The sequence below is a fragment of the Bdellovibrio bacteriovorus str. Tiberius genome, from assembly GCF_000317895.1.
GTDB classification, from domain to species: domain Bacteria; phylum Bdellovibrionota; class Bdellovibrionia; order Bdellovibrionales; family Bdellovibrionaceae; genus Bdellovibrio; species Bdellovibrio bacteriovorus_F.
In genome coordinates, this window is the sequence record NC_019567.1 from 1,202,212 (window position 1) to 1,432,897 (window position 230,686).

The 230,686-nt window shown below is 49.6% G+C and carries 209 protein-coding genes and 2 tRNA genes (1 of these 211 cut by a window edge); 124 read left to right on the top strand and 87 right to left on the bottom strand.

Annotation, left to right across the window (positions count from 1 at the left end):
• The first annotated feature begins 39 nt into the window (after positions 1–39).
• Genes BDT_RS05790 through BDT_RS05800 form a run of 3 tightly spaced genes read left to right on the top strand, consistent with a single transcriptional unit; the run spans position 40 to position 3,992 of the window.
• Complete coding sequence (locus tag BDT_RS05790) at positions 40–1,587, top strand: hypothetical protein (RefSeq protein ID WP_015090309.1); 1,548 nt, start codon at positions 40–42, stop codon at positions 1,585–1,587.
• A 12-nt stretch (positions 1,588–1,599) separates the two neighbouring features.
• Positions 1,600–3,285: a twin-arginine translocation signal domain-containing protein gene (locus tag BDT_RS05795; protein ID WP_015090310.1), complete on the top strand. Its 1,686-nt coding sequence runs from the start codon at positions 1,600–1,602 to the stop codon at positions 3,283–3,285.
• A gap of 5 nt (positions 3,286–3,290) precedes the next feature.
• Positions 3,291–3,992 carry a hypothetical protein gene (locus BDT_RS05800; RefSeq protein ID WP_015090311.1) on the top strand — a complete coding sequence of 234 codons (702 nt, stop codon included), beginning with the start codon at positions 3,291–3,293 and terminating at the stop codon, positions 3,990–3,992.
• Positions 3,993–4,092: 100 nt separating this feature from the next.
• Here BDT_RS05800 and BDT_RS05805 read toward each other — a convergent pair whose 3' ends face one another.
• Positions 4,093–4,734, bottom strand: a complete 642-nt coding sequence (locus BDT_RS05805; protein WP_015090312.1) for an NAD(P)H-dependent oxidoreductase — start codon at positions 4,732–4,734, stop codon at positions 4,093–4,095.
• Positions 4,735–4,890: 156 nt separating this feature from the next.
• On the opposite strand from BDT_RS05805, the gene BDT_RS05810 reads away from it, so the two are divergent.
• From BDT_RS05810 to BDT_RS05840, 8 genes are all read left to right on the top strand, one after another.
• Positions 4,891–5,304 carry an RrF2 family transcriptional regulator gene (locus BDT_RS05810; protein WP_041577192.1) on the top strand — a complete coding sequence of 138 codons (414 nt, stop codon included), beginning with the start codon at positions 4,891–4,893 and terminating at the stop codon, positions 5,302–5,304.
• Positions 5,301–5,855: a GNAT family N-acetyltransferase gene (locus tag BDT_RS05815; RefSeq protein ID WP_015090314.1), complete on the top strand. Its 555-nt coding sequence runs from the start codon at positions 5,301–5,303 to the stop codon at positions 5,853–5,855. The genes BDT_RS05810 and BDT_RS05815 overlap by 4 nt, the downstream gene beginning before the upstream one ends.
• Positions 5,845–6,054 carry a DUF5522 domain-containing protein gene (locus tag BDT_RS19530; RefSeq protein ID WP_080602339.1) on the top strand — a complete coding sequence of 70 codons (210 nt, stop codon included), beginning with the start codon at positions 5,845–5,847 and terminating at the stop codon, positions 6,052–6,054. Before BDT_RS05815 ends, BDT_RS19530 begins: the two co-directional genes overlap by 11 nt.
• 182 nt (positions 6,055–6,236) lie before the next feature.
• Positions 6,237–7,820, top strand: a complete 1,584-nt coding sequence (locus BDT_RS05820; RefSeq protein ID WP_015090315.1) for a microtubule-binding protein — start codon at positions 6,237–6,239, stop codon at positions 7,818–7,820.
• A 12-nt stretch (positions 7,821–7,832) separates the two neighbouring features.
• Positions 7,833–8,738, top strand: a complete 906-nt coding sequence (locus tag BDT_RS05825; RefSeq protein ID WP_041577194.1) for a hypothetical protein — start codon at positions 7,833–7,835, stop codon at positions 8,736–8,738.
• Positions 8,739–11,123 carry an FHA domain-containing protein gene (locus tag BDT_RS05830; protein WP_015090317.1) on the top strand — a complete coding sequence of 795 codons (2,385 nt, stop codon included), beginning with the start codon at positions 8,739–8,741 and terminating at the stop codon, positions 11,121–11,123.
• Between the two features lie 133 nt (positions 11,124–11,256).
• On the top strand, positions 11,257–12,453 hold the full coding sequence (gene ftsY / locus BDT_RS05835; RefSeq protein WP_015090318.1) for a signal recognition particle-docking protein FtsY: 1,197 nt from the start codon (positions 11,257–11,259) through the stop codon (positions 12,451–12,453).
• Between the two features lie 100 nt (positions 12,454–12,553).
• The gene (locus BDT_RS05840; protein WP_015090319.1) at positions 12,554–12,994 is read left to right on the top strand and encodes a hypothetical protein; all 441 of its coding nucleotides are present in this window, start codon (positions 12,554–12,556) and stop codon (positions 12,992–12,994) included.
• An 8-nt stretch (positions 12,995–13,002) separates the two neighbouring features.
• On the opposite strand, the gene BDT_RS05845 is transcribed toward BDT_RS05840, so the two are convergent.
• A complete protein-coding gene (locus BDT_RS05845; RefSeq protein ID WP_041577196.1) occupies positions 13,003–13,674 on the bottom strand; it encodes a nucleoside-diphosphate sugar epimerase in 672 nt (223 codons plus the stop codon).
• 19 nt (positions 13,675–13,693) lie between these two features.
• Positions 13,694–15,253 carry a hypothetical protein gene (locus BDT_RS05850; protein ID WP_041577198.1) on the bottom strand — a complete coding sequence of 520 codons (1,560 nt, stop codon included), beginning with the start codon at positions 15,251–15,253 and terminating at the stop codon, positions 13,694–13,696.
• Between the two features lie 162 nt (positions 15,254–15,415).
• Between BDT_RS05850 and BDT_RS05855 the strand changes: the two genes are divergently transcribed.
• From BDT_RS05855 to BDT_RS05915, 13 genes are all read left to right on the top strand, one after another.
• Positions 15,416–17,050, top strand: a complete 1,635-nt coding sequence (locus tag BDT_RS05855; RefSeq protein WP_015090323.1) for a hypothetical protein — start codon at positions 15,416–15,418, stop codon at positions 17,048–17,050.
• A gap of 147 nt (positions 17,051–17,197) precedes the next feature.
• Positions 17,198–18,457, top strand: a complete 1,260-nt coding sequence (locus BDT_RS05860) for a hypothetical protein (RefSeq protein ID WP_015090324.1) — start codon at positions 17,198–17,200, stop codon at positions 18,455–18,457.
• Entirely contained in the window at positions 18,454–19,881 is a 1,428-nt protein-coding gene (locus BDT_RS05865; protein WP_015090325.1) for a hypothetical protein, read from the top strand. The genes BDT_RS05860 and BDT_RS05865 overlap by 4 nt, the downstream gene beginning before the upstream one ends.
• 121 nt (positions 19,882–20,002) lie before the next feature.
• Positions 20,003–21,754, top strand: coding sequence for a L,D-transpeptidase family protein (locus tag BDT_RS05870; protein WP_015090326.1), 1,752 nt, complete (start codon positions 20,003–20,005; stop codon positions 21,752–21,754).
• Positions 21,755–21,767: 13 nt separating this feature from the next.
• Complete coding sequence (locus tag BDT_RS05875) at positions 21,768–22,781, top strand: hypothetical protein (RefSeq protein WP_235046276.1); 1,014 nt, start codon at positions 21,768–21,770, stop codon at positions 22,779–22,781.
• Positions 22,782–22,961: 180 nt separating this feature from the next.
• Positions 22,962–23,384 (top strand): hypothetical protein, encoded by a 423-nt coding sequence (locus tag BDT_RS05880; RefSeq protein ID WP_235046277.1) that lies wholly within the window; start codon positions 22,962–22,964, stop codon positions 23,382–23,384.
• Between the two features lie 162 nt (positions 23,385–23,546).
• Positions 23,547–23,855 (top strand): cell division protein ZapA, encoded by a 309-nt coding sequence (locus BDT_RS05885; protein WP_015090329.1) that lies wholly within the window; start codon positions 23,547–23,549, stop codon positions 23,853–23,855.
• A 26-nt stretch (positions 23,856–23,881) separates the two neighbouring features.
• Positions 23,882–24,445, top strand: coding sequence for a 5-formyltetrahydrofolate cyclo-ligase (locus tag BDT_RS05890; RefSeq protein WP_235046278.1), 564 nt, complete (start codon positions 23,882–23,884; stop codon positions 24,443–24,445).
• A gap of 7 nt (positions 24,446–24,452) precedes the next feature.
• On the top strand, positions 24,453–26,018 hold the full coding sequence (gene rny, locus BDT_RS05895; protein ID WP_015090331.1) for a ribonuclease Y: 1,566 nt from the start codon (positions 24,453–24,455) through the stop codon (positions 26,016–26,018).
• Positions 26,015–27,232, top strand: coding sequence for a tyrosine--tRNA ligase (gene tyrS / locus BDT_RS05900; RefSeq protein WP_015090332.1), 1,218 nt, complete (start codon positions 26,015–26,017; stop codon positions 27,230–27,232). Before rny ends, tyrS begins: the two co-directional genes overlap by 4 nt.
• A 25-nt stretch (positions 27,233–27,257) precedes the next feature.
• Positions 27,258–28,070 (top strand): 2Fe-2S iron-sulfur cluster-binding protein, encoded by an 813-nt coding sequence (locus BDT_RS05905; RefSeq protein WP_015090333.1) that lies wholly within the window; start codon positions 27,258–27,260, stop codon positions 28,068–28,070.
• Positions 28,071–28,133: 63 nt separating this feature from the next.
• Positions 28,134–28,943 (top strand): alpha/beta fold hydrolase, encoded by an 810-nt coding sequence (locus tag BDT_RS05910; protein ID WP_015090334.1) that lies wholly within the window; start codon positions 28,134–28,136, stop codon positions 28,941–28,943.
• Between the two features lie 100 nt (positions 28,944–29,043).
• On the top strand, positions 29,044–30,537 hold the full coding sequence (locus BDT_RS05915; protein ID WP_015090335.1) for a methyl-accepting chemotaxis protein: 1,494 nt from the start codon (positions 29,044–29,046) through the stop codon (positions 30,535–30,537).
• Here the strand turns inward: BDT_RS05915 and BDT_RS05920 are convergent.
• From BDT_RS05920 to BDT_RS05930, 3 genes are all read right to left on the bottom strand, one after another.
• Positions 30,534–30,860, bottom strand: coding sequence for a HesB/IscA family protein (locus tag BDT_RS05920; RefSeq protein ID WP_015090336.1), 327 nt, complete (start codon positions 30,858–30,860; stop codon positions 30,534–30,536). The genes BDT_RS05915 and BDT_RS05920 overlap by 4 nt on opposite strands.
• 104 nt (positions 30,861–30,964) lie before the next feature.
• A complete protein-coding gene (locus tag BDT_RS05925) occupies positions 30,965–32,134 on the bottom strand; it encodes a cysteine desulfurase family protein (protein WP_041577203.1) in 1,170 nt (389 codons plus the stop codon).
• A gap of 86 nt (positions 32,135–32,220) precedes the next feature.
• On the bottom strand, positions 32,221–33,789 hold the full coding sequence (locus BDT_RS05930) for a hypothetical protein (protein WP_015090338.1): 1,569 nt from the start codon (positions 33,787–33,789) through the stop codon (positions 32,221–32,223).
• A gap of 197 nt (positions 33,790–33,986) precedes the next feature.
• Here BDT_RS05930 and BDT_RS05935 point away from each other — a divergent pair, with 197 nt between their 5' ends.
• The 3 genes from BDT_RS05935 to BDT_RS05945 all read left to right on the top strand — a co-directional run bounded on the left by BDT_RS05935 (position 33,987) and on the right by BDT_RS05945 (position 38,156).
• The gene (locus BDT_RS05935; protein ID WP_015090339.1) at positions 33,987–36,281 is read left to right on the top strand and encodes a vitamin B12-dependent ribonucleotide reductase; all 2,295 of its coding nucleotides are present in this window, start codon (positions 33,987–33,989) and stop codon (positions 36,279–36,281) included.
• A gap of 120 nt (positions 36,282–36,401) precedes the next feature.
• Complete coding sequence (locus BDT_RS05940; RefSeq protein WP_015090341.1) at positions 36,402–37,598, top strand: S1 RNA-binding domain-containing protein; 1,197 nt, start codon at positions 36,402–36,404, stop codon at positions 37,596–37,598.
• A 192-nt stretch (positions 37,599–37,790) separates the two neighbouring features.
• Complete coding sequence (locus BDT_RS05945) at positions 37,791–38,156, top strand: hypothetical protein (RefSeq protein ID WP_015090342.1); 366 nt, start codon at positions 37,791–37,793, stop codon at positions 38,154–38,156.
• Here the strand turns inward: BDT_RS05945 and BDT_RS05950 are convergent, their stop codons facing one another.
• Positions 38,157–39,257: a competence/damage-inducible protein A gene (locus BDT_RS05950; protein ID WP_015090343.1), complete on the bottom strand. Its 1,101-nt coding sequence runs from the start codon at positions 39,255–39,257 to the stop codon at positions 38,157–38,159. It abuts the gene before it with no gap.
• Between the two features lie 183 nt (positions 39,258–39,440).
• Here BDT_RS05950 and BDT_RS05955 point away from each other — a divergent pair, with 183 nt between their 5' ends.
• From BDT_RS05955 to BDT_RS05970, 4 genes are all read left to right on the top strand, one after another.
• A complete protein-coding gene (locus tag BDT_RS05955) occupies positions 39,441–40,649 on the top strand; it encodes an acyl-CoA dehydrogenase family protein (protein ID WP_015090344.1) in 1,209 nt (402 codons plus the stop codon).
• A gap of 20 nt (positions 40,650–40,669) precedes the next feature.
• The gene (locus BDT_RS05960; protein ID WP_015090345.1) at positions 40,670–41,380 is read left to right on the top strand and encodes a TrmH family RNA methyltransferase; all 711 of its coding nucleotides are present in this window, start codon (positions 40,670–40,672) and stop codon (positions 41,378–41,380) included.
• A 62-nt stretch (positions 41,381–41,442) separates the two neighbouring features.
• Complete coding sequence (locus tag BDT_RS05965; RefSeq protein ID WP_015090346.1) at positions 41,443–42,324, top strand: phosphatase domain-containing protein; 882 nt, start codon at positions 41,443–41,445, stop codon at positions 42,322–42,324.
• Entirely contained in the window at positions 42,321–42,755 is a 435-nt protein-coding gene (locus BDT_RS05970) for a hypothetical protein (RefSeq protein WP_041577205.1), read from the top strand. The genes BDT_RS05965 and BDT_RS05970 overlap by 4 nt, the downstream gene beginning before the upstream one ends.
• Here the strand turns inward: BDT_RS05970 and BDT_RS05975 are convergent.
• Positions 42,752–44,317, bottom strand: coding sequence for a pseudouridine synthase (locus BDT_RS05975; protein ID WP_015090348.1), 1,566 nt, complete (start codon positions 44,315–44,317; stop codon positions 42,752–42,754). The two genes, BDT_RS05970 and BDT_RS05975, sit on opposite strands and share 4 nt — an antisense overlap.
• 196 nt (positions 44,318–44,513) lie before the next feature.
• On the opposite strand from BDT_RS05975, the gene BDT_RS05980 reads away from it, so the two are divergent.
• The 11 genes from BDT_RS05980 to BDT_RS06035 all read left to right on the top strand — a co-directional run bounded on the left by BDT_RS05980 (position 44,514) and on the right by BDT_RS06035 (position 54,005).
• Positions 44,514–45,104: a LemA family protein gene (locus BDT_RS05980; protein WP_015090349.1), complete on the top strand. Its 591-nt coding sequence runs from the start codon at positions 44,514–44,516 to the stop codon at positions 45,102–45,104.
• A gap of 13 nt (positions 45,105–45,117) precedes the next feature.
• On the top strand, positions 45,118–45,870 hold the full coding sequence (locus tag BDT_RS05985; RefSeq protein WP_041577207.1) for a TPM domain-containing protein: 753 nt from the start codon (positions 45,118–45,120) through the stop codon (positions 45,868–45,870).
• Between the two features lie 263 nt (positions 45,871–46,133).
• Positions 46,134–46,778 carry a TPM domain-containing protein gene (locus BDT_RS05990; protein ID WP_015090351.1) on the top strand — a complete coding sequence of 215 codons (645 nt, stop codon included), beginning with the start codon at positions 46,134–46,136 and terminating at the stop codon, positions 46,776–46,778.
• A gap of 251 nt (positions 46,779–47,029) precedes the next feature.
• Positions 47,030–47,106 (top strand) — tRNA-Arg (locus BDT_RS05995).
• Between the two features lie 660 nt (positions 47,107–47,766).
• The gene (locus BDT_RS06005) at positions 47,767–48,048 is read left to right on the top strand and encodes a helix-turn-helix transcriptional regulator (RefSeq protein WP_041577211.1); all 282 of its coding nucleotides are present in this window, start codon (positions 47,767–47,769) and stop codon (positions 48,046–48,048) included.
• A complete protein-coding gene (locus tag BDT_RS06010; RefSeq protein WP_041577213.1) occupies positions 48,035–48,838 on the top strand; it encodes a hypothetical protein in 804 nt (267 codons plus the stop codon). Before BDT_RS06005 ends, BDT_RS06010 begins: the two co-directional genes overlap by 14 nt.
• Positions 48,835–49,806 carry a hypothetical protein gene (locus BDT_RS06015; RefSeq protein WP_015090353.1) on the top strand — a complete coding sequence of 324 codons (972 nt, stop codon included), beginning with the start codon at positions 48,835–48,837 and terminating at the stop codon, positions 49,804–49,806. The genes BDT_RS06010 and BDT_RS06015 overlap by 4 nt, the downstream gene beginning before the upstream one ends.
• A 150-nt stretch (positions 49,807–49,956) precedes the next feature.
• Positions 49,957–51,087, top strand: coding sequence for an HNH endonuclease (locus BDT_RS06020; RefSeq protein WP_015090354.1), 1,131 nt, complete (start codon positions 49,957–49,959; stop codon positions 51,085–51,087).
• Between the two features lie 233 nt (positions 51,088–51,320).
• Positions 51,321–51,689 carry a helix-turn-helix domain-containing protein gene (locus BDT_RS06025; protein WP_041577215.1) on the top strand — a complete coding sequence of 123 codons (369 nt, stop codon included), beginning with the start codon at positions 51,321–51,323 and terminating at the stop codon, positions 51,687–51,689.
• Positions 51,686–52,756 (top strand): hypothetical protein, encoded by a 1,071-nt coding sequence (locus BDT_RS06030; RefSeq protein ID WP_015090355.1) that lies wholly within the window; start codon positions 51,686–51,688, stop codon positions 52,754–52,756. Before BDT_RS06025 ends, BDT_RS06030 begins: the two co-directional genes overlap by 4 nt.
• 187 nt (positions 52,757–52,943) lie before the next feature.
• On the top strand, positions 52,944–54,005 hold the full coding sequence (locus BDT_RS06035) for a hypothetical protein (RefSeq protein WP_015090356.1): 1,062 nt from the start codon (positions 52,944–52,946) through the stop codon (positions 54,003–54,005).
• Positions 54,006–54,415: 410 nt separating this feature from the next.
• Here BDT_RS06035 and BDT_RS06045 read toward each other — a convergent pair whose 3' ends face one another.
• The 4 genes from BDT_RS06045 to BDT_RS06060 form a co-directional block, all read right to left on the bottom strand.
• Positions 54,416–55,177 carry a tyrosine-type recombinase/integrase gene (locus tag BDT_RS06045; RefSeq protein WP_015090357.1) on the bottom strand — a complete coding sequence of 254 codons (762 nt, stop codon included), beginning with the start codon at positions 55,175–55,177 and terminating at the stop codon, positions 54,416–54,418.
• Positions 55,178–55,232: 55 nt separating this feature from the next.
• Complete coding sequence (locus BDT_RS06050; protein WP_015090358.1) at positions 55,233–55,970, bottom strand: tyrosine-type recombinase/integrase; 738 nt, start codon at positions 55,968–55,970, stop codon at positions 55,233–55,235.
• Positions 55,971–56,142: 172 nt separating this feature from the next.
• Entirely contained in the window at positions 56,143–57,024 is an 882-nt protein-coding gene (locus BDT_RS06055; RefSeq protein ID WP_148278732.1) for an IS3 family transposase, read from the bottom strand.
• Entirely contained in the window at positions 56,970–57,347 is a 378-nt protein-coding gene (locus BDT_RS06060) for a transposase (protein WP_041577221.1), read from the bottom strand. Before BDT_RS06060 ends, BDT_RS06055 begins: the two co-directional genes overlap by 55 nt.
• A 262-nt stretch (positions 57,348–57,609) precedes the next feature.
• On the opposite strand from BDT_RS06060, the gene BDT_RS06065 reads away from it, so the two are divergent.
• On the top strand, positions 57,610–58,224 hold the full coding sequence (locus BDT_RS06065; RefSeq protein ID WP_041577223.1) for a hypothetical protein: 615 nt from the start codon (positions 57,610–57,612) through the stop codon (positions 58,222–58,224).
• 53 nt (positions 58,225–58,277) lie between these two features.
• Positions 58,278–58,631, top strand: a complete 354-nt coding sequence (locus tag BDT_RS19535) for a Mov34/MPN/PAD-1 family protein (RefSeq protein WP_041577226.1) — start codon at positions 58,278–58,280, stop codon at positions 58,629–58,631.
• A 40-nt stretch (positions 58,632–58,671) separates the two neighbouring features.
• Here BDT_RS19535 and BDT_RS06075 read toward each other — a convergent pair whose 3' ends face one another.
• The 3 genes from BDT_RS06075 to BDT_RS06090 all read right to left on the bottom strand — a co-directional run bounded on the left by BDT_RS06075 (position 58,672) and on the right by BDT_RS06090 (position 62,940).
• Entirely contained in the window at positions 58,672–60,111 is a 1,440-nt protein-coding gene (locus tag BDT_RS06075) for a hypothetical protein (protein WP_051026276.1), read from the bottom strand.
• A gap of 259 nt (positions 60,112–60,370) precedes the next feature.
• Positions 60,371–61,546, bottom strand: coding sequence for a tyrosine-type recombinase/integrase (locus BDT_RS06080; RefSeq protein WP_015090362.1), 1,176 nt, complete (start codon positions 61,544–61,546; stop codon positions 60,371–60,373).
• Between the two features lie 503 nt (positions 61,547–62,049).
• Entirely contained in the window at positions 62,050–62,940 is an 891-nt protein-coding gene (locus BDT_RS06090) for a LysR family transcriptional regulator (protein ID WP_015090363.1), read from the bottom strand.
• A gap of 91 nt (positions 62,941–63,031) precedes the next feature.
• Here BDT_RS06090 and BDT_RS06095 point away from each other — a divergent pair, with 91 nt between their 5' ends.
• Together BDT_RS06095 and BDT_RS06100 are read left to right on the top strand one after the other, a co-directional pair.
• Positions 63,032–64,210, top strand: coding sequence for an MFS transporter (locus tag BDT_RS06095; protein ID WP_041577230.1), 1,179 nt, complete (start codon positions 63,032–63,034; stop codon positions 64,208–64,210).
• Positions 64,211–64,388: 178 nt separating this feature from the next.
• Positions 64,389–65,705, top strand: a complete 1,317-nt coding sequence (locus BDT_RS06100; RefSeq protein ID WP_015090365.1) for a hypothetical protein — start codon at positions 64,389–64,391, stop codon at positions 65,703–65,705.
• 16 nt (positions 65,706–65,721) lie between these two features.
• Here BDT_RS06100 and BDT_RS06105 read toward each other — a convergent pair whose 3' ends face one another.
• Positions 65,722–68,364: a hypothetical protein gene (locus tag BDT_RS06105; protein ID WP_041577233.1), complete on the bottom strand. Its 2,643-nt coding sequence runs from the start codon at positions 68,362–68,364 to the stop codon at positions 65,722–65,724.
• Between the two features lie 255 nt (positions 68,365–68,619).
• Between BDT_RS06105 and BDT_RS06110 the strand changes: the two genes are divergently transcribed.
• On the top strand, positions 68,620–71,820 hold the full coding sequence (locus tag BDT_RS06110) for a delta-60 repeat domain-containing protein (RefSeq protein WP_041577235.1): 3,201 nt from the start codon (positions 68,620–68,622) through the stop codon (positions 71,818–71,820).
• A 5-nt stretch (positions 71,821–71,825) separates the two neighbouring features.
• Here BDT_RS06110 and BDT_RS06115 read toward each other — a convergent pair whose 3' ends face one another.
• Positions 71,826–72,371 carry a hypothetical protein gene (locus BDT_RS06115; protein ID WP_015090368.1) on the bottom strand — a complete coding sequence of 182 codons (546 nt, stop codon included), beginning with the start codon at positions 72,369–72,371 and terminating at the stop codon, positions 71,826–71,828.
• Positions 72,372–72,555: 184 nt separating this feature from the next.
• On the opposite strand from BDT_RS06115, the gene BDT_RS06120 reads away from it, so the two are divergent.
• Positions 72,556–73,146, top strand: coding sequence for a YdeI/OmpD-associated family protein (locus tag BDT_RS06120; RefSeq protein ID WP_015090369.1), 591 nt, complete (start codon positions 72,556–72,558; stop codon positions 73,144–73,146).
• On the opposite strand, the gene BDT_RS06125 is transcribed toward BDT_RS06120, so the two are convergent.
• Positions 73,143–73,499, bottom strand: coding sequence for a hypothetical protein (locus BDT_RS06125; RefSeq protein ID WP_041577237.1), 357 nt, complete (start codon positions 73,497–73,499; stop codon positions 73,143–73,145). The two genes, BDT_RS06120 and BDT_RS06125, sit on opposite strands and share 4 nt — an antisense overlap.
• A gap of 175 nt (positions 73,500–73,674) precedes the next feature.
• Between BDT_RS06125 and BDT_RS06130 the strand changes: the two genes are divergently transcribed.
• Positions 73,675–74,352, top strand: coding sequence for a hypothetical protein (locus BDT_RS06130; RefSeq protein WP_015090372.1), 678 nt, complete (start codon positions 73,675–73,677; stop codon positions 74,350–74,352).
• Positions 74,353–74,358: 6 nt separating this feature from the next.
• Here BDT_RS06130 and BDT_RS06135 read toward each other — a convergent pair whose 3' ends face one another.
• From BDT_RS06135 to BDT_RS06145, 3 genes are all read right to left on the bottom strand, one after another.
• Positions 74,359–74,964 carry a hypothetical protein gene (locus tag BDT_RS06135; protein ID WP_015090373.1) on the bottom strand — a complete coding sequence of 202 codons (606 nt, stop codon included), beginning with the start codon at positions 74,962–74,964 and terminating at the stop codon, positions 74,359–74,361.
• Positions 74,961–75,722: a TIGR02147 family protein gene (locus tag BDT_RS06140; RefSeq protein WP_015090374.1), complete on the bottom strand. Its 762-nt coding sequence runs from the start codon at positions 75,720–75,722 to the stop codon at positions 74,961–74,963. Before BDT_RS06140 ends, BDT_RS06135 begins: the two co-directional genes overlap by 4 nt.
• 171 nt (positions 75,723–75,893) lie before the next feature.
• Positions 75,894–76,697, bottom strand: a complete 804-nt coding sequence (locus BDT_RS06145) for a hypothetical protein (RefSeq protein WP_148278734.1) — start codon at positions 76,695–76,697, stop codon at positions 75,894–75,896.
• A gap of 342 nt (positions 76,698–77,039) precedes the next feature.
• On the opposite strand from BDT_RS06145, the gene BDT_RS06150 reads away from it, so the two are divergent.
• The gene (locus BDT_RS06150) at positions 77,040–78,749 is read left to right on the top strand and encodes an ABC transporter ATP-binding protein (protein ID WP_015090376.1); all 1,710 of its coding nucleotides are present in this window, start codon (positions 77,040–77,042) and stop codon (positions 78,747–78,749) included.
• A gap of 70 nt (positions 78,750–78,819) precedes the next feature.
• Here BDT_RS06150 and BDT_RS06155 read toward each other — a convergent pair whose 3' ends face one another.
• The 6 genes from BDT_RS06155 to BDT_RS06180 are packed head-to-tail and all read right to left on the bottom strand — an operon-like array spanning position 78,820 to position 87,963.
• Positions 78,820–79,782 (bottom strand): ROK family protein, encoded by a 963-nt coding sequence (locus tag BDT_RS06155; RefSeq protein WP_015090377.1) that lies wholly within the window; start codon positions 79,780–79,782, stop codon positions 78,820–78,822.
• A 1-nt stretch (position 79,783) separates the two neighbouring features.
• A complete protein-coding gene (locus BDT_RS06160; protein ID WP_015090378.1) occupies positions 79,784–81,226 on the bottom strand; it encodes an alpha-amylase in 1,443 nt (480 codons plus the stop codon).
• A gap of 9 nt (positions 81,227–81,235) precedes the next feature.
• Positions 81,236–82,279: an ABC transporter ATP-binding protein gene (locus BDT_RS06165; RefSeq protein WP_015090379.1), complete on the bottom strand. Its 1,044-nt coding sequence runs from the start codon at positions 82,277–82,279 to the stop codon at positions 81,236–81,238.
• A 1-nt stretch (position 82,280) separates the two neighbouring features.
• A complete protein-coding gene (locus tag BDT_RS06170; RefSeq protein ID WP_011163732.1) occupies positions 82,281–83,099 on the bottom strand; it encodes a sugar ABC transporter permease in 819 nt (272 codons plus the stop codon).
• Positions 83,099–85,300 (bottom strand): extracellular solute-binding protein, encoded by a 2,202-nt coding sequence (locus BDT_RS06175; RefSeq protein ID WP_015090380.1) that lies wholly within the window; start codon positions 85,298–85,300, stop codon positions 83,099–83,101. The genes BDT_RS06170 and BDT_RS06175 overlap by 1 nt, the downstream gene beginning before the upstream one ends.
• Positions 85,300–87,963, bottom strand: coding sequence for an alpha-1,6-glucosidase domain-containing protein (locus tag BDT_RS06180; RefSeq protein ID WP_080602341.1), 2,664 nt, complete (start codon positions 87,961–87,963; stop codon positions 85,300–85,302). Before BDT_RS06180 ends, BDT_RS06175 begins: the two co-directional genes overlap by 1 nt.
• 91 nt (positions 87,964–88,054) lie before the next feature.
• Between BDT_RS06180 and BDT_RS06185 the strand changes: the two genes are divergently transcribed.
• Complete coding sequence (locus BDT_RS06185; protein WP_235046279.1) at positions 88,055–89,335, top strand: carbohydrate porin; 1,281 nt, start codon at positions 88,055–88,057, stop codon at positions 89,333–89,335.
• Here the strand turns inward: BDT_RS06185 and BDT_RS06190 are convergent.
• Positions 89,332–89,763, bottom strand: a complete 432-nt coding sequence (locus tag BDT_RS06190; protein WP_015090383.1) for a hypothetical protein — start codon at positions 89,761–89,763, stop codon at positions 89,332–89,334. The genes BDT_RS06185 and BDT_RS06190 overlap by 4 nt on opposite strands.
• Before the next feature lie 9 nt (positions 89,764–89,772).
• Positions 89,773–90,669, bottom strand: coding sequence for a pirin family protein (locus tag BDT_RS06195; RefSeq protein ID WP_041577240.1), 897 nt, complete (start codon positions 90,667–90,669; stop codon positions 89,773–89,775).
• 79 nt (positions 90,670–90,748) lie between these two features.
• Here BDT_RS06195 and BDT_RS06200 point away from each other — a divergent pair, with 79 nt between their 5' ends.
• The 4 genes from BDT_RS06200 to BDT_RS06215 all read left to right on the top strand — a co-directional run bounded on the left by BDT_RS06200 (position 90,749) and on the right by BDT_RS06215 (position 93,570).
• Positions 90,749–91,522, top strand: coding sequence for an AMP nucleosidase (locus BDT_RS06200; protein WP_015090385.1), 774 nt, complete (start codon positions 90,749–90,751; stop codon positions 91,520–91,522).
• 75 nt (positions 91,523–91,597) lie between these two features.
• Positions 91,598–92,065 carry a hypothetical protein gene (locus tag BDT_RS06205; RefSeq protein ID WP_041577241.1) on the top strand — a complete coding sequence of 156 codons (468 nt, stop codon included), beginning with the start codon at positions 91,598–91,600 and terminating at the stop codon, positions 92,063–92,065.
• 190 nt (positions 92,066–92,255) lie between these two features.
• Entirely contained in the window at positions 92,256–92,795 is a 540-nt protein-coding gene (locus tag BDT_RS06210) for a hypothetical protein (RefSeq protein ID WP_148278735.1), read from the top strand.
• A 271-nt stretch (positions 92,796–93,066) separates the two neighbouring features.
• Positions 93,067–93,570 (top strand): Dps family protein, encoded by a 504-nt coding sequence (locus tag BDT_RS06215; RefSeq protein ID WP_015090388.1) that lies wholly within the window; start codon positions 93,067–93,069, stop codon positions 93,568–93,570.
• A gap of 51 nt (positions 93,571–93,621) precedes the next feature.
• On the opposite strand, the gene BDT_RS06220 is transcribed toward BDT_RS06215, so the two are convergent.
• A complete protein-coding gene (locus tag BDT_RS06220; protein ID WP_080602342.1) occupies positions 93,622–94,359 on the bottom strand; it encodes a substrate-binding periplasmic protein in 738 nt (245 codons plus the stop codon).
• Between the two features lie 289 nt (positions 94,360–94,648).
• Between BDT_RS06220 and BDT_RS06225 the strand changes: the two genes are divergently transcribed.
• The 6 genes from BDT_RS06225 to BDT_RS06250 all read left to right on the top strand — a co-directional run bounded on the left by BDT_RS06225 (position 94,649) and on the right by BDT_RS06250 (position 100,286).
• Complete coding sequence (locus tag BDT_RS06225) at positions 94,649–95,083, top strand: helix-turn-helix domain-containing protein (protein WP_011163743.1); 435 nt, start codon at positions 94,649–94,651, stop codon at positions 95,081–95,083.
• A gap of 70 nt (positions 95,084–95,153) precedes the next feature.
• Positions 95,154–96,359 carry a S41 family peptidase gene (locus tag BDT_RS06230; protein ID WP_080602343.1) on the top strand — a complete coding sequence of 402 codons (1,206 nt, stop codon included), beginning with the start codon at positions 95,154–95,156 and terminating at the stop codon, positions 96,357–96,359.
• A 173-nt stretch (positions 96,360–96,532) separates the two neighbouring features.
• The gene (locus tag BDT_RS06235) at positions 96,533–97,150 is read left to right on the top strand and encodes a hypothetical protein (protein ID WP_041577244.1); all 618 of its coding nucleotides are present in this window, start codon (positions 96,533–96,535) and stop codon (positions 97,148–97,150) included.
• A gap of 39 nt (positions 97,151–97,189) precedes the next feature.
• Positions 97,190–98,416, top strand: coding sequence for an RDD family protein (locus BDT_RS06240; protein ID WP_051026277.1), 1,227 nt, complete (start codon positions 97,190–97,192; stop codon positions 98,414–98,416).
• On the top strand, positions 98,413–99,396 hold the full coding sequence (locus BDT_RS06245) for a rhomboid family intramembrane serine protease (RefSeq protein ID WP_015090395.1): 984 nt from the start codon (positions 98,413–98,415) through the stop codon (positions 99,394–99,396). Before BDT_RS06240 ends, BDT_RS06245 begins: the two co-directional genes overlap by 4 nt.
• 14 nt (positions 99,397–99,410) lie before the next feature.
• On the top strand, positions 99,411–100,286 hold the full coding sequence (locus BDT_RS06250) for an endonuclease I family protein (protein WP_041577246.1): 876 nt from the start codon (positions 99,411–99,413) through the stop codon (positions 100,284–100,286).
• A 474-nt stretch (positions 100,287–100,760) separates the two neighbouring features.
• Here the strand turns inward: BDT_RS06250 and BDT_RS06260 are convergent, their stop codons facing one another.
• The 5 genes from BDT_RS06260 to BDT_RS06280 all read right to left on the bottom strand — a co-directional run bounded on the left by BDT_RS06260 (position 100,761) and on the right by BDT_RS06280 (position 110,500).
• Complete coding sequence (locus tag BDT_RS06260; protein WP_148278736.1) at positions 100,761–105,548, bottom strand: hypothetical protein; 4,788 nt, start codon at positions 105,546–105,548, stop codon at positions 100,761–100,763.
• Between the two features lie 133 nt (positions 105,549–105,681).
• Complete coding sequence (locus tag BDT_RS06265; RefSeq protein WP_148278737.1) at positions 105,682–106,137, bottom strand: hypothetical protein; 456 nt, start codon at positions 106,135–106,137, stop codon at positions 105,682–105,684.
• Between the two features lie 229 nt (positions 106,138–106,366).
• Positions 106,367–109,315 (bottom strand): L-glutamate gamma-semialdehyde dehydrogenase, encoded by a 2,949-nt coding sequence (gene pruA, locus BDT_RS06270; protein WP_015090399.1) that lies wholly within the window; start codon positions 109,313–109,315, stop codon positions 106,367–106,369.
• 106 nt (positions 109,316–109,421) lie between these two features.
• On the bottom strand, positions 109,422–110,009 hold the full coding sequence (locus tag BDT_RS06275; RefSeq protein WP_015090400.1) for a fumarylacetoacetate hydrolase family protein: 588 nt from the start codon (positions 110,007–110,009) through the stop codon (positions 109,422–109,424).
• Positions 110,006–110,500, bottom strand: a complete 495-nt coding sequence (locus BDT_RS06280; RefSeq protein WP_015090401.1) for a phosphoglycerate mutase family protein — start codon at positions 110,498–110,500, stop codon at positions 110,006–110,008. The genes BDT_RS06275 and BDT_RS06280 overlap by 4 nt, the downstream gene beginning before the upstream one ends.
• 77 nt (positions 110,501–110,577) lie before the next feature.
• Here BDT_RS06280 and BDT_RS06285 point away from each other — a divergent pair, with 77 nt between their 5' ends.
• Entirely contained in the window at positions 110,578–111,477 is a 900-nt protein-coding gene (locus BDT_RS06285) for an Hsp33 family molecular chaperone HslO (protein ID WP_015090402.1), read from the top strand.
• A gap of 622 nt (positions 111,478–112,099) precedes the next feature.
• Here the strand turns inward: BDT_RS06285 and BDT_RS06290 are convergent.
• On the bottom strand, positions 112,100–114,292 hold the full coding sequence (locus BDT_RS06290) for a phospholipase D-like domain-containing protein (protein ID WP_041577250.1): 2,193 nt from the start codon (positions 114,290–114,292) through the stop codon (positions 112,100–112,102).
• Positions 114,293–114,494: 202 nt separating this feature from the next.
• Between BDT_RS06290 and BDT_RS06295 the strand changes: the two genes are divergently transcribed.
• Positions 114,495–115,652 carry a sensor histidine kinase gene (locus BDT_RS06295; protein ID WP_235046280.1) on the top strand — a complete coding sequence of 386 codons (1,158 nt, stop codon included), beginning with the start codon at positions 114,495–114,497 and terminating at the stop codon, positions 115,650–115,652.
• Positions 115,653–115,700: 48 nt separating this feature from the next.
• On the top strand, positions 115,701–116,321 hold the full coding sequence (locus BDT_RS06300; protein WP_235046281.1) for a hypothetical protein: 621 nt from the start codon (positions 115,701–115,703) through the stop codon (positions 116,319–116,321).
• Here BDT_RS06300 and BDT_RS06305 read toward each other — a convergent pair.
• From BDT_RS06305 to BDT_RS06320, 4 genes are read right to left on the bottom strand one after another with little or no spacing between them, the layout of a single operon-like run.
• Positions 116,318–117,223 carry a hypothetical protein gene (locus BDT_RS06305; RefSeq protein ID WP_015090407.1) on the bottom strand — a complete coding sequence of 302 codons (906 nt, stop codon included), beginning with the start codon at positions 117,221–117,223 and terminating at the stop codon, positions 116,318–116,320. The genes BDT_RS06300 and BDT_RS06305 overlap by 4 nt on opposite strands.
• Positions 117,223–117,687 carry a hypothetical protein gene (locus BDT_RS06310; protein ID WP_015090408.1) on the bottom strand — a complete coding sequence of 155 codons (465 nt, stop codon included), beginning with the start codon at positions 117,685–117,687 and terminating at the stop codon, positions 117,223–117,225. The genes BDT_RS06305 and BDT_RS06310 overlap by 1 nt, the downstream gene beginning before the upstream one ends.
• 39 nt (positions 117,688–117,726) lie before the next feature.
• On the bottom strand, positions 117,727–118,449 hold the full coding sequence (locus BDT_RS06315; RefSeq protein ID WP_015090409.1) for a coenzyme F420-0:L-glutamate ligase: 723 nt from the start codon (positions 118,447–118,449) through the stop codon (positions 117,727–117,729).
• Between the two features lies 1 nt (position 118,450).
• On the bottom strand, positions 118,451–119,452 hold the full coding sequence (locus BDT_RS06320; protein WP_041577255.1) for an isocitrate/isopropylmalate dehydrogenase family protein: 1,002 nt from the start codon (positions 119,450–119,452) through the stop codon (positions 118,451–118,453).
• Between the two features lie 495 nt (positions 119,453–119,947).
• On the opposite strand from BDT_RS06320, the gene BDT_RS06325 reads away from it, so the two are divergent.
• From BDT_RS06325 to BDT_RS06335, 3 genes are all read left to right on the top strand, one after another.
• Entirely contained in the window at positions 119,948–120,589 is a 642-nt protein-coding gene (locus tag BDT_RS06325; RefSeq protein WP_041577257.1) for a matrixin family metalloprotease, read from the top strand.
• A gap of 108 nt (positions 120,590–120,697) precedes the next feature.
• Positions 120,698–120,928 (top strand): hypothetical protein, encoded by a 231-nt coding sequence (locus BDT_RS06330; protein WP_041577259.1) that lies wholly within the window; start codon positions 120,698–120,700, stop codon positions 120,926–120,928.
• A 115-nt stretch (positions 120,929–121,043) separates the two neighbouring features.
• On the top strand, positions 121,044–121,337 hold the full coding sequence (locus BDT_RS06335; protein ID WP_015090414.1) for a helix-turn-helix transcriptional regulator: 294 nt from the start codon (positions 121,044–121,046) through the stop codon (positions 121,335–121,337).
• Here BDT_RS06335 and BDT_RS06340 read toward each other — a convergent pair.
• The 3 genes from BDT_RS06340 to BDT_RS06350 all read right to left on the bottom strand — a co-directional run bounded on the left by BDT_RS06340 (position 121,300) and on the right by BDT_RS06350 (position 123,472).
• Positions 121,300–122,538, bottom strand: a complete 1,239-nt coding sequence (locus tag BDT_RS06340) for an Hsp20/alpha crystallin family protein (protein ID WP_235046282.1) — start codon at positions 122,536–122,538, stop codon at positions 121,300–121,302. The genes BDT_RS06335 and BDT_RS06340 overlap by 38 nt on opposite strands.
• Before the next feature lie 76 nt (positions 122,539–122,614).
• On the bottom strand, positions 122,615–122,932 hold the full coding sequence (locus BDT_RS06345; protein ID WP_015090416.1) for a hypothetical protein: 318 nt from the start codon (positions 122,930–122,932) through the stop codon (positions 122,615–122,617).
• A gap of 222 nt (positions 122,933–123,154) precedes the next feature.
• Positions 123,155–123,472: a hypothetical protein gene (locus tag BDT_RS06350; RefSeq protein WP_148278738.1), complete on the bottom strand. Its 318-nt coding sequence runs from the start codon at positions 123,470–123,472 to the stop codon at positions 123,155–123,157.
• A 161-nt stretch (positions 123,473–123,633) separates the two neighbouring features.
• Here BDT_RS06350 and BDT_RS06355 point away from each other — a divergent pair, with 161 nt between their 5' ends.
• Positions 123,634–124,497, top strand: coding sequence for a PBECR2 nuclease fold domain-containing protein (locus BDT_RS06355; protein WP_015090418.1), 864 nt, complete (start codon positions 123,634–123,636; stop codon positions 124,495–124,497).
• A gap of 202 nt (positions 124,498–124,699) precedes the next feature.
• Here the strand turns inward: BDT_RS06355 and BDT_RS06360 are convergent, their stop codons facing one another.
• Together BDT_RS06360 and BDT_RS06365 are read right to left on the bottom strand one after the other, a co-directional pair.
• On the bottom strand, positions 124,700–125,449 hold the full coding sequence (locus BDT_RS06360) for a hypothetical protein (protein ID WP_148278740.1): 750 nt from the start codon (positions 125,447–125,449) through the stop codon (positions 124,700–124,702).
• 211 nt (positions 125,450–125,660) lie between these two features.
• A complete protein-coding gene (locus BDT_RS06365; RefSeq protein WP_015090420.1) occupies positions 125,661–127,118 on the bottom strand; it encodes a lipase maturation factor family protein in 1,458 nt (485 codons plus the stop codon).
• 112 nt (positions 127,119–127,230) lie between these two features.
• On the opposite strand from BDT_RS06365, the gene BDT_RS06370 reads away from it, so the two are divergent.
• On the top strand, positions 127,231–127,506 hold the full coding sequence (locus BDT_RS06370) for a hypothetical protein (RefSeq protein WP_041577263.1): 276 nt from the start codon (positions 127,231–127,233) through the stop codon (positions 127,504–127,506).
• Between the two features lie 64 nt (positions 127,507–127,570).
• Here BDT_RS06370 and BDT_RS06375 read toward each other — a convergent pair whose 3' ends face one another.
• The 3 genes from BDT_RS06375 to lnt are packed head-to-tail and all read right to left on the bottom strand — an operon-like array spanning position 127,571 to position 131,792.
• Positions 127,571–127,864, bottom strand: coding sequence for a GlsB/YeaQ/YmgE family stress response membrane protein (locus tag BDT_RS06375; protein ID WP_051026278.1), 294 nt, complete (start codon positions 127,862–127,864; stop codon positions 127,571–127,573).
• 9 nt (positions 127,865–127,873) lie between these two features.
• On the bottom strand, positions 127,874–130,204 hold the full coding sequence (locus BDT_RS06380; RefSeq protein WP_015090423.1) for an endonuclease MutS2: 2,331 nt from the start codon (positions 130,202–130,204) through the stop codon (positions 127,874–127,876).
• Positions 130,182–131,792: an apolipoprotein N-acyltransferase gene (lnt, locus tag BDT_RS06385; protein WP_235046283.1), complete on the bottom strand. Its 1,611-nt coding sequence runs from the start codon at positions 131,790–131,792 to the stop codon at positions 130,182–130,184. Before lnt ends, BDT_RS06380 begins: the two co-directional genes overlap by 23 nt.
• Positions 131,793–131,825: 33 nt before the next feature.
• Here lnt and BDT_RS06390 point away from each other — a divergent pair, with 33 nt between their 5' ends.
• Positions 131,826–132,647, top strand: a complete 822-nt coding sequence (locus BDT_RS06390) for a hypothetical protein (RefSeq protein ID WP_041577267.1) — start codon at positions 131,826–131,828, stop codon at positions 132,645–132,647.
• Between the two features lie 51 nt (positions 132,648–132,698).
• On the opposite strand, the gene BDT_RS06395 is transcribed toward BDT_RS06390, so the two are convergent.
• The 3 genes from BDT_RS06395 to BDT_RS06405 form a co-directional block, all read right to left on the bottom strand.
• Positions 132,699–133,274, bottom strand: a complete 576-nt coding sequence (locus BDT_RS06395) for a hypothetical protein (protein WP_041577269.1) — start codon at positions 133,272–133,274, stop codon at positions 132,699–132,701.
• Between the two features lie 65 nt (positions 133,275–133,339).
• The gene (locus BDT_RS06400) at positions 133,340–133,912 is read right to left on the bottom strand and encodes a hypothetical protein (protein WP_015090427.1); all 573 of its coding nucleotides are present in this window, start codon (positions 133,910–133,912) and stop codon (positions 133,340–133,342) included.
• A 278-nt stretch (positions 133,913–134,190) separates the two neighbouring features.
• Positions 134,191–135,567 carry a S8 family peptidase gene (locus BDT_RS06405; protein WP_235046284.1) on the bottom strand — a complete coding sequence of 459 codons (1,377 nt, stop codon included), beginning with the start codon at positions 135,565–135,567 and terminating at the stop codon, positions 134,191–134,193.
• A gap of 175 nt (positions 135,568–135,742) precedes the next feature.
• Here BDT_RS06405 and BDT_RS06410 point away from each other — a divergent pair, with 175 nt between their 5' ends.
• Positions 135,743–136,252, top strand: a complete 510-nt coding sequence (locus BDT_RS06410) for a hypothetical protein (RefSeq protein WP_015090429.1) — start codon at positions 135,743–135,745, stop codon at positions 136,250–136,252.
• Between the two features lie 38 nt (positions 136,253–136,290).
• A complete protein-coding gene (locus tag BDT_RS18965; protein WP_051026279.1) occupies positions 136,291–136,836 on the top strand; it encodes a GNAT family N-acetyltransferase in 546 nt (181 codons plus the stop codon).
• Positions 136,837–136,878: 42 nt separating this feature from the next.
• On the opposite strand, the gene BDT_RS06420 is transcribed toward BDT_RS18965, so the two are convergent.
• From BDT_RS06420 to clpS, 4 genes are all read right to left on the bottom strand, one after another.
• On the bottom strand, positions 136,879–139,041 hold the full coding sequence (locus tag BDT_RS06420) for a lytic transglycosylase domain-containing protein (protein ID WP_148278742.1): 2,163 nt from the start codon (positions 139,039–139,041) through the stop codon (positions 136,879–136,881).
• A 98-nt stretch (positions 139,042–139,139) separates the two neighbouring features.
• Positions 139,140–140,036 (bottom strand): protease HtpX, encoded by an 897-nt coding sequence (htpX, locus tag BDT_RS06425; RefSeq protein WP_041577271.1) that lies wholly within the window; start codon positions 140,034–140,036, stop codon positions 139,140–139,142.
• Positions 140,037–140,097: 61 nt separating this feature from the next.
• On the bottom strand, positions 140,098–142,428 hold the full coding sequence (gene clpA / locus BDT_RS06430) for an ATP-dependent Clp protease ATP-binding subunit ClpA (RefSeq protein WP_015090432.1): 2,331 nt from the start codon (positions 142,426–142,428) through the stop codon (positions 140,098–140,100).
• Positions 142,425–142,769 (bottom strand): ATP-dependent Clp protease adapter ClpS, encoded by a 345-nt coding sequence (gene clpS / locus BDT_RS06435; protein WP_011163787.1) that lies wholly within the window; start codon positions 142,767–142,769, stop codon positions 142,425–142,427. The genes clpA and clpS overlap by 4 nt, the downstream gene beginning before the upstream one ends.
• A gap of 224 nt (positions 142,770–142,993) precedes the next feature.
• Here clpS and BDT_RS19505 point away from each other — a divergent pair, with 224 nt between their 5' ends.
• From BDT_RS19505 to BDT_RS06470, 7 genes are all read left to right on the top strand, one after another.
• The gene (locus BDT_RS19505; protein ID WP_015090433.1) at positions 142,994–143,587 is read left to right on the top strand and encodes a type IV pilin protein; all 594 of its coding nucleotides are present in this window, start codon (positions 142,994–142,996) and stop codon (positions 143,585–143,587) included.
• 158 nt (positions 143,588–143,745) lie between these two features.
• Positions 143,746–144,270 (top strand): hypothetical protein, encoded by a 525-nt coding sequence (locus BDT_RS06445; RefSeq protein WP_235046285.1) that lies wholly within the window; start codon positions 143,746–143,748, stop codon positions 144,268–144,270.
• Positions 144,271–144,361: 91 nt separating this feature from the next.
• Positions 144,362–146,071, top strand: a complete 1,710-nt coding sequence (locus tag BDT_RS06450; protein ID WP_015090435.1) for an RHS repeat domain-containing protein — start codon at positions 144,362–144,364, stop codon at positions 146,069–146,071.
• A gap of 38 nt (positions 146,072–146,109) precedes the next feature.
• Positions 146,110–146,487 carry a transposase gene (locus BDT_RS06455; protein ID WP_041577221.1) on the top strand — a complete coding sequence of 126 codons (378 nt, stop codon included), beginning with the start codon at positions 146,110–146,112 and terminating at the stop codon, positions 146,485–146,487.
• A gap of 23 nt (positions 146,488–146,510) precedes the next feature.
• Positions 146,511–147,314: an IS3 family transposase gene (locus tag BDT_RS06460; protein ID WP_235046334.1), complete on the top strand. Its 804-nt coding sequence runs from the start codon at positions 146,511–146,513 to the stop codon at positions 147,312–147,314.
• A gap of 181 nt (positions 147,315–147,495) precedes the next feature.
• Positions 147,496–149,571: an RHS repeat domain-containing protein gene (locus tag BDT_RS06465; RefSeq protein WP_158320229.1), complete on the top strand. Its 2,076-nt coding sequence runs from the start codon at positions 147,496–147,498 to the stop codon at positions 149,569–149,571.
• Positions 149,572–149,582: 11 nt separating this feature from the next.
• On the top strand, positions 149,583–150,017 hold the full coding sequence (locus tag BDT_RS06470) for a hypothetical protein (RefSeq protein ID WP_041577277.1): 435 nt from the start codon (positions 149,583–149,585) through the stop codon (positions 150,015–150,017).
• A 240-nt stretch (positions 150,018–150,257) separates the two neighbouring features.
• On the opposite strand, the gene BDT_RS19285 is transcribed toward BDT_RS06470, so the two are convergent.
• Positions 150,258–150,509, bottom strand: a complete 252-nt coding sequence (locus BDT_RS19285) for a BrnA antitoxin family protein (RefSeq protein WP_041577278.1) — start codon at positions 150,507–150,509, stop codon at positions 150,258–150,260.
• 590 nt (positions 150,510–151,099) lie between these two features.
• On the opposite strand from BDT_RS19285, the gene dnaJ reads away from it, so the two are divergent.
• Positions 151,100–152,209 (top strand): molecular chaperone DnaJ, encoded by a 1,110-nt coding sequence (gene dnaJ / locus BDT_RS06485; RefSeq protein WP_015090439.1) that lies wholly within the window; start codon positions 151,100–151,102, stop codon positions 152,207–152,209.
• 259 nt (positions 152,210–152,468) lie between these two features.
• The gene (gene dnaK / locus BDT_RS06490; protein WP_041577281.1) at positions 152,469–154,382 is read left to right on the top strand and encodes a molecular chaperone DnaK; all 1,914 of its coding nucleotides are present in this window, start codon (positions 152,469–152,471) and stop codon (positions 154,380–154,382) included.
• Between the two features lie 63 nt (positions 154,383–154,445).
• Here the strand turns inward: dnaK and BDT_RS06495 are convergent, their stop codons facing one another.
• Positions 154,446–155,297 (bottom strand): MBL fold metallo-hydrolase, encoded by an 852-nt coding sequence (locus BDT_RS06495; protein WP_041577282.1) that lies wholly within the window; start codon positions 155,295–155,297, stop codon positions 154,446–154,448.
• A gap of 99 nt (positions 155,298–155,396) precedes the next feature.
• Between BDT_RS06495 and BDT_RS06500 the strand changes: the two genes are divergently transcribed.
• The 5 genes from BDT_RS06500 to BDT_RS06520 all read left to right on the top strand — a co-directional run bounded on the left by BDT_RS06500 (position 155,397) and on the right by BDT_RS06520 (position 159,879).
• Positions 155,397–155,822 carry a YeeE/YedE family protein gene (locus tag BDT_RS06500; protein ID WP_015090442.1) on the top strand — a complete coding sequence of 142 codons (426 nt, stop codon included), beginning with the start codon at positions 155,397–155,399 and terminating at the stop codon, positions 155,820–155,822.
• The gene (locus BDT_RS06505; RefSeq protein WP_015090443.1) at positions 155,822–156,259 is read left to right on the top strand and encodes a DUF6691 family protein; all 438 of its coding nucleotides are present in this window, start codon (positions 155,822–155,824) and stop codon (positions 156,257–156,259) included. The genes BDT_RS06500 and BDT_RS06505 overlap by 1 nt, the downstream gene beginning before the upstream one ends.
• A gap of 83 nt (positions 156,260–156,342) precedes the next feature.
• Positions 156,343–158,280 (top strand): acetate--CoA ligase, encoded by a 1,938-nt coding sequence (gene acs / locus BDT_RS06510; RefSeq protein ID WP_015090444.1) that lies wholly within the window; start codon positions 156,343–156,345, stop codon positions 158,278–158,280.
• 13 nt (positions 158,281–158,293) lie between these two features.
• Positions 158,294–158,812 (top strand): DUF6580 family putative transport protein, encoded by a 519-nt coding sequence (locus tag BDT_RS06515; protein ID WP_015090445.1) that lies wholly within the window; start codon positions 158,294–158,296, stop codon positions 158,810–158,812.
• An 8-nt stretch (positions 158,813–158,820) separates the two neighbouring features.
• The gene (locus BDT_RS06520; protein ID WP_015090446.1) at positions 158,821–159,879 is read left to right on the top strand and encodes a tRNA-dihydrouridine synthase family protein; all 1,059 of its coding nucleotides are present in this window, start codon (positions 158,821–158,823) and stop codon (positions 159,877–159,879) included.
• 3 nt (positions 159,880–159,882) lie between these two features.
• Here the strand turns inward: BDT_RS06520 and BDT_RS06525 are convergent, their stop codons facing one another.
• Positions 159,883–160,308, bottom strand: coding sequence for a hypothetical protein (locus BDT_RS06525; RefSeq protein WP_015090447.1), 426 nt, complete (start codon positions 160,306–160,308; stop codon positions 159,883–159,885).
• Between the two features lie 38 nt (positions 160,309–160,346).
• Positions 160,347–160,601 carry a glutaredoxin gene (locus tag BDT_RS06530; protein WP_041577284.1) on the bottom strand — a complete coding sequence of 85 codons (255 nt, stop codon included), beginning with the start codon at positions 160,599–160,601 and terminating at the stop codon, positions 160,347–160,349.
• A 47-nt stretch (positions 160,602–160,648) separates the two neighbouring features.
• Between BDT_RS06530 and BDT_RS06535 the strand changes: the two genes are divergently transcribed.
• From BDT_RS06535 to BDT_RS06545, 3 genes are all read left to right on the top strand, one after another.
• A complete protein-coding gene (locus BDT_RS06535; protein WP_041577285.1) occupies positions 160,649–161,305 on the top strand; it encodes a class I SAM-dependent methyltransferase in 657 nt (218 codons plus the stop codon).
• A gap of 101 nt (positions 161,306–161,406) precedes the next feature.
• Positions 161,407–163,761: a hypothetical protein gene (locus tag BDT_RS06540; RefSeq protein WP_235046286.1), complete on the top strand. Its 2,355-nt coding sequence runs from the start codon at positions 161,407–161,409 to the stop codon at positions 163,759–163,761.
• Positions 163,762–163,862: 101 nt separating this feature from the next.
• Positions 163,863–164,720 (top strand): TIGR02285 family protein, encoded by an 858-nt coding sequence (locus BDT_RS06545; RefSeq protein ID WP_041577287.1) that lies wholly within the window; start codon positions 163,863–163,865, stop codon positions 164,718–164,720.
• Here the strand turns inward: BDT_RS06545 and BDT_RS06550 are convergent.
• From BDT_RS06550 to BDT_RS06560, 3 genes are read right to left on the bottom strand one after another with little or no spacing between them, the layout of a single operon-like run.
• On the bottom strand, positions 164,702–165,673 hold the full coding sequence (locus BDT_RS06550; RefSeq protein ID WP_015090452.1) for a tRNA dihydrouridine synthase: 972 nt from the start codon (positions 165,671–165,673) through the stop codon (positions 164,702–164,704). The two genes, BDT_RS06545 and BDT_RS06550, sit on opposite strands and share 19 nt — an antisense overlap.
• Positions 165,674–165,675: 2 nt before the next feature.
• Positions 165,676–166,134, bottom strand: a complete 459-nt coding sequence (locus tag BDT_RS06555; protein ID WP_015090453.1) for an EVE domain-containing protein — start codon at positions 166,132–166,134, stop codon at positions 165,676–165,678.
• Positions 166,131–166,526, bottom strand: coding sequence for a YchJ family protein (locus BDT_RS06560; RefSeq protein WP_015090454.1), 396 nt, complete (start codon positions 166,524–166,526; stop codon positions 166,131–166,133). Before BDT_RS06560 ends, BDT_RS06555 begins: the two co-directional genes overlap by 4 nt.
• A 125-nt stretch (positions 166,527–166,651) precedes the next feature.
• Between BDT_RS06560 and BDT_RS06565 the strand changes: the two genes are divergently transcribed.
• The 6 genes from BDT_RS06565 (at position 166,652) to BDT_RS06590 (ending at position 173,805) form a co-directional block, all read left to right on the top strand.
• Entirely contained in the window at positions 166,652–167,419 is a 768-nt protein-coding gene (locus BDT_RS06565) for an SDR family NAD(P)-dependent oxidoreductase (RefSeq protein ID WP_015090455.1), read from the top strand.
• A 2-nt stretch (positions 167,420–167,421) separates the two neighbouring features.
• Positions 167,422–168,834, top strand: coding sequence for a class II fumarate hydratase (gene fumC / locus BDT_RS06570; protein ID WP_015090456.1), 1,413 nt, complete (start codon positions 167,422–167,424; stop codon positions 168,832–168,834).
• A gap of 47 nt (positions 168,835–168,881) precedes the next feature.
• A complete protein-coding gene (locus BDT_RS06575; protein WP_015090457.1) occupies positions 168,882–169,814 on the top strand; it encodes a hypothetical protein in 933 nt (310 codons plus the stop codon).
• Between the two features lie 14 nt (positions 169,815–169,828).
• Entirely contained in the window at positions 169,829–170,269 is a 441-nt protein-coding gene (locus BDT_RS06580; RefSeq protein WP_015090458.1) for a hypothetical protein, read from the top strand.
• A gap of 22 nt (positions 170,270–170,291) precedes the next feature.
• Entirely contained in the window at positions 170,292–172,310 is a 2,019-nt protein-coding gene (locus tag BDT_RS06585) for an ATP-dependent helicase (RefSeq protein ID WP_015090459.1), read from the top strand.
• Positions 172,311–172,440: 130 nt separating this feature from the next.
• Entirely contained in the window at positions 172,441–173,805 is a 1,365-nt protein-coding gene (locus BDT_RS06590; RefSeq protein ID WP_015090460.1) for a PAS domain-containing protein, read from the top strand.
• On the opposite strand, the gene BDT_RS06595 is transcribed toward BDT_RS06590, so the two are convergent.
• Both BDT_RS06595 and BDT_RS06600 read right to left on the bottom strand, forming a co-directional pair.
• Positions 173,806–174,492, bottom strand: coding sequence for an RluA family pseudouridine synthase (locus BDT_RS06595; RefSeq protein WP_015090461.1), 687 nt, complete (start codon positions 174,490–174,492; stop codon positions 173,806–173,808).
• Positions 174,489–174,899: a hypothetical protein gene (locus BDT_RS06600; protein ID WP_015090462.1), complete on the bottom strand. Its 411-nt coding sequence runs from the start codon at positions 174,897–174,899 to the stop codon at positions 174,489–174,491. The genes BDT_RS06595 and BDT_RS06600 overlap by 4 nt, the downstream gene beginning before the upstream one ends.
• 117 nt (positions 174,900–175,016) lie before the next feature.
• Between BDT_RS06600 and BDT_RS06605 the strand changes: the two genes are divergently transcribed.
• The 4 genes from BDT_RS06605 (at position 175,017) to BDT_RS06620 (ending at position 177,203) form a co-directional block, all read left to right on the top strand.
• The gene (locus BDT_RS06605) at positions 175,017–175,271 is read left to right on the top strand and encodes a hypothetical protein (protein ID WP_015090463.1); all 255 of its coding nucleotides are present in this window, start codon (positions 175,017–175,019) and stop codon (positions 175,269–175,271) included.
• A 69-nt stretch (positions 175,272–175,340) separates the two neighbouring features.
• On the top strand, positions 175,341–176,270 hold the full coding sequence (locus BDT_RS06610; protein ID WP_015090464.1) for a ParA family protein: 930 nt from the start codon (positions 175,341–175,343) through the stop codon (positions 176,268–176,270).
• A 12-nt stretch (positions 176,271–176,282) separates the two neighbouring features.
• On the top strand, positions 176,283–176,870 hold the full coding sequence (locus BDT_RS06615) for a hypothetical protein (protein WP_015090465.1): 588 nt from the start codon (positions 176,283–176,285) through the stop codon (positions 176,868–176,870).
• A gap of 3 nt (positions 176,871–176,873) precedes the next feature.
• On the top strand, positions 176,874–177,203 hold the full coding sequence (locus BDT_RS06620) for a BolA family protein (RefSeq protein WP_015090466.1): 330 nt from the start codon (positions 176,874–176,876) through the stop codon (positions 177,201–177,203).
• 358 nt (positions 177,204–177,561) lie between these two features.
• On the opposite strand, the gene BDT_RS06625 is transcribed toward BDT_RS06620, so the two are convergent.
• Positions 177,562–177,822 (bottom strand): hypothetical protein, encoded by a 261-nt coding sequence (locus BDT_RS06625; protein WP_011163826.1) that lies wholly within the window; start codon positions 177,820–177,822, stop codon positions 177,562–177,564.
• Between the two features lie 203 nt (positions 177,823–178,025).
• Here BDT_RS06625 and ettA point away from each other — a divergent pair, with 203 nt between their 5' ends.
• Both ettA and BDT_RS06635 read left to right on the top strand, forming a co-directional pair.
• Positions 178,026–179,696: an energy-dependent translational throttle protein EttA gene (gene ettA, locus BDT_RS06630; RefSeq protein ID WP_041577291.1), complete on the top strand. Its 1,671-nt coding sequence runs from the start codon at positions 178,026–178,028 to the stop codon at positions 179,694–179,696.
• A 126-nt stretch (positions 179,697–179,822) separates the two neighbouring features.
• The gene (locus BDT_RS06635; RefSeq protein WP_235046287.1) at positions 179,823–180,545 is read left to right on the top strand and encodes a DUF4010 domain-containing protein; all 723 of its coding nucleotides are present in this window, start codon (positions 179,823–179,825) and stop codon (positions 180,543–180,545) included.
• Here BDT_RS06635 and BDT_RS06640 read toward each other — a convergent pair.
• From BDT_RS06640 to BDT_RS06650, 3 genes are all read right to left on the bottom strand, one after another.
• Positions 180,542–183,877, bottom strand: coding sequence for a beta strand repeat-containing protein (locus BDT_RS06640; protein ID WP_015090471.1), 3,336 nt, complete (start codon positions 183,875–183,877; stop codon positions 180,542–180,544). The two genes, BDT_RS06635 and BDT_RS06640, sit on opposite strands and share 4 nt — an antisense overlap.
• Positions 183,878–183,969: 92 nt before the next feature.
• Entirely contained in the window at positions 183,970–185,250 is a 1,281-nt protein-coding gene (locus BDT_RS06645; protein ID WP_148278745.1) for a sensor histidine kinase, read from the bottom strand.
• 107 nt (positions 185,251–185,357) lie between these two features.
• Positions 185,358–185,762 carry a J domain-containing protein gene (locus tag BDT_RS06650; RefSeq protein WP_015090473.1) on the bottom strand — a complete coding sequence of 135 codons (405 nt, stop codon included), beginning with the start codon at positions 185,760–185,762 and terminating at the stop codon, positions 185,358–185,360.
• 284 nt (positions 185,763–186,046) lie between these two features.
• Here BDT_RS06650 and BDT_RS06655 point away from each other — a divergent pair, with 284 nt between their 5' ends.
• The 5 genes from BDT_RS06655 (at position 186,047) to BDT_RS06675 (ending at position 192,813) form a co-directional block, all read left to right on the top strand.
• Complete coding sequence (locus BDT_RS06655) at positions 186,047–186,466, top strand: SWIB/MDM2 domain-containing protein (RefSeq protein WP_015090474.1); 420 nt, start codon at positions 186,047–186,049, stop codon at positions 186,464–186,466.
• 399 nt (positions 186,467–186,865) lie between these two features.
• On the top strand, positions 186,866–187,630 hold the full coding sequence (map, locus tag BDT_RS06660) for a type I methionyl aminopeptidase (RefSeq protein WP_015090475.1): 765 nt from the start codon (positions 186,866–186,868) through the stop codon (positions 187,628–187,630).
• A 126-nt stretch (positions 187,631–187,756) separates the two neighbouring features.
• The gene (gene ahcY, locus BDT_RS06665) at positions 187,757–189,139 is read left to right on the top strand and encodes an adenosylhomocysteinase (protein ID WP_268742070.1); all 1,383 of its coding nucleotides are present in this window, start codon (positions 187,757–187,759) and stop codon (positions 189,137–189,139) included.
• Positions 189,140–189,445: 306 nt separating this feature from the next.
• Positions 189,446–191,035 carry a methyl-accepting chemotaxis protein gene (locus BDT_RS06670; protein ID WP_041577293.1) on the top strand — a complete coding sequence of 530 codons (1,590 nt, stop codon included), beginning with the start codon at positions 189,446–189,448 and terminating at the stop codon, positions 191,033–191,035.
• Between the two features lie 104 nt (positions 191,036–191,139).
• Positions 191,140–192,813 carry a thioredoxin family protein gene (locus BDT_RS06675; RefSeq protein ID WP_015090478.1) on the top strand — a complete coding sequence of 558 codons (1,674 nt, stop codon included), beginning with the start codon at positions 191,140–191,142 and terminating at the stop codon, positions 192,811–192,813.
• Here the strand turns inward: BDT_RS06675 and BDT_RS06680 are convergent.
• From BDT_RS06680 to BDT_RS06700, 5 genes are all read right to left on the bottom strand, one after another.
• Positions 192,810–193,943 (bottom strand): DNA alkylation repair protein, encoded by a 1,134-nt coding sequence (locus BDT_RS06680; RefSeq protein WP_015090479.1) that lies wholly within the window; start codon positions 193,941–193,943, stop codon positions 192,810–192,812. The two genes, BDT_RS06675 and BDT_RS06680, sit on opposite strands and share 4 nt — an antisense overlap.
• Positions 193,944–193,970: 27 nt before the next feature.
• Positions 193,971–194,864, bottom strand: coding sequence for a hypothetical protein (locus BDT_RS06685; protein ID WP_015090480.1), 894 nt, complete (start codon positions 194,862–194,864; stop codon positions 193,971–193,973).
• Positions 194,865–194,963: 99 nt separating this feature from the next.
• A complete protein-coding gene (orn, locus tag BDT_RS06690) occupies positions 194,964–195,491 on the bottom strand; it encodes an oligoribonuclease (protein WP_015090481.1) in 528 nt (175 codons plus the stop codon).
• A 76-nt stretch (positions 195,492–195,567) separates the two neighbouring features.
• On the bottom strand, positions 195,568–195,975 hold the full coding sequence (locus tag BDT_RS06695) for a response regulator (RefSeq protein WP_235046288.1): 408 nt from the start codon (positions 195,973–195,975) through the stop codon (positions 195,568–195,570).
• 100 nt (positions 195,976–196,075) lie between these two features.
• Positions 196,076–196,351: a heavy-metal-associated domain-containing protein gene (locus BDT_RS06700; protein WP_015090483.1), complete on the bottom strand. Its 276-nt coding sequence runs from the start codon at positions 196,349–196,351 to the stop codon at positions 196,076–196,078.
• A gap of 168 nt (positions 196,352–196,519) precedes the next feature.
• Between BDT_RS06700 and BDT_RS06705 the strand changes: the two genes are divergently transcribed.
• The 3 genes from BDT_RS06705 to BDT_RS06715 all read left to right on the top strand — a co-directional run bounded on the left by BDT_RS06705 (position 196,520) and on the right by BDT_RS06715 (position 198,264).
• A tRNA-Asp gene (locus BDT_RS06705) sits at positions 196,520–196,596 on the top strand.
• A gap of 173 nt (positions 196,597–196,769) precedes the next feature.
• Entirely contained in the window at positions 196,770–197,564 is a 795-nt protein-coding gene (locus BDT_RS06710) for a substrate-binding periplasmic protein (RefSeq protein WP_148278930.1), read from the top strand.
• A 184-nt stretch (positions 197,565–197,748) separates the two neighbouring features.
• Positions 197,749–198,264 (top strand): hypothetical protein, encoded by a 516-nt coding sequence (locus tag BDT_RS06715; protein WP_148278746.1) that lies wholly within the window; start codon positions 197,749–197,751, stop codon positions 198,262–198,264.
• A gap of 5 nt (positions 198,265–198,269) precedes the next feature.
• Here the strand turns inward: BDT_RS06715 and BDT_RS06720 are convergent, their stop codons facing one another.
• A complete protein-coding gene (locus BDT_RS06720) occupies positions 198,270–198,809 on the bottom strand; it encodes a hypothetical protein (protein ID WP_015090487.1) in 540 nt (179 codons plus the stop codon).
• Positions 198,810–199,014: 205 nt separating this feature from the next.
• On the opposite strand from BDT_RS06720, the gene BDT_RS19360 reads away from it, so the two are divergent.
• Complete coding sequence (locus tag BDT_RS19360; protein WP_235046289.1) at positions 199,015–199,152, top strand: hypothetical protein; 138 nt, start codon at positions 199,015–199,017, stop codon at positions 199,150–199,152.
• 23 nt (positions 199,153–199,175) lie between these two features.
• Here BDT_RS19360 and BDT_RS06725 read toward each other — a convergent pair whose 3' ends face one another.
• Complete coding sequence (locus BDT_RS06725; RefSeq protein ID WP_015090489.1) at positions 199,176–200,666, bottom strand: acetyl-CoA hydrolase/transferase family protein; 1,491 nt, start codon at positions 200,664–200,666, stop codon at positions 199,176–199,178.
• Positions 200,667–200,824: 158 nt separating this feature from the next.
• On the opposite strand from BDT_RS06725, the gene BDT_RS06730 reads away from it, so the two are divergent.
• On the top strand, positions 200,825–201,589 hold the full coding sequence (locus BDT_RS06730) for a hypothetical protein (RefSeq protein WP_041577294.1): 765 nt from the start codon (positions 200,825–200,827) through the stop codon (positions 201,587–201,589).
• A 13-nt stretch (positions 201,590–201,602) separates the two neighbouring features.
• On the opposite strand, the gene BDT_RS06735 is transcribed toward BDT_RS06730, so the two are convergent.
• From BDT_RS06735 to BDT_RS06745, 3 genes are read right to left on the bottom strand one after another with little or no spacing between them, the layout of a single operon-like run.
• Entirely contained in the window at positions 201,603–202,127 is a 525-nt protein-coding gene (locus tag BDT_RS06735; protein ID WP_015090492.1) for a dihydrofolate reductase family protein, read from the bottom strand.
• A complete protein-coding gene (locus BDT_RS06740) occupies positions 202,124–202,432 on the bottom strand; it encodes a hypothetical protein (RefSeq protein WP_041577296.1) in 309 nt (102 codons plus the stop codon). The genes BDT_RS06735 and BDT_RS06740 overlap by 4 nt, the downstream gene beginning before the upstream one ends.
• A gap of 2 nt (positions 202,433–202,434) precedes the next feature.
• Positions 202,435–204,009: a L,D-transpeptidase family protein gene (locus tag BDT_RS06745; RefSeq protein ID WP_235046290.1), complete on the bottom strand. Its 1,575-nt coding sequence runs from the start codon at positions 204,007–204,009 to the stop codon at positions 202,435–202,437.
• A gap of 230 nt (positions 204,010–204,239) precedes the next feature.
• Between BDT_RS06745 and BDT_RS06750 the strand changes: the two genes are divergently transcribed.
• The gene (locus BDT_RS06750) at positions 204,240–205,097 is read left to right on the top strand and encodes a trypsin-like serine protease (protein WP_041577298.1); all 858 of its coding nucleotides are present in this window, start codon (positions 204,240–204,242) and stop codon (positions 205,095–205,097) included.
• A gap of 13 nt (positions 205,098–205,110) precedes the next feature.
• On the opposite strand, the gene BDT_RS06755 is transcribed toward BDT_RS06750, so the two are convergent.
• Positions 205,111–206,481, bottom strand: coding sequence for a BspA family leucine-rich repeat surface protein (locus BDT_RS06755; protein ID WP_080602348.1), 1,371 nt, complete (start codon positions 206,479–206,481; stop codon positions 205,111–205,113).
• A gap of 374 nt (positions 206,482–206,855) precedes the next feature.
• On the opposite strand from BDT_RS06755, the gene BDT_RS06760 reads away from it, so the two are divergent.
• On the top strand, positions 206,856–207,278 hold the full coding sequence (locus tag BDT_RS06760; RefSeq protein WP_015090498.1) for a DUF4288 domain-containing protein: 423 nt from the start codon (positions 206,856–206,858) through the stop codon (positions 207,276–207,278).
• 55 nt (positions 207,279–207,333) lie between these two features.
• Here BDT_RS06760 and BDT_RS06765 read toward each other — a convergent pair whose 3' ends face one another.
• The 3 genes from BDT_RS06765 to BDT_RS06775 all read right to left on the bottom strand — a co-directional run bounded on the left by BDT_RS06765 (position 207,334) and on the right by BDT_RS06775 (position 210,700).
• Positions 207,334–208,515 (bottom strand): sugar transporter, encoded by a 1,182-nt coding sequence (locus BDT_RS06765; protein ID WP_015090499.1) that lies wholly within the window; start codon positions 208,513–208,515, stop codon positions 207,334–207,336.
• Positions 208,516–208,629: 114 nt separating this feature from the next.
• Positions 208,630–210,246 carry a S8 family serine peptidase gene (locus BDT_RS06770; RefSeq protein WP_015090500.1) on the bottom strand — a complete coding sequence of 539 codons (1,617 nt, stop codon included), beginning with the start codon at positions 210,244–210,246 and terminating at the stop codon, positions 208,630–208,632.
• A 10-nt stretch (positions 210,247–210,256) separates the two neighbouring features.
• A complete protein-coding gene (locus BDT_RS06775) occupies positions 210,257–210,700 on the bottom strand; it encodes a hypothetical protein (RefSeq protein ID WP_015090501.1) in 444 nt (147 codons plus the stop codon).
• A 201-nt stretch (positions 210,701–210,901) separates the two neighbouring features.
• On the opposite strand from BDT_RS06775, the gene msrB reads away from it, so the two are divergent.
• From msrB to BDT_RS06800, 5 genes are all read left to right on the top strand, one after another.
• Positions 210,902–211,429, top strand: coding sequence for a peptide-methionine (R)-S-oxide reductase MsrB (gene msrB / locus BDT_RS06780; protein ID WP_015090502.1), 528 nt, complete (start codon positions 210,902–210,904; stop codon positions 211,427–211,429).
• Positions 211,426–211,812 carry a nuclear transport factor 2 family protein gene (locus BDT_RS06785; RefSeq protein WP_015090503.1) on the top strand — a complete coding sequence of 129 codons (387 nt, stop codon included), beginning with the start codon at positions 211,426–211,428 and terminating at the stop codon, positions 211,810–211,812. The genes msrB and BDT_RS06785 overlap by 4 nt, the downstream gene beginning before the upstream one ends.
• Positions 211,813–211,867: 55 nt before the next feature.
• A complete protein-coding gene (locus BDT_RS06790) occupies positions 211,868–213,571 on the top strand; it encodes a DEAD/DEAH box helicase (RefSeq protein ID WP_015090504.1) in 1,704 nt (567 codons plus the stop codon).
• A gap of 124 nt (positions 213,572–213,695) precedes the next feature.
• Positions 213,696–214,238 carry an SRPBCC family protein gene (locus BDT_RS06795; protein WP_080602349.1) on the top strand — a complete coding sequence of 181 codons (543 nt, stop codon included), beginning with the start codon at positions 213,696–213,698 and terminating at the stop codon, positions 214,236–214,238.
• Positions 214,239–214,410: 172 nt separating this feature from the next.
• Complete coding sequence (locus BDT_RS06800; RefSeq protein WP_015090506.1) at positions 214,411–215,697, top strand: beta-sandwich domain-containing protein; 1,287 nt, start codon at positions 214,411–214,413, stop codon at positions 215,695–215,697.
• Positions 215,698–215,740: 43 nt separating this feature from the next.
• Here the strand turns inward: BDT_RS06800 and BDT_RS06805 are convergent, their stop codons facing one another.
• Both BDT_RS06805 and BDT_RS06810 read right to left on the bottom strand, forming a co-directional pair.
• The gene (locus BDT_RS06805; protein WP_015090507.1) at positions 215,741–216,793 is read right to left on the bottom strand and encodes a P1 family peptidase; all 1,053 of its coding nucleotides are present in this window, start codon (positions 216,791–216,793) and stop codon (positions 215,741–215,743) included.
• Between the two features lie 76 nt (positions 216,794–216,869).
• Positions 216,870–217,898 carry a hypothetical protein gene (locus tag BDT_RS06810; protein ID WP_015090508.1) on the bottom strand — a complete coding sequence of 343 codons (1,029 nt, stop codon included), beginning with the start codon at positions 217,896–217,898 and terminating at the stop codon, positions 216,870–216,872.
• A 236-nt stretch (positions 217,899–218,134) separates the two neighbouring features.
• Between BDT_RS06810 and BDT_RS06815 the strand changes: the two genes are divergently transcribed.
• The 3 genes from BDT_RS06815 to BDT_RS06825 all read left to right on the top strand — a co-directional run bounded on the left by BDT_RS06815 (position 218,135) and on the right by BDT_RS06825 (position 222,478).
• Positions 218,135–219,361 (top strand): DEAD/DEAH box helicase, encoded by a 1,227-nt coding sequence (locus tag BDT_RS06815; RefSeq protein ID WP_015090509.1) that lies wholly within the window; start codon positions 218,135–218,137, stop codon positions 219,359–219,361.
• A gap of 99 nt (positions 219,362–219,460) precedes the next feature.
• Positions 219,461–221,140 carry a glutamine--tRNA ligase/YqeY domain fusion protein gene (locus BDT_RS06820; RefSeq protein ID WP_015090510.1) on the top strand — a complete coding sequence of 560 codons (1,680 nt, stop codon included), beginning with the start codon at positions 219,461–219,463 and terminating at the stop codon, positions 221,138–221,140.
• A gap of 63 nt (positions 221,141–221,203) precedes the next feature.
• On the top strand, positions 221,204–222,478 hold the full coding sequence (locus BDT_RS06825; RefSeq protein WP_015090511.1) for an aminopeptidase P family protein: 1,275 nt from the start codon (positions 221,204–221,206) through the stop codon (positions 222,476–222,478).
• Between the two features lie 2 nt (positions 222,479–222,480).
• On the opposite strand, the gene BDT_RS19450 is transcribed toward BDT_RS06825, so the two are convergent.
• From BDT_RS19450 to BDT_RS19455, 3 genes are all read right to left on the bottom strand, one after another.
• Positions 222,481–226,614, bottom strand: a complete 4,134-nt coding sequence (locus BDT_RS19450; RefSeq protein WP_080602350.1) for a tail fiber domain-containing protein — start codon at positions 226,612–226,614, stop codon at positions 222,481–222,483.
• A gap of 97 nt (positions 226,615–226,711) precedes the next feature.
• Positions 226,712–226,984: a hypothetical protein gene (locus BDT_RS06835; RefSeq protein ID WP_015090513.1), complete on the bottom strand. Its 273-nt coding sequence runs from the start codon at positions 226,982–226,984 to the stop codon at positions 226,712–226,714.
• A 171-nt stretch (positions 226,985–227,155) separates the two neighbouring features.
• Positions 227,156–227,278, bottom strand: coding sequence for a hypothetical protein (locus BDT_RS19455; RefSeq protein WP_015090514.1), 123 nt, complete (start codon positions 227,276–227,278; stop codon positions 227,156–227,158).
• A 222-nt stretch (positions 227,279–227,500) separates the two neighbouring features.
• Here BDT_RS19455 and BDT_RS06840 point away from each other — a divergent pair, with 222 nt between their 5' ends.
• The 3 genes from BDT_RS06840 to BDT_RS06850 all read left to right on the top strand — a co-directional run.
• The gene (locus tag BDT_RS06840) at positions 227,501–227,875 is read left to right on the top strand and encodes a nuclear transport factor 2 family protein (RefSeq protein ID WP_051026281.1); all 375 of its coding nucleotides are present in this window, start codon (positions 227,501–227,503) and stop codon (positions 227,873–227,875) included.
• A 126-nt stretch (positions 227,876–228,001) separates the two neighbouring features.
• Positions 228,002–229,747 (top strand): substrate-binding domain-containing protein, encoded by a 1,746-nt coding sequence (locus BDT_RS06845; RefSeq protein WP_015090516.1) that lies wholly within the window; start codon positions 228,002–228,004, stop codon positions 229,745–229,747.
• Between the two features lie 41 nt (positions 229,748–229,788).
• On the top strand, positions 229,789–230,686 hold the 5' portion of the coding sequence (locus BDT_RS06850; protein WP_148278747.1) for a DUF7453 family protein. It continues 302 nt past the right edge of the window; only the first 898 of its 1,200 coding nucleotides appear in the window; its start codon is at positions 229,789–229,791; its stop codon lies off the right edge, out of view.

The window sequence follows — 230,686 nt, forward strand, 5'->3', positions numbered from 1 at the left end:
TCCGATAAGATAAGGGAACAACGGAACTTCTTTGGGGGAATGACCGTGACCAAGTTAATCTTTGCATTCACGTTGCTGATGGCACCGTTTGCTTATGCTCAAGTTTTGAGTGAGGCAGGCTTGTTCAATCGTTGCTACTCCCACTTGACCGGGAAACCGGTGCCTTTGGGGCATGCGACGATGGCGCAGATTCGTGCCGGTAAAATCAAGGCGCTGGACGCCTGTAATTCTTTGTTGGACAAGGCCGAACTGGATGCTTCCGGTCCACTGGTCAATCGTTCTGACAAGGAAGCCCGTGCCGTTTTGAATACGTTCTATAATTTCCACCGCACCTGGTTCACCGCCAACACGGTTGAACAGATTCAGGAATACAATGAAGAGATGTCCCGCGGGACGATGGATATTTATGACTCCACTGAGCCGGGCCTGGCGCTGACACGTGCGATGTTTGCGCGCAATGCCCAGTACCGTGACGTGCTGACCCTGGGGCAGGGCGTGCGTGCGCAGCGTGAAGAGGACATGGCCGTGCGCAACCGCATTGGTTTCACAGTGAATTTCCCAGGACGTCGTCTTGCCGGAAACAATACGGGCCTTGATCAGAATCTTTTCAATTTCCGCGCGATGAATACGGGCTTTGACGGGAATTCGGACCGCACTCAGGCGACGTTCGTGACTTTGCCCAAGATCGAAGTCGGCGAACTGGTCGGGGTAAGAATTGCCACTGACAATGCGACGATACCAAATCTGTCATTGCAGCCCTTGGGTGCAGACAAGCGCGGCAGTGATCAGCCGGGTTTGAATTTCAGTTTCAACCTGTTTGCCACTCAAGGTGGCGGAGTGCTGGGTACACCTATTTATCTGATGCTGAATTATGGTCATGGCCGCGGTCTTGAAGCCAACGGGACGACCAAGGTTCCGCGTCGCTGGTCCCAGACCAACATGGAATCATTCCTGTGCGCGGAACTTCCGGCCTTGCGTGAAAACGACATTCGCCAGTACGTGGTGGGAAATTCCTCCGCGCCTTTCAGAAATTCCAGCAGCTGCGTGATGTGCCATGCAACTCTGGATCCGATGGCTTACACCGCACGCAATGTCGTTGTCGGAAACTCTGATTATGCGGCACTCAGTGAGGGCAGCAGAACTCATTCCAAAACTGCTTTGCATCTGGCGACCTATCGCGCGGAGCTGGCTTCCGTGGCGGGCTGGCCGTCAGAGCCGGTGGCGAACTTCCACCGTCAGGTTCCGTCAGGCCGTCTGTTCTTCCGTTCCATGACCGGGACTTTGGTTGATCGTCAGGTGACGGGGATTGCGCAGTTGGGTGCGGCGATGGCTGAAACCAAGGATTATTACTATTGCGCGGCTAAAAGATACTTCCAGTATTTCACCGGAATCACGGTTGCTCTTTATGACCGTTCCAATCCGATGAATGAAGAATTGAATAGAAAACTATCCACGGAAGCCGTGGAAGACCGCAAGTTCGTTGAATCTCTTGGGGAAGAGCTTCAGCGCAACCAGTCTGTGCGCCTTATGGTGAAGCAGATCATGTCTTCCAAGTACTATCGTGACGTGAATTATCGGGAAAAATAATCCGGGGGCATTATGGGGGACGGAAAAAATCTGACTCGCAGGGGCTTTATCGCAGGTGGTGCGGTGGCCGGGGCAGCGGCCCTGGTGTCAACGCCTTATGAAAGACTTCTGAATGCTCTTAGCACTGGCTTTATTCATCAAGCCCAGGCTGAAGCAACCGGAAATCTTGGCGCCCGCAACTATATCAACATTCTGATTGCCGGGGGTCCGATGCGCTACACGTTCGATGCGTGGATGCGTACGAACCCGTCCGATGCGCCTTTGGAGTTTAATCCGATGGTGGCAACAAAGTTTGTTCGTTCGGGCAATAATGTCGTTGGAACTGAATACGCGACGTTTAACTATAACGGTGTGATGGTTCCGCACATGTTCTCGCAGTCGGTGACGACTTCAGCAGGTGCCAAGGCTTTGACGGAACTATTGAACAACATGCTGGTGATCCGTGGATTCGGCACCGGTTTTGACGGTCACCCATTCAATGCCACGGTTCAACAAGCGCCGGTGGGCGGGGTGTCTTCGATCATGGGGCTGGCGGCGGACTATTCTCTGAAAACCTTCGAAGCGGTTGAATGGCCCCAGCGGGGTGCTTACGGAAACTATGCTTCCATGAACGGCAAGGCCCTGAATATTCTGACCGGCAATCCGTTGAATTCTTTGTTGGAAGGTTTCGGCGGTCCGGGGGCGAACCGTGCCAAGGGGCGCAGTCTGAAAGACCGCAACCGTGAAGCTTTTGATCTGGCTCAGGCGCGTTTGCGCGCTTATTCGCAATCTGAATTTGCGGGTTCCACTATTCTTTCCAAAAATTTATCCAATGCTTCTGACCTGATGAAAAAAGGCATTGGTAATATCGGTTCTTACTGGGATGGGGCTGTGGCCCGCTATCGTTCTGTGATTGAAGCCAGCATGCGCCAACAGGGCCTTGTCGGTATCAATGATGTGGCGATGATTTCCAGTCAGAATGAATTCTGGCGTGTTCACGTGGCTGATGGCAATCGCGGTCTGGTGGTCAGCAGTAACTCTGATCTTCGTGATTCTATCAAAACCATGGCAGCTCCGGGTTCTTTGGCAGAAGGCTTGGCCCTGGCTGAATACGTTCTGAAAGAAGGCCTGGTCAGCACGATGAATCTGCAAATGGGTGATCCGGCAGGTTTGATGATCAAAGATGCTGCCAACGGCGTCGTTGGAAATCATGTGGCCATCAAAGACATGCACGAAACCGGCGCAATCCCGGGCGTGCTTATCACCACGGCGTACTATCGCGGCCTGTGTGCCGGTATGCTGGAGCTGATTGAACAACTTAAAAAATCCAAAGTGAACGGTGTGGACCTGTGGTCTGAAACCGTGATTCAGGTGATCTCTGAATTCAACCGCACGGCAAGAACCAACGGTTCAGGCAGTGATCATGGTTTCAATCAGATGGTGACCAGTGTGTTCTCGGGCGCAATCCAGCGCGGTCCATTTGTTGTGGGTAACATCTATCGTGCTGGTCACGGTGGCGGTTACGTTGGCACTCAAGGTCGTGCGGCACCGATTGATGGCTACAATCAAAAAGGCATGCCGTCCCCAACGATGGCAGCCTCGACGGTGACGGCCCTGTTGCGTGTTCCTAAAAATCCATACGAGAATCTGGCCGAACCTTTGATTCGCCTCAATGGCGATCAGCTGCAGATTCTTAAAGCGGCGAAGCTGGTGGGGTAAGAACAATGATCACAGCCAAGAACAAAATATTTGTGCTGCTATTATTTGGAACCGTCCTGACCCAGATGTATCAAAACTGCGGTCAGATGGGCGAGTTCGCTGTTCTGGATCAGGCGTCGTTGAATCTTGAAATGGGTTCCAACGGTGATACGGATCAGACTCACCCCAGCCAAAAAGACGTGACACTTCCCACTCAGAAAGTTCAGGTGGTGAACCGCGAATACGTGGCCTCCCTGATGCGCGAGATTTTCACCCGCTCTTCCGGGCCGGTGCCGAATCTTGAAAGTCTGCTGGAACAGTGGATTATCAACCGTGGCGCGCAGTACGGCCTGGGGTGCAATCCTTACAGCACTTACAGCGGGCGTGATTGCGGGGGAGACATCTCGAACTCGAATCTGCCGATCAAGACTGATGACAATACCGTACGTGAATCCTTCCGGGTGCAGTTCTGTGAAAACGTGCTGGGGATGGATGAGGGTGTGAACGCGATTCTGGAAAAAATCTCGAATCGTCCCGCGGCTCCGACGGCCGATGCCGTTCGTCAGGTGTATGGTTTGTTCTATCGTGGCGATGGGGCTTCAGACATCATTGTCGCAAGTTTATTGGACTATGACAAAACTCTGGCGTTGAAAGGGGAATCGGTCATCGAAAGATGGCGGGCTCTTTCACTGCAGGTGTGTGAATCACCAGGCTGGCAGTTACAATAGAGCCCACCCAGGAGGAGGAACCTCCGCTGCCGATGGAGACCTGCAAGGGAAAATCTGGGGAGACTCTTTGCAGATCCACCAAGAGCAGCGGAAATCCGGGTTACTTGATGTATTGAATAAGGTCTGCTTCTTCGAAGCGGACCTTTTTTTGATTTTGAAGGGCATCTTCCTGGTGGCGATAACCTAAAGCCACAGTGGCCACGGTTTTCCAGCCCGAGCCTTCCAGGCCCAGGATCTTGTCGTAAGCTGCCGGATCAAAACCCTCCATCGGAGTGGCATCGATTTTCAGCAACGCCGCAGTTTGCAGCAGGAAGCCCATGGCAATGTAAGCCTGGCGCTGGGACCAAACGCGAATCTTTTCTTCCGGTGCTTTCACCAGATTTTCAATCAGCATATTTTTGTATCCGTCCAAAGCGTCCAGAGGGGCGCTGCGGACTTCAGCCACGCGGTTAATGAACTTTTGTACGAAATCAGCATCCATCTTTTCCTTATAAAGGAAGACCACATAGTGGCTGGCGTCTGTAACTTGTGTTTGATTCCATGAGACCGGTTTTAGTTGATTTCGAACTTCCGGATTTTCAATAACCAGGAATTTCCACGGTTGTACACCGTAAGAGGATGGCGCCAAAGTCAGGGAATTACGCAGGGTTGTCCAATCTGCGTCCGAGATCTTTTTTGAGGCATCGAACTTTTTAGTGGCGTAACGCCACTCCAGGGCATCTTGGATCGTCTTATGGGTCATGGGAAGGGCTCCTTTAAATGTGTCAGATACAGGCACAGTATGCGGCGGATGGAGTTTAATTGCAACTATAAAAGATACATTTAAGGATTTCTCGCGTCTTCAGGGGCTTAATTCCTTGATATTGTTTATTTTTGAGGCTTAGGGTAGTATCTAGACATGGTTGATCAAAGGTTTTCTGTATCAGTTCATATTATGACCGCCCTGGCTTATCACAAGGGTGATCTGATGACGTCTGAAGAATTGGGCGCGAGCATTCGCACCAATCCGACGGTGATCCGCCGTTTGATCTCCAAGCTTGTTGATGCCGGACTTCTTACGTCCTTCAAGGGCAAGGCGGGGGGCGTGAAGCTTGCCAAAACCCCGAAAGAAATTTCTCTGCGTGATGTCTATGTGGCGATCACTGACAAGAAGCTGATTGCGACTCCGGACAAAGAACCATTCAAAAACTGTGTTGTCAGCTGCTCAATGAAAAAGCTGATGTGCGAGCTGGTGGATGGAATTGAAAACAACTCTATGGATTATCTGGGCGGGATCCGTTTGTCTGATCTGACGTCCAAAATCGCCAAATGAAGTCCGTCTATCCTGCCGAAGAAATTCGCGCTGAACGGATCACCTTAAAAAAGCACATAATTGAAATGGCTGAAACCATGTTTCAGTATGTTGATCAGGATCGCGAACGCCTGGGTCGCTTTCTGCCATGGGTGCCAATGATCAAGGGCGTTCATGATGAACGCGAATACATCGAGATGACCCGCGAGCAGTGGCAGGATTTCAAGATGTTCGACTATGGCATGTATCTGAATGATGGCGACATCTATATGGGGAACGTCGGCGTGCACACGATCAGCTGGGACAACGACCGCTGTGAACTGGGATACTGGATCCTTGGGAAATTCGAAGGCCATGGGTATGTGCGCGAAGCGGTGCTGGCTTTGGAAAAGGTCCTGTTTGCCCTTGGATTTTATCGAATTGAGATTCATTGTTCAGGTCTTAACAGCCGCAGCAGCTCTGTAGCTGAAAATTGTCAGTATAAATTCGAGGCCCGTCTGCGGCAGCACGCCATTGAAAACGGCTTAAGACGAGACACTTTGGTGTTCGCCAAACTTCGTGATGAACGATAAAAAACTCGAAATCGAAGAACTTCATCGCACTGCTTGCGAGTCCGGCAAGGACTCGTATGTCGATCCAGCCACCGGATACACTGTATTTACTGAGTTTTTTCACATGAAGCGCGGTCACTGCTGCGGTTCAGGCTGCAGACATTGCCCATGGAAAAAGAATAGTCAGAAAAGTCCAAATGAACCTACCGACCCGACGTAAGTGTTGAAAGCTTCGGCATTTTCGCCGAAAGAAAAACACTCAATTCTGTTTTTGAGCCACCGAAAAGAAGATCGTCACTGTTATGATTTGTGCAGGTGGGGTGCGTTGGTATGTCGTTTAATTATCAAAAAAACAAAGAACATTCGAGCGACAGTTTTTGGACGTCGTATTCGGATTTATTCTTGGGTTTAAGCACGATCTTCCTTCTTTTGTATGTCACATCCAGTTTGCGTACGGGCACCGATGCCTTGCGCGGGCAGGTGGAAAACCAGAAGCTTTCCATGAAAGTGGAAGAACTGGAAAGCCAGTTGAAGATGTACGAGAACGTGAAGAATGAGTATCTGGCCGGACAGGCACCTAAAGATGAGGTGCAGGAGTATGAAGAGCTTATGGACAAGCTGACCTTGCTTCAGGAAGACGCCAAGACTGAAAAAGAGCGTCTGATCCAGGAAGCCCGTGAAAACGGGGACAAAGTCAAAGCTCTGAACAAGTACCAGCAAATGGTGCGCAACGTTCTTAATGCCAACAAGATGGCCAAGTCCAAATTGATCAATCGTGATGATCTGATCAAAGAGCAGGATGTGGAAATCGAAACCCAGGAAACCGAGATTGCTGATCTGAATAAAGACATTCAGAACAAAAAGCAGCTGATCGCTCAGGGTGAACAAAAGATCGCAGTCACACAGGCGCAGTTGCAAAAGCGTCTGACTGAACTGCGTGTGGCTTACAAAAACAACAAACTGTCAAAACAACTGTTTGAACAGAAGATGGCTCAGGCCCGAGCTGACGGCAACCAAAAGGTGGCTCAGCTGAATCAGGTCAATGCCCAGTATCAGATGCAACTGAACCAGGCCAATGTGCAATTGGGTCAGGTGCAGGGTGAACTTTCCAAAACTCAAGGCATGCTGGCGCAGAAGGAAGACGAAGCCACTCATCTGGCAGGCGCTCTGTCCCGCACCAAGGCTGAAACTGGCGCGCGTATCGCGGGTCTGGAATCAGGTCTGGCAGATGAAAAAGCCCGTGGTGCCAAACGTGTAGCATCTTTGCAGGAAGGTTTTGCGGAAGAAAAAGCAGCGATGGCTGCTGGCTTCGGTAAAGAGAAAGCGGCCATGGCGGCAGGCTATGGCAAAGAAAAAGCCGCCTTGCAGGGCGCTTTGAGCGACACGCAAGGACAGCTGGCGAAAGCAAGAGCAGAAATCGAAGCGCGTAAATCCGTGGCGGGTGAAATTCAGAAGGGTTTCGCCAAAGCCGGTATCAAAGCTGATATCGACCTGCAGACGGGCGATGTGGTTCTGGATTTCGGTCAGGCTTACTTTGACAGTGACTCGGACCGTCTGAAGCACGAGATGAAAGGTGTCCTGGAAAAAGCGATGCCGATTTATTCCCGGTCTTTGTTCGGCAATCCGAAAGTGTCTGACAAAATTTCCGCGGTGGAAATCATCGGTTTTGCCTCACCAACGTATCAGGGGCGCTTCGTCGACCCACACAGCTCCAAGCCGGCAGACAAAGCCGCTTTGAAGTACAACATGGATTTAAGTTACCGTCGTGCGAACTCCATCTTCAGTTACATGCTGGATGAAGGGAACATGAGATTTGAGCATCAGCGCGAGCTCTTGGCCCTTATGAAGGTTTCCGGACGAAGCTTCCTGGAAGTCATGAAGGTGCAAAATCGCAATATCGCCACAGCAGCCGAGTTCTGCAAGCAGAACGACTGTAAAAAGGCGCAGCGGGTAATCATCCGCTTTAACATGGATCAAAAGAAATAAAAGGGGTGGGTTGTGACAACGAAGGCATTTGCTGAGTATTTCATTATAAGTTTGCCGTATGTGATGGGCGCCGTCTTTCTGGTCGGTTTGTTCTTCCGTGCGGTTATCTACTACACGGTCCGCCGCCATGAATCTTTCGCGCGTGAATTTGAAAAGCGTGTGAATCGTTTCATCGAAGCTGAGGTTCCGGGCAAGGTCGACAATGTGTCGTTCTATGTTCTGACCAAAAAGCTTCTGGAAAGAACTTACTACGAAGTTTTCGAAATCCGTGACCGCATGAAGCGCAGAAAGCCCGACAACGTGATGTCGGCCAGTGACCGTGTGTTCCTGGTTCGTCAGGGCTGTGCTTGGCTGGTAAAGGATATTCTGAAACAGGTGAAGTTCCTGCGCTGGACGGATGACAATCCGAAGCTTCTGAATATCACCAAGGCGACTTTGCAACATAATCCTTGTTTCAACAAGGTCTTTGGCGTGATCCCGATGGTTGGTATGAACGACCTGATTTCGATTTTGCCGGGCCTGTTTGTCGTGGCGGGGATCCTGGGTACCTTCATCGGTATCGCGGGTGGGTTGCAGGAACTGGGCACGATGAATTTGCAGGATCTGGAAAATACCAAAAACATCATGGATCGCTTCCTGCACGAGATCTCTTTTGCGATGAAAACATCCATCGCCGGGATTATCTTCTCGTTGTTGGCGCACGTGACGAACGTGATTCTTTCCCCGGAAAGAGCTTACGTGTCCATGATCGACCGTTTCGAGAGTTCTTTGGATTTGTTGTGGTATCGCGCTGACAACAATAATTTCCCAGCTCATGAGCGCCCATTTGATGAACATCGTGATGCCGTTGAAGCTTTGGCCGAAGATGCCCTTAATAAGGAAATCGGAAAAACAGCGGCGGTGGTCAGAGGAGCTTAATTGAACAAGTTTATCGTCACAATCCACAGGAAGGATCAGGTGCTAAGCCGTGAGGTGAACAAAGACTCGTTCACCATGGGCCGCTCTTTGGATTGTGACTTGTCCTTGAACGATAACAACATCAGCCGGGTGCACCTGGTTGTGAGTCGTCGCTGGAACCAGATCTGGATTGAGGATAAAAATTCATCCAACGGGACCTATATCAATGGCACCCGCATCGTTCAGGGAACCCCGGTCAACGTGGTTCCCTCCGATCGTATCCAGCTGGGCCGATCTGAATACATTCTGAACCTGGATCTTTTCGTTGAAGAACCAGCGCCCGAACCAGAACTGGAGCCGTCGATTTCCCAATCTGCGGCAGCCATGCCGGAAGACGAAGATGCGCCATTGGAGGCCACGGTGGCCATGCCGGCACCGAACATGGCGCCATTCCAGGCGGAAAAAATCCTGCACGAAGCCAAGCGCAAAGCGGCGCAAATCATTATGGAAGGCGAAACCCAGGCTGAACGCCGGGTGCAGGTCATCTATCAAAAAGCCCGTGAAGCCCAGGCCCAGGCTGAGCTGTTCTATCAGACCCGCATGGCGGAAGCGCACAAGGAAGCTGATGCCATTCTGGCAGATTTCCAGAAGCAAGGGCAAAGCCTGCTGCACGATGCGCGCAATATGTCTCAGGAACTGCGTGAAGAAGTCGATTCTTACGTTCAGGGCCTGCGCCAGAAGGCCCGCAAAGACACTGAAGACATTATTTCTGAAGCCACTTTGGCTGCCGAGAAAATGAAAGACGAAGCCATTGCCCACGGTCGTGAGCTGGCCCGTCAGGAAAGCGAAGCGCTGCTGAAAACCAGCCGCGAGGAAGCGGACCGAATTTTGGATTTCTCGAAACTGCAGATTGAGGAAACTCAAGCCCGTATTCGTACAGACCTGGAAAATTCCCAGGAACTGAATCAGCGGACTTTGCAGGAAGCCGAGGCCGAAGCCGAAAGATTGTTGAATGAATCCCGCACGCAGATTCGCGATGCGGAAGCGCGCCTGCGGGAAGAATCTGAACTAGCACGCAATGATAACGCTTCCTTGATCGCCACAGCCAAGGCCACCGCCGACCAGCTATTGCAGCAGGCCAAGGTCGACGGTGAACAGCAGATTCAATTGGCGAATGATAAAGTTCAGGAAATCACCGCTGTCAGCACTGAAAAACAGACGGTCTTAAATGAGCTTCTGGAAAATGTTGCGGCCCGCACGGCGGAACTGCAAAAAGCCACTGAAGATTTGAGCAAAACCCGTACTGACAATTCCGATCTTCTTTCGCAGGTGGAAAAAGGCCAGGCTTTGCTGAAAGAGCTTCAAACGACCCATGCAGATCTGGAAAAACAGAAAGCTTCTTTGGAAGCTTCTTTAAAAGGTTTGCAGGAAAAACAGGCCCATCTGACCATGGATGTGCATGATATCGAATCCAAGAAAAATCATCTGTTCAAGGAATACGACGCGCAAAAGATTTTCCTGAATGAAAAACTGGAAAAAGAAAAATCCCAGATGGCGAAATCGGAAGAGGAACGCCTGGAAGAACAGCGTCTGGAGATGTCCAAGCGTCTGCAGAAAATGGAGCGCGATCTGCTGGATGACGTGATCCGCAAGAAAAATTCCATGGTGAAGGACATCCACTCGGCGATTGAAAAAGAGATCGTGATGCTGATGGAGCCTGAAAAATGGCGCAATATCAGCCAGTCCGTGGAAAATCACATCACCGAGGCCATCGATGGCAAAGTGGCGACCTTGTCCCAGTCTTCGATGAGCGAAAAGCCAGTGGATCTGATGAAGAAGCGCAAAAACGAAAAGCTTCGCTGGGTCACCATGGGTCTTGCCATGGGGGCCGTGGGCTATTTCGTCAGTCAGATTGTCGTGGATCGGGTTGTAAAGGATCAGACTCCGATGCAGACCATGGTCAGCAACGAGGCCAAGAAACGTCAGGATGAACTGGAAAAACGCAAATTCAATCCGCCTCAGGCGGAAGAGATCAAAGACTCTTACACTGATGCGGTTATCTATACCCGTAACTATCTGGACATCTATACCGATGCCCAGTTCCAGCAGAAGCTTTACAAGGCCGCTTCCCAGTACCTGCTGAAAACCTGGCGCGTGGATGAAGATAAGTCCATTCAGGTCATTTCATCGGCCAATGCATTGGTGAAAGAACTGGCAGACCGCAAAACCAAAATCCATCCGGACTTTATCAAAGAGGGCATAGAAAAAATGCGCGAGCTGGAAAATCAGTCGTTGGCGCGCATGAAAGACGTCCTGGGCACCGAAGTTCGTCTGGAATCCTATCGTCGCTTCGAACGCAATTTCTATAAAGAAGAAGTCCAAAGAAGAAGAATGGCCCAGCACTAGGCCTTTTTAAGGGTCCTTACGGGGCAAACGGGGCTTCGCCGCCGCGTTTTGTTGCTAGTCTCGGCTTCCAAAATACGATACATAGTGGGTGATTTTCTTATCTTAATGACGCACGTTGTTGCGGAGGTTTGTTATGATGTCACCTGGGCATGAGCAGCAGATTACAATTCTTGCTGGCGTGGTTGTTCTTCTCTTTGCGGTTATTTTCGGCGCTCTGATTTTGGGGATGATGAAGAATGCGAAGAAGCGTTCTCAGGAGCTGACCCATGAAGCCAAACGAGAAATGCCGACGACTTCCGAGCAACCGGAAGAACTTCCACTGGCGCACATTGATTCCACGGGCAACGTGGTTTCTGATTTGTCTGTGCCGGATCTGCATGATGCGGCAGTGGTGATTGAAGAAAAGGCCGTCGACCTTGCAGTGGCGCTTAAAAAAACCGAAGAAAATCTTTTCGGCCGAATTCGCAGCCTGTTTAAGTCTGAAACCAGCAACAAGCATCTGGAAGAGATCGAAGAAATTCTTTACACCAGCGACCTGGGCCCAGCGACTGTGCAGCGTCTGATGGGTGCGATTGAAGACAAGCTTTCCAAAAAAGAGCGCGCCGACTACGACACAGTTCGTGAAGCGTTGAAAGAAGAAATCAAAAATATCTTCCAGGGGTCTCATTCCACTTCGGTGGGCACGGGCATCCTTTCCAAGATACAGTTCGCAGCTGAAGGCCCAACAGTATTGATGATTGTGGGTGTGAATGGAGCGGGTAAAACCACTTCCATTGGTAAAATCTCGGCGCAATTGGCAGCAGAAGGCAAAAAGGTTCTAGTGGCGGCCGGTGATACATTCCGTGCAGCGGCAGGCGGGCAGTTGAAAGTCTGGACTGATCGCGCTCAGGTTGAAATCTTTTCTCCGGAAGGTGTGACCGATCCAAGTGCGGTGGCGTTTGATGCCGTCGCTAAGGGCAAAGGTCAGGGCTATGACGTTGTGATCGTGGATACTGCGGGTCGTTTGCACACTCAAGCCAATCTGATGGAAGAGATCAAAAAAATGAAACGTGTGATGTCCAAGGTGATCCCGGAAGCTCCGCACGAGACTTTGATCGTTCTGGATGCGAATTCGGGCCAGAATGCTTTGATGCAGGCTAAAGAATTCCACAACGCTCTGACTTTGACCGGAGCGGTCCTGACTAAAATGGACGGCACGGCGAAAGGTGGCGTGGCTGTAGGGCTGGCGCAGGAACTTCATATTCCGATTAAATTGATCGGAGTGGGGGAGCGTATTCAGGATCTGCGCACGTTCTCGTCCCAAGAATTTGTAAATTCCCTGTTTCAATAGTGTGGTTTTTGGGAATCGTGACAAGGAACTGACAGATTCCTGACGGAATTCCCGGAACAACTCGGTTATAAGAGAGCCTCAAAACCTAAAGGGGGCTCTTATGAAATCCATCGTTTTCGCTTTCGCTCTATTGGCTTTGCCAGCTCTTTCCCAGGCTCAGACTTGTTACCGTGCGACGGAGGCTTTGCCGGCAGGTGTTCCAGCCATTCTATGTATGGATTCATTGGCTTTGTCTGCTGATGAAACTAAACTTGAAATCACCACTGAAGACTATTCTGTTCCGGCTTTTCTGGATGTGGTTTCAACCAGCCGTCACAATGAAGACAAATTGAACTTTAAAGCACAGGGTTCTTTGGTGGATATCTGGCAAAGTGGCTGCGGTGAAGGTCTGTCTGCAAAACTGCAGATCAGCGGCCGCACCGAGTACGGCGAGATTTATCCTCACACTTTGAACGTTTCAGTGGAAGTGGCAGAAACTAATGACACCTGCCACTCCAAACCTTCGAAATACACAGTTCCGTTCGCTTTGATCACTGAATAGTTCAGAAACTATTTTTGATCAGCGATGCGCTGAATATGATCTGACTTATAAACATGAAAGCCCGGGTGAAAGTTCAAGGTGGCAATAGCCATAGCCCGGGCAATCGTGTTGGCTTTGATGGCGCGGTACTTTTTCAATGGTCCTACCATCAGCTTGTTCAGAATCGGACTGAGTTTCTGGGCGATGTCTTCGCCTGTGCGCGATTCTTTGCGTTCACCCAAAATCAAAGACGGTTGAAACACTTCAATCTGCGGGATTTTTAGTTTTCGCAGTTCGTGTTCCATTTCACCTTTGACCCGGTTGTAGAAGATACTGGAACCGGCGTCGGCACCCATGGCCGAAATCACCAGGAACTTTTGTGCGCCACAGGCTTCAGCGACTTTTGCAAAATTCACGACATAGTCATAGTCCACTTTACGGAAAGCGGCTTGTGATCCCGCCTTTTTGATTGTGGTCCCCAGACAACAAATAAAGACCCCGGCCTTCAGCAGATCTTTGCGCTGCTCAAGACTGTCAAAATCCATGATGATGTTTTCGACGTGGGGAGGAATGCGACCCATCGGGCCGCGAGAGATGGCCTTGATAGAGCGGACTTCATCAAGGTGGGCCAAAAGAAGAAGGAGCTCGTGTCCCACGAGCCCCGTCGCACCTGCTATGCAGATATCTGTCGGATAATTCAAAGCTTCTCCTGAGAGGAGCTTAGTTGCCGCCTCTTCTTGTAGAATCGTTTTCGTTTTCAGTTCTGTAGTTGATTTTCGGAGGATTGTGTTTGCCTGAAGTTGCCAGGAACTCAGGAACAGAATCTCTGAAATCAGCCAGACCACTCACGCGGATCACGCCCTTAGTGGCTGCTCTGTCCGGATGTTTGTAATCGATGAAGCGACCTTCGTCCACCAGGAAGTAACCAGTGAAGTTTGTTTTCGCAGCATCTTTTTCCCAACCAGAGTCAATTTTGTAACGGTCGCCGGATTTACCGGAAGCCGCAGATTTAACATAATTCAACTCGTTGGCATTTGGGTATTGGTCAACATCATATGTACCGCGTTCGATCACGTTTTGGCCATCAATAACTGGAATAGCCTTGTCGATGATGTTTTTCGCGTCAGCTGACAAACCACCGCTTCTTTGAGCGCCATCAGTCAGCAGGATGTAGTTCCAAACCATCGGTTTTTCAAAGTTGTGAGCATAACGTGGCATTGGTGTTGTTTTCTTTTTGAAGATACCTGTTGTCACTTCCGCTTCACGAGTGGATTCACGAGCGTAAACACGATAGATGTCAGTGCCCGGAGCCAGGATGGATCTTAGGTAAGCGATCGCACGGTTTTCCAGGCGGGTACAGCCCGCAGAACCTGGATTGGAGAACATGTTCATGAAGAAGCCGCGAGTCAGCTCAATCGCTGCAGCACCGTCTTTACCCCAGCCCATAGTTCCGTGCATCCACTGATAGTTCATACCGTTGATTTCATCAGCCGGAGTGATCTTGGCTGCATACCAACCGAACGCACCATAAATAGTGGAATTACCCTGAGCATCGTCAACCATCCATTTACGGGAGCTGACCAGTTTGGACATACCATCTGTAATCGGACCCGGGATCGTTTTCAGATCCTGACCGGATTTATACCAGTGAGGGTAATGCCCCTGACCGTCCTGATAGAACTTGATCCATTCGGAAATACGCGCATGGCCCAGCCAGGTTTTGAACGCGTGAGGATCTGTTTTGGTGCCTTCTTCCGGACGACCAACAACCATTTCTGTTTCCATCACCAGTTTGTGGGCGCAGCTTGGGGACTCTGTGCAGCGCTCGTAAACGCGGGTTTTTTCAGTCGCCACGTTCTGGATCACGAAGTATTTGGAAGCTGCTGTTTGCAGTTGTTTCGCACTTAAATAGTCTTTGGAAACAAACAGTTCCGCAGCGGCATCCGCTTTCACAGACGCTGACTTGATGATTTTGATCTGAACCAGCGGTGTGGCTTCGTTCAGCAGATCATAGACTTCAACTTCATCATTAATAGACAACTTACCAACAATGTTGGAGGCCGTGGTCGAGTTGCTGCTGCGAACATTCAACGCATCCGCTGAGATAAAGTATCTGCCACCCACTTGCAGGCTGGCTTTGGATAAACCCACAGCCGCGGCATTAACACTTGTATTGGCATCACTGGAAGTGATTTCCTGTGCAACACCCAGCATAGGAGAGCTGGCAATCAACAAACTCAAAACTGCAGAGCAGAGTCGGCGCGTATTAATCTTTGTCATGAACGTCCTCCAGAAACGTATATCTATTAAACTTATGTCATTGACTCAAACCCTCTCAGCAAGAAGCGTGACAGCCTCCAGACCTGCGGTATTTTTGAAAGGATTGTTTTCAGCCGTCAAACTGTTTATCAACGGAGCCCTTTTTGGGCACATGGAGGTTTCATGAAGATGAGAAAGTTTTTGCTGCTGGGTTTGATTCTTTTGCCAGGATTGGCGGAGGCTCAGACGACTTCCAAAGCATGGCGTATTACCAAGCCATCGTGGACAGCAGCCGATGAACAGCGTTTTGGAGAGTTCATCACCCGTTTGGGCAATGCCGTGGAAAATCGCGAGTGTGCGACGGTGGATGCGTGTCTGCGTAGTACGGCCAATCCTTATGCGGGAACAGATCCTGCGGATTTGCGCCTGTTCGCGGACTGTGCGGATCTGCCGTATTATCTGCGCTCTTACTTTGCATGGAAAAACGGGCTTCCCATGTCTCTTGTCAGCAGTGTGAATACGCTGCCGGGATCTGAAAATAAAGACCCTCGCTATTCTAAATTTGGTAATGCCGTCAGCGGTCGCTATGACATCATTCCAAGTCGCACCAGCAATCCCAACGCCGTTCAGTTGTTGAACCGAACTATTGTGGATATGACTTATTCGGCGACCTTCCGTATGATGGGTGACAAAGATGCCGCTCGTTTTACTGATTTCTATCCGGTTAAGCTCAATCGTGAAGGCATTCGTCCGGGCACGGTGATCTATGATCCCGCGGGACATGTGGCGATCATCCATCGCGTTTCTGATGACGGACGGATTTTCTATATCGACTCTCACCCGGACAACACTCTGACTTCGGGAATGTACACGCCGAAATTCACTCGCAGTTTCCCGGGTCATGGTGCCGGATTTAAAAACTTCCGTCCGCTGGCATTGCAGGGGGCAACCCGCAGAGCCAATGGTGAATACTATGGTGGTAAAATCGTCGGGGCTTTGAATACGCAGCTTGCCAATTTCAGTGTTGAGCAGTTCTATGGCAATTCGCCGGACCCAGCCGGGGAATGGAACAAAGGTAAGTTCCTGTATCGTGGAGCGCAGTACCCGTACTATGACTATCTTCGTATCGCGATGGCCAGTGGTGATTTAAAAATTGATCCGCTTCAGGATATGCGCGCGATGGTGGCAGATATCTGCGTGAACTTGAAGGACCGCGTGGTGGCGGTGGATATGGCGGTGAAAGCCGGCGTGGATCGCAAGCCGCATCCAGAGCGTCTGCCGACGAATATCTTTGGGACGACAGGAGAATGGGAAGACTATGCTTCTCCGTCCAGAGATGCCCGTCTGAAAGTGGGCTTTATGGATATCTTGAATCAGTCGCGCACGCTGGTGCAGCGTCAGCGTTCAGGCGATCCGGCGATTGTATATAGCGGCGCCAATATCGCCCTTGATCTTTTGGCGACTTACGAGCGGGAATCCCGCGCTTGTCAGTTCGTCTATCGCAATTCGGCGGGTGGTTCTGTGACGTTGAATCTGGAAGAAGCTCGTCAGCGTGTCTTCGACATCAGCTTTGACCCGTACCATTGTGTGGAACTTCGCTGGGGCGCAAAAACCCCGCAAGAGCTGGCGACGTGCATGGATGATGAAAATAAGCGTCTGTGGTACGACCGCGAAAGATGGTTGCGCAATCAGTGGGAGCGTCGTTATGACGCCCGCATGGATTATTCACTGGACGAGCTGACTGGACCGAAACCAGGTGCTGGGATTGCTCAGCCACCGGATGTGGATATCATCCGCTTGCTGAATTCCCTGAGATAACTTCTTAAAGGGCCCGGTTCCGGGCTCTTTCTCATTTTGAGACACTTTCAAAGTGACCGCCCTTAAATGTCTCTTTGGATAGTGTCTTGACGGCCAAAGGCCTTCCAAAAGCCCCTATTACGGGTATAAGGCTTGCAAATATCGAAGATGATGGAAGTGTCACTTCGTTTTGCCATGTCTGGATTGCTTTGCCTGTTGCTCATCGCAACGGGCGGGTGTTCTTTTAAAAAGGACCCGGCAAGAGGCAAGGGCGCCCCAGTCACCCTGATCGAAGAACAGGCCCAGCCTGAACACGTGGCCAGCCTGGACGAGGTTATTGCCGGGGATGACGAGGAAAAGGCCATCGAAGCCTTGGTTCAGCGTAAAGACGAGCTGGCAGCCCTGTCCCGCGGTGGTGCAGTCAGTGCCCTGGATCTGGCGATCAAACACGGAAAACAGAAAGTCGCGCAATTCCTGCTGATCAGCGGGCAAAGTCCGTTCGTGCTGAATCAGGAAAGCCGGGAGAAGCTGAGCTACGACGGCCCTTTGAATCAGCTGATTGTTTCGGCGCAAACGGATAGTTTTACGGACATTCTTAGAGCTTATCCAAAGAAGACATATGAAGGAATTTCTCCCAATACTTCAATGGAAGAGTTTAAGGATCGTATTATTGAGTATCGGCTAGGTGCCAGAGGTTGTGAATTGTTCGCGGATTTCCTTTTACAACGTCAGTACCTGCGTTCTGATCCAATTGGGCCAGGTCTTTACTATGAGGTCTTCGAAGGACTCAAGCCTCAGGAAGTGTTTTCCAGTCTTCTTAGTGAAACTTCCTGTTCGGCTTTTGTGGAGCGTTTTTCAACTGATATGGTATCGAGCTGGGTTGGCTATGAATTCTTGTACCAGTTTCAGTCAAGTTTCAAGTCCATTGCATTTCTAAAGTATCTAGTAAATTTAAAGCAGGAAGCGAGACTGAGTATTACGCTGCCGGCCGGAGGGTGGCACTCAGATCATCTTGGGCTTAAATCAAGCCAGGTTTCGGTGAGTCCAGTAAGTTTGCTCATGCTTAAAAAGGTGTGTTTATCTGATGTAGGCCTTTTGGATGAGTGGATAAAGCTTGCTCGGATGATTACACGTAATGGAGCTTATGGGGTGTCGTATCCTTACTTCTTTGCGGATGAGTCTGAGGGAACTGATGTAAAATGCAATGAGGAACAAAAGTATTGTTCAGAGAGTTATGTGAACCTACGCAACTTGTGGTCCCTCTATTATTTTGTATTTCCAAATGCCATGATAAGTGAAACAGATTTCATGACCCTTTATAAAGGGAAAAGCGATATTTATCTTTCGCCTAGTTTACCAAAAAAAGAAGATTATGAGAAATTTCGCTCCGACTTATGCAGGACTCCAGAAAGGAGAGACTTTAAATGATGAAGTATTTTTTGCCTCTTCTATTTGCTTTCCTTCAAGCATGCTCTTTTGCAAAAGACAATTTGCAGATTGAGGCTGTGGTCAAGGTGCCTCTGAAGAAAGAAGTTGTGGCAACGAATCAACAAAAGAATGTGCTTGCTGCCGCCAAGTCGCGTGATCTAAATATTTTGAGAGATGCAATTGATGCTCTTCAGCCTTACGAATATTTCTTTGCTGGGCATAGTGTAACTCCGATGAGTGAGGCGCTAGCAGCTGACAACGTGGAAGCTGCAAATCTGCTTTTTGAAAGAGGAGTGGATCCGTATAATTTAGGATCTGCTTCAGAGCAGTATTTTAACGATCTGTTTTATGTAAAACACAAAAAAGCCTTGGTTATGCAGAATCAGATGCTGGCAGCGCAGAAAATTCAAGTTGAACTCAGTCGGGTTGGTGAGCTGATTTCTGGTCACTACTCCACATTAATTGCGGAGACAGTCAAGTTAGGGTCCCGAGTTGGTGTCGCTACTGCAACATCAGAAGTGAACCGGTCTTCACTAAACTGTGACTTCTTTGAAATTTTCCTGGTTCAAGAAGTTCAGTTGGGCCGGGTTGAAGACGTCGCAGGAACTGTGAAGATCCTGAAGGATTTGCGCTGTGAAAGAAAATGGTCTGTATCTGCGGCAAAAGAACTATATCAACTGGAATTGATTCGACAGTTTCGAGTTCTTTTCGCAGAGTCTCAACTTCTTGGTTATTTGAGTCACCGGTCCGAATTGCCATCGACCTTATGGAATATTGATAATTCTGGTATCTGGGTTGCTCCTTCTCTTTTGATGAGGATTGCCTGGTCAGCCGATAATGTTATGAACTTTGAAAAGCGTATTTGCCCTAGTGGTCAGATTAAAAAAGGTGCTTGTGTCTATGATTCTGATAGCTATTTTGGCACTTCGGACAGGGCAATGCGCGAAGGTGGAGTAAAAGAATCCAAATATGAGCTGATTTATTTTAGAAATGGACAGCATGCTGGAAGTTATCGCCGATTCGTCCGACAGGTGGGGCTTGAACACGATAATACTCACTATGATATTCTGTTTTTGACAGTGGGTATCTTTATGTCGGGGAAAGAATACTATAGCTATGACAAGTTCAGAGTTGAGAAGGACCCTGACGGAACTGACAGAACAGAGCCTCTTAGGTGGCGTCTTGGGCTGCAGTTGAAGCCAGAGAATATGATCACCCCCACTGATGAGTTAGACAATGCCCAGTGGGTTGAGCGTGAGGAAGCGGAGATGGAAAGATGGGTAGATCCCTCTGGCGAAGAAGTGGAGGAGCCTGTGGCGGTGCCGATGCCGCCACCGCCACCATCTGAAGCCGCAGAACCTTCTTCTGAAGGTGGCGGTTTCATTTTACCGTTTCCATTGCCTGATTTGCCAGAGGTGGAGTAGCGCCTCACTTTGAGACGGGTGACAAATTGGGGCCCCTGTCTAGTAAACATTTCCCGTACGCAAGTATAGACCCCCTACGGCTGGCACTTTATTTGGATATAAAAGACCTGAAGAGGTTTTTATGTCTATGAAGAGCTTGGTTAAGAAGACTTTCCTGATTGGTATGTCCATGATGACGCTGGCGCCTCAGTTCGCTACTGCGGCTTTGGAGTCTCAGATCAATTACTACCTAAATAGAGAAGATACCAAGGACATCCCGTTTATGTTTGTTCGGGGTTCTAACTTTTATCTTCATAAAAATACATTGAGTGCTTTATATGAAAAACGTGGTTTTTCTGCGATTTGGGTCGACGCAAAAGGTCGACCGAATGCAATGGCAGCGGCAGTGAAGGATGCCCTTAAGCAGGGAGCAATTTTGAATGGTCTTAATCCCGATGACTATTGGGATAAGATGATTGAAAGTATTTACGTATCCAATACGGATGGTAAATTCGGTCCCACATTTGAGTTGGCAGTTTCCGAGGCTGTTATCCGTTATGTAACTCATCTGTCCACGGGCCGCTTTGATCCGATGGAGATTGATACTGACATCAAACTTCCAAAGAAAAAATTTACGGAGTACGCAGAGCTTAGTCAGGTCATTTCAAGTGTTGAAGGACGGCCTGATGTTAAAGCTCTTGTTGCAGGTCTTGACAAGTTTGCACCTGTCCATACCCGTTACGTGGACCTGAAAAATTTATTGGCTTACTTCCGTGATATTCAAGGGAAAAATGGCTGGTCGCAAATAAGTTTGTCAAAGAAGTCTCTTCGTCTCGGTGATGACGACCCTGCAGTACCAGCAATTCGTATTCGTTTGCAGAGCCTCGGGTATTCAGTCCCGGCTGCAACTGCGGACAGTCAAAGAAAGTATGACTCTGGTCTTGAAAGTCTTATCCGCCAGGTTCAGGGGTTAAATGGTTTGGATGCTGACGGTATTATTGGCGAGCAGGTTCTAAGCTTTCTGAATGTGACAGCGGCCGACCGTGCTTTTCAGATTGAAGTGAATATGGAAAAGCTTCGGTGGTTGCCTAAAAACATGGAACCTAGGCACGTGTTTGTTAACCTATCGACTACAGAGTTTCAACTGTTTGACGGCGGCAGAGAGGTCATGAGCTTCCGCACGATCAATGGCGAGGGGTACCGCAGGACGCCGGTATTAAGAAATATGCTTAGTTTTGTTGAGTTGAATCCGACATGGACGGCTCCAGATTCGATTGTTTTCAAAGATAAACTCCATATCTTGCGACAGGGTGAGGCCGGTGTAAAGTACCTCGAGGATCAACACATGAAACTCGTAAAGAAAAGTAACGGCGAGGTTGTGGACGCGACGGCTTCTTTGCTAAAGGGTCTGTCTCGAAGCAATTTTCCGTATTTATTGAGGCAAGATCCATGGAGAAAAAATGCTTTGGGCTCAATTAAGTTTCCGTTGCCCAATGAATGGTCTATATATTTGCATCACACCAGTGATCCAGATCTGTTTAAGAAGGACGCTCGTCATCTGAGTTCCGGTTGTGTGCGACTGGAAGATCCGTTCAAATTTGCTGAATATATTTTGCGTGACAATGTGGCATTGAAGTCCAATCAACAGCAGCTCCATTGGTCGGCGGATGATTTAGAGAGTCTGGTGCCGCCGAGAGGTTCTAATGACGAAGTGCCTAAGGAATTGTGGGAAAAACGTATTCATTTGAAAACACCAGTACCAGTTTATTTGATTTACTTGACCGTGGCGCGATCTCAAGATGGTGCGGTTCGATTTGTAAACGATATCTATGGTCAAGATTTGCGAGTGGCGAAAACAATGAAATCAGTGAGACACGGTAATGAACTATTCTAAAGGAGCCATGAGTATGAAAAAGCAAATATGGACAGTGATGTCTGTTATATTGTTTGCCGGTTCCGCCTGGGCGCAGGCCATGGGATCACTTGCGGTCAACGGAGCAGGTGGTGAAAATCAAGGCTTCCGTAAAGTGAAGGCCGTTCGTTGTGACGTCTCCAAGCGCGGCAGTTGTGACAATCCGGTTTTCTTTGATTTAAATAAACCGACAGCGGTTCCGGCTGGAATGTACATTGTTGGATTCGAAAACTCGATCAATCCTGATTTGGTTCAAGTGAGAGAGGGGTCGACCACGACTTTGCAGTTGGAACGCATTGATATTCCCGCAAATATGCAAAATCAAAATGTTCGCGTCTACCGTGATATGGGTCGACTTGTAGAGCAGCAAAAGATCTATATGACGATGTACTACATGAAGCGTCACTTCTTCTTTCTGGATAAGGACAACTTCGGTGATTTGTACCTTGCGGGTTTGTGGGAGCGAGATTTTGTACAGCGATTCACCTATGAAGCATGTTCCTCGGTTAAGCTCCCTTATAATCCCCCAGCGACTGCAGAGCAGGGGAAAGCCCTCTGTGATGTTTGGAATTCAGCAAAGCGTCCTTCTGACCTGAAAGTTCTTTTTGATTTTGGTGTTGGCCCTAGGGATAAGGATGGGTCTTTTACTCAGTTATGGGTTACATCGCCTACAGACACATTGAAAATGAAACATCCTCCTTACTTGGTTGCCGTGCCTTTGAAAGACTCGACCTTCGTGTCTGTTTTTCCGGGTGCGTATCGCCTCAGTGTCGAAGGCAAAGATGCTAATGGGAAAACAATCAAAAACGTCTCAATTGAAGTCGGAAACTACTCCAAATCCGGCAGTACTTTGGGTTTTTCATTGAACGTGGATGGCCTTTTCACTAACCTAGGTGAAGGGGATTGCGCATCGGCACGTACATGGGAAACTGAATCCCGTGCGTATTGCACGAGTGATGATCAGGAAGGTTGCGACCGTTCTGCCGCATCAAGCTGCACTCCCATGTAATGGGAAAAGGGAATGCATAAAATTGTTGTAAGTTTATTGTTTGTTTTTGGGCCTCACTTTGCGGGGGCTCAAGGCATAAAACCAGTCTCTGTTTCGTATGAAAACCTCATGCGTTGCTTCCCCGAGCTTCAAGATGAAAAGCTGTCATTCAAGGTCGACCTCAACCGGCTGAAGGACATCATGGACGAAAAGTTCGTGACCTCCCAATCGCAGCTGCGTCAAAGAAAGATCCACTATCTGAACGCTGACAAAGAGCTGATGAACCTGATCCTGCGAACCAAGTTTGCCGGGGCCAAGAAGGTCGAAACTGAACTTATTTTGCAGCAAGTCGACGAAAAGGGTGTCATCACCGATATCAAGCTGACAAACAATCAGCGTCTGAATCCAAACCAGGACACGATCAACAACTTCCTGCTCAATGGAGTGATTAAATCAGACGAATACTCCTATAATGACACGAAGCTTAATAACGTGTTCTCGACCTATCGCCGGAACTTTAAAGACGTTCAGGAGATCGACCTGACCGACCGTGACGGCAAGCGTTCCGTACACTGCGAAAACCAGAAGAATCTCGGCATTATATGCACCTGTTCTAAAAAATAAATCTGTTGAATATCGACCTTTTAGATATATACTTTTCCTTGTGTTGATCTAGGATTTTTCTAGAGTTTTAAAAGGTTTAGGCATTCGAGGTCGAAAAAGTTCTGAGGACTTAAAGGTCCCAAGACATCTAGACCCATAGATTCTGCAGCTGTTGAGGTGCTAGTGACATCTGAGAAAAAAACCTACAATTTCCTAATTGCGGGTGTCCCTTACAAATTAAAAACCTCTCACGATGATGCGACCGTTGAGGAGCTCATCGAATTTGTAAATTCCAGAATGAATCAAGCCATGGCTGTCACCAAGAATGGCTCTTATCAGAATGCGGCCGTACTCACGGCGATGAATCTTGCCGAAGAACTTATTCTATTGAAACGCAAAGCCCACCGCGAGTTGGAAAAACTTGAAGAAAAGGCATTGCAGCTTTCAATGGATCTGGAAAATTCCAAGAACAACAAGGTTTTGAACAACTGACTTTGTTTTGATTTCTTGGAGTGTCCATGCCAGTTTCCTGGAGCTCTAAAAAGGACTGCCGGTCCTTCTTTAAATCTCTTTGTGCCCAAGAGTTTGCACAAGGTCTAGTTCAACAACAACAGCAGCTCGACGCCCATCTGCGTGATTTTATGAAGTCACAGACGGGGGTTTGGGGAGCCTACCGGGCCCTGCCCGAAGAGGCGCAGGTCGAAGAGGTGTTTCACATCCTTCACCTGACATGGGCCTTCCCCAAAATGCGCGAGGGTCTTTTGGAATTCTATGAGACCCGGGATTTTGATCTCGGGCCCTACGGAGTGCGGGAACCAAAACCCGGCTCTTTCCAAAGATCCCTGGCCGAAATGTCCGGTCTGCTGGTTCCCGGTTTGGTTTTTAATAAGAATGGCAATCGCCTCGGTAAAGGAAAAGGGTTTTACGATAAAACCTTAGAGTCCTTCCCGGGGGTGAAAGTCGGAATTGGCTTTGATTTTCAGATCACTGCCGATCCGCTTCCCACCGAGCCTCATGATGTGAAAATGGATTTCCTCATCACAGAATCAGGACTGGTCGATTGCAAGAAGCATCAGGAGTAAATGAATCATGGAGATCGTAATCAGCGCCATTATCGGCCTGCTCATCGGCGGAACAGTCGTCTTCGTTATCAAACGTCTGCAGGACAACAACAAAAAGAAATCCGCACGTTTTGAAGCAGAACGCATTGTCAACAAAGCCAACTCTGAAGCTGCCAAGCTGAAGAAGGAATCTGAAAACAAAGCCAAGGATTTCGAAGCCCGCGCCCGCAAAAACGTCGAGCAGGACATTCACAAGCAAAAATCCACAGTGAAAAACAAAGAATCCCAGCTTGAGCGCCGTTTGAAAGAGGTCGAAGACCAGTTCAAACAAAAGATGGAAGAAAACGAGCGTTATCTGAACTCTTTGAAAGACCGCGAAGAAAAAATCGCGATCTCTGAAAACCGCATCAAGGATCTTGAGAAAAAAGGCGAGACTCACATCGGTGAGCTGAAACAGAAGCTTGAGGCCGTGGCAGCAATGAGCCAGGACGAAGCACGCCGCCAGTTGCTGACCGCTTTGGAAGACGAAGCGAAACAGGAAGCAGCGAAAAAGATCGCTCAGATCGAAGAAGAGGCAAACAAAGAATCCGAGAAAAAAGCCAAGCGCATTCTGGCAACAGCTTTGTCCCGTTTTGCTTCCGAGTACACTTCTGAAAGAACTGTCAGCGTTCTGGCTCTGCCAAACGACGAGATGAAGGGTAAAATCATCGGCCGTGAAGGCCGTAACATCCGCACGCTGGAAGCACACTGCGGTGTGGATCTGATCGTTGATGACACTCCAGAGGCGGTGGTTATCTCCGGTTTCGATCCGGTTCGCCGTGAGCTGGCTCGTCGTACCATCGAAAAACTGATGGAAGACGGTCGTGTTCACCCGGCACGTATTGAAGAAGTCGCTGAAAAACAGCGCAACGAACTGATGAAGTCCATGAAAGAGGAAGGCGAGCGCCACGTGATGGAGCTGGGCATTCCGAACATGCACCCTGAACTGGTGAAAATCATCGGTGGTTTGAAATACCGCTCTTACCAGGGGCAAAATGCCTTGAATCAGTCATTGGAAGTGGCGACGATCGCCGGTCTTCTGGCGGCTGAACTGGGTGTCAGTGTGAAGCTGGCAAGACGAGCGGGGCTTTTGCACAATATCGGTAAAGCGATCGATCACACCGTGGAAGGCAGCTATGCTTTCGTGGGTGCTGAAGCCGCTAAGAAATACAATGAATCCGAAGACGTTTGCCACGCGATCCGCGCTCATGATGAAGAGGAAAAACCTCACTCTATCCTGGCTTGGATTGTTCATGCGGCTTACACTCTTTCCAGCTCCCGTCCGGGCGCACGTCGTCCGCAGATGGATACATTCATCCATCGTCTGGAAGACCTGGAAAGCATCGGCAATAGCTTCGACGGTGTTTTGAAAACATTGGCGCTGCAAGCAGGTAAAGACATCCGTGTGTTGGTTGAATCCAGCCGTGTGACGGATGATCAGGCGGTGATGTTGTCCCGTGATATCGCTCGTAAGATCGAACGCGAGATGCCTCAGGCCGGTCAGGTGAAAGTCACAGTGGTTCGTGAAACCCGTTCTGTGGAGCATGCAAGATGATGAGCCCGCAGGAGCAGCTGGAAAGAATCAAATTCGGCACCGCCGACTTCATCAACGACGAGGACATGCTTAAAAAACTTAAGCGCTCGATCGAGACGAAGAAACCTTTGAATATCAAACTGGGTGCAGATCCAACACGTCCGGACATTCACTTGGGTCACACCGTTGTGATCAACAAACTGAAAACCTTCCAGGATCTGGGGCACAAAGTGTCCTTCCTGATCGGGGATTTCACGGCGATGATCGGGGATCCATCCGGTAAAAACAGCACGCGTCCGATGCTGACTCGCGAAGAGATCGAAGAAAACGGCCGCTCTTACGCAAAGCAAATCTTTAAGATCCTGGATCCGGATAAAACCGAGATCGTGTACAACTCCAGCTGGATCATGAAAATGACTCCGGCGGAATTCATCACCATGACTTCCAAATACACCGTGGCTCAGTTGCTTGAACGCGAGGATTTCACCAAACGCTACCGATCGGGCACTCCGATCGGCATTCACGAGTTCATTTATCCGCTGACTCAAGGTTACGATTCCGTGGCTTTGAAAACCGACGTCGAGTTGGGTGGTACGGATCAGAAGTTCAACCTTCTGGTGGGTCGTGCGATGCAGGCCGCTTACGGAATGGAAGCACAGTGCGTGCTGACCATGCCGATTCTTGAAGGTATCGATGGCGTGAACAAGATGTCCAAATCTTTGGATAACTATATTTCTGTCGTGGATACACCGAAAGACATGTTCGGAAAAACCATGCGAATTTCCGACGAGCTGATGTACCGCTGGTACGAGCTTTTGACGGATGTTGGTGCTGCTGGTTTGAATCAGCTGCGTGCGGATGTGACTGAAGGCCGCAAACACCCGCGCACAGTGAAAGTGGAACTTGCAAAATTCCTTATCAAACGTTTCCATTCCCAGGCTGAAGCGCAAGCGGCGGAAGACGAGTTCAACCGCATCTTCGTGGAAAAAGGCCTGCCGGATGAAGTGCCTGACTTTGAAGTCACTGCTGAAGACCAAGTGGGTCTGGCGGCGTTGATGGTGAAAGCTCAGCTGGCGGCTTCCAACAGTGAAGCCGGCCGTTTGATCCAGGGTGGTGGGGTGCAGATTGATGGCGAGAAGGTTTCGGACCCTCGTTTGAAAATCGACCTGAAATCCGGCGCAAGCTTCGTGCTGAAAGCCGGTAAAAAGAAATTCGTTAAGATTGTTGTTAAGTAGTCAGAATTGATCGGGGATCCGAGTTATGAAAATCAAATTTCTTCCGCAGAATATCGAAGTTGAGGGCACTCCTGACAAGAGCCTTTTGCAGATTGCAACGGAGAACAAACTGGAAATCCGATCCATCTGCAAGGGTGTTCCTTCCTGTGCGGAGTGCCGTGTGCGCATCTCTGAAGGGGATTCGAACATCCTTCCCCCGACGAAAGCCGAGCTGAACCTTATCGGGACCAGCCATTTCATCGATGGTCGTCGCTTAAGTTGCCAGGTTCGTTGTTATGGGGATGTGACAGTGGACCTGACTGAACAGGTTCAAAACAGCGAAAACAAGACCAAGAAAATCAGAGGCTTCCGCGCCAACAAACAGATCGAATCCAAAGCCGTGAACGACACCATGCTTTTGTCGGAAAAGCCGGAAGACCGTCCACAGCATCAGCAGGCGGATCGTGGCGGTGAGGCCCTTGAGGCTTCCACTGAGGAAGTTTCTGCAGAAGCCGGGAATCAAGCTCAGCCGCAATCCCAGCCAAAACAGCAACAGCCGCAACAAAAACAGCAACAGCGCCAGCAGCAGAACCGCCAACAGCAGCAAAAACAACAGGGTGGTGGCGGCGGCAATCGCCAACAGCAGGGCCAGCAGAAGCAAAACCAGCAAAAACAGGGTCAGCAGAAGCAAGGTCAGCCTAAGCAGCAGCAAAATCAAAAGCAGGCTCAAGGCGGCGGTCAGCAAAACCGCAATCAAAATCAGAATCAAAATCGCGGTCAGAATCAAAACAAACCGCAAAATCAGAATCCGCAAGCTCAACAGCAGCAGCCAAAGCAGGACCGTAAGGATAACAAATAATCCGAGCGGTCTGGACCTGTGGGCAGTTTCCTGTAAACAGATCTTTACCGATAAGTTTCACGGATGTCACACAAGATCACTTACCGGGAACGGGGACAAGGGCCACTGCTGATACTTCTTCATGGTTATGGAGGAAGTGTTCACCATTGGGAATCCATCGCGGATACTCTGTCGGCTCACTACCGTGTGATTGTTCCCAATCTTAGCCACATCTATATGAGCAGTGATAAGCTGTTCTTCACCGTGCAAATCGAAGCGGTCGCCAAGTTCATCCGTGAAAACTTCCCGGGGGAAAAGGTCCGTCTTGCAGGTTTAAGCTATGGTGGTGCTTTGTCCTGGGGGCTGGCGACCCAGCATCCGGATCTGGTTGAAAAGACTGTTTTGATCAATCCAATGGTGACCGATCCCATTCGGCACTTCCTGCCAAAAGAACTGAAATTCTTCTTTGCCATTCCGCTCAACTTGAAAAGTGTCTATGTGATGCTTTCAACCCCGATGGGCAGGGCTTTCCTGAAGCGTTCAGCGCAGATCTTCCGCGATGAACGCAGTGAAGGAAACGTGTCAGTGGAAACACTGAAAGGCCGCAAACTGCAGTTTGTCGCGCACATGATTCATCACTTTGCCTGGATCCTGCGTTCTGAAGACTGGGCTTACTGGCACACGCGTTTGTATTCGTACCGTGGTGAATGTCGGTTGATCTTTGATGAAAAGGATCTGCTTTTTGATCAGGCGGCCTATCGTCATTTTGCCAATCACATCGGTTGCGAGGATGTCGTGATTTTGACGGGTGCAGGTCACCTGGCGATTAAAACGCAGCCCGAAGAAATTTCGCGTCTCATACGTGAGTTTTTAAGCGAATCCGTTGCAGCTTAAGACAATTCAAAAATAAAAATACGCTTCCACATTCCGGTCATAGTCCTTGGGCATTCTAACGGTGCGGCAGGTTTAGTTTGTTATTACGCCGGAGGAAGTTATGAATCTCAGTTGGTTTAAAGGATTAAGTGGAAAGCTCTTTGCTCTGTTGGTGGTGCCATTGCTGGCTTTGACTGTCAGTATCGCCGGTTCGAATTACTATATATCAGAGCTGGCAAGTCGCCTTTCCAAGGCGACCACGGTGCGCACACCGCTGGTGCACTATTCAGGTCAGATGGATGCGGCAACCAATGATATTTCGCGCTTTGTATGGATGGCCCTGGGGTCTGAAGATGCCACTGAACAGCAGCGCGCGATAGAGCGCTTAAATCGCGCCCAGCACAACTTCGAGCAGGCCTTGCAAAAGTATCTGCAGCTGCCCCAGTCGGCGGAACATGCCAAAGAATTTGAACAGGTGAAAAACCGCTGGCCCGTGCTGAAGGAAAATATCAGCTGGATCACCACGGCTTTGCAAAATCAAACTCCAGAACCCGAGATCAAAGCTTATGTGCGCAAGGATCTGAAAGAATCTTTGGAGCTGATCGATGGCGTGAATCAGGCCATTACCGAAGAGCGTATGGTGAAGATGGAAAAAGAAACTCAGCAGGAACAAATCGAAGTCAGCCGGGTTGAAGCCCTGGTGTCCATAGTGGGTCTGCTGGTGGGTGTGTCAGTTCTGGCTTTGGGAGCAATACAGATCCGCCGGGTGGTGCGCCTGATGGATCAGTCCGTGCAAGCTTTGCATCTGTCGTCGAAAGATGTTTCGGCAGGTTCTGAACAACTGGCCGCGGCGTCTTTACAGGTGGCTGGCAGTTCCACCGAATCAGCCAGTGCGATTGAAGAAACCGTGGCGACGATGGAAGAACTGACCTCTATGGTGAAGGTCGGTGCAGACAATGGTCGTCAGGCGGCAACCCTGGCGCAGGAATCCCGTCAGTATGCCGTGGTCGGTGAAAAAGAAATTGGTGCCTTGATCGAATCGATGAAAGAGGTTTCAGAAAAAGCCCGCAAGATGGCGGAAGCGGTGGCGGTGATTGATGATCTGTCCTTCCAGACAAATCTGCTGGCATTGAATGCTGCGGTGGAAGCCGCCCGCGCAGGTGAACAGGGAAAAGGTTTTGCCGTGGTTGCCGAAGCCGTTCGCAGCCTGGCGCAAAGATCGGCGTCTTCTGCCAAGGACATTCACGCCATGATCAAAGAGTCGCAGATCACGATTGATAAGGGTGTCAGCATTGCTGATCGTGGGGGCGAGGCCTTGCGCAACATCGTGAACTCGATTCAGAAAGTGACGGACTTGAATGCGGAAGTGGCGGTGGCCACCCAGGAGCAGTCCCACGGGATTTCGCAGATGAGTGTGGCGATGAATCAGATGGATTCCTCCACCCAGCAGAATGCCGCTGCCAGTGAGGAGGTGTCTGCGTCGGCTCAAGCCATGCAGAATCAGGCTTTGCAGCTGGAGGCCATCGCGGCGAAATTGTATGCGCTTGTGCACGGAAAAGAAAAAGGGAGTCTCGCCGAGACTCCCTTGAAACATCTTGTTCTTGGAAAAGTTTAAACGTTGAAGCTGGATCCGCAGCCGCAGTGTTTGTTGGCGTTCGGGTTGTTGAACACAAACCCTTTGCCGTTCAAGCCGCCGGAATATTCCAGCGTCATGCCCAATAGATAAAGCATGCTTTGAGAATCCACCGCCACTTTCTGGCCTTGGGATTCAAAGAACTTGTCTCCGTCGCGAGTCACGGTATCGAAATCCATTTTGTAAGACAGGCCTGAACAGCCGCCTTTTTTCACCTCGACACGCAGAAAAGCCGCATCGTCTTTTCCTTCATCTTTTTTAAGGGAAGCCAGTTTAGTTGCTGCTTCAGGTGAAATAATGATCATAGAAAGCTCCTTTAACATCGAAGCCAGTATAACACAGCTGTCAAGGGCTGTGGAGCCCCGGATAGACCCTCCGGGGAGATTGTTTAACTATTGGTATTTATTAACTATTTTTGCATAGCCTGCTTAAGGATCTGAGCCGCACGGCTTAATTCGTCCTGAGTTGTCCAACGGCCCAGGCTTAGGCGCAAAGAGCACTGAACCTCATCGGTGCTCAGTCCCAGGCCCTTCAGAACGTGGCTGACCACCATGGCGCCAGTACCACAGGCCGAGCCGGTACTGACACCCAGTTTCTGCAAACGAGGCAGGATTTGTTCGGTTTTGGTTTCAGGCAGAGTGATATTCAAATTCGCCGGAGATCTGTCCGTCGGGTGACCGTTCAGTTTCACGCCCGGGATGTTTTGCTGAAGTTCAGACCACAGGAAATCACGCAGGTCTTTCATGTGCTGCACTTCTGCGGCAAAATTCTGCTGGCAAAGTTCGCAAGCCGTGCCGAAGCCAACAACCGCCGGAACATTCACAGTTCCAGAGCGAAGGCCGCGTTCCTGACCGCCACCGTAGATAAGTGGATTCAACTGAACCTTCGGATCTTTCCCGCGGATGTAAAGAGCGCCCACACCCTTCGGGCCATAGATTTTGTGACCCGAGAAAGACATCAGATCGATGCCCATTTCGGTCACATTCACCGGGATTTTGCCGACCGCCTGAGTGGCGTCGGTGTGCAGATAAATTTTGTTTTCTTTGCAAACGGCGGCGATTTCCGGAATCGGATTGATGGATCCGATTTCGTTGTTCACCCAGATAAAGCTCATCAGTTTGGTGTGTGGCTTGATCGCGGCTTTCACGGCTTCAAGTTCAACCACGCCGAATTTATTCACCGGCAGGAAGTCTACTTCCACGCCCATTTTCTGAGCGGCGGCCATGCCCTTCATGATCGAGCTGTGTTCGACATTGCTGGTGATAAAATGAATCGGGCCTTCGGGATTTTCTTCACGCAGTTTGGAAATCAGGCCGAAGATCACCCAGTTGTTGGATTCGGTGGCGCCTCCGGTAAAGGTGACTTCCATGCCCTTGCAGCCGATAAAGTTAGCCACTTGGGTGCGGGCTTTGGAAATAGCATTTTCCGCGATCCAGCCCCAGTGATGACCGGCGCTGGCAGGATTGCCATAGAGTTCTTTGAAGTAGGGTTCCATCGTGGAGTAAACACGCGGGTCCACCGGAGTGGTGGCGTTGTAATCAAGATAGATGCCGTTGTCCTGCTGCAAAGTCTTTCTCATAGGGCGTTCGGTGCTCATTTCCATAGTGCCTATGAGCTAATCCCTGTGCAGGCTTGGGGTCAACGAAAAACGCCGGAACGACGTCGTTAGGCAACGACTTTGTCTTTTTGTTTTGTCTCAAAATCCTGGATTTTGTCGTTCAGGAAGTTTTGGGCGCGGTATTTATCCAGATCCTGGATTTCGGCCTTCAAAATATGCAGGTTGGACACGCCTTGATTCTGCAGGCGCTGCTTTTGCACATTAAAGAATTTGGATCCCCGGGGAGTGTAAAGGACGTATTTATTGTTCTTGGGAAGGTAAATATAAACGTTGAATTCCACGGCCACGTCACCAGCCAGCTCGTTCAAATGGATGCTGGCCATTTCTTCGTCGGCGGATTCTCCAAAAGTGGTTTTTACATCGTGGCGAGGGAAGAAGGCCATGGCGACCTCGTTGCCGTCGTGCACGGATTTACGCAGGAATTCGGCTTGCTCCAGGGCCCAGTCCTCGAACGGCACCTCTTTGATTTTCAGCTGCATGGATTCGCTGTCTTCAATGTTTTCACCAGCGTCCTTAAGGAATCGGAACAGACGTTCGCGCACCTTCCCCAGGAAAATATCATCCAGCTTGCGGTCTTTCCCCATGGCCGTGATCAAATAACCGGAAAAACGGGTGGACTCGATCACGATGCAGGAAATGTTGGTGGAATCTTCGATGGCCTCGGATTCTGCAAAGTTGGTTTGAATGCAGGATTTTTCCAAAGCGTCTTTGGTTCCGCGCAGGATGATTGAATCCTGTTTCGATGCCAGGGGATTGTTTTCAATTTGCTCTGGCGTCGGACGGTCTTTGCGGCGCACTTTGCTGGGCATCGGTGCCCAGCCTGAACCGGCTTTGTTGCCTGCATTCTGGCGCATCAGCATCGCATTAAGAGTTTCATCACTTTCATCTGCGCCATTTCCCATGCTGCTGCCTGCACCGGGACCTTGTTGTGCCCAGTTGGGACCAAGGCCGTTGTTCTGAGCTGAGGGCTGCATCAGCCCCAGATTCAGTTCTGAATTTGTGCCCGGCATATAGCCGATATTGGATTGCAGGGGATTGCCGGTGGCAGTGGCGTTGTTACCCGCAGCACCCATTCCGGCAAACTGATTGCCTCCGTCATCACCGGCAAGCAGCTGTTGCAGAATGCTTTGGGCGCTTTGTGCTCCCGAGGATCCGCCTTCGCCTTTGATGGCGATCACACTGCCGTCTTCGGCAGTGCCGGTGCCATTGCGCTGAAACGGATTGGTGACGCCTTTGGATTGCTGGTCTTTATAGAATTTGTTAACGGTTCTTTCCACTGCGGGACCGGTCACCGGGGGATACAAAAGGTATTCGCTGTTACTGGTGTTCAGCAGATTGAAGCTGGCGGCCGAGTTTTCTTCGGCGAAAACAATCACGCAGCAGGGAAAAGCCTGCGCCAGAATTTTCGGCAGATTTCGCACTTTGCGATTGGGATGATCAATGCTGACCATCACGAACTGAGGCTGCTCCTGAACCAGAAAAATCAGAGCTTCTTTTAGGTTCGTCGTTGACTTGATGGTCCAGTCGCGGTTCTTCAAAAAACCTTCGACGGTTCCCAGGCCTCCGGGCTTGGATTTGATAATGAGGAGCTTTTTTTTGATCGAGTCTTGATCCATTCCCCACGTCCTTTGAAACGTTCTCATATTTCTCTTAACGGATTGTTGTCGTAAACAAACAAGTGGCAGAGATTAAACCCGGGATAGATTACCGAGGCTTAACAGAACACCGGCCCTTGGACCATGGTCGTATCGCACATCCGTACTGTCGAAATCGTGGGCTTGGCTCAAGAGAAAAGAATCTCTAGACTGAATGTATGAAAAAACAAACTCTGCACAGTCCGTCGTACTTTGTTTCTGGAGGTAAAAATCCAGAGAGTCTTTTCACTTGGAAAAGAGTGAACAGTGAAATCCGCAACCGCAAGGGTGAAGTGTTTTTCGAAATGAAAAATGTCGAAGCTCCGGAAGGCTGGTCTCAGTTGGCAATTGATATTGCCGCCAGCAAGTATTTCCGCAAAGTCGGTGTGCCGGTGACAGGGCACGAAACTTCGGTGCGCCAGATGGTGGATCGGGTGGTGAAGGCGATCGCCGCCTCGGCCATTCGCCAGGGCGGATACTTTGCCACTCGCAAAGAGGCCGACATCTTTGCCAAAGAATTGAAATTCATTCTGCTGTCCCAGCGCGGGGCCTTCAGCAGCCCGGTGTGGTTCAATGCCGGTTTGTGGGAAGCATACAAGTCACAAAGTCCCAGTGAACATTTCGCATGGGATGAAAAAAAGAAATCCATTCAAGCCACCAAAAACGCCTATGAACGCCCGCAGTGCTCGGCGTGTTTTATCCAAAGTGTGGATGACAGCATCGAAGGCATTTTTGATCTGGCCAAAACCGAAGCCAAGCTTTTCAAATATGGTTCTGGCACCGGCAGTAACTTTTCAAAAATTCGCAGCAAGTACGAAGCCACCAGTTCCGGCGGAAAAAGCTCGGGCCTGATTTCTTTCCTGGAAGTTTTGGATAAAGGGGCGGGTGCAATCAAGTCCGGCGGCACCACCCGACGCGCAGCCAAGATGGTGGTGGTTGACATCGATCACCCCGAAGTTCTGGATTTCATCGACTGGAAGATGCGTGAAGAACAAAAGGCGCATCTGTTGATTGCGGCGGGTCTCAGTGCGGATTTCGAGGGCGAAGCGTATCGCACGGTTTCCGGCCAAAACGCCAATAACTCAGTTCGTGTCAGCGATGCCTTTATGAAAGCGGTCGAAAAAGAAAGCCCATGGAAGCTGAAAGCGCGCCTCAGTGGAAAAGTGTTGCGCGAAATCCCCGCCGCCGAAGTGTGGAGTCGTATCACCCGCGCCGCATGGATGTGTGCCGATCCGGGCATTCAGTTTCACGACACGATCAACAAGTGGCACACCTGTCCTGAAACCGACATCATTCATTCCAGCAATCCGTGCTCTGAATATATGTTCCTGGATGATTCGGCCTGCAATCTGGCTTCAATCAATCTGGTGAAGTTCCTGGGTGACACCGGTGACTTTGATTTTGAATCTTTCATTCACACGGCGCGAACTCTGTTCGTGGCGCAGGAAATTCTGGTGGATTATTCCAGCTACCCGACGCAAAAAATTGCGCAGAACTCCCATGACTATCGTCCTCTGGGATTGGGCTTTGCCAATCTGGGAAGCCTTCTGATGCGAAAAGGTGTTGCCTATGACAGCGACGAAGGCCGGGCATGGGCGGGGGCCTTGACCTCGCTGATGTCAGGGGTGGCGTATCTGACCAGTTCCGAGATGGCACGGGCCAAGGGGCCGTTTGCGGGCTATCGCAAAAACAGCAAGTCCATGCTGAAGGTGATGAAGATGCACGAGCGTGCATTGAATCAGGTCGCTTGGAAGATGCTGCCATCAGGGATCGACAAAGCCGTGAAAAACCTGTGGAAAGGTGTTTTGTTTAACGGGGAAAAGCACGGTTTCAGAAACTCACAAGCCACCGTGATTGCGCCGACGGGAACCATTGGTCTGTTGATGGATTGTGACACCACCGGGATTGAACCGGATTTTTCCCTGATCAAATTTAAAAAACTTGTGGGTGGGGGCGAGATTCAGATTGTGAATCAGTCCGTCGATGCCGCTTTAGAGGCATTGCAATACACCGAGGAAGAACGCCAGGGGATCTTGAAGTACGTTGAAGAAAACAACTCGGTCGTCGGGGCTCCGCAAATGCATCCGGAAGACCTGCCGGTCTTTGACACCGCCACCGCGATGCCGGGTCAGCGGGTGCTGTCCCCGGAAAGCCATGTGAAGATGATGGCGGCCGTGCAGCCGTTTATCAGTGGGGCCATTTCCAAGACGGTGAATATGCCAAGCACCGCCACCGAAGAAGACATCAGCCGCATTTACTTCCTGGCCTGGGAGCTGGGGGTTAAAGCGGTGGCCGTGTACCGGGATGGCAGCAAGCAAAGTCAGCCTCTGAATCTGAAGGAAAAGCCCAAAGCCGTGGAAGAGGTCAGTGTTCCGAATTTCACCATGAAATGCCCGGAATGCGGGAGTGACACAGTGCTTACGAGTGGCTGCTATCGCTGTCCAAACTGCGGCACCACAGTCGGCTGCTCCTAAGGCGGGTGAAAGGGTCCGCTTTAGCCATCCAACCTTCTTTTTGGCTTTGTGCGGCGGTGCTGGTCAAAGCGGGGGGCTGGCTTTATTCTCTTTTTTCTCTTTAAACTTAAGGACTGCTTTATGTCTAAAAAAGATATTTTTGGTGATGACGTTAATGAACAAAAAGACTTCGCAAGTTTCGAAGAACTTTTTGCTCAATCTGAAAAAGGGATGAAGACCAAACTTTCCGTGGGCGATCAGGTTCATGGCGAGATTCTTTCCATCGGTAAAGAAGAGGCCTTCGTAGCCACGGGCACTCCGACTGACGGTATGATCCTGACCAAGGATCTTTTGGATGAAAACAAAGAAGTAAAATACAAAGTCGGCGATTACATTGACTGCGTTGTGGTTTCCATCAAAGGTGGCGAAGTTCGTCTGGCGAAAAAAGGCTCGATGAATGCCTCCACAGATTCTTTGGAAGACGCATTCGACATGGAACTTCCAGTGGAAGGCCGCGTGACTGAAACCTGCAATGGCGGTTTCCGCGTGAACATCCAGGGTAAAACGGCGTTCTGTCCAATCAGCCAGATCGACAGCCGCTTTGTTCAGGATGCCAATGAATACGTTGGTAAGAAATTCGATTTCATGATCACTCAGCTGGATCCAAAAGGGCGCAACATTGTTGTATCCCGCCGTAAGGTTCTGGATCTGCAAAAAGCTGAAAACGAAGGCACGTTCATGCTGAAACATCAGCCGGGCGCTTTGCTTGAAGGTAAAATCGTTCGTCTGGAAAAATTTGGTGCGTTTGTGGAACTGGAATCCGGCATTGAAGGTCTGATCCACGTTTCTGAACTTTCCTGGTCCCGCGTTCATGACCCGAAAGAGGTTGTGATGGCTGGTCAGCCAGTGACCGTGAAGCTGATCAAAATGGAAGAAGTCGATGGACGTCTGAAAATTTCTTTGTCACTGAAGCAAGCTGATGGCGCTGGCAATCCTTGGATGGCGGTTCCGCAGAAATTCCCAGTGGGCACTGTGGTGCAGGGGAAAGTGGAAAAGAAAGAAACTTTCGGTTTGTTCGTGACTCTCGCTCCGGGTGTGACGGGTCTTTTGCCTCGCTCCAAGTGGCGTGATTCTGTGGATGCCGCTCAGTACGAAAACAAAAAACGCGGCGACGATGTAACCGTTCAGGTGGATCAGATCATGTTCGAAGAAAAGAAGATTTCTTTGGCATTGCCTGGTGAAGCTGAAGATCAAACCTGGAAGTCCCATGCGTCCACCAGCTCTGGTTTGGGAGCGATGGCAGAGGCTTTGAAAGGTCTTAACATCAAGAAGAACTAACGGATCTTCTTCAATAATTTGAAATTGTGGAAAGCCCCTTGGAGCAAATACTCCAGGGGGCTTTTGTTTTTACTTAAGGAAGTAAATCAGTTTTTCATCAATTTTCTGGTTAATCCTAAATAAAAGTGTTCCATGAGCCGATAAGAGATGCAGACTTATGCCCTATCAGAACGTCCATCAGGGTGAGGGAATATGAACAGCAACATTGTGTCTTACATTGAGACAAAAATTCTGGAAAATGCCACCGAACGCTGGTTGTTTCAGAACTTCAAATTTGAAGGACTGAAAGCCCGTCCGCTGGAGCAGCGCAAGTACTTCGATTTCGGAGTGATTGAAGTGTTCCTGAATTCCAATGGCAGTATTGATGTGGCCGGTGATTTCTATCGCAATGCGATCACACCGAAAGAATACAACTCTGTGCAGGACGCCTGCGCAATGGTGTATGACCATCTTCGCTATGCTGACCAGAACTATCGCCGCCTGGTGCAGGCTCCGGAAGACTGGACGAAGAAAAGCTTCTTCGGAAAGCTTTTCTCGGGCTTTAAAAAGGCCGGCTAGTCACAGATTGCGAACCCAGAAAATCAGAGCCATTTCGGCAAAATACTGATGACGGCGCTCTTTCATATTCGCTGACTTGTAAGGGCTGGTGACAAAGTCCTTCACCTTCCGCCCCTTGTATTCCAAACTGACCTCGCAACTGTGTTCATCCTTAGGCAACACATGCAAATGCAGTCCGGCCGGGCTTTTTACCTCGCGGGACTTTGAAAAACTCCACATTTGATCGGTCATAAATCCACGCAGCACCGGCATCAGGCGATTCATCAAAAACTGACCGGTGACTTCATCAATCACGCAAAGTGAAGGAATCTGCTTAAGCTTGTCGGCAAAGATTTCGGCAGCGTCTTCGCCGTCGCGGGCCAGGGTGCAAAACTGCAGGGCTTCGGTCAGCTGTTCAAAGGCGGGCTGCAGGGCGGATTCTTCACTGCGATAGTACGAGGCCTTTACCTCCACATAGGGCAGATGCACGCGGTAACCTTTTTCCACGGCAATACCTTTAAGAACTTCTTCGACGATCACGGCCACGTCGGATTCACCAACACCCAGGGTGTCCCACTTGCGGGTCAGATAGGGATCCAGATTTTCAGCCTGTTCCGCAATCCAGTTCTGAATGTTTGCATCCCACACCGCTTCGATTTCGCGCGGGGGGCCGGGCAGAACAAAAACTTTTTTACCGTGAGCTTCCAAACTAAAACCATTGGCGGTGCCTTCACGGTTGGGAAGAATGGTGGCGCCTTCGGGGAAATAACACTGCTGGCGCTGGATGTCTTTGACGACATAGCCCCGGGAAGTCAGGCGGTCGTTGACGTGCTGCCAGCTGCCCTCATCAAAGAGCAGCTTTCTTCCAGCCCAGTCGGCCACCACATCGCGGGTAAAATCATCTGATGTCGGCCCCAAGCCACCGGTAATAAAAATCAAGTCGGCTTTGGCGGCACAGAATTCGATCCCCTCAAGCATCAGGGGGCGTTCGTCGGGAACCACGAGGTGGGCTTTGGTGGTCAGTCCCAGATCTTTGAGCTTCTTTGAAATCCAAGAGGCGTTTTTGTTTACAATCTGCCCGTCGGTCAGCTCGGTTCCAATGCCCAATACAGCGGCTTTCATATTCTGCGGTCTCCCTCGAGGAATTTAAAGGTATTCCACCCCCGGATTTGCGTCCAGAACCAATGCCGGGCCCCTTGTTAAATGGCGCAGATGCGACGCATTATTGTGGTCAAAACCTTGCCCCGAAGGCAGTCACTACATAGATTCACCAGACTGTACTGCACCGTTTTAAGGAGTCCTAATATGTCTTTCAATTGGAAAGAATTTGATCTGTACAATCCAACACCTGAACACGCGATGTTGCGTGAAACATTGAAGTCTTTCACTGAAGCTGAAATCGAGCCGCAGGCGCACGAACATGATCGCAGTGAAAAGTTCAATCTGGAGCTGTTCCGCAAAGTGGGTGAGTTGGGTCTGTTGGGAATCACTGTTCCTGAACAGTTTGGCGGTGCAGGGATGGATGCCACAGCGGCGACCATCGTTCATGAAGAATTCTCGGCCGCGGATCCGGGCTTCTGCCTGGCTTACCTGGCGCACTCCATGCTTTGCGTGAACAACATTGCCGTGAACGGCAGTGATGAACAGCGCCACCGTATTTTGCCAAAGCTTTGCTCTGGTGAATGGGTTGGTTCCATGGCGATGTCAGAACCTGCAATCGGAACAGACGTTCTGGGCATGCAGACGACGGCCGTAAAAAAAGGTGATGAGTATATCATCAACGGCCGCAAAATGTGGATCACCAACGGCACGATTGATGAAAACAACACCGCTTGTGATCTGGTTCTGGTTTATGCCCGCACGGGTGAAAAACACGGCCGCGCTTTGATTTCCACTTTCCTGGTTGAAAAAAGCCACAAAGGTTTCGAAGTTGGTCAGAAGATCAAAGACAAATTGGGCATGCGTGGTTCCAACACCGCGGAACTTGTCTTCCAGGATTGTCACGTTCCCGCTTCTTCACTGATCGGTCACGAAGGTGATTCCATGCTGCACATGATGCGCAACCTTGAAATCGAGCGCCTGACCTTGGCGGCGATGAGCCTGGGTATTGCCCGTCGTTCTATCGAAATCATGAACCGTTACGCGACAGAGCGTGAGGCCTTCGGCAAATCTTTGAACCACTTCGGTCAGATGCAGCGTTATATCGCCGATTCCTACGCTGAATACAAAGCGGCTCGTGCGTATGTATACGAAACGGCACGCCGTATGGATTTGAACAAAGAAGGCAACCGTCTGGATTCTGACGGTGTGAAGCTTGTGGCAACCACTATGGCGAAAAACGTGGCGGACCGCGCGATCCAGGTTCTGGGTGGTTACGGTTATGTGGGCGAATACGTGGTGGAAAGACTTTGGAGAGACGCGAAGTTGCTTGAGATCGGTGGCGGCACTTTGGAAGCCCACCAGAAGAACATCACTCGCGACCTGGCAAAAAATCCGGAAGCTCTTTACAAATAGTCCTGTCTACAGAGGTCAGAATGTTCCCATACGGGCCCGAACTTGAAATCAATGCCAATCTTCGCGTGAACTACCAGCTGGTGCTGGAGAAGATCGGGCCCCTGCTGACTGATGAACGCCGCCAGAAGATCGAAAAAGTGGTGGCGCTTCGCAATTTTGACACGGCCGTGGTGCTTGAGGGCATCTATGACCGTGGCAATATTTCTGCCGTGATGAGATCCGCTGAGGGTCTTGGATTTGGCAATTTCCATGTTATTGAAACCCAGGAAAAATTCAAAGAAGCCAATCGTGTCACCCAAGGGGCTGACAAGTGGGTCGAAGTCAAAAAATGGAAAAAGACTGCGGACTGCGTGAAGGCTTTGAAGAATCAGGGTTACAAAATCTATGTGACCCATCTGGATGCAAACGCCAAACCTCTGCATGAAATTGACTTCAGCGGCAAGAGCGCTCTGGTGCTTGGTAACGAGCGCGACGGTGTGACCCCGGAAATGATTGCAGCGGCCGATCAGACGATCATCATTCCCATGACGGGCTTTGTGCAAAGTTTCAACATTTCCGTGGCTGGTGCCCTGGGTCTGTATCATATTTCCCAGGACCGACTGAACCGCCGTGGAACCAACGCCTCCCTGACTGATGAAGAGCAGGGGATCTTGCGTGCTCACTATTACATGAGAACCCAGGACAGTGCGGCCCAGTATCTGGAAGAAATGTTTTCCCGCGGAAATCTGTAACACTTCAAACTTGTGTCGCCCTTTAATTTCCAATAACCTTATTGGAAAGAAAGGGGACTCCAATGAAGAAACTGCTTTTGCTTCCCGTTCTGTTTGCGGTCGCTGCTTGTGCGGAAAAGACCGTAAGCCTTACTCCGGATAAACCGGTCAGCACTAAAATTCCTTTTTTCATGACAAGACCTCAGCCGACAACTCCGGTAGAGCTGGTGTTTGATAATGATCATGCCACCGCCAAGCCCATGAACTATCGCAAGAATGATTCTTTGCGCATGTCTGGTAGTGCCACCTTCAGCCCGAAGGCGCTGAAAGAGGTTTCTAAGCCTGTTAAAAAGAACAAAGCCTCGTTGTATGTTTTCGATCTGCGCCAGGAATCCCATGGTCTGATCAATGACATCCCGGTGACCTGGTATGCGGATCGAGACTGGGCCAATGCGGATTTGAACCACGAAGAAGCTGTTCGCCGTGAGCGCCGTTTGTTGGGTGATCTGCGTGTCGGGGAAAAGATCGGCACCACCACCATTCAAAGCATCGAAACCGAAGAAAGCATGATCCGCACCGGGGGCCACCAGTACGTGCGCCTGACAGTGACGGACCATGTGCGCCCGGTGGATTCTGAAGTGGATCGTTTTATTGAAAGCGTGCGCGCATTGCCGGAAAATGCCTGGGTGCATTTCCACTGTCGTGCTGGCAAAGGCCGGACGACGACATTTATGGTTTTGTACGACATGCTGAAAAATGCCAAGGCGGATTCGTTTGAAGCAATCATCAAGCACAATACTGAACTAAGCAATGACTATGATGTCCTGACCGTGCCTGCGGATGAAAAGGACTGGAAGTATCCTTATCAGAAAGAACGTGCGGCGTTCGTCACAGAGTTTTATAATTATGCCAAAGCCCATCCAAACGGAGAGGGCATGCTTTGGGGTGAGTGGGTGTTGAGATGAGATATTTGATGATTGTGGCCGTAGCCCTGGTGTTGTCTGCCTGTGCGACCAAGAAAACCAAGGATCTGGATTTTGATGATTTGCCGGCAGAAAAGAAAGCCGCCGCGAAGTCGTCGAAGTCCGACAAGGCCCCGAAAGCCGAAGCGAGCCCTGCTGAAATGGCCCGTAATTCCGGAATTGTGGTGGACCCGCAGGGGCTGGCGTTGTTGGATCGTATGACCAAGGCGGTGGAGCTTTACGTGCACAAAGGGAGCAAGAAGGAATTCAACACCCTTTGCAAAGACAAGCGCTTTGACTGTTTCGTGAATGATAAATTCCACCCGGCGAAAAAGAAGAAGACCGCACGCGGAATTCCTCCCTATGCCAGCGGCTCGAAAATGGGCCTGCAAGGGGAAGAGCGCATTCAGCTTCGTTACGAATTCTATCCTTAGTTTTTTCTTATGATGATGGACTTCATCAGGGGCTCCTGATCCGGGAGCTCAAAGTCCATTCCTTGTGCCGGAGCCGGCAGGATTTTGAACGAAAATTCGCGCTTGAGTTTGTTCAGGCGCAGATGCAAATCGCCGGTCGTCCACTTTTCATAGTTCGTACAGAACAACAACAAACCATCTTTTTGCAGACAGTACAGGCAGTTGATCAAAAGCTCGTCGAAGCTTTTGCTGATTGAGAACACACCACCTTTGGATCGGCCGAAGGACGGAGGGTCACAGACGATCAATCCGAACTTGCGTTTGCGTCGGATGGTGCCCTTTAAGAACAAGATGCAATCCTGCACCCAGAATTCATGATTTTCAGCTTCCGGATCCAGACCGTTCAGGACGAAGTTTTGTTTGCTCCAGTCGATGAAGTTCTGGGACACGTCGACCGTGCAAACTTCGCGCGCGCCAGCCAGGGCTGATACGACGCTAAAGCCGCTGGTGTATGAAAACAGATTTAAAACGCTGCGGTCCTGAGCGTGTTCTTTGACCCACAGACGGTTTTCGCGCTGATCCAGGAACAGGCCCGGTGACAAACCGGTATCACTGCGCAGATCGTACAGCACGCCGTTTTCCTTGGCCTGCCAGCGGGTGGCGGTATTACCGATCTTCCACAGCAGTTCGGCGTTGGGATCTTCGCCACGATTAAGCATTTTGCGAATCAGGATCTTTTTGTGATATTTCTTTGCGATTTTTTCAAAGCGCAGCAGATCCTGCACGGTGGGGTCGGATTCTTTGTACCAGTAAACCCAAAGATGATCGCCGTACTGATCAATGCGGTAAGTGTCCATCTCGCGGTGGCTGAGGCGCAGACATTCGTCGGTCAGGGTCATAAAATTGAACATGCGTTCGCGGCGCTGGAAGGCCTCGTTCAGAATTTGTTCTTCCGGGTCCGTGGTGGCGTTGTCTTCGGCCCAGTGAGGCAGGGCCGTTTCAAAGCGCACGGCCTGGCCATTCAGTTCAAAGCCCAAAACCTGAGAATGCAGGCACAGGCGGAAGTGACGTGAACCATTGTGTTCGCTGTCGCCCAGAATGGCGATGCCATTGGCTTCAGCATGCAGACGGATCTGGTGAGGTTTGCCGGAGTGAGGCACGGCCTCCCACAACTGATAAGGACCCAATGATTTCACCCATTTGAAGCTGGTTTTGGAATTGGGCTCGGCAGTCTCGCGGCTGACAAAGACGTTTTTTTCCTTCTGGATGAAGGACTCATAAGTGAATTCAGTGCGAGCGATTTTTTTGTCGGTCAGGAAAAGGTACTTCTTTTCAACCTTGTGCTGTTCAAAGGCTTGCGTCAGTTGTGCCGCAATTTCAGAGCTGGTGGCAAAGACCAAAGCGCCCGAAGTCGCCTTGTCCAGACGATGCACGGTGTAGAGCTTGCGATCCAGCTCTTCTTCATAAATTTCGACACAGCCGCGCTGACCATACTCGGGCGTATGGGTGTTCAGACCTGCAATCTTGTCAACGAAGATGCAGCCCGCTATTTCGGTGTGTTGAAGCTTAATTATCCGTGTCATCCGACTACTATAATTCGGTTTTTATTGTGGGTCACTGGGAGATTCGTTAGAACTTATAGCTGGACCTCGCCGCTCAGACAGTCCTCGTTCGTGTTTTTTTGGCGGTGGCTCCGCTGAGGCTGTTTTGCCTCACTGCGGAACTCGCGTCGATGTCCAGCTATAAGTTCTAACGAATCTAACGGAGGCCTTTGTTTTTATGAAAAACCGTATTCTAGTTCTTGCCCTGATGTTGATGCCGTTTATGGTTGGTTGTGGGATTCAATCGCTTCCTCAATCTAAGAATGCTACTGAGGCTGCTTTGGCTGAAGTGAACAATCAATACAAACGTCGGGCTGATTTGATTCCGAATCTTGTGAATGTTGTTAAGGGTTATGCGAAGCACGAAGAAGCTACTTTGACGGCGGTGACTGAGGCTCGTGCCAAAGCGACTTCCATGCAGATTGATCCTTCCAAGGTGACGCCTGAACAGCTTGCTAAATTCCAGCAGGCGCAAAGTGGTTTGTCTCAGGCTTTGGGTCGTTTGATGGTGGTGTCTGAACAGTACCCGCAATTGAAAGCGGATCAGAACTTCCGTGATCTTCAGGCGCAGCTTGAGGGCACTGAAAACCGCATCACGATTGCTCGTCAAAGATACATTGAAACGATCAATGCATTTAACAATCAGGTCAGCGTTCCGCCGACTAGCTGGACAAATGCGATCATGTATCACTTCGAAAAAATGCCTCAGTGGGACATGACTCCGGAAGAAAAGGCTTCTGCTGAAAAAGCTCCGGAAGTGAAGTTCTAGTTTGTCAGGGAACATGCGTTTACTGACAGTTTCCTTTTTCGCATTCTTCTTGGCCCTGAGTCTTTCGGCTCGGGCTGAGTTCCAAGTGCCGACCTTGACCGGTCCTGTGATGGACGAGGTTGGCTATCTTTCCCGCAATGACCGTCAAGAGCTGATGCAGCTTCTTTATGACTTCAACAAACGCGGGGTCGCTCAAGTTCAGGTTTTGATCGTTCCCACCTTGGATGGTATGCCCATCGAGATGGCTTCTATTGCTGTCACTGACAAATGGAAGCTGGGGGACGAGAAAAAAGACAACGGGGTTTTGTTCCTGATTGCGGCGAATGACCGCAAGCTGCGTATCGAAGTCGGGCAGGGCCTTGAAGGCGCAATTCCCGATGTGATCGCTAGTCGGATCATTCGTGATCAGGTGGTGCCGTTGTTCCGTGCCCGTCAGTTTTCTGCCGGTATCGTTCTGGGCACACACGAAATTCTGCGCCTGGCGGATAAAGAGTTCGCTGAACAAAATGGGTTGCAGGAAGGTGTTCCTGCAAAAAGTGACCGTGATGGTTCCGGTGGTGATATTCCCATTGGTGTGATCATCATTCTTTTCATCATTATTTCTATCCTGGGTCGCTTTGGTGGCGGTCGTGGGCGTCATCTTCGTGGTGGCGGCTGGGGCGGTGGCTATGGCGGCGGTGGAGGATGGTCTTCTGGTGGAGGAGGCGGCGGCTGGTCCGGTGGCGGCGGCGGCTTCAGCGGTGGGGGCTCATCCGGCAGTTGGTAATGCCGTGGCTCTCGGTCCTTGGCTTGGGTTATGGCCTTAGTGCCTTGCTCGCTCGGACAGTCCTCGCTCTTTTTGGTTTTTTGTGGCTGCCGCTGGTGGAATTTGGGTTCGCTGCGGAACTCGCGCTCAAGGCACTAAGGCCATAGCCCAAGCCAAGGCGGAGTATCGGCTTACCAACCTGGATTCGCTTTTTTCTTGAAACCTAACCTCGGCGGTTCAGTTGTGGGTTTGGTTGGTAGAATTGATTTTTTTGAGGGAACTTTATGGCTTGGATTAATAAATATCTTTCTGAGGCTGATCTTGCGCGGATTGAGGCGGCTATTTCCAAAATGGAAGAAGCCACTTCTGGAGAGATTGTTCCTGTAATTGTTCGTCGGTCTTCAGCCGTGGGGCATGTGCCTTTGACGCTGACTTTGCTTTTGACTCTGTTTTTGGTCATTGTTGAGTTTCCGTTCAGTGACTGGTTGTGGGTGACCCCTTGGGTTTATCTGTGGCCGGTGATAGTGGTTGCGTTTTATGCGCTTTCTCATGTGTTGGCGAAGAGCAAGTGGATTCAGAAGCTGTTTGTGCCTGAAAAGGACGAAGTCGATTCTGTTCATCAGCGCGCGCATTTGGAATTCTATCTAAACCGTATTCATCGCACGGAAGGCGGGACCGGGGTTTTGATCTTTGTTTCTGTGATGGAAAAAAAGGCGGTCGTGCTGGCCGATGAGGGAATTTCCAAAAAGCTTCCGAAGGAACACTGGGATGAAATTCTTGGAATTCTGGGGAAGAGCCTTCATCAAGGGCAGTGGGCACAAGGTTTCGTGGCGGCTATCGAGGCTTGCGGTAAAGATCTGCAGACCCATTTCCCGCTGGCTTCCGCTGGGACCAACGAGCTTAAAAATCATCTTATTATCAAAGATTAAGGATTCTGGCGCCACGGCGCGCCAGTTCATTCCTTGCGTTCTTCCGGGCTTCATTGATAGTCTGGGACCCTCTGTGCAGTCGTAGTTCAATGGATAGAGCACTTGGCTTCGAATCAAGTAAACCGAAAAGTTCTTGATCGAAAAAAAGTATTGTTTCCAAGGTGTTATGAGACTGCTAAAGTTGCATTGTTGCCAAAGGGTCCCCAGAGGGTCCAAATGGCAGAGCTACTAAATCGTTTTGTTCATTATGTGCGGCTGTAGTTCAGCTGGATAGAGCACCTGGCTTCGAACCAGGGGGTCGGGAGTTCGAATCTCTCCAGCCGCACCACTCTTTTTAAGTCTTAACTACAGTTAAAGCATTTTTTAGAAGGCTTAGCGTGGCTAGCCTTGCGTAGTTCTTCCTCGCCGTGCTTAGATGGGCTTTGTTATGTCGCTTTTCAACAGCGTTGTCTTTATGCTTAACTAAGACATTCAGAATTCTTGTAGTGGACTTACTACTGGTCATAGTTGTTATTCTTTTACCTCGCCCACGCGATGGCTTCTCATGGTTAGCGACGAGGAAGGCTAGCAACACCAAATTGCGATATCCTATTCTAGTTCTATGTAAGCTCGTATTAGTTGTGATTGTAAAAAAGTTCTTACAGAATGCGCATCTCCACCTTAATGCACTTTTCTTATCTTGATTACACCTGCGGCTACTACAATACGGGCATTCTACATTTGTGCCATTACTCCAACCGCGTGCGAGCAGTAAAAATCGTTCGAGCTTTGGCGTGTCCTGATAGCGCGTGGAAAACTTTTTGAACTGCAAAGCAATTTTTGGGGACCCCCAAAAACGTGTCATATCTTTCATTCCTGACTTTTATCCTGAGCACTTCTTTTTTTCAAGCCTGTGTTTTTAAGTAGTCCAGAAAAAATGTGTTTTTAAGTGGTCCAATATTGAAAATCGATTTTTACAAAACTGTGAATAAGCTGCAAAGGAGAATGTATGAGTGTAAAAATCATATGTATTGCAATTGTGGCACAAAGAATTGGTGTTTCTAAATCGACAATTTTAAGAATGGAGCGAGCGGGAAAATTCGTTCCTAGAGCGAAGATATCGCCTGGGAGGTTTGGATACTCTGAGCAGGACGTCGAGCGCTGGATTCAAAGTAAGTTCGTGGAAACAGAAAGTAGAAGTCTTACCGAATCGGATATGGCTTCTTTGCCCTATGGTCGTGATGTTGCACAAAGAAACAACCGCTCCGGAGGCCGAAATGCAAATGGATAACGTACAACGCTGGAAAGTTGTTCGCGGTGGTGCCATCGCAAATAGAAATGGTCTTCCCGGATTTAATGACGAAACCGCTGAAAGAATCAAGAGCTTGCTTTATCAAGGTCGATATTTACTGACGACTGTTGATACCCAGTCGCGCATCGAAATAGGGCGCATTGCAAGTGCCCTTCAAGAAATCTTAGGCAAATCGTTTTGGGAAACTGTGGGCCAACACTGGCTTAGACCCGTAATGGCAGAGGGCGAGGTGTTGGCTAAATTTGTATCAAACAGAAGGCGTCATCTAGAGATCTCAATGCAAATGTTTAGGTTTGCGGTTTCTGCGGGAAGAGCATGCCCAAGATCGATACCGGCGGACTCATACGTACATATTATGCGCGAGGTAGAAAAAATTAGAGAGACGCCTCAAAAAAAGAGGTTCATCAAAATTCTAGTAAATGAAGGAAAAAAAGGAACTGTTGACCTTTATCGAACGAAAAGACTTAGAGAAGAGTTGAGGGTAATAAGGGAAGAAATTTTTGGCTTTGGAGATAGAGACCTGAAGGAAAAGCAGCTTAAGAGAAAAGTGCATTCTTTGTGGATTGCTGCGGACGCTGCAATGGACAGAATATCTTCTCTGCTTGCGTCTCTAAACGACGACATTGGAAAAGTTGGTGTGATCTCTCCCGATACTGCTAGCGATATTCAGGAAGTGTTGGCGACTCTTAAGGTGAAGAGAATTGAACAAAAAGAACAATGTATGGGCCTAGAAAAGGCTAAAGATCAATCTCAAGAGAGCCTGGTATGAGTAAGAAGTACATTAAAACTCACGTAACACGTATGTTTTACCGTCAGTCTCCCGAGCTTAGGGTTATCCATAAAAGACAAGATATTAAAGTTGAATGTTTTATTGATACTTTAGAAGTGCATTTCAATAAGCTAAATCAAACTTTTGTAGAGAAGTGTCAAAAACTCTATAAAAGGACACCAAGAAGTGGATACAAGAAAGGATTGAGACTGATCTCGATTCAAGGAGTAGAGTTTAGTTTGTATGTAGATTGCTTAAATGAGTCTAAATGGAAGTATAAGATCGCTATGACTATACGGTTTGCAATGACTAGTTACGGCGACTTGGAAGTATTTCTTTCTTCCCTGATTTCAGACTTTTTTGAGAAGGAGAGCCATCAAATTAATAGGGTGGATATTGGTTTTGCTTTGAACTGTCATGAGGTTCCTGCAAACTTTCTAATTTATACGACTCATTTAAAGTGGAACAGAAGGAAGTCGAGATACACCGGAGATAAGACGGACTTGGGTGGAGGTGGAATTACGGGATTTCACTCTAACGGGCAAGGAGTCCGTACCTCAGTATACACGGAAGGTGCAAAGCCGGCATGGATGAGAAGCGATCGCGTCGAAGAAATCAAAATGGAGTTCCAGATTAGAAAGAAGAATCTTATTGCGAAGGGGATATATAGACTATCTGACCTGGCCAAAATTGAAGATACTAATCTCTTGGATCGTATCAAAATATATAATACCTTTCTTCTTCGATCAGAGCACAAGAGGCATCTAGAAAAATTTGTAAGATTTCAAGAAGATGTACTTGCCTTAGGGTTTACTCAAGCGAGAAAAAATCTGGATAAAAATGGAAATTTTAAAAGGGATTTTGAAGTAATTCTTATGCCTCTAAAATTTAGGAATGGCAAAAGAACGATGCACCTTTTTTTGAGGGCAAGATGGGCGAGTTGGCTGAGGAAATGGTGTAACCACTAAAGATATTGGCAATACTTAGGCGATGGAATTGAGAAAGAAATTCGTTTTCGAGCGTGGAATTCGTGATATTCTACAGGGTCACGGATTCCATCACCAAATTTGTTAATTGGGGTCTGAACTTCATAGGAAATCTGTTGCTAGGAGCTTGCTGTGGATCGACGTCGTCGAAAGAAAATTTCTCCAGAAATAAGGATGGCACTTTGGGAGTTGTGGGCTAAGAAGTGCGCATATTGTAGTCATCCGACGGAAAAAGAATATCATGTGGAGCATATCGTTCCTTTAAGTTCAGTTTCGGCGGCCGCACTTGAGATTTTAAAAAGAGCTGAGTTGAATTTATCTGAATCGTTTGATTTTGATAGCTTAGATAACTATTCAATCGCGTGTGCCCCTTGTAATAAAACTAAATACTATCATGAACTTCCCAATGCGAGCATTTATTTGGCAAAGGCTGCTGCTTTAAAGAATGAGGTTATTCGTCGAGCCAATGAGATCGCAGCAAATTTAAATGCAGCAAAAGTAATTGGTTCGATGCAAGTCGTTCTCGATCAAGGGCTCATTTCCAAAGAAGACTTTAAAGAGCTTTTTCGCGAGTTCGATAGAGTTAGAATTCCGCCAAATAGTCCTTTATATCCTGAGTTGGCTGGCGCAAGCGCACTTGATATTCCCGTTATTTTTCAAACGGAAATGGTTGACGACTTTTTCCTTAGAAGGGAAGAGAATCAAGTACAGGTGAGAACTATAAATGATTATCTGAAATATAGTGCCGAAGGATATGAGGCATCCTGTAACGCAGAATTTAAGGCCGGCCTATACACTTTCGATATTCCTGCAAGAATTTTGCATGCTCTCTCAGGGGCCAGTAAGAGTGATGGAGCCTTTTCAAGAGAGGTTGATGAGGTCTTTAAATATCCAAGCCGACTTCCTGCAAATATTTTTATGGAATCTGATGAGGGATCTACGAAAACTTTGCTTGGTCAACTATTGAAGAGATCGGCTAAGATTATTGATAGGGATGCTGGATACCTTGAAGTATGTACAAAATGGCTTTGGAGTTCGCAGTTGTTTGTAATTGCCAAGGGGGATTTTACCGGCTCCAAGAAGGAAGAAGTTTTGATCTTTCTAAATGCATGTCCTGTCCACGGAACGCTGCGATGCCCTAGTGTTATTATTCTTACACCACATTATCGTACGGACTTCTTTGATAGACTTTTCTATCGTCTATTTGGAAAGCGACGGATTCTTTATGAATCAAGAACAGTTGAGCTTCCAAAGCCACTATGAGTTTTGAATTGCCTTGTTGAAAGTCTCGAACAATATGTTGGGCATTCACTTTAAAAGGCGTAGATAGGCGTGCATTTTCAGCCTAGTTTGCAGAATGGAGCCGCCTTTGCTGGGTGCGTAGATTTGTACGTGCCACGTGATACTTCAGGCTGGACCAGAACTCACTGCTTGCATCGCAGTACTTAGAACATAAAAATATGTTTGCAGGTTGGTGACGAGTGAGCAGGCAAACAATGAAGTCAGAAAAAAGAAGATTAAATGAGTCCAATGATGAGCATTGGGGCAATCGTTTGCAGTCAGTTCTTGATGAAAAAGGAATCAGTCGAAGGCAAATTGCTAAGGCCATTGGAGTTGCTCCTTCTGTGATTGACTCGTGGGTGCGTGGGGCCGCTCCTAATGATTTGAAGGCGGTCAAAAGGCTTGCAGACAACGTAGACTGCTCGTTCTCATGGCTACTTACTGGGGAAGAAGAGGCTGGCAACGGTCGTACTGTTTCCGAGTTGTTTCAATCTGTTCCCTACTTTGATGGGTATGCTAGAATTCGTATTGATCGACTAGTGCCAAGAAAGAAAAATAACAGAGATGCAGGAGAGCTTGAATGAACCTATCACGTTGGATCTTGCTGGGCATTGGTGTTCTTTTTGTCTATTCGACTGCTTATGCTGATAGAGCCGAATGCATCAAAGATTTTAGCGCAAACGCATCATTGTCAAGCGCCGATCAAATTGGATTGAGCATCGTCAATGAAGAAAGCATGGCGAAGGCTAAATGGGCTCTTGGGTTCTTGGAAAAATGTAGACGTTCCGGCTTAACTGGCGCCCTGATGATATCCAAGAATGAAGAGGTTATTCGCAAGAATATTGCATCTTATCAAGAGAAGAAGGACAAAAAAGATGCGCGGATTACCTCCTGCGCCGAATACTCAAAATGTCATGCTGATATTAATAATGATAGTGCCATTTATAGCTGGTTTTTCCAGTTTTCATCCTATAAGCGAGACAGTCATCCGTTCAATGGTAATGTGTATGACTCTTCTGCTGCCAGCGCAGCCAAATATGCAGAAGGATGTACGTGCTATCTTGAGATTGAGGATCTTGTTGGGGCTGGTGAGGCTGCCCGAGTTGCTACTAATGAGAAGCTGGAGCAAGATCGTCGAAAGCAGGAAGATGAAAAAAAGGCTCACGCACAGAGAATAAAGGATGAGAAGGCACAAGCAGTTCGGCAAAAGGATGCCGAGCGAAGACGGACTCTTTTGGAGCAGGAGGAAAGCAAAAAGTTAGCTGAACTTCAGAAGCAAAAAGAGGTTGATCGCGAGAAATCTGATAAAATGGAGCGCTCAGCGGAGTGTCAAAGCGCAAGAGCGCTTCAGAGCTACTGTAAGGCATATCTTTATATCTTAACGGCGAAAGAGCATTTAGATCGGGAAAAGACTCTGGCTCAACGGTCTGGCTATACTGATGCTCGACGAGTACGAGGATTGACTGCGTCTATAATGGCTGGTGAGGACGAGCTCTTGAGTCAAAGTAAGAAGTATCGCGCTTTAACTGGATCTGCTCCAAGTAACTCTGTCTGCGCTGTAGAGAATATGGATGGATATTGGCAAATGAAAGAAGTGACTGAGGAGTCACTTAATGCCAGAGTCGCAAAAAGCTGTATCTACGGTAAGTAAGGGCTGTCCGGAATGGTGCGCACAATAACTATTAATGCCTCGGCGAGAGGCACTAGCCCCATAACTCACGTTTATATCTTGAGATTTTCCCACACATACTTCTGAATCATGCACAGCCTTTCACTCGGTCGACTTTAGACTTCAGACGAGGGGCCGATAAACTAGTTATTGATTTGGGAGGTCCAACATGAATATGCGCCTAAATATGCTATTGGTGCCAGTGCTTACCCTTCTTTTGCAGGGTTGTTTGTCAGCAGGCGGTGGAGGTAGCGCAGAAATCGTACCATTGAAACCACCGACATCGGGTACGGATGACAACGGCAGCACAGAACCAAACGTACCAGGTACTTCATTGAACGGTTCAGTTTTTGACGAAAACTTTCACGCATATACCAGACCGTTCGGATCTAACTACTATCTACATATATCTACATTGAATCCTACTATCATTGGTTATGCGAATGAGGAAACAGTGTTGGTTATGCGTACGGGTACTACTGTTTTCAATGCACAGACAGATTCTATCGAAACGGCTTCGGGTCGTGTTTGTCATATAGTAGGTACTATCCCAGCTTATGGGGATCCGGGTTCTGTAGAGTTACTTTGTAAGTTCGACAAACTTCCAGTGCATCCAGTGTTCGGTCCAAATGGTATTCACGAGTTCACAGAGACTAGCGAGACTTTGTACTACAAGAGAAATGGTGTGCAAGCACTTCAGAGAAACTTGGGTCAGATCTATTTCATCAATAGAGGTAAACTTCAGCTAGAGGTTGTTAACTCAAACGTAACTGACTTGTGGATTAATACTTCAGGTCCAACTGAAGGGAAAGTTTGCGAAGGTATCATTCCTGACTGTGGTAAAGAAATCAAAGTAACTAACATTAGTGGTTTTGCGTCATCGGGTTTCCGTGCAGCTGGTATTCGTGGTCTGGGTACTTGTGCGACTCAAGGTTTTGAGAAGTCGGGTTCAGCTACGCATTTGAATGCAATGGAATCTTTTGAAGGTTCTTCCACACTTGCAGACATGGAAGTGTACGTAGAGTTGGAACCGGGTCAGTCTTGTACTTTTATCGCTAGAGGGTCTTACAAAACAGAAAACATTCCAGCGACTTTTGTGCAGTTGTTGATGGTAGATCGCGTGAGCTTCCAGAGTCCGGAGCTAACAGTATTGCACTCAGCGGACTACTCGGTAACAGCAGCAGCTAACATTGGTATGTGGAAGCCTTTCCTTTACAGCACTAAGGAATAAATTGGTTGGTTATCTAAGTAGATGCTGCAGTAGTTGCTTAATGCTAAATGAAGACTTTAACTTGGGATCTCTTAGGATTAGCGAGTTGCCGTTCGGAATTGAATCCACGATTAGACTCACTGATTTCCCATCTTTCCTTGTGACTGTGACGCTCTCGTTTCGTTTAATTTTGAAAGACCTTAGGGTCATGGTGCTGGCTAGTATTACAGAGGCTTGTATGGACGTTCGATCTTGTTTAAAGAGGCTTGGGGGTACTAGGTAGAGCCCGTCATTGACGACTTCCTGCAAGATAAAGTCTGTGATAATTCCGTTCTCTGTGCTTACCTTAACTCGGTCCCCTTTGCTAATGTATCTAAAGGTCAGGGGATCTTCCCAGTTTACTTTGGACATTGCTTTCATTGGCTCTCCTTTTAAATTTTATCTAGTGCTTCAATGGCTTGATTTTTCACTCCTGCCAAAGATAGGTGGGTATAGATTTGTTGTGCATTAGAGTTCTTTGAGTGACCGCATAAAATGGCTCTTTGATCTTCCGATAGTCCAGCTTCTGCGAGCTTCGTAGCGTACAGGTGTCTTAGTAAATGGGGATGAATTTTGACGGAAGATGTTTTGCTATATTGAACGGCGAGTTGCTGTATTCTGCGAGGAGTATATTTCGTTTGTAGGGAGGACTCGAAAAGGTATCTGTTATTACGCCCGGCCAAGTAAAGCTCAATCTTTGACTTTAGGTTGTTTCCAAAAACAATGACTCTGTCTTTGTTGCCTTTGCCCTCTTTTATAAAGGCCGTATTCTGGGGGAAATCAATTCTTCTAACCTCAAGGGTGCAAAGCTCAGAAATTCTCAACCCTGTTCCTAGAAGGAATTGGAATATCAGCTTGTGTACGGGATCGGGAATTGTCGAAAAGAATTTCTCAAGGTCCGCATCTGAGGGAAGCTCGATGAGTTTAGTTCCTTGTTTCGGAGTTTCCAGGTGACACCGAGTCCTGACTTCGCGGAAGACTCTTTTAAGCTGCTCGTAAGTTAGCTTGTGCCGATTCACTTCCTTCGCGATCACCTTAATGAGTTGGTCAGTTGCATTGCTAACATAAGGGCGCTGTTTCGCAGATATGGTCTCGTGTGCGAAATCTCCGTATCTGGCTTTGTTGGAAATGGATTTATTGACATCTGAGGACATGTAGTCTCCTGAAGAAATGGTTCTGCTTCGCGCACTGTATAGTTCTGCGAAATACTCAATTTCTATATAAGTCGGATAAGTTGTTAAAATTGATAAGTAGAAAAAGTGCAGACATTTGTTCGTGGAGTTGAATCGGGGCTCTTTGATCTTCCGATAGTCCAGCTTCTGCGAGCTTCGTAGCGTACAGGTGTCTTAGTAAATGGGGATGAATTTTGACGGAAGATGTTTTGCTATATTGAACGGCGAGTTGCTGTATTCTGCGAGGAGTATATTTCGTTTGTAGGGAGGACTCGAAAAGGTATCTGTTATTACGCCCGGCCAAGTAAAGCTCAATCTTTGACTTTAGGTTGTTTCCAAAAACAATGACTCTGTCTTTGTTGCCTTTGCCCTCTTTTATAAAGGCCGTATTCTGGGGGAAATCAATTCTTCTAACCTCAAGGGTGCAAAGCTCAGAAATTCTCAACCCTGTTCCTAGAAGGAATTGGAATATCAGCTTGTGTACGGGATCGGGAATTGTCGAAAAGAATTTCTCAAGGTCCGCATCTGAGGGAAGCTCGATGAGTTTAGTTCCTTGTTTCGGAGTTTCCAGGTGACACCGAGTCCTGACTTCGCGGAAGACTCTTTTAAGCTGCTCGTAAGTTAGCTTGTGCCGATTCACTTCCTTCGCGATCACCTTAATGAGTTGGTCAGTTGCATTGCTAACATAAGGGCGCTGTTTCGCAGATATGGTCTCGTGTGCGAAATCTCCGTATCTGGCTTTGTTGGAAATGGATTTATTGACATCTGAGGACATGTAGTCTCCTGAAGAAATGGTTCTGCTTCGCGCACTGTATAGTTCTGCGAAATACTCAATTTCTATATAAGTCGGATAAGTTGTTAAAATTGATAAGTAGAAAAAGTGCAGACATTTGTTCGTGGAGTTGAATCGGAAGAATTGGAGTGAACCCCGATTTTTTGGACACGGTTTAAAAGTTCACGGACCCTTTGTACTCGACCGGGCTCTTCATGCCAAGTGCTGAGTGCGGAGCAATATTGTTATAATCTGCAAACCACTGCGGCAAAAGCTTGAGAACCGTCTCTGCGCTGTCACAGTCAGCCTGATAAACGTAATCCCTTTTGATTGTTTTAACGAATGCTTCAGCCATGCCGTTGGATTCTGGGCTGTAGGCTCTGGTGTAACAGCAATTCAGATTTAACTCTTTGCCAAGATCCTTCACGGACTTCGCACGGTAAATTGACCCTCGATCTGACAACCACTGAATTTCGCGAGGACATCTCAATGACTCACCAAATCTCGCTTCAACAGCTTTAACCATCAATTCCTCTATGTCGGTAGCTGATAGCGGCTCAGTCCTAGCGACGTAAGCAAATGCTTCGCGATCACAACAATCCAAAGCAAACGCCACGAAAACTTTGTCGCCGTTAAAACAGCGGATTTCCATGCCATCTGAACACCAACGCAGATTCGGGAACATAGTCATAACAACTCCCGTATGTGGCCTTTTTGGCTGTGGCATTGTTTGTGGCAATGAAAGACCATTCATGCGCATGATTCTTTGAACACGCTTGCGATTGATCTTATTGCGACCATCAAGGGATCTTTGGCGATTCACCATCGTTGTCACCCGGCGGTAGCCATAGGTGGCTCTAATTGCAATAACGGCTTTGATTTCTTCTAAAATTATTTGATCGTCTGATTTTTGGTAATGGCGAGGCATGCCAATTTCCTCCTGAGAAACTGGTTCGTAATAAATTGAACTTCGGCTGATTTCGAAAACTTCTGCGATCTGACTTACTTCATACCGATTAAGCGCTTTGACTTCTTTGGCGGTTGAAGTGCTTTTAATATCGCTTTTTTTTGAACGATCTCCAGGCCATCTTTTAAGATGTCATTCTTGATCGTCAAATCGCCAACTTTAGCTTTGAGATTCTGATTCTCAGCCTTGAGTTTGTCGTTTTCTTCGATCAACTTTTGAATGTATTCCGCACTGATTGGGGATTCGTCTTTTTTGTGGTTCATTTGCCTCTTCCAACTATAAAGAGTGATAGCATGAACCCCGTATTTCCTGGCAAGCACTGGGATAGAAATTCCCTGGGAATTGTGCTCTTTGATGATTAATTGCTTCTTTTCCTGTGTAAATACTTTCCGTCTGTTAGACGTTGTTTCCATAAAGACCCCCTGGGTTGGGTGTCCAAATAAAATCGGGGTCAGGAACAGAATCAAGCTCTGTTATTCGTTACCAATTTGGTAGTCATCACGCAGTCACGCAAACACAACATCATTTTATTATGCATTACGTGGTGTTTCAATGGTTAAAAAACGCAAAAAAAACCATATAATATCATATAGTTAAGTGGTTGTTTTGCGACGCATTTGCTTCGTTGGTCACGTGGTCACGCAATACCATAGAACTAACACAAATGGAGTCTGTATGAGCCAAAAGCAGCGTAGTACCAGCGTTCGTTCCTCGTTCGTAAACCAGGAGGCGAAAGCTCTAATCGACAAAATTAGACTGTCATATAAGAAATCACTAAAGTCTCTCATCGGGGTTGGCGGCCATTTGCAAAGGCTGCGTGAGCTACTTTGCCGACAAGAGTTTCAAAAGGCCATAAAGAGTATTGGACTCAGCGAAATTCAGGCGTCAAGACTTATCAACTTGCATACTCGATTCAAAGATCATCAGACCAAGGCAGTTCTAGGCAGCAAGGTATCGGTGCTCTATCTACTTGCTAGTGGTCAACCGAGCCGTGAGGTGGCGCGTCTCATGGTTGGACAAGCTGTGAAGATAGATGGAACAAGAAAGACTATCGACACACTGACAGTTAAAGATGCTTCTCATCTGTCGCGCCCTCAGAGGCGCATCGCAAGAAGAAGAATTGAAGTCTCCAATGACCGCCTTTATGTCACAAGGTTGGAAGAGCTGAATGATCAGACTTCCGAGATCATATTACTGCGGCGTCGTAACAAGCTTAAGAATCACGCCCAGATCAAACTTGTCATGGAGGATGCAGTTAAGTGCCTAAAGCAAGCCATAGCTCAGATGTAGCTAAGACTATTAAAATCAAGGAAAAGTGTTATTTACAGCTGTTGGCTTGGTCGATGTCTTATAATGAGGTGGGATTCATCTGCGCAGGTAGAAATGACTGCATAGTGTCCGTGTTTAGAATTAAGAATGCGTCGCAAACGACGAGGCATCGCTATGTATGGGATAGGAAGCAAAGAAGTGAAGTTCTAACTGCTATTTCAAAAAAAGAATTAGTGGTGCTAGCAGAAGGACATTCTCATCCGCACCCAAGGCATTTGCGGAGGCCATCACGAGAAGATATTGACTACTTCAAGCATGGCATACCACATATAATTGTATTTCCATGTGAAAGCGAGATACGTGGATGGATTTTAGGGAATAAGATGTTCAAAGCAAAAAATGCGCAGATTCAAATTGTAGTCATTTAGATTAGGGCTGCATCTTTTAATTAGATGCAGCCCTAAAGATCTATTTTGTTTTTAAGTAGAGATCCTCTACGTCAGTTTGGAAAGTAGAGTCTCCTGATAGGGGTCTCATATCTATTGGAGCTAGAGACAGAATTCTGTTGAGCAACGGAGTTATTTTGGGATCAGAGTTTGAATTTTTAATTAATGTGATTATTTCCATGAAGTTCTTCGCATTTAAATTGAACTGAAGATGGGTCTGGAATTCGACATCTTTCGTGAATAACATTAATAGAATGGCAACCTGGCGGGAGCTAAACCGACCGATAAGGTCATCGTAGGTGTTTTTTGCAGACCATGAAACCCCATATCCGTTGCCCATGCGGCACATCGCAATAGTTTTAATGTATTGGTATTCAATAGAGGGAGGGATATCTCCATTTGGAGGAATATACTTTTGGATGTGTGCCGCTGGGGCCCCTTCATTTGCGAAGTTGTTGTATCCATGATGAGCTTGCCAAAGGCTTTGTAGCAGCATCTGAAGGTCTACGGCCTTGCTGTCTTCAGGTAAGAATGAAAGGCCATCTACTGCACTTAGAAGCGCATACACATTCTGCTTTTTGGGGATGTCCCCATTTGCCGCCAGAGTCGCATAGTATAGGCCATTTGCTTTTTTTGATTCATCTGTCGAACGCTTCCAAACGCACGGAGTAACTAGATATATATTGTTTCTGACTGAAGAAGGAATGCTTGGATCTGAGAACATCCCAAAGAGAGTTCTCGCCAGAGAAGAAACAAGGTCGTTTGGCAGTCTCACTACCGCGGATTCGATTTGTGGGATATCTGCCGGAACGAAAGACTGAGATCGTATATTAGAGAGAAGTCGTCGAACTTCGACGACAGCTCCTTCTGGCTCTCTTGAAAGAACTTCCTTTTGGCAAGTTTCTAACCAGGAGACAACTTGCAGACCTGTTAGTTGATTGTGATTTGGGTGCGCAGCGCTAGCATGGTTTCTCATAGTGCGTATATAGTCTAGGTGCTTGTACCCTAGGTCAGTAATGATTCCAGTGGTAAGGCATCCTTTGACCAGTTCCCAATCGTCTAATTCCTTAAGGTCATCGGCGATCTTAAAGCGTGGTCTTTTCTTTGGGTCGCTGATGGCACTGTCGAAAAAGTATTCCAGATCAAATTTTTCGACTTTATGACGGAGGTTAGTGACCGTTTCATTCCACAGAAAGTTAAGTGCTGCATCAAATAGACCGGCCGCGCAAGCAGCAACGAACTTAGAAATGTACATCGCACGATCTCGTTGCTCTGGTGTGAGATCGGCCGAAATATCGGGTAGATTTTTTATTACCTTCATTCTTTCATTTACGGGAACTAAGATTCCGGTGGCGGGAAGACCTAAATCTGTTAGGTAGTTGGATAAATTCTCGGAGAATGTGTCAATTGAGAGATTTCGTGTTGCGGGGATAGCTGGCTTGTTACTATCGTGTGGAGTCATACTTTCCTTTAATATTTCACTAATATCCGAATGATGTTTTTTATTTAGTACTTCCCGCAGAAGCATAATCGTGATGCAAAGGCTTTAAAGCGACCATCATCTGCATTAACCATGAATGTTCCAGTATCATATTCATTAGGTAAACTAAAAATAGTGTTTTTATGGAAAAATTGGACTAGTGGCATTGCTCTTTTCTAAATGGCTGACGGAAGGTCGGTGTTTCGTTTGATAGGACTTCTGGCGAGGAAGCTTTTGCGGATTATGTATTTTTGATCTGTGCTAAAAAAGACGTCCACTTTTCAAGGGCAAGCCGTTTCTCGTTGTCATAAGAGTACCGATCGTAAACTGCCGTAATTGATTTATCTGAATGATTTAGTAGTTTAGAGATTGTCATACGTTCTACACCCGATGCGGCTAGCCAAGTTGCCATAGTTCTTCTAAAGTCATGACCATTGAAGTCTACTCCAGAGGTCTTACGGAGCCTTTGAATAGCTTTCTGAATGTTTGAAATATGGAAGTCGCCGGTAGTTTTGTCTCTGCGGAATACCACGGTGCTTGGAAAAAGCCACTTAGACTCTCTGAAGTTCGAGTGGGCATGGTTAATGAGTGGTAACATTTCCTGTGTTATTGGAATTACATGATGGCGTTTGTTCTTTGAAACCTCTTTTGGGACTCCAATAGTCAGGCGTTCTAGGTTAATTTGGGCTTTAAGGAACTGTTTTACCTCTGACGCTCTTTGGCCCGTCATGAAGTACATTTGAAAGAATTCTTTGGAAGGGGATTTCATTTTTCCGATAGCAAGCCATACTTTCTTGATCTCTTCGTCACTAAGAACGCGATCCCGTGAGATCTCTTTGACCCTCTTTTTAATACCTGCTGCTGGCGATGCCGTTAGATATTCACGATCGACACCAAAATTAAGGATTTCACGGATAAGACCGTGATTTCGATTAACTTTGATTGTGAATCCATTTTTCACAAGTCCATCTAGGTACTTGATAATGTCGCGTCGTGTGATTTGATCTACAAGTACATTGCCAAAGATCGGGTCAAGATCGACGTTGTATTTGCGGGCATCCTCCTTCCAGGAGCGTTTATTGGGCTTGGAGTGCTTATCGATGTATTCCATTGCCAGTTCCCGGAAGCTCAATGTGGGGGCTGGCGGATTGATGATATCTTCGCCCTTGATATGCGCAAGAAGAAGCTCTCTCGCCTTTGTTCTCGCATCGGCCAATGGTAGGATCCCGGCATCTCCAAGCGTAAGTCTCTTCTTGTCTCCGCCATGCTTAATGCGAAGAGTCCATGTTTTAGTTCCGCTAGAATAAACTCTTAGGCAAAGGCCTCTGACCTTATCGTCGAAATACTCGATAACCTTTTTGTCGGTGGGTGGCTTAATTCCATCTACCATTTTTGCATTCAAAAGAACCGCTGGCATATTGCTTCCTCTCAACTATTTGACTTTTTTGTCTTCTAAAAGACTTGAGGGGCCATAGAGGGGCCAAAAAGTCGAAACTTGAAGACAGCAGTTGAATAGCCTTGAATGCGTTCAGAGGGAACTAAGTGTTTGAAAAGACGGATCTTTAGTACGTCAGGCGTATTCAATCGTTGTCACCAGCGATCAATGTACCAGAGACTTCGAACCAAGGGGTTGCAGGTTCGAGTCCTGCCGACTGCACCATTCTTCTTTTCTTTTTTCCTTTTAATATTGCTTCGTTTGATGTTGCTTGCTCCGGCAGGACGCGGAAATGCGCGCATCGAGCGCGCATTTCCTATGCGCTCGACATTTGCCGCCTTCGCGGCAAGAGCCTCGCGCATGCTCCTCACCAAAATGCGCCACTGGCGCATTTTGGCGCGGGCACGACTGCCGACTGCACCATCCTTCGCTCTTTGAGATTCGGCTTGCTTTGTCGACTTTCTTTCATCGTAAATTTCTAGTATCTATAGGGCGTTTTTTAGTTTTGATTTTAGGAATTTTATGAAGACGTCGGCTCGTAAAGAGAGCTGCGCGTTTTTGTAGTAGATGGCGTGTATTTGTTCTTTTTGTTCGATGGCGGCTCCGGGCAGGACTTGGACCAAGTCGCCGCTTTCGCGTTCGGGGATTGTCATAAAGTCGCCAAGGCAGGCGATGCCCAGGCCGCTTTTGACCATGCGAAGAATTGTTTCTCCGCTGGAGGCGCTGAACTTTGCTTTGATCGGATAGCGGGTGCCACCGTTGTATTTAAGTGGCCAGTGGTTCAGCTTTTGTGGGTCCGTAAAACCAATAAGGACATGATTCTGCAGGTCTTCGACACTTTTTGGGGTGCCATAGGCTTTCAGGTATTGTGGGCTGGCCAGAACTCTTCGTTTGCTTTGTCCCAGGCTCACCGCGTGAAGGGACGAGTCGGCAAGTTCACCCAAGCGGATGGCGACGTCGATGCGGTTTTCAATCAGATCAATATTGCGTTCACTGTTAAACAGCTCCACTTGCACTTCCGGATACAGTTTGTGGAACTCATTCAGGTAAGGCACAACCGAATGCAAAATAAACGGTGACGCTGAATCAATCCGCAGAACTCCGGAAGGTGTGCTTTTGGAACCCACAGATTCTTCGGCGTTTTCCAGGGCCTGAATGACTTCCCGGGAACTTTGCAGGAATCTTTCACCTTCCGCAGTCAGATCCAGCTTACGCGTGGTTCTTCTTAGCAAAGTCACGCGCAGCTTTTTTTCAAGCCTTGCAAGGGTGCGGCTGATCCCGGACGGGGTTTGATTCAGTTCTTCAGCCGCAGCGCTGATAGAGCCTGTATCCACAATCGTTATAAAGGTTTGCAGCTCGTCCAGGGTCGTTTTCATTGTTGACTCCAAATCAAATATATTTTGCCTATTCGTGACTAAATGAGCAACCACAATCCTGTTAGATTGGTGGTTATACAAGGAGGCTAAAATGCCTTTAGCAATATACGCGCTGATGATCGGGGCGTTTGGAATTGGAACGACTGAATTTGTGATTATGGGCCTGTTGCCCCAGATGGCCAAGGACCTGGGTGTGAGCCTTTCGTCGGCGGGACTGCTGGTCAGTGGCTATGCGCTGGGCGTGGCGATCGGGGCGCCGGTGCTGTCGCTGCTTTCGGCGAAGTGGCCGAAGAAGCGTGCTCTGGTGATTCTGATGGCGATCTTTACTGTGGGGAATCTGATTTGTGCCTTGGCGCCGAATTATACGATTTTGATGATCGCACGGGTTTTGACATCCTTTGCGCACGGAACATTTTTTGGGATCGGGTCGGTGCTTGCGACCAGTCTTGTAAAACCAAATCAAAAGGCCACGGCGATTGCTTTGATGTTCACGGGCTTAACCCTTGCTAACGTCTTGGGGGTTCCCTTTGGCACGTGGCTTGGTCAAAACTATGGATGGCATGCGACTTTTTGGGCAGTGACAGCCGTGGGACCTTTGGCAATGGCGGCGTTGATTTTCTTTGTTCCTGCAACAAAAGAAACAGGGGATTCGGCTGGCATGGCTAAAGAAATCAGCGTCGTGATGAAGCCGCAGGTTTTGTTGAGCCTGCTGTTGACGGTCTTTGGCTTTGCAGGGGTTTTCGCCGTATTCACTTATATTGCGCCGATACTGACGGATGTGTCGGGATTTGAAATGGCGTCGGTTTCTCCGATCCTGCTGCTGTTTGGTGCGGGCTTGGTCGTTGGAAATATCGTCGGTGGCAAATGGGCGGATAAACATCTGAACAGAACTTTGGTTGGAACACTGATGTTGTTGTCTTTGGTTTTGTTCGGATTCACCTTTTTGATGGGCTATAAACTGGCAGCCTTGGTTTTGGTCACTCTGCTGGGCTTTGCCGGTTTTGCGACGGTCCCGCCACTGCAAATGCGTGCATTGGAACATGCGGCAGAAGCGCCAACCCTGGTGTCCGCTCTTAATATTGCGGCCTTCAATCTGGGCAATGCAATTGGCGCCTGGGCAGGCGGAGTTGCGATCGACAACGGAAATCTGATAACGACGGCTTGGACGGCATTGGGGGTTTCATTGCTGGCGACTCTGGTGGCGTACGTCAGTGGCAAAGCAAATGCAGGTGTGGTTGTGAAAGTCGATCGCAGCTTGCTCGGCCATTGAATCTGTGGCGCTCATCCCGAGCGCCACAAGCAATGATTCCGATTTTTTCAGGCGGAGCAGGTGAGCCAACTGCGGTTGTTGTCGGAACGTTCTCTGGCAGCCGGGTTGATGGTGGAAATTGACGCCATTTTTCCCGGTTGATAGTCCTTGTAGAAACATGGATGAGAGAGGTTTTTCGATGAAATTTTCTGGTTTGTTTTTGGCCTTTTTGTTGTGTTCCAGTCTGGCTTCGGCAAAATCCACGATTATTGATTCTGACAAAGTTTTTCGTGTGGAAAAAAATGGTGAGGCCTTTATTCAAGATCAGCTGATCTGCTCTCTTGCGGGGTTGGATAAAACTCATCCCAGCACTGTTGGCACTTTGGGTTCCCCGGCCGTCATTGGAAATAATATTTATCTGTTCAGCAGTGCTGCCACTCGGGGCAAACACGATAAAGAAGGGCATGCGGCGCTTTTCAGGGTTGATGTGATGTCTCGTCAATGTTCGCTTCTATTTGCCCGAACCTTTGCCAAAGGCGTTCAGGACAATTCCGGGGACTTTGTCGTTGATAGCATTGGCAATAATCTGGTGTTCTGGCATAAAAGCCATTCAGCACTTCAATTCATTCGTCCTTCGGCACCCTCCACGGTTGAAGTTTTGTACGACGCTGCGACGGAAAAACGGGGTTCTTTCCGTCAGATTTTTTCGATGAGTGATTCACCAGTGTTTCTTTTGGAAACCACTGCGGCAGACGGGCGGGGAGTTCTGGTTTATGACAAAAATGATCTGAAACTGATCAGCTCGACTTTGTTTCCGGGCCGTCTGGGGTTGAATCAGGTGAAATACGTGAATGACAAAATCCGTCTGGCTTTCTTTTTGGACCAAGTCAGTGCCCGCGGATCCAATTATTACGTTTTTGACTATCGGTATGGGCAGAATACTGTTGAATCTATTGCTTTTCTGCCAATGGGCACTGGCTACAATTCATCTGTTGTGAAGATCGTCTTTTCAAAATTTGAGGACTTCTTTTTCATCACCCAAAATGACGGACCGAACATCCGTAATATGGAAACTTTGACCTACAATTGGAAAACCAAACAAGCCACGTCGATTTTCAGTCGTATCTGGCCGGCAGTTTTTCCCGGGGGGCTGAAGCTGGCGAATTCTTCGCAGTATGGATTTGTTACGAATAACAGCATCGATATTTTCAAGTTCGACAGCAGCGGGCAGTTCGTGCAGGTGCAACTTCCTGTGGATGTTGAACACCTGGTTCCGCCGTATGCTTTGGATGAAAAGAACCATCTTGTTCTGACTTACCAGAACACCACCCGGAACTTGAAGGTTTTCGAGTTTGACTACAGCCAGAACCCGATCGTGCTGAAGAATACCTACACACTGCCGTCATTGCGCGAATCGAAGTCTATCAAGTCCGTTGTCTTGAAACAAAAGACCTTGCATTTTTATTCGTCTGGCGCTGACCGACAAACCTACGTTCAGTCGCGAACGCTGCCCTAGGTCGCCACACGGCAGCCTATTTTAAGGTCAGCAACATGTCCCAGGATCTGCCGGTGGAAGGGTGCTCGTATCCGTTGACAGAAATCACCAGCTTTCCGCTGGGCGTCCAGCTCTGGCCAACAATGGCGGCGGAGGTGTCTGAACTGTTGATCAGTGGAGTCAGGTTGTAGGTGCCGCCGGTCCCGAAGGATGTATCCAGTTCGCCATTTTCCTTCAATGCAGTCACTGTATTGACCCTGACCACGGTGGGATCTATCAATGACCTGTTTGTTCCAATAAATACTTTGTCATCAATGTCTGTCGAAATAGAGGCGAAAATTTCGCTGGTGATCGTTGGATCTGCCTCAAATTCCCAAGGGTTGCCAGCATTGAAGCTCGTGTCGGGTGAACCGTCCAAATTAAAACGCTGTACGAGCATTCTGTTCGGATCACCATGAATGCTGTCCGGGGTGATATAGTAAGCAGCCACGATCAAACGGTTTTTTGAATCCACGGCGCCAAGTTCGGTGTTTTGGAAAGTGTCCGTACCACCAGCAATGTCCAGATTCTTCCACATCGTGCTGCCGCCGAAAGCGGTGTCGACGAGGCCGGTGGACAACGAAACACGAGCCAATGCCACGTGCGGTTTCCAGTCATTGTCTCGAATGTCACTTTGAAGGTACAAGTAATCACCCTCGGTTTCGATCAGACGGGAAACACTCCAGACATCTGCAGCGGGAAGCTGCAGCAGGCCCTGGGCTCCGAAAGTCGTGACAGTGTTTCCAGAAGCATCCACTTTCCAAATCGCAATATAGTCCTGGCCCAAATTGTCGTCGCGGAATACGACCATGGTCAGGATGTCTCCGGACTTGGTGATCGTCATCGGGTATTTCTGGTCTGTTCCAGGATACATTATGAAGTGGTCCGCGGGTAAAGAAAGGAAGCGTGCGCCCGCAGTGCCAAAGTCGTTATCGAACGCGCCGGAAGGTGTGAGTTGTAAGAAACCACTGCTCCAGCCTGAACCGCTGGTAAATTTCTTGGTTCGCATCAGCAGCTTTCCGGTGCTGGTTATCTGTGCATAAAGAGCTTTCACATCAGGAACAAGTACATATCCACCCGTACCATAGCTTGAATCCAGTTGCCCGTTGGGTTTGTAGCGATGAATAGAGATTCCAATGCCATCATAACCAAGTTCCAGGTCATTGATGGCATAGATGTTTCCTGCCGAATCCGTGGTTGTCAGTCCCTTGAAAGATGCGACCTCCCTGATCGGGCGGTCATTAAGGATGCGCAAGGTACCGGAATTGAAGCTTGGATCAGGTTGTCCGTTAGGCAGAATCTTGTGAATCAGTGAGTCTGTATGTGATCGAAGGTCGCCAAAATAGATGGTGGCGTCGCTTCGTCGCAGAACATAGATCTCGTTGGTTGCAGAAACTGTGATTGAGTGAATGTATGGTGTGTTTTGCTCATACTGTGCGGGCAGAGTCAGTGAAGCCTGTGTTGCCGGGTTCGACGCCAGAGTGATAACTCCGGCAGATGAAATCGACCACTCTTCAAATTTCGAAGTTCGTTGCCCCAGCAAACGGTAAGAGCCTGCAGCACCCAGGGTCGCCGCAGAGACGAACGTGCGGTCCGCACTGCCTTCATATTGTACGAAACCGTTCGGTGAATTAAAGCCCGCTGTATCCAAAGCTCCGGCCTCGGTAAAGCGATAGGCGACGGCTTTGGTGGCATTGGTTCGATCTCCAGCAATTAAAATGCGGTTGCTGGTGTCAGTCACAATAGTAACGAACGCCTGAGGGGTCACCGAGTTCAAAGTGACCATGCCTGTCGTATTGAATGACGTGTCCGCCAGTCCGGTGGTTGTGGTTCTCCAGATTTTATTGATATAATCGCCAGTAAGATCGCGGGCCAGAACGACGACACGACCAGAACTGTCCACGGTTGAAGCCAGATAGTCGTGATCATCCGGAGATTCCATATGAATCGCCTGCCCATTGTCGCCGTAGCTGGCGTCCACAGCCCCGTTTGCTGTCAGTTTCAGGATGCGGATTTGGGATGGCCATCTGTCATACATAAACACGATGGAAAAGCTGCCATCCGAGTGGCGAAGAATATTTTTTAGTACGGTATTGTCCGGCATTGCGATGTTAACTTCGCCATTTGTGCCGAAGGAATTTACAGCCGAGCCTTGTGAAGTCAGGCGGGAAACCAGCAGTCGGTTGCCAAAAGTTGTATAGTCAATGTAGGTACTGACCAATTGTATGTAATCCACACCGCTTTGATTGAAAAGAACCATTTGTGAATCTTCACCATAGGTCGGCGTTCTTGAACGGAAATAGCCTTGCGAACCAAACGAGGTGTTCACGGAACCATCAGCATTCATCGACATAATTTCAAGTTGATAGTTCGTTGTGCCCGCAAGATAGATTTTACCCGAGGCATCCACCACCAGATTGTTGATGGAGCTTGAGAGATCCACAGCCATATTGATCTTGTGCTGAACAAACCCGGACCCACCAAATGAAAGATCCGGGGCGCCGACGGCGGGCAGACGGACGGAGGAAGGGGCTTGGACGACTTTGGACGGCTCCATCAGTTCAGCGTTGAGACTGCAGCCTGAAATGAAAGTGGACATCGCTAAAGCTGCAAAAGATCCAAAAATTAACTTTGTTGTCATCCTATACCCATCTCGTTAAAACGTTCAGGCTGTCGCAAATATCTGTAAGTACTTCCTTCTCGCTTATCGGACACCGGTTTGGTTTGATGAGTTTTTAACAAGACTGAAAAAATCTTTTTGCTCCCACTGAGGGAGCATTTCGAAATGAGACGGTCAAATTAGAACCGGCCTCGAGTTAAGCTCATTTTTTATTCAATTTCATGATTTGTGCTTCGGTTGTTTCATGCCCTCGAAGCTTGAGACCGATAAGACAATATGCAGTTTATCTTCTTGATCGTATTAGTCTTGATAAATGCTGGTTGCTCTATCGACGCCAGTTTGATTGATGGTTCCACCACTCTGGGACCCAGTTCTCCAGGACCGGGTCCTGGTCTTGGGAAAACCTCGGCATCCACTTATTGCCTGAATGGCGAATACGGGCCTCCGTTAAATCTGGGGCAGGATGAATATTTACTGGTGGGACAGTTCACTCATGCTGGACCCTGTGGTTTCCCAATTTTTGGATCAGATCTTAATGCTTCGATGGCCCGTCCCACGATCACAGGTGAAGTCAGACAATCCATCCCCGATGGCGAAGGCGGCTTCTTTATTTCCGGATCATTTACGGATGTCGACGGCGTCAGTCGTTCGGGCTTGGCGCGATTGAAAGCCAATGGTTCGCTGGATGAGGATTTTAAACCCTTTGGCAATCTTCCGAAATCTCCAGAGTTGGAAAATGCCAAATTGGCCCTGGCGGATGGAAAGCTTTACGTCGGCGGCTCATTCAACAGTGTAAGCAATCCCTTTGGTTCGGTGGTGAATGCTACGACCGGTGCCTCGCTGTGGGCTTCGGGCATTCGTTTCAACAACAAGGTTCTGGCCTCCACCAGTGATGGTGCCGGGGGCCTATATATCGCCGTTTCCGGCTCGTACCAAACCACTTCCGCCGAGGGTGTGATTCACTTGCTGGCTGATGGCAGCTTGGATCCGAATTTCCAGAACCGTGTTTATGGCAATATCACGGTGCTGGCTCATGATCAGGCCAACAATGTGCTTTATGTTGGAGGTTCCAATTTAAGCAGCAGCGGCGTAATGATGAGTTCTATTCTGGCCTACAATGCCACGACGGGTGCCACGATCACGACTTGGAATCCATGGCTGGATCCGACTTACACAGACCTTACTGGGATTGCCGTTTCGGCAACGAAGGTCTACGCGACGCGCGTGAATTCATACAACAGTCCGACTTCGGGTCTTATTGCCATTGATAAATCCACCGGCGTCATTTCCTGGCAAAAGTCCACAACGTTCCGATCGGGTTTTTACGGGGTTGCCTTTGACGGGACCTACGTTCATGCCGTCGGCGCCTTCACATCAGTGGGTGGAGTCGGTCGTAACTTTATGGCAAAGTTCGACGAAAACGGAAATCTTCAGGCCAATCCCGCAAGTGTTCCCAACAGTGAGCTCAACAGCGTTCATTACGCGGCCGGATACCTTTATATCGGTGGCCGTTTCACGTCTGTTGGTGCCACGAGTGCTCATGGGATTGCCCGTTACAACACCAGTGACATGTCTTTGGACACCACGTGGGTTCCGAACCCTGTAAATGCCAGCACCCTGGGAACTGTTTCAGGCATTGTGCATGACGGGGCCAGCACACTTTACGTTTATGGTGATTTTTCTGCCATCGGTGGCAAGGTTATGCCGGGTGTGGCTGCCATCACAACGACGGGCGCCGGCACAGTTAAGGATTTGGATCTGATGATTGCCGGGGGCGAAGACGCTCCGGTCAATACCGTGGCCGTGGGTGCGGGCGGTGTTTTTGTCGGAGGTACTTTCCAAAGTATCGGTGCCCCCGTGATTCGCAGTCTGGCCGTGCTGGATTCGGACTCTGGGGATGCGGAAATCTTTGATTCAAAAATTCTGGGTGGGGACGTCCTGTCGATGACCTTGTCCGGGGATCAGCAGACTCTTTATCTTGGCGGGGACTTCAGTTCGGTCAAAGGACAGCAACGACTGGGACTGGCTTCAATCAGGCTCAGTGATCTTGAGCTGACGACCTGGGCGCCGGTCACGGCACGGGGAACCTTTGATGAAGTTCGATTTATTCAGGAATACGCCGGCAACGTTTATATCTCAGGATACTTCAGTCAGCCTTTGGGGTTGAACATGCAGGTTCGCGAGGACTATGCGACGATTGATCAGGCGGCGAACGTCATCCCGTGGGTGCCAGCGCTGACGAGTCCCAACGACATCACGGATTTCGTTATTAAAGATGGCGTTCTGTATACCATGGGACGTTTGAGCTCTGGAACCAACAAGAATCTTGCCGCTTACGATCTGAACAATGGCGGGGCCCTGATGACTTTGGGCCGGAACTTTGAAGGCAGCTATCCTAACTCGCTGGTTGAACATAATGGCAAGATGTATGTCGCCAGCGGCGCAGACCTTGTACGATTGGAAACCGATGGCACCGCGACGGTGGTCAAAAGCCTGTCCGGCATCATCGGCACTTTGGGCGTCAGTGATGGAAAACTTCTGGTGACCGCAAACGATCTGGGGGGACCGGATCGCAACGGCATGGTCATTGTGAATTCGAATGATGGCAGTTTCTCCAGCTGGATCCCTTCGACGCCGATGCAACCTGAATTCGTGCAAATCAATGCGGCGGCCCGGATCGGAGACTATCTTTATATCGGCGGTCGTGGCGACAACGCCATGGGTTCGACGGTGGGGAAATTACTTGTCGCCAATATCAAAACGGGTGCGCAGCAGATCCTGGAAGTCGACGGCACCGTAAAAAGTTTTGAACCTGTCGGTGAAATCATGTATGTGGCCGGTGCCTTTTACAGCATTGACGGCCAAAATCGCTCGAATGTTGCCTCCTTCACAAATGGCCAACTGACAAATTGGCAACCCGAACCGGACAACAATGTCGACTTCATTAAGCATCATCAGGGTGTGCTCTATATTGGTGGTGAATTTGTCGAAATCGACGGAAGTATGCGCCAGGGGTTGGCAGCATTTGATGCCTCGACCGGAGCTTTGTTGGCCTGGGACCCTTTTGCGGGGCACGACTGGGGCTATTTTGCGCGAGCCAACGTGGTGGGGAATAAGATTTACATCTTCTATGAAGCTGAAAAAAATGGCGACTATGAATTCGGCTTGCTGACCGTTCAGACGGATTCGATGCTGGTCGGCTTATGGCCTCTTCCTGACGATGTCGACTTTGATGACTGGTATGTTCAGGACGGAAAGTTTTATTACTGGAGCATGGACTCGGAATTCCCAGTGGCGCTGGATATGGTGACCGGACAGACATCCGAAATTTCATGGGAGCTGTCCTCTTATGAAATGAACATCACCCCCTATGGAATTATCTGGGGCCAGCCTTCCGGTATGGCCTTGATGGATGTCCAGACGGGCAAAGCAAAGTTGGTTCTTAAAGAAGTCCAGGGGGCAGCCCTTGAAATGTAAGCCGATTAACAACCCGACGCTTCCATGATAATCGTATAAATAGTGCCAGTGATGGGGTCGATGATCAGCAAGGCTGCGTATTGTCCGCCGCACTGAACAGCCCCCACGGGGCCTACACCATATTGAATGCCTTTAATTTCATTCAGCAAAGAAAAGGCATGCTGGGCCTTCATATAATTGTCAGCGAAAGTGACTTTGTCGGCAGAATTATTGTCGCTGTATTCCAGACGCTGCTCTAACACTGCAATCACATAAGACTTTGCGCCTTCAAGAGTGTCCCTGCCCCATTTGGTAGAGTCTCCTTCCCAGGCACTGTTGTCGTCAACCCAGTTAAAGTCCTCAGCGGACTCCAGAGCGCCTTCTTTGATCCCGTATTCAATCATCATGGCTTTGATGTCTTTGTTGGGTTGAACCTTAGTCACCTTGGATTCTTCGGTGATGGAGGTCAGGATTTCCAGCGCATACTGCAGTTTGCGGGAAGTGTAGGTGGCGTCTTTGGCAAATGAGTTGATCGATAACAGCATGGTCATGGTAAAAATAAGTGCTTTCACTTTTGGCTCCGGTGGGGGTTGATAAAGATGCTTATAGAAGCTGAGCGGGCATAAGTTAAATTTATAAAAAAACAGTTATTATACGCGCAAAGAATGATGACCGTTTTTTTTGGGGCCGGCTCTTCCAGCATTTGTTTGATTCCGAAGGCCCCTCATAGCATCCTTTAAATGCAAGGAGTGCGTGATGAATTCCAAAAATGCCAAAGTCGATGCCTTTATCAAGTCGGAAAAAAAGTGGAAAGAGGAAGTCCAGCTGTTGCGCCAGATTGCTTTGGACAGCGGCCTGACCGAGGACTTCAAGTGGAGCCTGCCTTGTTATCTGCATGACGATAAGAACATCGCGATCATTCAGAATTTTAAAGACACTTGTGCGTTGATGTTCTTTCAAGGCAGCGAGCTTAAAGACGCCAAAAAACTGCTGAAATCACCGGGGGCTCATTCCCAGTCGGCCCGTCGTTTTGAGTTCACCAGCGTGGCGGATATTGTCAAAGTAAAGACAGCTATTCGGTCTTATATCAAAGAAGCCATCAAAATTTCTGAATCTGAAATCAAAACAGAGAAGAAACCGGCCAAGATGCCTAAAATGCCTGTCGAGCTAAAACAGGCCTTGGATAAAAATAAGAAACTGAAAGCGGCTTTTGAAAAACTGACGCCGGGCCGCCAGAGGCTGTATTTGATACATATCGAATCAGCCAAACAAGCGGCCACCCGGACTGCCAGAGTGGAAAAGTGCATTCCCCGCATTCTGCAGGGGCTGGGACTGACCGACCGCTAAGGCAGTGGGTTGCAGTATCCGGACAGGTGCACGCGATAGTTTTTATCTGACGTGAAAATATTCAAGGTCCCTGTCTGATAGCCCTCGTAATGGCAGAAGAACGCGATACGATAGCGACAGGAAAGGCCCGCACGCAATTGATCCGGACAATCGCTGCTGACAAAAAAGCTGTCGGCAGCAATTGTATGTGAAATGTCATAAATGGTCCCCGAACTGTAATTAGTCAAAAGCATATCTTTGGTGCGTTCTGCACCTACCATCTGCATCCCAAAATCCATACGCGATTCGATCTGAGCTGAAGCCGCAAACGGCGCTAACAAGGTAAATAACACGAGAGTTTTCAGACACTTCATTTAAACCTCCAAAGGTGACAGTTCATTGGGCCTGCGCGCGGATTTTCAGTCAAACTTTTGGCGGGGAATGCGAAACTTATCTGTTCACGCCATTTTGATGAAACAGGTTCTGGTCGTGGGCTCGTTGACCGCTTTGCGGGGATTTGTAATCTGAAAGTCACCCCAAGGAGGTTTCATGAAGAGCGTTCTGTTCCTGTCCGCGTTTCTTTTTGTCTGGCTGGCGAAAGCCGCCCCTGCGCCCGAGCGCTGCCAGTCCTTGACCGAAACCAAAGGCGGCGTGCAGTTGCAGCGGATCTGGCTTGAACAAGCGGGTCTGTGCATGTTGTCGGTGTCTCCGACGGATGCTTATAAAACCATGGTGTATCGTGATTATGTTCTGACCGAGGACGGGATGTTCATGGTCTTTAATGCCTATGGCACCGACGGGCAGTTTGGGGCCCGGGACTTTTTCCTGTTCCCGCGAAAGCAGACCGAAATCAGCTACCAGTGGCTGCCACAAAATGACGAACTGATCATCGAGCACGTCACTGGTGACAAGTTTGTCTTTGATATCAACAAGGCTGTTTTGAAATCCATTTCTGGCGCCGCCAAAGTCGTTGTCGACAAAGTGACGACCACCAACAAAGGGGGCGTCAGCATCGTGGGTTATCAGGGGCAGATTTTGGATGTGGGGTTTGCGATGAACAATGATCCGGCGATGAATCGCAGTGGCAAGTCGGTGCTCAGTTCCGCATCGAAAAGCTGCTCTTTGCGCAATCAGGATCTTTTTCGTTATATGAGCGACGGGGATGTGATTTTTAAATTCAAAAAAGATGCAGAGTTTCAGCAGCTGGTTTCATCCAGCTGCCGATAGAACTGACTAGAAACGAGACATCAGCTCTGTGAACTTGCGACGGTCTCGGAGCTGGGAATCAAGGTCGTGAAGGGCTTTGTTGACAAAGCGAACTTCGAAGGAATTGGATTCCGGATTTTCCTCAAGGATGTCGCGATAGATGAATTCGTGCATTACCAAAGCGGCTTTTTGGTTTTCATCCAAAGAGCCCCAGACCAAGGAATCAATTTCGTACTGTTGAACTCCGAAGCGGGTTTCATTGGTCTGAACGATGGCGATCTTCATGCGGCAGCCACGGCCCAGTTCCAAATCACCCTGATCATTCGGGCCTTCCAAAGCAAAGGAAGACTTCCAGCGGATTTGTTGTGGCCATTGTTTCAGCCACTGCGTGTATTTCAAGGCCTTCTGAGAATTCACCGGACGGATGCGCGCAATCAGGTCAGAAACTTTCGCCTGATAAGAGCGGGCCGGGGAGTACTGAACAGACAGGCCTTCTTCCTTGGCTTCCGCCATTTCCAGGGCTACTGTGGGTTGGTTCAGACAGCTCACCACATAGCCGCCATTGCGGACCACGTACTGGGCAAAGGCGCTGGGCGCCGCCAATAAAACGATAACAGCCATCAGATGTTTCATTCTTCAGTCTCCTTTGGCACGGCTGGCAGCAATTGCATGCCCAGCGTGTAAATTTCAGTGCATTCGCCTTGGGTCAGCTTTCCGTAAACCTTTTTCCAGGCCTTTTCGAGTTCTTTTTTTGCCCGGTCCAAATTTTTCGGATTTACAGCCATTGTCAGGTAAACCATTTCCCTTTTTTCAGTAGGGATCTGCGGGAAGATCTCTGTCGAGCGCTTCATCGCTTCTTTGTGCAATTTTTGCACATCAAAATTCGGGATGTCGTTTTCAGAAGCCAGACTGCGCACAGTTTTCACATAAGTCGTCGCGCTGTTCTTTTCCACCAGACCCAGTTGCAGAAGTTTGTTCATAACCACTTGCGTGCGCTCGGCAGGAACGCCGGTTTCAGCTGAAATCAGCTCCACATCCCATTCCTCGGTGTGCAGATCCATCGCCGCCAGCACCAGGAAGAAATCCACGCTGGAAACTTCCGAGAACTCGGACTTGCTTAAAACTCTTTCAATGGAATGCGTGGCTTTTTTGCGCTTTCGTTCAGAGTCAAACAGGGACTGGGCCTTTTGCACGTCCTCTTCGGACAGGCGCAGACCGTTCACAAGTTTGTTGAAGTTGGCAGAAGAAACAGGGCGCTTGTTGTTGAAAATCTCGGACAGGTGTCCGGGGGAAATTTCCACCCGCTGAGCCAGGGCACGCAATGAAAAACGCGGATTTGCCGCACGTCTTTCTTCAAACTTTACATGGAAAAACTTGTTCAACGTCTTCATTTGGCCAAGACACTTATCAACTCAAGTTGAACATGTATATGTCAATTGCGAGGTTTGCCCGAGTTTAACCCTTTTTGACGGATGAACTGTTCGAAATTTCACGGCGAACACCAAAACGCCAAAACCGGCTGTGGCAGCCGGTTTTGTAGGATTTACCTGATTTGAAGAATGTTATCCATCCCAGGCTCCATCATCTGGAGTCTCACTAATTTGCAGTGCTTTCCAGACTTCTTCGTTGTCGAAGAATTCCGCCTGCTTCACGTTCAGACGTTTTTCATCGTGGCAGGGAACATAAGCACTGACAGATCTTGAAATCTTTTTGGCTTTTCCGCTGGCAGCCTGAGGGCGCAGAACATCCCAATAGGACTTGCGGCTGAACAGAGCATCATCCCGGCGCAGCTGACCATTCAGCATGTCCAGGGTGCAGGCGAAGGTGTTCACTGGCGTTTTGCTGTCGCCCTTTTCGCAGGATTTTGCATAGACCTGTTCACGGCCCACGTGCAATTGCATCAGACCGTACAGGCTGCCGTTCGGACCCTTGGCCGTGGCTTTCGGGTTGCAGGTGCTTTCATAGTGGGTCATGGCATTGAAGATCAGAACCCAGAAGTTGGCTTTGTCGGTGGGCTTCATGATCTTATAGTTCGGACACAATTTGTGGATGTCAGGGGACCCTTCCGCCAGGTGGCTGAAGTTTCCAGCCATGTATTCTTTGCGGATGGCATGACCCCATTCACCGATTTTGGTGCCGGTGGCGTAGTTGTTACAGGACGGACCCCAATTGTATTTGTCGTTGATATCATCAAGAACCGACGCCACGAAGGTGAGGTTGTCTTTCATTCTAAGGCCGTTCGGTGTTTCCACAAAGCAGTCGGTGCAGGCGCCGGCTTCGGTGCCGCTGCCGCTGGCAAAGGCGGGGGCATGGTACAGGATCGCCGCCACAAACATGGTGTTAATGCATGATGAAAGGATCTTCATTTACGTTCCCCCTGATATACCGGCTAGACTTGTGGCGTCAAATAGGGGTGGTCCCCCAAAATCAGCACCGTCCATAGAGTCATCGGCTCATAGCTGGACCTTCTATACTGAAAAAATGACTAAATGTTCCCGTTGGGCCCAGAAACAGGACTTTTTAGGGAACATCCCAGTTCGAGACAGGGCAAAATCCTTTGAAAATCCAATAGGATTGAACACAATTTATTGACCATTTTACCGGGATAAGCGATTCAGTGTTTCTGGAATTTGACCGTGGTCATTTCAGGGGTTTATTTGCCTGAAAAGGTGCTAGAATCCTGAGGCCATCTGGAGAGACAAAAAAGAATGAGCAACACAAATATTATCGAAGTCCGCAATCTTGCTGTTGAGTTTAAAACCGAAGACGGGATTGTACAGGCCGTAAAAGGCATCTCGTTCAACATCCCAAAAGGTAAAACAGTCGGGTTGGTGGGTGAGTCTGGTTCTGGTAAAAGTATCACGTCCCTGGCGATCATGCGTTTGATCGGAAATCCAGGCCGTGTTTCCAGCGGCGAAATTCTTTTTGAAGGTCAGGACTTGTTGAAGGTCTCTGAAAAGAAAATGCGTGAAATCCGTGGTGCACGCATCTCCATGATCTTCCAGGAACCGATGACTTCTTTGAATCCGGTTCTGACCGTTGCGGATCAGATCACTGAAACTTTGATGCTTCACCAAAACCTGAACAAACAACAGGCTTTGGACAAAGCTTTGGATCTGTTGAAACAGGTCGGCATTCCACACGCGGAAGAGCGTCTGTATTTCTATCCTCACAAATTCTCCGGCGGTCAGCGCCAGCGTATCATGATCGCGATGGCGATTGCCTGCAATCCGGACGTTCTGATCTGTGACGAGCCAACCACAGCGCTCGACGTGACGATCCAAAAACAAATTCTGGATCTTCTGGCCGACATTCAAAAAAGAACTCACATGAGTCTATTGTTCATCACCCACGATCTGGGTGTTGTTGCTGACATCGCTGATGAAGTGATCGTTATGAACAAAGGTGAAATCGTAGAACGTGGTGTTTCCAAGGAAATCTTCGACAATCCAAAACACCCGTACACGAAGGGGCTTCTGGCCTGCCGTCCGTCTTTGGATGAAAACCCGGTTCGTCTTCCGGTTCTTGCTGACTTCATGAGCGCGACCGGCGAAGAAATCACGCCAGTGGCAAAGGTTTACACTCCAGCCAAAGAAATCATCCGCGAAGACAAAGTCATTCTTGAAGTGAATGACCTGAAAACCCACTTCCCTCACACCGGCGGTCTTTTGGGCCGTGTTCAGAGCTACACAAAGGCTGTGGACGGCGTCAGCTTCAAAGTTAAAAAAGGCCAGACGCTGGGTCTGGTGGGTGAATCCGGTTGCGGTAAAACGACTTTGGGCCGCACGCTGATGCGTTTGATTGAGCCGACTGATGGCCAGATCATCTTCGATGGTCAGGACATCACCAAGCTTGATTACGGTCACATGCATCCGATTCGTAAAAAAATGCAGATCATCTTCCAGGATCCGTATGCTTCCTTAAATCCGCGTATGACCATCGGGACCATCCTGATGGAGCCAATGCAGATTCACAATATCGGTGACAACAACAACCAGCGCCGCGAAATTGCGGAAGAGATGCTGAAAAAAGTGGGCATGAGCCCGGCGATGATGAATCGTTACCCGCACGAGTTCTCTGGCGGTCAAAGACAGCGTATTTCCATCGCGCGTGCTTTGATGGTTCGCCCGGAATTCATCGTGTGTGACGAATCTGTATCCGCTCTGGACGTATCCATCCAGGCTCAGATTCTGAATTTGTTGTTGGATCTTCAGGACGAGATGAACCTGACTTACATCTTTATCTCTCACGATCTGTCTGTGGTGAAATTCATCTCTGACGAAGTGGCAGTGATGTTCGGTGGTAAGATCGTTGAGCACAACACGGCTCAGGCGATTTACGATGCCCCTCAACACGACTACACGAAGAAGCTTCTAAGCGCGATTCCAAAAGGGATCCCGAAAGAGCTGACAGTTTAGTTTTCTAAAAATATGAAAAAGAAAAAGGCCGGTGATGAACCGGCCTTTTTTATTTGTGCTATCTGTTGTCTTACTTTTTTCCGTAAAGGTGAGGCAGGAATCCGGCACCAATCACGCCTGCATGATTCTGGGTTTTGGCCACTTCAATCGGGCATTCAAAGACCGTCTTGCTTTGGCGGATCATCTTTTTGTAGTGATCCTTCAGGTCTTTCAGATACATGTTGCGGATCTTGATCAGACCGCCGCTCAGGAAGATCTTTTCAAGGTTGTAGCCAATAGAAAGGTTGTAACAAAGAATAGCCAGGGCCCAGCCCATTTCCTTGAACAGCACCTGGTACTTGGCATCGTTGGCGGCAATCAGTTCTTCGACCGAGTTTCCAGTGAAGCCCATCTCGCGCGCACGACGAAGCAGACCCGTGCCAGAGGCAATGCCTTCCACTGTGCAGTGGTCGATCTTTTCCGGGTTTTTCATCAGACGCTGGTAATCAACGACGATATGGCCGTATTCAGAGCCCATGCCGTCAGACTGGCCCGGCAGACCGTTAAAGATCACGCCTGTGCCCACGCCGGTGCCGATAGTGACAATCGCAAAGGACTTCATTTTCTGAGCGCCGCCCACCCAGCCTTCCGCCAAAGCCGCCGCGGTGGCGTCGTGCTGGAAGTACACCGGGGTTTTCCAGGTTTTGTGGATTTCTTTGGTCAACAGATCCAGGATCGGAACGATCTTCCAGCCGGGATAGTTGGCCGGATTCATCAGGGTGCCGGTTTCAGCATTCAATGGACCCGCACTGGCCAAACCAATGCCTTTAAAGACAGAGGCTTTGGTTTCGTTCGGGAAACGTTTTTTGAAATCCAAAGCAATGTCTGCCATCAGCTGAATCAGACGCTTTTGAGCTTTTGGTGCAGACTTTTCGCGGTTCATGTCGACGGGAACTTTGATGAAATCCAGCATTTCGCCAGTATCAGAAAGCAGCGCCGCTGCCAGTTTAGTTCCGCCCAGATCAAGACCGATGGTGTAGGTTTTCTTTTTCATATTATTTTCTGGCTTGTGCCTTCACTAAAAGAACTAAGGATGAATAAGGCGCCAAAGTTGTGCGCACTTTTCCGCTGTTGTTGACGCTAAAACCTTCTGCGCAGCTGCGGGATTTCAGGCGATAGCCCGTATCCACGATGTTGCAATATTCGCCGGGCGGCAGATTGGTCTGGAACTCTTTGGTCACGGACTGACTGCCAAAGTTCATGGCCACGAAACCAAAGCGCGGACGGGCGAACGAGATCACATCACGGCCATTGGCATACCAGTTGGAAACCGTAAAGGCCTTGTCGGTCTGATTGCGGAAATCCACCATCGCGGCCACTTCCGGCAGGCGGTGTTCACAGGTCCAAGGTGCCCGGCACTGATTCTGGTCATCCAGAATCGGCAGGGTGCGAAGAGCATCGTTCAAGGGTGGTCCCTGATCGAAAGAATTAAAATCAAAGCCGGAATAAACTTGAGGATAACCAAACGGCCACGCCAGCATAAAGATCTGCGCCAGACGATACAGGTGCTGTTCCGGGCTTGAATACTTCAAGACAGAGTAATCATTCGTGCGTTCGATGTCGTGGTTGGTGACAAAGACGATGGAATCAAGACTGCTGGGGAAACCGCTGGCAATAAACTGCAAAGCTTCGGTGTTCTTGTCTTTGAAGGCATAACCCAGGCGGTGAGGATAGTCGTAGGCAGTCACATCACTGAACGGGGTGTAATCGTTGTACTGAACGGGCCCTGCCGGGTCATAGATGATTTCAGAATAGATGTAAGCGGATCTTTTCAGGCGCTTCAGGATCTGATCCAGATCGCGGGCCGGGATGTGTTTGGCGGCATCGATACGGAAACCCGCCACGCCCAGATCCAAAAGACGATTCAAATATTCAGCCTGTTTTTCCTGAACGTAAGGGGATTCGGTTTTCAGGTCCGCCAGATCCACCAGTTCACAATTTTGCAGCTCATACAAATCGCGGAAGTCGCGGATGTCGTTGTTGCCATTGCGACCACAGTGATGGAAGTCCTGATGGGAATAAAGACCTGGGTATTCGTAGTGAGTAAACTGCGTGCCCGAAGAACCCACGCCACCCGGAATGCCGGTCATGTGGTTCAAGACTGCATCGGCATAGACATCCACGCCGGCCTGACGGCAGCGGCGAACCATGTCGGCAAATTCAGCCTCGGTCCCGGAGCGGGAATTCAATTGATAGCTGACAACCTGATAGCGTTCCCACCACGGGTTGCCCTGCCAGTGAATATGCTCATGGGGTGGGGAAACCTGCACGGCGGAAAAACCAGCCGGGCCCAGATAGACTTCGCATTCGCGGGCAATGTCATTCCAAGGCCATTCAAACAATTGGACGAAGACTGTGCGCGGAGCCGCAGCTGCTGACAGGCTGGATGCCAAAGTCAGCAAAATCGCTGTAAAACCGAGAGACAAACTGCGGATCATCCGATCTCCTTAAAGCCTTTGATTCAGGCCTGTTTTTTTATCAAACAGGTGGGCCTTTGTCAGGTCGATCTTCAGGGACAGGGTCTGCTTCATGGAAAAATTATCCATTGAATCCACCAGAATGCGTACGTTGTTTCCAGCAAGTGTTCCGTGAAGCATCTGCTGGCCGCCGAGGTTTTCGGAAATCTCCACTTGGAAGTCCCCCAAAGCAACCTCTTGGGCTCCCAAAGGCCCTTTGTTTAAGGCAAAAGCATCCGGGCGGATGCCCAGAATCTGATCCTCTTTACGGGCTTCAGGCCATGGGACTTTTTCCAGAACCGCGCCTTCAAAGAAGTTCATTTCAGGCGATCCGATAAAGGTCGCGATGAAAGTGTTTTTCGGACGGTGATAGATCTCTGATGGAGTTCCAATTTGTTCGATCATTCCGTCTTTCAGAACCGCGATACGGTCGCCCAAAGTTGTGGCTTCCATTTGATCGTGGGTCACATAGATCATTGTGCTTTTGGAATGGTGATGCAGACGTTTGATTTCCAGACGCATTTGGGAACGAAGGTGCGCATCCAGATTCGACAGGGGTTCATCGAACAAAATCACCGGGGTCTGACGGCTGAGCGCGCGGCCCAAAGCCACACGCTGGCGCTGACCGCCGGAAAGTTCTTTGGGTTTGCGATCCAGAAGGTGTTTGATCTGCAAAAGTTCGGAAATTTCATTCACGCGTTTGGTGATTTCGGCTGCTGCCAGATTTTTTAGTTTTAAACCAAAACCCATGTTTTCAGCCACCGTCATGTGCGGGTACAGGGCATAAGATTGGAAAACCATGGCGATGTCGCGGTTTTGTGGTTCGATGTCGTTGATCTTTTTGCCATCGATGCTGATAGTGCCCGAATCCGCAGATTCAAGTCCCGCCAGGGTTCTTAGCAAAGTCGATTTGCCGCAACCGGAAGGTCCGACCAGAACCAGGAATTCGCCCGGAGCGATATCCAGATCGATGCCCTTCAGGACATCGGCAGAACCAAAACTTTTTTTGATGTTGGAAAACTGAATTTTTGCCATATCAACCCTTCACGCTTCCCATGGTCAGGCCAGAAACCAGATATCGGGAAATACTGATGAACAAAATCAAAACCGGAACGCTGACAATCAAAGCGCCAGCGGCATAAAGACCCCACTGGGTCGCAAGACTTGCCTGGAACGAACGAAGTCCCAACGGCAAAGTGTAAAGCTGCGGATCCTGCAAAACCACCGCGGCAATCACGTATTCGCTCCAGCTGCTCATGAAACTAAATAACGCCGTGATCACCAGCGCCGGAGAAGACACCGGCAGAATGATCTTATAGAAGATCATCCATTTCGAGCAGCCATCCAGCAACGCCGCTTCTTCCAGCTCGCGCGGGATGGTGTCATAGTAAGCCTTCATCTGCCAGATACAGAAAGGCAGCGCCGTTGAAGAATAGATCAGGAACAAGCCCCAGAAGCTGTCAATCAGGCGAAGCTTGGACAGGATAATATAAAATGGCAACATCAGCATGGTTGCCGGGAACATCTGAGTCATCAACAGCGAGAACAGCATCATGTTGCGCCCACGGAAGCGGTATCTTGCCAATGCGTAGGCACTGGTTGATGCCAAAGCCACACCCAAAAGTGTGGTCGCCGCACTGACCACCAACGAGTTGCGCATCCAGATCAGAAAGTCGGTGGTGGCAAACAGATCCACAAAGTTCTTAAAGGAAGCATTGGGGCCGATGATTTCCAAAGACTGCGTCTGGAAAGCGTTGTCGGGACGTAAAGACACCGACAGCACATACAAAATCGGATAAATCGAAAACAGTGAGAAAAGCAAAATGCTGATCCAGGAGAAGGTCTTTTTAAGCATTACTTCGTCTCCTTTTTGAATTGGCTTTTCAGTGATCCCAGACCCCAGATCACCAGAATCAGGAAGATGATCACGGACACGGAAGCCGCATAGCCATAGCGATACAGATTGAAGGCCGCTTTATAAACGTAACTGACCAGAATGTGCGTTTGATCACCCGGTTCGCCCGAATTACTGACCAGCCAGATCACATTCAGGTTGTTAAATGTCCAGATAGAACCCAGCAAAGCTGCCGGTGCCATCACTGGCAGCAGCAGTGGCCAGGTGATATGACGGAAACGCTGCCAAGCATTGGCGCCATCCAGTCTTGCGGCTTCGTACAGTGAACTTGGAATGGACTGCAAACCGCCCAAAGCCACGATCATCATGAACGGGAAGCCCAGCCACACGTTCGTCAAAATACACGCGGCAAAAGCCGTCGTCGGCTGACTGAGCCACTGAACCGGGGACATGTGCAGGAACTGTTGCAGGAAGATATTGATCGGCCCGTATTCCTGATTAAACATCGCACGCCAGGTAAGAGCGGTGATGTATTGAGGCACCGCCCACGGGATGATCAGCAGGGCACGCCAGAATCCTTTCCCCGCAATCACCTGATTGATGATCACCGCCAGGAAAACACCAATAGAAACGTGGAAGACAATGTTCACCACAGTCCAGATGACGGTTTTCAGGAACAGGGAATAGAAGCGCGGATCAGAAAGAGCCGCGATATAATGATGGAAACCCACCAGTGACCAGTCCTGGAAAGTGCGCAGACTGAAGTTTGAAAACGAAATTGCGATATTATAGAAGAACGGATAGATGATCACCGCAAAGATGCCGATAAACGCCGGCAGCATCATATAGTAAGCAAAACGCTGCGGTCCGCGGAATCCTTTAAAGAAAGCCACCAGCGAGTTTCTTGTCAGCCAGATCATAAGCACGATGCCGATACCGAAGAAAATCTTCAAAACCGTCGCACCCACACCCGGAGTCAGAACTTCGTTCATATCACGGATTTGTTGTTCAGCGGTGATTTGTGCCTGTTCTGCGGCGGCTTGTGGTTGCAGGCTGCCGGCCAGAACTTTTTGGTACTGAATGCGCAGACTGTCCCAGACTGCACGCACTTCCGGGGTCACCGGCATTGGCGTACCAACTTCCATGATGTCGGCAGAAATCTTCAGAAGCGGGTTGTTTTTGACGATGTCAGATTCGCGCGCCTGAAGATTTGACGGCAAGACACCCACTTTTTCCGCGAACAGCAATTGTACTGGCGTCGAAGTCAGATACTTCAAAAGTTTGACGGCAGCTTCGTAATGAGCCTCGCTTTTCATGTTGGCGTTCAGGGAATAACCCTTGGTGCCCACCAGCGGACTTGGCCATTTGCCGGTTTCAGAAATCATCGGGATGCGGGCGATGCCGAAATCCACCTTGGCCTGCTGATAGTCACCCCAGGACCAGTCGCCGTTGATCAGCATGGCGGCTTTGTTTTCTTTGAACAAAGCATTGGCGGTTTCATAGTCGCATTCTTTCGGGATGATCTTGTCCTGATCACGCAGTTTCAGAATGAACTGGAAAGTGTCTTTCAAAGCGGTGGTGTTCAGGTTCGGAGTGACACCGTCCGCTTTTAAGAAGGCGTCGCCAAAAGCGGGAATAAACGGGGCAAAGAAGAACGGCTCGGTATAATTGAACACCAAGCCCCAGCGGTCGATTTTGCCATCGCCATTGGTATCCACCGTCATTTTTTTGCCAAGCTCGATCAGTTCCTGCGAATTTTTTGGCGGGGTGGTGATGAACTTCTTGTTATACAGAAGCATCAGGTGGTTTCCGACCGCATCACCGATCATGTAGTGTTTGTTGTCGTAAACCGGGGCCGCTAACGGATCAAAATTGTGGAAGTAGTCAGAACCCAGAACCTCGTCCAGCGGACGCACGATGCCCATCGTGGCAAAAGGGCCCACCTGATCGCTGGGGCCGTAAACCAATTCCGGACCGCTGCCACCCATCGCGGCCGATTGATAGCTGGAACGAAGTTCTTCCGTTTCACGGTAAGTCGCCTGAACAATGATGCCGGGATTTTCTTTTTCGAATTTTTCCAGTGCTTCGGCCAGAACCTGACGGTGGCCATAGATCATCTGGTGCCAGATCTGGATGCGCATATCCTCGGCCCGGGCGGTGAGTGAAGCGAAAATCAGAAAAGGAAGAATCCAGAATTTCATCAGTGACCGGCTTTCTGAATTAGAATCACGGTGCTGCGACCCGGGATTTGAATGCGTTTGTCCGAAGGGGCCAGCAGAACCTGTGACAGAGTGGCGTCGACTTTTTCATCCAGCAGCGGATGCAGTTCCCAGTTCTGGCTTAAAGCACTGTGTTCGAAGCTGCGGGCCTCACGGGCGGCGTTGAAGAAAATCAACAGACGTTCAGAGGCTGATTGCAATTGCATCGCAATCAAACCTGGTTCGGCGTGTTTGTCGTTGTCGATAAAGGTCAAAGATTTCTGAATCTCGGACAAAGCGTTCAGTTTGAACAGGTCAGAACTTTGACGGACACGCAGCAGGGCTTTGAAGTACTTTTCTGTGCGGGTGATCAGTTCTGGAGTGACCTTCATGCCCGGTTCCTGCAGACGGGGTTGCCAGAAAGTCCAGTCGTCCACGTTTTTCCACGCGGGCGGCAGGCCTGAGCCCCAGAAGTTCTGCTGACGGCTCCAGTCGATGCGATTAAAGAAATCACCAGAATTATAGCTGTCCTGATCGCCGTTTTTGCTGCGTAAAAGTTCAGATCCGGATTCAATAAACGGAATGCCCTGACTTAGCATCGGCAGTGCCAGTGCCAGTTGATGCATGCGCTGGCGGTCTTCGGATTTGCTTAAAGTCGGGAAGCGTCCGCTGGTATAGAATGGCGCCTTGGCCTGAACAGCATCCCACAAAGTATACCCGTCGTGGGCGGAAACATAGCTGACGGTTTCGATCGCTTCGGCACTGGTGCCGGTAGGCGCTCCACGATAGTGCAGTTGTCCTGCGGTTACGAATGATCCCCAGTGTTCTTTGAATCTGAAATCACGAAGATTGCCGGCAAGACCGGCTTTAATCACATCGCCCAGGTGCAAAATCTTTTCGCGCTGACCGTTGCTGTCCGGCGGTGTGTTGCGATTGGCAGGTTCTTTGTTGAAATCAAAGTAAAGGCCCGTTGCAAACCCTTGATCGGATTTTTCAGCGGAATTGGTGGTGCCGCCGCGAACAGCGTCGCGCAGACGGTCGTTGAAGAAGCCATAGCCGCTGCCATGGGAATTTAGCATGTGCAGGGATTCACCCGGATAGCGGTCATAGAAAGAACCAAACGCCCAGCCTTCGCCGTACAGATAGATTTTGGATCCGTCGATGCCGTCGTTGTGCTCGGTCAGCCCCCGCAGCTCGGATTTGATTTTTTCCATGGTGTTGCGGGAATGGAAAGACATCAGGTCAAAGCGGAAGGCATCGATCTTGTAGGTGCGCGCCCAGTGCAACACACTGTCGATCATAAGCTTTTCCATCATGCGATGTTCGCTGGCGGTGTCGTTGCAGCAGGAGCTTTTTTGAATATCACCCTCGTCGTTCACTCGGTAGTAATAGAGCGGCACGATCTTATCAAAGACAGAGTAGGGTTCCAGACCTGCTTCATAGGTGTGATTAAATACAACGTCCTGAACAACTCGCAGGCCCATCTTGTTCAGGGCATACACCATGTTACGGGTTTCATACACACGGCGTGATCCGTTGGGATCCGTGGCATAGCTGCCTTCAGGGGTCATAAAGTGAACCGGATCATAACCCCAGTTAAACGGGTCTTTGGCTTTGATACGGCCCAGATAGGCCTGGGCTTCCTGCAGGTCCGAACTTTCAGATTCATAGTTTTCCCAGGCGTCCTTGTTTTCCGGGACAGAGCCGAAGTCATTGAACGGCAGCAAGTGCACATGGGTCATGCCCGCGTCAGCCAAAGACTGCAGGTACTTTGAGCTTTCCGTGTTGGTTTGCGCGAAGGCCTCATAGCCGCCGCGATACGGGAAGGGAACGGTGAAATCGGCCACGCTGAAATCACGGATGTGCAGTTCGTAAATCACGATGTCGTTGAAGGAACGCAGAGCAGGCTTTTGCAGACGGTCCCAGCCTTGAGGCTTCAGGTTCGAAGCTTCAAGATCCACGATCTGGGATTTGGCGCCGTCCGCTGTCAGGCTGAAGCTGTAAGGATCGGTGACCGTGCTGATTTCAACCTGATCTGTCAGGGGTTGGTACACTTCCACCTGGTAAAGATAGAAATAGTTGACGTATTTTCCGGGAAGATCCGCGAACCACACACCCTGCTGACGTTGCATTGGCAGGACGGTCGCAGGATTTGTATCTAGAGCGTCCTTATATAACAACAACTCTACGTTGCGTGCCGTGGGTGCCCATAGTTTTACGCCGACACTCGTGGAACGCACGCGCGCACCCAGATCATTGCCATCATAGAAGTACATTTGATCCAGAATGCCTGAATACTGCAAAGCTGTTGAATCCAGAACCTGGCCATTTTTATTTGAAACAAAAAGACGCAATGGACGGCGAATCAGCTGATCAATTTGTGCAGAGGAAAGATGCTGCGTGCTTAATTCCACTGAAGCATAATCACTGCGAATCACCGGAAGCAGAATGGAATCCTGCTGATGCAAAGAGATGCGTTCTCCGAGTGAAAATACAAGATTTTGGTGAACGCGGAAGCCTTGTGGCAGACGCAGAACAATGCGCGAATTATCCACCCACTGGGCGCGGGCAGGGGCTTTGGCTTCAGCAATTTGTCCAAGCAAAAGTGTGCAAGAAAGTACGAAGCAGAAAATCAATAGTTGTGAGCAGGTACGGAAGCGCTTCAAATATTTCCCCCAAAAAGTTTGAGTCTTCGTGCGTAAGGTCTTTTCAGGCGCAGACTTTATGGGTATCCCTCAGCTTTTTCAAGGGAACTCGATGAAAACTATTACGATTGCGTTATTGTTCATGATTCTAAGCAGCACAACTCACGCTGTGGAAACGACTTTCACGGGATATCTGCGTGGCGGAAGCGGATTGAACATGCAGGGCGGTCACATGAATTGCTTCGGAAACGCAGGAATGCCCGGTAATTTCCTTCGTTTAGGCAATGAGTGCGACTTCTACACCGAATTGGCCATGGTGTTCCACCATGTTAAACCCACCGAAACAGATCCGGTGTTTTTCAAAACCCAGTTCCGCATGGTCTATAGTTCTTTAGGAACGCGTCAATGGGAGGCGTCTGCAAACCGCGACACAAGCCAGATTGAAGCGTTTGTGAAGGCTGGTGGTTTTACCGAAATCCCCGGGGAATTCTGGGTCGGTAAACGTTTCTATCGTGATGTCGATCTTCATATCTTTGACTGGTACTACTATGCCGACATGAGCGGCGTGGGCGCAGGGATCGAAGGTCTGCCGTTGGGTGAAGGGCGTTTTGCGTTCGCTCACTTGATTCAGGCGGATGATAATTTGAATGACACCAATGTCGGTCGTCCGGTTTTGAATGCGTTGGATCTGCGCTGGACAGCGGTGCCGTCGTTCGCTGATCAGAAGCTGAACTTCTGGGGCGTGTATGCATGGGCCGCGGGAAGTTCCACTGACACCGAAGAATATGTTCCTACGAATGGCTATTCTTTGGCGACACGACTTCAAGGTCCGGTATGGGGTGGCAACAACAATTTTGCCATTTTGTACGGAAAGGGCACGATGCGTGGATTCAACATCTATGCCGACAGCACAGTGCCTGCGACAGATGAAAGTCAGAATCGCGCATGGACCTGGAGATTTGTTGAAGACTACACCTATGATGTAACAGATCGTTGGGCATTGATGTTGGGTCTGGCGGCAGAGATTGCTGACAGCGGCACCGATACCGACAGCAAAAGTCAGATGCAGGCCATCGGTGTTCGTCCGATTTACTTTGTGTCCGATCGTTTCCAATGGGCTTTCGAAGCGGGCTACTCCCGCATCAACAATGAATCTGAAAAAACCGGTGGTGGTGATTATGTCGGTGATCGCGACTTGGGTCGTGTGACTGCGGCAGCTCAGTTGTCCGTCGGGAAAAGCATGTGGGGTCGCCCCGTGATGCGTGCGTTTGTGTCCCACTCATTCTGGAATGAGGCCAACCAGGGCGCAAGCTTCATCGGAAACCGTGCGCCCGCGTTCACTGACAAGCTCAGCGGCACGAACTTGGGTTATCAGTTCGAAGCCTGGTTCTAATTTCTATTCTGGTACCAATTCCACAGTGATTGTGCGAATTGGTCAGCACTGGTGCTGCCGTCATGAAGGGACTTCACTCGGCGCAAAGCCATGGCTTGGTCTTTTTGTTGGATTTTCAGAATGCGGAAAAGTTCGGTGACGTTTTTGCCTTTGCCGGATTTCAGGTCTTTGCCTAAGTTGTCATAATTGATCGTTGCGAACTGCTGAGCTTCCAGGGCCATTTCATCCATGGCGCTGGTCGGAGCTGCTGTGGCCGTTGCTGTTGACGCCGGAGCCGGGCCGCTTTTCATGATTTCAGCATCATGAGCATGGGTTTCCCAGTTCGGTACCAGAGCTTCTTCGGCTTCCGGAGTGGAAGCCGGAGGAGTGGTCGCGCAGCCCGTGGCCAACAACAGCAGTACAACAAGACCTTTTGATTTCTTCAGCACAAAAACTCCTTACCCTTTGTTCGCCGGTTCCGGTGGCAATGGGATAATATCAGTTTCGCCGGGGACCTGCGGGAAGGTCAACTCTCGCCATTGTTTTTTGGCCTCTTCAATTTTTTCCTGCGAAGAGGAAACATAGTTCCAGTAAATATAGCGCGGCTCTGGGAACGGTTCGCCGCCAAGAACAATGACTTGTGTGTCTTCGGTGGCGGTGACTTTCAAAGATGAGCCCTGTTCCAGGACCACAAAGTCGTCCGGTGGAATGATTTTGCCATCAATATCCAGGCTGCCTTTGATGATATAGAAAGCCAGTTCCTGCGTGCCGGGATCATAGTGGAAGGTTTTTCCCTTTTGAAGCTTCACGTCCATGAAGAACAGCGGTGAATAAACATCCACCGGGGACTTTTTGCCCAGAGCTTCACCCGCAATCAGCATCACGTCCGCATCATCGACCTTAAAGCGCGGAATGCTGCTTTCAGGGTGGTGTTTGAAACTGGGTTCGCGGTCTTCTTCACTTAGCGGCAGTGCCACCCAGAACTGCAGCAGGTGAAGGCGGTGTGCTTTGCCGATGACGTCTTCAGGCAGTTTTTCAGAATGTGAGATTCCTTTGCCCGCAGTCATCCAGTTCACGTCGCCCGGTGAAAGCACCTGTTTGTGTCCCAGGCTGTCGTGGTGAAGAACTTTTCCCTCCAGCAGGTAGCTGAGGGTGGACAAACCAATGTGAGGATGAGGGCGCACATTCAGTCCGTCACCTGCGGCGAAGTCGGTGGCCGGAAAATAGTCGAAAAAGATGAACGGGCCTACCATTCGCTTTTTGGCGTAGGGAATAAGACGGTGAACTTGAGGTCCTCCAACAGAGACCAGCCTTGGTGCAATTTCCATCAGAATATGATTTTGCGTAGAACTCATGATCGGACCCCTTTTCTTCTGCGAAATATCATGTTAGCTTAAACCAATTTACCAATTGAAGAAAATTATTAGGAGTAGCATGAAAACAAAAAAAGAAATCGTCGATAACTGGTTGCCTCGCTACACAGGCGTGCCGCTGAATGAATTTGGGCATTATATCCTGCTTACAAACTTCGGTAACTACGTGAAAATGTTTGCCGAACAGTTCAACGTGCCGGTGCGCGGTTTGGATAAACCGATGCAAAGTGCCACGGCTGAAAACATCACCATCCTGAACTTCGGAATGGGCAGTGCGTTGGCTGCAACCTGCATGGACTTGCTGTCTGCAATCAATCCCAAGGCCGTTTTGTTCCTGGGTAAATGCGGTGGTATCAAAAAGAAAAATCAACTGGGCGACTTCGTACTGCCTATCGCGGCGATCCGCGGTGAAGGTACAAGTAACGAATACCTGCCGGCTGAAATCCCGGCACTGCCTTCTTTCCGTCTGCAAAAAGCCGTTTCCACAATGATCGCGAAACACAGCTGCGATTACTGGACAGGCACAGTTTACACGACGAACCGCCGCGTGTGGGAACACGACGAACAGTTCAAAGACTATCTGACCAAAACCCGCGCTATGGCCGTGGACATGGAAACTGCGACCATCTTTGTGACAGGTTTTGTGAACGAAATTCCGCGTGGTGCCTTGTTGCTTGTGTCTGACAACCCAATGATTCCAGACGGTGTGAAGACAGAGGAAAGCGACAAGAAGGTCACAGCCAGCTTTGTAGACAAGCATTTGGCTATCGGCATTGATTCCCTGCGTGAGCTGCGTGACTCTGGTGAGTCCGTGAAGCACATGCGCTGGGATTGATTTCAGACATATTGTCCGTTCCGTGATTTCCAAAATCCCCTCGGGTCGACTAGGGTCAATGCCTAGGAGGCCTGCATGGGGAAGTGGCTTGTGCTTATTCTGACGATCTTCGCTTTATCAACCGGGGTCGCAAACGACGGGTTGCCGTCACCATTGCCTGATGATCCCTATCCGGGGGAACCTTATCCTGTACCACCTCCAGCTCCGCCCAAAGATGTCCCTTATTCGTTGGGAGGCGGGGAAACGGGCCGCTTCGGCACCAGAACTTTTGATTTCTTTCCACGTGCTGATCTGAACCGAATCAAACGCATTCGTTTGGTGGGGCTGCGCAACAATCTTGAGATTGTCGAAGTGCGCATTCAGTATGCGGATTATTCTGGAGAGCGCCGTGAGTATCGACTGGAAGGTGAATTGAAATCCAGCGGAGTGCGTGAAGCCGTTTTGGATGGGCGTCCGGTTTATCGAATATCCGTGAAAGCCTCGCCTTCGTACTTCTGGAAAAAGCCCGGTGGGTTCCGAGTTGATGTGATCGCAGTGAAGTGAGATATGCCTAAATTTCGAGCATGAAATTTAGATATGAAAATGCAAAAAGGTCTCGGTTTGAGGGGGCCTTTCCTGTGATTTTCACCTTTTTTCATGCAATTAACATATTGTGTCATTCCAGAAGTTGCGATATAACTGGGCCCACTTTAAATCACCTAGACGTTTTAATGCACTATTGGGGAGGCTCGTTTTGATCAATCCAGGCACTAACATGCACGCCGAAGAAATCGATACAGATTTGGATTCTGACCTAGATAACGAAAAAGAGGTTAAGAAATCGGCCTTCGACGTAGACGTCGATGAAGAACAGGAAACCGCTCTATTGGCGAGCCTGTCTGACAACCTTCTGATGGAAGGTGAAGAAGATGACCTGAACCTAGATGACGTTGAAAACATCCTTGAGCTTCAAGACACGAACTTCCCGAAGTTCACTTTGGCTAAAAACAAGGCACGTTTCCTGAGAATGGTGAGCTGGTACCGTGGTAAAGAAGAGTGGATCGAAGTAGCTCCTCTTTCTGGCGTGACCAAACTGTTCAAAACGCAAACGAAAGAATTGGAAGGCATCCGTTCTTCCAAATTGGATTATGAAATGGAGCTTGAGACAGGAACTTTGACTCCTTCTCAGCGTTCCTACCGCCGCGATGAACTTAAAATGTGTAAAGTTCAGGAAAAAATGGCAGTTCACTTGATCTCTAAACTTCAAGTGAAAATCAAATCCGGCCGCCGCTAATTCGCCCGGCAGAGCTGTAGCGGCGGAAGCCGTGAAAGCTGAAGCAGTAAAAAGCTAATCAAACCCAGCCCTAAAAAGCTGGGTTTTGTTTTTCCAAAAGGTACCTGCTTACTTTTTCCGAAGCGCTGCAGCTTACGCGCAGCTTCGGAAAAAGTAAGCAGGTACCTTTTTGCCTTTTGTCTGGTTTCTCAGTTGGTGTGCAGTGCTCCTTTTTCATCTATGAATTTTGGTTTAGAGTTTAGGGCGTAGCTTTCACAGAAAGGTTCCGACCATGAAAAAGAACAACAAGTCCGAAAAGCACGCTAAAACTTCCATCAACATTGGTATTCAGGAAAAAGACCGTCAAAAGATCGCTGACGGCTTGTCCCGTTTGTTGGCGGATTCTTACACTCTTTATCTTAAAACGCACAATTTCCATTGGAATGTCACAGGACCTCAGTTCCAGACATTGCACGTGATGTTTGAAGCTCAATATACTGAGCTGGCATTGGCGGTGGATCTGGTGGCAGAGCGCATCCGTTCTTTGGGTGTGGCTGCTCCGGGCACTTACAAGGAATTCGCAAAGCTGACCAGCATCGAAGAACCGGTCGGAGTGCCGTCCGCGACGGACATGATCAAACAACTGGTGGAAGGGCAGGAGGCTGTTGTTCGCACGGCTCGCTCGATCTTCCCATTGGTTGAAAAAGCCGGCGACGAAGTCAGCGCGGATTTGTTGACGCAAAGAATGCAGCTTCACGAAAAAACGGCGTGGATGCTACGAAGCCTGTTGGAATAGTTTTTATTCCTAAAGGCAAAAATCAAAAGGCCTCCGCGATGGAGGCCTTTTTTATTTGGACAGCTGTTGATCGAGCAGCTTGCGATACTGGCGCTGGTTTTTCTTCAAAGCGGCCTCTACCATCTGATAGGTCTTTTCATCGATGTCTTTTCGAAAGGCCACATGCAGGTTCAGGCTGGTGTTCGGCACAACAAACACCTGGTACTGATCGTTCACCTTCAGCTTGCGCAAAGTGTATTCGCCATTGGAAGCCGTGGGGATAAAGATGCCATCCAGTCTGTTGCCCTGGATTTTTTGAATATTCCGTTCAATGACGTTTTCACCACTTAAAGGCTCAATCTTGATACCATGTTTCAGCAGGTCGGTCGGGGTGAAAGAGTCTTTGGAATGCCCCAGGGTGCGTCCGCGGAAGTCCTCCAGGGATTTTGCTTTCATCAAGGGCGAGTTGCGCGGAATGATGATCGCCGAAGACGTGGTGAAGAGCGGTGTTTTGGAAAAGCGCATGTACTGTTCGCGTTCAGCAGACGGGACCAGGAATAATGCGACATCCACTTTCTTGTTCTGCATATCCCAAAGAACCCGGGCAAACGGAGTGGCCACCCATTGCACCTCGGTGTTGGGAATCTTCAGATAGTCCTGAAAGAATGTGATACCCGGACCTTGGGGATTTCCATTCAGAGTGAAAATATGCGGAGGCAGGTCATAGACATTCACCCGTAACACACCACCAAAGGCAGTTGGCCCCCAGAAGCTTATCAATATAAAGAGAACAGATAGAAACTGTGGCATTCCAGAACGTCCTTAATAATCAGCCAGAATCAATATAACAAAGACCGTCTGAAGCGACGAGCAGATTGTGGAAGCCTGTTTTGGGGTCAGAAACCGGCAAGAATTTGGGCAAAAAAAACGGAAGGGTCGGTCAAGCGGGATTTTTCGACCGACAAAAGTCCAGTGTTTTAGCCTGCTTAAAGTGTCTCAAAAAATATTTGCAACTGGCCCTAAATTCTCAGCGTGATACGCCGATAGGTACAAAGTGAGTCAAATAGGCTTTGTTAATGTTTCAAAAGGGGAGGACTAAATGTCACGTACAGTTATGATCGTGGTGAGCGATAGCCAGGAAACAATCGAGAACACAAAAAAGTACTGGGAGAACCACGATGTGACAGTTCAAGCATATTCATCTGCACAGTTCAGAGAAGGGCTTGATAACGCATTTTTCAGACAACAACTAGTAGCGGGTGTTCCGGCTTTGGCTTCAGGCACAAGCCCGATCAACTCTGACGTGGGTGGTGGTAACGTTATCCAGTTCCCAACTCCAACAGCTACTTCATCCAGCGTTCAAAAAATGGAAGAGCTTGAAGCTCACGCCATCGAAAACGCAATCGTACAATACAAAGGCAACCTGACTGAAGCGGCTAAAGCTTTGGGTATCGGTCGCGCGACTTTGTACCGCAAAGTGAAGCAATACCACATCGATCCTTCTGCTGCTCGCAAGAAGAAAGTGGCTGCTTAATTCTTCCTTTTGAATTGAAAGACAGGGGCCGGATGAAACTACATCCGGTCTTTGTTTTTACTGGACCGAGATGACGCGGATCTTAGCAATTCTTCTGGCAGTCTCCTGCGCCTATGGGGCGTATCATTTCACTCTGCAGCGCGGATTCGTGAATCCGTATCCGGCAGTGTGTGATCTTGTCGCGGAAAGAATCTTTCTGGACGACCATAAAATCAAAAACTGGAAAAAGACCTGCAGTCGGCGCAGCCGCCTGGTCACTCCGTATTCTGCGAAAAAGCTGATTATCAAGGACATGAACAATGCCCTGGCATTGCTGAAGGTCTCGCACCTTGAGGTCTATGATTCCTCTGAAGTCGCCAGCATCTGGCGCGGGGAAAGTCTTGAGACCGGCATTGAAAGCCGCTTTGTCGACGGGGAACTGGTTATTTATAAAATTCATCCTGATTCTCCGGCCCAGGATGCGGGTTTGAAACCCGGTGATGTCATTCAAAGCATCAATGCCGAACAGCCCAATCCCTGGGAAGCGCAGACCGAGCAGGGCTCGTACCTGATGCTTCGTCAGGACAAAGAATTTTCTGTAAAAATCAAACCTCGCTCTATCCAGCGGTCCGAGGATCTGCATTTGGAATTTAGATCCGCACAAAATGCGGTGCTGGAAATTCCGTCTTTCCGTGCGGCGTTCTTTGAAGAAGAAAAACTGAAGACACTGCAGCAGCAGATCGCGTCTTTGCGCAAGCTGGTGGTGGACCTGCGCGGAAACCCTGGCGGGAACTTCGTGGCAGGTCTGCGCTTTCTTTCATTGTTCATGTGCAAGTCCGAAGAAGTGGGGCGTTTGGTAAAACCCCGTGCGCCGGTGAAAACGCTGGCGGAACTTCCCAACGATCTGCGCGATCAGGAACAACTGACCGTGCTTGATAACAGCAGCGAGATTTTATTGAAGACTTACGACAACCCCCAATGCTTTAAAGGCGAAGTGCGGGTGTTGGTCGACGGAAAAAGTTCATCGGTGGCTGAAATGGTGGCGCAGGCTTTGAAAGAGTTTAAAAAGGCGCCGCTGCTGGGAAGCCCCAGTCGTGGTCAGTTGCTGGTCGGTGTCTGGTATCCACTGGAAGAGGTGGGGCCAGGAGTGCAGATTTCCATCCCTGAGGCGATCTACATTAGTCACAACCAGCATCAGATCGAGGGACAGGGCGTGGATTTGGATAGAGTCTTGTATTACAGCCTGCCGGAAATGCAGGCGGGGATTGATTCTTGGGTGAAAAAGGCCCTCGACTAGAGTCCCGGATGTATGGCGTTTGTCGTCTCACAGTGAGATGATCATAATAATACGTCAAACATCTTTTGTACGTCTGTTCAGGCTCTGTGCAGCTAGAATGAATTGAAGTGGTTTATAAACGGCATACCTTTAGCAATGAAAGTCCTTAGTATTCATTTGCGAAGGGGTTATAAATGAGGAACGCAAACGTGATCGAATTTCCTAAAGCACAATCCGTAAGAAAAAGACTGCAGGACAAAGCTCAAGAGCAAAAAGCTGTGCTTGTTCTTTCCATCGCGTCTGTGCTTTTGATGACGGTGTTCCTGAATCAGTGGCTGGTGCGCGGCCCGGATCAAACCCTTGCTAACGGCGCCAATCGTGGTGTTGCGAGCTTTGAACCTTCCAGCTTCGCCAAAGATGTGAAGTGGGAACATGATCTGGCAAAAAGAATGGCGACAGAAAAGTCTGCAATGGCGGCTAGCCTTGCGGAAGCACCGACATTGCGTGATGAACTTGTGTTTGGTTACCTTGAAGGCAAATACGGCATGAAGCTGGCGCAAGGCCGTATTGAAAGCCTGGAATTCATTGATGCTCAGGCGGGTGAACACCCAATGGCGATCGAAGACAAAGCCGGTTTCCTTAGAAAGTACTCTGAAGCTTTCGGTATGAACTATGCCGAAGTGTCTGTGGCCTCCAATGCAGCCGGGGAGCAAGTCTATAGTCTGATTGATTCCTCCAAGCAGATCATCGGCAAAGCCCAGTTTGTTACCGATGATCAAGGTCGCGTTCAAGCGATCAATTTCGGCCACTAATCTCTTTAGTGTTTCCTGTTTCAGGCCGATACGATCTGTATGGTATTTCCAGATCTGTCGGCTCCAGAAGTTAAGCCTCATCATCCAAAATCCAGTACAGTGCCGGTGGCCTTTGTGGCGGACCGTTTTATCGCACTGATACTGGATTTTTTGATTCTATCACCCATCGTCAGTCTGCTTGTTGCCGGTTTGGTCCGTCAGACAAAGACATTCTTCCTGCTGAATGCAAATTCTGCGGAAGGTGTGGTTGCGGCCGGCCTCGTTGTTATGGCGGTGGTCTTTATCGTGACCTTCCTGCAGTCCGTGTTTTTGTATTTCTGGCAGGCGACGCCGGGGCAGATCTTTTTGCAACTGCGTGTGATTGCGTATCCGGTGTATCAGCCGCGTTTGTCTTATGCGCAGTGTGTGATTCGTTCGCTCAGCTGGACTTTCAGTTTCGTGCTGCTGGCTTTGCCATTTATGGAAATCCTCAGCCATCCGTTGCGCCGGGCCTTCCCGGATCGTGCCGCTGACACCTTGGTGATCACCCTTAAAAAAGTTCATGACGACGGACCTCATCCGATTGAGTCCCGCTTTATCAATTCATGGATGCGCATGAGCTTGTTGTTCCTGCTGCTGTTCGGAGTGCTGGGTTATTTTAAGACCTATCACAGCCTGTTGGCGGGAGAGTATCGGGAAAAAGGCGGCACCCAAGTCGCAGCCTGCAAAGAAATGCGCGGCAGTGCGGATCTTGAAGGTGTGGCGCGCCTGGATGCAGCGTTGTCTTTGTATTTGCTGAATGAAATTTCTGGCGAGTGTCTGGATAAAGAAGCGGAAGTGGCGTTGTGGGGGGACCCGGTCAATGCCCAGCCGCTGGCTTATCTGGCCAAATACCTTTTGGCTGATGGCGAGGCCCAGGAACAATACCTCAGCAAAATCTGCGAAGACTCGTCTTCGTCCACGTGCGCGTTGGCGCGCTATATGGCGGAAGAAGGAAACTTCGATGATCTGGAACAGGCGGACGGTCATCTGTGGACGACCAAGTTCCTGAAGTCCGAAGAGCTGTTTGCCTCCAACGACTTTGCCGGCAGTTTGAAAGCCATTTCGGAATTGCAAAAAAATCCGATTCTGCAGTCCGGTCTTGAAAAACGTTTCGTTCGTTCGGTGTGGGCTTTGCGTGATGCCGAGCTGATCCCGCAAGGTGGCAATGGCGGTCGTATGCCGGCCAGTGCGGCTGAGCAGGAAAGCTGGATTGACGACTTTAAAGAACGTTACGAGGTTCCATGATCATCCCTTGCCCTGAAGACTTTAAAGACTATTCCAAGTACCCGCTGACGATCACGCTGGCGGTGCTGAATGTCTTTATCTTTATTCTGATCTTCAGCGGGGTGAACTCGGGTCTGACTTCGTCTCCCGTTTTGCAAAAAGACGGGCTGGTTCTGACAGGCCGAATGTATTATCAGTATCTGCAAAACATCCCGGCTGAAATTCTGTATGAAAAGCCTGAATGGGTGCATCAGATGAGTTCAGTCAACGCCGAACAGATGGGGATTCTGGGCGCCTATGCGCTTCGGGACCGCCGTTTCTTAAGTGCCGCTGAAGCGGGTGCTTATCGCGGGGACGAAGTGCAGATCGCAAGCTGGAAAAAGAACATCACTGAATTCCGCAAAAAGTATCAGGAACAACTGTTGTATCGCTTTGGCCTGAGCTCTGGTGCGAAGGGGCCTCTGTCGTGGCTGACTTATCAGTTCTCTCATTCAAACTGGATGCATTTGCTGTCTAACCTGGGCTTCCTGGTGTTGCTGGGGGCGGCCGTTGAAGTTATGGCCGGAAGCTGGGTGCTTTTGTTTGTCTATATGGTGGGGGGCATGGCCGGGGGCTTGGGCTTCCTGCTGTCCGATACCCATGGAGCCGTGCCGATGGTGGGCGCCAGTGCCTCGATCAGTGCCTTGCTCGCTTTTTATTGTGTGGCTGAAACTCGAATGCGAGTGAAGTTTCTATATTTTGCTTCACCGATGCCAGGGCACTATGGCGCGATTTATTTGCCGACCCTGTTGATCATACCTTTGTTCCTGGTCGTCGATCTGGCGAACCTGTGGGCGATTCCTGAAGGCCTTGGTGGGGGTGTTGCCTATGCCGCCCATCTGGGTGGCAGCTTGTTTGGCGTTATGCTGGGGCTTGCCTGTAAATTCTATACCCCCGTTGACAGCAACGTTACCGGTAGGTCACATTACCGCCCAGAGGCTGGAGATCACCCCCTACGTTGAAATGGCGGACCCGAATGAAGCTAAATAAGCTCATTAAGTCAGTGATTGTTCTTACATTGTTATCTTTCGTTGGAGTTGCAAACGCAGCTTCTCAATCTCAAGCGGTCCCATACTATGGGGAAGAGTTCTATCGCGACCTGCGCACCGGAGTTTCCGGTGAAGCTCTTCAAAACCGCATCAAATCTGTTCTGCAAAGTTATCATATCGCTGTAAAAGGCTCCTATGACCTTGTGGTGAAAAACTGCATGCAAGGGCAGGGACGTTGCTATCGCCACACAGCGATCGGCTACAAGGCGGCAAGAGTTTTCCTGATGGGGAACTACTACCTTGTTAAAGAAGGCAATCAGTATGCGGTTCGCGATGTTTACTGCAACTCGGATCGTGGTCCGGAAGACTTCCGCAGTTCTCCACCGTCTCCGGGTTCCATCCCCAACAACACCGTGATCAACGTTGAGCACACGTGGCCACAAAGCCACTTCACTCGTCGTTTCCCGGATGATGTTCAAAAATCCGATTTGCACCACTTGTTCCCAACTGATTCTCAATTGAATGCCATCCGTGGCAACCATCCGTTTGGTGAAGTCAGCAAAGACGTGATGGAACTGAAATGCCCGGATTCACGTTTCGGTATTGGCAGTTTCGGTTCGGACGAGGTGTTTGAGCCACCTCAAAACCACAAAGGAAATGTGGCTCGTGCATTGTTCTATTTCTCTATGCGCTATGATCTTCCAATTGATCCACAAGAAGAAAACGTTCTTCGCAAGTGGAACCGCGAAGACCCGGTTGATCAAGACGAAATGAAACGTAATGTTGAGATCTTCAAGGCTCAGGGCAATAGAAATCCGTTCATTGATCACCCAGAACTAGCCGACCGCCTCTCCGACTTCTAAGTCGGTGGGTGAAAAAGGCCCATCTGACTGCGTTGTCGGGCCTTCTCCTTCTCTTCGACGTGCTTGGAGCACGCCTCCGTTTCGGAGAAAACCCTCCGCCTTGCATCTGAACCTTTTTGACCCACCTTGAACTGGTGGGTTTTGTTTTTTTGGGGAGGGCGGCGTCGCTGCGCTGGCCTTGGGGAACTTTCTTGGATTGAAGTTGCGGTTATAAACATAAAATAGTTTTTGGAGTTTTGGGTTTTGCTTAAGTACTTGGCATAAAATGGGGAAAATTGTAGGCCCCGGGCATAATTCTTAAAAAATCTGTAATAAGTCTCTTGCAATCGTGTTTTTGTTATGCTGCAATCATTTTTACGGGAGGGGTGATACCAAGGAAGGTACTCGGGGAGCATGATGTTCTCACCTCTATTTTAATTAGATTAAGAAAGGCCACTGGAAACAGTGGCCTTTTTCTTTTTTCCGCTAAGACTTTTAGAATCGAGCTGCGCGAACCTGGTGCAGTATGTTCAGGCTGCTGCCGGCACCCCATGGGGTTCGGCAGTATAACTTGTTGGTCGTCGTCAAAGCACAGAACATGGAATTGCTGGTTCCGGAATAGTTGGTGGCGTTGAGTTTGGCGAAGCTGACTCCTGCGGATATCACTGTCGGTGGATTCATGTAATCGCTGATCTGCCAGAAGTGCACGGCACCACCGGTGGTCAGGGCAATCATTTCCCCGTTACCCATGACGACTTGCTGATAGCTGGCGCCGCCGTTTATTGCCACGGGCACGTTGCTGTAACCGTTACCCCAGCATTCCAGATGGGTGCCGGTGATACCACAGGCCGCAGAGTTCCCCAGCGCCAGTTGAGTATACACCCGGCCACCGTTGATCAGTGTGCCGGTGGAATCCGCCGTGCTGTTGTGACCCAGCTTTCCTAGTGAACCGCTGCCCCAGCAGCGCACTTGGCCGTTTTCCAGGATACCGCAGAAGCGGGCCGTACTTAACTGAATGTCGGTATATCGATTGCCCGGGTCCACACTGATCGGGGTTGTGCTGTTACCGGTGCGCATAATCGATCCGGCCCCCCAGCAATACACCTCGTTATCCAAACTGAGTGCGCAACCTGCGGTTCCCACGCTTCGGATGATCGGCTTGAACTTCACACTGGTGGGCACCAGGGTCGGAGTCGTGGTCGTGCCCGTAGGGCAGCCAGAAGCCGACGTTGAACCCCATCTGTACAGATTCCCGGCGGTGTTAATGGCGTTGATACAATAGTTGTCGGCCGTCGCCATCGCCTGGATGGCAAGACCGCCAGTATGCACCAGATCCACTTTGGTGCTGGTGCTGTTGTCTCCCAGAAGCGAGTTGGTGTTAACCCCAGTGCAGTAAGAGGAATCTGACAATCCCAGGCAGATGACGCCCTTGTCGGACATGACCTTGCCGCTGCTGAAGTCCACGGACGGGTGCGCTCTTTTCAGAGGATGAATGGTATTGGAGCAATATGCGCCACCGTCGTTGCGAATGGCACAGACGGTGCCATAGGCCGTTGCCATGTCCTGATAAGAAGAATAGACATCCACGGCCTCCAGCATCGGAGTCGCCGTTTTCGGAACGTCCCCGTAGTTGGTACCATCGCCAAAGCAATAAGGCATGTCATCATCGGCAATACCGCAGACGGAACCGTCATTGGCCTGAATGGTTTTCCAGGCGATATTAGTGTTCAGCAACGTCGGTGTTGAGTAGGTGATGGCATCCTGAATACTTGTGTATCCGCCGCGGACCTGGGCACCCCAGCATTTCAGAGCATTGGTTTCAGTGATGGCACAGACATGGGTGTTGGAGCCGCTGATCTGCAGATATTTCGTCGCACCATCGATAACGGTAGGTGTTGGATTATTTACGATGGTGCCATTCCCCAGTTGGTAAAAGTCATTTCGGCCCCAACACTTGATCTGCTGGTCGTCACGGGTGATGCCACAGACATAAGTGTAAGAGGTGACGTCGCGATATTTCACACCGGAATCCACTTGAGTCAGGACGTTGTAAGTGGCGGTGGCGTTGTTGGCGATTTGTTTGAACGAGTTGTTTCCATAACAGAATAAATCATCTGCCAGAGAAATCGCGCAGATGGTTGAAGACTGTGCTGCCACGACTTTTTTGAACTTGGTTACGCCATCATCAATATAATATGCCGTGATCGGTGAACCGGAAACATCCCAGCAGCGAACACGGTCGTCAGAGGTGATGCCGCAGGCGGTGTAGTATTTCAAATCAATCGACTTGTAAGTCACGCCTGTGTCAACTCCGGTGCCGCTGAGTCCACCAACACCACCACAGTAAACATGGTTGGTATCGGTCAGGGCGCAGAAATTCGTGCGTGTTCCAGTGACCTGTTTAAAGTTTAGAGCCGGCTGGCTGATGATAACCCCGGCGGTGGTGGCATTCGCCACCCCCCAGACCCGCAGTTTCCCGTCATCGGCCACAGCCATGAAGGAAGGTTGGGTGTAGTCGGAACCGTGGGCGATGCTCAGGATTTTTTTGTAACTGCTGGTAGTGTTTTTGATAATGAATCTTTGGCGTGCATTTGCACCGGCGATGTAGTCAGGCTGATTGGTATGAGTGATATAGACATCCAAATCCTTGTCATTGGTGTCGAGCGCATTTGATAAAGTATCAAAAGTGATTTGCGCTGACAATTGGCCTGCCGGCACCTCGACGTATCCCAAAGCAAGATTGTGATCTATCATATAGATCGCATCGCCGCTCAGATTGTAATACACCCGGACAGGGACTGCAGACACTGTATCCAGGGTCACGCCGACGGTGACGCCTGCTTGACCTTCCGTGAACTTTTTGCTGGCAGCGCTGAGGCTGGCATATTTCAGTGACGCCTTTTTCCAAGTGCGGGTCGTGGCCGCGGAATAGTCCTGCCACAGGCCATTAAGTCCATTCAGACCCACCACACAAAGCACCATGTCGTCGCCATCCACATTGGAATTTTGATTTATGAAAATACCCGTGGTCGAACTGATCTGGGCACTGTAGCCCGATGCGTTTGAGCACACGGCATCTTTGCCGAACTTGTATTTAAAGGCCGTGACACCAATGCCACTGACTGTCAGGGCATGATTGGCTTCGGGGGATTTTCCGGTAGGAGCTCCAAAGACAGTCGCCAGTGGGGGCTGCGTGGAAAGCGTGGTGGTAAAGGCGAAAGAGTCCTGCACGACAGAGTTGAACAGCAGATTTCCTGCGATGTTGACCGTGTCGTCATTGTTTCCCGTGACAGTTTGTACCGATTGCCATTGCCCATTGGTGCAGGTCACGCTGGTCGCATTGGGAGCCGTGATATTGATGATAGAGCCATTCGGAGAGCAGGTTCCGGTCATGGTGAAAGTCGGGCCAACATAGCCGTTGGCAACCGGGAAGGACGGGGTGACAAAACGTTGAATGGTATAAGTGTCAGATATGGAATCTTCCACGCTGCCTGCAATTAATAGTTCTGCAGTGGCATTGATAACGGTGTTGTTGGCAACGTTGCCTATGGAGAATGTCTTGCTCCATTGGTTATTACTTGAACAAGTGGTTTCGCCGGTGAAAGTGCCGGAAATTCGGATGACGGCGTTAACCTCGGTACAAATTCCGGAAAGCACAAGGGTGGCGCCCATGTCTGCGGTGGTGATAAACAGGCCCACGCCGGGTGCCGCATATTGAATGGAGGCGGCAACACATTCGGACTCGTTGCCGAAGCTGTCACGGAAACGAGCGCGCAGGTTGATTGTGGGGTTGCTTGTTGTTGATGTGAACTGGACGGAAGGCGCCATGGATTTCCAGGTGCCGCCCGCAGTGCACGAAGTATCTTCTGTCAGATAGTATTCCTTCATGTGCGGTGGAACGTCGAAAGCCACGCGCAAGTTTTTCGAACTGGTCATGGTCGTGTTGTCGTTAATCACCATTTCCTGACGGAATGAATCTTTCGGCATCCAGTAAAGGACGAAGCCCGGTCCTGTATTCTGCGCATCAGAAGAAAAATTAAATGTGAAGGAACCAGGTTGAGTGCTGGTAAACGGCTGCAATCCTAAAGGGGCCACGTTGCCCGAAGCTGAATACAGAGTCTGACCATTTTGGCGGACCGACAGAATATCTTTGTCAAGTTCCGTTTCCAGTGGACTTGCCGGGGTGATGTCCATGGCGATGGTGGCGTTCACTGTGAATGAACAGTTTTCGTTATCGGAGTATCCCGGGTTTTGCATGGGCTTACTGCTGGCAATGACACCAAAGATTGCGCTGGAAGATCCGGCCGTACAAATATTGTGGACTGTGGCTGTATCGATGACAGGAATGTGATCGGTGAAGCATTGACTGATCAGGCCCGAGGCCGTGCGGAACTTTGCAGACACCGGATAAGACGCTGGCGTAGCGGACGGCAGCGTCCAGTTGTGGGCTCCGGCTGTGCGGTTTTGCCAGTTGGTTGCGCCGCTGCAGTCAGCATTATTGAATAAAGTGTATTCATTGAAGATCTGCGGAATATAGAAACGCAAAGTCACGTTCTGGTCGATGGCCAGCTTCAGCTGAATTGGGTTGATCCAGATTCCCATGGTGCCGGAATAGACTTCGATTTTTTTGACCGATGAAAGATTTCCCGCAGCGTCTTTTGCTTGTAGGAATAGATAGCTTTTTCCATCCGGGAAATTCATGTCGCTTTTAACAGTGGTGTAGGGTTCTGCCGCGAACGCGAAAATATCTGTCGCGGAGATAAATGACCGGAAGGTGCACTTGTCATCGAGGTTCTGACAGTCCCAGCTGACAAAGCCCTTGTCATTCAGGATGATATCCGGCATCGCCATCAACTGGGGAGCGGTTGTGTCCTTGTTCAGAGTCTTCGTTTCCGTTTTGATCTTGCTGGTGACATCCCCCAATGCCGACTGGTCCACCGTTAATGTGGCTTCACCGTCAGCCAGAGACTGGACATCCAGCTGGTATTGCCAGACCCCGCCGACCGGACAGGCCATGTGAGTGGCTTCAGCGGCATTAATTTTTACGGTCAGTTCGCCTTCAGATTCATCGCAGAATCCCTGAAGAGTCAGCGTGGTGGTGTTGATATCCACATATTCATTGGCAGGGGCCGTAATCAGTTTTTTGTCTTCGGGAGTCAGAGATCCCACCGCTTCGATCAAGGTGTCGAGTGTACAACCCGGTAGGAGCACGGCACTCGTAATAAGGAGTGCATAGGAAATCACTTTTTTGATTTTCAAAGTTAACGTGCCGATAAACATCATGACTATTTATCGGCATTTACTGGCTTTTTTGTGAGCCGAACAATAAAGAACTGTTCGGTGAAATCAGGGGAAAGTTCGTTTTTGATATGGGAACAGACGGCGTCTTAATCTGAGACGCCAAGAATGAAATAAATCAATTTTCAAACTGTTTGAAGAAATCCGGATCGTAAGACTGCAGTAACGGAGTGTCAGCATGAGGCATTTTACCGTTATTCATCCACTTCAAAATATCCTGAATCAACATTACATCCATGACATACGCTTTCGTGTTCAGCAGGGTGCCGGTGACACCTTTGCGACCCAGTGGTGGGAAAAATACCGGGTAACATTTCAGATCGTTCGACACGGCTTCGGTAAACTGGGCGACGGTGATATCCGGAACAGATGCTGTTGCTGCGATCAGCAGAATCTGTTCATTGTTCAGAGCCTCGCAGTAAAGGCGCTTGCCAGTGGCAGCGCGCTTTTCATTGGTGACGTTCAACGTTCTTTGGGATTGCTCCAGAAAATCAAAAATAAAGCGGTCCGAGGTCACAGCCTGAGCCTGGGCCGTCAGCATGGTGGCAATAGCGAAAAGCAGAAGTTGCTTCATATACATCCTTGGTGATGGAAAGATTAAAAATCAATACCGCAAACAATGCAGGGGCCGGGCCAGCTCTATTGAATTTAGACAGGGATTGAAGCCGGGGGGCGTGAAGTCTTTGCCATGGGTTGTTTAAAGTATGGACGTTCCCTGACAAAGCAAAAGGGGAAGTTTAAAAAGCAAAAAGCCCTTGGGTTGAGCAAGGGCTTTTTGGTGGTTTTCTTAATTTGGAGGAAGACTATTCTTCCGCTGGAGCAAAGCCGCGACGAAGAGTGTTCTCGGTCACGCATGCCGGTTCCATGTACTGTTTCAAGTAATCAGGTCCACCGGTTTTGGAACCGATACCGGACATTTTGAAACCGCCGAATGGATGACGGTCGACCATCGCGCCCGTGATGCCACGGTTCACGTAAAGGTTTCCGACTTCCAGTTCCTCTTTCACACGGTTGATGTTGGCCGGGCTTCTGGAGAACACACCACCAGTCAGAGCGTACTCTGTGCTGTTGGCGATATCCAAAGCCTGATCCAGATTTTTCGCACGGATCACAGCCACAACCGGACCGAAGATTTCGGCTTGAGCCAACTTTGCATCGCCCGGAACCTCACCAAAGATAGTAGGTGGCGCAAAGAACCCGCCGCCCGGCACAGAGCCTTTGAACAGCAGTTTGTGGTTCTTTTCAGCCTCCGCAATCGTTCCAAGGATGCGGTCGTAAGCTTCTTTGTCGACAACAGGCCCCATGTAAGCTTTTGGATTGTCAGCAGGGTGGATTTCGATGGATTTTGCTGTTTCAACCAGACGGTCCACGAAACGGTCGTAAACTTCATCAAGCACGATCACGCGGCTGGCAGCAGAACATTTCTGACCGCTGAAACCAAACGCAGAATAGATAACACCGTCAACTGCTTCATCCAGATCCGCATCGTTATCGATGATCACGGCGTTCTTGCCGCCCATTTCGATGATACAACGTTTGACGTGCTGCTGGCCTGGTTGAACCACCGCTGCGCGGTTCATGATGTGCAGACCCACGGCTTTAGAGCCTGTGAATGCGATCGTCGTCGTGTACTTGTGGTTCACGATGTATTCACCAACTTCTTCACCATAACCCGGCAGGAAGTTGATTACACCTTGTGGGAATCCAGCTTCCTGGATCATTTTCATCAAGCCCCAGGCAACCACTGTGGATTGTTCTGCAGGTTTCATCACCACGGTGTTCCCCGCAACAGCAGCTGCTGTCACCATACCGGCCAAAATCGCCAGAGGGAAGTTCCAAGGAGCAATCACCGCAGTCACACCGCGGGATTTGTAGATGTAGTGAGACAACTCACCCGGCAAGCCACCCACGCGCAGTGGTTTTTGTAGCTCACGCATGTGACGGGCATAGTAACGGCAGAAGTCGATGGCTTCACCGATGTCGCCATCAGCTTCAGCCCATGGTTTTCCAACTTCAAGGACTTGCGTCGCAATCAGCTTGAAACGGTCACGGGTCATGATGTCAGCAAGCTTATCCACCAGGGCAGCACGCTGTTCACACGGAACGTTCTTCCAGGTTTTGTAAGCGGTTTGTGCCGCCTGCATGGCCTGTTCAGCCTGCTCGGTCGTTGCCATCTGGATCTTACCCACGATCTGATCGGACTGGGACGGATTCACACGGTCAAAGATTTTGCCGGATTGCAGATCCTTGTTGTTGATCACAACGTTCACGTTCACCGGCAAAGAGGCTTTCGCTTCCGCCAGAGCTTTTTGCATTTTTTCACGATCGGCTTTCACTGCGAAATCCAACAGTGGTTCGTTATAGAACTTGCCTGGTTTTTTTGGAATGATCGGGGACGTTGGAGTCAAACCTTGCGCCGGATCTTTCAAAAGTTCCGCCATGGATTTGTTGTCCGCGAACTTGCCACGCAGCCAGGATTCATTGGATGTGTTTTCAAGAAGACGGCGAACCAGGTAAGCCATGCCCGGGATCAGTTCGCCGACCGGAGCGTATTCACGCATGCGATAGCCCATGTCCACGATGGTTTTCTTGATGGGTTCTGCCATTCCGTAAAGCATTTGGAATTCCAAAGCCTCTTTCGGGATGTTCAGTTTTTCTGCGTAAAGCATGCACGCTGCCAAAGTTCTGACGTTGTGGGATGCAAAAGCAGGGCGGATGAATTTGATGTTTTCCAGAAGGTACTTCGCGCACAACTCGTAGTTGGCGTCGGATTCTGCCTTGTTGGTGTAAACTGGTACCGGCCATCCACGCTGTTCAGCTTCGATGGTTTCGTAATCCCAGTAAGCACCCTTAACAAGTCGAACCCAGAACGGAGTGCCGCGTTTTTGCGCGAACTCTGTCAGGGCTTTGACGTCTTCGAAGGAATCGCGCAGGTAAGCCTGAATCACGATACCGAAGAACTTGTAATTTTTGAATTCAGGTTCATTGATCAGCTCTGTGAACACTTCCAGTGTCAGGTGTTTGACCGAGTACTGTTCCATATCCAGATTTACGAACACGCCTTTTTCCATACCCAGACGGAACACGGAACGCAGGCGTTCTTTCAGGATTTTTTTGGATTCATCCCAAGCCGCATCTTTGATCTGGGAATAAAGTGCCGTCATCTTCACGGACACATTCACTTTAGGCAAAGCGCCTTCGTGATCGCGATCGATCTGCGGAACTTCGTCCCACTTTTCAGCGTCTTTCGCCAGCCAGGTCACCAGCTCCATATACTTGCTGCTGTAATCCTGCGCTTCTTTTTCAGAAAGTGTCGCTTCACCCAGGATGTCCACGGTGAAGGTCATTTTGTTTTTGCGGGCTTTTTTCAGTACCGGCAACGCTTCATCCGGGCTTTCGCCAGTGATGAACATTTTTGCCATACCCATAACGTTCTTTTTGATCGCACCCGCCATCAGGCCCGGAGCCAAAGAACCCAAACCAAGTCCCACGTTGAATACCGGAGGCAGCGTGCCGCCGTCTTCAGAGAAGTATTCTTTCAGGTGGCGCGCAACTTCATCCCCTGAGTTGATGGATGGAAGCACGTCCACGAAACGGAACATGTTGGTTTTGAATTTTTCGTTTTTCATGCTCCATTCCATGATGGAGCCATACCAGAAGTCTTTGGAGAAAATAGAAGCCTTGGACTGGCTTTCCATGCGTTTCAGAATCTCTTCACCACGGGAGACAATTTGCGACTGAATGTCGTTCATATGCTTTTACCTCTACAGAAGGGCCGCATATTCTCACGGGGATATAAAAATTCAAGCGATTAGTGTTCCGGGAATAGGGGTGGAAACAGGGGATTGACGCAAATGGCTAGCGAGCCAGCCATTGGTGTTTCATTTTTCCCACGATTTCGGCTTCCAGATTGTCGCCACGGCGAATAGGGCCGACCCCGGCCGGAGTGCCGGTCAAAAGCAGGTCACCGGGTTCGACCGGGAAGTGCTGACGCACGAATTCGATCAATTGTTCAAACCCGAAAATCATCAGGTTGGTGTTCCCCATCTGACGGGTTTCGCCGTTGATTTTTAGAATAATTTCAAGGTTCTTTAGCTCTTCCAGATCATCCACCGGAAAGAACGCCGAAAGGGGAGTCGCCCCTTTGAAGCTTTTCGCCAAAGTCCAAGGGTGTCCCTTGGATTTCAACTGATTTTGCTTGTCCCGGTCGGTCAGATCCAGAGCGATGCAAGCTTCATCGATTTGCAGGTTTTCATCAAACTGCAACGCCAGTTCCACCTCGTGATGAACCTCTTTCATCCAGGCGGGAACGACCAATTCTTTGGCGGCCAAAGTGGCGGTGCTTCCGGCTTTCAAAAAGATCATCGGTTCAGTCGGAACTTCGTTACCCAGTTCTTTGGCGTGTTCAGCATAGTTGCGGCCGACAGCCCAGATATTGCGAATCATAGTTGAATCCTTTTCAGTTCGATGAATTCAAAAACGCCGTCGGAATTCACATGAAAACCAACGTGCTGGCAGGGACTCCAATGGGAAAAATCAGCATCCGAAGAAAGATCCTTGTCAGCCGGTGCCACACCCATGGCTTCAACCACCCAGTCATAGTGGGAGCACATGAAAATGGTCGCCTCAGATTTGGTGGCGGCATTTTCCAGAAGCTTGCTGATGCGGTTGCGAAAATCACTCAGGGTTTCGTCGCCTTTTTGTTCTAGCAGTGCGTCCTGAGTGATCAGGGGCAGGCCCAGATGTTGGGATAGGGGACGGAAGGTGCTGTGGGTGCGCTTTTTAGGGGAAACCCAAAGCTCCGTAGGACGCGGTAATTCCTCTTTAAGCACCTTGTCGAGCAGTTTGGAGGCTTGAGCATGTCCCTCGGCCGTGAGATCGGGGTCTCCGGAAAAATCCATGGCTTTCTGGGCGTGTCTAAAGACGTAGATCTTCATTGCGGCGGGCTCTCTTCTGCTTGAAATTAAGGTCGTGCTTTGTTAGGGTCATTTTCCATAAAGTCCGGGAGTTTGTCATGAGTAAAGAACGAGTTCATCGCTTCGTATCCAAAGATCTGACTGTGCGTATTGCCGCAGTGAATGCGACTGAAGTCGTTCGACACATGCAGGGTCTGCAAAATACCTATCCATTGGCCACGGTGGCTGTGGGTCGCAGCATGGTGGGAGCTCTTTTGATGGCGGCTCAGCTTAAGGACGATCAAATGGTCGGCTTGCTTTTCCGCGGCAACGGCCCGTTGGGAAGCATCTATGCCGAAGCGTCCTACAACGGACACGTGCGTGGTTACACCGCAAACCCGCAATATCAACCAGCTAACTATGACAATGGCTTGTCTTTGAAAGACGCCATCGGTATTGGGCTTTTGAGTGTGGCCCGACATCAGCCATTCCAAAAACAACCATTCCAGGGAACGGTTGAACTGGTCAGCGGAGAAATCGGGCAGGACATCGCCCACTATCTGCACCAGTCCCATCAAATCCGTTCTTTGGTTTCTTTGGGTGTATATCTGGACACTTACGGCAAAGTCCGTTCTGCTGGCGGCGTACTAATTGAAGTCATGCCCGGCGTGGACGAAGCCGTCGTGGAAAGAATCCAGAAAAACTACGAAGACAAAAAACCAAACATTTCCCAAATGCTTTTGGATGGCGCGACTGCCGAACAACTGCTGGCCCCGTTCATGGATGGCATCCCGTTTGAAGAAATCGAACACAAACCCGAAGTTGAATACTTCTGCCCATGCACCAAAGACCGCGTGATGCGCGCTTTGGAACTTTTGACGGTGGAAGACTTTGAAGACATGATCAAAAAAGCCGAACCAGTTCACGTGACTTGTCAGGTTTGTGGTCGTCCTTACGAGGTTTCCATTCCAGAAGTGCAGGAGCTTAAAGACAAGCTTCACAAGGAATCCCTGCACTAGTTTTTTTCGGGTGTCGCGGGGTTTGCCGGGCAGTAAGGCCTTGCCCGGCGCTACGGGCGGCACGGCATCCTGCCTCGTCGCTTCCACCTACGCCTTCGGCTACGGCGGAGGGCCATCCAGGCCCCGCGAAGGCCGCCCTCCGGCCAGGCAATTCCTTACTGCCCGACAAATCGGCTTCGATCAATTAGGGCAGGGGAACTTGGGAAGCTTCTCTTCAAGATCCACGCTTCAAAAACAAAACTTCAAAAGAAGAATTTCCACAAACTGACAATCGACGTCTGCGCCGCGAAGAAAAATTCAGTACAAACATATTCAATGACTTCTTCCGCGCGAATGCGCATCTGCAAATAGAAAAGAATCTTAGAAATTAACGACGAACCCTTTCGAGGTCGCGCAGCGACTCTTCGAATTCTTTTTCTTAAATGTTCCTTGGTAGTTACGAAATTGGGAACAAGGCCGGGGAAGCCCGGCCGGAGTTCGGCCTTCGCGGGGCCTGGATGGCCCTCCCACCGCAGGTGGGAAGCGACGAGGCAGGATGCCGTGCCGAACGGAGCGCCGGGATTCACCGGCCTTGCTCCCAATCCCCGCATCCCGCACGGACCATCACCAGAACGAAAAGGAATTAGAAGAGCGAATCTCCCCAGTCGATGAGCGTGGAGTTGATCCACCCAATCTTTTCCTGGGCCGTGATTCTTCGGCCTTTACTGATATAGTCCAGGGCTTCTTTGCGCATTTCTAGTGCGGTGGGGCCATGCAAAATCAACACTCCGCTTTCGGTGTCGTGAATGAAGCTTCGGCGGTTCATGTTGACGCTGCTGATGAAGCTTAGCTTTTTGTCGATCACCAGGATTTTCGAGTGCATGATCGAATTTGGCTGAGTCCACTCGAAGATTTCCACGTTTTTCAAATGGCGGTTGATGCCTTGTTTGTTCACGTCTTCGGCGATCTTTGGTGTGCCATCGCCCGCCAGATGAATACGGGTGATGATCTTTACTTTTACTTTGCGTTGAACGGCGCGGTCCAACGCTGCGCTGATTGCCACGGACGGGCGGAAGTAGGGCGTGGTCAACAGCAGTTCAGACTGGGCTGAATCAATCATGTCGATATAGAATTTTTCCAGCTGATAGCCGTCAAAGTAAGGCATCGAAGTGATGTGTCGAACCAGAGGTGCGGCATAAGGAAGTGAGCGCAGGCGCGTGACCTGATCTGCGGTGGCTTCTTTAGGCACGTTGATGTTTGTGGATCGGTGGCGCTGGGTTTCTGGATCACGCATCCAGAAGGCCAGCATCTGGGCCATCACGGATTTTACGAATGCATAACCGCGGATTTCGATTTCGAAATCGTCATAGTAAACATAAGCCTCTTCGCCGTCGCCGTAGTTCTTCAGGTATTTGTAGGCCTTATAGAAAGGCGTGTCGCTGAAGATATAGGAATCACGAATGTTGCGACCACCGGTGATCAGGAAGCTGTCTTTGGTGTTGGTGCTGGAATGACCAATGATCAGTTTCGTGTGATTCACACGGTGGAACTTGTCAAACCAGCCGCCGTTGTTTTCATCAGACAGTACATATTTATAATACTGCACTTTGATGTTCGGAAGGCCCTGTTGCAAGCGATCCAGAATCGCTTTGTCTTTTTTAGTCATGGTCACTTCAGGAACCAGAATGCGAATTTGTGTTCCTTGCTGCCCGTGATAGCGTAGAGCGCTGGACAGCACCATGCCATAGAAATCCGCCGAGAAATTCAAAGAAGAAACCCAGATGATGTCAAACTTCGGAGCTTTCGAAAAATCCAGCTCTGCCAACGGGTTCTTGTTGTTGAAGTCCTTGCGGCTCAGCGGGGAGCCGGTCAGTGCCAGGATCTTTTGATTGATCGACACATAGGGATCACGCAAGTTCACAAGTTTATCGAAAGTCTGCGGGCAGGTTGTATAGTTGAAATCCTGCTTCCAGAAGAACGCGGTCGCGTCGTTACCGAAGTTTCCGTCGGGACGAGCACAGATGTCGATCTGATTTGTCAGTTTGATCCACTCTTTAGAGGCGCGCCCCAGATCCACCAGTTGTACACCGTTGGTCCACGTTTTTGATTTTTCTGGATCGTAGAAGGACAGTCGGCAATAGTTTACTCGGGGAGTGAACTTCACCCGTACCCTCTGGCCGTTTTCCTGATTGTAGTACCAGTTGAATTCATAGACGCGGCTTTGCTGTTCACTTGAAAAGATCCAGCCTCCCGGGTGAATGATGTCACCATCGCATTCAAGGCGTGCCTTCAGAAACTTCTTTCGTGTGTTTTTTTCTTCGCGGAAAGGAGAGTCCGGTACGGGAATATCATTTTCAAAACGCAAGATATAGGTGCCATAAAACTGATGTTCGATGGGAAATGATCCTTGATGTGATGATCCGAACTTAAAATCATCCATCGAACGGATTCTTAGAACCTCTTCTTTTTCAAACAGACGCGGGCGGAAGGTGGCTTCAAACCACGGACCCAGGCCGGACCATTCACGCAGATAAAGTTTTGAGGACAGCTGGCTGATTTCGGCGTTGCGTTCACTGAGCAAGGCTTCTACGCGGGGCCAGTTTTCATTGGCGTGATCGAGGTCTTTTTGGAATTTCGCGTTTTGCTGGCCTTTTTGGAAAAGTTCCTGGTTGTATTTCCAGTCCTTGTTCCAATAACGGGAAAGCTCGACGTCGATTTCCTGAATGCGGTTGGCGCGTTCATCGTCATACATAACAGAGCTCGGTGCGCGCTGCGGGCCCGTGCATGAAGTCAGTAATGTTATGGCCAGTGCAAGGCCTCCCAAGAGCTTATTCATCAAGTACTAAAACGGCTCGTCACAGCGAAAAGTTAACGATTTTCCTTAAGAAATTTCCAAAAATTAACAACGACCCGGTTTCGTCTCCTGTTAAAAGTTTATACAGGTCCCTGGGGGTTTTGGTTGAGGGCAGGGCGGACCGGGCTTTGCTTGTGTTTAAGGTATGGAAAACACAAGAGCTTCGTCTCAAAATGAGATCCCCGTGAAATGGCTGTCGGTCTTTGTGATCGTAAGTCTGGTGGTCGCCGTACTTAGTTTCGGCTACGAAGTTCATCGTGCCAAGGATTCTGTCCGTCAGTATGTTGGGATCTGGGAAGACGACATCGCCCGCGCCAAATTATTCCAAGGCGACCCAACCCTGCAAAATAAGATTCTGAAGCAGCTTAAAGAAGTTCACACCGCTGTTGTGAAAAGTGAAGTTCAGAACCCTGAATCTTTGCAGTGTCTGGTTTCCACTGAAGTTCCAATCACTTTGAATTCTTTGCCGGCCGGTAAAATGGCGGTGTGTTTTGGTCCGTCTGAACTGGCGGTCAAAGCGCTGACTTCACCGGTCTTCATGCTGGGTGTGGTGCTGGGTTTGATCCTGCTGGGCTTTGGCTATCGCCGTGAATTCCTGGCAAGATTGCACGAACAAAAACTTGAATCCGAACTGGCTCGCAATAAGGAAATTTCTGAGATCTCGCGCCAGGTGGCCCATGACATCCGTGGTCCTTTGATGGCTCTGACGACTTTAAGTCAGTTGTCCCATGATATGAGCTCTGAAAAGAAAGAACTGTTTGATCACGCTGTGGCTCGCATCAAGGGCATTGCCGAAGACCTGCTGGCCAAGGGCCGCAAACAAAATGCAGGATCCAGTGTTCCCGCCGTTAAAACATCACAGCAGGATCTGACGACCTTGATGGATTCTTTGTTGAAAGAATATCGTTTCTCGCATCCTTCTGTGAATTTCACATGGCACAAGCACATTCATTCCGATACGGTGAAAGTGAATCTGGAATCCGTGAAAGTCCAGCGTGTGGTCAGCAACCTGCTGAACAATGCCCTGGAAGCGTTGCCGGAATCAGAGGCCTCGATCAATCTGACATTGATGGAGCGTCAGGATCACTGGCTGCTTCAGATCATGGACAATGGCAGTGGCATTCCAGAGGACATTTTGCCAAAACTGGCTCAAGAAGGCGTGAGCTTCGGCAAAGACAACGGCAATGGACTGGGTCTGTATGATGCCAAGAAAACCCTGGAATCTGTGGGCGGTGACCTGCAGATTCGTTCCCGCGTCGGTGTGGGGACCCAGGTGATTCTGCGATTCCCCAAGACGGTCGAGGCGGGGCTTGACCGCGCGGTGGCGACTCATCATCCTTAATCCATGTACCGCACATGGAAATATCTCGTCGTAAAAAATGAACAGGATTTGAAAAACTGGGCGCGCCTGCAACGGCTGGCAAGGCATCGCGGGCTTCCGGGCTTTTTGATGGTCGTTGTTTTTGCGGCCTGTGCCCTGATCAGTCTGGGACTGGCCGGTTTCTTTGGGATGATGGCTTATTCCCATCAGCTGCCGATGTGGTCTTCGGTGGGAAGTGCGCTGGCGATGCTGCTTTTGGCGGGAACTTTCGTGTTTGGCTCTCGCGTGTTTTTGCGCGAGCGGCAGATGGATGTTTTAAGAAAATTTCTGCGTCATCCGGACAGTGGCAGCTTCGTTGTCGGCAAACTGACTTCTTTCAATTATGTGGCGGGCGATAGCCGCAAGCTTTCGCGCTATTTCGTGGAAGGGGAAGCGGAAGGCCCACAAGGGCAGACTTTGTTTGTCGGGGAATTCTTTGATGCCGACATCTGGCCCTTCACCACGGAAGAAGGCGACCGTCAGATTCAAAAAGACGATGACTGGTATGACCTGAAGGGCAAACGCAGAACTTTGCCGATTCCTGCTTATTTTATCTGTGAGACGAATGATCCCAAAATCGGGGTGTTGGTGGGCATCGATCAGGCGTTGCTGAATGATGCCCTGAAGCGCAGTGAAATGAAGACTGTCTAGTTGTCGATCTCGATTCCCAGAACATTTTCGATGGTCTTTTCGTAAATGTCTTTTTTCTTGGCTTTGACCGGAGCCGTTTCGCGACGGCGTTCGCTGCCAGCACTTGTCGGGAAGGCTGCAAACAGATCGCGCTCTTTGCCGTCCGCGGTGATTTCAAACTTAAATTCACGGTCTTTGCAAATTGCCACCAAGGAAGCGCTGCCACTGAAGGTTTTTGCCGCCGTGATTTGCAGTTCGCTGATATTTAAAGTCGTGATTTTGATTTTCAGATCCTGTTCGCGCGGGTTTTCGATGTTTTCAATCGCGCAGGGGAAGGTCAGCAAAGTCGGATTCTGATGACTTGCAAACACCCGGGCAGGGAAGGACGGTTCTTGTGGATTGGTGCCGGTGAATTTCATTTCACTGACCACCAGGCCCCACGGGTTTTCCAAACTGCGTTCCGTGGTGTTCAGACGGATCTGAGTTGTGGCGAACAGTTGGTTTTTTTGCGTGTCTTCGGTGATCTGAAGTTGCAGCAGGGCCTTATAGCTGCCATCCGCCAGCAATTTCAAGCTGATCAGGCGTCCGATCTGGGACATGTTTTTCTGCTGCACTTTTTCACGCAGACGGCTGACTTCGCGGATGCGTTCTTCGCCCAGTTTAGGTGCCATCAAAAACGCCAGCGACGTTTGCGATTGCCAGAAGTTGTTAGAGTCATAGTTGAAGAAGCGTTCCAGGTACTGGCGCAGGAAGGTCATGCGTTCCATTTCGCCCATCTGGATATTCTGCAGGGATTCTTTCCCGGCATCAATGGTCACGGCAACAACACGCGGATTGTTCTTAAGCTGCCAGTATAGATAAGTGACGACTGAAGCCCATATCACTGAAGTGGCCAGCAGTACCGACAAGACCCGCGTTTTCATTATTCACCTTTTTCCAAAGGGAGGATTTCGATCATCTGATCGCGGTGGTATTTTTTGTTTGGGCCTTCATCAACCCACTGGTCGATTTTGTAAAGTTTGATTTTGGCTTTGCCGCTTTGGAAGTATTTTTTGTCGGCTTTGCCGGTGGTTTCTTTCAGCAACGTCGCAGGCCCGTTCTGGAAGAAATCCAGTTGTGCCTTCATCTTTTCAGTTTCAAGGCGCATCAGTTCCATGTCTTTTTCGTCGTTATAATAGTAATTGGCAGCCACAGCCGAAACGACACCCAAAATCCCACCCCAGTAAAGGGCATGCAGTTCAGGACGTTCATCTTCAGGGGCGGTGGCAGCACCCAGCGCGGCACCCACACCGATACCGACACCGGTGGCAGCCAGACGGCTTTTTTGGTTGGTGGCACAGGCAGACATCAGCAGGCAGAATCCAAGAAGCAAACACATTGATTTCATGTAACCAATGTTAAGTTTAAAACCGGGATCAGGCAAACCCTACTTCATGAGATGTTTGTAAAGAGGCAGGTACATGTCGTCTTCCGGAGCAAACTGCAGATCCTCACGACGGGGATTTTCGTTGAAGGTCACCGGAGCATTATAGATCAGGGCCAGCGGACAGCGTTCAGCGGCTTCACCCATCATCAGGACTGCTGAAACAGCCAGACTGTCGGCGAGATTGATCTGGGTCATTTTCAGCTCTCGACCAAAGATGTCTTTTTCACCCACCATGCTGCGAACTGGATCAAAGCCTGCAAAAGACAGCGCAATCCCGGTCACTCCATTACGCAAAGGACTGGTGTGTGAATCCGTCACGATGATACCCAGGTTTTTAAGTCCTGTGCGCTCGCAAAGGGACTGGCGCAGTTTTTCGGCAGAAAGATACGGATCATGCGGGTACAGGATATAATCGCCGTTTTCAGAATTGGATTCATCAATGCCGGCAGCTGGTAAAAGCAGACCTTCTTTGATGGTCAGGGACACGCCGTGACCGATTTCACCCAAATAGTGATCAGCCTCGCGGCGGATCAGGTCTTTTTTGTCGATGCTGTTTAAAGGCACCAGGCGGTTTTCCGCCAAAGAGATGATCTTGGAAGTGATGGCAAGAAGGATCCCTTCCTGCCATTGGGATTTTTCGACATGAGCCAGGATGAACTCCGCCAGATTCCCACCTTGATGGAAGATCGCTGTGCGAACTGGAGAGATCACCAACTGTGTCATATTAGTGGCCCAGGCGCTGGATGATAGCGTCGGTGAAGGATACAGTCGTACCTTTACCACCCAAGTCACCAGTTCTTGCATTAACGTCAGAAAGAGCAGCGATCAAAGCCTTCATGATTGCATCGGCTTTGGCATTTTCGCCCACGTGCTGAAGCATCATCACAGCAGATTGCAGCAACGCAGTTGGATTGGCTTTGTTTTGACCGGCGATATCCGGTGCAGAACCGTGAACCGCTTCAAAGATCGCGTGATTCGCACCGATGTTTGCACCCGGAACCACGCCCAAGCCGCCGACAAGGCCCGCGCACAAGTCAGACAAAATGTCGCCGTAAAGGTTTTCAGTCACGATCACGTCAAACTGCTGAGGTTTGGTCACCAGCTGCATGCAGGCGTTATCAACGATAACGTCTTTGGTCGTGATGGTTGGATACTGCCAGCCCACTTCCTGCGCCACTTTCAGGAACAGACCATCAGAAAGTTTCATGATATTGGCTTTATGAACGATCGCCATGCGAGGTTTGCCGGTTTTCTGAGCCAGATCATAAGCGTAACGGGCAATGCGCTCAGAACCTTTGCGCGTGATGCGTTTGATGCTTTCCGCAGTGTCTTCATCGACCATGCGTTCGATACCCGCGTAAAGGTCTTCGGTGTTTTCGCGCACGATGGTCAAATCCACGTCAGAACAAACACACTGAACACCAGGCAAAGAGCGAACCGGGCGCACGTTGGCGTACAGGTCGAACTTTTGTCTCATGGTCACGTTGATGGATTTGTGACCGCCGCCCACCGGAGTGGTCGTTGGGCCTTTGATTGCCAGTTTGGTTTTGTTGATGGAATCAATGGTGGTCTGAGGCAGCAATTCGCCCAAAGAATTCAGAGCCACTTCGCCAGCTTGGTGCTCTTCGTATTCAAACGGAGCGTGTACGTGTTTAAGAACGCGAATGACCTGAGCCATAATCTCAGGGCCGATACCATCACCGGGAATCACTGTCAGTTTCATCATTGGGGAACCTTTCTGGTTGAAAGGTTTTTACTTATCAAAGATGCGGTCTTTTTCCAAGGATTGAACGTCGCGCGCGCGGCTGGCGGGAGGAGCTTTTCTTCAGCTCACCACCAGGGAAGGTAGGATGTGGGATGTGTTGTGTGGACCACTAAGGTTTCCCCGATTGGGGTGGGGTCCGATTGTCTCTATTTGAGACATACTTCCTACTAAAGCAATCGGCGGGCCAGTTTGTTTGGGATCCTTTTGCACCACACTTTGCGGCGAAGGGGTGTTCAAAGCTTTTACAGAGAAAACTGCATATAAAATCAAGCACTTAGGCTAAATCCAAGGACCTGTCGCTAAACCTGACGGCTTTTCCTTGGCGTTGGGTGGTTTTAAGGCTGATTCCTGACTCCATTGAATAGGTCAATAAAAGCAGCGGCTTAGGGTGATTCTTCGGTGCCGGCCAAGGTGGCCCTTTCCTTGTAATAGATCAAGGCAGAGGAGGTCGCTCGCATGTGGAAGTGGCTTGGGACCGCATTGGTCCTATCAATAGCATTAGTAGTACAAGCCTGTGCGCCGAAATCCCAGGAAGACTGTGGTTTCGTGCAAAACGTGTATGGCGAACGAATCTCCTGGAAAAGCGATGCTCCAGTGACGATGCAACTGCATACCTCTATTCCGGATTCAATGGTGCCAGCGATCATGCGTGCAGCAGAAACCTGGGAACGCACCGCCGGACGTAAACTTATCAATATCATTCAATACCCGCGCTATAGCGGACCGATTGTTCCCCACAAAGACGGACAGAACATCATCTATTTGATGGATGCATGGGAAAGCAACCGCGCTTCGGAACAGGGCCGGACAAGTGTTTACTGGATCGGGGACCTGATCAAGGAAGCCGACATTCGTTTGAACGGCTATGACTTTAATTTCTATTGGAATAATCAACGTCTGACGACGGCTGTAAACCCAGCACGAAAGTCATCTGGCGAGGTCAATATTGAAGCCCTGGTGCTTCACGAGATGGGACACGTCCTGGGCCTGAAACACAAGGACGGCGCGGGTTCTGTGATGGCGACCTATCTGTCCAGTGGTGATGATCGGGTGAATCTGGCTGAGGTGGATTCGTCAGCCCTGCAGTGCGAGTACTAGCGCCGAGCAGTGTAAAATGTCCATGTAAGTTTATTTAAGTTGTTGGAATTGAAAGAAGCTAACTAGACTTTGATTTCGCGCCTGAGAACGCAGGTGAAGGAGAACAAGATGAGAGTGATCACATTGGATAAAAACGCACAAGTTGAAGCTGTGGTGACTGAGTCTGTTGTTGAATCCTTCTCTCCTGTGGCTCACAAGGCTTACCATGAAATGGCGGATAAACCGGTTGTTGAAGTCGATGCTTTGACTCAGTTGCACGCCAATCTTGAAATGCTTCAGGATCTGCAAACACGTCTTGCGTTTGTGATGCGTGAAGTTCGTTATTTGATGAAAGTCTAAGGAACACCCGTTCCAGCTGATTCCTTCTCTCCACCCCGGGGAGAAGAAAATATAATTTCGTACTGCGTACTTCTGTATGATGACAGTTTAAACAAATTCCGATTAAATTTCGGATATGAAACAACATCCTGAAGAATTTCAAGCTTACTTCAAAACTCATTTCGATAAATGGGGACTTACCAAAACTGAATGTGAAGTCGGTGGTTTGATTCTTCTTGGCCTCAGCCTGCGTGAAATCGCGGACAGAAGGGGCACTTCTGAAACGACAACTCGTCAACAAGCACTGAGCCTTTATAAAAAAGCTTCAGTGGAAGGACGTCATCAGTTGTCGGCTTATTTCCTGGAAAATCTGCTGGCGGCGCAAACGATTGTTAAGCCTTACGTTGAAAGCGGGTCGGGATCCCTTTAGGGATGTGATAGACAACCCAGTCACCATCGCGCTGGCGGGTCATGCCCTCGGTGATGACGGGCTTGTCGAAAGCAAACTCTTCCCGGAATGTCTGGAAGTTAGAGCTGCTGACACTTTTGTTATCTTCTTCAATCTTGTCCTTGAAAGAACGCTGACCTGAAACGGTCGCGCGATCATTCTGAATCGTGACCTTTACGGAATCCTTTTCATGCTCTGGCACAAAGGCGCGCAGAATATAGAAATCAGGATTTTCCTTCATCTGACTGCCACGGTCTTCAACCTTGTAGAACGGGTCAGCTTCTTTTGTCGAATACTTGCTGGCGGCCTTCACAAAGTCTTTGCGGGTTTCAGCCAGTTCACGCACATAGCGTTGCTTTTGAATGTTCAAGGATTCGCGGTTGGCATCTTCCGTGTGCTGGTAAGTGCTTTGGAAGCGGTCGTTCTGGTTGTCCAGAGCGTTTTCGTAAGCGACTTTCTGGTGTTGCAGACGGGAAGAGTACTGCTTGTTCAGATTCCCTTCGCGGGATTCCCATTGGGTCTGCTGCTGGTCATAGCGTTTGGCATAATCACTGTCCTGACGAGCCAGTTGTTTTTGCTGCTTTTCATTTTCAACAACCAGAGCCTTTTCACCGCGCGCACGCAGTTCGCCGTATTCTTTTTCATTGCGGGTGCGCACGCGCTCTTGCACGTTGCGGCCACGATCCACTTCGTTTTTCAGGCTGGCATCGTTCTGGGTGCGCTGCTGCTCCAGGCGGCGGTCGCTGAATTCATTCAGCTGGGACATGTCCTGGTTGTATTTTTCTTTGGCGCCTTTGATGTCATCAGCACTTTTGGTGCGGATGTATTCCACGCGTTCGCTGGCATCTTTTTCAATGCTGGCCACTTTCTGACGGGAATCGGTCTGAGCCTGGGCAATCTGTTCGGTGCGCTTGTTGCGGGTGGAGTTCAGTTTGTCGTCATAGCTCTTTGCCAGTGCCTGGGTTTTGGAATTGTATTTATCAGTCAGGCGCTGGCGGTCTTCCACGGCTTCGGCGGCGGCCTCTTGCTGGCTTTTGCGAATGTGATTGATAGCGGCGTTGTTTTGTTCTTGCAGACCGGACTTCTTGTCGTTGTAGTAGTCTTTAAGATCAGCAAGCTGGGCTTCATTCTCTTTCACGAGCTGCTTTTTTTTGCGCGCGTGATCGGCTTGAAGTTCACTCAAATCCGCTTGCTGGGCTTTTCTCGTGGAATTGTCAATTGACGACATGAAATCAGTGTATCAAATCGACACACAGGTTTTAAGGTGCCGGGTTGGGCTCGGCAGGAATCTGGCCTTTCGGGTTGGGGCAGTGGGGCTGGAAATCACTGGTGCGCCCATAACAGCGCCAAGTATCGATGTAAGTGACCTCTTCATCGGCGGCCACCGGATAGTAATAGCGGTATTGGACGTGATCCAGGGTGCTTTCGACTAGACGGAAGTCTTGCGTCTCGGGTTGTTGTGCCTGAGGGTTGGCGGATCTTTTTGTGATCTTCAGAACAAAGACCCGGTACTCGGCCTGTGCAAAGGCCGGCAGCAGAACAAATAAGAAAGCCGATAAGAAGATCCGATATTTCACAGTTCTTCCTATCGGCTTTGCGGTGGGAATCTTGAAAGACACCAAATCCGACCTCTTCAGAATAGCACTCTGTCGGCACATCGCATTAAATAAGCGCGGTGATGTCGAATTAATACTCTAAGCTTTAGACGAAATATCGAAGATCCCAAATTGGCCGAAGCAAGTCGGGGAAAGTGTGCAAACTTTAAACGAAAAAACGGGAATTTTTAGTTCCCGTTTTCGTTAGTGTGCGTGTTCGTGATTGGCGCGGACCGTGTTTTCCACGATGTGGAAGTAGGCCCTGACCAGCATCTGGTAGGAATCCTGATCCAGTGCCTGCAAATAGGCCATTTTTTCGAAGTAGGTTTTCTTGGCAATCAGCTCTGTCATGACATCCTGGACCTTCTTCATCTTATCAAAGCTGTAGAAGTCCTTATCGTCTGCCACTTCCTTAAGGACCGTGGCGATAGACTTGTTGTCAAAAAGAACATGAACACCCATGGCGGAATGAGACAGCAAAGCTTCCATTCGTTCCAGACTTGTTTCTTCTATGTTGACCAAGAGCGCCTCCTGCTGACGTCTTAAGTTGAATGGTGAGGAATATTGTCCACAGTTGCAAGACCAAAAATGCTTCTATGACAGGGGCCGTCGAGAGTGTCTTTTTTCTAGTTGTTGGCAGAACGGATTGTCTCAATAATAAAAAGGTGAAGGATACGAAACGAATGGCGAAAACAAAGACCCGCGCAAAGAAGAAACCAAGCACCTCCTCTGAAAAAGAACTCATCTTGGTTGATGAGGCTGCTGGACTGATTTTTGAGAATGAAAAAGACCTGTTTGGCTATTTCCAAAGCGCCATCGATAAGCTGGAAGAAGAGTATATTGCTCTGCGTTCGGCCGAGGATTTCACTGACGAAGAGCAAATTGAACGCGAGCATTATTTGGAGTCCACATTGGACGAACCAGATGAAGTTTGGATGGATGACAAGACTTTCGAAGATTTTGCCATCTATCACTTCATTAAAAGTTTCGAAGAAGGTGTAGATGCCTTCAAATATGTCGCTGTAGCTTACGTATCCAGTGAAGACGAGTACCCTTCATTCGTGTTCATCCATTTCCCATCCAAAGACAGCCGCGTGTGGCAGAACTATCAGCGCGGTGAAATGGTTTACGATAAAACCTTTGAAGAAGTTTCCGCTGGATCCGTCGAAGGCGATGCGATGGGCGAGGGAGATCCTTTGGCCATGGGTCTTTACTCCGCCATGCTGAAAGTGCGTGGCGAAAAAGACATTCCGCAGGAAAATTTCAAGGACTTCGCTGAGCTTCGTGAAGAAACCATCGAAAGCGCGGATGAAATCTGGCGCAAGAACGATCTGGATGGAAACATCCTGGTCAGCTTCATCCGCGAATTCCCGGATCACGAAACCACCAAGGATTTGATCTATATCGCGGTCACTCAGGAAGACGAAGACTCCAATGTTCATTCATTGCTGTTCTCGTTCCCAACGACCGACAAGACGCTGGCCGACCGCTACCGCCAAGGCGAAAACCTACAGGCCGAAGAAGTCAGCCAGGAATCCGCCCACTGACGGTCGGTGAAAAAGGCCCATCTGACTGCGTTGTCGGCGGGGCTTCTCGCTTCGACGTGCAGGAGCACGCCTGCGCTGCGAGGACCCACCTCCGCCTTGCATCTGAACCTTTTTGACCAACCGTTAAAATTGCCGTTTTTAAAAACGAAAAAAGCCACTCTGGGGGAAGAGTGGCTTTTTTGCGTTTGGGGGTGGGGTCTAATTAGAAGCAGTAGTTGTTTGCCATGGACTGGAACTGGGAAGTTGTGAACTGACCAGACTTGCCATAGAACGGGTGCAGCTTCTGCAGAACACCGGCGCGGGTAGAGCCGCCGTCGTTAGCGTAGTCTGCTGGGTTTGCAGAGAACAGTGGCAACAGACCGTCAACTGTGTTGATCGCTTTGTTGGTGGAAGCATCGTAGTTAGAGATCTTCAAAGCATCGTATTCACCATTTGGATCTTTCAGATCAACCAGGATGTTTACATTGTTGAAGAAAGTCTGTGGATCGGTGTAGCCCATGCCGGAAGCAACAGTCACAACATCAGACCATTTCAAAGTCGTCTTCCAGCCAGTCAGGTATTGACCGTTAGCCGGGTTCATCAAAGCGAAGTTCAAAGCGGAAGTGTCCAGGTTTGTGTAACCGGATGGGTTCGCCAGCCATTTCCACAAAGAGATATAAGAGCCACCAGTTTTGAAAGTCGCTGGCAGTGAAGTCAGGCGAAGGTAAACGTATTCCATGCGAACATAGTTGCTGGAATCAACGAAGACCTTCATTTTACCGATGATGTCGTTGCCCGAAGCCTGATTGCAATAAGCCAAAGCTTTAGAAGATGCAGAACCAATATCTGTTACCGGTGTGCGGCTGGAAGAATCCGTAGAGCCTGCTACCTGCTGGCTGGATCCGCAAGCTGTCAACATGGACAGTGCACCGAGTGTAAGAAGAGTTGTGAAGATTTGTTTCGCATTTTTCATAAAGCCCCCTGATGCCAATCTATAAAGCAACAGCGGTGCCATAGGTCAGACTGAGACAAAATAAAAAACCACCTGATTTCAGGTGGTTGCAGATTCCATCATTCTCATGCTGAAACGTTCCCAGAGTGAAACGTCAAACTTCTAAGGGGGTGCCGCGCAACGCGTGTCACTTTGCGCGCACAAATCTCAATTTAATTCAGAGTTACGGTCCCTAAGCAGGTTCGCCGGTTCCATCATCCCTGCCAAATACGGGGCCGTAGGATCCTGAGTGAACGCGTTCCCACCACTGGCCATTTTGGCGCAGGTCTTTGAATTCGCTGAAGCGGTATTCGTATCGTTCAAAACGCAGGTATCTTGGTGAGGTTCCTTTGAAGGGATCCTTGCTGAACAAGGCCATCACGTCGGGGGATTGTTCAAATACGCGGGTTGCGAGGTTCTGCAGCCACATGTTTTCGTTGAAATTTTCAAGAGCTGCAAACCACATCTGCCAGTCCATGCGCGGCTGGTGTGGGGCACACACCGGGGGGGCTTTTTTAAGGCCGCCAGGTTTGAACTGGAATTCATAGTCTTCCCAGTGAAGTCCGTCGTTACTTCCCTGCAGAACCACTTCCGGACGGGTCTTTGTCATCACGGCGAACAAACCATAAGGATTGTTGATGCGGAAAGGGTAAAAGAAGCGCATGTACGGAAGCATGAAGTTTAGCTTCGTGCTGTTTTCAGAAAGTGTTTTTAAAATCCAGAACAGCGATGACGGAACCAAGATCAGAGCCGGAATCACCATTATTGCTGTCGGCAGGGTGGTGGCTTCAACCCAGTTAATTCTGAACCCCCACTCAGAATCCGGCAGTACTGACAGACACAGCCCCAAAGTCAGCAGGTTAAAGAAACCATAGTTGCCCGTCAGTATGATTAAAAACTGCAGAAACAACAAAAGGCCGACAGCGACGATCTGGGTCTTTCCGGGCACCAACATCAGGAACGGGCAGGCTAGCTCGATAAAGAACATGATCACAGTGCTCATTTTTTGGAACCAGCGGGGCATCTTGTGGGCGAAGTAAGCCACGGGTGTTGGCAGCGGCTGTGTCCAGTAATGATAGGTCAAAGCCGTCAGATCCTTCCAGCTGCCATCCTTATGTGTAAGCTTCACTACGCCAGACAAGAACATCAGTTTGAACAACAGGAAAATCACCAGCCCCAGCATGATCGGGTGCAGATTGTGCGCCGCCAGCGGAATCCATTCCCACTGCCACGGAGCGAAGAACAATCCCAGGAAACCAAGTTCCAGCAGCAGACTGTCCCACTGGTAACTTAAAAAAATCTGTCCGCAGCTGACAAAAGAAAGATAACAAATGAAACAGGTCAGAAACATGAAGCTTTGGGAAAACCCCAGAAACGCCAGTGAAGACGCCGTCATGCCGACAAAGCAGAAAAATTTCAAAGTCAGATCGCCAGAAGAAAACCAGAACAGACTGGGAACATGATAGAAGCGTTCGGCTTTTAGTTCTTTGTCCAAAAGATTTAAAAGATGATCAATCGACAAAATGCCTTGTGAACCATAAAGGCCCAACACCTGCGGCAGCAAAGACAAAAAGGCGACAAAGTAAGACAGCGCCAGTGTCTTTGAAATGATCCAGCTTGCGATGTTGTAGTCTTCAATTAACATATTCATTCTTTCTGTCGCTGATTTCCGGCACGCCGATCTGAAATCAATAGCAAGTCCAAGGTGCTTCCTTTTAGCCTGATCCCGGATCGCATACATCAATCATAACCCAGGAGAATATATGAAAGCATTCGTTCTATCTCTCTTTGCAGTGGTGGCCTTGTCAAGTGCCACGTCTTTTGCTGCTGAGGAAGTGGTCAATCTTCAGGAAACTCAAGAAAACTTCGTGGTGGAGCCTATTTTTGAGGCCAATCGCCTTAGCTGCCCATCCGACATGATGCCGATTGCGAAATACTGCTGGAACACCGGCCGGGGCTGTTTTGTGAAGTGTGGAGTGGTCTGTCATCCCAAGCGTGAAACTCCGCCACCAGTTCCAGAGCCTAACTTTGTTGAATAAATAAAAAAAAAGCGCGCCTTTTAAGGGGCGCGCTTAAGTTGCGTCAATAAAGCCGACGTATCGGCTAGGATCTTGTGACGACCCGGTTCACCAGAACCAGAATCACGGCGCCACCAATGCCGATGGCGATGCCTTCCCAACTGAAGGCGTTGTACTTGGGCCAGTGAAAAACCTTGGGCGTCAGGAAGTTCCCAATGAAAGATCCCGCCAGCCCCAAAAGAATTGTCCGAATCCATCCCATGTTTTCGCTGCCGGGGATGATGATCTTGGCAATCACGCCCACACCCAGTCCCAACAGGGACCAAAGCACAAACAGATTAAACCAAGGGTGATTCAAAACCATATTCACGTATGTCATAAAAGGTCCTTATGCTTCGCCGATTTCAACCCACGTGATGCCGTCGCCGCCACCTTCTGGTGAACCTGCCTTCCATTTTTTTACGTAAATGGAACGGGACAGGTACGTGCGCACAGCTTTCTTCAAGGCTTCGGTGCCGTGACCGTGGATGATCTTAATACGATCTTCGCGGGCCTGAGCGGCTTTGTCCAATGCCAATTCAAGTTCCTGCAAGGCATCCTCGACCGTGCGACCGCGCAGATCCAGCGTGCGATCATCGTCAGCCAAAGCCACGGTGATGTTGGAACTTTGACGGATCAGCTGGGACGTCGGATTGGACGGTTTACCCGCAGGCTTCAGGATAGTCCATGGCAGTTGCAAGCGCACAGAGCCTGACAAAATCATGACCTCGCCCTTGGAATTTGGCGTGCTCTGAATAATGCCGTCCTGATTTAAGGTCGGCACATACACTTTGGATCCCGGTGGGAACTTCTTGCCAAATTCTTCGGCGGTTTCCGGGGCGCCTGGTTGCGTGATCGGTTTTGCTTTTACGATCTCTGGCAGTTTGTATTTGATCTCCTGCAAAGCGGTGTGACGTTTGAAGGTCTCATCGGCTTTGGCGTGGGCAATGGCTTCTTCCACTTTGCGTTCGGCTTTTTTCACCGTGCGCTGCAACCATTCGTCCTTGTCCTTGTTGAATTGCTCAAGCATGCCTTCATACTTGCGCCTCATCTCGGTGGCTTTCTTGGTTTCTTTTTTCAGGTGGTCCTGCAAAAGATTGATGTCAGCCTTCAGTTGTTCGATCTGTTCAAGACCTTCCAGACGCGCCCGCGTGGCTGGAGCCAGCACATCCAAAGCGCGCTGAACGATGGTCTGTGCAACGCCCACGCGTTTCGCGGTCTGAATCGCCATGGAATCACCGGGGATACCCGCCAGGAATGAATAAGTCGGACGGCCGGTTTTCGGGTCGTATTCCAGGCTTCCGTTGTAAACACGGCTTTGCTCGTCCCAGCCGGATTTCAACGGCCCCAAGTGGGACGTGATCACAGCAAAGACGTCGTTGTTAGAGAACTCTTCGATGAAGGCGCGTCCCAGGGCGCTGCCTTCTTCCGGATCGGTGGATCCGCAGATCTCATCAATCAGAATCAGGTTGTCGCGGCCTTTGACAGACGCGGCTTTGCCTAAAATTTTCAAGTGTGCCGCAAAGGTGGAAAGCTCTTCATCCACACTTTGCGCATCCCCGATGCCGATCAGAACATTTTTAAAGAACGGCAGTTTGGAGGTTTCGCTGGCACAAATCGGCAGACCACAGCGGGCCATTTGCGCCGCCAGACCGATGGATTTCAATAGCACGGTTTTACCGCCGGCATTGGGACCACTTAAAAGCAAAATACTTTTGTGACCTTCTAGCAGCACCGTATTGGCGATCACTTTTTTGCCAGACAGTTGCAGCAGCGGATGGCGAACTTCGATCAGCTCCATGCTGTCATCAGAAAACTCAATCGGGTGGGCTTCCACCTGATTGGCAAACTGGGCTTGGGCAAAACGCACGTCGGCGTCTTTCATCAGCACTTGCGAGCTTTCAATGTCCAAAGACTTGGAAGACAGATAACGGGAAAGTTCCGTCAAAAGTCTTTCGATCTCGTCTTCAATTTCCACCTCGATCTGGCGCAGGCGGTTGTTGGACGGGATTACTTTTTCCGGTTCAATGAACACGGTCTGCTTGGTTTGTGAAGACCCGTGGATCACGCCCGGCAGGTGGTGCTGCATGCCGCTTCGAACCGGCAAAACCCAGCGACCGTCGCGGGTGGTGACGTACTTGTCCTGAAGCACGTTTTCCATCTGATGATCTTTCACCAGACGATCCAAAGTGCTTTGCACTTCGCGCGCCAGACGTTCTTTTTCGCGGAAAAGTCGGAACAGGGTTTCGCTGGCGTCAGATCTGATGTCTCCGCTTGGGGTCAGAATCTGGTCAATGGCGGATACGGGTTCCTCGGCCTTCATCAGGCTTTGGTGAATGCGCTGGGCCCAGTCGTTTTGCACCGGGTGCAGGGCTTCTTTCAAAGCCAGCGCTTCCAAACAGAAGCTTCTGACGTCTTTCATTTCCAAAGTTTTTAGGACCGCATTTTTTTTCAGGCGCAGAATCCAGGTCGAATAAAGATCCAGACTGGTCATGAACGGGCGGATGCCTTGGTTTAAGACTTCCGTGGCGTTGTTGATTTCCTGAAAGCTTGCGTGAGCCTCTTGCGGAGTTTTTAGCGGCTCCGTCTGCATGATGGCTTCACGACCCATGTCACTGGTGGCGTGGGATTTGATTTTTTCTAGAATTTCTATCCAGTCAAGAACGACGAGATCTTGCATTAAGGGCTCCTCGGCCAATCACTGCTCCCAGCACAAGCAAAATAACAATCCAGTCCCAATGACCCCATTGGACAAAGAAAGTAAGGGGAGCGTTTTTAAGATACTTTATCACGAACTGTCCGCTCCATTCTTCATGGAGTGGTGATTTTTGTAGAACGTCACCGTTTGCCAAAACAGCGGTGCTGACCCCGGTGTTAGTTGAACGCACCAAAGGACGGCGCACTTCAATCGCACGAGCCAGAGTCATGTACAGGTGCTGTTGCGGCTCAAAGGTTTTTCCAAACCACGAGTCGTTGGTCACGTTCACCAGAATATCAGCGCCTTTTTCAGCAAGGCCGCGGGTGAAGGACGGGTAAAGGCCTTCATAGCAGATCTGCCCACCCCAACGAATTGAACCTTGTGCAGTTTCCCACTTCATCACTTCCGGGCCATGGCCGCGGCCGAAGTTTGAAACAAACGGCAAAAGCTTCAGCAGGAACGGGAACTGCTCGCTCAGTGGCAGATATTCGCCAAACGCCAAAAGCTCGGTCTTGCGGTAAGGTTTGTCCAGATTGTTACCCAGTGGATCCACCAGGAAAAGGGCGTTGTAAGTGGACGTGTCTTGTTTTTCATCGGCCTTGGGATCTTTGGAATAAGCGCCGGTAATCAATGGACGGCCCAGCGGCTGCAGCCCTGAAATCAGGATCTGTGCGTGTTTGCGGTCCAAAAGATGCTGATCCAGATAATCCGGGAAAGCCGTTTCCGGCCAGATCAGGATGTCGGTTTGCGGGTGCTTTTGCATAGCAGCAAAAGACAGATCCAGGAACTTGCGGGTGATGACTTCCTGATAGGCGCGGCCCTGTTCCGCATAGATCTTTTCCAGATTGCCGATGTTGGCCTGAACCACGGTGGCCTTGGTTTCGCCGTCAAACTTGTTCCAGGCTTTGCCGTGCCAGAAGCCCCAGCCCACCAAAGCAGCAAAAGTCAGCGCCAGCAGTGACAGGTGACTTAAGGCTTTTTTGACAAAGCTTTGTTTCAGCCACACGTAACCCATCCAGGCGTTAAAAAGCAATACCACAGCGGAAAGCCCGTGGAAGCCGACCAGATCCGCCAGATGATATATCGGAATTTTCGACCAGATCAGAGTGTAGCCAAGATGCCACTCAAAGATCACCGGCCAGGTTCGCTCCAAAAGTGCATGCAAAAGAGCGATCGTAAACAGCGTCTGTCCGCCGGAAAGCTTGAATCTGAGGCGCAGCCAGGTTCCCGCGGCCACGGCCACCGGGATATACAAATGCATAAACGCACAAAAAAGCAGCAGCGCCAGATAGGACACAGCCCACGGAAGCTGACCGAATTCATGCGCAGTGTAGGCAATCCAATGAAAGCCGATCAAGGTCAGAATGAATTGTGTGATCCATCCGGCCCAGAAAGATTTCTTCACCGACGAGGATTCTTCGGTCACGTAAATCCACAGAGGCGTGTAGCAGAAGATCAACGCCCAAGGAGGAAACGGAATGTAACTTGTGCCGACGAGAATTCCGGAGAGAATCGCCCAACGAAAATCGTAGGCTTTATGCTTGAAAAATTGAAACCATCTCTTCATCATGGTATTAGTAACATAAAGAGTGAGTGAGTCCACGTGAAATTGAAGATCAGATGCCCATCATGCGCGAAATTGTACGAGGTTGAAAACGACGACATCCAGACGGAGTCGCCGCTGTTTCAGTGCATTTCCTGCGAGGGCAGATTTAGTTTCGAATATCCTCCTCAGGATCCGGCGAATGTGATCTGTTTTGCAGTTTCTCTTGAAGCTGAAGAGGCATCACCTGTCGAATCCGCTCCAGAATTGGAGAAAAGCGAGCTCGTTCTTGCTGCTAAGCGACAAGATGACATGGCGATGGAGCCGGGTGCTCAAGAGATGAAGGGCTGCCCGAAGTGTGGGGCTTTGAACGGTCGTCGTGCGAAAGAGTGTTACTCTTGCCATGTGATCTTTGAAAAGCTGGAAGGCCTGCCAAAGGACCCTTCCCTGAAAGCTCAGCCAAGCCTTGTGCGCAAGTGGAAGAACCTGGTTGAAAACTTCGACAACGAAGAGCTTCATGACGAGTTCATCCGTTCCTGTCATGAGCTGGATGCTTTGCGCTTTGCTATTTTGAAGTACGAAGATCTAAAGACCGCGCAAGGCGGGGATCCACAGTGCGATCAGATGATCGCGCGTATCAATTCTTTGATGATGGTGGGTTTGAGCCAAAAGCCGACGGCGAAAGATGCTGGCGTGAAGCCAAAATGGAACAAGTACATGTACTGGGGTCCGTTTGGTCTGAGCGCACTTTTGATTTTGTTGGGCATGATCAATCTTGGTCACCGCAACCTGATTGGGGTGGGCGTGGCGCTGGCGTGTATGGCGGCCGGCCTCATTGTAATGATTAAGGGAAAGATTTCCGCATCCGATTTCTTGGATTAAAAAACAAAAGGCTCCCATCGGGAGCCTTTTTAGTTTTTCTTTATCAATTAATTAAAGGCAGTAGTTGTTTTCGTTGAAGTAACGGCGACACATTGATGTGCCGTTTTGGCAGTCGGACGGCATGTTGGATGTGTAGCTGCCGTTTCTGGAGCAGTTTTTTGTGCCGCCGTCTTTGATTTCGGCGATGAATTCCCCAGAGGCTGTCACTTTGCCGTTGGATGTGATTTTGTATCTGACAGTGTTTGTGCCCGGATCCAGAAGCGGGCGTTGTAGTAAGGTTGCGATCCACAGATTGATGGATTTCTTGCTTTGGCCTTTGGCGCTGTCGTAATCAACAGTTTTAGTTCTTTGAGAACCATCCTGGTGCAGGGCTGTCAGTGTGACCGAGTCACCTTTAACTCCCGCAGGGCCAACGAAGAAGTCATATTCCCCGGCTGTTAGAATCTCTTCGCGGCAGACGAAGGAACCATAAGAAGGTCCTCCGGGATTGGAGCCATTGCCGAAGCAGTGGACGACGATTCGGCCTTGAGCAAGAACAGCTGTTTTTTGATTTCCGTTTTTGAAGCCGACTTCGGCGTGGGCAGACAGACCTAGCAAGAAAATGAATACTGAAAATACCGATTTCATAAAGTTCCCCCTGTGCAATCAAGTCTGGCACGATCCAGACTTGAAATGCAAGGCAGGAGAGACTTTTACGGCACAGGGCAGAGATTGTCTTTTTGGCAGTGGATGATTCTGTCGCGCAACTGGGTCATTTCATCCAAGTTGTGCTCAAGCTCTACATCAAAGCCCACGGCCTTTCCGCCTTTTTGCGATACAGAGATGAAATCACGCACATATTGGAATTTGTCATAAGCGTACTTTTCACCAGTGGAAGTGTTGATGAACTCCAAAGGTGCGCCGGATCCCAAATGAGTCAGGAAGCGTTTGCGCTGTTGTTTGGCTTTGGTCAGGCCGTTCTTCAGGTTGCTGTAACATTTTACTTCGCCCACCATCGCAACTTTTTGCGTATTGTGATCCATCAAAACCATGTCCAGTTCGCCCACGGTGCGACCTTTCAGGTTGTAGGCAATTCCCACGATCACTTCGTATTGGGGCGCAGGGTATTTTTCAGAAAACTCAGCACGAGCGACCTCTTCGCAAACCGCACCGGGGTCACGATAGTGGCGGGCCTGATTGCGGATTTTTTCGAAAGTTCCATCCAGGTCCGCAAAGGCAGAGACTGAGGAAAGAAGAAGAACAGCTAAAATAACAAATTTATTCATGGAATGCCCCCGAATGGCGGGGAGTGTGCCACAAGGTAGGGGCTTTTCCCAGCAGCGCAAGACCCCTGGGAAAAACCGACAGGTCTGTCAAGATTCTAGACAGCGGCAGAAGGGCTGGCTTGTGTTTAATTCTTTCTATTGCCGTTTTAAGATCAACGCACTCCGCCCTCGTAGCGAGGGCGGAGTGCGTTAGTTGAGCAGTTCGTTTTGACCTATTTTTTTGGATAAAAAAAAGAGCCTTTGCGGCTCTTCTTTTTTAACAGATGGGAAGGTTTGTATTAGAAGCCTTCGTTCTCTTGTTTTGTACCGAGTTTGCTTGGGCGAACTTTGGTGCCCATGGCATCGATCAGAGACCGGCCAAAGTGGCTCATCTCTTTGGCGGTGGCGTCAACGCCGTCTTCCGCCGCGCGGGAATTCTTGTCGTTAGGGTCCCCACTGAAACTTTTCATATTCGCCGTATTCACGGCAATCACACCTGTGGCGCCCACACCCTGATCCAAGATGGTCAGTGCTTTGTACAGATTCAACTGACGGGAGGTGCGGGTTTTGGAAGCCAGCTGAGACTGGGCATCACCTGTTGCCAGGATGTATTTTTTCACATCGCCCGCCATAAAGGACTGCTTGTGGGCCATCACCAGGGCGGCGGCACCGGTTACAAACGCCGTGGCTTGGGAAGTCCCGGTCATATAACCGTAAGAGTTCCCCGGTAGACAGGACAGAATGTTCTGGCCCGGAGCCGCGATATCCACGGTCTCGACACCATAGTTGGAAGACGCCAGGACTTGCGTGCTTGGGTCAATCGCGGTGACCGAGATAATATTGCTCAGTTTATAATCGGCCGGGTAGTAGTGATGCTGATCCGAGTTCGATCTTTCATTCCCCGCAGCCGCGACAAAAAGGATGCCCTTTTTCTCGGCTTCGGCGATGGCATCATGTTCTTCCTGTGAAAATTCGGTACCACCACCGGAATAGTTGATGATGTGGGCGCCCATTTTCACCGCATAGCGAATGGAGGCGACAGTGTTTTTCAAGTTGTCTGTGCCTGGAACCTTTGGGTCATAGTATTTCAGAATCATCAGGCTGACTTCCGGAGCAATACCAGTGATGCCTTTGCCGTTTCCAGCTTCTGCACCAATAATACCGGCGATATGCGTGCCGTGTCCGTGGTTGTCATCCAGTTTTGGATTGTTGGAAACAAAGTTCCAGCCATAGACGTCATCGACGAAGCCATTGCCGTCATCGTCGATGCCATTGGTGGCTTTGTCGCGGCCCTTGGAATCTTTGCCGGTTTCGCCAGGGTTGCGCCAAAGGTTGCTGGCCAAGTCTTCGTGTTTGATGTCGATGCCGGTGTCGATCACGGCAATCACGATATCACGACTGCCTTTGGTGACGGACCACGCGCGGGCCGCATCGGATTTTTTCAAACCCCAGGCCTGACTGATTGCGGGGTCGTTGAAAAGAGCACTGGGTTCATCGATGACTTTGTCAGTCTGGGAAGTGATGAAGGATTTTTCCAAGGCACGCGTACTGTCTTTTTTGGAGCTTTGAGAACGGGAAGGGGAATGTTCTTCAGAGGAATACAGGTATAGACCCAGTCCACCAAAAAACACCAAACCGGAACAGCCAGCTGCAACAATCATCTTGCGAGAAAACATGAAGTATTCCCCTTTCTCCACAAACACTTATCGGAATTTAAAGGGCTAGCATAAGCACGAAAGGGTTTGATCTCATCTTGAGACAGTCGGTCGGGCCAGTGTAGGCATACATTATATAGATACTGCCGGAATGGTTTAAACTAAAGCCTGGAGGCCCTTAACCGAAGAGAAGAACATGAAAAAGTTTAGAATGTTTCTGACCTTCAGCGCTTTGTTCCTGATCTCGTGCAACCAGACCGTGGGATCGGGCGAATTGGATTTGGGAAGCCTGAGCGAAGACGCCACCTTCCACAATCAAACCGAAACCGGTACTGACACCGGCAGCGAATTTCATTACGTTAAAATGGATCTGAAAGCCAACGGCGACTTTGAACAAACCGAGGCCTTGTTTGACCAGGCCGGTGTCGGCACAAGTTGCGTGATTAAAGGCACTTGGGCCATAGAGCCGGGCGCCGTGGATTCCGAAGTCGGCAACGAACTGGTTGTCACAGTGACTGAGCTGAATGGCGGGGCGGTGACGCTGGAAAAGCGTTACGATCTGCGCGAGCTGAGCTATCAGAGTCTGAAATACAAATGGAATGAAAATTCCGACCTGTTGGATTTGACTAATACCATCTACGCAGACTATCCCGAATACACAGCAGCCCAAGCCGGTCTTGTGGCCAACACATTCTGCAATCGCTAAGTAATTATCAATCTACGATCCTAAGACGGGCGGCACAGATGTTTTCAAAAGACCTTGGGGATGGCTTTTCGGTGAAAGAGGTTTCTGCGGCGGAGCTAAACGCCTGCTTGGATCAGCACTTTGCTTCGGTCTATTCGAACAGGCATGACTCGGGTGCGGTGCCTTTTGATGATCCCCACGCGCAGGTGAAAATAGATGAGCGTCGCAAGTCGGATCAGAGGTACAGACTTCGCTTGGCTGTTTTCTTTGAGGGAAGTATCGTGGGGTGGCATTATGGTCACGCGACTGATGCTGAAACCTATTATATGCAAAATTCAGCGGTGCTGTCATCCTTCCGGGGTAAGGGTCTTTATTCTCAACTCCTGACATGCACGCTTGATAAGCTTCGCGAGGAGGGGTTTCAGGTTATTACAAGCATTCATCACCCCAACAATCCGTCAGTCCTGATTCCGAAATTAAAGGCGGGATTCATCGTAACGGGAATGCAATTTCATGAGCGATTTCGTTCATTGATAGAACTGAAATACATTTTTAGTCCGGAACGCCGAAAGCTGTTTTGTCGGAGCTTGGGATTGGATATCTAAATAAAAAAAAGCCACCTTGTTGGGGGGCTTTTTTATTTTAAGCTATTTGGAAAGCTTCAGCAGTTCTTCCGGGAACAGCGAGCCTTTGTCCTGATGAAGCAGTCTTTGATAGAAGACGTAATTTCGCATCGTCAGTTTGATATAAGACCTTGTCTCTTCGTACGGGACCTCTTCAATAAATTCGACAGAATCATCACGGTAGCGGGTTTTTAGCCAGCCGCGGATCGCACTGTCATTGGCGTTGTAGCCGGACACTGCCAGAATGTACTGATCCTTATATTTGCGCATAAGGTTTTTTAATTCAAAAGCGCCCAGCGGGACGTTGATTTCAGGCTTGTACAGATCAAGAGCTTCTCCATAAGGCAGGCCGTTTTGTTTCGCCAGTTGCTTGGCTACGCTTGGCAGAAGCTGCATCAAACCGAAAGCGTCGACAGGACTGCGTGCTTCCGGATTGAATGCGGATTCTTGGCGGATGATCGAGAAAATAAATTCCTGCGGCACGCCACTTTTCTTTGAAGCTGTAGCTATGATATCGCCGTAGGCTTGAGGGAACAGCAGATCCGGGTGGTCGTTCAAAAGACGATCCTTCACCTGCGGTTCCAAGGCCCCTATGGCCGAGAACAAAGGCAGGTAAAGGCCTGAGCGGGCATAGCCTGAAGATACCGCAAGCCAGGTCTTTTCAGCAGTGACATTACGTTTTTTAAGATCATCCACGGCGATGTTCAGGATCTTTTCCGCAAAGGGCTTTTCGTTCACCGCAATCAGCCATTCGGTTGTCATGCGTGTTTGCACATCCAGTTCTTCAATCGAAAACAGGCTTAAACCCTGCAACTCGTTCACATCCACTTTTAGTGGGGGGAATTCCCAACCCAGTTCGCGGTAAGCCAAGACACCATAGTAACCCAGCGGATCTTCTTTGATCAGGGTTTGCAGTTCGACTTGGGCTTCCGGGGCTTGATCAAGCTTCTTCAGCGTTCGAGCCAGCCAGAAACGGGCGCGCGCCTTGTCGGAAGAATCCTTCACCAGGTCCTTCATTTGCTCAAGACTGCTTTTGGCCTCAGGCCATTGGGAAAGTTTGTAGTAGTTCCAGGATTTCAGCCACGCAATCTTGTCGCGTAATCCAGCAAAGCTGACGGGCTGCTGATAGCTGGCTTCGAAATATTCCAGGGCTTTTTTGAAATCACCTTTTTCTTCGTCGATGCGGCCCAGGATGAAGTAAACCTCATCCATCGGGTAGGACCCACGAAGCAGGCGGTGAGTTTCATTCAATACTTTCACCGCACGCGATGTTTGATCCTCCGTCCACAGGGTTTTTGCAAACAGCACTTGAGAATCATGGAAGCGAGCAATCGAACGGCGGTCTTTTTTGTTTTTCTGGAACTGAGTTTTGGACCAGTTTACAACATCCGCCGTCGCGTTGATGTATTCTGTGCGACGCTGGGCCACCTTGTAGGTTTGGCGGATGTTTTTCAAAGCCTGAAACTGTTCGTCTGCCGTGGCTTCTTTGGACGCTAGAATTTTTTTGTAGGTCGCAAGAGCCTGATCAAATTCACGGTGGAAACGATAATCCGAAGCTACTGCACTGAGATCCTTGTAAGCCGGCAGCGGGTTCAGGCGCGGAGAGTTTTTATATAATTGTGTCTGAATGCTTTGAATGTCCTCTTTTAATTCGAGCTTTTGCGCGATCAAAAGGGCTTTCATGTAGTATTCTTCTTTTTTCTTTTTATTGCTTTCCGCGCGGGCTTTTTCAATGTACGCCGGCAGATCATCCTGAAGTTCTTCGGAAGCCAAAGCCTGTTTCAGTTTGATGTCGATATAAAGCTCGCGGTACCACGGCGCCACGTTTGCGGGAAGTTCTGCCAGGGTGTTAATGCGTTCACAGGACTCGTAGGCACGTAGCAAAGCCAGATCATGCAAGGGGAATTCCGGAATCAAAGAAAGGCGCGTGAAGCCGGCGCAGGCCTGTTGGGGCTGTTTTTCTTTTTTGGCCATGGAAACGGTGTAGGTCTTCCACCACAGAATGTTGTTTTCGTTGGAACCAACTTCCAGTTTTTCCAGGTCTGAAACAGGAGCAGATCTCCATTTAGCCATAAAGTTCGGCAATGGCGGAGTCAGACGCTTGTCGATACGGGAATCAAAACGCGAGGTGGTCGCGCAACCAAGAATCACAGAGAAGAATGTCAGGGCTAGTACTATACGAGGCATACGAAAAGGGTATGCGCATTCAGAGGAAGAAACAACCCCGCAGGGCGGAAAGCCATTCTAAAGTTGGCCTTCCGCTGCAGGCGGTCTTGCTGGTCGTCTTAGAAGCGACCGCGCTGAAGAGCTTCGATACGAACTTCCAGCGGAGGGTGAGTCATGAACAATTTGGCGATTCCACCTTTGTCGCGGTTGGAAATCATCAAAGTGGCAGTCTGACCTTCTTCCGGTGGAATTGGCAGATCATACACAGAACGCAGTTTTTGCAAAGCTGCAACCATGCTGTCGCGGGAAGAATACTTCGCGCCCCCGGCATCCGCACGGAACTCACGTTTGCGAGAGTAGTAATTCACCACGATGGAGCCCAGCATAGTGAAGGCAATATCACCCAGGATCGTCACGGCAAAACGAACGATCTCGCGGTACTTCTCATCCACGTTGGCAGCCACAAGGCCCGCCAGGATACGGGAGAAGAACATCGCAAAGGCATTCACGATACCCTGGATCAGAGTCATGGTCACCATGTCACCGTTGGCGATGTGGGCCACTTCGTGGGCCAGAACGCCGTCGATTTCTTTTTCATTCATTCTTTGCAGAAGGCCTGTGGAAACCGCAACCAAAGAGTTCTTTTTGGAAGGACCTGTCGCAAAAGCGTTGATGTCCACGGATTCGTAGATACCAACCTCTGGCATTTTAGGGAGTTGAGCGCGTCTTGCGAACTCATGAACCTTGTTAACCAGATTGCGAAGTTCCGGATTTGGATTGTTGGCGTCGATGATTTTCACGCCATGGAACATCTTCGCCATCCACTTGGACATCAGCAAAGAAATGAACGCGCCACCCATACCCCAAACGGCACAGAAAGCCATCAGGAACGGAATATAGGAATTCAATCCCGCCATACCCAGGAAGCGGCTGACGATAGACCAAACAATCCCGATCGTGACGATCACAAGGACGTTCGTTAGAACAAATAGACCAATACGTTTCAAAAATGCCATTTATGCACTCCTTCTAGAGTCATCACTAATAATGATAACTCTAAAAGGAATGTCAATGCCATCACGTTGTGACAGGTTGTTTTTGATTTTTTTGACCGCTGCCGCCAGTAGGGGTGGTGCTAAAATGGAACTTGAGCAAATCCTTTTCTAGTTCAACACTTACGCGTCCACCGTCAACAAGACGGCCGAAAAGAAGTTCGTCCACCAAGGCTTTCTTCAGATTTTCGTCCACGCAACGAGCCAAAGGACGCGCTCCGTAAACCTTGTCATAGCCCTTTTTCATTAGCCACTTAATGACATCTTGAGAAACGTTCAGTTCCACTTTTTTCTCAAGCAAAGTCATCTTCAGTTCGTCCACAAATTTCTGAGTGATACGGATGACCATATCTTCAGACAGATCGCGGAAGGCCACCACGGCATCCAAACGGTTGATGAATTCTGGTGCAAACGCTTTTTTGATCGCATCCATCGACAAAGACCCGCGGTTTTCATCGATCAACCCAATCGTGCCACGGGAAGTTTCAAGCGCGCCGGCGTTGGAAGTCATCACCAATACCACGTTTTTGAAATCAGCCACGCGACCATTGCTGTCGGTCAAACGACCCGCATCCATCACTTGCAACAAAATGTTGGTGATGTCCGGATGCGCTTTTTCGATTTCGTCCAGCAACAGAACGCAGTAAGGATGCTTGTTCACGGCTTCCGTCAACAAACCACCTTCTTCATAACCCACGTATCCCGGAGGCGCGCCGACCATACGGGCGACGGCGTGTTTTTCCATGTATTCGCTCATGTCAAAGCGTTCAAAGTGAACACCCATGATCGTCGCCAGCTGTCGACAGACTTCGGTTTTACCGACACCCGTAGGGCCTGTGAACAGGAAGCTTCCGATCGGCTTGTTCGGACGACCCAGGCCGCTGCGCGCGTACTTGATGTTCGCGACCAGGCGGTCAATGGCTTCGTCCTGACCAAAGATAAGGGCTTTTAGTTTTTTATCCAGATCACGCAACTGCGTTTTTTCACTGGAAGAAATGCTTGCCACCGGAAGACCGGTCATTTTGGCAATGACTTCTTCGATTTCAGGGACGCCGATTTTGATGTCTTCCGCATTTTCGTATTTCAGGCGGAAGTACGCCCCAGCTTCGTCCAAAACGTCGATGGCTTTATCTGGAAGCAGTTTTCCGTGAATATGTTTCTGGGAAAGTTCCACAGAGGCCTGAATGGCTTCATCCGAATAAGAAACCTGATGGAATTCTTCATAGGATTTGCGCAGGCCTTTCAGGATTTTCACGCAGTCTTCTTTAGACGGTTCGTGAATGTCGATTTTTTGGAAGCGACGGTTCAGCGCACGGTCCTTTTCAAAGTACTGGCGGTATTCCGTGTGGGTGGTGGAGCCAATGCAGCTGATATCCCCACTGGCTAAAGCGGGCTTCAATAGATTGGAAGCATCCATCGAACCGCCACTGGTCGCGCCGGCACCCACGATGGTGTGGATTTCGTCGATGAACAAGATGGCGTTGGGGTGTTTTTCGATTTCTTTCACGACGGCTTTCAGGCGTCCTTCAAAGTCACCGCGGAATTTGGTTCCCGCAAGCAGGCCGCCCAGATCCAAAGAGTAAATAACGGCATTTTTCAGCTTTTCAGGAACCTGGTTTTGCACGATTTTTTGCGCCAAACCTTCCGCGATCGCGGTTTTGCCCACACCGGGTTCGCCGATCAAAAGCGGATTGTTTTTCGTGCGACGGCAAAGGACCTGAATGGTTCTTTCAATGACGTCTTCACGGCCAATCAAAGGATCTAACTTTCCTTGTTTGGCGCGTTCGTTCAGGTTCACGCAGAAACTTTCAAGCGGGGAGCCACGGGTTTCATCCATGCCCTCGGCCTGATATTCGCCTGAACGTGGAGCCGAAGCCGGTGGGATCTCGTGATCTTTGCCGTCTTTGGTGATCCCGTGCGAGATAAAGTTGATGATGTCAAACTGGGTCAGGCCCTGTCTGGCCAGAGCGAAGGCTGCGTGGGAATCTTGTTCATAGAACAAAGACACCAGCAGGCTGCCTTCAGAGATCTGATTGCGTCCGGCGCTTTTCATTTGGATAGCCGCACGCTGAATCAGTCGGTGGCAGGCGAGGGTGAACTCAGGGGTCCAGGATTCAAAACCTCCATAGGATCCCAATTGTTCATCGGTGATTTGCGGGATGCCGACCTTCAGGTGATCTCGTAAATCCTGTTTTAGTTTCTGCACATTGACTGCGCAGGCTTCCAGGATTTCCACCATGACCGGGGATTCGGACAGAATCAGAAGTATATGTTCCAGAGTCACAAATTCGTGTCGGTTGCGTTTGGCGAGTTCAGTGGCTTCGGCGAGCTTGCGCTCAAGTTCTCGGCTCATCATGCTTCCTCCTCCAGTGTGCTCTTTAGGGGGTACTGATTGAGTTGCGCGAATTGGTTGACCTGCATCACCTTCATCTCGGCAATCTCAAGGCTGAAGACCCCTGCGACACCTGCACCCTTCTTATGAACATCTAACATTATTTCAGTGGCTTGCTCTTCTGTTTTCGCAAAAAAGCGACGCAATACAAGGACGACAAAGTCCATGGGCGTATAGTCATCGTTAAGTAGGATCACCTTATACATCTTCGGAGTGTCCAGTTTTGGGACAAGCTGGACGCCCGCTTCCCCCTCGGGAGATGCAAAAGGATAGTTGCTGTTGCTGTCTTTTTTATTGTTACCCATGTGTTTATTCTACCTTATGACTCAATTTGAGCACTCTTTCGTATCTGGCAAGTCTAGCAGAGGGAAAAAAGCTGGTAATAGGTCGAGAGTGCTATGTGTCCCTTACATAATAAACATGAAACAAATTAGACCGTCTTATTCGAGACAGGACCTTGCAATACTAATTCACTTTTGACACACTTATGTGGGTAAACAGTTAGTAAAAGAACCATGGAGGTCTTTAAATGTTTTCAGTTAAAAGAAAATCTCAAAGCGGTTTCTCGCTTGTAGAGTTGATGGTCGTTGTTGCGATCATTGGTATCCTGGCATCTATCGCCATTCCGTCTATCAACAAGTACATGGCGAAAGCTCGTCAGTCTGAGGCGAAGACAAACTTGTCTTCTATCTACACTGCGGAGAAAGCTTTCTTCACAGAGTACAATACATATGACGGTCGTTTTGCTGCCGTTGGTTACACACCAGAAGGTAAACTGAGATACAATGTTGGTTTTGCTGGTGTGGGTGTTACTGCTGGTGCTGGTGATGGTTATGCGACTGCTCCATCCAACTTGTCATTTGATGCTCGTGGTTACTGCGGTACTACAGCAGGTACATTCCAGAATGGTTGTACTCTGTTGAATGGTGCTTCTGGTGGTTTGCCAGTTGCTCTTGCAGCAGCACACTGTACAGCGGTAGCGGGTGTAACACCTGCTGGTTGTGCAACAGCTAAAACTACTTTCCAGGCTGGTGCCGTAGCAATTATTCAAGGTACTGCAACTGATGCTTGGGCTATCGATCAGGCGAAAAACTTGAGAAATACCGTAAACGGTATCAACTAAGTTTAATGACTCAATTGAAAGTATTCTTTCACGACGGGATCCCAAGCATACTGCTTGGGATCTTTGCGTTTTTGGCGGTAGTAGTAACCAGCCAAAGTAATAACGGATATTCTACGGCTCAAAAACAGCTGATTGCACCACCTCCGATGATCGAGAGAATGACATCTGGGTACGGTGAGGTGATTGCGGATCTTTTATGGATTCGTGCAGTTCAGGATTTTGACTATTGTGACCAGCAAATTGCAGACAATGTCTGTCGTAATAACTCGTGGCTTTTCCTGATGCTTGATGCAGTAACAACGTTGTCACCAAACTTCCGCGTTCCCTATGCGGCCGGAGCCTTGGCATTAACTGTTATTATCTCTGATATTGATGGCGCCACAAAAATCTTCGACAAAGGTGCTAAAGCCTTTCCCAATGACTGGCCGATTCTGTATCGCGCAGCCTACCACTATATGTACGAAGTTAAAGACAACAAGCGTGCCGCCGAACTGCTGATCCAAGCAGGAAAGAACGGTGCTCCGCCGTGGGTGTTCACCTTGGCCGGTCGTTTGTATTCAGATGCAGGTAATTTAGAGCTTGCAGAGTCAGTCCTTCAGGACATGATCAACACTGAACAAGATCCGGTTCTGATCAAGCGCCTTCAAGATAAAATTCAGTCAATGAAAAGCAAATCCAATTAGTTTTAATCTATAAACAGTATTCAGTCTAGATTTTCCAATCTGGATTGCCTCTTTTTTCTAAAAACAATACTTTGTTTTTCTGGAGGACGGGATGAGAGCTGTTTTTGTTTTAGCTGTTTTAACTAATATCTTTTGTGTGCGGAACGTAAGTGCGCAAACTTGTGAAGAAACTAGGGCAGTCACGTTGAAGGGCACGATCGATTCCTGTGGTCCAAACAAATGTGATTACTTCCAGTATGAAACGATATGTTGGTCCTATCGAACAACTCTCAAGTCAATCAGCGCCGGCGGACTAACAGGTGTGGAAGGTATATGCGGACAGACTGTCGTCCAAGATAAGTTTTATCCAGATTCACCACCGTGGCACTCGAGTGACTATTCAGAGGCTTCGTGGGGGATCGTTTATGATTGTGAGAAAATGATAGTAAATCCTCCAGCATCTGGTGGCGGGGCGGGCGGGGGGAGTGGTGGCCCGCCAGGAGGTTGTCCGATTGATGGTTCGATCGTATATGCTGAGGATGGAACTCTTACAGAAGAGGTTGGCGTAGTTGGGGGCATGTCCCTAGCTTATCATTCGGGTTTTCAAGCTGGCAAAAACGGTGATTTTGAGCTTGAAGTAGTGCTCTCTGGTGCAAGTGTACGGGACCACATTACGTCTTTTTCTCTTGAAACAAGAAGAAGTGGTGTTTTGGTCGATACGGCATCATTTTTGAACAATGTGGTCAATCAAAGTTATACATATATCTGGGATGGGTTAGATACGCTTGGTTCAGAGAAGGCACTGTCAGCAGAGTTTGAGGTTAAATTAACGGAAAACTCTCCGACCGGAAGTTTTACGTCAATAATTCAGAAAACACTGGGGCACTTGGATGCAAAGGGCTATGGGTTGGGAGGGTGGTTACCAAAACAGTTGAAGGTTTATGATGCTGCTACGAAACGTTTGTATAATGCGATGGGTGGTTATGTAAATGTTGAAGCAAAGCCTTATGGAACCTCTGGCAATGTAATGGTTGCAGATGGCGACGGGCATGAGGTGTATATTTTTGATGGTAGCGGGAGACATTTATCGACGAAAACATCTCTTACGGGGTCGAATAAATATACTTTTACCTATGATCTTCAAAAACGCCTTACGGAAATTTCTGAACCCTTTGGGAGAGTTATTGCTTTCAATAGGAACTCTTCCGGTGATCTCCTGTCTATTACGGCACCTAACGGACAGATTACTAGCATTGCTCTTGATGTAAATGGGTATGTGTCTTCTTTCGCGAATCCTGGAGGTGAAGTCTTTTCAGTTACCTACTTCGGTACAAAAGGTTTGCTTCATACATTCCAGAAACCTAATGGGGAGGTGAGTACATTTGAGTATTCCAGTAAAGGGGTAGTGACCAAAGATACCCACTCTGGTGGATACTTCTTCGAATTGGTGAGGAACTTAAATTCAAGCTACTCTTTCGACGTTAACGTAGTGTCAGCCGAGGGACGTGTCGCCCAGATTATTTCTTCATTATCGGAAGATGGAGCTGTGAACAGAACATCAACAGCCCCAAGTGGGGTCGTACAGACTTCTTCTTATAGCCAATCAAGTGGTGCCTACTATCGTAATGATATTTATCATGGAGTTAACCATTCTATTAGCTCAATCGACGATCAGCGATTTGGGAATATGGTTAGATTCCCGCAAAGTGTATCCACAGTATTCAATGGGGGGAGCTCGAGGACTTTAGAGCAAAGTCAAAATGTTACCCTGTCTGATCCGAATGATCCTTTTTCTATTCTCACCTGGCAGGAATGTTCCTGACCCCGATTTTATTTGGACACCCAACCCAGGGGGTCTTTATGGAAACAACGTCTAACAGACGGAAAGTATTTACACAGGAAAAGAAGCAATTAATCATCAAAGAGCACAATTCCCAGGGAATTTCTATCCCAGTGCTTGCCAGGAAATACGGGGTTCATGCTATCACTCTTTATAGTTGGAAGAGGCAAATGAACCACAAAAAAGACGAATCCCCAATCAGTGCGGAATACATTCAAAAGTTGATCGAAGAAAACGACAAACTCAAGGCTGAGAATCAGAATCTCAAAGCTAAAGTTGGCGATTTGACGATCAAGAATGACATCTTAAAAGATGGCCTGGAGATCGTTCAAAAAAAAGCGATATTAAAAGCACTTCAACCGCCAAAGAAGTCAAAGCGCTTAATCGGTATGAAGTAAGTCAGATCGCAGAAGTTTTCGAAATCAGCCGAAGTTCAATTTATTACGAACCAGTTTCTCAGGAGGAAATTGGCATGCCTCGCCATTACCAAAAATCAGACGATCAAATAATTTTAGAAGAAATCAAAGCCGTTATTGCAATTAGAGCCACCTATGGCTACCGCCGGGTGACAACGATGGTGAATCGCCAAAGATCCCTTGATGGTCGCAATAAGATCAATCGCAAGCGTGTTCAAAGAATCATGCGCATGAATGGTCTTTCATTGCCACAAACAATGCCACAGCCAAAAAGGCCACATACGGGAGTTGTTATGACTATGTTCCCGAATCTGCGTTGGTGTTCAGATGGCATGGAAATCCGCTGTTTTAACGGCGACAAAGTTTTCGTGGCGTTTGCTTTGGATTGTTGTGATCGCGAAGCATTTGCTTACGTCGCTAGGACTGAGCCGCTATCAGCTACCGACATAGAGGAATTGATGGTTAAAGCTGTTGAAGCGAGATTTGGTGAGTCATTGAGATGTCCTCGCGAAATTCAGTGGTTGTCAGATCGAGGGTCAATTTACCGTGCGAAGTCCGTGAAGGATCTTGGCAAAGAGTTAAATCTGAATTGCTGTTACACCAGAGCCTACAGCCCAGAATCCAACGGCATGGCTGAAGCATTCGTTAAAACAATCAAAAGGGATTACGTTTATCAGGCTGACTGTGACAGCGCAGAGACGGTTCTCAAGCTTTTGCCGCAGTGGTTTGCAGATTATAACAATATTGCTCCGCACTCAGCACTTGGCATGAAGAGCCCGGTCGAGTACAAAGGGTCCGTGAACTTTTAAACCGTGTCCAAAAAATCGGGGTTCACTCCAGGAAACTAGTCAGCTGTCTGGCGCAAATACACAAGTCACCACCGTCTATAATCCAAGTACAATGAGGTTCACCGCAACAACGTATCTAGGGAAAACGAACGAATGGGGCCTCGATAGCTACGAGCGCCTTGTTTCCACAAAGCGGGGCGCTTTGAATGCGACAGCCTTCAATTATACTAACGAAAACTTAACTTCAATTACCCAAGGTACTCGCACGATGGGCCTGGCTTATAACACGCTAGGTCTTCTTGAAAGTATAATAAACCCGTTAAGTCAAACGACGTCTTATGTGTACAACTCTGCAAATAGACTTGTGACTCAAGTTCTTCCAGATAGTCGGGTAGTGGGTTACTCTTATGATGGTGTTGGAAATCTGACATCTATTACCCCGCCTGGCCGACCGGCTCACAACTTTTTACTGAATGGTCACGGACTGGTGGGCGTGTATCAGGCGCCTACCTTGTCGGGTGTTGCTGTAGTGAATACTACCTACACTTATAATTTGGATAAACAATTAACAGCAATTGTTCGACCTGATGGTGGATTTGTTAATTACAACTACAATGCGACCACTGGGGTGCTCGAGAGCGTTGAAACGCCAGCAGGTATCTATTATCATTCTTTTGATACTACGGTAGGTTTGCCTTCCTATATTAGCGATCCTTTTGGGAATGGCATTCACATCGGGTATGTGGGTAGAGCCCCTGCGTCGTACTCTATGAGTAATGCAATAGGTAGCTTTATTTACACGCCAACTTTTGGCGCTGCCAATCGCCTTGAGTCCGACACTGTCACCGGACCTCTTGGCACAACATCGGTAATTTCGTATTTGTATAACGACGACGAAGACCTAAGAAAAGCCGGCGACGTCAACCTAACCTACAACGTTCCAAACGGCCAGTTGACGGGCACTACCATGGGTTCAGGAACCACAGGCTTCACTGACACTTATACATACAACAACTACGGCGAAGTCACTGGCTATCAGGCAAAACGCGGAACCACGGTCATCTATGATTTGACCCTGAACCGCGATGCCATGGGACGCATTGACGGTAAAACCCAGGTGATGAACGCGGTCACTGACAATTACGTTTATACCTTTGATAGCACCGGTCGTCTGACTCAAACTAATAAGAACTCTGCGACAGTTGCCACCTACGGCTATGACAGCAATAGCAACCGTAACGGCGGAACTATCGGAGCACAACCAACCACAGCTACTTACGACGACCAGGACCGACTGCTGACCTATAACACCTTGTCGTTCACCTACAACGCAAACGGTGACTTGCTGACTAAAACCAACAGTGCCACAAGTACGACAACTCAATACGTTTACGACGTGTTCGGCAATTTGACGCAAGTGACCCTGCCTTCGGGGGCCGTGATCACCTACGAAATCGATGCCTTGAATCGCAGAACTGGGAAGCTTGTAAACGGAGTCGTGCAAAAACGCTGGATCTATATGGATCAGTACCGAATCGCTGCCGAGCTGAATGCCACAGGTACTATTACAAAGCGCTTCATCTATGGTTCAAAAGGCAATATCCCTGACTACATGATCGCATCCGGAGTGAAATACAGAATCATTTCCGATCACCTCGGTTCACCACGTCTAGTGGTCAAGCAATCCGATGGCACAGTAATCCAAAGGATGGACCACGATGAATACGGCCGAGTGATCGCCGACACCAACCCAGGCTATCTGCCGTTTGGCTTCGCCGGGGGATTGTACGACCATCAAACGAGCCTAGTAAGATTTGGAGCTCGTGATTATGATCCGGAGACGGGGAGATGGACGAGTAAGGATCCGATTCTATTTAACGGTGGGGACGTTAATCTGTTTGGGTATGTTTTCAACGATCCAGTGAATTTTATTGATAGCAATGGCTTGAGCGCGAAAGATGTAAGTCGCTTTAGAGGTAGCTTCAATGACCTTGTCAGTACAATGAACAATCTCGGTTATAGACGTCCTGGTACCGGTAGTTTAAATGGCTGGTTGGGCAACGTAAGCTATCATAAAGAGTATATGGGCTGTGTGGATCAGGCAGGGGTGGCTCAGCGTCAAATGGGCGGAATGAGTACCGACGACAAATGGACATTTTCAATTAACCAGGAGTCTCTTGGACTTCATAAAAACGTGATAGGAATTTCTTCAAACCCAAATGATCCAATGCTAATAATTGATACTTGGAGAAATAGCTTTGAAGAGAGACCTAGATAAAGGAAGTTCTTATGGTTAGAAAAATTGCCTGGGCTATAGTGGGTATTGGTGTCGCCGTCGTGGGTTTTGGTAAGAGCGGTGTTTCCGATACCTCTTTGGGTATCTTATTAGCAGCGGGAGCCTGCGTCGGAGTTTTGTATTCAATCGTCCTGGACCGCTTTAAGGCGCAAACAAATAAAATCATTTGGTTGACGCTCGCTATTTCGACGTTTGTCTTCATGTTTTTTGGTCCCGACGCGAAGTTAGTCTCTTACTACGGTATTATGCTCTTTTCTTTTCCTGTATCGTTGATAGTAGACGGCGTAAATTATGTGGCCTTTCCAATGCCTATTAATGATTTTATGCCTTTATTTTGGGTTGCTGCCTTTGTCTTGGGATATCTACAGTGGTTTGTGCTCGTGCCTCGAATCAAATCTCGGCATGCGGTTAAAAACAAGTATTTCTGATTTTATAGTGCCTAAAGCGTGCCAATAAAATTCAGAAAATCCGGAAAATTTGGACAAAAACAGCCAGAAAAAATTAGCTATTTGAACTAAAGATTCGTATGGTTTCAAAAACGTTCGCGTGCCCCATAAGCTTTTGCAAGGCGTTCATAGAAGCACCATTGCTAGAAAGTTCACGCCGAACGAGTGGCGAAGGTCCAAGAGATTCCAATTTTTTTCGGCCCCGTGCAATTTAAGGGAGCTCTAAAGAGCTTTCTTAAAAACCGCTTTTTCAATCGCCGACAGTCGACTTTCAATCGAAGGTTTGCTCATGACTTCACGCAGATACTTGTTCATTAGTGTCTGGTAGGGAATGTGCTGTCTTTCAGCCTCGGCTTGCAGCCAAAGGAAAATATCACCATCAATTCTGACGCTGGTTTGAATCTTGGTTTCTTTGGGATTCAGTGCAGGCTTTTTTCGAACTTTGCCTTTGGTAAGATCATATTCTTTCTTCATAAACTTTAGCCTCATTTTTTGTCGCTTTTCGCGCATAGATAATTCTAATTTCGTCTTCGTGTCGGTGGGCGTAAACCACAGATGATGCCTCTTCGAAGGAAACACCATGTTTTTTGATATTACTTGCTGCCTTCCTCGGGTCCCACCGAACAACGACATGTGATACATTGTAATACAACGTATTTATATTTTCAAGGTCTTTGGATTCACTCAAATGGACTGTATTGGTTTTGGGTTTGTTTTGCATAAGACCTCGGTTAGTTTCCGGATCCCCCATGCAAAACTCACCAACCGCAATTCTAACAATTACTCAAAACCCACTCCCACCAAGTGACGCCCCACGGACACGTCCCTAGACGCCCCGCGCACCCGAAAAACTCCCTTCAGGGCCCTTGGCGCGGAGCTTAGCCCTTGCGCAAGTTCCGCAGCCGAAGGCGAGGACTGTCCGAAGCGAAAGGGCTAAGCTCCTCCCCCAAGGGACCGCCTGCCCAGGAAGTTTTTTCGAGGAAGCCTTGACGGGCGTGGTTTTGACACCCTATTTTGTCATATTCATCACGAAAAATAGCGCACAACGTTAGGTTCCATAAACTATGGCTGGCAAAAGAGATTACTACGAAATTCTGGGCGTCGAAAAAGGCGCTGATCAGGACACCATCAAAAAAGCTTATCGCAAACTGGCGATGCAGCTGCATCCCGACAAAAACCCCGGCAACAAAGAGGCCGAGGAAAAGTTCAAGGAAGCCGCAGGGGCTTATGAAGTTCTGAGCGACGCACAAAAACGCGCGCAGTACGATCGCTTTGGTCATGATGCCTTCACCCGTGGTGGTGGCGGCGGTGGTTTCACGGATGCGGAAGACATCTTCTCGCACTTCGGGGATATTTTCGGTGATCTGTTTGGTGGCGGCGGTCAGCAAAGACAGCGCCGAAACCGCAATGAACCGCGCCGTGGTTCTGACCTTCGTTATGTGACCGAGATCACGTTGAAAGACGTCATCACCGGCATTGAAAAAGAAATCGAATTTGATACCGACAAAAACTGTGACGAGTGCAAAGGCACGGGCGCCGAAAAAGGCTCGCAAGTCAGCACTTGCGGTACGTGCGGCGGCTCTGGTCAGGTCGTGCGTCAGCAGGGCTTCTTTGCGATGGCTTCCACATGCCCAACCTGTCATGGGCAGGGCACGGTGATCAAAAATCCATGCAAGCCGTGCAAAGGCAAGGGCCGCGTGGCTGAACACCGCAAGATCCGTCTGAACATCCCGGCAGGGGTGGACACCGGCACGCGTCTGCGTGTGGCGACGGAAGGTGAGGGCGGTTATATGGGTGGTCCCGCGGGCGACCTGTATGTTGAAATCCGCGTAAAACAACACAACAACTTCGAACGTCGCAACGAAGATCTTTTCGCCGAGCTGTCACTGCCGTACGTGCAGATGCTTCTGGGCGCGGAAATCGAAGTGCCGACCGTCACTGGCAAAGCCAAGCTGGAAGTCCCTAAGGGCACTCACAATGGTGACAACGTGAAACTTGCGGGTGAAGGGTTGCCATCACTAAGAGGCAACCGTCGCGGTGATATCTACTTCACTGTGAACGTGCAGTTCCCCGAGAAATTACATAAAGACGAAGAGAAGCTTTTGCGAGAAATTGCTAAGGCACGCGGTCTGAATGTGACATCGGAAGGTGGCTTCTTCGGCAAGAAGAAATAGGATCCCGCAAAAAATTGCGGCCCCGGCGCAGAAGGGTTACGCCAGGGCCTAGAGGGGTCTTGTTTTTGTTTTGTTTTAAGAGAGGAGCGAGGTCACATCATGCCTTCAGCTGCCTCATAACACGAGTTAAAACCCTGTAAGATATTGATATTATTCGTTAAATAATTGTCATAAAAAAGTGAGCCCGTAAGCTTGACGAAATCAGGGTCGGACACACATTTAAATTGCTGAAAACAGCTAATTTTAAGGAGATTTAGGTATGGGTAAAATTATTGGTATCGACTTAGGAACGACGAACTCATGCGTCGCGATTATGGAAGGCGGAGAGCCTAAAGTACTCGTGAACGAAGAGGGCGCTCGTACCACTCCTTCAGTTGTCGCGTACACCAAAGACGGTGACCGCTTGGTTGGTCAAATTGCCAAACGTCAGGCTGTAACCAATCCTGAGAACACAATCTATTCTGCGAAACGTTTCATCGGTCGCAGATTCGAAGAGATTTCTGAAGAAATCAAACTGGTTCCTTACACTGTTGTTGCCAAAGGCAATGACTGTGCGTTCAAGGTTCAGGGCAAAACCGCTTCTCCGGAAGAGATCGGTGCGGCGGTTCTTGCGAAACTGAAAAAAGTGGCAGAAGACTATTTGGGTGAACCGGTGACTGAAGCCGTTGTCACCGTTCCAGCTTACTTCAACGATGCGCAAAGACAGGCGACAAAAGATGCCGGTCGTATCGCTGGTTTGGAAGTAAAACGTATCATCAATGAGCCGACAGCGGCGGCATTGGCGTACGGTATGGATAAAAAGAAAGACGAAAAAATCGTTATCTACGATTTCGGTGGTGGTACGTTCGACGTTTCCATCCTGGAAGTGGGCGACGGTGTTGTTGAAGTTCGCGCGACCAACGGTGACACTCACCTGGGTGGTGACAACTTCGATACAGTGATCCTTGAGTGGCTGATCACAGAGTTCAAAAAAGATCAGGGTATTGATCTTAAGAACGACAAAATGGCTTTGCAGCGTCTGAAAGAAGCCGCTGAAAAAGCGAAGATCGAACTTTCTTCCGCTCAGGAAACTGAAATCAATCTTCCGTTCATCACGGCGGATCAATCCGGTCCTAAGCACTTGCAGACTCGTCTGTCTCGCGCGAAATTTGACCAGATGACTGAAGATCTTGTGAAACGCTCTATGGAGCCTTGCCGTAAAGCTTTGGCCGATTCCGGTTTGAAAGCTTCTGAAATCGACGAGGTTGTCCTGGTGGGTGGTTCCACTCGTATCCCGGCGATCCAGAAAGCCGTTAAAGACTTCTTCGGTAAAGAGCCAAACCGCTCTGTGAATCCGGATGAAGTTGTGGCGATCGGTGCCGCAGTTCAGGGTGGCGTTCTTGCCGGTGACGTGAAAGACGTTCTGTTGCTTGACGTGACTCCACTTAGCCTGGGGATTGAAACCCTGGGTGGCGTGATGACGACTTTGATCGAAAGAAACACGGCGATTCCTTCCAAGAAATCCCAGGTGTTCTCGACGGCTGCTGACAATCAACCTGCTGTGGACATCCACGTATTGCAGGGCGAGCGTAAAATGGCTGGCGACAACAAAACTCTGGGCCGTTTCGAATTGGTAGGCATCCCACCAGCTCCACGTGGTGTTCCGCAAGTTGAAGTTACTTTCGACATCGACGCCAACGGTATCCTGCACGTATCTGCGAAAGACATGTCTTCGGGCAAAACTCAGCAGATCAAGATCACAGCTCAGTCTGGTATGTCTGAGGACGAGATCAAACGCGCAGTGAACGATGCTGAAGGTCACGCAGAGGAAGATAAACGCAAGGCCGAGGCGGCAACACAAAGAAACAACCTCGACAACCTGGTTTATCAGACTGAAAAGCTGATCAAAGATTCCGGTGCTCAGTTGCCAGAATCTGAAGTGAAGTCTGCGAACGAAGCGGTTGCTGAAGCCAAGAAGATCCTTGAAAACAAAGCCGCTTCTGGCGACGAGTTGAAAGGTGCTTTCGAAAGACTTCAGAACCTGACGCACAAGCTGACTTCTGAGCTTTACAAAAAGCAAGGTGGCCAGCCAGGTGCTGAAGGTCAACAAGCTGATGCTGGTCAAGAAGGCGAAGCTTCTGCCAACAAAGGCGGCGACGACGTGATCGACGCTGACTACAAAGACGTAAACTAATCAGGGATTCCTGAAACTAAAAAGCCGGGTTGGAAACAGCCCGGCTTTTTTTATGTCCAAAATTTACTTCACCGGAACTTTTAAGTATCGCGCGCCGTTGTCCTCAGGATCAGGCAGACGGCCTCCGCGGATGTTAACCTGAATGCTTGGCAATAACAGCTTGGGCGCAGCCAGCGTGGCATCACGTGCGGTGCGGAACTTTACGAAATCCTCTTTCGTTGTCTGACCTTTTAGCTGAATGTTCTGGGATTTTTCTTCAGCCACCGTGGTCTGACATTTCAGTTCGCGCCCATTGGGTTGGTAATCATGCCCAACAAAGATACGGGTTGTGTCGGGCAGGGAATAAATCTTCATCACGGATTCATAAAGTTTTTCAGCACTGCCAGCAGGGAAGTCACAGCGGCCGGTGCCGGAATCAGGCATAAACAGCGCATCACCTGAAAACAGCGCATCCTCAATAAGGTACGAAGCACACGCCGGCGTGTGCCCCGGAGTGAACAGCACGCGGATTTTCAAAGATCCGGCCTGCAGTTCCTGATTTTCTTTCAGCAGCAGATCAAAGTCCTCGCCGGTGGCGGAAAATTCCATGTTGAAGATGCCTTTAAAGGTTTTTTGCACTTCGGTGATGCGTTCGCCGATGGCGACCTTGATATCCGGGAAAAAGTTTTTAAACAGTTGCGAGCTTGAAAGGTGATCTGCATGGGCGTGGGTTTCCATGACATAATGCGGGCGCAAGTTGTTGATTTTGATGAAATCAATCACCGGCTGCATGGATTGGGTGGAAAGGGCCCCTGATGCTGCATCAAAATCCCACACCGGATCAATCACCACGGCATCGCGGGTGTCCTGATCAAACACCACATAAGTCAGTGTCGAAGTGCCGGCATCAAAAAAATGCTGAATCTGCAGTTTCATTCGTTTCCCTTCAAAAGCGGTGGCCATCCCAGCGAGGATAGCGTTAGGATCAGGTTCTTGGAAGGGAAATTTCCCGACCCCAAACCTGGAGGTCAACCGATGGTGGACAGCATTTTAATGGCACTTCTTGGCGGCGCGCTGATCGGGGTGGCGGCTTCGATCATGCTGATTTTCAACGGCCGGGTGACCGGAATCAGTGGCATTCTGAATGGCTTTTTAGGCGGAGTTTCTGCCGAACGCCTGTGGCGCGGGGCTTTTTTGCTGGGACTTTTGGTCGGCGGATTTTTCATGGGCCTTTTGCGGCCAGATCTGTTCCTGAACACATCGGCAAGGTCTTTGACGTTGATTGTGATAGCCGGTCTTTTTGTGGGCTTTGGCACGGTCATGGGAAGTGGCTGCACCAGTGGCCACGGGGTATGCGGGATCTCACGCTTTTCGGTTCGCTCCATCCTTGCGACAGTTGTTTTCATCGTGACCGGAATGATGGTCGCCACGGGGCTTAAATTTTTGGCGGGAGGTCTTTAGTGAAACACTATCCAAGTCAGGCCGTGATGGCCTTTGTTGCCGGAGTGATTTTTGCTGTGGGGTTGGCGCTTTCAGGCATGACTCAGCCGCAGAAAGTGATCGGTTTTTTGCAGCTGGGTGAAGGCTGGGATCCCAGTTTGATGTTTGTGATGCTTGCGGCAATTCCGGTGCACATGCTGAGCTATCGCTGGATTCGTGGACGCAGATCTCCGCTATTAGATACGCGCTGGCACATTCCTGAAACCAAGGATGTCACCAAGTCGTTAATTGCAGGCAGTTTGCTATTCGGAATCGGCTGGGGTTTGGGCGGCTTCTGTCCGGGGCCCGCGTTAACTTCGCTGGGCGCAGGTCATTTCACGGCGGTGGTTTTTGTCGTGGCCATGCTTGCCGGAATGGGCCTGCACGCGGTGTATGTGCGCGTTTCTGGTAAGAATTAATTAACACTTTTAAACACTTCCCTTGGCGTTAGTGTTTGACCTCATTCTCAGTTGATTTACGATTATGTCATCGTGAGGTGAGTATGCACAAAGATCTTTATCCCGTAGACGCTGAAGTCGCGAAAAACGCCCTGATCAACGAAGCAAAGTACAAAGAAATGTATGAGCGTTCGATCAAGGACAACGAAGCCTTCTGGGCCGAACAAGCTGAGCGACTGGATTGGATCAAAAAGTGGGACAAGGTCAAAGAAGTCAGTTTCAAGAAGCCTGTCAGCATCAAGTGGTACCTGGGTGGAAAGCTCAATGTTTCAGTTAACTGCGTGGATCGTCATTTAAAAACCCGCGGCGATAAGACGGCTTTGTTGTGGGAAGCTGACAACCCATCCACACCTTCACGCAAAATCACTTACAAAGAACTGCATCTTGAGGTTTGCCGCTTTGCCAATGTCCTGAAAAAAATGGGCGTGAAAAAAGGCGACGTGGTCACGATCTATATGCCGATGATTCCGGACACGGCCGTGGCGATGCTGGCTTGTGCGCGCATCGGGGCCGTTCATTCCGTGGTGTTTGCCGGTTTTTCTCCGGATTCTATTTCGGATCGTATTTTGGACGGGCAGTGCAAATTTGTTATCACCGGTGATGCCGGCTATCGCGGCAGCAAAGTGGTGGCGCTGAAAGAAAACATCGACAAAGCGCTGGTGAAAACACCGGACGTGGAAAAAGTTCTGGTGGTGAAATACGCTGGCACCTCTGTTGATATGAAGCCGGGCCGTGATCTTTGGTATCACGAGGAAGTAAAAACCGTCAGCGATCAGTGTGAACCAGAGCCAATGGATGCGGAAGATCCATTGTTTATTTTGTACACGTCCGGATCCACAGGAAAACCCAAAGGCGTGATGCACACCACGGGTGGTTATCTGGTTTATGCCAGCATGACCCATCAGTATGTTTTTGATTATCACGAAAACGATATTTACTGGTGTTCAGCGGACGTGGGTTGGGTCACCGGGCACAGTTACATTGTCTATGGTCCACTGGCGAATGGCGCGACCACCTTGTTCTTTGAAGGGGTGCCGAATTATCCGACACCGTCCCGTTTCTGGGAAGTGGTTGATAAACACAAAGTTACAATCTTCTATACTTCACCCACTGCGATTCGTTCCCTGATGCGTGAAGGGGATGGCCCGGTGAAATCCACTTCAAGAAAGTCCTTGCGCTTGTTGGGCTCTGTCGGTGAACCGATCAATCCCGAAGCTTGGGCATGGTATCACGACGTTGTCGGTGAAGGACGCTGTCCTATTGTGGATACGTGGTGGCAGACAGAAACCGGTGGTATTTTGATCACTCCGCTGCCGGGCGCGATTGCGCAAAAACCGGGTTCGGCGACCTTGCCATTCTTTGGTGTGCAGCCAAAGCTTCTGACCAACGAAGGTCAGGAAATTCAAGGGGCAGGCGAAGGCGTGCTGGTAATTGCGGATTCCTGGCCGGGCCAGATGCGCACGGTGTATCGCAACCACGAACGTTTTGAAGACACTTATTTCTCGAACTATCCAGGATACTATTTCACCGGCGACGGCTGTCGTCGCGATCAGGACGGGTACTATTGGATCACGGGCCGCGTGGATGATGTGATTAATGTTTCCGGGCACCGCCTGGGAACGGCAGAAATTGAATCCGCGCTGGTGGCTCATCACAAGGTGGCTGAAGCCGCGGTGGTGGGATACCCGCATGATATCAAAGGGCAGGGGATCTATGCCTTTGTAACCTTGAAGGCCGGGGAAACCGCTACGGACGAGCTTAGAAAAGAACTGATTCAGACCGTGCGTAAAGAGATCGGCCCTATTGCGACTCCGGATCTGATTCAGTGGGCGCCACGCCTGCCGAAGACCCGGTCGGGTAAGATTATGCGCCGAATCCTGCGTAAAATCGCCGAGAACCACCCGGATCAACTGGGGGATACGACAACCTTGTCAGAGCCAGCGGTGGTCCAAGAACTGGTGGACAACCGAATGAACCGGTGATAGCTTGCGCGTCATGAACACACGTATGATGACCCTGATTTTGATGGTAGTTGCAGCGGCTTTCAGCCGTTTGATCCCTCATCCTTGGAACTTCACCGCGATTGGTGCGATGGCTTTGTTTGGTGGGGCTTACTTCCCATCCAAAAAACAATCTTTGTTGATCCCGCTGGCAGCGCTGTTCATCAGTGACTTGGCTTTGGGTTTCCATAACACCATGTTGTTTGTGTACCTGGGCTTCACTTTGGTGGTGATGCTGGGTTGGGCTTTGCGCGATCAAAGAAGCGTTTTCAAAGTGGGCACTTCCGCTTTGGTGACAAGCTCTGTGTTCTTCCTGGTTTCTAACTTCGGTGTTTGGGTGATGGGTACAATGTACGCTCCGACCTTCAACGGTCTGGTGCAGTGCCTGGTTGCTGGTATCCCTTTCTTTGACAACCAGATTTACGGAGACTTGTTCTTCTCTGGTTTGTTGTTCGGTGGCTATGAAGCCGTCAAAAAATACGCGCCTGAATTCGTGGGCGCGGCTGTAAAATAAATAAACCAGTGAAACTGGGTCTGCATCGTCCGGTTCTGGACGGTAAAGTGAACTTCCCGTTGTGTCTGGCCCCGATGGTGGGCCTGACTCACGTGGCTTTGCGCGAAGTCATGCGCGACTATCTTCCGGCGGATGCTTACACCATCTGGCCGACCGAGATGCTGAACTCCCGCCGTATTCCTGGCGAAAATCTGCAAACAACTCCTGAAACCATGCGCGCGGCTTACGAGCCGGGCCTGGTTCCTCAAATTCTGGGTAACGAAGAAGACGCCATCACCGAAAGTGTGAAACGTCTGGTGGAATGGGGTGCGGAAGCCATCGACATCAACATGGGCTGTCCGGTACAAAAAGCTTTGAAGCACAATTACGGTGTGGCGTTGATGGGGGATCCGGCGTATGCCGCCGAAGTGGTGCGCATGACCGTCAAAAATTCCACGGTGCCTGTCAGTGTAAAACTGCGCGCCGTGGGCAGCACCAAAGAGTTCGACGAACTATTGACGTTTGTTTCGGGGCTTCGCAACTCGGGCGCGGCCTGGGTGTGTCTGCATCCCAGAACAGCGGCGCAAAAACGCCGGGGCGCTGCGGACTGGGAACAGATCAAACAACTGCATAAGGCCGTCGACTTTCCGGTCATTGGTAACGGAGATGTTCAGACAGTGGAAGACGCCATCAACATGCTGAAAGAAACCGGCTGTGATATGGCGATGGCGGGTCGTGGCCTTGCTGCTCGTCCGTGGATGATGTGGCAGTTGGGTGAAGAGCTGGGCTTTGCTGCTCCGGCTGGTAAAGAGGGCCAGAAGGCTCCACGCACGTCTGAAGAAGAGGGCGCTGAATACGGTAAATGTCTTTTGAAACTGATTGAACGCTGTCGTTTTTATTTTGGTGATGATCTGGCGATGCGCAAAGTGCGTTTCTATGTGCGCACGACAAGTGTGTGGCTGCCATTTGGTAACACGCTGGTTGGTGTTTGCGCCAAAGCCCGCACGGCGGATGAAATGGTCGAAGGGGTTGCAAAGTTCTTCGAAGGCTCCGTCGAGATGAGTCTGCGCACGGAGCTTCGACAGTAATTCTTACGGACGCCCTGGGAATGGCGGCGTCGGTGGACGAGGGATGTTTCTGAACGGATCTTCCTCACCCCAGGCAGACACCTGCACTTTATAATTCTTGTCAGAAGTCCATACTTTCAAAGTTCCGCTGGCAGGGCCCGGGAACGTATTCCAGTAAGTCACAAAGATTTTGCAGGCTTTGCCCGGAACAAGCTCTTTCGGGCAGTTGTCCTGAGCGCTGAAACCCATACCAGAAATATCCCAAACAATTTTAGTCAGGTTTTTTTCGCCGGTGTTTTTCAATTCCAGTGAACCACGAGTCACACCGTTGTAAGGTGCGCGGCCCAAAGACATATAGATGATTTCATCCTGAGGGATGGCGGCATCGATGACTTCCGCTTGTGCGGCAAATCCGGTGAACAGTAAAGCAGTCAGTACCAAAAGCTTCATGAGGACTCCTTTTATTAACTTTATCAAGTGAAAGGGGCTTACTCTGCCAGCATGGGCATCAGTTTGCCTTCTTCATCCAAAGCTTTCAAATCCGTGTAACCACCGATCAGTTTGCCATTGATCATGATGATAGGGACGGTTCTCCAGCCGGTTTCGTTTTTGATTTTTTCAATCTCTTCAGGTTTGTCGGTCAGATCGACGATATCAAAGGCAATGCCTTTGTCTTCCATAAAGTGGATCGCGCGATCGCAATAAGGACACGGGTTTTTCTTGTAGATTAATACTTTTGCCATAATTCTTTTTGACATAGCTGGGTGGGGGAGACAAGGTTTCATCTAAGATGAACTGCCTGCTCTGTCATTCACCTCATTCAGCGCCCTTCAAAGTGGATAAAAAGCCTGTCCGCAGCTATTTTCATTGCGCAGAGTGTGATTTGATCTTTATGGATCCCGCAGAGCGTCTTGGCCCGCAGGAAGAAAAAGCGCGTTACGACGAACATGACAATTCTCCGACGCCGGCTTATCTGGCTTTCTTCGAACCCCTGATCAGTGGCATCGAACAGCACTTCAAAGCTGCCGGTGTGATGAATCAGCCGCTGACATCTTTGGATTTCGGTTGTGGTCCCACTGCAGTTCTGTCGCAGCTGCTGACGATGCGTGGATTTAAAACTCACGATTACGATTTGTACTATCGTCCGAATCAGGATGAACTTCGGAAGACTTATCATCTGGTGACTAGCACCGAAGTGTGGGAGCACTTGTATAGTCCTCGTACCGAAATCGAACGAATGCTGCGCCTTTTGAAGCCCGGAGGACTGCTTGGAGTGATGACTTCCGGTCATCGTGGTGAAGCTGTCTTCCATGATTGGCACTATCGCCGGGATACGACTCACGTCGTATTTTTCTCAGAGCAGACCATGAACTGGATTGCCCAGACTTATAAAATGCAGTTGATAAAATCCCGAAGCCCGTACTGGATATTCCAGAAATTGTTCTAGCCTTAACGGGTGATACAATAGTTGCCGACTCAAAATGAGAATTTTTTGATCGGCTTTTGACCAAAGACCCATATTCCGAAGAGTTAGGTGAGGAATATGAGTTGGGTCTTCACATAATTGTCACCATCTTAACAATAATCTGGGCCAGTCCTGGCAAAGCGATGCCGAATGTGGCTTTGGCGATGGCTTGTATTAATCAGTCGCAATGCACTGATCAGATAAAAAAAATCCAAAATCAACTGCAGTGGAACTGTGAAGTTGAAACCAAATCCCAAAACTGTGTGAAGCTTTCTGAAGAACATCCTGACTGGGCGCCGTTGATGCGCAAGTGTGATCTGGCTTCGCAGTGTCAGGAACAAAAAGAGTACATGCAAAAAAAATCCCTGGCCTGTCTGCGCGGATATAAAAACGCGATGGTGGATCTGGGAATTTCCTTGAAAGACATGACCGTGTCACTGGCGGGTTTGGTTGAAGACAGCTGGGAATCCATCAAGAAAAACAGTCGTGAGCGTGCAGCGTTCCTCAAACAATGCAACAGCTCCATAGACTGCAAAAAAGATCTGGTGAAAGACGATCACCGCTACAACAAGCTTTCCGATGAAGACCTGAATAAGTTACCGGCGTCCTTCCTGTATGTGCAGGCTCAGGATATGAAGGCTTACATGTCCACGCTGGAACGTATGCGCCCGAAACCTTATGTGCCCATCGCTGAGCGCGCTCGTGATGAGGTCACGCTGACCCCCGAGCAGACGCAGAAGCTGCAAAGTCTGATGAGCATTGCGGGCTCCAAAATCAAAGAGCAGTACGATCGCTACATGTGTTACAACGCTTTGGCGCGCGAAGAGCTGGAGTGTTACGCGGTCGGCACCGTCGTGGATCCGACCCTGCTTGCGGGCTACTTCGTTAAAGGCGCCAGAGCCGCCACGGCGGCCGGTCGATTGATGAAGGCTGAAAAAGAAGTTCAAGCCGGGGCGGAAGTTGCGGCAGCTTCGGCAAAGATTTCCCGCAGTGAGCTGACGGGCCGTTATATCAGTTATTCGCCGACCAGTGTGGAGCAGAACACGGCGTGGATGGCACGGGCTGAAAAAGGGGCTGATTCCAAGGTCACTTTCCTGGATGTTGAAAACAGCCAGATGAAATATCTGAATGACAGCTTGAAAGACAAAAACCTTGTGACGGGACTGACCAACTATCACAAGGAATTGCTGTTTGATAATATCAAGGCGCTGGAAGCCGCGAATCCGGGGCTGGTCATTGATAAGTATTCGGACTTTAAATCCTCGCGTTTTGCGTTCTCGGGGAAGGTGCCGAAGGATATTGATGCTCAGCTGAAAGCCGTTTTTGATAAAACCAACGCCGATTTCAATAAAAAGCTGAAAGAGTCTGACGCCCTGGCGGCAGGTACAAAGACCGAAGACTGGTTCCGGGCCGGAATCGGGAATTCAGCGGATGAAGCCAATATGGCGGCACGGTATTCCAGGCAGCTGGATAAAAATGAAATGCAAAGTTTCAGTCAGGGCGGTTTAAAAACAACCATGCAGCAGAAACTGACAGGCCTTGAAAAACAACGTGTCGAACTGCGACGTGAAGTTGGTGGCACATCCATGGTGGATGGAAACACCTTTGATCAGGATGTGTTTGATATCGTCCGTAAAGGTAAGGGCGACACGGCTCAAGTGCAGCAGGCGCTGAAGAACCGCTATGCTTTAAGTGAAGTTTCCACAGGCACTGTGCAAAAACTGCAGTCCTATGTGAATGCGACAGACGAGTTTTCGCCGGGAATCTATATCGCCAAACGCGAGATCGCGCACTTAAACGCCGCCGATCAGGGTGGTTTGTCGGTGGATATCATCGGACTTGGTTCGGCCAACTTAAAAGGCACGGCCGAAGCTTTGGCCTCCTCATCCAACGTGAACAAAGCCCTTGAGTCCACGCGTGCGGCGGAAAAAGCCGTCACCAGGAAATTCAATGATCAGAAAAAACAGTTCGAAGATGTGCTGACAAGGGCTGTACCATCCGGAAAGCTGAAATCCCTGTGTTCCGGGGATGACTGCGTGGCGGTGGCGGTGAAGCCGCTGAATCAGGCGGAAAAGCAGGACATCCTAAAAGGTCTGGCGAATACAGATTATTCGGGCAGTTACCGACTGGCATTCATCCCGGATGGCGTGCAGAATGTGTCTGCCCGCAATGCTTTGGCCAATCACGGGGAATCGGTTGAAAAAATCCTGCGCCAGTCCTTGGGCTCTGAAATGGAGCCACGAAAACTCAAAGGCCTGACATTCGGCGTGGACATGCGGACTCAGAACTTGAACGAAGGCAGTGTCAAATTGCTGATGGGCGAAGCCAATGGCGTCAACCTGACTGCCCACGAACGCAAACGCATCCAGGAAGCCTTCAAAGCAGCCATCCAAAAATTCAACACCACCACCTCCACCAACTACAACGCCCTCCCTTAAAAGGTGCCTGGTTGTTTTTTCTGGCTACAGCGCAATATCTTGTTTGAAATACATTTATCCTGACAACGGGGACTGAGCTATCGTGAAGGCCTGAGGCCGTGATGAAAAGACTGATCCTGTTGTCCTTTCTTGTTGTGAATATATTTTGCCCACTGGCTGGGGCCGAGGATATCACGTGGATCCGCTGGGATGACCCGCCGATTTTTGTTTTCAGTGGTCCGTTCAAAGGGCAGGGGGTGCTGGACACCGTGGAAGATGAGCTTCGTAAAAAACTGCCCCAGTACCAGCACAAAACTTTGGAAGGCACCGTGCCTCGGGTTTTGAAAGAGGCTGAGAGCAGAACCCACATCTGCAACGCCGGCTGGCTGGCTACACCCGAATGGTCCAAGCTGTTTTATTTTTCAACGCCTGTGTTTGTGATTCCCGCCAACGGCATCTTACTGCCAAAAAGCCGACTGGGCGAAGTTCGAAATTTGGCGCCGTATTCGTTGCAAAAGTTCCTCGATGCCAAGAAATCCTGGAAGCTCGGGGTCGGTCGCCTTTATGGCGAGGGCATCGACGAAGTGCTGACCAAGAACAACTATCAGAAAAACCCTCAGGTGATCACCATTGCCACCAGCCTAAGGGTTCACAAGATGCTTCACGCCAATCGTATTCAGTACACGTTGGGTTATCCATTCGAGGCGGTTTATTACAACGAACTTCTGAACAGCAAGGCCGATTCAGTGGTGCACATTCCGGTGACCGAAAATTCCGCGCGGGTGGAAGTGGTTGTGGCGTGTCCTAAAACACCATGGGGAGCCAAAGTGATCGCCGATGTGGATCGGGCCCTTCAAAACAAAGCATTGCTGGAAAAATTTGAAAAAGGCGTGGATCGCTGGCTCAGTGCCGAGGACCAGGAAAAACTCGCTCCGGCCCGTAAGGAATTTTATCGAAAGAACTATCCTTCACTCAAGTGATCGATACCGCACAAAGCGTGCAGCTTGGCTTTGAACTCTGTTGGTTTTTTAAGAACCTTGATTTCATCAAAGATCGCCTTGGCTTCCTGATTTTTCAAAGACAAAGCCTTCAGCCATTGTTTGGAGCGGGACACAGCAAAATAGTCATTGATGTACAAAGTGCTGGATTCAAAGAACTGCGGCAGCAGGGGACGGGCGCGTTCCCAGCTCATGTCTTCCACGGGCTGTTGATTCAGGCTTTGTTTGATCTGGCTGAAGATGAAGGGATTGCTCATAACCCCGCGGCCGATCATATAGTCTTCACACTGGGTGACTTCCACGCAGCGGTTGAAGTCCGCGACATTCCAGATTTCACCGTTGGCGATAAGTTTAATTTTGGTCTTTTCTTTGATCTTCGGGATCCAGTCCCAGTAAGCCGGTGGTTTATAGCCATCAGTTTTGGTGCGGCAGTGAACCGTCAACCAAGTGGCATTGGCTTCTTCCACGGCCTGGGCAATTTCCAAACACCTGGTCGGATCGTCAAAGCCCAGACGGATTTTTGCCGTCACTGGAACGTCTGCGGGAACTGCTTTGCGAACGGTGTCGACAATGTTAAACACACGATCGCAGGATTTCAGAAGACTGGCGCCGCCATCGTGACGATTGACGGTTTTTGCCGGGCAGCCGAAATTAAGGTCCACACCCAAGGCGCCCAGTTTCACGGCACGCTGGGCATTCAAAGCCAAAGGTTCGGCCTGACCACCCAGAAGCTGCACAAAGACTGGCGTGCCCCAGCGGGTGCGCGATCCGGTTTTCAGCTCGGGGCAGTTTTTATAGAAAACACTTTCCGGGTGCAGACGGTCGGTGACACGCAGGAATTCGGTCACGCACTGATCAATGCCGCTTAAGGAAGTGAGAGTATCACGCATCACCCAGTCGACAACACCTTCCATCGGAGCCAGAAACAGTTTCATTTCTAAGCGCCACCCAGTTTGGTCAGAATATCAAAGTGCTTTTTTTCGACAGGCTGAATGGAAAGGCGGGAGCCTTTTTGCAAGACCAGCATGTCAGCAAGTTTCGTGTTGTCACGCAGCTCAGGCAGACTGATGTAGTTTTTAAAGTGCGATACATATTCGACCTGCACGCAGAACCAGATTGGTTTTTCTTTGGTCGCCTTGGGATCAAAGTATTCAGATTTTTTGTCGAACTGCTCTTTGTCGGGCTCAGCCACTTTGGAAATACGGGCAATTCCAGCCACGCCCGGCGGAGTCGCATTGGAGTGATAGAACAGCACTTCGTCGCCGACTTGCATGTCTTTCATCATGAAGTTGCGCGCCTGGTAGTTGCGCACACCGGTCCACCAGGTGGTTTTGTCTTTCTTCAGTTGATCCAAAGAAAAGACATCCGGTTCTGATTTCATCAGCCAGTACTTCATTTGGTTTTCTCCGCTTTGATTTTTCCGGATTTGAAGAACCATTCGCCCGCTTGTTTGCGGAAAAGGCTGACTTCGTGATGGATAAAGTCTTCATCATCGACGTTGTAGTAGGCTTTGAACTCGACAGTTCCTTTGGTGCCCTTTTCTTCGGCGTGAACAATCTCAAGCTTCAGGAATTTTGCACGCTCAGCCCATTCGCGGTTGGCCTCTTCGTCGATTTGATCCAAAGTCTGAGGATCTGTCGTATCCTGCAGGTACTCCATTTGATTCTTGGCAAAAGCGCTGTAACGAGAGCGCATCAAAGCTTCGGCGGTTGGCGCTAAAGCTTTGCCAGAGTGATAAACACCACAACATTCAGAATAAGTTTTCTCAGAACCACAAGGACATTTCATAGCCCGCGAAACTACCAGAATTCCCCCTAAAAGGTACCTGCTTACTTTTTCCGAAGCGTTGCGTTAATTGGCTTGCAGGGGTGCCCTTCCAGAGGGGGGCTGCTATCGTTTTGGGGTGAGGTGAAATGATGGCTAAATGGGCTTTGATTACTGGGGCAAGTTCGGGAATTGGCTGGGCAACGGCGGAAGCGCTGGCAGCGCAAGGATTTGATATTTTCGTGACCGGACGTCGCTATGAAAAACTGCAGGAACTGGAAAAGTCCATCAAAGCCCGTCATCCCGGGATTCAAGTGAAGCTGGCTTGTTTTGACGTGTCGGACCGTTTCGAGGTCAGTGAATTCGTCAAAGCCCACAAGACGGAAATTTCCGAGGTGGAAATTCTGGTCAACAATGCGGGCCTGGCTCGTGGGGTTGAAAAAATGCAGGACGCCTCTTTGGATGATTGGGAGGTCATGATCGACACGAACATCAAAGGCTTGCTGTTCATGACCCGCGCCGTGGTGGAACACATGGTGAAAAAGAACTCGGGTCATATTATAAATTTAGGCTCGGTGGCGGGCCGCTGGACTTATCCAGGCGGAGGCGTTTACTGCGCCACCAAATTTGCTGTGCGCGCGCTGTCTGAAGGACTGCGTATGGATTTGCTGGGGACGCGCGTGCGTGTGACCAACATTGAGCCCGGCATGGTGAACACGGAGTTTTCCGTGGTGCGCTTGGGGGATCAGGCCAAGGCCGACAAGGTCTATGAAGGCATGACTCCGCTGTCAGCACAGGATATTGCAGACACTGTTGCATGGTGCGCAGCCAGACCGGCCCATGTGAATATTCAAGAACTCGTTATTTATCCCACAGACCAGGCCCATGTCGGCCAGGTCGCTCGCAAAGGAGTGTAGTGATGGCAGAGGGCGGATTCAGAATCGAAAAAGACACCATGGGTGAAGTGAAAGTTCCCGCAGACAGGTTCTGGGGGGCGCAGACCCAAAGGTCCACGGAAAACTTCCGCATTGGGGGCGATCGTTTCCCACGCGAAATGATCCGGGCCCTGGGGATTTTGAAAAAGTCCGCCGCCATCACTAACGAAAAATTAGGCCTGCTTGATCCGAAGAAAGCCACGGTCATTGTGAAGGCCGCTGATGAAGTGATCGCGGGGAAGCTTGATGCGCACTTTCCATTGGTGGTGTGGCAGACTGGTTCCGGCACACAGACCAACATGAATGCCAATGAAGTGATCGCCAATCGTGCGATGGACATGATGGGCATCAAACTTCCCAGCAAGGAAGTTCATCCCAATGATGATGTGAACAAAGGCCAGTCGTCGAATGATACCTTCCCAACGGCGATGCACATTGCCGTGGGCGAGCAAGTTCATCATCGTCTGATTCCCATGCTGGAAAAGCTGCATAAAGCTTTGGAAAACAAACAGAAGGAATTCAAAGACATCGTGAAAATCGGTCGCACCCACTTGATGGATGCAACCCCGCTGACGCTGGGACAGGAGTTTTCCGGTTACAGCACCCAGGTAAAACACTCGATCCAACGAGTGAAAAACACCTTGCCGCATCTGTATGAGCTGGCACTGGGCGGGACTGCCGTGGGAACTGGTTTGAATACGCATCCGAAGTTTGCTGTTGAAGCTGCTGCTGAAATCGCCCGCGAGACGGGGATTGCCTTTGTTTCTGCGGAAAACAAGTTTGAGGCTCTGGCAGCACATGACGCTTTGGTGGAAGTCAGCGGAGCGCTGAACTCGGTCGCGGTGTCTTTGATGAAAATTGGGAACGACATCCGCCTGCTGGGTTCGGGCCCGCGCTGCGGGATCGGAGAGCTGCATTTGCCGGAAAATGAACCGGGAAGTTCCATCATGCCGGGCAAGGTGAACCCCACCCAGAGCGAGGCCATGACCATGGTCTGTGCCCAAGTGATGGGAAACCACGTCGCTGCCACAATTGGCGGGGCGACCGGGCACTTTGAGCTGAACGTATTTAAGCCCGTTATCGTGTTCAATGTTCTGAATTCCGTGCGCTTGCTGGCGGACGCCGCAGAATCCTTTACCGATCACTGCGTGGTGGGCATTGAAGCCAACCGTAAACAGATTCAGAAGCATCTGGAGCAGTCTTTGATGCTGGTGACGGCACTGAATCCTCACATTGGCTATGACAATGCAGCCAAAATTGCCAAAACTGCCCATAAAAACGGCACAACACTGCGCGAAGAAGCCATCAATCTTGGACTGCTCTCTGGCGAAGAATTTGATAGGATAGTAAAACCGGAACAGATGGTTGGCGCCGCGGACGCGGGCAGAGGCGCGTAGGCGCACAGAGTGCAGCGCCCACAGGTGCGGAACTGGAGTAACTTAGAATGAATTCTCTTTTGGCAAAAGCGGACTGGATGAATCGTGACGACATCAGACCCTATGTCTTTGTTCGTCCCGAAAATCAGATCGCCCAGCCCGGATCAGCGCACCGCTTGGACTGGTTCACTCAAGCTCCAGTGATCAAAAATCCCCTGGACGTGAAAGAGCTGGCTTTTGCCGATCGTATTTACTCTTTGGAAGAGCGTGCCTTTGGACCGTCAAACATGGCCATGCCTCGCTGGGTCTTTTATGACTGTGCGGTGATGCCGGGGTTTGTGGCGGGCTTTGCGGCTCGTCCATCGGCTCTTTCTAAGGCGGCGCGTGAGGCGCTGGACCCCAAAAAGTTCCCGGCCAGCCTTTCTCCGATCAAGTCCTCCGGGGTTCTAAAAGAAGTTGAGTCCCTGGATGACATGGACTGGATCCCATTGTCCCTGTTTATCATTATCCCGACGATGCATAAGGGCGAGTGGGTGGCGCACAATCTGTGTTCTGTGAACTCTCTGTTGCCTAAAGAGGAGCAGTTCTACGGTCTGGGTTTCATGTCCAAGGCCTTTGGTCTTTGGTACGCCAACGTGGAGCAATGCTCCGGGATGACCCAGTGGGGAAGTCCGGCTTTGAAGCTGCACTCGCATTATGGTCATTTAGAGGTAATTGGGGCTTACGCTCCGGTGCATTCTCATGCTAAAACTATTACTTACCGCGTACAGGTAAATACCCAGTGCTGGGAAAAGTTCTTCAACAAAGAACCGGATCTGGCCTTCCTGGAAAACTACGGACCGACGGGCACGTTCATCGATCCGAAACAGGAAGTGAGTATGTTGAACTTCCAGCAGCGCATTGAGCGCGGAGAGGGCCCTTTCTACCTGAGTGCAGGGGAGATTGCCCAGAAGAAGCTCGACGAACAATTGATGATTTATAGTTTGAAACAACAATACTAGATAGGAAGATACACATGTCCATGAATGCCCTGCCACCGGTCGCGAAGTCCTTTTTTGCGTTCTGTAAAAAATGTGATGCTGACAGATACCATGTAGTTCTGGCGCACACGACGGCGACTTCCGCAAAGATCAAATGCGAGATCTGCGGTTCTCAGAAGACGTATTCTCTTCCTAAAGCTCAGACTAAAACAGGCAAGCCTTTGACAGGTGCTGCAGCGAAAAAACGTGAGCAGACAATGAGCTCCCGCAAGTCCAGCCACCGCAATGAATACGAAATGCTGATGTCCAACGACGCGGCAGCGACGGCGACTTACAACATGAAGGGCAAGTTCGAAAAGAACACCAAGCTGCAACATCCTAAGTTCGGCCTGGGCTTCATCAAGGACGCCTTGACTGATAAAATTGAAGTTGTGTTCGAAGACGAAGTTCGTACTTTGATCCACAACCGTCAGTAATTTTTTATAGAATCGAAAATTAATGGATTGGTTTAAGGGGCTTAACCCCGAACAACAAAAGGCCGTGAAGCACAACTTCGGGCCTTTGTTGATTTTGGCGGGTGCCGGTTCAGGCAAAACGACGGTTCTGGTTTCCAGAACAGGACGACTGATTTCAGAGCGTGTGGCACAGGCTCAGGAAATCTGCGTGCTTACTTTTACCAACAAAGCCGCGCGCGAGCTGAAACATCGCGTGGGCGCAAAGCTGGGAAGTTCCGGCTCGGGCATGTGGGCAGGGACTTTCCACTCGTTCGGATTGCAGATTTTGCGCCGGTTCCACAAACATGCGGGTCTTTCCCCGTATTTCGGCATTGTCGATCAAAGTGACTGCAATGCCATCGTCAAAGACTTGATCAAAGACATCAAAAACTCGGGCAAAGACAAGTTCGATGCCGACAAGATCCTGAACATGATCAATGACCGTCGCACGGGCATGGCCCCGCAGACGGAAGCTTTTGACGAATACCACGAGATGGTTGAAGTCCTGACGCCGAAATTCACCAAACGCCTGGAACATCTGGGGGTCGTGGATTTCGAAGGTCTTTTGATCAAACCAATTACTTTGTTCAAAGAAAATCCCGAGATTCTGGAAAAAGTGCAGGGCATGTTCACGCAAGTGATGGTCGATGAGTTCCAGGACACGAATCGTCTGCAGATGGACCTGATCGCGCAGATCGTGAAAAGCCACAACAACATCGCGGTGGTGGGTGATGATGATCAGTCGATTTACGGCTGGCGGGGGGCGGAAGTGAAGAACATCCTGAACTTCCCGCAGGAATTCACACCGTGTGAAGTGATCAAGCTTGAACGCAACTATCGGTCCTCCGCCGAAATTCTAGCGGTGGCGAATGCGGCGATTTCCAAGAATAAAAACCGTCACGGCAAGATCCTGCGCCCGCAGGTTGCTGAAGACACCGGTCAGTTGCCAGAGCTGTTCATTCTGGATCGTGAAGAGGACGAGTGTGAATTCGTCGTCACTGAAATTCTGAATTTCCAAAGACAGGGCTATTCCTATAAGGACATGGCCGTGCTTTATCGTTCCAACACACAAGGGGGCTTGATTGAGTCCTCGTTGCGTCGTGCGAACGTGCCTTATCATATCTCGGGCGGCACTTCGATCTTTGACCGTCGAGAAATCAAGGACCTGATGGCTTATTTAAAGCAAGCCCTGGCTCCGAATGAAGTGTCCCTTCGTCGTATCATCAACGTGCCTTCGCGCGGGATTGGTGACACTTCCATTGAAAAACTGAGTGAATTTGCACTGAAAAAACGTATCAACTTTGTCGATGCCTGCCGTTTCTGGCAAGAGGCGGGTGTGCAGGATAAAGCCGGCGCTGCGATCGATGATCTGATGATGTTCATTGAAAATCTTCCGAAAAACATCCTCGATTTCCAGGTGGGTTCAACCCCTGGGGCGAAGATGGTTCAGATCTTCCAGGATATTGGTTACCGTGAATACGTTTATGGAACGGCCGCAGATCCGACCAGTGCCGAGAAAAAGTGGATGGTCGTGGAAATTCTGGGGCGCATCCTGGATTCTTTCCTGGGTCGGCGTTCCTATGATGTTGAAAACATCAAGTCCTTCGTGGACTGCATGCTTTTGCGTGATGATCTGTCCGAAGAAGAACTGGAAAACAAAGTTCAGCTGATGACCTTGCACGCTTCCAAGGGACTTGAGTTCCCGGTGGTGATTTTGGCGGGCCTTGAAGAAGACCTTCTGCCGCACAAGAATCTGGGATCTGACATCGATGAAGAACGTCGTTTGTTTTATGTGGGCGTGACCCGCGCAAAAAAGCGTCTGGTGATGTCGCGCTGTCAGCAGCGCAAGAAGAACGGCGCCGTTCGTCCGGTGGCGCCTTCACGATTCCTGCTGGAGCTTCCTAAAGAGCTTTACACGGAATTCCCTCTGGGAGCTCGACCTGTGGTCGGGCAAGAACGCGAGGATTTAGTGGCAAGTTTCCTGTCCAAGCTTGATAGTAAACTTGGGACCGCAAAGAAATAAGCGGTTTCCTCTCAAGATCTGAGTATTTTTTAATTTAATGTCTGAGCATCTGTCACTTTCGTCACTGAGAGCTAAGGATGCTCAGTAAAATGCCGATCAAAAAAAGTAATAGTTTTTTTGAGAGGTTCCCATGAAACGTCCAACGCCCACTCAGTCTGAAAGCCCCTTTGGCTTCGATGAATTCTTTTTCTCCACTACCGACAAACGGGGCGTGATCAGGTACGGAAACGATGTCTTCGTGCGTGTCAGCGTTTATCCGAAAGAAACCATGCTGGGGGCCCCGCACAGTCTGATTCGTCATCCTGACATGCCACGGGCCGTGTTTAAGGAATTCTGGAATTTCCTGAATCAGGGAAAAGCGGTGGGTGCTTATGTGAAGAATCTAGCCGGTAACGGCAGCTATTACTGGGTCTATGCTTTCGCGTTCCCGATTGGCGACGGATACCTGTCCGTGCGCTTTAAGCCCTCTTCCGAACTGTTCTCGGTCGTGCAGGGGCTTTATGCCGACGTTCTGGCTTTTGAGCAGCAAGAGCACAGCCTGGAGGAATCACATCAGTATCTGCTGGCGAAAATCCAGAAAGCTGGCTTCACGGACTATGAAAACTTCATGATGAAAGCCGTCATGGAAGAACTGAAGTCCCGCGCCGCGCAGGTGCTTGAATCAGAAACACGCTCGTCCTCGGCTCACGGTGCCGGACAGATTACCGCCGTCACCAGTTCCGCCACTCGTAAATTGAATGATGTCTTTGATAAGCTGCGGGATTTTCAAGGCGCCAATCAAAGCCTTGATGGTGCCATGGGCCGACTGGATCAGGGGTTTCAACAGCTTAAGTTTATTTCTATCAACATGAAAATTGCCGCAGCCAAGTTCGGTGAGATGGCGGCAAGTCTGGGCGTGGTTTCTCACGAGTTTTCGGTTTTGTCCGGTACGATTGAAAAACATCTGGGCGGACTTGCGGGCTTTGTTCAGGAGCTGTCGGGTGTGATTCAGAAGTGTGTGTTGCGGGCGGCGGCCTTGAATGTGCAGATGCTGATGGTGGACTTCTTTGTCCGTGAATCCATCGCAAAGCTGGCTTCATCAGAAAATGCCTTTGACGAAATGCTGCAGAATCAGAAGGCCTTTTCAGATCTGTTTGCCCAGTATTGCCAAAATCTGGATAAAGAGTTTTCTGAATTGAAGAAAAGCCTGTCTGCGATTTCCTTTGAAATGCTGGAAGTCGCCAAGTTTGTTACCGGCCTTGAAGTGGTTCGTCAGATGGGGGCGATTGAATCAGCCCGCACGACCGAGATCAAAAACAGCTTCACGCACTATCTGGAAGCCATGGATGATTTTATTCAGTTGCTGCGCGAAAGCACCGGCGAAATCGGCCGGGGAGTGACATCGCTGACTTCAAATTCCGAATTCATAGTGTCCTCGATTCGAAATATTTCTGGCAACGTGGATCAGATTTTTGCTCTGGCCTCTTCGTCGCAAGAGCAGCAGAAGGCCGGCTAATCAGCCTTTCAGCGCTTCTTTGAATTCCGGCGGCAGCGGGGCTTCAAAGGAGTGCTTGTACCCATTAATCATGACAGTCATACGTGCAGCGTGCAGAAACATGCGCTTGGTCTGATAGATGTTGGCCATGCGTTCGTTGTACTTGGGCTCGCCATAACGAGTGTCACCCACAATGGCATGACGGATCAGAACACTATGCTTGCGAATCTGATGCTGACGTCCGGTGATCAGACGAACTTCCACGAAAGAAAAATACTTGTTGGCTTCAAGGACTTTGTAAAGTGTGCGGGCTTCCACACGGTCTTTTAAAAGGCCTTGTGGATTCTTGCGTCCTTCGGCCTTGTCGGAAATAGGTGTGTTCCATTCCTGCCAATCGGTGCTGACGGGCAGTTCGCCGCGCAAAAGTGCGTAATAAGTCTTTTCAACTTTGTGTTCCTGAAACTGCCCGGAAAGATTGGCAGCAGTTTCGGCATCCAGGCCCACCAGCAACAAGCCGCTGGTTTCCTTGTCCAGGCGATGCACGGGGTGAATGTCCTGATAGGTTCCCGGTGTCAGTTGTTTTTTTAAAAGCGTGCGCACATCGGGTGGGTCATTGTGAACAGAAACGCCCGAAGGTTTGTTGATCACCAGCCAGTGTTTGGATTTTTCAAGGATGGGGATTTGGATCGGTGCAGGCGGGCGGCTCATGGGATCTCCTTCAGGATATCCTGCACCAATTCCTTGGGCAGATCCTGAGTGCTCAGTGGACTTTCAAACAGGGCTCTTTCTTTACGGGAGATCGCCAGTGAATGCACGGAAATTAAAACAATCAGATTGAACAGGAATCCGCCCCAGCTCAAAAACAGGAAAAAAGTTCCCATCAGCAGGATGTTCTTTTCATAGGCTTTCAGATTCTGCTCTTCGGCACCCTCAATGAAGGGCTCGACATCCGAGCGGGACTCGCGCCAGTAAAGTCCGACCTTTTGCAGGTTGTTTTGCAGCTGTCGGTAGGCAGGGGAATTAACCTTTTTTCGGTGCATCCACAAGTGCAGTCCGGTGACGGATGCCGAGGGAATCCAACCGATGACATAGGCGGCGGCAAGTTCGGGTGCCATAGAGGTCCTTTCAAGAGCTTTTAAAGCATATTCCTGTGGTTGATTCTTAGCAAGTCTGGGCCCGGGGGTTTGAGGCAGCAATGGGTTGCGGGGCAAAATACAACAAGGGAGGTTTCTATGAATCCGAACATCAATGAGTTCCTGAATTTCCTGGATAAAGAGGACGACACGGATTATGGCGACTTCAAGCGCGAGGTGGATCTGCATTTAATGCAACTGGCAGAGTCCATGCGCCCCCTAACTAACGAGCAGGTCCTGCAATTGCGTCGAATGCGCGAGCAATTACTCTGGTCTTATAAAGACGATATCGAGGAAATGCGCTCCCTGCTGAAGCAGGAGGTCAGCCACCTTGAGGATTTTGGACCTTCCTAGGTTTTTCGCGCTGCGTGTTTCCAAGCGGAAAACCCCCTTGTACGCTTGAAGGACTGACGGAGGTCCTTCATGTCCACTTTGGCGCAACAGGAGTTTTGCATTACTCTCAGCGATTTGGCCTCGTTCATGGAGATTCCTCCAAATCAAATCAAAGCCAAGGCTGAAAAAACTCTGCAACGAAAAATTAAATCCCCGTGGCTGCTTCCCGAAGAAGCCCGTCAGTTGTTGCTGGCTGAAGGTTACAAATATCCTCACAAGGTGATTTCCATCCAGATGCTCAAGGGTGGGGTGGCGAAGACCACATCCGTGCTGAACATGGGCCTGCGAGCCGCGATGTACGGAGCACGCGTGCTGTTTGTGGATTTGGATCAACAGGCCAATTTGAGTTTTGCTTTGGGTGTCGAGGACGAATCCCTTCCTGTTTGGGTGGATGTCGTCGAAAAAAAGAAAAGCATCGACGAGTGTGTGCGCTTTATCGAGCCGCATGTTGATTTGATTCCGTCCAGCCTGAACAATTCAGTTTTGGACCGGGTGTTGCTGAACTCCAACCGTAACTGGTCTTTGGCGGTGAAATCTCCGCTGGAAAAAATCAAACACCGCTATGACCTGATCCTGATCGACACGGCTCCAGCCCTTAGTGCCACGAACACGGCCGTGACTGTGGCTTCGGACGAGGTGATTTTGCCGGTGAATCCGGACAAGTTCGCCTTTATGGGGCTGCAAAAGAACCTCAGCGAACTGGAAGACATCCGCAGCGACTTCAGTCTGGAGTTCTCGCGTAAAGTTCTCTTTACCAAGTTCGATGGACGTGAGAAGTTCAGTCATGAGCTTTTACAAAAGTGCATAGAGTCTTTTGAGGACTCGCTGATGAAAGGATATATTCGAACATCAGCCGAGGTGAAAAATACCGTGCGCTCCGGTAAAAGTCTTTATGCCGGAAAGTCTCCGATCAAAGCTGACTATGATTTTGTAACCCGCGAAATGTTGGGATTTGTTTAAAAGGAAGTAAACATGCCAGAGATCAAACATTACGACGCAAAGAAAAAGCATCATCATCCAAAAAAACGCCGTCCTCATCACGAGGCTCAGGCTGAAATCGACGAAGCCGCTGAAATTCGTGGTGACGCCGAAGAAATCATCGACGAGGCCCACGCTTCTATGAACGAAGCCCATGCCACAATGGAAGCCGCGGATGAAATCAACACCGAAGCACAAAACGAAGGTGTGAAAGTGGACGAAACCATGCGTGAAGCCAAAAAAATGGTTTCCGAAGGTGCGCCGATTTACTCGGAAGACACTGTGGATTCTGACATTCACCATGCAGAAGAAAAAGTTCACCTGGAATTCTATGGCAGTGAAGTGATCCGCCAAAAAGCCCCCAAAGTGATGGAAATCGCCGACACCGTGGCTGACGAGTGGAAAAAAGACGGGCAGTTTGAAGGTTTGCCAGTCGGAAACCCGATCGCCCAGATGGCCGCCGCAAAAGCTTTGCGCACAGCCAAGGATGTTGATAAGAAGCTTGAAGAAAAAGGCGTCTATGCCATGGCCAAAATGGGCATCGACCTTATCAAATCCAAGATCGAGAAAAGAAATCACTAGAACATGTCCCGAGAATCCCGTATCCGCGAAATCCTAAACCAGTCCCTGGCTCCAATCGAGCTGGGGGTTGAAAACGAAAGCCACATGCACTCGGTGCCCCCAAACAGCGAAACTCATTTCAAAGTGCTGGTGGTATCAGAAGCCTTCGAAGGCAAATCCCGCATCGACCGCCAACGTATGGTGAACGATCTATTGAAGTCGGAACTTCAAACAGGCCTGCATGCTCTCACGCAAAAGGCTCTAACGCCGACCGAATGGGCGTCCCAAAAAGACACTCTGAACTTCGTTTCCCCAGAATGCCTTGGTGGCAGCAAGCACGATCGTCGTTCTTAGGGCGAGGGTTTTGGCTGTGGCTTGGGGCTGTCTGAAGCTCTGGGGCACGCCGTCCGGGCTCAGTTGCCGCCGCCTTCGGCGGTTCGCGCCATCGTGGCGCCGGCAAAGGCCCCTGCCGCTTCAAACATCCCCAAGCCACAGCCAAAACTGGCCAGCACAACGATGAGGCTCCCTTGAGGCTTCGCCTCCGAATTAATCAAATTGGAGCATGTGTGAAAGCAAGAAGGCATGTTTAAGAAAAGACGAGTTCGAGCAACTTCCCCTCCTAATTCCTTCGAAGCAAAATTGCCTTAAGGGCCGGGTTCTCCCAGCTCTTAAGGCAATCCCCGCATCAAAGACAAAAGGAAGTGAAAGGGAATTATTCGTCGAATTGATTCAATTTGGATTTAAGCTCGCCCAGAAGGCGTTTGACTTCCTGCAGCTGTTCTTCGTCCGGAGAAACCTTGTTGGCCGCTTCTTCAGTCAGAGTTTCCCAGGTGTTCAGGGCGTGCTTCAGGTCAGAGTTCAGGTTGCCGAACAGGGACTTTTTGGACGACGGCTCACGCTTCTCCGGTTTTTCCGGGGAATTCGGCGTGTCAGTATTCGAATTTTGCTGCCGCTCTAGGTTGCCGCCACTCATTAAATGCTTATTTCTGTCCGTAATTTAAGCTCAGTGCTTATTTTTTGTGCCGGAAAACCGGCTTTCTATCAGAAGCGCATCCTGCGCTAGGGGCGATAGTGTGATAAATGGAACTCCATTTGACAAGCGTTTTCGGGCTGGTAAATTACTTCGTTTATAGACGAAGTCAGGGCCGAATCCGGTCTTTTTAGGAGTGTGACGTCATGTCTCAAGAGATTATCTACACAATGAAGGGCGTAAGTAAAGTATATCCTCCACAAAGATATGTGTTGAAGGATATTTATCTTTCTTACTTCTATGGCGCCAAGATTGGTGTTTTGGGTCTGAACGGTTCTGGTAAATCCACTTTGCTCAGAATTATGGCAGGCGTGGACAAGGACTTCCTGGGTGAAGCTTTCCCTTCCAAGACAATGAAAGTCGGCTATTTCGAGCAAGAGCCTCATTTGGATGATGCACTGACAGTGAAAGAAAATATCTTCGCTGGCATGGGCGAACTGCCGAAAGTGATGAAAGAATACAACGCGATCAACGACAAGTTCTCTGACCCGGATCTGGATCCGGACGAGATGAACAAACTGATCGAAAAACAGGGCGCGCTTCAGGAAAAACTGGAAGCCCTTGGTGCCTGGGACGTCGATCAAAAGATCGAAATCGTGATGGACGCTCTTCGCTGTCCAGATGGTGATCTGGCGGTGACAAACCTTTCCGGAGGTGAAAAACGCCGTGTGGCTTTGGCCCGTTTGATCATGTCTGAACCAGATATTTTGCTTTTGGATGAGCCAACGAATCACCTGGATGCCGAATCGGTAGCGTGGCTTGAACAATATCTTTCCAAGTTCCCGGGAACTGTTATCGCAGTTACGCATGATCGTTACTTCCTGGACAACGTGGCAGGCTGGATCCTTGAGTTAGATCGCGGTGAAGGTATTCCTTGGAAAGGGAACTATACCTCCTGGTTGGAACAAAAAGACAAGCGTCAGGCGAACGAAGCCAAAGACCAGGCTCGCAAGGCCCGTACTTTGGAAAAAGAATTGGATTGGATCCGTCAGGGCGCGAAAGCCCGTCAGGCAAAATCCAAAGCTCGTATCTCCAACTACGAAAACCTGCTGAAAGAAGCAACGCCTGAAAAAATCCAGGAGATGTCCATCTACATCCCGCCAGGACCTCGTCTGGGCGATATCGTGGTGGAAGCTCATGGAATCACCAAAGCCTACAACCACAAAGTTCTTTTGGATGACGTGAGCTTCACGATTCCAAAAGGGGCGATCGTGGGTGTGATCGGGCCGAACGGTGTGGGTAAATCAACTTTGTTCCGCATGATCACGGGCAAAGAACAGCCTGATTCCGGCACATTCAAAGTCGGTGACACCGTGAAGATCGCCTATGTTGACCAGACTCGTGAAACCTTGGATCCGAACAAGTCCATTTACGAGGAATTGTCCGGTGGGGCTGATGTGATCCAGTTGGGCACGCGTGAAATCAATGCGCGTCAGTACGTTTCCTGGTTTAACTTCTCGGGTTCTGATCAGCAGAAAAAAGTGGGTCAGTTGTCCGGTGGTGAACGCAACCGTGTGAACATGGCAAAAATCCTGAAAGAAGGCGCGAACTTGTTGCTTCTGGATGAGCCGACGAATGATCTGGACGTAAACACCATGCGTGCGCTGGAAGAAGCGCTGCTGGAATTCGGTGGATCTGCTGTGGTGATCTCGCACGATCGTTGGTTCCTGGATCGCGTGTGCACGCACATCATGGCGTTCGAAGGTGATTCCAAGATTGAATTCTATCCTGGAAACTTCACCGAGTATGAAGAAGACCGCAAGCGCCGTCTGGGCGAAAATGCGGGACCAAAACGTATCCGCTTCAAAATGGTTTAATATCTGATGAAAAATCAGTGGGTGAGGGCAGGGTTATTCCTGCTCTTTCTTTTTGGCGCATCGAAGGTGGTACCGGCCGGTTCCATCGATCCCTGGGGGCTGTTCCGCCCCCAGAAGATTCTATTTATGTTCTTTGCTCTTTCAACACTGCAGGTGATGGGAAAGGTGTTGTCTTCCTTTGTCGGTCACCGCGCCGGAATGCTGATGACTGGTTTTCTTGGAGGCATGCTTTCAAGTACGGCCACCACGGTGCGACTGGCCAAAGACAGCCATGACACCGAAGGCTCCCAAAGTGTCAGGATGGCCGCAATGCAGGCGGCGATTCTGGCTATGCTGCTGCAGGCGATTGTGCTGGTCGGTGCAGGCAGTATCGCGGCCCTGCAAGTGGTGTCAGTGCATTTCCTGGCACTATTTGTAATAACAGTGGTGATGATCATTGTTCTATGGCGACGACAAAGCCGCCCGCGACATATTGCGACCGGCCCGGAAAAAATTCTGGATGTCTGGGAGTCACTGAAGCTGACTGTCTTTATCGTTCTGATTTTAGCCGCCAGCCGGGGGGCTCAAGCCTGGATGGGCAACGACGGTTTGATGGCATTAACCTTTGTGGTGTCGTTGTTTGAAGTTCATGGGTCATTGATTTCCACAGCCCAGCTTTTGGCAGCGGATCAGGTGGGGCTTGCTCAGTACGAGCGACTTGTCGAGATGTCCTTGCTGGCAAGTTTTGTATCAAAAATGTTTCTTATCTCCATCATGTCCAGTGCCCCATTTAAAAAGAGGGCACTTTTAAGTCTGATGCCCGCTGTACTGTTTTTGGTTTTGCATCTTTTTGGCTGGATTCATATTTAGTTCTGGCACATATATACGACACGAATATCGTAAATGGCATTCCCCGCGGCAGCGACGTCTGTAGAGAAGCCAAATCCACCATTCGCATTGGCAGAGCATGATCCGGGGCATCCCGGATAGACGGATTCATTTGGACCTAACGCAGAAACGTTACTTTCCATGCCCGTAAGAACACTTTTTGAGATGTACCCAACACAAGTTGCATTGGGAACCCCGTCGGTACATTCCGCGGTAATCCAGTTATGAACGTTGTAAGCTGCGACAGTTGTCCCTGTCTGAGTGGCGTAAGAGCAGACGGTCATTCTTCCAATCGGAGCGCTGGTTCCGATTTTGACGGCACCATTGACTTCAAGTTTTGCAGTCGGGTTCGTCACTCCAATCCCCACATTTCCATTGTGGTTGATCACCATTTTTTCAGAGGATCCCGAAGAGCCATTGTTCGTGGTCTGGAAGGTGATTTTTGCACCTCCGGCTGATGCCGTGTGAGTCTCTGTCGCATAGAAATTGACAGCGGCATTGCCGCCACTCTGGTATTGTGTGCCGTTATAGGCAAAAGCTGTCAGGCTGGTGATTCCCTGTCCGCTGATGACAGCCGTGGGAGATGCCAGCGTCCCGGCGCTTTGGTAGCCCGAGAATGTAGCCATTTCTATTGCGCTGGAAACAAGGGTGGCAACGCGGCCGCCGACATCGGTGCCTTCGCCGACGGCTTGAATGCCTGCTCTATGCGGATGAACAGTCGACGAAGGTACGCGGGTTGCGACCTGTAAAGGCACGGTGGGCGCGGTCGTTCCGATTCCCACGCTTCCAGAGCCAGTGATTCGCATGCGTTCGGAATCAGTTCCGGCGGCCGCTGTATAAAAACGCAGATTCCCGTTCACCGCGGTTGCAAAGTCCGTTTCCGCACTGGAAGAAATTCGTGCACTATAAGCATGGGTTGCGCCGTCGTAAGCGCGGAAAGCCAGCGTACCGATGGTGTCATTGGCAAGCGCCGGATTTCTGGTGGTGGTGGTGCCGCGTGAGCGGACCAGACTGATCTGGGGCACAGCGGTTTCAGAGTTCACGGCCTCCATAAAGATATCATCGCCATAATCAGTGCCATCACCAACGATGTGCAGTTTGCGGGTCGGCGCCGTCGTGCCGATCCCCATCATGCCCGAGCTGTCCATGCGCATGCGTTCAGTGCCGTTCACGCTGAAGCCCAGAATGTTGGTGGCGGAGAACATTCCCGTCGTGGTGTAGCTGCCGAAAGCATATGTTGGGTTGGACGCTCCGTAAACCCCACCACCCAGGCGCATGTACGGAGCATAGCTTCCGTTAAGTTGCATGACGTTGTTGCTAAGATCCATGACAAGACTTCCGCTGGAAGTAAATCGCATGATCCCGCCGTTGTTCGAAATCCCGGTGTTGGTGTTATTGGCGAAACTGATGGAAGGAGCACTCCAGGTGCCATCTCCGATAAGCAACTTGCCAGACCCACTGATGTTGTAAGTGGCCATGTTCAAGTTTGCGGTGGCCGTGTGATTTCCCAGATTGTCACCCACAGACGGAAGCAAAGCTGCCGGAACTTTCCCGGTGCCATCAAGTTCCACCAGATTGCCGGCCGCAGTGCCAAAGTCCTTCGCTGCGGCGGTTCCCAGTCCTGAAACCTGCGTGTTGCTGATTGCGATGTCGGCACAAGTGAACGTGTCGGTGATTGCACTCCAGTTCAGGGTTTTGTTTGCGGTCGCACAAGCTGCGGGCATTTGGGTGTTGCCAGTGACGGTTGAGCGCAATTGGCCAAAACCCACGTATTGCACTTTCCATTTCGTGGCATCATGAACCAGCATCTGGCCGGTCAAAGGAGTTGTCGTGTCTATCGCCACACCTTGGATTTTTTCAACCTTGGTGTTGCTAAGGCCCGCAGTTGAGGTCACATCGCCGGCGACATTGGCGTAATCTGCCGCGGCCATATTCGAACCACTGGTCACAAGACCTTTGGCGCTGACCACAACGCGGTTGTAGGTGCCAGCGGTCACACCCGAATCATTCAAAGAAATAACCGGAGCCGTACCCCCGGAACTGGCCAGGGGAGCGGAAGCGGTGACGCCGGTCACGGTGCCGCCACTGGTGGTCACGGTTGTCCATGACAATTTGCCAGTGCCGTCGGTTTTCAACAGCTGCCCATCGGTGCCGTCGGCCGCAGGTAATTCGTAACTGGAATTTGCGCTTAAGGCCGGGGCTTTCAGTTCTACATAATTCGAGCCGGAATACACGCGGATCCCGCTGGAAGTCTGAATCAGGCCGCTGGTGTTGATGGCCGTACTGCCGCCGATGGTGCCCGATGTGATGGCACCGCCTGACACTTTGCCGGCTGTGGAAATAGTCGCAAGCTTGGAATCTGCAATCGCCGCCGAACCGGAAATGTCCTCGTTCAAAATCGTGCCGTTCACGATTTTGGCCGTGGTCACCGTGTCGTCGTTCAAAGTCACAGTGGCAGCAGGGCTTCCAGAGGAAGACACTGCACCTGTCAAAGAGGTGATCGCACCGGCAGTGCCGGCATTGTCATCTGCCGGTGCCCAGTTCGTACCGTCAAATTTCAGTACTTTTCCCGAAGCCAGGCCGGAGTTCACCACCGGTGTGCCTTTGATGCGATCCACAGAGGTCGCACTTTGAGTGCCTGAAACATCCCCAGTCAAATTGCCGGTGAAACCCGCGGCACTGCCGCTGATGTTTCCGGTGACGTTGCCTCCGGTGACGGTGGGGGCCGTGCATTCAAAAGTGCCGGCAGGGGCGATGTGACGCAAATAGCTGCCAGCTCCGCAGAAAGGCAAAGAGGCTTTGGCGACAAAGTCACTGGCAACTTGAGTTCCCAGTTTCTGCGCGGTTTGTGCGATTTTGGCGTGACCGGCATAGGGGACGGAGCGGATTTCATTGTCCGGTGTGATCAGTTTCCAACCAGTGCCGTCATGGAATTGCACGCGCAGCAAACGTTTGTCGTCAGCAACCGGAGTGTAGGATCCGCCGCCTTCGCATGGAATTGCCGCCGAGTTGTCAAAGCTGTCCAACAATTTAAAACCAGCCGCGGCAGGATAGTTTTTTGTGCCGGTGCCGATGGGAACGTCAAACACTCCGGAAGAGTTGCGCATATCAATGGCGCCGGAAGTTTCCCGGTAAAGGACGCAGGTGCCGTTTGGATTGGTCACCGAAAACTCAAAGCGAACGCCATTGACCTCAAGTGCATCCCCTTGAGCATTTCTGATGCGTCCTTGATAGGTGAGTGAACCCGGTGTGGCGAAGGCCCCCGACGAAAGAAAAAGCAGGGTGAATACCGTTACGTACAGGTGTTTTTCCATACACGACTTATCGGCATATTACGGGGTCCCATTCAGTATTTTTGCGCAATTCTTTACAAGGCGAGGGGGGCTAGAGTCTTGAATTGAGACGTTTACAGGACGGTCTTGACCAAAGGCATCTTCAAAACCACCCGGGTGCCGCTGGGGTCCGACGAGCTGGTTTCTTCACTTGAGAATATCTCAATGGATCCATTCATCATCTGCAGATACTCGCGAACCAGCGGCATGCCATAGCCTGTGCCTTTTTCCCCTTGGGTGCCCGGACGGGTGGTCTGGGCGTTCAGGTTGAAGATGTTGGCCAGGATCTCTTTCGGGATGCCGATTCCATAGTCGCGGATCTCGATGATCACTTCGGTTTCAGTTGGGTAGGCGCGCAGATCAATGCGTTCGCCGGGGTGAGAAAACTTGATGGCGTTATTGATAAGGTTCTGCAGCACAACACTGCTCAGGATGGTTTTTTCGCCATTGATAGGCATGCGGTCGCGCGAGATATCCAGCTGCATCTTGATGCCTTTTTGCTGGGCCGTGGCGACGGTGTTTTCATAAACCTCGTTCAGCACCATGGTCAGATTCAAAGGTTTCAAGGGCATGGCCGCCTTGCCGTCCTTCACGGACTTCAGATGTCGCACCTGCGCCAGCAGATTGACGATGTCATCCACGGCGCGCTCAATCTTGTCCAGCTCTTGCACGCCGGACAGGTTTTCCTCGCGGTCCTCTTTGGCTTTCACCAGATTGTAGGTCATCGAAGACAGGGTGTTGGCGATATCATGGATCAGAACGCGAAGCAGGTTTTCAACGTCGAGGTTCTTTTCCTCGAGGTTCTTCATCAGGGTCTTTTCGCCGCGGATATAGTAGTGGGTGTTAAAGGCCGAGAACAGCAGGAAGACAACGACATTAAAGAGCTTTTCACGGTTATAATCGCCGTATTCCGCAATGACGTTCGGACCGAACCCTTGGGTGCGGGCGAACCAGAAGAACCACAGGATCGCAAAGACGATCAGATAGCCCCCAATCGCCCCAGGAACGCCGACCAGGATGCCGCAGACCAAAGGGATGGCCGTCAGCCAGAAGATGCCCGGCGCTTCAATGCCGCCCGATAGGTAAAGCAGATAGGCCAGGATCAGCGAGCACATCGTGCCCATAACACAGGCAGAGATCAGATAGTTTTTAAGGAACCTTAGGCAGGCTTGCGGAACAATCAGCAGCACCACCCAGATCGGGATCAGGGCCGAGTTGTAGTCGGCGACCTTATATTGGAAATTGAATTTCACTATATAGACAAGCGAGACCAGGAGGGTCAAAGAATAGATGACCTTGAAATAAGTCAGTCGTTTCTTGTAGGCATCCTCAGATGTAAAAGTCAGGTCTCGCATGGTGCTTTATATTCCTGGTTGCTTCCATTATGCAATATCGGCGATGAAACAAAAGGCCTGAGGGTATTTCAGCAATGTAATCTATGTTTAGCTGAAATTTGTTCGTTCTAGAGTGAGACAAGCGGGCGCAAGGTCTCGTAGTGTGCTTTCAACTCTACGAATTGCGGGGCGTTCCCACCGTGGTCGGGATGCAGAATCATGGCAGCCTGACGGAAGGCCTTTTTCAATTCGCTTGCGGTAAAGCCGGCGGGAAGGTCAAAGATCCAGCTTTTCAAAAACTCGTAAGCCTGCTGTTGAGACGGGGAAAAACTGTGAGCTTTGCGTTGTGGACGAACTTTAGGGGCAGGATATTGTCCACGTGGGGAGTTGAATTCTTTGCGACCAACCTGCCCCATCAAGAAGGCAAGGTGGGAGGGGTCGGCATTTAATAAGCTTTCTTCGGAGGCGTTCACGAAGGTTTCGGAACCCATTTTCTCTCTGAGAATTTGCTTGAAGCTTGCCTGAAAACTCATGCCTTTCTTATCGGTACAAGGGGTAAAAGTCTCAGTCCAGAAGGTCGTTTCCCAGTGAAAAATGGACTTTTTTAGAGGGGAAAAGGGGCCTTTCCCTAGGGGAAAACACCGTTTCCCGAGGGGGGAGGGGGTGGTTTTAGAGGGGAAAACGGGGTCTTTTCCGCTTCCCGTGCGAAAAAAAAATGATTTCCCCTGCATTTTTCTTTAGACAAACGACTGGACTTGGATACACACTAAGCTCATTCGAGATAAACAAGACTAAAAACCTAACGGAGGAATTTCGAATGGCAAAAGCAAAAGCTACAAAAAAAGCTACAACTAAGAAAGCAGCTCCTAAAAAAGCAGCAGCAAAAAAAGCAGCTCCAAAAGCAGCTAAAAAAGCCGCTCCTAAAGCAGCAGCAAAAAAAGCAGCTCCAAAAAAAGCAGCAGCTCCTAAAAAAGCTAAAACTGCTCGTAAACCAAACGCAGCTTTCATGAAAGCGTTGACTCCATCTGCAGCTTTGGCAGCAGTTGTTGGTGCTTCTCCACTTCCACGTACTGAAGTTGTTAAAAAACTTTGGGCTTACATCAAGAAGAACAACCTTCAAGATGCTAAAAACAAAAGAAACATCAATGCTGACGCTAAATTGAAAGAAGTTTTCGGCGGCAAAACTCAAGTTTCTATGTTCGACATGACTAAATTGGTTTCTAAGCACCTTAAATAGGTCTTAGCCAGTTCAGTTTTTGAACGACGAAAAAGCCTAGGATTATACCTAGGCTTTTTTTTGCTTTTTTTTCGGGGCCGGTGAAAAAGGCCCATCTCCTGCGTTGTCGGCGGGTCTTCTCGCTCCGACGTACCATGGGTACGCCTCCGCTGCGAGGACCCACCTCCGCCTTGTATATGGACCTTTTTGACCAGCTCCTCGTCCCGTTGTGGGTGGGCTTCCGCTTCGCGGGATCGCCGTTTTGTGGGCTCGACTTCGTCGTCGCCTTTGGGAGGGGTTTGTTAGTTCGATTTTAGAGGGGAAACGGCGGCTTTTATCTAAGGTGGGCTTGGATTTTCCCTGCTCGGGGCTTGGGTTTTGGTCTGTTCAAGGGTGGGGGGCTGTGCTATACCATCCTCTATGGGAATTAAGCCGCTTTCTTTGGAAGAAATCAAAAAGATGACTGTTGCCTGCCGTATTGCAGCCGACACTCTGACCTACCTGGATAAATATATCAAAATTGGTATGACCACGAACGAGATCGATCAGCTTTGCTTCGATTTTATGGCTACCAAAGGTGCCAAGTCGGCATGTCTGGGTTATCACGGCTATCCTAAGTACACTTGTACTTCCATCAATGAAGTTGTCTGCCATGGCGTTCCTGATGACAAAACAATCTTGAAAGACGGGGACATTATCAATGTCGACGTGACGGCCTGGATTGATGGTTTCTTTGGGGACACTTCCAAGATGTACATGATCGGCAACGTTTCTGATGATGCCAAAGATCTTATCGAAACCGCCCGTATGGCTCGTGACGTGGGTATCGAGGCCATCCGTCCGAACGGTTATACCGGGGACATCGGTTTTGAAACGAACAAGCTTGTGACTCGCAAGGGTTATGTCGCCGTGAAAGAGATCGGCGGCCACGGGGTGGGCCGCAAGTTCCATGAAGAGCCGTTTGTTCCATCCTATGGCAAAAAAGGCAAAGGCGAGCGCCTGGTGCCGTTCCACTGTATCACCGTCGAGCCGATGGTGAATCAAGGGACTGACGAAATCATCGAATTCGACATTCCAGGAAGCAGCATTAAGTACTATCATACTGCAGATAGTCTACTGTCCGCACAATTTGAACATACCGTGCTTGTGACAGATACTGGCTATGAAATCTTGACGCTGCCTTAAGCGGCGAAAGCCGGCAGAGCTGGAGTGCCGGTAGGCACGCAAGCTGAAGCAGATTTGAATTTAGAAACATAACAAGACAAGGACTTCAATCAAATGTCATTGACTACGACGAACGGAAAAACCGCTATGAAGAAAAATGCTAAAATGAAAGCTCCTGCAGCAACTAAAGCGGCTGCTAAAACTCCTGCTGTTGACTACAGAGTCAGCAAAGAAGCGATGGAAAACCCAGAGGTTTTCGCAAAGCTTGCTAAATGGGGTCGTGAAGAAATCAAGATTGCTGAAACTGAAATGCCAGGTTTGATGGCTCTTCGTAAAGAATACAAAAAACAGCAGCCTTTGAAAGGCGCTCGTATCGCTGGTTGCCTTCACATGACTATCCAGACTGCGGTTCTGATCGAAACACTTGTAGAGCTGGGTGCGGAAATCCGCTGGTCTTCTTGCAACATCTTCTCCACTCAGGATCACGCAGCAGCAGCTATCGCGGCAGCGGGTATTCCAGTATTTGCCTGGAAAGGTCTGACTGAGGAAGAGTTCAACTGGTGTATCGAACAAACTATCGTGGGTTGGGGCAAAGAAGGCTACAACATGATCCTTGACGATGGTGGTGATTTGACGAACATGATGCACGAGCCTCGTTTCGCCAAAGAAATGAAGAAAATCATCGGTATCTCTGAAGAGACAACTACCGGTGTTCACAATCTGGAAGTCCTTGTAAAACAAGGTAAACTGAAAGTTCCAGCGATCAACATCAATGACTCTGTTACCAAATCCAAATTCGACAATCTGTACGGTTGCCGCGAATCTTTGGCTGACGGTATCAAACGTGCAACTGACGTGATGGTTGCCGGCAAAATCTGCGTTGTTGCAGGTTACGGCGATGTGGGTAAAGGTTCTGCGCATTCTTTGCGTGGTCTGGGTGCTCGCGTTCTTGTGACTGAAATCGATCCAATCTGCGCGCTTCAGGCGGCAATGGAAGGTTTCGAAGTGACGACTATGGAAGATGCAGCTCCACTGGGTGACATCTTCGTAACAGCGACTGGCTGCTGCGATATCATCACTGACAAGCACTTCATGAAAATGAAAAACAACGCGATCGTGTGCAACATCGGTCACTTCGATATCGAAATCGACATGGCTTGGTTGAACAAGAACTCCAAAATGCGTGAAGTTAAACCACAAGTGGACATCCACACTTTGAAAAACGGCAAACAGGTTATCATCCTGGCTAAAGGCCGTCTGGTGAATTTGGGTTGCGCTACGGGCCACCCAAGCTTCGTTATGTCCAACTCCTTCACCAATCAGGTGTTGGCACAAATGGAATTGTTCATGAACCGTGACAAGTACCAAGACATCGCAGTTTACCGTTTGCCTAAACACTTGGACGAAAAAGTGGCGGCATTGCACTTGGATAAATTGGGCGTGAAGTTGACTAAACTTTCCTCCAAACAAGCCAAGTACCTGCACATGAGTCCTCAGGGTCCATTCAAACCTGAGCACTACCGTTACTAGTCAACCCGCAAGGGAAGAGGGGCTGCCCGAGCCGGAAACGCCCAGACAGTCCTCGCGCTAGGGAGCCTTCGTGGCTCCCTTTTTTTATTTCGAAGGTGCCTGGTTGTTTTTTCTGGCTATGGTGCGACAGATGGGGGAGTAGAGTAGAAGTTCTTTTGTGTTGTTAAGAATTTTTGTGATGTTTTGAATTTGGATTTTTTTGAGGATCTTGAGTTTTTCTTTTTTGAAATCAAGATAATTTAACGGGGTTCTGCCTTAGGTTTCTTTACTGAGGGCCCGATAAATTCTCCCATTAAAGGGAGAATCATGAACGTACGCAGTTTGAATTTTAAAGTGTCAATGATTGTTGGGATCCTTGTGTTTTGTTCGGCTCTCATTGCAGTGATGAGCTGGCGCAGTCTTGGGGATTTGAATTCTACTCTGACTCATATTACTGACGTCACCGTGCCTCGAATTGATCGGGATCACATGATGAAAGAGGTCTTCCTTACTCAGGTCATTAATGAGCGAAACTTTGCTTTGAATCCGGCCGGTAGTCCTGCTCGGGATGCGGCTCGTAAGTTTATTGGTGAACGTCATAAAGAGATGGCCGGGATTCTTGAAGAGCGCAAAGCACTGGCGGATGAAGCCGGGCTGAAGCGTATCGCTGAATTTGAAGCCGTCTATAAAGAATGGACCGACCTGAATCAGCAAGTCACTGAGCTTTATGATCAAGGCCATGACAAGGAAGCTCTTAACATCCTTGTCACCAAAGGTCGTGACGTGCGCGTGCGCGGAACTGAAATTGTCGACAGCATGGTGAAAAGCAATAACGAACGCATGCTGGTTGAGCAAAAAGCTGCGGAAGTGGCCTATGCGCAATCCCGCAATATCCTTGTGGGCACGGTTTTGGGGGCTTTGCTGTTCGGTATTGCCTGTGCATTTGTAGTGTTGCGATCTTTGAGTTTCAGTATCAACCGCGTGATTTCCGATCTGACCGAAAATTCCACACAAGTGTCCGGGGCTTCCCAGCAGATCTCTGTATCTTCAGAACAACTGGCCGAGGCGTCCTCTGAACAGGCGGCTTCTTTGGAAGAAACCGTGGCTACGCTGGAAGAGCTGACTTCCATGATTAAGATCAATGCGGACAACGCTCGCGAGGCGGCTCGTCTTTCAGGTGAAACCAGTCAGGTGGCCAGTCGTGGGGATAAAGAAATTCATTCCCTGATGGACTCGATGCAGGCGATTTCCCAGGACTCCAAACGCATTGAAGAAATCATCAACGTGATTGACGATATCGCGTTTCAGACGAATTTGCTGGCCCTGAACGCGGCGGTCGAGGCAGCGCGTGCGGGTGAGCAGGGGAAAGGCTTTGCTGTTGTGGCGGAAGCGGTTCGCAATCTGGCTCAGCGCAGTTCTTCTGCGGCGAAAGACATCACCGAGCTGATCAAAGGCAGCGTCGAGAAAATCGACCGTGGTGCCAACCAAGCTCAACAAAGCGGTAAAGTGCTGGGTGAAATCGTGCAGTCCGCGCAGAAGGTGTCCAGTCTGAACGCTGAAATTGCCAGTGCCAGTGAAGAGCAATCCAATGGGGTTACTCAGATCAGCAAAGCCATGAACCAATTGGATCAGGTGACTCAAGTGAACGCCGCGACTTCGGAAGAAGCTGCTGCGGCTTCTCAAGAATTGTCCGCCCAGGCTCAGCAGCTGGATAAAGTCGTCGACTTGTTGACCTACACCATCAAAGGTGTGCGCCGTGAAATCGCCGCCGCGGTCAGCAGCGTGCAGGCCAAGGGTAAGACCATCGACATCAAGTCCGCCCAAAAACGCCCGGCCCCGGCAGCAGCCCCACGCAAAACCCCAGCAGCTGATTCCATGGACGACTGGGGCAAAGTAGGAACCACCGACGGCTTCTAAAAAAGGTGCCTGGTGACTTTTTACATCTACGCCGCAGCATGAGCGGCGTAGGCATTGTTATCTGCCTTCGCCGTGATAGGGTTTTAAGATATTCAGGAGGACTTATGAAGGTTCTTGGTTTTATCTTAACCCTGTTAATTGCGGCGTCCGCATTCGGTCGTCTTTCGGACGGCAAAGCCACATTCACCGTGAAAGACGGAAAGATTGTCGGCGCCATTCAAAAAGGTTTTCATTTCAATAGAGAAGCCCCTGCCGCTTTCGCTATGAAAGGTGTAGAGATCGCGCCTCTTGTTAAAGAGGAATCTCAGTTGGTCTTTGCTATGCCGACAAAAGAAAACGAAGCCTTTGAGCTTGGTTTCTATGTCTGTGACGACAAAAAAACCGTGTGTGAAGAGCAACGGATCACTTACGTGATTTCTGGCGGAAAGCTAAAGCCTGCTAGCGAAGTCAAAAAAGCCGAAGTCGCAAAGCCGGAAGTGAAAGCCACCGCGGGCAAAGTTCACAAGAATAGCCATGGCTTTATCGAAAACGATCTGGAAGCTGCCAAAACTTTGGCGGCAAAGCTTAAAAAGAATCTGCTGGTTGATTACGGCGCCCCTTGGTGCCCGGCCTGTGTTCGTCTTGAAACGGAAGTCTTTGGCACCAAGGCCTTTAAAAACGTCACGAAGGATTTTGTGCTGGTCGCTTTGAATGCGGATATGAGTGTCAATAAACCGTTCGGCAAACAATATAATATTAAAGCGATTCCGACAGTGTTGATCTTAAAACCTGATGGCACTGAACTTTATCGCGCCCTGGATTTTGCGCCGGCGGATGTTTATGCCAAACGCATCAAGGATGCGAAAAAGAACCTTCAGTCCGCGGCGGATCTTGAAAAGCTGGCACAAGCCGGTGATCAAAAAGCCATCGAGGCTTTGGCCGTCAGTGCCTACAATGCTCTGGATATGGAAACGTCCGTGAAATGGTATCGTCAGATCGATTCCAAGTCCGATCGTTTTGCTTCAGCTGAAACTCAACTGGCGTCTCAGCAGGCCCGTGCCGACAAAAAGTCCGATGAATACCTGGCCATTCTGAAAAAGTGGGCTGATCTGAAGCCGCAAAGTTTCACCAGTGTGACGGCCACCAATGAATGGGCTGAACTCCTGAAAAGTGAAAAGAAGGACCTGCCCGCGGATTTGAAAGAGCGCCTGAAAGCCAATACCGAGTTTTTGCAAAACCTGACCAAGTCCAAAGCCGACACCATCAAATGGGTCGAGGCTTGGGATGTCAGCCCCATGGCCCCGGTGGAAAGAGCCGAAGCCCTTTCCATGTGGAAGGCGTCAGCCGAAGCGCTGGGGCAAAAGGAAGAGATCGTCAAAATTCAGCAGGAACTGCAGGATGAAGTGCGTTCTTTGAAGCTTTCAGAAAAGCGTCCGGGCGAAGTGATGGCGACCCTGTTTTACTTCCGTCAGGCGGGACTTCCTGAAATTGAAGAGTCGTGGTTGCTGAAGCTTGAAAAGGAAAATCCTGACAGCTATGTGCCGCACATGAAGCTTGCCAGCTACTATGTGCGCAACAAGGCCTATGACAAAGCCCTGCCACAGGCCCAACTTGCCGTAGAGCTGGGCGAAGACCTTCGTCTTCATAACTTGAAAACTTTGGCCGAGATCCAGAAGGAACTGAAACAAAAGGATGAAGCCAAAAAGACCATCGAAATCGCTTTGGCTCATCCACAAGTGAAAGAGGATCGCTTCAAGGAAGTTCTAAAGTCCCTGGAGCAAATGAAGAAAGACCTTTAGTCCTTCAAAAGGAAAGTGGCCTTTCTCAGGCTCTTTCCATTTACGAAAATTTCTACGACATGAGAGCCCGGATAAAGCACTCGTGTTGTCACCGGGCGGAAGGAATGCTTTTTGGTGAATTCCATCCGCTCTTTTGCTTTCAGCTCTTTGTTGGCAAGCTTAAAAACTTTGGCTGAATTCGTGCCATTGGCCTTTTTATAATGAATCGCATAGTCCACCACAACCGTGGCGTCCTTGGGGCTTGAAAGGCCAAAGGACATTTCAAGATGACCGCCGGTTTTGACGGTTTTAGGTTTTAATGCCAGATCATGCAGCTTCACCGTGGCCTCAGTGTGATATCCCAAAAGCTTCAAAGCTTCAGGATTGCCAGCCTTCACCTGAGTTCTTAAGGCGTGACGGGTGATCCAGTCGATCTTGGCTTTATGTTCTTTCGGAGCTTCCTTCTGCCAGCGCTTCAGGGTTTTGATCACCACATCCGGATGGGTTTTGGTGATGTCATTCAGGTGATTGGCAACGGACTTGCGTACGTAAAGTTCTTCGTCGTATTTAAGCTCTTCCAAAAGCTTCAAAGTCGGTGCCGGGTCTTTGATGAATTCACGCAGCAGCTCGCCCCACGGCAGGCGGGGACGCGAACCTTCCGAAACCCAACGGCGCACGTGGTGGCTTTCGTCCTGAGTCCAAGCCATCAGTTGTTTCAGAGTTTCTTCCTGACGGTGGATCAGGAACGGACGCACGGCCCATTCAGCAGTGAATTTTTGTGTCAGTGCGTGCAGGCCCTTCATGGATTCATCAAAATGTTCCAGTCCATACACTTGCACAAATTCAGTGAACGCCCACAGGTCAAAACCGGACAGAGGTTCAACGCCGGGTTTGGGTTTGCTGACAGCTTTCAGCAGAATGTTTAAAGCCTTGGTGTAGTCTTTTGGAAGGTGTGATTGCAAGCGACCGCGGATCAGCTGCACGCGGGGTTTCATCTCAAGTGCGGAAAGCTCGCGGGCAAGCTTTTGAAAACTTTTGCTGTCAAAATCAGCGTGGTGATATTGCAGGTGCTCAGCTATGCGGCGTACGAGCGCCTCGTTAATCCAGTTTTTGAAAGCCGATTCGTTTTCAGCGGTTTTTTTCTGCGGCATAAAGCAGCCTTTCCGTCTGATCCGAATCTATTTGGTCGGATCAAACCACAGCTTCTTATTGTCGAAGGGAACCGTTGTTGGCAACAGCGGATTATCAATTCTGAACAGTTTTCTGTTCTTAAGGTTCAGATCCGCGATGACTTTGCCATAGGCCTTGTTAAACATCCGGTCAAAATCACCTGATTCGATCAGTTTTTCCAGGCCGTCTTTAGTTCGGCGTGCAAGTTTTTTGCCCTCGTCCGTTTGTGGGAACCAGAAATAGGTCGGCAGGGGATAGTACAGCAAAATGTTTTCTTCAATCATCAGCTGGGGCAGGCGCTCTTTGCGCGCGTTGAATTCTTCCAGCACTTCCGTCACGCCGCGGGGGAAAGCTGTGGTGTGCGCGCTGAACACAAGGTTTTCAAAGATACGGTCGTAATAAACCTCTTCCAGCACGCGAAAGCCCGCGCTTTCCAGAATGGCATTGTCGCCCCAGCCTTCGCCCTGGCGCATGGGGATTTTTTTCAGCTGATCCAGGGTGGTGATTTTGTCAAAGACGGCCTTGTCTTTTTTATTGATCAGCAGAACGCGATAAGAAATCAGACTTTTATCGATGGGGATGCGAACAGTTTCTAACTGGCGTTCGCGTTTGATCGAGGTTTCACGAATCATCACGGTCAGTTTTTGCGAGTTCGACAAAAGCTCGCGCATCTGACGGTCTTCCGTCATGCGCACGCTGGGCTTTAGAACGTAAGGCCCATATTTATCTTTGGTGATTTCCAACGCCGCCTTCAGAAGATCCCAGTGGTAGGCGTAACGACGATCTATTTCGGACTCTGGCGGATGGTAAATGTAAACCATCTCGGCATTTGGGGTGTTACCACCCAGGCCGGCCAGAGGAAGAAACAGACATAGCAAAAACAGCAGACTTTTGCGCATCATTCAGCTCCTGCTCATGAAAGTAGGGGCCTTTGATTTTCGAGTCAAAAGAAATGAGCATGCGTCCGCTGCCGTAAGATCTGCAGTGGACGCATGAATGCGCTACTTGGTGAAGTGCATTTTATCGGTATAGTGGCGCAGTTCCTGGATGCTTTCGCGGATGTCTTCCAGGGCGCGGTGTTTGTTAGCCTTCTGATAAACGTATTTGAATTTGTTATTGATGATCACTTTCCATGAAGACACATCCACCATGCGATAGTGAAGTCTTCCGGCAAATTCCGGCATGTACTTGTTGATGAAAAGACGGTCTTGCATGATTGAATTCCCCGCAAGAACAGGTTTGTCCTTGGGATCCGGGAAATGCTTTTTAACCATGTCCACAAGCTTGGCTTCAACCTGATCAGCGTCCATTCCGTTAGGCACCTTAGCGGTCAGGCCGGATTTTCTGTGATGTTCCGTGTTCCAGGCGTCCATGCTGTCCAGATACTTCTGGGGCTGTTTCACTACGGTTTCAAATGTTTCCAGTTCTTTGAAGTTCAGATCCGTGACGATGGCCGCCACTTCGATGATCACTTCCTTCTCGACATCAAGACCGGTCATCTCCATGTCGATCCAAAAGAGCTTGTTCATGAGAGTTCCTATTCTAGGGCGCCGTGCGCCCGGATGCTCTCTATGATGATGGATTTGGAAGGGGGAGACAAGACCTTTAGGCCTTCTTTTGCTCCATCCCAGTTTTTAGGGCGCGTTCCACGGTGGAAATCAGCGAGTTTTCATCCCACGGCTTGTCAATAAAGGCATACACGCCCAATCTTTGAGCTTCCAGCACCATGTCCTTCTGGCCATAACCAGTGTGAATGATGAACGGGATCTGCAGGCCGTTTTCACGCATCCACTTTAAAACTTCCAAGCCTGATTTTTTTGGCATCTTTTCGTCAGAAAGGACAGCGTCAAATTGCTGGGTTTTCAGCAGATCAATGCCTTCAATCCCGTTGTTGGCGCGGTGGATTTCAGAGGTGCTGTCTTCAAGGATGGCCGCCAGGACTTCAAGCAGTTCAAATTCGTCATCGATAATAAGCAGGCGACCCTTAGAGGATGCGGAAACTGTGTTAATCATGGGATCATTATGCCAAAGAAGTGCGGTCAGGTCATCGCGCTCGATGGTCAATTTTTTTTAATCGAACCCCCTGAACAGGGGATCCGATGATTCCACAATCTTACTTGGACTTTGAAGAGTTGATGATCTTGTATTCACCGGCTTTTGAAATCGCCGCTTGAATCTGATCTTGAGAAATCGTTGAACCGGCTTTAGGTGAGACAATCACTTTGCCGACAGTAACATCGCATTTTTCCAGGCCATCCATTTTGCATACCTGAGCCTTGATGGAGCGGGCGCAGGAGGTGCAGTGCATGCCTTCCACTTCGTAGGTGATTGTTTCCGCCAGGGCGGTTTGGCACAGTAGCAGGGCGGTCACAGCCAAAAGTTTCTTCATTTTGGGGTCTCCTTGATGGTGCAAAGACAGTATACCCTTCAAAACCGCACGGCTAGGGCTTTATTTGCTCAAAAAGAGGGCATAGGACGCCATGATATTAAGTTTTTTTAAAAATAATGTTGTCAGGGGTGTCCGACTTGGCTATAAATGATTCTCCGAAACGCCACTGGGGTGGTAGTTAAGTTGGTTATAACGTCCGCCTGTCACGCGGAAGGCCGCGGGTTCGAGTCCCGTCCACCCCGCCATTTTTTCCTAAAAATGGCCAAAATCACCGAAGCTGAGTCTTCGGTTTTTTTATGCCTAAAATCTGCCAAAACCATCACAAAATCTTACTCGCAAGCGATTGCTTGCATCTAAGGCACATGTCGACAACACTATCTGCTATATGGGATTTATCACGGATCGAATGCCTACCTATATGCCAGTTATTGGAATTTCATTCGATCTTCCGGGGCAAAAGCGGCGAGTGAAGTCGCTTCTTCTTATCTTCTTCGTGTTAACCATCAGCCTATGCGCTCAGGCTGAAGATAAAATGATCATTCGAGCCTCCATTCCTGCCGGATTGGCCCCACCTTTGCTGATTGAAAAGGGCGATAAAAAAGAGGGTCTCATTGTGGACTATACCAACGCCCTCGCTGAAATCCTGGGTCGTAAAGCTCAGTTTAGCGTCGTCACCCGCTATCGTCTGCTTGGATACTTGTTAAAAGGGCAAATGGATATCCTCTGCTACACGTCCCCCTTGTGGGACAGTAGTCAGGACAAAATGGATTTTTCAAAAACGCTTTTTATAAAACGGGAGATAGTCATTGGTCAGGCCCCCATGCCCAAGACGGTCGAAGGCCTCAAGGGAAAAACTCTGGGAACTATGCTTCAATATGTCTACCCAACTCTGGATCCTTATTTTTCCACCGGAAAGATAAATCGCGAGGACAACGTCAGCGAGGAAGCCAATTTAAAAAAGCTTCTTCATGGAAGAATTCAATACGTCGTCACCGATCAGATCTTTCTGGATTATTTTCGCTTGAAAAACCCGGACATCACAAAAAATCGGCAGACTATTTTTCTTAAAGACTATCCGATCATATGTTCAACCAGTCGCTTGGGACGAGTCACTAAAAAGGACCTGGACAATGCGATCACAAAGCTAAAGTCTTCAGGGAAGCTTGAACTGCTGTTTAAGAAATATGGCAGCACCATGATTAATGGTGAATAAAAAAAGGGTGTCTGGAAGTTCCCAAGCTCGTCTCAATTTGCAACAAGGCTGCGTATTTCAAATTAAGACATAACAGATTTGGTTGGCGTTTTTGGCGCCTTCGACAGTTCTGACGGCGTGGAATCAAGTTTATCCCACCTGGGGCTGGAATGACCTTGGCAATGTAAATGGTCAGAGGTGCCTTATGAAAAAAGTCTTGTTGGCAACTGTCTTAATTTTGAACTTCTCTGCCTTCCATGCTCATGCGAACCTGCTGCCATTCGCTCAGGATGTCAGTGTAGGTGATTACTCTGTCGCTGTTTCAAAAATTAAATTCAGTAAACGCGCTGACGCCGGTTCCTTTTGTCACACTTTGGGTAAACAACTTGGCTTGAACTTGAAACTGGCGGACCTTGAAGAGGTCATTCAAGTTGCAGCTTTCGGTAAACCGCAATTGGACAGCATGATGGTGCAGATTAAGAAGCAAGATGGCTCTGTTGATACGGCTATCGTCGCTTGGGATAACAAGAAAAAAATCAAAATCGACAAAGAGAATCCAGCGAACGTTGATACTCACCTGGTACTTAGAATTCGTGGCGGCGACGGCGTTGTCAGAGAAACAACCCTCAAAGAACTGAAAGAGCTAGGGGCCGTCGATTATCAGAATAGACCCATTGATAAGCTTCCGGCCTTTTGCATTCACGATATTAAAAAACAATAGTCAGGCTATTTGCAGCGAGCCTTTGAACTAAGAACAAGCGCCCGTGCTTGTTCTTCTGTACTGGCAGTGCCGATCGAGCAGGTATCCGCCCCATCCAAGCGAACCGCATACACGACTTCCACATCTGACGTTCCATCTTCCGTGGCTTCAGACAGGCGATAGATAAAGCCAATCCACTGCAACGATCCGCTGCCGTCTTCCAAAGAATTCGTTTTACGGTACATCCATTCCACTTTAGGTGAAGCCAGGTCATGGAACGAGTACGGGTTATTCAGTGCAATCTGCTGACCACCGTAAGCCAATTCCGGATGATAGCGAAGGTCGCCGCCAGCGATGTTTAGTTGATACCCGCCAAAACCCTTGCATTCAGCATCATAGAAATCAATCGGGGACTGCTCTGTTGCCGCACTGATTTCAACGCACTCGGTGGATAAATTAGTAAACACGCTGCCAACGGAGACCTGACGGCCTTCCTCGGCATAGGCCGTCAAAGTGGTCATTGAAATCATCGAAATCATCGCAATTGAAGAAAGAAACTGTTTCATCGTCCGATCCTTTACTGTTGGTAAGTCACTGACGAACTATTTATTGCGCCCGCTAAGAAAACACGAGCGGAACTTTAAGCTCCTGCCGAGTGACAGCAACATTTTGTATGCTTTGAACAGACTTCAACGGGGGCTTTTTATTTGTCTTCTGGTAATGGTGTCGCTAGAATCCTTCCCAATTAGACCCGTCTAGTAAAGGACCGATATGGAAACGCCCCACGATACAGAGATGGCAGAAAAAGAAGTACGTCGCAAAACCCTTTGGGTGCTTGGCTTGACGTTTATTTTGCCGGTACTAATCACTTTGTGCGGCATCTATTACATCGTGTCCACAGGAAAGTAATTCGCCGGATCATTTCAGGCGTTTCAAGACAGCTTCATTGTTCCACGCTCATTAAAGCTTTGGTGCCATGCAAAGGCCCGCTCAATCACATGAGGTGTATGCCCCCCGCGAGCCAGGGCTTCTTTATAGTAAGCTTTAAGCTGGTCGCGATATTCGGGGTGAACGCAACTTTCAATCACACGTAAAGCACGCTCTCGTGGCGCCAGACCGCGCAAATCCGCCAGTCCCTGGTCGGTGACCAGGATGTCCACGTCGTGTTCGTTGCTGTCGACGTGAGTCACCATGGGAACAACGTGGGAAATGTTGTTATTCTTGGAGGCAGACTGAGTCACGAAAATACTTAGATATGAATTTCGGGCGAAGTCTCCGGATCCACCAATCCCGTTCATCAGTTTGTTGCCACCGATGTGGGTGCTGTTGACGTTTCCATAAAGGTCAAACTCGATGGCTGTATTGATGGCGATGACGCCCAGACGGCGAATGACCTCGGGTGAATTGCTGATTTTTTCCGGGCGCAGCAAGACTTTGCCACGATATTGATCCAGATTCGCAAAGAATTTTTCATAGCAGCCTTCAGTCACGGCGAAAGAACAGGCTGAAGCGAATTTCATTTTGCCGGAATCAATCAGTTCAAAGGTGCTGTCCTGCAAAACTTCGGAATACATCTGCAGATTTTCAAAATTTCCTTTCTTGAAGCCGCTAAAGACGGCATTGGCAATATTCCCAATGCCTGTCTGCAGCGGTGGAAGATTCATGGACAAGCGGCCTTTTTTTACTTCCTGATTAAAGAAATCCATCAGGTGATCAGAGATTGCCTGGGTTTTGACGTCGACAGCACTGAGATCCACCGGGCTGTCTTTGATGTCAGAGATAACAATGCCCGCGATTTTCGCCGGATCAATATCCATTGTTTCAGTCCCGATACGAGAGCTGGGTTCTGTCACTGGAATGATCTGGCGGTGTGGCGACAGACCCGTGGCAAAGATATCGTGGAAGCCGCGAATCTCAAGTGGGATGGTCGTGTTAACTTCCAAAATCACGGACTTGGCGTGCCGGGCATAGGTCAGATTGTTGCCAACCGAAGTCGTTGGCAGGATGGAACCGTCCTCATAAATAGCAGCCACCTCAATAACAGCAATGTCCACTGACGGTAAAAAGCCATAAGCCAGCAGTTCGGCAGTTTCCCCCAGATGAGGATCGGTGAACATCACGTCGCCGGTATTAATTTTTTTGCGCAGCAGGGGATCGGCTTGAAAGGGCATGCGTCGGGCGATCACATCGGCCTCGGCCAGCAAACCGTCCAGATTGTGGCCCAGTGATGCTCCGGTCATTAAATTTATTTTCAGGGGATTCTTTTTTGCTTTTTCAACCAGAGCTTTCAATGTGGCTTTGGCATCGCCTGCTTTGGTGAATCCGCTGGCGCCCACGACCATTCCATCCTTGATAAGTTCAGCAGCTTGTTCCGCAGATATGATTCTATTTCGGTACTTTTCGGCAATGCGGTCGCGGTGCATGGAGCGTTCTCCCAAGTGACGTGGTGAAGGAACCAGTGTCTCATCTTGACATGGTTTTTCAAGCGGGAAGTCTTTTGTTGCTGAACTGAATACGTATTAATAAAAAACTGAAATCTCCACCTATGTGCGATATTCCATGGGTTGCTATTATATCAGCCATGAACATAACCAAGACTCATGGTGCCTTTGTTCTTTCGCTGTTGATTTTGACCGGGTGGAATGTCGGGTGCTCTCCGGCGGCAAGTTTTCATGCGCAGGGGGTGTCGGATGTGGGGAATGCTTTGGCGCAAGCCTCGGTCACCTGTTTGGCTCCTGCAGGGGTGTCGGCAAGGCCTTCCACCATTGAAGACGTTGTCGTTCTGATAAATTCACTGCCAAAGCCCGTCACGCTCAGTTGTTTTTTGGAAAGCCTGGAGCGACCCTTGAACATTACTTTGACCAACAGTCAAATGAGCGCGCAACCGGCGGCAGGCAATCGCAGTCCGCGCGTCTTTATCCTGAACGAAAAGCTTTATATGTCGGTGGTTTCCGAAGGACGGGGTCGCGACTATCTGGAGTTGAGCTATCAGACGACGGCAACGACATCGGTGAAGGCTGAGATTGAGTTTCCCATCATGCAATCGATTTCCAAAAGCAAGCCCTACAGCGGTGTGCGCTTTGGGAACGGTACAAACTGCAGTTCTTGCCACCGCGCTGAAAAACAGATCGGCACCATTGAGGGCGCACCCATGTTTGAATCCTGGGCCTATCAGCCGGATAAAGAGACCCTGGTGGACTTGCAGCAATTTGAAAATGAACTGAAGATCTGCAATTTTTCCAAAGAACCTGAACGCTGCGAAATTATCAGGGCCGTCCTGGGACACGGCGAAGTGCAAAGTCAGGATTTTCCGAAAAGCATGTATTTTAATTTTTCGGTGTGGTGATTATAAAACGCGTTTAAAGGACCGTATAAATCACTTCCAGACAGGTCTCACCATGCTGACGAATTTCTTTGATTTTAAAAGCGGTGTCGGTTTGACGGGCGAAAAGCTTTTTGCCCTGATTTAAAAAGACGGCCACCGTTTGAATGTGCATCTCGTTCAATAGACCCTGGTCGTAAAATTGCCCGGCCAGATCACCACCGCCCACAATCCAGATGTTTTTTCCCTGAGCTAATCTCTGCATTTCCTGATGATGGCTGGCAACGTCGCCCTGAACAAAGCGAATGTCAGCGCCGGCGTAAGGTTTAAGGTTCTGATGGGTGAAGACAAAGCAGGGGACTTTATACGGCCATTCTTCAGCATGCTGTTGCATCCACTTGTAGGTCGATGTACCCATGGCGAGGGCACCCACGGTGTTTACAAAGGTATCTATGAAGCTGATATCCGTGGGGCCATTTTTAAACAACCATTCCAAAGAGTCGTTGGGGTCAGCAATATACCCATCCAAACTAGCCGCAGTGAAATAAATGGTCTTCATCATTGATTGATAACATCCAGAATCTGGTTGTTGCCGTTGATTTTAAGTTTCAACGGCACGCGACCTTCCTGAGACTCTGTCAACAAGTGCAGTTTCGATTCAGGAAAGCTCATTAAATTCTTGATGATCAGAAGCTTTGGCAGACCCACTAGCTTAACCATGGCTTCGTTTTCAATGGCTTCGACGTGTTCAACCACGCCGGTCACGTATAGTTGTGAAGACGCGCCGGCGCTGACCGTGGCGTTCGCCTGTGAGGTCACAACGTTGAAAGCAGTGAATAGAACTACGATTAAAAGATACTTCGCCATAATTACCGTCCTAATCCTTTTACTTGAGATAAAATTAACTGATTATGTCCATAAACGTCTTCCACAAAACGGATAACACCATCCGAGTTCATTTGGGAAGTTACAGGTACTAAATAAACCGGCATGGGTTCTTTCAGATCCACACGGGTTTCCTGATCGACCAATTGGCCTTCTTTAACCACGAAGTTTTCAATCTGCGGTCGGGACCATTGCGTTCCGGCAAGAAGGTATTCGGCCAGATCCAGCGGTTTTTCCAAACGCACGCATCCTGAGCTGCGCAGGCGCTGGGCTTCGCCGAACAAATCGCGCTGGTTCGTGTCGTGCAGATAGATCGCATAGGGATTTGTCATCATGAACTTTACAACACCCAATGCATTGTTATAGCTCGGCTTCTGTCTGATGTAAAAATTCACGCTCGAAGACTTAATCGACTTCCAGTTAATGCTGGTGGGGTCAATGGTTCTGCTGAAATCAGCGGTGTACACTTCAAATCTGTTGTCTGTGAAATACTTGCGAATGCCTTTTGTGTCGAGCTTCTTCAGGATTTCAACCTTATCGTTCAGGAATACCGTGGGCGGAATGGTCCATGTCGGGTTCATCACCAGAAATGTGATACGATCCCGCAGTGTCGGAGTTTTTCGTTCCGCGGTGCCATTGATCGCTTTAAAGCTCATCGAGACATTGTTCTTTTTGTCCGTCATCATGAAGTGTGAAAATGCCGTATTCACGAAAATATGACGGTCTTCAAGATTCTGTGGGAACCAGCGCAGTTGTTCCATGTCCGCCTGCAACTGACTGAGTCGATCTAACAAAGACACGCTGAAGAACTTCCAGGTGCGACCGCCGGGTGAAATCACTCCATCCGGTTTCATTTTAAGGTTCATTTGAATGTCGTTGATCGCAATTAACATGTCCTGATCAAAAGTGTCATTCATGCTGTCGATGCGATAGCCCAGCTGACTCAGACGTTCCTTCAGCTTGATGATGACCGGATCTTTTTTACCCAGGGACAAAGGCTTTTTGGCCGGGGTGATTGTTTCCCACAATCCGGTGTCCTTTAATGGATACAGCTTTTGCATTGCCATTTTTAGGGACTGATAAACGGAAAACTGCGGGGCCATTTTATCAAGGGCCTGTCTTGCGTTGCTTTGGCTGCTCAGGACGACAAGGCGAACTTGTTCGGCCGTCAGGAGGTCCTTCTTTTTGACTTTGATATCTGAAGCCAAGCCCGTCGGATTGACCGAGCCGGCATAAACATCGCGCAGAGCCTTCACATAGACGGCCAGAATCTGACGTCGGTCGAAGTCAGCATCCAGAGTTCCGCGCAGGAAGGACTGCTCAAGATCGCTGCTCCAATAGACCGAGGGATTCAGTCCATGCTGCCACACAGACAACAGAGCTTCGCGGATGGAAGCCGCACTAAGGCTGTCGACAGCGGTTAGATAATCAATCGCACCGGGACCCTGTGTGGGCACCGCTGAAAAATAGGGAGGACTTTGAGCCTTCGCCGTCGAAAGCCCGCCTGCCAAAATCAGGGATGTGATCGCAAGAAATAAGCGAACAGGTTGTGTATCCATTTCCAGTCACCTCGTGGCAACGGGTACTACAAGAACTTTGCCAGCGCCGGAAAGAAACTGAATGTGATTTGGATACTATTTGAGAAATATCTTCATATCAGGCTGTCAGGCAGTGACACTTCTGGTGCCTCGCTCAGTCGCTGGACAGCCGGGGTCAGCTCCAGGCGGCTTATAGTTCTTCTAAGGTTCTGTGGCGTAGGCATAAGACTGGCAAGGGTGTTTAAAGCCTTATGAAAAGACTGTTAGTGCTTCTTTCACTTCTATTGATCAACTGCCAGGAAAGCCCGGAAAGCCTTCAAGGGACAGCCGTGGATTCGGCACAAGGGCAAGGGATTATCGGTGGGGCGACGGTTCCGGTTCAAAGTGATCTGTCGCAGATGGTTGTCAGCGTGCGGACCTACTACAACACCCGTGTTGAGATTATTAACGGCCAGAAGGTCGAAATCAATGACGTGTTTCAATGCACGGGAATTCCACTGAGCAGACAGCTGATTTTGACGGCGGGCCATTGTCTGATGACTCCAGATGGGTATTTACGCACGGTCGAATTTAAAACCAAAGCCGGAGAGCATCTGGCCTATGCAGAAGAAACGTTCGTTTTGCCTGAACAGTACAAAGCCGGAAATCAGGATTTTGATTTTGGGATTTTGAAGTTAAAGAAACAGCTGCCCCAGGACATCATTATCACGCCCCTGATGGATCACTCGGTGGGGGACTTGCGCTCTGTTCTTGCGGCCGGTTATGGGCGCACCAATGGCGTCTGGTCTGATATCAAGGGCGATGGTGCTAACACCCTGCGGTCGGTTCAGTTGAGGGTGTCAGCCTTCTCAAAAAATGAAAACCGTTTCCGTGTCCAGCAGACCCAAGGCAAAGGTTTTTGCCAGGGGGATTCTGGTGGCCCTGCATTTGCCCGAATCAAAGGGCAGACCTATGTGGTGGGGATTGCCTCGAAAACCACCCGTAGCTCGGGGGAACCCGCTACGGCTGATACTGAACGCTGCACCGATGAGGGCATTTATATCAACGTTCAAAAGCAATTTGGTATGATCCTAGAGCTGGCCAGGTCGTTAACCCCGGTACAGGATTAAAGCTGCGTTTAAGCTACGGGAAAGTCGGCTTTTTGCTGGCATCCCATGCCGGATTGGATTGATGGTCGAACAGAGTGGGGTCGACCCCCATTGGCAGCACCCAACCACTGATATCCTGAACAAACGAATCAGCGCTAAAGAACATCTGTTCCATCGACAACAGACCCGGTGTTGCAAAGATCCAATTTGAAATGTCATGGTTAAAGGCGTCTGCATTCTGGAACATCGAAGACATGTCGGTGACTTTTGATGTATTCCAGTAGTTTCCATTTCTGACCAACGGTTGATCGAAGACCAGGGCCCCCATGAACATAAAGCTCATGTCTGTGACTTTGAAAGTATCCCATTCGCTGATGTCCTGATTGAACGCTTTGGCGTCGCTGAACATGCTGGCCATTGTTGTGGCATTTGCAGTATCCCAGCCGCCGACCGGCTGATTAAAGGCTTCGGCTCCCATAAAGATGTTGCTCATGTCCTGAACATTGGAGGTGATCCAATGATCCACCGGGCTGTTGAAAGCCTTCGCGCCCATGAACATGCCTCTCATATCCGTGACGTTGCTCAGGTCAGGACGATCGATTGCTGAAACCTGCAGGTTCTCGCAGCCGGCGAACATCATCTGGGCAGTGCCCCACTGATTGGTTCCCCATTGTTTGACATCCAGAATTTTCAAGCGGTCGCCACCGCCACCAAAGCGGAAGTAGGGCATGGCTCCTTTGATTTTGATTTCATAGACATCAGGACCTGGATAGCTGTGAATGATGGCTCCCATGCCAGGATTCCAGGTCGCGGATTCAATGTCCTGCCAATCGCCGTCACCCCAATATACGGTGAAGTCATGGCCAGCCCAGCCGGTCAGGGGCAATTCAAACGTGTCGGTTCCATTGCCTTTCGTGGTGTCGACGGTGAAGATAAAGGAGTTTTGGATCGAGGTGTTTGCAGAAGGCCCATATGCCGGAGCCAGCAGGCCGTCGGCGTCTTCGGCTGTGTCAGCCGCGATGGAAATATTTAAAAGACCGTCTCCTGCGCAATCATTGATGGTTACGGTCGGAGTCATGGTCGTGCCATTCGTCACTGCGATGGTGCAGCCAGCCGTGTCGGGCCCACCCAGTGTGATGTCGGTGTCTTTTAAATCGACTGTGGTGGCGTCGTTATAGGTGACTGTATAAACAAAACTTGTGGCGACAGAACCATAGGGCACAGATGGTGCGCTGATGGTCAGTGTCGGACCTGTTGGAGCGGGTGGTGTTGAAGGTGATGGGGATTCTGAAGATACATCAATGCCGGTAGGGACGAGCTGCAGATCCAGCGTGCAGCCCGTTAAACAGAGCGTGGTCAGCAAAAGCATGACGTTCCAGAGTGAGACACGTACCAGTGTTATCATGATGTATATTTCGGAATACTATGAACGACCCTTAAATACATCTTGGTAACAATTGGCGGTTTTACCGTGGATAACGTGGAAATCTTTAAAAAACGAGGTCTGCTCTTTTTTGAGTTGTCCCCCAGCGGGGGGAAATTTTATTTTTCTGAATAGCAGACGCACGGGCTTGCGAATGAAATCTCATGCACGGTCATTTCGCCGGCACCGACTTTTGCCATTTCTTTTTTATGAGCCCAGGAAAATGAATGCATGTGGACCTTCCTTAAAGAGGACACGAAGGTCAGGTGAGAGTGTATTGACTGCCAATTGTTCTGGTCATTATAGTAGGGCTGTGGTCAACTGATTACAGATGAAATAACCCATAGGAAGAGACAATGAAAAATAAAAAATGGTTCGCCGTTAAGACCCTTTATGTAACTCGTGCTGTGGGTAAATCCAGCGCCAAAGGCAAACAAGCCTTCGCGGAACTGCTTGAAGAGCGCGTTGTATTGTTCCAGGCGGCAAATCCGAATGCAGCAGTGAAAGCCGCTGAAAAAGACGCAAAAGAATACAGCCAGTACACTTACACAAACTTCGAAGGTCAGGCCGTACGCACTGAGTACCTGAAGGCTTGTGATGTATTTGAGCTTTATGAAACTCTTGAAAGCGGTGTGGAGCTGTTTGCTTCCACAGAAGTTTTGACGAAGAAAGTTTCCAGCAAAGAGCTTATTTCCCGCAGACTTGGCGTTTTGGAGACAAAAAGCACAATCAAAATGCGCAAGCGTTTCATGAGCAAAGAACTGGGTTCTTACGTTTAATAGCTCAAGCTCGCAGGCCCCGGCAATCGGGGCTTTTTTTACGGAAAGCTGCCGATCAGTGTCCGACAGCGCCTTCAGTGTGCTTAAGTTCGGTAATTTGAAATTTCGCAGACAACAGTAGCGATACCAGAACAAAGATCGCACCGACATAACCCACAGAGCCAATATGGTTGGTGGACGAAATACTGCCCAGCAGAGCCCCGCCACCTATGCCGATATTGAAAATCCCCGAATACAGCGACATCGCCACATCCTGCACGTCAGGGGCCTCTTTCAGCACGGAAGACTGGAAGATCAGACACAGCATGGTTAAAGCTGTGCCCCAGATAAAGGCCAGCGCCATCAGCCAGATTTGCGAATGCACGGCCAAGGCCATCAGCAGCAGGCTGACAAACACGATCGCCAACGCGATCCACAGCGACTGCTTGGGATGTTTGTAAATGATCTTGCTGCCCAGGATGCTGCCAAAAATTCCCGAAGCCCCAAAAACCAAAAGCAGAACCACGACAAAATCTGTTGAAATGCCACCAACGGCCAGCAGGAAGGGTTTGATATAAGTGAAGGCGGTGAAGTGCCCTGTGACGGTCAGGGCGGTCATCAGATAAACCAGCACCAAAGATTTTCGTTTAAACAAAGACGGTACATTTCTGAACGTGGTCACGCTTTGACTCGGCAGCGGCGGAAGCATGCGATACAAAATAATGTAAATGACAAAAGCCACCAGGGCGATCACTGAAAAAGCCATGCGCCAGCCAAAGCTTTGCCCCAGGAACGTACCAAAAGGGATCCCCAGGATATTTCCCAGCGAAGCTCCCATCGCAATGATCGACAGGGCCTTGGCTCGGCCGCCTGCCGGCCCCAGGCGAATTGCCAACGGAATCGCGATGGACCAAAAGACGGCATGGGCGAAGGCCACGATGATCCGGCATATCAGCAGCATTCCGAAGCTTGCCGCAAGACCCGAAGCCAGGTTCGCGACGACAAACGTGCTCAGCAGAATCAACATCAGGCGACGTCGATCCCAGTGAGAACTGACGACTGTCATAGGCAGTGACATGGTCGCAACAATCCAGGCATAGATGGTCATCAATAGGCCCGTGAAGGCCTCGCTTTTACCAAGACCTGCGGAAATTTCTGGAAGCAAACCGACGGGAATAAACTCGCTGGTGACGAAGATGAAACTGGCCAGACTGATGCTGACAGTGGGAAGCCAGGATTTGAAAGAATTTGTGTTCATGACGAGCGCCACCTTAGGGGAATGCGCTCTAGTATGAACCTGTTAGAAAAGACTGGAAAGGGAAAAGCGCAGCCAAAACACAAAACTGACTTTGGCTACGAATCTTAATGAGGGTTACTTAGGTTTTCTGTACTTGTTGCGTACGGCATAGGCGCCATCAACAGAAGCCTTGGCATTAATCAGACCTTTACCGGTCTGATTCGGGATCTCTGTTTTAATTGGAGTCGCTGTGCCTTCCATGATCTGGCGAATTTTCCAGGAAGTGATGCCTGGGACCACGGATCTCATCAAAGCCACAACGCCCGCCACATATGGGGATGCCATGGATGTGCCGCTGAATTCGGCATAGTCTGCCGCCTGAACTTCAAACTGCACAGTCAGATCCGGGTTGTTTGCAAGTTGTGTGATCAAATCTTCACCGGCGGTTTTTTCAACCATGATGACCGGAACTTGAATGTCGTTAGGGTCTTCCGTCAAGGAACCACTGGCCAGGGCTGACTCATTATTGCAAATGATCAAAGCTGCCGCGCCCGCAGACTTTGCATTTTTGATTTTTTCAAGCAGCGGCAGATTGCCACGTTTCACGACAAGAATTTTCCCAGTGGCATTTACTTTCGCCAATTCATCAATGCTGCCGAATTCTGCATAAACGGCAGATTCGTGCAGGGATGTCGTTGGCACGCCGATAAAGGTCACAGAAGGCAGATTTTTGAATGTGCCGCCTGCGGATTCAAAACCAGCAAAGGCATTGCGACCCATCCCCAGAGGAACCGCGGAACGGATGCCTACGCCCGGCGCCATGACGTCCAATGCATGGGACCAATTAGAAAACGCCGCACGCTGGCCGGTGAAATCAACCGCACCAACGCCTGTCACCCCAGGGTAGCCCGCAGGCATTGGAGTGACTTCCTGACCGTGATTTCCCATCGCCGCAACCACAGGCATCTGTGCGCCATCCAGTTGTTTGATCATGAAACTTTCAGTGACACTGCCACCGCCGCCAAGGGACATGTTCACGACATCGACTTTTTCATTCAGGGCCCAGTTCAAGGCTCTGGCAACGGAATCAGTTTTACAGCCTTTTTTTCCGCAGACTTTGGCCACCAGGATTTTTGCTTCTGGAGCCACACCCACGGCTTCCACCGATGCTCGTGCGGCAACAATGCCAGCCACGTGCGTGCCGTGTCCGTCATAGTCTGTTACGTCCAGAACATCTCCGTTGGCATCATCAGTGAAGTTTTTGACTTTTTCGATACGGCCTGCGAATGCCGGGTGCTTTTGGTCGATACCGGAATCAATGATCATGACGCGAGCCCCGGCTCCGCGGGTCATAGGCCACACTTGCGGTGCTTGAATCATTTTCAAGCCTTGGGATACCGGCAACAAGGCGTTCATAGCAGTCATGCGCACAAAGCCTGAAGAAGGCGTCGGCACGATCTGCACGCGAGGAGCGGCAAAGGTCGTTTGTTTTTCAATGAAGTTGATATCTTGGGCTTTCACAAGATTTGAAAGCTGATTGTGGCTTGTGGCATCAACGATTAGAATTTTAACTTCTGGCAATTCTTCTTCCAGATGAATGTTCAAAGACTTTTGATTTTGAATCAGAGCTTTGAATTCCTGGGCTGCTTTGGATTCTTTGAAAGACATCATATAAGTGGCGGCGTTCGCGGCAGAAGCGAACAAAGACAGGGCAACGGCTGCGATCCAGATGTTGTGTTTTTGGCAGTTCATTTTTCAGTCCTTATTTTTTAGTGCAGATAAATTTATGACGAACGTTCATTGGAGCTTTGTCGGGGCAAAGAGCGATTGTGATATCATCCATTTCGATTTGATTGCCCACCGGGGTGAACAGCGAGATGGAATCAATGGACAGTGGCAATGAAGGACAGATCGAAGACGAAACTTGAGTCTGAATGCGCGCACGCAGGGTCTGTCCTTCGCAGCTGGTGGTGTAAGTTGTCGGGAACGCGTCGCCTCGGCGGCGGGTTTCAGGAGTCCCGTTGGCGATCAGTTTCGTCCCGTTAATGTAATAGACAACCTGGCCTTTTTCTGTGGTCGTTGAAATGGTGAAAGAGTTCACCGGACCGGTTTCGGCAGTGCAGTCAAAATTGCCAGAAAGTTGCGGGCATGACACGGCTGGAACAGCGGAAAACGCGATAAACAGAGTGATAAAATATTTAATCATGCGCAGGGACTAAATGTTTGGCGAATTGAAGTCAATATGTGCCAGCAGAATCCGTGGGATTAAGAAGTAAATGGCAAATGACCGCAACTAAATGTTGCCAGAAATGGCATTGTGAAACTACGCCGCGTTAACGCAGGACTTGATGGAACAGGGAAATGGCGGGATCATTATGTTTTCAGTTAGGGTTCGGGGAGGTTCCGTATGAAATATTTGATGTCGGTTTTGATGCTTCTTCTGGTCAGCGTGTCCTTTGCCATGGACAAGGAATACACCAAACCTTCCGATGCCGAACTTAAGAAATCCCTGACACCGATGCAGTACCAATGCACACAGCAGTCCGCCACCGAAAAGCCTTTTGACAATGCCTATTGGAACAACAAAAGAGAAGGTATCTATGTCGATATCGTCAGCGGCGAGCCCCTGTTCAGTTCAACCGACAAATACGATTCCGGCACTGGCTGGCCCAGCTTCACCAAACCTATCGATGACAGTTCGCTGGTGACCAAGCCCGATTATGAAATGTCAGTGGAGCGCACCGAGCTGCGTTCCAAGAAAGCCGATTCGCACCTGGGGCATCTGTTTGACGACGGCCCCAAAGACAAAGGCGGCAAACGCTATTGCATCAATTCTGCTGCTTTAAAGTTTATTCCCCTGGAAGAGATGCAAGCCAAGGGTTACGGCAAATACCTGTCGCTTTTCCCTAAAAATAAGAAGGAAAAGAAAAAATGACGAATGAAGAAATTGTCCGTGAAGTCTATGCGGCACTTAATCGCGACGATATCCCCGCACTTCGTCCTTACTTTGATTCCGAGGTTCAGCGAATTGAACCCGAGGGTTTTCCCATGTCTGGAACCTATAGCGGCATTGACGCCATGATGAAGCACTTCACCGAAGCCCGTAACACCTGGGCAGAAGGGACGTGCCAGCCTGAAAAGATCCAGATCGCAGGAGAAAAATTTGTGGTCTATGTAAAGGTCCACGTACGCTTGAAAGACCGCACCGATTGGATCGAAGGTAACGTCGTTGACGGCTTTATTGTCCGTAACGGTAAAATTATTTTTATGCGCACCTTCACGGACAGCCGGAAAGCTTTGGAGTGGGCTGAAATTTAATCGGAACTCGCCTTTGGTATTAAGGTTTTTGTAAAAACTCCGAAATGTTTATCGGATGAAACCTAATACTAAAATTGAACGCGCCTCTCTTATCAAAATGATACAGTCTGAGAGGCGAGCACAATACCACAAATATTTGTCCGAGATCGAGTCTTCGCTAAGTCAAATCTGTGATAGCGGTGATGCTCTTGGTCCTTTGGTTCTGAGTGAAAAGCTTGGATTTACGCGCTGGAAGTTAACCGGCAGTGTCTTTTTTTCTCGATTTAGACCAGGTGAAAGGGTTGAGATAAGAGTTCAAAAAAGCGGATCAGACTTATCGGAAAGTCTCTGTGACGGCTGGCTAGTGGAGTCAGTTCGATATCCGTTCCCAGGAAAAATTGAAGTTGTCATTTTTGGCAGTAAACCGCTTGATGAGGACCGGGCTATCGAGGTTTTTCTTTTTAAGAGTTCTACGGAAGGATTTAGTAATCTTCTGATTTCACAGATACGAAGAATGCCGACAAGTTTTGAGTCATTAATTTTAGGCACTGACAAGTTTGATTTGTCAGTGGATGAGCCGGAATTCAAAGTACATTACGATCAACTTAATGACACTCAGAAGAGCGCCCTGCATGAGTTGGTTGGCAATAATCTCAGTGGGGCGATTCAGGGACCTCCCGGCACCGGAAAGACACATTTACTGCGGGCTGTAGTTGCTTTGGCATTGAAGTCAAACATGCGGGTTTGTGTGACTTCTTTTACCCATGCGGCAGTTGACAATTTACTTGGTAAAATCGTTGGCGAAGAGTTTCCTTATAAGTGGGTTAGAGTAGGTAATTCTGAAAGGGTCCGGACGGAGTTTTATCGCAGCGATGTGGAGTTTGGCGGCTTTAGAGCGCCCACGTTTGGCGATGTAAGCGAAGCTAAGTTAATAGGAGCAACTCTTCATAAGCTTGCTTTCAATGGTTCTTCACAGATGTTTGACTTGTTGGTCGTTGATGAGGCCGGACAAGTGCCGGTTTACTTCTGGCCATTAATTCAACGAATTACAAAAAGACTGGTTTTAGTAGGCGATCAATTTCAGTTGCCTCCGGTTTTGGTCGCGGAGCATACGGACTTACCTTTCGATAACCTATTTTCTCTATTTGTTAGTAAGGACACACCAATGCTCGAAACTCAATATCGAATGAGACGAGAAATTCAGGGGTGGTCATCCGAAAAGTTTTATCGAGGAAAGCTGCGCCCTCATGTTTCGGTAGCGAATCGGGACTACTTCTCTTGCAGCCCGACATTTATTACTGATAGCACTGTGGTTTCTAAACAATTTGAAGCTGAATCACACGGCAAGGTCTCGCTGGATGAAGCTAATTTCATTGCAGACAAGGTTGCTAGGATGGTGAAGAACAAAGAGGATATTAGAACGGTTGGAGTCATATGCCCCTATAGGGCACAAGCGGGGAAAGTAAATGCTGCTCTCCAGAATAAATTGGGAGTTGGTGAAGCCGCGAAAGTTCTTGTAGATACTGTTGAACGATTTCAAGGTCAGGAACGAGAAGCGATATTCTTATCGTTTGGAACATCTGCAAGCTCTTCTGGAGATTTGAATTTTTTGGCGGATGCTAGACGGCTAAACGTATCCGTGACCCGAGCTAAATCCAGATTTTACTGTCTTTTTAATAAAGCTTTATATGAAAAAATTAGTTCGAGAAAGTCAGCTGACTTAAATGAGTTTTTGAACTGGGTCAAAAATGGCCGTACTCCAATAAAAAAGGCAGCATAGGTTTGTCACGATGTTTTTTGAAAGACAGTTGTCTGCATTTTTAACATAGAATACCCATTAATCTTAAATACAGAATTTGGTTCTATAGACTCTTGGTTGAGCCAACACTAAAAAGGAGTTTTATATGGAGCCAACCAAAATTAGCAGACGGGAGTCTGCCAAACACAAAGGTTCAACCGCGCACTCGAAACTGCTGGTGATTGATCGCCAATATAATGTGTCCCTGGAAAAACTGTTTGCTGCGTTTAGCAGCCCCCAGGCGTTGAAAGAATGGTGGTGGCCGGATGGTATTTACACGGATCATGTTGATTGGGAATTCCGCAATGGGGGAAAATACTTTATCAACATGAAAGGGTACGAACAGGGCGGCAGCGGAATGGCCGGGCAGATTGAAGAGGTCGTAAAAAACGAACGCATCGTCATGACTGATCAATTTGCCAATGAAAAAGGTCAGCCGATTTCCGCCAAAGAAGCCAACATGCCCGGACAGTGGCCTGAGAAAGGTTATATTACTTTCGAATTTTATTCCGAGGGTGATGAACGCAGCGGATTTAAACTTTCTCAGGAAGGTGTCCCCAACGAGCTGCAGGTCGACTGCATTCAGGGCTGGTCCCAATCTTTTGACAAGCTTCAGAAGTATCTCGAAGGCGGATCCGCCAAGCATTAATGTGTCTTTTAATTTCCAACTCGCAACACACTGTCACTCGCCGTGAAGTGTGTTTGCGTCACATGCATTTAAGCAGCTGTCTTTTTTATTAGTCGTGATTTCGCGTTCCTCGATTCAGAATCTCAATTCGGGCTAAAGTCATAATTCAAAACCACGAGAGAAAGGAATCTCAATGGAACGTTATTGGTCACAACGAATAGTTGCTTCGGTTCTGGCGCTGCAGTTTGCGGCCGTTGCGCATGCGGAAGTCCAGTTCCCGGCATACACCAGCGGTGCGGATCTGTTTAATGAAACTCAGAACAAACCTCCGTTTGAAGGCATAGGCCGCATTGGGGATGTAACCCGTCAGACGGGTGGCAGTTTATACAGACTTGATCTGGTAAAAGCTCTGCCGCTGACAAGTTTGAAGGCGAAGCCAAGCGCCGGAAAAGTAAAAATCCTGGCGGTGACTTTGGTAACCGACAAAGGGGATCGCATCCCGGTGAAGGCGTATAACAATGTTATTATTGCCAGCACGGATCAGCCGCTGGCATCAGAGCTTTTGAACAATCCGGCTCCGATCTCTGTGATCGAGGTGCAGGCCGAAGCCATGGGCGGCAAAGCGGGTCTGGATATCAATGCTGTTTCCAACAGCGAGATTCCAAAATTGAATCTGCGTGTTGACGAAGTGGCCTGCAAAAAGAACATTGATGCGACTTTGAAAGAGCATCTGGAAGTGGTGCAGGTCTGGGCCGGTCGTGCGGAAGTCAGTGCGCCAGGCTCCATCCAGGAAAAATACGCCACGAAAGAGTTCAACCGTTATGTGAGCGAATTCATCTCGGTTCTGAAAGCGGACAAAACAGCGTTTGCTTCCACTGAGTACACCGTGACACTGCTGAACTTCTTCGCGGAACGCCACAATACAGCCCGTGCAGAAAGTCCTGCTGATGTGGCTTACAAGAACATGGCGATGGAAACATTCAATTCATTCCTGCTGGCTTTGCAAAGCGATCAGTCCTGCTACAACATTGGCAGTGACGGCCTGATCCGAATTGCAACGGACTTCCAGAAGCGTCTGGAAGGCAACAAACCTGACAGCCGCGCAAGAAGACTGTATGAGGTGTTTGTTCTTGGTGTCGGCAAGCTGATTCCAACTCAGTACCGCAAAGAGCTGGCGGCAAAAAGCCTGAGCTTCCGTAACGCGGATGCCGAAGGCCACAAGTACTATAAACTGGTTACAACCAGCAAGCCGGATAATTTCCTGAAAGGAACTCATCAGGACATGAGCGCTTCGGCTTATGCCGTGGCAGAGCAGGCGCTGGTGCGTGAGGTGAAAACCATGACCAGCGATCAGCGTTATGAGCTGATCGTAGAGTATCAGGCAAAATACAACGATGCTGCCAACTATCCTTCAGAGATCATGATGAAATATCTCGTCATTCTTTCTGAAAGCGGTACTTTGTTCCGTATCTATCGCTAGATTGCAGAATGAAAAAGGCCCGTCGTCGTGACGGGCCTTTTTTTTATTTCTTCTTCAAATATTTTCCGTGAACTTCCTTATAGGCGGGCAGGGCGCCCAGGGCCGAGGCCTCATAGACCCCGCGTGCCACCGCGCGAGCCAGAACGTCGGCTGCGACTAAACCAATACGATTCACGAGATCTGCACGGTTTTCGATATCCTGCCCCCAGGCTCCTGTAGCCACGGCAAACACCGTGTCGCCATCAAACGGCGTGTGCACCGGGCGAATGGATCTTGCATAGCCATCCTGGGCCATGATCGCAATGCGCTGAGCTTCGGCTTTTGTCAGGCGGGCGTTCGTCGCAACAACGCCGATGGTGGTGTTTTCTCCGGCTCTAGGGATCAAGCTGTCCAGAGGTGATCCTGTCCAGGCTTCCTGGGCAGAATTGAAATCAATCGCGGAAGTCGGGATCGGTTGTCCACCCATTTCATTGTTTTGTTCAAATGGCCATGCCCAGAAAGCGGATTGCCCGGGCATGATCGGACTGCCCACGCAGTTGACCGCAACTAAAGCGCCGATCTGCAAGCCGTCTCCAGAAATTGAGGACGCCGTGCCCAGTCCGCCTTTCAAGGGGCCTGCCTTGGCGCCAAAACCGGCTCCGGCATTTCCCAGTTTGAAATCCAAAGAGGCATTGTTCAAGGCCGTGCGCCCCAGTTCCCAGTAAGGGGATTTGTCACCCCAGTTTTTATCGCCACCATTCAGAAGGTCAAACAAAACGGCACTGGGAACAATCGGTGCGCGCGCAGGACCAATCGGAAAACCAATTCCACGGGAAGCCAGAATGTCCGTCACCGCGGACGAGGCCCCCAGTCCAAACACCGAGCCACCACTTAAGACGATCGCATCGATGCGGTCGACCAGGCAGCTGGGATTCAAAGCATCGGTGTCGCGAGTGCCAGGAGCACCCCCGCGAACATCCACTCCGGCGACGGCGCCATTGTCCAGCAGCATCACAGAGACCCCGGTCCAGACTTTGGAATCTTCGGCCTGACCGACACGGATCGAGTCAATGTCCGTGATACTGTTGCGCGGACCCGGTTTAAAATTGAATTTCATAGAGTGCTCCTTGGTTGAAACTAAAATCCTAGGGTAAATAACAATTTGTTAGCTGTGAAGTCCGGCAGCAGTGCGTTTATTTCATCATCTCCCATACACATGGACCGTAGGTGGGCAGGCGAGGCACGTTGATATTAAGGCTGGAAGTGTCTTCAGTGTTCCCCACTTTGTCAGTAGTGTGAAAAACCACAGAAGACAGGGGGCGGTTCTGGCTGGGTGTGAATTCGCCGATGAGGTTGTTTCCGTTGCTGGTCAATGAAAAAGGTGATGTTAGGCCTTGAAGCTGGCTGTTCTGCAGTTTCAGGATGAATCCACCCACGACAGCGCCGTGATTTTCATCAGAACGATTGCGGTCCACCTGCACGTCGACCAGTTTCATGAATGATGAAGAGTGAATACTTCCCTGAAGTACACCCTCGTTGTCATTGACTGAAACACGATTCAGATCCAGGCATCCAGTGGCGCTCCAAATAGCAGCGCCGTCACCGCTATTGTGTTCGAATACGGTATCAGTGGCTTTTACAGAGGTGCCCCACTGGAATAGGGCCGTGCCAGAACCAGCGGCAGTGTTGTTGTGGAAGGTGACATGATTCAGAGTCAGCACGCTATAGCGAGGAGCTGCAGGTCCTGTGGCTTCAATAGCTCCACCGTGAGTCGAGGATTTATTTTCATAGAAGTCTGCATTGGTGATGCCGATTCTGGAACCCTCACTTAGGATATTGATGGCTCCGCCAGCAGGGTAGTCTGTCAGGGTGGCTTTGGTGGAAAAACCGTGAGTGAAGTTGATATTTGAAATATTCACGTTCAAGTTGGATCCGTGGATCATGAAGATGCGGCTTTTGTTTTGAGCATCCACAACGGGGCGGGACACTTTGTTCGTCCCTTGCAGGCTCAGACTTTTATGAATAACGATTTCGTCGTCATCCAAAGTCAGCAGCGTCACATTTTCATCGATTTCGATGGTGTCGCCGGATTGGGCTTCAGAAATCACGGATCGCAAAGATCCCGGGACCGAGTCCTTGCCGGTGGTGACGTGAAGAACATTCGCCATTGCCGCGGTGTTGGACATCAGGATCATCAGGGTCAGAAGGGTGGATTTTTTCATTGTTCACTCCAGTTTGATTGTTATGCCTGAATGTAAAAGCATCAGCCGTGCCGAGGGAAAGCGGAGTCCTAGGGGCATTTATTTCGAGCTGAGCCGGTCTTTGCCGGGATTTCGGCAGGCCCGCTTGCCGGAGAGTCGGTGGCTGCCGACGGCCCGGCAGGGTGAGTTCCGCCATTCTGGTGTCCTTTTCGGGGGAATTAAGCTATATTGGGCCATCGATTTATCCCGGAGTCCCCATGAATACCTTTGCTGATTTTGAGCTGCTGCCTTCTCTTTTGAAAACCCTAAAGACCCTGAAAATTTCCAAACCCACGGACATTCAAAAGCAGGCCATTCCGCTGATCATGAGTCATCAGGCGGTGGTCGGAGTTTCTGAAACGGGCAGTGGTAAAACTTTGGCGTACGTGTTGCCGATTTTGAATTATCTAAAATCTTTGGAAGACGCCGGCGACCCGGTGAAAGAGGAAAATGCACCTCGTGCGGTGGTCATGGTGCCTTCCCGCGAATTGGGCGAGCAGGTGGCAAAAGTGTTTAAATCCATGACCCATGATACACGACTGCGTGTTCGTCCGGCCTTGGGTGGTATGAGTCTGGAACAGGCCCGTCGCAACACTTCGGGGGCTTTTGAAGTTCTGCTGGCAACGCCGGGTCGTTTGGTGCAGATGCTGAACAAGGATCTGATCAGTTTGCGGGATGTGCGTTTCCTGGTTTTTGATGAAGCCGATCAAATGCTGGATCAGGGGTTCCTGCCTGACACCAATCGTATTGTGGACTGCTGCCCCGAGGACGTGAATCTGGCGCTGTTTTCCGCGACAGTTTCAAAAACTGTGGAAAAGCTGATGAATGATTTGTTCGCGAAAGCCGAAGTCATTCGCAGCAAGAACAGCGGTAAAGTGGTGTCCACTTTGAAAACCAAAAATCTGACAGTGGAAGACGGCAAACGCTGGCCGTTGTTTGAAAAAGTTCTGGCGCAGAAAGTGGACGGGGGCACCATCGTTTTTGCCAACACCCGAGAACAATGTGACAAGATCGCCAAGGAATTGACGGACAAGGGGCATGCTTGCGTGGTCTATCGCGGGGAAATGGACAAAAATGAGCGTCGCACAAATCTGAAGAAGTTCCGTGACGGTCAGGTCAGTCTGCTTGTGGCCACCGATCTGGCGGGGCGGGGTTTGGATGTGTCCAATGTCGCCCGTGTGATCAACTATCATCTGCCGAAAGAGATGGAAAACTATCTGCACCGGGCTGGTCGTACTGCACGGGCTGGTCGTCCGGGGTTGGTGGTGAATCTGGTCACGGAACGTGATGGTCGTCTGATTGCGGCTTTGGAAGGCAATAAGCCTCCGTCATTAGAGAAAAAGACCGATCATTTGGGCAAACCGCGGGTTGGTTCCACAACTCGTTTTAAAGATGCCAAAGGTAAGTCCGGATACGCGAAATCCATGGGACAAAAGAAGCGCTAACTTGCGCATAGCAGCAGGGGGTCTTTCGGGCTTTTTCAGAGCCAGTTAAGACCCTCCCAGACTTGACAGAAATCAGGGCGAGGAGTGTACTGGTACACTATGAGCAAGCCCAATAAAACACCTGTAGACGCACCCAATTTCCTGAAGCAAATCATCGAAAAAGACCTTGAGACTGGCAAAGTCAAAGGCGAAGTGGTTACACGCTTCCCGCCAGAACCGAACGGATACCTGCACTTGGGTCACGCCAAGTCGATCTGTTTGAATTTCGGTCTGGCTCAGGAATATCAGGGTCGCTGCCATCTGCGTTTTGATGACACCAATCCAGAAACTGAAGAAACCGAATACGTTGAATCCATCCAGGAAGACGTCAAGTGGCTGGGCTTTGACTGGGGTGTTCATCTTTATTACGCGTCTGATTACTTTGAACAGATTTATCAGTGGGCTGAGCAGCTGATCAAAGACGGTAAGGCGTATGTTGATTCCCAGAGTGAAGAAGAAGTGCGCAAGAACCGTGGCGATTTCACAACTCCGGGCAAGGATTCTCCTCATCGCAGTCGTTCTGTCGAAGAAAACCTGGACTTGTTCCGTCGCATGCGTGCCGGTGAATTCGAGGAAGGTCAGCACATTCTGCGTGCGAAAATCGACATGCAGTCTCCGAATATGAACATGCGTGACCCGTTGTTGTACCGTATCCGTAAGGCGCATCACCACCGCACGGGTGACAAGTGGTGCATCTATCCGATGTACGACTATGCTCATCCATTGTCTGATGCGATGGAGCACATCACGCATTCTATCTGTACTTTGGAATTCCAGGATCACCGTCCGTTCTATGACTGGTGCGTTCAGAACGTGCCGGTTCCTGCAGAGCCTCATCAGTATGAGTTCGCGCGCATGAACATGACCTATCTGGTGATGAGCAAGCGCAAACTTTTGCAATTGGTCAGAGAAAAACTGGTTTCTGGCTGGGATGATCCGCGCATGCCGACTATTTCCGGTGTTCGCCGTCGTGGTTACACTCCGGAATCCATCCGTCGTTTTGCAAAACGCATCGGTGTGGCGAAATCTGAAAGCATCATCGAATACGATATTCTGGAAAGCTGTGTGCGTGAACACCTGGATGAAACGGCTCATCGTGCGATGGCGGTTTTGGATCCGATCAAAGTTGTGATCGAAAATCTGCCGGAGGGTCACAAAGAGCTGATTGAAACTTCTGTGCATCCGAAGAACACTGAATTGGGGAACCGTTCTTTGCCGTTCACCAAAGAAGTGTACATCGACGCGGCAGACTTCATGGAAAATCCGCCGGATGATTACTTCCGTTTGTCTCCGGGCAAGGAAGTTCGTCTGCGTAATGCTTATGTGATCAAATGCAAGGAAGTCATCAAAGATAACTCCGGCAAAGTGGTTGAACTGCGTTGTGAGTACGATCCAGTAACTTTGGGTGGCAAGCCGACAGCGGATGGTCGCAAAGTGAAAGGTATCGTTCACTGGGTTTCTGCAACGGATTGTGTGGATGCGGAAGTGCGTGTGTACGAGCGTCTGTTCAAAGTGGCAGATCCGGAAAATGTGCCAGATGGTCAGGACTTTAAAGTGAACCTGAATGCGAACTCTTTGAAAGTGATCAAGAACGCGAAGCTGGAAAAAGGTTTGCAGGATGCAAAACTTGAAAACCGCTACCAGTTTGAACGTGTGGGTTACTTCTGTCTGGATAGCAAGGATTCCAAGCCAGGGGCGCTGGTGTTCAACCGGGTTGTTGAGCTGGCATCCAGTCACTAAGAAATTGAAAATTCAAACGATGAAGGCAGCCCCCGGGCTGCCTTTGTTTTATAGGTGGTCGCTATGTTGTTTGCTGAAAATGTATATAAAACCCGTCAGGGTAAAGTGGCTGAAGCGTGGAAAAGCCTGCTGGGCCCGCAGGATCTGGTTCTGGTTCACAGTGGTGAAGCGGTACAGAAGCCAGGCGGTTTGGATCAGACTTATGATTTCCTGCCTCATCCTTCCTATTTCTGGCTGACCGGACATCGTCGTGACGAAGGTGTCATGGCTTATTCCGTTTCAGAGGGTTGGATTGAGCATCAACGTCCGCTCAGCCCCGTGGACATCGTCTGGGAGGGTGCGGAAGGAAACTTTGAATGCGAACACACCCTGGTGGATCTGCAAAAGAAACTGCAGGGCGGGGCTTATAAGCGCGTGTTCCATTTGGGCCAAACTTCTGAAAAAACTTTTACAGCTGAGACCTTTGAACTTTCCATCAAACTGGATCAGGTTCGCCGCTGCAAGGATGCTCAGGAAGTTCAGCTGATTCGCCAGATTGCTGGGATGGCCAATAAAGGCTATCAGGCTTTGCAAAATGCTTTGCGACCGGGAATCACCGAACGCGAGCTGCAGCTGCATTATGAAAACGCCGTATTGATGGCAGGTGCTGACAAGATGCCTTATGGGTCGATCGTGGGCAGTGGTGAAAATGCGGCGATCCTGCATGCAGTTCCCAGCAAAAAGAAAGTCGAGTCAGGCGAATTGGTTCTGGTCGATGCGGGCGCTGACGTTGAAGATTATTGTGTTGATATCACCCGCGTGTACGCGGTGGATGGCAAATTCACACAGCAGCAAAAAGACGTCTATGATCTGGTTCACGAAGCTTACAAGGCTTCGGTGGCGATGTGCCGTACGGGCACCCAGTGGCGTGATGTGCATATGAAATCCGCCCGTGTGATCGCCGAAGGTTTGCAGCAGTGGGGGATCTGGAAAAGCTCCGTGGATGCCGCTTTGGAATCGGGCGCGATTTCCGTTTTTTATCCGCACGGCGTGGGGCACTTGGTGGGTTTGAAAGTGCGTGACACTGGCAATCCGGAAAACGTAAATCCACAACGCTATTATGGCGCTCGTCTGCGTGTGGATTTGGAATTGAAGGAAAACTACTTGATCACCGTGGAACCAGGTTGTTATTTCGCCCGCGCGTTTATCGAAGACAAAGAGATCCGCGAAAAATACAAGGACCACATCCAGTGGTCCGAGGCCGAAAAGTGGAAATCCTTTGGCGGGGTTCGTCTGGAAGATGACATTCTGATCACGCAAGGTGAGGCCGAGAGCCTCACCAATGTCGTGCCGAAATAGTTCTAGTGCCCCAGTTTTTCAAGCCGGCTTTCAATACGTTCCAAACGTTTTTTTAAGTCGGCATTTTCAGCTTTCACCGAAGCCAGCTCTCGGCTCTGTTTTTCCAGCAGGGTCTTTGTTTTTAGAGTGTCATCAAACCACAGACGGTACAGATCCTTGATCGCATTCACCACCGCCCAATGAATCGGGTCGACGTTCAGCTCAAGATAGCCGTCTTTACGCTGTTTCACGGCATCTGGAATGACCTTTTTTACTTCCTGGGCGATGAAGCCCGTTTTTTCAAAGTCAGAACCCAGACCCAGTGGATTGTCTTTTTTATAGCTGTAACGAACCGTGTGCAGCTTTAGAACTTCATTCAGGCCATATTCATAGTCGCCATGAATGTCTTTAAGACGAACATCTGAAGCATTCGTCCATGCCGTGCCCGTGGATAGACCTGCTGTGCCAACTACGTGCAGAGTATATCCCGGATTCGTGATCCCGAGGCCGACATTTCCATCTCTTAAGACAATATCTTTTGGCGATGTTGTTCCTTTGAAGATGTAGTGTCCACCTGACGGTGCGCCGATTGAGCTTAAATCTGCGACAGTTGAGTGTTTGAAGTACATCGCAGCCCCGGTTCCGAGGCCCCCAATGTCGTCAGCCCCCACAAAGCCGATCTGTGCTTGGGATGATCCATTGCCACCACCGATGGCGCTGAAGTCTCCGACGACTTTCAGTTTAAGTACAGAGTGTTCTCCGTCTCGAGGGGAGCTACCCAAATCCACGACAAGTTTGCTGTCTGGAGTGGTGGTTCCAATGCCGACGCTACCACCGGCGGCCTGCATACCGATGTGGGCGTAAGTGCCGGCGTTATTTCCAGTTTGAAGCAGAATTGGACCAGCTGCTCCTGCGCCTGTGGCGTTGCCCGCAGTCATGCTGATTGAACCCGCATTTCCACCTTGCGCTCCCGATCCCGATGAAACCGTAACGTTACCGCCAGTTCTCGCTGTTGCTGTGCTGGCACCATTGGTGGCCGAAATTGAAATGGTTCCGCCATTGCCGTCTGTAGGAACTCCGCCGTACATCAGAATATTTCCGCCGGCTCCACTGGTGCTACCGCCAGTTCCTCCGCGGATAAAGACATTGGTCCCGCCCACGGTAGGCCCTGCGGATCCACCATAAACCAAGCGTGGGATGGACGGAGCGTCACTACTGCTTTCGCATACGACGCAAGTTGCGCCATTACATTGCGAACCTGGTGACACATTTCCAAGCGGTTTCCAGTTTCCAGGGCAGGAGCCAGATCCTGAAACAAAGGCCACGCCTTCGGGGAAGCCCACGTCATAGGCTGGTGCCTGGCAGGCGACCATTGTGACGGTCAGGCCGCCCAGCGCTATGCCTCCGCCTGTAACAAACCCCAAACTCGTCCATGAAGCAGGGCAGGCCATCATTGGAATAATTGAATTGGCGGGAATCAAAGCCGGTGTCGTCGGGCTTTGACAAAGCTTTGCGCTGCCACTGCCTGCGGGGGCCTGAATAGTGGGACCAGTGGGGCCTGCTCCGATTTGCTCTGTCCAACCAGTAGGGCAAGATTGGAAAACCATTTGTGAATTTGCCGGAACCGGAAGTCCGCTTCCCACAGAAACCCAACTGCCTCCGACGCAAACCTGAAACTTGCCTGTGGCGGAGTGATATTGGATTGTACCTGCACTTGCGGCATCACAGGAACCTGCGGCGATACGAATCGAGCCGTTGATGTCCATAGTGGCTTTCGGATTTGTGGTCCCGATACCGATCGCACCGCTATAATCGATTCTCATTTTTTCGGTAAGTGTGCCGCCAATTCCCGTGCGAATGATATAAGCTCCGCGCTCGTTACCTGCGGTCGCGGAACTCCAGACAGCGCCGGCATCAGCGGCTAATGTTGAAACTCCCGCATCGTTGGTTAAGTGGAACTGCTGAACAGCTCCGAACCCAGTATCAGCAGTGCCGCCACTGGCGGTGGCAAAAATACGAATCGGACCTGTTGAAATCGAGTTGTTGGTGCTGCCGGTGGTTCTGACATCAAAGCCTGTCGGGCTGGTTGATGCCACTTCAAGTTTCACCCCGGGATTTGTTGCGCCGATACCGACGTTCCCGCCGGGAAGGATGGTCATTGCCGCTGTGTTGTTGGCTTTTAATGTCAGACTTTGATTGTCGTTGGTGCCGATGGACGCGGCCACACCAAAATTGTTGCCACCATTGGAGTAAAGACCTGTGGCACCTGTGATCGGAAGATCCGAAGAAGCGATCGTTCTGAATGTCGGAGTTGCTGAGCCGGTTGTCGGGCCCGCCAGGAAAGTATTGGCAGACTGCGCGGCAAAGTTGCTGCCCGAAATCGTGATGCTGGAACAAGCAAACGAATCAGATCCGGAAATCCACACCACCGCCTGGCCCGCCGTACAACTGCTGGAAGGCCATGGGCTGAGCGAGTTCACATTCAGTAAGTCAGTATAAACAAGTTTGTTCGCGGTCCAAGCCCCGGCATTCCAGCGCAAGGTCTGACCATTTACAGTTCCGTTAGTGATCGAAATCGCCGGAGTTGTAGAGGCAGTTGCAACAGCCAGTGGGGCTGAAGCCGAAACAGTCGTCACCGTGCCCGCATTGGGAGTGATCCATTTTAATCCTGTAGCTTCGGCGTTGTCTGCTGCCAGAATCTGTCCATTGCTGCCGACACCCAAGCGGGTGGAGCCTGTGGCATCCCGGGCAATGATATCACCCTTGGTGGTTAAAGGACTTAAGGCGTTGAATCCCGCGGTTGCCGTGGTTTGGCCCGTTCCACCTTTGTTGACAGGAACCGCAGCCGAAAGATTTGCAGGATTGAGATTGGTCACAGCAGATCCATCGACATTCAGGATGACAGCACCCGAGGTGCCACCACCGGTCAGGCCGGTGCCAGCAATGACGTTGGTAATGGTGCCAGAGTTGCTGGTGTCTGCGGCAGGCGTCCATTTGCCACCAACGAATTTCAGGACCTCGCCCGCCGTTGGAGCAATTGCATCGACTTCAACACCTTTGATTTTATCAACCACGGTGGCACCTTGAGTGCCGCTGACATCACCGACCAGCGCGCCGGTGAAGCCCGCCGCACTTCCACTGATGTTGCCATCGATCTTGGCGCCTGCGATAGTGCCGGTGATCTGGCTTTCTGTGATCTGGATATTATAGCAATCAAACTTGTTGGCCGGGGTGACGAACACCAGGGATTGCCCCGCGGTACAACTGGTCGGGAACATGGTTGTATCGACTTTGTTTGTGAGCTGGGTTGAAAGGCCCGCAACATCCGTGATGGCCAATGAACTTGGCACCCAGGAACTGGTTCCATTGTATTTAAGGACTTGATTGGCTGTTGGCGCTGTCGCGTCCACCGCCACGCTTTGGATTTTTGTGGCATCGCCAAAGCGCGCATCATTTCCGGCAGCGACACTGCCAGCACCGGTGCCCACCGTGATGCTCAAGGCCGGGATGGAAGCCGTGCCACCCTTAACTAGGGGAGCCGACACATTGATGTCAATGATGGTGCCAGCACCGCCGGCATCATTTTGACACGCAAAGCTCGTCCCATTGTAAGTCAAATACTGCCCCACGGTGCAAGATGCCAGGTTGTCTTTTAAAACAAAGTCAGTCGGCAGACTGTCGCCAAGGCGGGCTGATGAATAAGAAAAAGAAGCAAAAGGCACAGAGCGGATTTCGGAAGGTGGAGTGATGGCTTTCCAACCGGACCCGTCATGGAATTGGACTTTTAAAATGCGTGTTTCATTTTCAGCTGGAGTGTACGTGCCCCCGGCCAAGCAGGGTAGAGCCACTGAGTTTTTGAAAGTATCCTGAATGCTTGCGGTGGGCCCCGTCGGGAAGCTGCGGGTTCCTGTTCCAATCGGCACGTCGAAGACACCGCCAGAGCCCTGCATGTTAATGCCATTGCGTTGTTCCTGATAGAATGTGCAGTTGCCGGACTGATTTGTGATTGAAAAGGCAAAGCTGACATTGTTGTATTCCAAAGCAGTTCCATCCACCTTCAGGATGCGTCCCTGATAAGTGAAAGAATCCGGAGCACCCCAGGACTTTGAGCCCGCGAAGACAGTAACGAACAATAGGCATATAGTTGATGGCTTCATGTTGATGAGATCGGGCTAACATGAAGCTTTCTTGATTCGCGAACGCCGATTAGTGCTCGTGATTACTTAAACAAGAGCAATTACTGACGAGTCTCCATTATAACTCGAAGTCTTCGGAGGCTTTAAGCCACGAAGACCATTTTTTAGAGTCATATTCCACGTCTAAATGTGGGACACTTTCATGGGCCTCCATGGAAGTGTCAAAGCCGTTGGCCTTTTCATCGCCCTCGCGCAAAGGCGCATGTTCGATGGCAGGGGAGCTGCCTGAAGCAGAACCTCTTAAGTCAGATTCCACATTCCATTTTGGACGAGTCAGTATTATTGCCACAATGAAAGCTGCGACGATCAGCACGATATAGCGTTTACGCATGCATCCCCCTCTCCCCAGGAAAGTCCTATTGCAAGGGTGTGCCGAGTGCTTCGGGGAATATAGCGGGACTACGGGAGCAATAAATTAGACAGTCCCCAGTCCCTAGACAAGACGTGGGTAATTGCCTGATTCTACGCTGGAAACATCAATGATGGAAAAGCAGATTGACCACTATTTGAACACAGCCGCGACGGAACCAGTCAGTACCGGTGTCACGGATGTAGTCATCCCGTTTGTCTTTTCATCGCCTTCTTTTTTGCAGATGGATCGATTCTTTTTAGGCTTCGTGTTCATTCTTTAATTCACCCTATACAAGTCAACGTTCAAAAAACAGGTCAATCAAAGCTGCGCCGATAGCGGCGATCAGTGTTGCTAGACATAAAGAGTGTCGATGACTGATACAGTTGGCAAGTGAAATGTTCCATGGGCTAGGAAAAAGGAACGATGTTTAGATACATATTTGTTTAGTTTGGGAGCAGGAGGATCATATATCGCACTTATTACGTAGGAGGAACTATGGAAACAAACGCAACAATGAATGTTGGAAAGAAGTTGGTTGAGCTTTGTAAGAAGGGCGACAACATGCAGGCCATCGATGAGCTCTATTCGCCCGATATTGAAAGTCATGAGGCGATGGATATGCCAGGCATGCCTGCAAAAATGCGCGGCCTGGAGGCGATTCGCAGAAAGAACAAGGACTTTGACGAACAAATGGAAATGCATGGCATCGAAGTGGAAGGTCCTTTCCCCTTCGGAGATCGTTTTGCCGTTCACTATAAAATGGACGCCACGGAAAAAAAGTCCAACAAGCGCATTCAAATGGAAGAAGTCGCCCTGTACACGGTGAAGGACGGCAAAATCATCAAAGAAGAGTTCTTCTATACGATGTGAGTTTATTCATGTTTTGATGAAAACACACTGAGTATCAGCAGTGTTCCCGATTAAGTTTGCGAAATCATCAAGACGTCCCAGAGGTGAGAGCTGGTGGATTTGATTCTGCATTTATAGAATCAATCTGTGAACAAACTAGCTCTTTCCTTTTTCGTATTTCTTATTCTGACTGCCGGGGTCAGTCAGGCCCGCACATACAACGTGGCAGTTCTCTATTGGAGCATGAAGATTCCGGGCCAAGTGGCCATGCGCGAAGGATTTGAAGAAGAAGTCACTGCGTACAATAAGGCTAATGAAGAAAACAAAATTAAATTGACACCCTACGTGGCCGGCGAAGGTCGCGAGGGGCTGCTTAAGCAAATCGAACAGCTGGATCTGGCGGTGAAGTCGGCTCCCGATGCTATCGTCATTCAGCCCGCAGATATCACCATCCTTAGCCGCGGTGTGCAGGATGCCAACAGTAAAAATATTCCGGTCTTTGTCTATGACCAATACATCATTAATGCGAAGATGACATCGTACATCAGCAGCGACAATTATCAGGCGGGCTGGGACAACGGTCTTTATATCGACAGTCAGTTTCCTCCGGATAAAGTTTTAAGAATCGTGCCCTTTGAATACTTCCGGGTGTCTGCAACCGTAGAACGCATGGACGGTTTCTTTGATGCTCTTCGCAGTCGGGACCGCAAGTTCACGGTGCTGGGGCACTTCGAAGCGGTAGAGCCTGTGGGCGGGTTGAAGGCCGCTCAGGAATACATGAAAAAATTCAAGCGGGGCAGTGTGGATGTGATCTTCACCAATAATGACGGTGGGGGATTGATCATCGTCAAAACTTTGTGGGATGACGGGCGCAAGAAACTGATTCATGCCACGGTCGACGGGGATCCTGCCTCTATTGAAAACATCAAGAACAAAAAAATGACGGTGATTGATTCAGCTCAGTTCTGCGGAGAGCTGGGGCGCGAAACTGCGCGCACGATGATTCAATTTTTCCAAAACGGTAAAGTTGAGCCGGTGAAATTCATTCCCACATTCCCGGTCACTTTGGAAACCCTGAAAAACTATCCGGGCTGGATGGGGCGTCCGACTGAAAAAGTTCGCTTCCAGTCCTTACGTGATCTTCATATCAAAGAGGCCAAGCCAGGCAAACTCAAACGCGGGGCCGTTATCAAAGTGGGGCTGACACCGTCGTGTCCTTATTTATGTGAAATGGGGCCCGCGGGGTGGTCGGGGTATCTGTACGACATTCTTGAAAGCGCCGCCAAAGCAAACAATCTTAAATTCGAGATCGTCAAGCTGCCCAGTGAGAAACTGTTGTCGGCTTTGCAGAACCAGCAGGTTCACTTTGTGATCAGTCCTATTTCCAAGGTTCGTTATACTCCGGATGTGCGTATCGTGGGCCCCAAACTGGGGATGAGTCTTGCGGGGGCGTTGTTCACTCCGGGAGTAAAACTGCAATTGGTGGATTCTGATTCTTTAGCGGACAAACGCATCGTCTTTGCTCAACTGGCCCATGAAAACCCCATGCAGCTGCCGCCATCTGATTTCAACCGTTCACTAAAGATATCAGGTGGCGAGATCGGCGACCGCATGACCAAATTGATCGCCGAAAGACGCGTGGATCTTGCTTTGGGGGACTATAATGTTCTTCGCTACAATATGTTGCGCCGCCAACTGCTCAGTTTTGAAATTCAACCGACGTCTTTGGCTGGTTATAATGCCCTTGTTCTGGTGGGGCATCCTAAAGATCCTGAGTACGGCGGGCTGCCGCTGATACTGAATCAATGGTTCGATACTCACCGCGCGTCAGGAAAGTTGGAAAAAATTCTTAAGAAATACAACCTGAAGGACTGGAACATCTTTGCTTTGTAGCAGTTTTTCGACATATGATTTTCATGGAAAATGGAGTTTCTATGAAAACACTGGGATTGTCTTTGTTCTTTCTGGCAAGTTCTTCCTGGGCTTTGCCGTCCTATCAAGCGCCGGAAATGCAGGTGCGCGCGCACTATCGCAATGCCTACAATCTGCCGCCTTTGACTTACCTGAGCAACACGTCGCCTTCCATCAACAATCACGGTGATGTGACCTTAAAGCTGATGGCCGTGGACGGAACCCCGAATCAGGCGGTGTGGTTCAAAGCCAAGAATCACAGCAAATGGCAGATCGTTTTTGTGGCGCCGGAAGATCGTTACGTCTCAGATCCCACCGTGAATGATCGCGGCGAAATCACTTACAGCTCTTACACGGAAGTGATGAGTGACGGATTGTATGTGTTCGATACAAAATCTGGAACAACTGTCGAAAAACTTTCTGGTCCTGCCAATAAAATGGTCTACATGGCCTATGTGCAGACCTTGAATGACGGAACTTCGGTGTTCCGGGGGATGGGGACGGAGTTTGACCGTGGCTTCTATGAAGTCAACGGCGGCCTGAAAACCATCGCAATGGAAGGTCAGAAAAACTTTGGCACACCTTCAGCGTATTTGTTCAAACCAGCCGTGAATGATCAAAAACACTGGGCCTTCAAAGTTCGTGTGGGTGAGCGCGGTGAAATCGGCAATGAACAATCTGATCAGATCCTGCTGGTGAAGCCAACACCTCAAGGGTATGACAAGATCATCGTGGCTCAGGACAATAAAAGTGATGTGACTTCTCCGTTCACCGGATTTGGCAACGGAGTGACCATGGCACAAAACGGCCTGGTGGCTTTCGTGGGGCATGACCAGAGCAACATCAAGTCGCTGATTCTTTGGGAAAACGGCAATCTCACAACCCTGGTCCGTGAAGGACAGAACGGAATTTCTGAACTTG

Bases quoted from the DNA above. Each gene is read 5' to 3' on its own strand.
- BDT_RS06760 (WP_015090498.1), top strand. From the start codon at position 206,856: ATGAAAAATAAAAAATGGTTCGCCGTTAAGACCCTTTATGTAACTCGT.
- BDT_RS05940 (WP_015090341.1), top strand. From the start codon at position 36,402: ATGTCTAAAAAAGATATTTTTGGTGATGACGTTAATGAACAAAAAGAC.
- BDT_RS06530 (WP_041577284.1), bottom strand. From the start codon at position 160,601: ATGGCAAAAGTATTAATCTACAAGAAAAACCCGTGTCCTTATTGCGAT.
- BDT_RS06315 (WP_015090409.1), bottom strand. From the start codon at position 118,449: ATGACACAGTTGGTGATCTCTCCAGTTCGCACAGCGATCTTCCATCAA.
- BDT_RS05855 (WP_015090323.1), top strand. From the start codon at position 15,416: ATGAAGATGAGAAAGTTTTTGCTGCTGGGTTTGATTCTTTTGCCAGGA.
- BDT_RS06400 (WP_015090427.1), bottom strand. From the start codon at position 133,912: ATGAATAAATTTGTTATTTTAGCTGTTCTTCTTCTTTCCTCAGTCTCT.
- BDT_RS06580 (WP_015090458.1), top strand. From the start codon at position 169,829: ATGTCCATGAATGCCCTGCCACCGGTCGCGAAGTCCTTTTTTGCGTTC.
- BDT_RS06330 (WP_041577259.1), top strand. From the start codon at position 120,698: ATGAGAGTGATCACATTGGATAAAAACGCACAAGTTGAAGCTGTGGTG.
- BDT_RS06325 (WP_041577257.1), top strand. From the start codon at position 119,948: ATGTGGAAGTGGCTTGGGACCGCATTGGTCCTATCAATAGCATTAGTA.
- pruA (WP_015090399.1), bottom strand. From the start codon at position 109,315: ATGAACGACATTCAGTCGCAAATTGTCTCCCGTGGTGAAGAGATTCTG.
- BDT_RS06550 (WP_015090452.1), bottom strand. From the start codon at position 165,673: ATGAAACTGTTTCTGGCTCCGATGGAAGGTGTTGTCGACTGGGTGATG.
- BDT_RS06775 (WP_015090501.1), bottom strand. From the start codon at position 210,700: ATGATTAAATATTTTATCACTCTGTTTATCGCGTTTTCCGCTGTTCCA.
- BDT_RS05955 (WP_015090344.1), top strand. From the start codon at position 39,441: ATGTCTTTCAATTGGAAAGAATTTGATCTGTACAATCCAACACCTGAA.
- BDT_RS06525 (WP_015090447.1), bottom strand. From the start codon at position 160,308: ATGAAGCTTTTGGTACTGACTGCTTTACTGTTCACCGGATTTGCCGCA.
- BDT_RS06555 (WP_015090453.1), bottom strand. From the start codon at position 166,134: ATGAAGTACTGGCTGATGAAATCAGAACCGGATGTCTTTTCTTTGGAT.
- BDT_RS05965 (WP_015090346.1), top strand. From the start codon at position 41,443: ATGAAGAAACTGCTTTTGCTTCCCGTTCTGTTTGCGGTCGCTGCTTGT.
- BDT_RS06035 (WP_015090356.1), top strand. From the start codon at position 52,944: ATGAATATGCGCCTAAATATGCTATTGGTGCCAGTGCTTACCCTTCTT.
- BDT_RS06160 (WP_015090378.1), bottom strand. From the start codon at position 81,226: ATGATCCGCAGTTTGTCTCTCGGTTTTACAGCGATTTTGCTGACTTTG.
- BDT_RS06535 (WP_041577285.1), top strand. From the start codon at position 160,649: ATGAACTGCCTGCTCTGTCATTCACCTCATTCAGCGCCCTTCAAAGTG.
- BDT_RS06205 (WP_041577241.1), top strand. From the start codon at position 91,598: ATGGGGAAGTGGCTTGTGCTTATTCTGACGATCTTCGCTTTATCAACC.
- ahcY (WP_268742070.1), top strand. From the start codon at position 187,757: ATGAAGAAAAATGCTAAAATGAAAGCTCCTGCAGCAACTAAAGCGGCT.
- BDT_RS06230 (WP_080602343.1), top strand. From the start codon at position 95,154: ATGACGCGGATCTTAGCAATTCTTCTGGCAGTCTCCTGCGCCTATGGG.
- clpS (WP_011163787.1), bottom strand. From the start codon at position 142,769: ATGGGTAACAATAAAAAAGACAGCAACAGCAACTATCCTTTTGCATCT.
- BDT_RS06215 (WP_015090388.1), top strand. From the start codon at position 93,067: ATGAAAAAGAACAACAAGTCCGAAAAGCACGCTAAAACTTCCATCAAC.
- BDT_RS06765 (WP_015090499.1), bottom strand. From the start codon at position 208,515: ATGAACACAAATTCTTTCAAATCCTGGCTTCCCACTGTCAGCATCAGT.
- BDT_RS05800 (WP_015090311.1), top strand. From the start codon at position 3,291: ATGATCACAGCCAAGAACAAAATATTTGTGCTGCTATTATTTGGAACC.
- BDT_RS06835 (WP_015090513.1), bottom strand. From the start codon at position 226,984: ATGCGTAAACGCTATATCGTGCTGATCGTCGCAGCTTTCATTGTGGCA.
- BDT_RS06710 (WP_148278930.1), top strand. From the start codon at position 196,770: ATGCCAGTTATTGGAATTTCATTCGATCTTCCGGGGCAAAAGCGGCGA.
- BDT_RS05905 (WP_015090333.1), top strand. From the start codon at position 27,258: ATGAAAATCAAATTTCTTCCGCAGAATATCGAAGTTGAGGGCACTCCT.
- BDT_RS06615 (WP_015090465.1), top strand. From the start codon at position 176,283: ATGCCAGAGATCAAACATTACGACGCAAAGAAAAAGCATCATCATCCA.
- BDT_RS06840 (WP_051026281.1), top strand. From the start codon at position 227,501: ATGGAAACAAACGCAACAATGAATGTTGGAAAGAAGTTGGTTGAGCTT.
- dnaK (WP_041577281.1), top strand. From the start codon at position 152,469: ATGGGTAAAATTATTGGTATCGACTTAGGAACGACGAACTCATGCGTC.
- BDT_RS06495 (WP_041577282.1), bottom strand. From the start codon at position 155,297: ATGAAACTGCAGATTCAGCATTTTTTTGATGCCGGCACTTCGACACTG.
- BDT_RS06200 (WP_015090385.1), top strand. From the start codon at position 90,749: ATGAAAACAAAAAAAGAAATCGTCGATAACTGGTTGCCTCGCTACACA.
- BDT_RS06565 (WP_015090455.1), top strand. From the start codon at position 166,652: ATGATGGCTAAATGGGCTTTGATTACTGGGGCAAGTTCGGGAATTGGC.
- BDT_RS06050 (WP_015090358.1), bottom strand. From the start codon at position 55,970: ATGTCCTCAGATGTCAATAAATCCATTTCCAACAAAGCCAGATACGGA.
- BDT_RS06170 (WP_011163732.1), bottom strand. From the start codon at position 83,099: ATGCTTAAAAAGACCTTCTCCTGGATCAGCATTTTGCTTTTCTCACTG.
- BDT_RS05945 (WP_015090342.1), top strand. From the start codon at position 37,791: ATGAACAGCAACATTGTGTCTTACATTGAGACAAAAATTCTGGAAAAT.
- BDT_RS06750 (WP_041577298.1), top strand. From the start codon at position 204,240: ATGAAAAGACTGTTAGTGCTTCTTTCACTTCTATTGATCAACTGCCAG.
- BDT_RS06370 (WP_041577263.1), top strand. From the start codon at position 127,231: ATGAAAGCATTCGTTCTATCTCTCTTTGCAGTGGTGGCCTTGTCAAGT.
- BDT_RS06075 (WP_051026276.1), bottom strand. From the start codon at position 60,111: ATGACTCCACACGATAGTAACAAGCCAGCTATCCCCGCAACACGAAAT.
- BDT_RS06825 (WP_015090511.1), top strand. From the start codon at position 221,204: ATGTTGTTTGCTGAAAATGTATATAAAACCCGTCAGGGTAAAGTGGCT.
- BDT_RS06725 (WP_015090489.1), bottom strand. From the start codon at position 200,666: ATGCACCGCGACCGCATTGCCGAAAAGTACCGAAATAGAATCATATCT.
- acs (WP_015090444.1), top strand. From the start codon at position 156,343: ATGCACAAAGATCTTTATCCCGTAGACGCTGAAGTCGCGAAAAACGCC.
- BDT_RS06450 (WP_015090435.1), top strand. From the start codon at position 144,362: ATGAGAGCTGTTTTTGTTTTAGCTGTTTTAACTAATATCTTTTGTGTG.
- BDT_RS06785 (WP_015090503.1), top strand. From the start codon at position 211,426: ATGACGAATGAAGAAATTGTCCGTGAAGTCTATGCGGCACTTAATCGC.
- BDT_RS19455 (WP_015090514.1), bottom strand. From the start codon at position 227,278: ATGAACACGAAGCCTAAAAAGAATCGATCCATCTGCAAAAAAGAAGGC.
- ftsY (WP_015090318.1), top strand. From the start codon at position 11,257: ATGATGTCACCTGGGCATGAGCAGCAGATTACAATTCTTGCTGGCGTG.
- BDT_RS05875 (WP_235046276.1), top strand. From the start codon at position 21,768: ATGAAAAAGCAAATATGGACAGTGATGTCTGTTATATTGTTTGCCGGT.
- BDT_RS06125 (WP_041577237.1), bottom strand. From the start codon at position 73,499: ATGAAGTGTCTGAAAACTCTCGTGTTATTTACCTTGTTAGCGCCGTTT.
- BDT_RS06135 (WP_015090373.1), bottom strand. From the start codon at position 74,964: ATGAAACATCTGATGGCTGTTATCGTTTTATTGGCGGCGCCCAGCGCC.
- BDT_RS06280 (WP_015090401.1), bottom strand. From the start codon at position 110,500: ATGAAGATCTACGTCTTTAGACACGCCCAGAAAGCCATGGATTTTTCC.
- BDT_RS05930 (WP_015090338.1), bottom strand. From the start codon at position 33,789: ATGGATCAAGACTCGATCAAAAAAAAGCTCCTCATTATCAAATCCAAG.
- BDT_RS06600 (WP_015090462.1), bottom strand. From the start codon at position 174,899: ATGGCACCCGAACTTGCCGCCGCCTATGTCATCGGTTGGATTCCCTCG.
- BDT_RS06700 (WP_015090483.1), bottom strand. From the start codon at position 196,351: ATGAAGAAACTTTTGGCTGTGACCGCCCTGCTACTGTGCCAAACCGCC.
- BDT_RS06245 (WP_015090395.1), top strand. From the start codon at position 98,413: ATGATCATCCCTTGCCCTGAAGACTTTAAAGACTATTCCAAGTACCCG.
- rny (WP_015090331.1), top strand. From the start codon at position 24,453: ATGGAGATCGTAATCAGCGCCATTATCGGCCTGCTCATCGGCGGAACA.
- BDT_RS06770 (WP_015090500.1), bottom strand. From the start codon at position 210,246: ATGAACTGCCAAAAACACAACATCTGGATCGCAGCCGTTGCCCTGTCT.
- BDT_RS05805 (WP_015090312.1), bottom strand. From the start codon at position 4,734: ATGACCCATAAGACGATCCAAGATGCCCTGGAGTGGCGTTACGCCACT.
- BDT_RS05795 (WP_015090310.1), top strand. From the start codon at position 1,600: ATGGGGGACGGAAAAAATCTGACTCGCAGGGGCTTTATCGCAGGTGGT.
- BDT_RS06745 (WP_235046290.1), bottom strand. From the start codon at position 204,009: ATGGATACACAACCTGTTCGCTTATTTCTTGCGATCACATCCCTGATT.
- BDT_RS19505 (WP_015090433.1), top strand. From the start codon at position 142,994: ATGTTTTCAGTTAAAAGAAAATCTCAAAGCGGTTTCTCGCTTGTAGAG.
- BDT_RS06290 (WP_041577250.1), bottom strand. From the start codon at position 114,292: ATGAATAAGCTCTTGGGAGGCCTTGCACTGGCCATAACATTACTGACT.
- BDT_RS19535 (WP_041577226.1), top strand. From the start codon at position 58,278: ATGTCTTATAATGAGGTGGGATTCATCTGCGCAGGTAGAAATGACTGC.
- BDT_RS06110 (WP_041577235.1), top strand. From the start codon at position 68,620: ATGCAGTTTATCTTCTTGATCGTATTAGTCTTGATAAATGCTGGTTGC.
- BDT_RS06335 (WP_015090414.1), top strand. From the start codon at position 121,044: ATGAAACAACATCCTGAAGAATTTCAAGCTTACTTCAAAACTCATTTC.
- BDT_RS06395 (WP_041577269.1), bottom strand. From the start codon at position 133,274: ATGAAATCGGTATTTTCAGTATTCATTTTCTTGCTAGGTCTGTCTGCC.
- BDT_RS06250 (WP_041577246.1), top strand. From the start codon at position 99,411: ATGAAGCTAAATAAGCTCATTAAGTCAGTGATTGTTCTTACATTGTTA.
- BDT_RS06655 (WP_015090474.1), top strand. From the start codon at position 186,047: ATGGCAAAAGCAAAAGCTACAAAAAAAGCTACAACTAAGAAAGCAGCT.
- BDT_RS06545 (WP_041577287.1), top strand. From the start codon at position 163,863: ATGAAAAGACTGATCCTGTTGTCCTTTCTTGTTGTGAATATATTTTGC.
- BDT_RS06790 (WP_015090504.1), top strand. From the start codon at position 211,868: ATGAAACCTAATACTAAAATTGAACGCGCCTCTCTTATCAAAATGATA.
- BDT_RS06080 (WP_015090362.1), bottom strand. From the start codon at position 61,546: ATGCCAGCGGTTCTTTTGAATGCAAAAATGGTAGATGGAATTAAGCCA.
- BDT_RS06735 (WP_015090492.1), bottom strand. From the start codon at position 202,127: ATGATGAAGACCATTTATTTCACTGCGGCTAGTTTGGATGGGTATATT.
- BDT_RS06310 (WP_015090408.1), bottom strand. From the start codon at position 117,687: ATGAAATCAATGTGTTTGCTTCTTGGATTCTGCCTGCTGATGTCTGCC.
- BDT_RS05920 (WP_015090336.1), bottom strand. From the start codon at position 30,860: ATGATCATTATTTCACCTGAAGCAGCAACTAAACTGGCTTCCCTTAAA.
- BDT_RS05880 (WP_235046277.1), top strand. From the start codon at position 22,962: ATGGACGAAAAGTTCGTGACCTCCCAATCGCAGCTGCGTCAAAGAAAG.
- BDT_RS06730 (WP_041577294.1), top strand. From the start codon at position 200,825: ATGAACATAACCAAGACTCATGGTGCCTTTGTTCTTTCGCTGTTGATT.
- BDT_RS06410 (WP_015090429.1), top strand. From the start codon at position 135,743: ATGAAAAAGTTTAGAATGTTTCTGACCTTCAGCGCTTTGTTCCTGATC.
- BDT_RS06455 (WP_041577221.1), top strand. From the start codon at position 146,110: ATGGAAACAACGTCTAACAGACGGAAAGTATTTACACAGGAAAAGAAG.
- BDT_RS06575 (WP_015090457.1), top strand. From the start codon at position 168,882: ATGAATTCTCTTTTGGCAAAAGCGGACTGGATGAATCGTGACGACATC.
- BDT_RS06320 (WP_041577255.1), bottom strand. From the start codon at position 119,452: ATGATGAAACTGACAGTGATTCCCGGTGATGGTATCGGCCCTGAGATT.
- BDT_RS06585 (WP_015090459.1), top strand. From the start codon at position 170,292: ATGGATTGGTTTAAGGGGCTTAACCCCGAACAACAAAAGGCCGTGAAG.
- BDT_RS06175 (WP_015090380.1), bottom strand. From the start codon at position 85,300: ATGAAATTCTGGATTCTTCCTTTTCTGATTTTCGCTTCACTCACCGCC.
- BDT_RS06815 (WP_015090509.1), top strand. From the start codon at position 218,135: ATGAATACCTTTGCTGATTTTGAGCTGCTGCCTTCTCTTTTGAAAACC.
- BDT_RS06365 (WP_015090420.1), bottom strand. From the start codon at position 127,118: ATGAATATGTTAATTGAAGACTACAACATCGCAAGCTGGATCATTTCA.
- BDT_RS06060 (WP_041577221.1), bottom strand. From the start codon at position 57,347: ATGGAAACAACGTCTAACAGACGGAAAGTATTTACACAGGAAAAGAAG.
- BDT_RS05910 (WP_015090334.1), top strand. From the start codon at position 28,134: ATGTCACACAAGATCACTTACCGGGAACGGGGACAAGGGCCACTGCTG.
- BDT_RS05960 (WP_015090345.1), top strand. From the start codon at position 40,670: ATGTTCCCATACGGGCCCGAACTTGAAATCAATGCCAATCTTCGCGTG.
- BDT_RS05925 (WP_041577203.1), bottom strand. From the start codon at position 32,134: ATGAGAAAGACTTTGCAGCAGGACAACGGCATCTATCTTGATTACAAC.
- BDT_RS05980 (WP_015090349.1), top strand. From the start codon at position 44,514: ATGAAAAACCGTATTCTAGTTCTTGCCCTGATGTTGATGCCGTTTATG.
- BDT_RS06195 (WP_041577240.1), bottom strand. From the start codon at position 90,669: ATGAGTTCTACGCAAAATCATATTCTGATGGAAATTGCACCAAGGCTG.
- BDT_RS06640 (WP_015090471.1), bottom strand. From the start codon at position 183,877: ATGGAAAAACACCTGTACGTAACGGTATTCACCCTGCTTTTTCTTTCG.
- BDT_RS06265 (WP_148278737.1), bottom strand. From the start codon at position 106,137: ATGAAGCAACTTCTGCTTTTCGCTATTGCCACCATGCTGACGGCCCAG.
- BDT_RS06610 (WP_015090464.1), top strand. From the start codon at position 175,341: ATGTCCACTTTGGCGCAACAGGAGTTTTGCATTACTCTCAGCGATTTG.
- BDT_RS06005 (WP_041577211.1), top strand. From the start codon at position 47,767: ATGAGTGTAAAAATCATATGTATTGCAATTGTGGCACAAAGAATTGGT.
- BDT_RS05870 (WP_015090326.1), top strand. From the start codon at position 20,003: ATGTCTATGAAGAGCTTGGTTAAGAAGACTTTCCTGATTGGTATGTCC.
- BDT_RS05790 (WP_015090309.1), top strand. From the start codon at position 40: ATGACCGTGACCAAGTTAATCTTTGCATTCACGTTGCTGATGGCACCG.
- BDT_RS06810 (WP_015090508.1), bottom strand. From the start codon at position 217,898: ATGAAAAAATCCACCCTTCTGACCCTGATGATCCTGATGTCCAACACC.
- BDT_RS06595 (WP_015090461.1), bottom strand. From the start codon at position 174,492: ATGAGCCGCCCGCCTGCACCGATCCAAATCCCCATCCTTGAAAAATCC.
- BDT_RS05985 (WP_041577207.1), top strand. From the start codon at position 45,118: ATGCGTTTACTGACAGTTTCCTTTTTCGCATTCTTCTTGGCCCTGAGT.
- BDT_RS06590 (WP_015090460.1), top strand. From the start codon at position 172,441: ATGAAACGTCCAACGCCCACTCAGTCTGAAAGCCCCTTTGGCTTCGAT.
- BDT_RS05840 (WP_015090319.1), top strand. From the start codon at position 12,554: ATGAAATCCATCGTTTTCGCTTTCGCTCTATTGGCTTTGCCAGCTCTT.
- BDT_RS06720 (WP_015090487.1), bottom strand. From the start codon at position 198,809: ATGAAACAGTTTCTTTCTTCAATTGCGATGATTTCGATGATTTCAATG.
- BDT_RS05890 (WP_235046278.1), top strand. From the start codon at position 23,882: ATGCCAGTTTCCTGGAGCTCTAAAAAGGACTGCCGGTCCTTCTTTAAA.
- BDT_RS06620 (WP_015090466.1), top strand. From the start codon at position 176,874: ATGTCCCGAGAATCCCGTATCCGCGAAATCCTAAACCAGTCCCTGGCT.
- BDT_RS05860 (WP_015090324.1), top strand. From the start codon at position 17,198: ATGATGGAAGTGTCACTTCGTTTTGCCATGTCTGGATTGCTTTGCCTG.
- BDT_RS05990 (WP_015090351.1), top strand. From the start codon at position 46,134: ATGGCTTGGATTAATAAATATCTTTCTGAGGCTGATCTTGCGCGGATT.
- BDT_RS19360 (WP_235046289.1), top strand. From the start codon at position 199,015: ATGGAAACGCCCCACGATACAGAGATGGCAGAAAAAGAAGTACGTCGC.
- BDT_RS06305 (WP_015090407.1), bottom strand. From the start codon at position 117,223: ATGAAAACGCGGGTCTTGTCGGTACTGCTGGCCACTTCAGTGATATGG.
- BDT_RS05970 (WP_041577205.1), top strand. From the start codon at position 42,321: ATGAGATATTTGATGATTGTGGCCGTAGCCCTGGTGTTGTCTGCCTGT.
- BDT_RS06445 (WP_235046285.1), top strand. From the start codon at position 143,746: ATGACATCTGGGTACGGTGAGGTGATTGCGGATCTTTTATGGATTCGT.
- BDT_RS06375 (WP_051026278.1), bottom strand. From the start codon at position 127,864: ATGACATACGTGAATATGGTTTTGAATCACCCTTGGTTTAATCTGTTT.
- BDT_RS06120 (WP_015090369.1), top strand. From the start codon at position 72,556: ATGAATTCCAAAAATGCCAAAGTCGATGCCTTTATCAAGTCGGAAAAA.
- BDT_RS19530 (WP_080602339.1), top strand. From the start codon at position 5,845: ATGAACGATAAAAAACTCGAAATCGAAGAACTTCATCGCACTGCTTGC.
- BDT_RS06130 (WP_015090372.1), top strand. From the start codon at position 73,675: ATGAAGAGCGTTCTGTTCCTGTCCGCGTTTCTTTTTGTCTGGCTGGCG.
- BDT_RS06635 (WP_235046287.1), top strand. From the start codon at position 179,823: ATGTTCTTTGCTCTTTCAACACTGCAGGTGATGGGAAAGGTGTTGTCT.
- BDT_RS05810 (WP_041577192.1), top strand. From the start codon at position 4,891: ATGGTTGATCAAAGGTTTTCTGTATCAGTTCATATTATGACCGCCCTG.
- msrB (WP_015090502.1), top strand. From the start codon at position 210,902: ATGAAATATTTGATGTCGGTTTTGATGCTTCTTCTGGTCAGCGTGTCC.
- BDT_RS06605 (WP_015090463.1), top strand. From the start codon at position 175,017: ATGAATCCGAACATCAATGAGTTCCTGAATTTCCTGGATAAAGAGGAC.
- BDT_RS06675 (WP_015090478.1), top strand. From the start codon at position 191,140: ATGAAGGTTCTTGGTTTTATCTTAACCCTGTTAATTGCGGCGTCCGCA.
- htpX (WP_041577271.1), bottom strand. From the start codon at position 140,036: ATGGCATTTTTGAAACGTATTGGTCTATTTGTTCTAACGAACGTCCTT.
- BDT_RS06800 (WP_015090506.1), top strand. From the start codon at position 214,411: ATGGAACGTTATTGGTCACAACGAATAGTTGCTTCGGTTCTGGCGCTG.
- BDT_RS06235 (WP_041577244.1), top strand. From the start codon at position 96,533: ATGAGGAACGCAAACGTGATCGAATTTCCTAAAGCACAATCCGTAAGA.
- BDT_RS06820 (WP_015090510.1), top strand. From the start codon at position 219,461: ATGAGCAAGCCCAATAAAACACCTGTAGACGCACCCAATTTCCTGAAG.
- fumC (WP_015090456.1), top strand. From the start codon at position 167,422: ATGGCAGAGGGCGGATTCAGAATCGAAAAAGACACCATGGGTGAAGTG.
- BDT_RS06740 (WP_041577296.1), bottom strand. From the start codon at position 202,432: ATGGCGAAGTATCTTTTAATCGTAGTTCTATTCACTGCTTTCAACGTT.
- BDT_RS05915 (WP_015090335.1), top strand. From the start codon at position 29,044: ATGAATCTCAGTTGGTTTAAAGGATTAAGTGGAAAGCTCTTTGCTCTG.
- BDT_RS05935 (WP_015090339.1), top strand. From the start codon at position 33,987: ATGAAAAAACAAACTCTGCACAGTCCGTCGTACTTTGTTTCTGGAGGT.
- tyrS (WP_015090332.1), top strand. From the start codon at position 26,015: ATGATGAGCCCGCAGGAGCAGCTGGAAAGAATCAAATTCGGCACCGCC.
- lnt (WP_235046283.1), bottom strand. From the start codon at position 131,792: ATGATGAAGAGATGGTTTCAATTTTTCAAGCATAAAGCCTACGATTTT.
- BDT_RS06105 (WP_041577233.1), bottom strand. From the start codon at position 68,364: ATGACAACAAAGTTAATTTTTGGATCTTTTGCAGCTTTAGCGATGTCC.
- BDT_RS06695 (WP_235046288.1), bottom strand. From the start codon at position 195,975: ATGATTAACACAGTTTCCGCATCCTCTAAGGGTCGCCTGCTTATTATC.
- BDT_RS06095 (WP_041577230.1), top strand. From the start codon at position 63,032: ATGCCTTTAGCAATATACGCGCTGATGATCGGGGCGTTTGGAATTGGA.
- BDT_RS06240 (WP_051026277.1), top strand. From the start codon at position 97,190: ATGGTATTTCCAGATCTGTCGGCTCCAGAAGTTAAGCCTCATCATCCA.
- BDT_RS06560 (WP_015090454.1), bottom strand. From the start codon at position 166,526: ATGAAATGTCCTTGTGGTTCTGAGAAAACTTATTCTGAATGTTGTGGT.
- BDT_RS06155 (WP_015090377.1), bottom strand. From the start codon at position 79,782: ATGAAAAAGAAAACCTACACCATCGGTCTTGATCTGGGCGGAACTAAA.
- BDT_RS06670 (WP_041577293.1), top strand. From the start codon at position 189,446: ATGAACGTACGCAGTTTGAATTTTAAAGTGTCAATGATTGTTGGGATC.
- BDT_RS06065 (WP_041577223.1), top strand. From the start codon at position 57,610: ATGAGCCAAAAGCAGCGTAGTACCAGCGTTCGTTCCTCGTTCGTAAAC.
- BDT_RS06045 (WP_015090357.1), bottom strand. From the start codon at position 55,177: ATGTCCTCAGATGTCAATAAATCCATTTCCAACAAAGCCAGATACGGA.
- BDT_RS06285 (WP_015090402.1), top strand. From the start codon at position 110,578: ATGAGTAAAGAACGAGTTCATCGCTTCGTATCCAAAGATCTGACTGTG.
- BDT_RS06015 (WP_015090353.1), top strand. From the start codon at position 48,835: ATGAGTAAGAAGTACATTAAAACTCACGTAACACGTATGTTTTACCGT.
- BDT_RS19285 (WP_041577278.1), bottom strand. From the start codon at position 150,509: ATGAAGAAAGAATATGATCTTACCAAAGGCAAAGTTCGAAAAAAGCCT.
- clpA (WP_015090432.1), bottom strand. From the start codon at position 142,428: ATGATGAGCCGAGAACTTGAGCGCAAGCTCGCCGAAGCCACTGAACTC.
- BDT_RS19450 (WP_080602350.1), bottom strand. From the start codon at position 226,614: ATGAAGCCATCAACTATATGCCTATTGTTCGTTACTGTCTTCGCGGGC.
- BDT_RS06165 (WP_015090379.1), bottom strand. From the start codon at position 82,279: ATGGCAAAAATTCAGTTTTCCAACATCAAAAAAAGTTTTGGTTCTGCC.
- BDT_RS06025 (WP_041577215.1), top strand. From the start codon at position 51,321: ATGAAGTCAGAAAAAAGAAGATTAAATGAGTCCAATGATGAGCATTGG.
- BDT_RS06625 (WP_011163826.1), bottom strand. From the start codon at position 177,822: ATGAGTGGCGGCAACCTAGAGCGGCAGCAAAATTCGAATACTGACACG.
- BDT_RS06030 (WP_015090355.1), top strand. From the start codon at position 51,686: ATGAACCTATCACGTTGGATCTTGCTGGGCATTGGTGTTCTTTTTGTC.
- BDT_RS06010 (WP_041577213.1), top strand. From the start codon at position 48,035: ATGCAAATGGATAACGTACAACGCTGGAAAGTTGTTCGCGGTGGTGCC.
- BDT_RS05815 (WP_015090314.1), top strand. From the start codon at position 5,301: ATGAAGTCCGTCTATCCTGCCGAAGAAATTCGCGCTGAACGGATCACC.
- BDT_RS06795 (WP_080602349.1), top strand. From the start codon at position 213,696: ATGGAGCCAACCAAAATTAGCAGACGGGAGTCTGCCAAACACAAAGGT.
- map (WP_015090475.1), top strand. From the start codon at position 186,866: ATGGGAATTAAGCCGCTTTCTTTGGAAGAAATCAAAAAGATGACTGTT.
- BDT_RS06145 (WP_148278734.1), bottom strand. From the start codon at position 76,697: ATGAAGATCCTTTCATCATGCATTAACACCATGTTTGTGGCGGCGATC.
- BDT_RS06420 (WP_148278742.1), bottom strand. From the start codon at position 139,041: ATGCCTCGTATAGTACTAGCCCTGACATTCTTCTCTGTGATTCTTGGT.
- BDT_RS06260 (WP_148278736.1), bottom strand. From the start codon at position 105,548: ATGATGTTTATCGGCACGTTAACTTTGAAAATCAAAAAAGTGATTTCC.
- BDT_RS05975 (WP_015090348.1), bottom strand. From the start codon at position 44,317: ATGACACGGATAATTAAGCTTCAACACACCGAAATAGCGGGCTGCATC.
- BDT_RS06150 (WP_015090376.1), top strand. From the start codon at position 77,040: ATGAGCAACACAAATATTATCGAAGTCCGCAATCTTGCTGTTGAGTTT.
- BDT_RS05950 (WP_015090343.1), bottom strand. From the start codon at position 39,257: ATGAAAGCCGCTGTATTGGGCATTGGAACCGAGCTGACCGACGGGCAG.
- BDT_RS06645 (WP_148278745.1), bottom strand. From the start codon at position 185,250: ATGCGAGACCTGACTTTTACATCTGAGGATGCCTACAAGAAACGACTG.
- BDT_RS06755 (WP_080602348.1), bottom strand. From the start codon at position 206,481: ATGATAACACTGGTACGTGTCTCACTCTGGAACGTCATGCTTTTGCTG.
- BDT_RS06225 (WP_011163743.1), top strand. From the start codon at position 94,649: ATGTCACGTACAGTTATGATCGTGGTGAGCGATAGCCAGGAAACAATC.
- BDT_RS06220 (WP_080602342.1), bottom strand. From the start codon at position 94,359: ATGCCACAGTTTCTATCTGTTCTCTTTATATTGATAAGCTTCTGGGGG.
- BDT_RS06380 (WP_015090423.1), bottom strand. From the start codon at position 130,204: ATGCAAGATCTCGTCGTTCTTGACTGGATAGAAATTCTAGAAAAAATC.
- BDT_RS06140 (WP_015090374.1), bottom strand. From the start codon at position 75,722: ATGAAGACGTTGAACAAGTTTTTCCATGTAAAGTTTGAAGAAAGACGT.
- BDT_RS06650 (WP_015090473.1), bottom strand. From the start codon at position 185,762: ATGAGTTTTCAGGCAAGCTTCAAGCAAATTCTCAGAGAGAAAATGGGT.
- ettA (WP_041577291.1), top strand. From the start codon at position 178,026: ATGTCTCAAGAGATTATCTACACAATGAAGGGCGTAAGTAAAGTATAT.
- BDT_RS06405 (WP_235046284.1), bottom strand. From the start codon at position 135,567: ATGTTTTCTCGCAAGATGATTGTTGCAGCTGGCTGTTCCGGTTTGGTG.
- BDT_RS06355 (WP_015090418.1), top strand. From the start codon at position 123,634: ATGGCGAAAACAAAGACCCGCGCAAAGAAGAAACCAAGCACCTCCTCT.
- BDT_RS18965 (WP_051026279.1), top strand. From the start codon at position 136,291: ATGTTTTCAAAAGACCTTGGGGATGGCTTTTCGGTGAAAGAGGTTTCT.
- BDT_RS05865 (WP_015090325.1), top strand. From the start codon at position 18,454: ATGATGAAGTATTTTTTGCCTCTTCTATTTGCTTTCCTTCAAGCATGC.
- BDT_RS05850 (WP_041577198.1), bottom strand. From the start codon at position 15,253: ATGACAAAGATTAATACGCGCCGACTCTGCTCTGCAGTTTTGAGTTTG.
- BDT_RS06715 (WP_148278746.1), top strand. From the start codon at position 197,749: ATGAAAAAAGTCTTGTTGGCAACTGTCTTAATTTTGAACTTCTCTGCC.
- BDT_RS06685 (WP_015090480.1), bottom strand. From the start codon at position 194,864: ATGATGCGCAAAAGTCTGCTGTTTTTGCTATGTCTGTTTCTTCCTCTG.
- BDT_RS06470 (WP_041577277.1), top strand. From the start codon at position 149,583: ATGGTTAGAAAAATTGCCTGGGCTATAGTGGGTATTGGTGTCGCCGTC.
- BDT_RS06500 (WP_015090442.1), top strand. From the start codon at position 155,397: ATGGTGGACAGCATTTTAATGGCACTTCTTGGCGGCGCGCTGATCGGG.
- BDT_RS06100 (WP_015090365.1), top strand. From the start codon at position 64,389: ATGAAATTTTCTGGTTTGTTTTTGGCCTTTTTGTTGTGTTCCAGTCTG.
- dnaJ (WP_015090439.1), top strand. From the start codon at position 151,100: ATGGCTGGCAAAAGAGATTACTACGAAATTCTGGGCGTCGAAAAAGGC.
- BDT_RS06515 (WP_015090445.1), top strand. From the start codon at position 158,294: ATGAACACACGTATGATGACCCTGATTTTGATGGTAGTTGCAGCGGCT.
- BDT_RS06805 (WP_015090507.1), bottom strand. From the start codon at position 216,793: ATGAAATTCAATTTTAAACCGGGTCCGCGCAACAGTATCACGGACATT.
- BDT_RS06680 (WP_015090479.1), bottom strand. From the start codon at position 193,943: ATGCCGCAGAAAAAAACCGCTGAAAACGAATCGGCTTTCAAAAACTGG.
- BDT_RS06090 (WP_015090363.1), bottom strand. From the start codon at position 62,940: ATGAAAACGACCCTGGACGAGCTGCAAACCTTTATAACGATTGTGGAT.
- BDT_RS06360 (WP_148278740.1), bottom strand. From the start codon at position 125,449: ATGAAAAATGCGAAACAAATCTTCACAACTCTTCTTACACTCGGTGCA.
- BDT_RS06275 (WP_015090400.1), bottom strand. From the start codon at position 110,009: ATGATTCGCAATATCTGGGCTGTCGGCCGCAACTATGCTGAACACGCC.
- BDT_RS06185 (WP_235046279.1), top strand. From the start codon at position 88,055: ATGAAAACTATTACGATTGCGTTATTGTTCATGATTCTAAGCAGCACA.
- orn (WP_015090481.1), bottom strand. From the start codon at position 195,491: ATGAACAAGCTCTTTTGGATCGACATGGAGATGACCGGTCTTGATGTC.